225 protein-coding genes, 13 tRNA genes, 12 pseudogenes and 1 other annotated feature (2 of these 251 only partly in view) are annotated in these 230,686 nt (G+C 43.5%); of the genes and pseudogenes, 195 read left to right on the top strand and 55 right to left on the bottom strand.

The window, feature by feature from the left end:
- Positions 1 to 320 carry the start of a hypothetical protein gene (locus PP175_RS18310; protein WP_272439721.1) on the bottom strand. The gene continues 331 nt to the left of window position 1, outside the view, so 320 of the gene's 651 nt are visible here — the first part of the coding sequence; it begins with the start codon at positions 318 to 320; its stop codon lies off the left edge, out of view.
- 375 nt (positions 321 to 695) lie between these two features.
- Between PP175_RS18310 and PP175_RS18305 the strand changes: the two genes are divergently transcribed.
- On the top strand, positions 696 to 1,424 hold the full coding sequence (locus PP175_RS18305; RefSeq protein ID WP_272443320.1) for an SDR family oxidoreductase: 729 nt from the start codon (positions 696 to 698) through the stop codon (positions 1,422 to 1,424).
- Positions 1,425 to 1,446: 22 nt separating this feature from the next.
- On the top strand, positions 1,447 to 1,866 hold the full coding sequence (locus tag PP175_RS18300; protein ID WP_272439720.1) for a MerR family transcriptional regulator: 420 nt from the start codon (positions 1,447 to 1,449) through the stop codon (positions 1,864 to 1,866).
- A gap of 234 nt (positions 1,867 to 2,100) precedes the next feature.
- Here the strand turns inward: PP175_RS18300 and PP175_RS18295 are convergent, their stop codons facing one another.
- The 3 genes from PP175_RS18295 to PP175_RS18285 form a co-directional block, all read right to left on the bottom strand.
- On the bottom strand, positions 2,101 to 2,316 hold the full coding sequence (locus PP175_RS18295) for a Rossmann-fold NAD(P)-binding domain-containing protein (RefSeq protein ID WP_272439719.1): 216 nt from the start codon (positions 2,314 to 2,316) through the stop codon (positions 2,101 to 2,103).
- Between the two features lie 590 nt (positions 2,317 to 2,906).
- Positions 2,907 to 3,368 carry a sensor histidine kinase gene (locus PP175_RS18290; protein ID WP_272439718.1) on the bottom strand — a complete coding sequence of 154 codons (462 nt, stop codon included), beginning with the start codon at positions 3,366 to 3,368 and terminating at the stop codon, positions 2,907 to 2,909.
- Entirely contained in the window at positions 3,325 to 3,528 is a 204-nt protein-coding gene (locus tag PP175_RS18285; protein WP_272439717.1) for a VIT1/CCC1 transporter family protein, read from the bottom strand. Before PP175_RS18285 ends, PP175_RS18290 begins: the two co-directional genes overlap by 44 nt.
- Positions 3,529 to 3,820: 292 nt before the next feature.
- Here PP175_RS18285 and PP175_RS18280 point away from each other — a divergent pair, with 292 nt between their 5' ends.
- Together PP175_RS18280 and PP175_RS18275 are read left to right on the top strand one after the other, a co-directional pair.
- Positions 3,821 to 4,165: a hypothetical protein gene (locus PP175_RS18280; protein WP_272439716.1), complete on the top strand. Its 345-nt coding sequence runs from the start codon at positions 3,821 to 3,823 to the stop codon at positions 4,163 to 4,165.
- Positions 4,166 to 4,228: 63 nt separating this feature from the next.
- Positions 4,229 to 4,750 (top strand): DUF1003 domain-containing protein, encoded by a 522-nt coding sequence (locus PP175_RS18275; protein WP_272439715.1) that lies wholly within the window; start codon positions 4,229 to 4,231, stop codon positions 4,748 to 4,750.
- Positions 4,751 to 5,752: 1,002 nt separating this feature from the next.
- On the opposite strand, the gene PP175_RS18270 is transcribed toward PP175_RS18275, so the two are convergent.
- The 3 genes from PP175_RS18270 to PP175_RS18260 all read right to left on the bottom strand — a co-directional run bounded on the left by PP175_RS18270 (position 5,753) and on the right by PP175_RS18260 (position 7,866).
- Positions 5,753 to 6,052, bottom strand: a complete 300-nt coding sequence (locus PP175_RS18270) for a DUF2653 family protein (RefSeq protein WP_272439714.1) — start codon at positions 6,050 to 6,052, stop codon at positions 5,753 to 5,755.
- 19 nt (positions 6,053 to 6,071) lie between these two features.
- Positions 6,072 to 6,491: a hypothetical protein gene (locus PP175_RS18265; protein ID WP_272439713.1), complete on the bottom strand. Its 420-nt coding sequence runs from the start codon at positions 6,489 to 6,491 to the stop codon at positions 6,072 to 6,074.
- A 427-nt stretch (positions 6,492 to 6,918) separates the two neighbouring features.
- Positions 6,919 to 7,866: a polysaccharide deacetylase family protein gene (locus tag PP175_RS18260; RefSeq protein WP_272439712.1), complete on the bottom strand. Its 948-nt coding sequence runs from the start codon at positions 7,864 to 7,866 to the stop codon at positions 6,919 to 6,921.
- A gap of 398 nt (positions 7,867 to 8,264) precedes the next feature.
- Here PP175_RS18260 and PP175_RS18255 point away from each other — a divergent pair, with 398 nt between their 5' ends.
- From PP175_RS18255 to PP175_RS18185, 15 genes are all read left to right on the top strand, one after another.
- Entirely contained in the window at positions 8,265 to 8,741 is a 477-nt protein-coding gene (locus PP175_RS18255) for a polysaccharide deacetylase family protein (protein ID WP_272439711.1), read from the top strand.
- Between the two features lie 20 nt (positions 8,742 to 8,761).
- A complete protein-coding gene (locus PP175_RS18250) occupies positions 8,762 to 9,388 on the top strand; it encodes a polysaccharide deacetylase family protein (RefSeq protein ID WP_272439710.1) in 627 nt (208 codons plus the stop codon).
- A 244-nt stretch (positions 9,389 to 9,632) separates the two neighbouring features.
- Positions 9,633 to 9,894, top strand: a sequence feature (23S ribosomal RNA rRNA prediction is too short).
- A 119-nt stretch (positions 9,895 to 10,013) separates the two neighbouring features.
- A tRNA-Glu gene (locus PP175_RS18245) sits at positions 10,014 to 10,090 on the top strand.
- A 5-nt stretch (positions 10,091 to 10,095) separates the two neighbouring features.
- Positions 10,096 to 10,171: transfer RNA gene (locus PP175_RS18240), tRNA-Val, on the top strand.
- Positions 10,172 to 10,177: 6 nt separating this feature from the next.
- Positions 10,178 to 10,252: transfer RNA gene (locus PP175_RS18235), tRNA-Asn, on the top strand.
- Positions 10,253 to 10,331: 79 nt separating this feature from the next.
- Positions 10,332 to 10,407 (top strand) — tRNA-Gly (locus tag PP175_RS18230).
- A gap of 16 nt (positions 10,408 to 10,423) precedes the next feature.
- Positions 10,424 to 10,497, top strand: a tRNA-Gly gene (locus PP175_RS18225).
- Between the two features lie 8 nt (positions 10,498 to 10,505).
- Positions 10,506 to 10,582: transfer RNA gene (locus PP175_RS18220), tRNA-Arg, on the top strand.
- A gap of 31 nt (positions 10,583 to 10,613) precedes the next feature.
- A tRNA-Pro gene (locus tag PP175_RS18215) sits at positions 10,614 to 10,690 on the top strand.
- Between the two features lie 14 nt (positions 10,691 to 10,704).
- Positions 10,705 to 10,781: transfer RNA gene (locus PP175_RS18210), tRNA-Met, on the top strand.
- A gap of 72 nt (positions 10,782 to 10,853) precedes the next feature.
- Positions 10,854 to 10,942: transfer RNA gene (locus tag PP175_RS18205), tRNA-Ser, on the top strand.
- Positions 10,943 to 10,956: 14 nt separating this feature from the next.
- Positions 10,957 to 11,032: transfer RNA gene (locus PP175_RS18200), tRNA-His, on the top strand.
- Between the two features lie 3 nt (positions 11,033 to 11,035).
- Positions 11,036 to 11,112 (top strand) — tRNA-Ile (locus PP175_RS18195).
- A gap of 10 nt (positions 11,113 to 11,122) precedes the next feature.
- Positions 11,123 to 11,197 (top strand) — tRNA-Cys (locus tag PP175_RS18190).
- Between the two features lie 9 nt (positions 11,198 to 11,206).
- Positions 11,207 to 11,298 (top strand) — tRNA-OTHER (locus PP175_RS18185).
- Between the two features lie 156 nt (positions 11,299 to 11,454).
- Here the strand turns inward: PP175_RS18185 and PP175_RS18180 are convergent.
- Positions 11,455 to 11,676 (bottom strand): hypothetical protein, encoded by a 222-nt coding sequence (locus PP175_RS18180; protein ID WP_272439709.1) that lies wholly within the window; start codon positions 11,674 to 11,676, stop codon positions 11,455 to 11,457.
- Between the two features lie 213 nt (positions 11,677 to 11,889).
- On the opposite strand from PP175_RS18180, the gene PP175_RS18175 reads away from it, so the two are divergent.
- Positions 11,890 to 12,138 carry an IS110 family transposase gene (locus tag PP175_RS18175; RefSeq protein WP_272439708.1) on the top strand — a complete coding sequence of 83 codons (249 nt, stop codon included), beginning with the start codon at positions 11,890 to 11,892 and terminating at the stop codon, positions 12,136 to 12,138.
- Positions 12,138 to 12,608 carry an IS110 family transposase gene (locus PP175_RS18170; protein ID WP_272439707.1) on the top strand — a complete coding sequence of 157 codons (471 nt, stop codon included), beginning with the start codon at positions 12,138 to 12,140 and terminating at the stop codon, positions 12,606 to 12,608. Before PP175_RS18175 ends, PP175_RS18170 begins: the two co-directional genes overlap by 1 nt.
- A gap of 379 nt (positions 12,609 to 12,987) precedes the next feature.
- On the opposite strand, the gene PP175_RS18165 is transcribed toward PP175_RS18170, so the two are convergent.
- Together PP175_RS18165 and PP175_RS18160 are read right to left on the bottom strand one after the other, a co-directional pair.
- Complete coding sequence (locus PP175_RS18165) at positions 12,988 to 14,352, bottom strand: transposase (protein WP_272439706.1); 1,365 nt, start codon at positions 14,350 to 14,352, stop codon at positions 12,988 to 12,990.
- Between the two features lie 484 nt (positions 14,353 to 14,836).
- Positions 14,837 to 15,414, bottom strand: a pseudogene (locus tag PP175_RS18160) (recombinase family protein).
- 550 nt (positions 15,415 to 15,964) lie between these two features.
- On the opposite strand from PP175_RS18160, the gene PP175_RS18155 reads away from it, so the two are divergent.
- Positions 15,965 to 16,213 carry a DUF2642 domain-containing protein gene (locus PP175_RS18155; RefSeq protein ID WP_272439705.1) on the top strand — a complete coding sequence of 83 codons (249 nt, stop codon included), beginning with the start codon at positions 15,965 to 15,967 and terminating at the stop codon, positions 16,211 to 16,213.
- 380 nt (positions 16,214 to 16,593) lie between these two features.
- On the top strand, positions 16,594 to 16,680 hold the full coding sequence (gene yjcZ / locus PP175_RS18150; RefSeq protein WP_272443319.1) for a sporulation protein YjcZ: 87 nt from the start codon (positions 16,594 to 16,596) through the stop codon (positions 16,678 to 16,680).
- Positions 16,681 to 16,734: 54 nt separating this feature from the next.
- Here yjcZ and PP175_RS18145 read toward each other — a convergent pair whose 3' ends face one another.
- Positions 16,735 to 16,902: a hypothetical protein gene (locus PP175_RS18145; RefSeq protein WP_442870481.1), complete on the bottom strand. Its 168-nt coding sequence runs from the start codon at positions 16,900 to 16,902 to the stop codon at positions 16,735 to 16,737.
- Between the two features lie 978 nt (positions 16,903 to 17,880).
- Here PP175_RS18145 and PP175_RS18140 point away from each other — a divergent pair.
- Together PP175_RS18140 and PP175_RS18135 are read left to right on the top strand one after the other, a co-directional pair.
- Positions 17,881 to 18,141, top strand: coding sequence for a hypothetical protein (locus PP175_RS18140; RefSeq protein WP_272439703.1), 261 nt, complete (start codon positions 17,881 to 17,883; stop codon positions 18,139 to 18,141).
- Positions 18,142 to 18,829: 688 nt separating this feature from the next.
- Positions 18,830 to 19,078, top strand: coding sequence for a DUF2642 domain-containing protein (locus PP175_RS18135; RefSeq protein WP_272439702.1), 249 nt, complete (start codon positions 18,830 to 18,832; stop codon positions 19,076 to 19,078).
- Between the two features lie 123 nt (positions 19,079 to 19,201).
- Here PP175_RS18135 and PP175_RS18130 read toward each other — a convergent pair whose 3' ends face one another.
- The gene (locus PP175_RS18130; protein ID WP_272439701.1) at positions 19,202 to 19,489 is read right to left on the bottom strand and encodes a hypothetical protein; all 288 of its coding nucleotides are present in this window, start codon (positions 19,487 to 19,489) and stop codon (positions 19,202 to 19,204) included.
- Positions 19,490 to 20,483: 994 nt separating this feature from the next.
- Here PP175_RS18130 and PP175_RS18125 point away from each other — a divergent pair.
- Positions 20,484 to 20,705 carry a hypothetical protein gene (locus PP175_RS18125; RefSeq protein ID WP_272439700.1) on the top strand — a complete coding sequence of 74 codons (222 nt, stop codon included), beginning with the start codon at positions 20,484 to 20,486 and terminating at the stop codon, positions 20,703 to 20,705.
- A 658-nt stretch (positions 20,706 to 21,363) separates the two neighbouring features.
- Entirely contained in the window at positions 21,364 to 22,446 is a 1,083-nt protein-coding gene (locus PP175_RS18120) for an IS4 family transposase (RefSeq protein ID WP_272439699.1), read from the top strand.
- A 462-nt stretch (positions 22,447 to 22,908) separates the two neighbouring features.
- On the opposite strand, the gene PP175_RS18115 is transcribed toward PP175_RS18120, so the two are convergent.
- Positions 22,909 to 23,016, bottom strand: coding sequence for a putative holin-like toxin (locus PP175_RS18115; protein ID WP_272439698.1), 108 nt, complete (start codon positions 23,014 to 23,016; stop codon positions 22,909 to 22,911).
- Between the two features lie 703 nt (positions 23,017 to 23,719).
- Between PP175_RS18115 and PP175_RS30095 the strand changes: the two genes are divergently transcribed.
- Together PP175_RS30095 and PP175_RS30090 are read left to right on the top strand one after the other, a co-directional pair.
- Entirely contained in the window at positions 23,720 to 23,929 is a 210-nt protein-coding gene (locus PP175_RS30095; RefSeq protein ID WP_442870480.1) for a recombinase family protein, read from the top strand.
- Positions 23,930 to 23,935: 6 nt separating this feature from the next.
- On the top strand, positions 23,936 to 24,235 hold the full coding sequence (locus PP175_RS30090) for a recombinase family protein (protein WP_442870479.1): 300 nt from the start codon (positions 23,936 to 23,938) through the stop codon (positions 24,233 to 24,235).
- 429 nt (positions 24,236 to 24,664) lie between these two features.
- On the opposite strand, the gene PP175_RS18110 is transcribed toward PP175_RS30090, so the two are convergent.
- Positions 24,665 to 25,948, bottom strand: coding sequence for an IS110 family RNA-guided transposase (locus PP175_RS18110; RefSeq protein ID WP_272439697.1), 1,284 nt, complete (start codon positions 25,946 to 25,948; stop codon positions 24,665 to 24,667).
- Between the two features lie 114 nt (positions 25,949 to 26,062).
- Between PP175_RS18110 and PP175_RS30085 the strand changes: the two are divergent.
- From PP175_RS30085 to PP175_RS30080, 3 genes and pseudogenes are all read left to right on the top strand, one after another.
- Positions 26,063 to 26,541 (top strand): annotated as a pseudogene (locus PP175_RS30085) (restriction endonuclease).
- An 845-nt stretch (positions 26,542 to 27,386) separates the two neighbouring features.
- Positions 27,387 to 28,994, top strand: a complete 1,608-nt coding sequence (locus PP175_RS18100; protein ID WP_272439696.1) for a S53 family peptidase — start codon at positions 27,387 to 27,389, stop codon at positions 28,992 to 28,994.
- Between the two features lie 907 nt (positions 28,995 to 29,901).
- A pseudogene (locus PP175_RS30080) lies at positions 29,902 to 30,027 on the top strand (hypothetical protein); the annotation flags it as partial.
- Positions 30,028 to 30,307: 280 nt separating this feature from the next.
- Here the strand turns inward: PP175_RS30080 and PP175_RS18095 are convergent.
- Positions 30,308 to 31,424, bottom strand: a protein-coding gene (locus tag PP175_RS18095; protein WP_442870389.1) for an IS3 family transposase whose coding sequence is annotated in 2 segments (ribosomal slippage) — positions 30,308 to 31,144 and positions 31,146 to 31,424 — 1,116 coding nt in all. Because the reading frame shifts where the segments join, the coding sequence is not laid out codon by codon here.
- A 205-nt stretch (positions 31,425 to 31,629) separates the two neighbouring features.
- Here PP175_RS18095 and PP175_RS18090 point away from each other — a divergent pair.
- The 3 genes and pseudogenes from PP175_RS18090 to PP175_RS18080 form a co-directional block, all read left to right on the top strand.
- On the top strand, positions 31,630 to 31,989 hold the full coding sequence (locus PP175_RS18090) for a hypothetical protein (RefSeq protein ID WP_272439694.1): 360 nt from the start codon (positions 31,630 to 31,632) through the stop codon (positions 31,987 to 31,989).
- A gap of 55 nt (positions 31,990 to 32,044) precedes the next feature.
- Positions 32,045 to 32,422, top strand: coding sequence for a (2Fe-2S) ferredoxin domain-containing protein (locus PP175_RS18085; protein ID WP_272439693.1), 378 nt, complete (start codon positions 32,045 to 32,047; stop codon positions 32,420 to 32,422).
- A 270-nt stretch (positions 32,423 to 32,692) separates the two neighbouring features.
- A pseudogene (locus PP175_RS18080) lies at positions 32,693 to 33,362 on the top strand (IS256 family transposase); the annotation flags it as partial.
- On the opposite strand, the pseudogene PP175_RS18075 reads toward PP175_RS18080, so the two are convergent.
- Positions 33,359 to 33,502: pseudogene (locus tag PP175_RS18075) on the bottom strand (transposase); the annotation flags it as partial. The pseudogenes PP175_RS18080 and PP175_RS18075 overlap by 4 nt on opposite strands.
- Between PP175_RS18075 and PP175_RS18070 the strand changes: the two are divergent.
- The 3 genes and pseudogenes from PP175_RS18070 to PP175_RS18060 form a co-directional block, all read left to right on the top strand.
- Positions 33,501 to 33,794 (top strand): annotated as a pseudogene (locus PP175_RS18070) (transposase); the annotation flags it as partial. The pseudogenes PP175_RS18075 and PP175_RS18070 sit on opposite strands and share 2 nt — an antisense overlap.
- Before the next feature lie 343 nt (positions 33,795 to 34,137).
- Positions 34,138 to 34,923: a GTP-sensing pleiotropic transcriptional regulator CodY gene (gene codY, locus PP175_RS18065; RefSeq protein WP_272439692.1), complete on the top strand. Its 786-nt coding sequence runs from the start codon at positions 34,138 to 34,140 to the stop codon at positions 34,921 to 34,923.
- Between the two features lie 186 nt (positions 34,924 to 35,109).
- The gene (locus tag PP175_RS18060; protein ID WP_272439691.1) at positions 35,110 to 35,688 is read left to right on the top strand and encodes a hypothetical protein; all 579 of its coding nucleotides are present in this window, start codon (positions 35,110 to 35,112) and stop codon (positions 35,686 to 35,688) included.
- A 294-nt stretch (positions 35,689 to 35,982) separates the two neighbouring features.
- Here the strand turns inward: PP175_RS18060 and PP175_RS18055 are convergent, their stop codons facing one another.
- Positions 35,983 to 36,120, bottom strand: coding sequence for a hypothetical protein (locus PP175_RS18055; RefSeq protein ID WP_272439690.1), 138 nt, complete (start codon positions 36,118 to 36,120; stop codon positions 35,983 to 35,985).
- A 67-nt stretch (positions 36,121 to 36,187) separates the two neighbouring features.
- Between PP175_RS18055 and PP175_RS18050 the strand changes: the two genes are divergently transcribed.
- From PP175_RS18050 to PP175_RS18035, 5 genes are all read left to right on the top strand, one after another.
- Positions 36,188 to 36,580 carry a GNAT family N-acetyltransferase gene (locus PP175_RS18050; RefSeq protein WP_272439689.1) on the top strand — a complete coding sequence of 131 codons (393 nt, stop codon included), beginning with the start codon at positions 36,188 to 36,190 and terminating at the stop codon, positions 36,578 to 36,580.
- 65 nt (positions 36,581 to 36,645) lie between these two features.
- Complete coding sequence (locus PP175_RS18045) at positions 36,646 to 36,849, top strand: hypothetical protein (protein ID WP_272439688.1); 204 nt, start codon at positions 36,646 to 36,648, stop codon at positions 36,847 to 36,849.
- Positions 36,850 to 37,429: 580 nt separating this feature from the next.
- Positions 37,430 to 37,819 (top strand): integrase core domain-containing protein, encoded by a 390-nt coding sequence (locus tag PP175_RS30075; RefSeq protein WP_442870478.1) that lies wholly within the window; start codon positions 37,430 to 37,432, stop codon positions 37,817 to 37,819.
- A gap of 129 nt (positions 37,820 to 37,948) precedes the next feature.
- On the top strand, positions 37,949 to 38,182 hold the full coding sequence (locus PP175_RS18040; protein ID WP_334314220.1) for an STAS domain-containing protein: 234 nt from the start codon (positions 37,949 to 37,951) through the stop codon (positions 38,180 to 38,182).
- A gap of 163 nt (positions 38,183 to 38,345) precedes the next feature.
- Positions 38,346 to 38,564 (top strand): hypothetical protein, encoded by a 219-nt coding sequence (locus PP175_RS18035; protein WP_272439687.1) that lies wholly within the window; start codon positions 38,346 to 38,348, stop codon positions 38,562 to 38,564.
- Positions 38,565 to 38,977: 413 nt separating this feature from the next.
- Here PP175_RS18035 and PP175_RS18030 read toward each other — a convergent pair whose 3' ends face one another.
- Complete coding sequence (locus PP175_RS18030; RefSeq protein WP_272439686.1) at positions 38,978 to 39,448, bottom strand: hypothetical protein; 471 nt, start codon at positions 39,446 to 39,448, stop codon at positions 38,978 to 38,980.
- Positions 39,449 to 39,475: 27 nt separating this feature from the next.
- Positions 39,476 to 40,954 carry an FTR1 family iron permease gene (locus tag PP175_RS18025; protein WP_272439685.1) on the bottom strand — a complete coding sequence of 493 codons (1,479 nt, stop codon included), beginning with the start codon at positions 40,952 to 40,954 and terminating at the stop codon, positions 39,476 to 39,478.
- 519 nt (positions 40,955 to 41,473) lie between these two features.
- Here PP175_RS18025 and PP175_RS18020 point away from each other — a divergent pair.
- Complete coding sequence (locus tag PP175_RS18020) at positions 41,474 to 42,367, top strand: cation diffusion facilitator family transporter (protein ID WP_272439684.1); 894 nt, start codon at positions 41,474 to 41,476, stop codon at positions 42,365 to 42,367.
- A gap of 2,106 nt (positions 42,368 to 44,473) precedes the next feature.
- Here PP175_RS18020 and PP175_RS18015 read toward each other — a convergent pair.
- Genes PP175_RS18015 through PP175_RS18000 form a run of 4 tightly spaced genes read right to left on the bottom strand, consistent with a single transcriptional unit; the run spans position 44,474 to position 48,266 of the window.
- The gene (locus tag PP175_RS18015; protein ID WP_272439683.1) at positions 44,474 to 45,148 is read right to left on the bottom strand and encodes a polysaccharide deacetylase family protein; all 675 of its coding nucleotides are present in this window, start codon (positions 45,146 to 45,148) and stop codon (positions 44,474 to 44,476) included.
- Positions 45,149 to 45,182: 34 nt separating this feature from the next.
- A complete protein-coding gene (locus tag PP175_RS18010; RefSeq protein ID WP_272439682.1) occupies positions 45,183 to 46,166 on the bottom strand; it encodes a CgeB family protein in 984 nt (327 codons plus the stop codon).
- 52 nt (positions 46,167 to 46,218) lie between these two features.
- Complete coding sequence (locus PP175_RS18005) at positions 46,219 to 47,214, bottom strand: CgeB family protein (protein WP_442870388.1); 996 nt, start codon at positions 47,212 to 47,214, stop codon at positions 46,219 to 46,221.
- Between the two features lie 59 nt (positions 47,215 to 47,273).
- Positions 47,274 to 48,266 (bottom strand): CgeB family protein, encoded by a 993-nt coding sequence (locus PP175_RS18000; protein WP_272439680.1) that lies wholly within the window; start codon positions 48,264 to 48,266, stop codon positions 47,274 to 47,276.
- Positions 48,267 to 48,506: 240 nt separating this feature from the next.
- On the opposite strand from PP175_RS18000, the gene PP175_RS17995 reads away from it, so the two are divergent.
- The 5 genes and pseudogenes from PP175_RS17995 to PP175_RS17980 all read left to right on the top strand — a co-directional run bounded on the left by PP175_RS17995 (position 48,507) and on the right by PP175_RS17980 (position 52,316).
- Positions 48,507 to 49,139 carry a polysaccharide deacetylase family protein gene (locus PP175_RS17995; RefSeq protein WP_272439679.1) on the top strand — a complete coding sequence of 211 codons (633 nt, stop codon included), beginning with the start codon at positions 48,507 to 48,509 and terminating at the stop codon, positions 49,137 to 49,139.
- Between the two features lie 90 nt (positions 49,140 to 49,229).
- Positions 49,230 to 49,541 (top strand): annotated as a pseudogene (locus PP175_RS30070) (Mur ligase family protein); the annotation flags it as partial.
- A 67-nt stretch (positions 49,542 to 49,608) separates the two neighbouring features.
- Positions 49,609 to 50,724, top strand: a complete 1,116-nt coding sequence (locus PP175_RS17990) for a UDP-N-acetylmuramoyl-tripeptide--D-alanyl-D-alanine ligase (RefSeq protein ID WP_272439678.1) — start codon at positions 49,609 to 49,611, stop codon at positions 50,722 to 50,724.
- Positions 50,725 to 50,856: 132 nt separating this feature from the next.
- Complete coding sequence (locus tag PP175_RS17985) at positions 50,857 to 51,318, top strand: polysaccharide deacetylase family protein (RefSeq protein ID WP_272443317.1); 462 nt, start codon at positions 50,857 to 50,859, stop codon at positions 51,316 to 51,318.
- Positions 51,319 to 51,707: 389 nt separating this feature from the next.
- Positions 51,708 to 52,316, top strand: coding sequence for a trimeric intracellular cation channel family protein (locus PP175_RS17980; RefSeq protein WP_272439677.1), 609 nt, complete (start codon positions 51,708 to 51,710; stop codon positions 52,314 to 52,316).
- Positions 52,317 to 52,579: 263 nt separating this feature from the next.
- Here PP175_RS17980 and PP175_RS17975 read toward each other — a convergent pair whose 3' ends face one another.
- The 7 genes and pseudogenes from PP175_RS17975 to PP175_RS17945 form a co-directional block, all read right to left on the bottom strand.
- A complete protein-coding gene (locus PP175_RS17975) occupies positions 52,580 to 52,966 on the bottom strand; it encodes a DoxX family protein (protein WP_272439676.1) in 387 nt (128 codons plus the stop codon).
- A 117-nt stretch (positions 52,967 to 53,083) separates the two neighbouring features.
- Positions 53,084 to 53,179, bottom strand: a pseudogene (locus PP175_RS17970) (pyridine nucleotide-disulfide oxidoreductase); the annotation flags it as partial.
- 137 nt (positions 53,180 to 53,316) lie between these two features.
- Positions 53,317 to 54,090: an IS21-like element helper ATPase IstB gene (gene istB / locus PP175_RS17965; RefSeq protein ID WP_272439675.1), complete on the bottom strand. Its 774-nt coding sequence runs from the start codon at positions 54,088 to 54,090 to the stop codon at positions 53,317 to 53,319.
- Complete coding sequence (gene istA / locus PP175_RS17960) at positions 54,087 to 55,676, bottom strand: IS21 family transposase (protein ID WP_272439674.1); 1,590 nt, start codon at positions 55,674 to 55,676, stop codon at positions 54,087 to 54,089. Before istA ends, istB begins: the two co-directional genes overlap by 4 nt.
- A gap of 104 nt (positions 55,677 to 55,780) precedes the next feature.
- Positions 55,781 to 56,266: pseudogene (locus PP175_RS17955) on the bottom strand (FAD-dependent oxidoreductase); the annotation flags it as partial.
- A 145-nt stretch (positions 56,267 to 56,411) separates the two neighbouring features.
- Positions 56,412 to 56,883: pseudogene (locus PP175_RS17950) on the bottom strand (NAD(P)H-dependent oxidoreductase).
- Positions 56,884 to 56,957: 74 nt separating this feature from the next.
- Complete coding sequence (locus PP175_RS17945) at positions 56,958 to 57,392, bottom strand: MarR family winged helix-turn-helix transcriptional regulator (protein ID WP_334314170.1); 435 nt, start codon at positions 57,390 to 57,392, stop codon at positions 56,958 to 56,960.
- Positions 57,393 to 57,913: 521 nt separating this feature from the next.
- On the opposite strand from PP175_RS17945, the gene PP175_RS17940 reads away from it, so the two are divergent.
- A complete protein-coding gene (locus PP175_RS17940; RefSeq protein WP_272439671.1) occupies positions 57,914 to 58,060 on the top strand; it encodes a hypothetical protein in 147 nt (48 codons plus the stop codon).
- Between the two features lie 196 nt (positions 58,061 to 58,256).
- Here PP175_RS17940 and PP175_RS17935 read toward each other — a convergent pair whose 3' ends face one another.
- Positions 58,257 to 58,772: an FTR1 family protein gene (locus tag PP175_RS17935; protein WP_272439670.1), complete on the bottom strand. Its 516-nt coding sequence runs from the start codon at positions 58,770 to 58,772 to the stop codon at positions 58,257 to 58,259.
- Positions 58,773 to 58,857: 85 nt separating this feature from the next.
- On the opposite strand from PP175_RS17935, the gene PP175_RS17930 reads away from it, so the two are divergent.
- The 5 genes from PP175_RS17930 (at position 58,858) to PP175_RS17910 (ending at position 61,961) form a co-directional block, all read left to right on the top strand.
- Positions 58,858 to 59,139 carry a transposase gene (locus tag PP175_RS17930; RefSeq protein WP_272439342.1) on the top strand — a complete coding sequence of 94 codons (282 nt, stop codon included), beginning with the start codon at positions 58,858 to 58,860 and terminating at the stop codon, positions 59,137 to 59,139.
- Positions 59,109 to 60,014: an IS3 family transposase gene (locus PP175_RS17925; protein WP_334314215.1), complete on the top strand. Its 906-nt coding sequence runs from the start codon at positions 59,109 to 59,111 to the stop codon at positions 60,012 to 60,014. Before PP175_RS17930 ends, PP175_RS17925 begins: the two co-directional genes overlap by 31 nt.
- A 167-nt stretch (positions 60,015 to 60,181) precedes the next feature.
- Positions 60,182 to 60,592 carry a BlaI/MecI/CopY family transcriptional regulator gene (locus PP175_RS17920; RefSeq protein ID WP_272439669.1) on the top strand — a complete coding sequence of 137 codons (411 nt, stop codon included), beginning with the start codon at positions 60,182 to 60,184 and terminating at the stop codon, positions 60,590 to 60,592.
- A gap of 3 nt (positions 60,593 to 60,595) precedes the next feature.
- Positions 60,596 to 61,444: a M56 family metallopeptidase gene (locus tag PP175_RS17915; RefSeq protein WP_272439668.1), complete on the top strand. Its 849-nt coding sequence runs from the start codon at positions 60,596 to 60,598 to the stop codon at positions 61,442 to 61,444.
- Between the two features lie 106 nt (positions 61,445 to 61,550).
- Entirely contained in the window at positions 61,551 to 61,961 is a 411-nt protein-coding gene (locus PP175_RS17910; RefSeq protein WP_272439667.1) for a DoxX family protein, read from the top strand.
- A gap of 217 nt (positions 61,962 to 62,178) precedes the next feature.
- Here the strand turns inward: PP175_RS17910 and PP175_RS17905 are convergent, their stop codons facing one another.
- The gene (locus PP175_RS17905) at positions 62,179 to 62,613 is read right to left on the bottom strand and encodes a DMT family transporter (RefSeq protein WP_272439666.1); all 435 of its coding nucleotides are present in this window, start codon (positions 62,611 to 62,613) and stop codon (positions 62,179 to 62,181) included.
- Between the two features lie 1,139 nt (positions 62,614 to 63,752).
- On the opposite strand from PP175_RS17905, the gene PP175_RS17900 reads away from it, so the two are divergent.
- The 13 genes from PP175_RS17900 (at position 63,753) to PP175_RS17840 (ending at position 77,047) form a co-directional block, all read left to right on the top strand.
- Complete coding sequence (locus PP175_RS17900) at positions 63,753 to 64,256, top strand: DoxX family protein (RefSeq protein ID WP_272439665.1); 504 nt, start codon at positions 63,753 to 63,755, stop codon at positions 64,254 to 64,256.
- A gap of 628 nt (positions 64,257 to 64,884) precedes the next feature.
- Positions 64,885 to 65,310, top strand: coding sequence for a Gfo/Idh/MocA family protein (locus PP175_RS17895; protein WP_272439664.1), 426 nt, complete (start codon positions 64,885 to 64,887; stop codon positions 65,308 to 65,310).
- Positions 65,311 to 65,339: 29 nt separating this feature from the next.
- The gene (locus PP175_RS17890; RefSeq protein ID WP_272439663.1) at positions 65,340 to 65,804 is read left to right on the top strand and encodes a hypothetical protein; all 465 of its coding nucleotides are present in this window, start codon (positions 65,340 to 65,342) and stop codon (positions 65,802 to 65,804) included.
- Positions 65,801 to 66,193, top strand: a complete 393-nt coding sequence (locus tag PP175_RS17885) for a PaaI family thioesterase (protein ID WP_272439662.1) — start codon at positions 65,801 to 65,803, stop codon at positions 66,191 to 66,193. The genes PP175_RS17890 and PP175_RS17885 overlap by 4 nt, the downstream gene beginning before the upstream one ends.
- A gap of 384 nt (positions 66,194 to 66,577) precedes the next feature.
- Positions 66,578 to 67,414 (top strand): sugar phosphate isomerase/epimerase family protein, encoded by an 837-nt coding sequence (locus tag PP175_RS17880; protein ID WP_272439661.1) that lies wholly within the window; start codon positions 66,578 to 66,580, stop codon positions 67,412 to 67,414.
- A gap of 92 nt (positions 67,415 to 67,506) precedes the next feature.
- On the top strand, positions 67,507 to 67,944 hold the full coding sequence (gene aroQ, locus PP175_RS17875) for a type II 3-dehydroquinate dehydratase (protein ID WP_272439660.1): 438 nt from the start codon (positions 67,507 to 67,509) through the stop codon (positions 67,942 to 67,944).
- 111 nt (positions 67,945 to 68,055) lie between these two features.
- Positions 68,056 to 68,904: a citryl-CoA lyase gene (locus tag PP175_RS17870; RefSeq protein ID WP_272439659.1), complete on the top strand. Its 849-nt coding sequence runs from the start codon at positions 68,056 to 68,058 to the stop codon at positions 68,902 to 68,904.
- Positions 68,901 to 70,355 carry an aldehyde dehydrogenase family protein gene (locus PP175_RS17865; protein ID WP_272439658.1) on the top strand — a complete coding sequence of 485 codons (1,455 nt, stop codon included), beginning with the start codon at positions 68,901 to 68,903 and terminating at the stop codon, positions 70,353 to 70,355. The genes PP175_RS17870 and PP175_RS17865 overlap by 4 nt, the downstream gene beginning before the upstream one ends.
- A gap of 43 nt (positions 70,356 to 70,398) precedes the next feature.
- On the top strand, positions 70,399 to 72,156 hold the full coding sequence (locus tag PP175_RS17860) for a thiamine pyrophosphate-binding protein (RefSeq protein WP_272439657.1): 1,758 nt from the start codon (positions 70,399 to 70,401) through the stop codon (positions 72,154 to 72,156).
- A gap of 22 nt (positions 72,157 to 72,178) precedes the next feature.
- Complete coding sequence (locus PP175_RS17855) at positions 72,179 to 73,378, top strand: CaiB/BaiF CoA transferase family protein (protein WP_272439656.1); 1,200 nt, start codon at positions 72,179 to 72,181, stop codon at positions 73,376 to 73,378.
- A gap of 99 nt (positions 73,379 to 73,477) precedes the next feature.
- Positions 73,478 to 74,386 (top strand): LysR family transcriptional regulator, encoded by a 909-nt coding sequence (locus PP175_RS17850; RefSeq protein WP_272439655.1) that lies wholly within the window; start codon positions 73,478 to 73,480, stop codon positions 74,384 to 74,386.
- A 305-nt stretch (positions 74,387 to 74,691) separates the two neighbouring features.
- Positions 74,692 to 75,999: an MFS transporter gene (locus tag PP175_RS17845; RefSeq protein WP_272439654.1), complete on the top strand. Its 1,308-nt coding sequence runs from the start codon at positions 74,692 to 74,694 to the stop codon at positions 75,997 to 75,999.
- Between the two features lie 55 nt (positions 76,000 to 76,054).
- Positions 76,055 to 77,047, top strand: a complete 993-nt coding sequence (locus PP175_RS17840; protein WP_272439653.1) for a zinc-dependent alcohol dehydrogenase — start codon at positions 76,055 to 76,057, stop codon at positions 77,045 to 77,047.
- A 106-nt stretch (positions 77,048 to 77,153) separates the two neighbouring features.
- On the opposite strand, the gene PP175_RS17835 is transcribed toward PP175_RS17840, so the two are convergent.
- From PP175_RS17835 to PP175_RS17825, 3 genes are all read right to left on the bottom strand, one after another.
- Complete coding sequence (locus tag PP175_RS17835; protein WP_272439652.1) at positions 77,154 to 77,738, bottom strand: YitT family protein; 585 nt, start codon at positions 77,736 to 77,738, stop codon at positions 77,154 to 77,156.
- A gap of 602 nt (positions 77,739 to 78,340) precedes the next feature.
- A complete protein-coding gene (locus PP175_RS17830) occupies positions 78,341 to 79,171 on the bottom strand; it encodes a TIGR03943 family putative permease subunit (RefSeq protein WP_272439651.1) in 831 nt (276 codons plus the stop codon).
- A 9-nt stretch (positions 79,172 to 79,180) separates the two neighbouring features.
- Positions 79,181 to 80,275 carry a permease gene (locus tag PP175_RS17825; RefSeq protein WP_272439650.1) on the bottom strand — a complete coding sequence of 365 codons (1,095 nt, stop codon included), beginning with the start codon at positions 80,273 to 80,275 and terminating at the stop codon, positions 79,181 to 79,183.
- Positions 80,276 to 80,659: 384 nt separating this feature from the next.
- On the opposite strand from PP175_RS17825, the gene PP175_RS17820 reads away from it, so the two are divergent.
- Both PP175_RS17820 and PP175_RS17815 read left to right on the top strand, forming a co-directional pair.
- Entirely contained in the window at positions 80,660 to 81,034 is a 375-nt protein-coding gene (locus tag PP175_RS17820; protein WP_272439649.1) for a phosphate-starvation-inducible PsiE family protein, read from the top strand.
- Positions 81,035 to 81,074: 40 nt separating this feature from the next.
- Positions 81,075 to 82,130, top strand: a complete 1,056-nt coding sequence (locus PP175_RS17815) for a P-loop NTPase (RefSeq protein WP_272439648.1) — start codon at positions 81,075 to 81,077, stop codon at positions 82,128 to 82,130.
- A gap of 41 nt (positions 82,131 to 82,171) precedes the next feature.
- On the opposite strand, the gene PP175_RS17810 is transcribed toward PP175_RS17815, so the two are convergent.
- Complete coding sequence (locus PP175_RS17810) at positions 82,172 to 83,149, bottom strand: bile acid:sodium symporter family protein (RefSeq protein WP_272439647.1); 978 nt, start codon at positions 83,147 to 83,149, stop codon at positions 82,172 to 82,174.
- 392 nt (positions 83,150 to 83,541) lie between these two features.
- Here PP175_RS17810 and PP175_RS17805 point away from each other — a divergent pair, with 392 nt between their 5' ends.
- From PP175_RS17805 to PP175_RS17675, 27 genes are all read left to right on the top strand, one after another.
- Entirely contained in the window at positions 83,542 to 84,621 is a 1,080-nt protein-coding gene (locus PP175_RS17805) for a TRAP transporter substrate-binding protein (protein ID WP_272439646.1), read from the top strand.
- Between the two features lie 65 nt (positions 84,622 to 84,686).
- Complete coding sequence (locus PP175_RS17800) at positions 84,687 to 86,570, top strand: TRAP transporter large permease (protein ID WP_272439645.1); 1,884 nt, start codon at positions 84,687 to 84,689, stop codon at positions 86,568 to 86,570.
- A gap of 246 nt (positions 86,571 to 86,816) precedes the next feature.
- A complete protein-coding gene (locus tag PP175_RS17795) occupies positions 86,817 to 87,845 on the top strand; it encodes a C-terminal binding protein (RefSeq protein WP_272439644.1) in 1,029 nt (342 codons plus the stop codon).
- 27 nt (positions 87,846 to 87,872) lie between these two features.
- Positions 87,873 to 89,129 carry a nickel pincer cofactor-dependent isomerase, group 22 gene (locus PP175_RS17790; RefSeq protein WP_272439643.1) on the top strand — a complete coding sequence of 419 codons (1,257 nt, stop codon included), beginning with the start codon at positions 87,873 to 87,875 and terminating at the stop codon, positions 89,127 to 89,129.
- 12 nt (positions 89,130 to 89,141) lie between these two features.
- Positions 89,142 to 90,290 carry a galactonate dehydratase gene (gene dgoD, locus PP175_RS17785; protein ID WP_272439642.1) on the top strand — a complete coding sequence of 383 codons (1,149 nt, stop codon included), beginning with the start codon at positions 89,142 to 89,144 and terminating at the stop codon, positions 90,288 to 90,290.
- Between the two features lie 29 nt (positions 90,291 to 90,319).
- Positions 90,320 to 92,533, top strand: coding sequence for a dihydroxy-acid dehydratase domain-containing protein (locus PP175_RS17780; RefSeq protein WP_272443316.1), 2,214 nt, complete (start codon positions 90,320 to 90,322; stop codon positions 92,531 to 92,533).
- Positions 92,533 to 93,504, top strand: a complete 972-nt coding sequence (locus tag PP175_RS17775; protein WP_272443315.1) for a U32 family peptidase — start codon at positions 92,533 to 92,535, stop codon at positions 93,502 to 93,504. The genes PP175_RS17780 and PP175_RS17775 overlap by 1 nt, the downstream gene beginning before the upstream one ends.
- Positions 93,505 to 93,569: 65 nt before the next feature.
- Positions 93,570 to 94,343 (top strand): IclR family transcriptional regulator, encoded by a 774-nt coding sequence (locus PP175_RS17770; RefSeq protein ID WP_272439641.1) that lies wholly within the window; start codon positions 93,570 to 93,572, stop codon positions 94,341 to 94,343.
- Between the two features lie 97 nt (positions 94,344 to 94,440).
- Positions 94,441 to 95,346, top strand: a complete 906-nt coding sequence (locus PP175_RS17765; RefSeq protein WP_272439640.1) for a fumarylacetoacetate hydrolase family protein — start codon at positions 94,441 to 94,443, stop codon at positions 95,344 to 95,346.
- Positions 95,347 to 95,365: 19 nt separating this feature from the next.
- Positions 95,366 to 96,130: an SDR family NAD(P)-dependent oxidoreductase gene (locus PP175_RS17760; RefSeq protein WP_272439639.1), complete on the top strand. Its 765-nt coding sequence runs from the start codon at positions 95,366 to 95,368 to the stop codon at positions 96,128 to 96,130.
- Between the two features lie 26 nt (positions 96,131 to 96,156).
- Positions 96,157 to 97,026, top strand: a complete 870-nt coding sequence (locus PP175_RS17755; RefSeq protein WP_272439638.1) for an NAD(P)-dependent oxidoreductase — start codon at positions 96,157 to 96,159, stop codon at positions 97,024 to 97,026.
- Between the two features lie 32 nt (positions 97,027 to 97,058).
- Positions 97,059 to 97,361: a UxaA family hydrolase gene (locus tag PP175_RS17750; protein WP_272439637.1), complete on the top strand. Its 303-nt coding sequence runs from the start codon at positions 97,059 to 97,061 to the stop codon at positions 97,359 to 97,361.
- Positions 97,348 to 98,520, top strand: a complete 1,173-nt coding sequence (locus PP175_RS17745) for a UxaA family hydrolase (protein WP_442870387.1) — start codon at positions 97,348 to 97,350, stop codon at positions 98,518 to 98,520. The genes PP175_RS17750 and PP175_RS17745 overlap by 14 nt, the downstream gene beginning before the upstream one ends.
- A 26-nt stretch (positions 98,521 to 98,546) precedes the next feature.
- The gene (gene gucD / locus PP175_RS17740; RefSeq protein ID WP_272439636.1) at positions 98,547 to 100,013 is read left to right on the top strand and encodes an alpha-ketoglutaric semialdehyde dehydrogenase GucD; all 1,467 of its coding nucleotides are present in this window, start codon (positions 98,547 to 98,549) and stop codon (positions 100,011 to 100,013) included.
- An 80-nt stretch (positions 100,014 to 100,093) separates the two neighbouring features.
- A complete protein-coding gene (locus PP175_RS17735; RefSeq protein WP_272439635.1) occupies positions 100,094 to 101,068 on the top strand; it encodes a 2-hydroxyacid dehydrogenase in 975 nt (324 codons plus the stop codon).
- An 83-nt stretch (positions 101,069 to 101,151) separates the two neighbouring features.
- Positions 101,152 to 102,036 (top strand): fumarylacetoacetate hydrolase family protein, encoded by an 885-nt coding sequence (locus PP175_RS17730; RefSeq protein ID WP_272439634.1) that lies wholly within the window; start codon positions 101,152 to 101,154, stop codon positions 102,034 to 102,036.
- A gap of 100 nt (positions 102,037 to 102,136) precedes the next feature.
- Positions 102,137 to 103,444 carry an MFS transporter gene (locus tag PP175_RS17725; protein ID WP_272439633.1) on the top strand — a complete coding sequence of 436 codons (1,308 nt, stop codon included), beginning with the start codon at positions 102,137 to 102,139 and terminating at the stop codon, positions 103,442 to 103,444.
- A gap of 79 nt (positions 103,445 to 103,523) precedes the next feature.
- Entirely contained in the window at positions 103,524 to 104,543 is a 1,020-nt protein-coding gene (locus tag PP175_RS17720) for a galactitol-1-phosphate 5-dehydrogenase (protein ID WP_272439632.1), read from the top strand.
- Positions 104,544 to 104,678: 135 nt separating this feature from the next.
- Positions 104,679 to 105,698, top strand: coding sequence for a zinc-dependent alcohol dehydrogenase (locus PP175_RS17715; RefSeq protein WP_272439631.1), 1,020 nt, complete (start codon positions 104,679 to 104,681; stop codon positions 105,696 to 105,698).
- Positions 105,699 to 105,885: 187 nt separating this feature from the next.
- Positions 105,886 to 107,040: an ABC transporter substrate-binding protein gene (locus tag PP175_RS17710; RefSeq protein WP_272439630.1), complete on the top strand. Its 1,155-nt coding sequence runs from the start codon at positions 105,886 to 105,888 to the stop codon at positions 107,038 to 107,040.
- 11 nt (positions 107,041 to 107,051) lie between these two features.
- The gene (locus tag PP175_RS17705; RefSeq protein ID WP_272439629.1) at positions 107,052 to 107,918 is read left to right on the top strand and encodes a branched-chain amino acid ABC transporter permease; all 867 of its coding nucleotides are present in this window, start codon (positions 107,052 to 107,054) and stop codon (positions 107,916 to 107,918) included.
- Between the two features lie 15 nt (positions 107,919 to 107,933).
- On the top strand, positions 107,934 to 108,914 hold the full coding sequence (locus PP175_RS17700; protein WP_272439628.1) for a branched-chain amino acid ABC transporter permease: 981 nt from the start codon (positions 107,934 to 107,936) through the stop codon (positions 108,912 to 108,914).
- Positions 108,911 to 109,681 carry an ABC transporter ATP-binding protein gene (locus tag PP175_RS17695; RefSeq protein WP_272439627.1) on the top strand — a complete coding sequence of 257 codons (771 nt, stop codon included), beginning with the start codon at positions 108,911 to 108,913 and terminating at the stop codon, positions 109,679 to 109,681. Before PP175_RS17700 ends, PP175_RS17695 begins: the two co-directional genes overlap by 4 nt.
- Entirely contained in the window at positions 109,674 to 110,384 is a 711-nt protein-coding gene (locus PP175_RS17690; protein ID WP_272439626.1) for an ABC transporter ATP-binding protein, read from the top strand. Before PP175_RS17695 ends, PP175_RS17690 begins: the two co-directional genes overlap by 8 nt.
- A gap of 57 nt (positions 110,385 to 110,441) precedes the next feature.
- A complete protein-coding gene (locus PP175_RS17685; RefSeq protein ID WP_272439625.1) occupies positions 110,442 to 111,461 on the top strand; it encodes a zinc-dependent alcohol dehydrogenase in 1,020 nt (339 codons plus the stop codon).
- An 18-nt stretch (positions 111,462 to 111,479) separates the two neighbouring features.
- The gene (locus PP175_RS17680) at positions 111,480 to 112,241 is read left to right on the top strand and encodes a glucose 1-dehydrogenase (protein WP_272439624.1); all 762 of its coding nucleotides are present in this window, start codon (positions 111,480 to 111,482) and stop codon (positions 112,239 to 112,241) included.
- A 53-nt stretch (positions 112,242 to 112,294) separates the two neighbouring features.
- Complete coding sequence (locus PP175_RS17675; RefSeq protein ID WP_272439623.1) at positions 112,295 to 113,191, top strand: DMT family transporter; 897 nt, start codon at positions 112,295 to 112,297, stop codon at positions 113,189 to 113,191.
- An 81-nt stretch (positions 113,192 to 113,272) separates the two neighbouring features.
- Here PP175_RS17675 and PP175_RS17670 read toward each other — a convergent pair whose 3' ends face one another.
- A complete protein-coding gene (locus PP175_RS17670; RefSeq protein WP_272439622.1) occupies positions 113,273 to 113,695 on the bottom strand; it encodes a hypothetical protein in 423 nt (140 codons plus the stop codon).
- A 450-nt stretch (positions 113,696 to 114,145) separates the two neighbouring features.
- Between PP175_RS17670 and PP175_RS17665 the strand changes: the two genes are divergently transcribed.
- From PP175_RS17665 to glmM, 5 genes are read left to right on the top strand one after another with little or no spacing between them, the layout of a single operon-like run.
- Complete coding sequence (locus tag PP175_RS17665; protein ID WP_272443313.1) at positions 114,146 to 114,997, top strand: decaprenyl-phosphate phosphoribosyltransferase; 852 nt, start codon at positions 114,146 to 114,148, stop codon at positions 114,995 to 114,997.
- 27 nt (positions 114,998 to 115,024) lie between these two features.
- Complete coding sequence (locus PP175_RS17660) at positions 115,025 to 115,375, top strand: SMR family transporter (protein ID WP_272439621.1); 351 nt, start codon at positions 115,025 to 115,027, stop codon at positions 115,373 to 115,375.
- Between the two features lie 27 nt (positions 115,376 to 115,402).
- Positions 115,403 to 115,834: a divergent PAP2 family protein gene (locus PP175_RS17655; protein WP_334314169.1), complete on the top strand. Its 432-nt coding sequence runs from the start codon at positions 115,403 to 115,405 to the stop codon at positions 115,832 to 115,834.
- Positions 115,835 to 115,884: 50 nt separating this feature from the next.
- Positions 115,885 to 117,612: a hypothetical protein gene (locus PP175_RS17650; protein ID WP_272439620.1), complete on the top strand. Its 1,728-nt coding sequence runs from the start codon at positions 115,885 to 115,887 to the stop codon at positions 117,610 to 117,612.
- 41 nt (positions 117,613 to 117,653) lie between these two features.
- On the top strand, positions 117,654 to 119,030 hold the full coding sequence (gene glmM, locus PP175_RS17645; protein WP_272439619.1) for a phosphoglucosamine mutase: 1,377 nt from the start codon (positions 117,654 to 117,656) through the stop codon (positions 119,028 to 119,030).
- A gap of 132 nt (positions 119,031 to 119,162) precedes the next feature.
- On the opposite strand, the gene PP175_RS17640 is transcribed toward glmM, so the two are convergent.
- Complete coding sequence (locus PP175_RS17640) at positions 119,163 to 120,086, bottom strand: hypothetical protein (protein WP_272439618.1); 924 nt, start codon at positions 120,084 to 120,086, stop codon at positions 119,163 to 119,165.
- Positions 120,087 to 120,452: 366 nt separating this feature from the next.
- On the opposite strand from PP175_RS17640, the gene PP175_RS17635 reads away from it, so the two are divergent.
- From PP175_RS17635 to PP175_RS17615, 5 genes are all read left to right on the top strand, one after another.
- Entirely contained in the window at positions 120,453 to 121,394 is a 942-nt protein-coding gene (locus tag PP175_RS17635) for a hypothetical protein (RefSeq protein WP_272439617.1), read from the top strand.
- Positions 121,395 to 121,588: 194 nt separating this feature from the next.
- A complete protein-coding gene (locus PP175_RS17630; RefSeq protein ID WP_272439616.1) occupies positions 121,589 to 122,776 on the top strand; it encodes a HEAT repeat domain-containing protein in 1,188 nt (395 codons plus the stop codon).
- Positions 122,777 to 122,790: 14 nt separating this feature from the next.
- Positions 122,791 to 124,218, top strand: a complete 1,428-nt coding sequence (locus PP175_RS17625) for a glycosyltransferase family 2 protein (protein ID WP_272439615.1) — start codon at positions 122,791 to 122,793, stop codon at positions 124,216 to 124,218.
- 41 nt (positions 124,219 to 124,259) lie between these two features.
- Positions 124,260 to 125,054 (top strand): response regulator transcription factor, encoded by a 795-nt coding sequence (locus tag PP175_RS17620; protein ID WP_272439614.1) that lies wholly within the window; start codon positions 124,260 to 124,262, stop codon positions 125,052 to 125,054.
- A gap of 72 nt (positions 125,055 to 125,126) precedes the next feature.
- On the top strand, positions 125,127 to 127,343 hold the full coding sequence (locus PP175_RS17615) for a hypothetical protein (RefSeq protein WP_272439613.1): 2,217 nt from the start codon (positions 125,127 to 125,129) through the stop codon (positions 127,341 to 127,343).
- A gap of 359 nt (positions 127,344 to 127,702) precedes the next feature.
- Here PP175_RS17615 and PP175_RS17610 read toward each other — a convergent pair whose 3' ends face one another.
- Positions 127,703 to 128,704, bottom strand: a complete 1,002-nt coding sequence (locus PP175_RS17610) for a glycoside hydrolase family 18 protein (protein WP_272439612.1) — start codon at positions 128,702 to 128,704, stop codon at positions 127,703 to 127,705.
- Positions 128,705 to 128,909: 205 nt separating this feature from the next.
- Here PP175_RS17610 and PP175_RS17605 point away from each other — a divergent pair, with 205 nt between their 5' ends.
- Complete coding sequence (locus PP175_RS17605; protein WP_272439611.1) at positions 128,910 to 129,692, top strand: IclR family transcriptional regulator; 783 nt, start codon at positions 128,910 to 128,912, stop codon at positions 129,690 to 129,692.
- A 342-nt stretch (positions 129,693 to 130,034) separates the two neighbouring features.
- The gene (locus tag PP175_RS17600) at positions 130,035 to 131,366 is read left to right on the top strand and encodes an MFS transporter (protein ID WP_272439610.1); all 1,332 of its coding nucleotides are present in this window, start codon (positions 130,035 to 130,037) and stop codon (positions 131,364 to 131,366) included.
- A gap of 598 nt (positions 131,367 to 131,964) precedes the next feature.
- Here the strand turns inward: PP175_RS17600 and PP175_RS17595 are convergent.
- The gene (locus PP175_RS17595) at positions 131,965 to 133,137 is read right to left on the bottom strand and encodes a M24 family metallopeptidase (RefSeq protein ID WP_272439609.1); all 1,173 of its coding nucleotides are present in this window, start codon (positions 133,135 to 133,137) and stop codon (positions 131,965 to 131,967) included.
- Positions 133,138 to 133,359: 222 nt separating this feature from the next.
- Between PP175_RS17595 and PP175_RS17590 the strand changes: the two genes are divergently transcribed.
- The 10 genes from PP175_RS17590 to PP175_RS17545 all read left to right on the top strand — a co-directional run bounded on the left by PP175_RS17590 (position 133,360) and on the right by PP175_RS17545 (position 145,401).
- Positions 133,360 to 134,373, top strand: coding sequence for a LacI family DNA-binding transcriptional regulator (locus PP175_RS17590; protein ID WP_272439608.1), 1,014 nt, complete (start codon positions 133,360 to 133,362; stop codon positions 134,371 to 134,373).
- Between the two features lie 29 nt (positions 134,374 to 134,402).
- Positions 134,403 to 135,887: a sugar ABC transporter ATP-binding protein gene (locus PP175_RS17585; protein ID WP_272439607.1), complete on the top strand. Its 1,485-nt coding sequence runs from the start codon at positions 134,403 to 134,405 to the stop codon at positions 135,885 to 135,887.
- Positions 135,888 to 135,902: 15 nt separating this feature from the next.
- Complete coding sequence (locus PP175_RS17580) at positions 135,903 to 136,883, top strand: ABC transporter permease (RefSeq protein ID WP_272439606.1); 981 nt, start codon at positions 135,903 to 135,905, stop codon at positions 136,881 to 136,883.
- Positions 136,884 to 137,064: 181 nt separating this feature from the next.
- Positions 137,065 to 138,144 carry a substrate-binding domain-containing protein gene (locus tag PP175_RS17575; RefSeq protein ID WP_272439605.1) on the top strand — a complete coding sequence of 360 codons (1,080 nt, stop codon included), beginning with the start codon at positions 137,065 to 137,067 and terminating at the stop codon, positions 138,142 to 138,144.
- A gap of 67 nt (positions 138,145 to 138,211) precedes the next feature.
- Positions 138,212 to 139,708 carry an aldehyde dehydrogenase family protein gene (locus PP175_RS17570; protein WP_272439604.1) on the top strand — a complete coding sequence of 499 codons (1,497 nt, stop codon included), beginning with the start codon at positions 138,212 to 138,214 and terminating at the stop codon, positions 139,706 to 139,708.
- A gap of 42 nt (positions 139,709 to 139,750) precedes the next feature.
- Entirely contained in the window at positions 139,751 to 140,965 is a 1,215-nt protein-coding gene (locus tag PP175_RS17565; RefSeq protein WP_272439603.1) for an iron-containing alcohol dehydrogenase, read from the top strand.
- Positions 140,966 to 141,084: 119 nt separating this feature from the next.
- Positions 141,085 to 141,888 (top strand): 5-deoxy-glucuronate isomerase, encoded by an 804-nt coding sequence (iolB, locus tag PP175_RS17560; protein WP_272439602.1) that lies wholly within the window; start codon positions 141,085 to 141,087, stop codon positions 141,886 to 141,888.
- 121 nt (positions 141,889 to 142,009) lie between these two features.
- Complete coding sequence (locus PP175_RS17555) at positions 142,010 to 143,503, top strand: tagaturonate reductase (protein WP_272439601.1); 1,494 nt, start codon at positions 142,010 to 142,012, stop codon at positions 143,501 to 143,503.
- An 82-nt stretch (positions 143,504 to 143,585) separates the two neighbouring features.
- On the top strand, positions 143,586 to 145,079 hold the full coding sequence (locus PP175_RS17550) for a UxaA family hydrolase (RefSeq protein WP_272439600.1): 1,494 nt from the start codon (positions 143,586 to 143,588) through the stop codon (positions 145,077 to 145,079).
- Positions 145,080 to 145,227: 148 nt separating this feature from the next.
- The gene (locus PP175_RS17545; protein ID WP_272439599.1) at positions 145,228 to 145,401 is read left to right on the top strand and encodes a hypothetical protein; all 174 of its coding nucleotides are present in this window, start codon (positions 145,228 to 145,230) and stop codon (positions 145,399 to 145,401) included.
- Between the two features lie 31 nt (positions 145,402 to 145,432).
- Here PP175_RS17545 and PP175_RS17540 read toward each other — a convergent pair whose 3' ends face one another.
- Together PP175_RS17540 and PP175_RS17535 are read right to left on the bottom strand one after the other, a co-directional pair.
- The gene (locus tag PP175_RS17540; protein ID WP_272439598.1) at positions 145,433 to 145,843 is read right to left on the bottom strand and encodes a transposase; all 411 of its coding nucleotides are present in this window, start codon (positions 145,841 to 145,843) and stop codon (positions 145,433 to 145,435) included.
- A 111-nt stretch (positions 145,844 to 145,954) separates the two neighbouring features.
- Positions 145,955 to 146,254, bottom strand: coding sequence for a transposase family protein (locus PP175_RS17535; protein ID WP_272443311.1), 300 nt, complete (start codon positions 146,252 to 146,254; stop codon positions 145,955 to 145,957).
- 527 nt (positions 146,255 to 146,781) lie between these two features.
- On the opposite strand from PP175_RS17535, the gene PP175_RS17530 reads away from it, so the two are divergent.
- From PP175_RS17530 to PP175_RS17450, 18 genes and pseudogenes are all read left to right on the top strand, one after another.
- On the top strand, positions 146,782 to 147,804 hold the full coding sequence (locus tag PP175_RS17530; protein ID WP_272439597.1) for a LacI family DNA-binding transcriptional regulator: 1,023 nt from the start codon (positions 146,782 to 146,784) through the stop codon (positions 147,802 to 147,804).
- Positions 147,786 to 148,970 carry a Gfo/Idh/MocA family protein gene (locus PP175_RS17525; RefSeq protein WP_272439596.1) on the top strand — a complete coding sequence of 395 codons (1,185 nt, stop codon included), beginning with the start codon at positions 147,786 to 147,788 and terminating at the stop codon, positions 148,968 to 148,970. The genes PP175_RS17530 and PP175_RS17525 overlap by 19 nt, the downstream gene beginning before the upstream one ends.
- The gene (locus PP175_RS17520; protein WP_272443310.1) at positions 148,967 to 149,938 is read left to right on the top strand and encodes a sugar phosphate isomerase/epimerase family protein; all 972 of its coding nucleotides are present in this window, start codon (positions 148,967 to 148,969) and stop codon (positions 149,936 to 149,938) included. The genes PP175_RS17525 and PP175_RS17520 overlap by 4 nt, the downstream gene beginning before the upstream one ends.
- 164 nt (positions 149,939 to 150,102) lie before the next feature.
- Complete coding sequence (locus PP175_RS17515; RefSeq protein WP_272439595.1) at positions 150,103 to 150,915, top strand: sugar phosphate isomerase/epimerase family protein; 813 nt, start codon at positions 150,103 to 150,105, stop codon at positions 150,913 to 150,915.
- A 27-nt stretch (positions 150,916 to 150,942) separates the two neighbouring features.
- Positions 150,943 to 152,151: a substrate-binding domain-containing protein gene (locus PP175_RS17510; protein WP_272439594.1), complete on the top strand. Its 1,209-nt coding sequence runs from the start codon at positions 150,943 to 150,945 to the stop codon at positions 152,149 to 152,151.
- 51 nt (positions 152,152 to 152,202) lie between these two features.
- Positions 152,203 to 153,375: a levoglucosan dehydrogenase gene (locus tag PP175_RS17505; RefSeq protein WP_272439593.1), complete on the top strand. Its 1,173-nt coding sequence runs from the start codon at positions 152,203 to 152,205 to the stop codon at positions 153,373 to 153,375.
- 70 nt (positions 153,376 to 153,445) lie between these two features.
- Entirely contained in the window at positions 153,446 to 154,999 is a 1,554-nt protein-coding gene (locus PP175_RS17500; RefSeq protein ID WP_272439592.1) for a sugar ABC transporter ATP-binding protein, read from the top strand.
- Positions 154,980 to 155,960, top strand: coding sequence for an ABC transporter permease (locus PP175_RS17495; protein ID WP_272439591.1), 981 nt, complete (start codon positions 154,980 to 154,982; stop codon positions 155,958 to 155,960). The genes PP175_RS17500 and PP175_RS17495 overlap by 20 nt, the downstream gene beginning before the upstream one ends.
- Positions 155,961 to 156,840: 880 nt before the next feature.
- Positions 156,841 to 158,862, top strand: a complete 2,022-nt coding sequence (locus tag PP175_RS17490; RefSeq protein ID WP_272439590.1) for a LacI family DNA-binding transcriptional regulator — start codon at positions 156,841 to 156,843, stop codon at positions 158,860 to 158,862.
- 112 nt (positions 158,863 to 158,974) lie between these two features.
- The gene (locus PP175_RS17485; protein ID WP_272439589.1) at positions 158,975 to 160,081 is read left to right on the top strand and encodes a fatty acid desaturase family protein; all 1,107 of its coding nucleotides are present in this window, start codon (positions 158,975 to 158,977) and stop codon (positions 160,079 to 160,081) included.
- Positions 160,082 to 160,258: 177 nt separating this feature from the next.
- The gene (locus PP175_RS17480; RefSeq protein WP_272439588.1) at positions 160,259 to 160,579 is read left to right on the top strand and encodes a MocE family 2Fe-2S type ferredoxin; all 321 of its coding nucleotides are present in this window, start codon (positions 160,259 to 160,261) and stop codon (positions 160,577 to 160,579) included.
- Between the two features lie 9 nt (positions 160,580 to 160,588).
- Entirely contained in the window at positions 160,589 to 161,845 is a 1,257-nt protein-coding gene (locus tag PP175_RS17475) for an NAD(P)/FAD-dependent oxidoreductase (protein WP_272439587.1), read from the top strand.
- A 236-nt stretch (positions 161,846 to 162,081) separates the two neighbouring features.
- Positions 162,082 to 162,894 (top strand): sugar phosphate isomerase/epimerase family protein, encoded by an 813-nt coding sequence (locus PP175_RS17470; RefSeq protein WP_272439586.1) that lies wholly within the window; start codon positions 162,082 to 162,084, stop codon positions 162,892 to 162,894.
- A 101-nt stretch (positions 162,895 to 162,995) separates the two neighbouring features.
- A pseudogene (locus PP175_RS30065) lies at positions 162,996 to 163,109 on the top strand (LacI family DNA-binding transcriptional regulator); the annotation flags it as partial.
- Between the two features lie 526 nt (positions 163,110 to 163,635).
- A complete protein-coding gene (locus PP175_RS17465; RefSeq protein ID WP_272439585.1) occupies positions 163,636 to 165,114 on the top strand; it encodes a multicopper oxidase family protein in 1,479 nt (492 codons plus the stop codon).
- Positions 165,115 to 165,268: 154 nt separating this feature from the next.
- Entirely contained in the window at positions 165,269 to 166,249 is a 981-nt protein-coding gene (locus PP175_RS17460; protein WP_272439584.1) for an ABC transporter ATP-binding protein, read from the top strand.
- Positions 166,239 to 167,012 carry an ABC transporter permease gene (locus tag PP175_RS17455; RefSeq protein ID WP_272439583.1) on the top strand — a complete coding sequence of 258 codons (774 nt, stop codon included), beginning with the start codon at positions 166,239 to 166,241 and terminating at the stop codon, positions 167,010 to 167,012. The genes PP175_RS17460 and PP175_RS17455 overlap by 11 nt, the downstream gene beginning before the upstream one ends.
- 3 nt (positions 167,013 to 167,015) lie before the next feature.
- Positions 167,016 to 167,804: an ABC transporter permease gene (locus tag PP175_RS17450; RefSeq protein WP_272439582.1), complete on the top strand. Its 789-nt coding sequence runs from the start codon at positions 167,016 to 167,018 to the stop codon at positions 167,802 to 167,804.
- Positions 167,805 to 167,849: 45 nt separating this feature from the next.
- Here the strand turns inward: PP175_RS17450 and PP175_RS17445 are convergent, their stop codons facing one another.
- Positions 167,850 to 168,722 (bottom strand): MYG1 family protein, encoded by an 873-nt coding sequence (locus PP175_RS17445; RefSeq protein ID WP_272439581.1) that lies wholly within the window; start codon positions 168,720 to 168,722, stop codon positions 167,850 to 167,852.
- A 397-nt stretch (positions 168,723 to 169,119) separates the two neighbouring features.
- Between PP175_RS17445 and PP175_RS17440 the strand changes: the two genes are divergently transcribed.
- The 10 genes from PP175_RS17440 (at position 169,120) to PP175_RS17395 (ending at position 181,260) form a co-directional block, all read left to right on the top strand.
- Entirely contained in the window at positions 169,120 to 169,275 is a 156-nt protein-coding gene (locus tag PP175_RS17440) for a hypothetical protein (RefSeq protein WP_272439580.1), read from the top strand.
- A gap of 482 nt (positions 169,276 to 169,757) precedes the next feature.
- Positions 169,758 to 170,528, top strand: a complete 771-nt coding sequence (locus tag PP175_RS17435) for a hypothetical protein (protein ID WP_272439579.1) — start codon at positions 169,758 to 169,760, stop codon at positions 170,526 to 170,528.
- Between the two features lie 161 nt (positions 170,529 to 170,689).
- Positions 170,690 to 171,511, top strand: coding sequence for an STAS domain-containing protein (locus PP175_RS17430; RefSeq protein WP_272439578.1), 822 nt, complete (start codon positions 170,690 to 170,692; stop codon positions 171,509 to 171,511).
- A gap of 301 nt (positions 171,512 to 171,812) precedes the next feature.
- Entirely contained in the window at positions 171,813 to 172,838 is a 1,026-nt protein-coding gene (locus tag PP175_RS17425; protein WP_272439577.1) for an STAS domain-containing protein, read from the top strand.
- A gap of 265 nt (positions 172,839 to 173,103) precedes the next feature.
- Entirely contained in the window at positions 173,104 to 174,726 is a 1,623-nt protein-coding gene (locus PP175_RS17420; protein WP_272439576.1) for a long-chain fatty acid--CoA ligase, read from the top strand.
- Positions 174,727 to 175,047: 321 nt separating this feature from the next.
- Positions 175,048 to 175,815 (top strand): alpha/beta fold hydrolase, encoded by a 768-nt coding sequence (locus PP175_RS17415; protein WP_272439575.1) that lies wholly within the window; start codon positions 175,048 to 175,050, stop codon positions 175,813 to 175,815.
- 118 nt (positions 175,816 to 175,933) lie between these two features.
- Positions 175,934 to 176,107 carry a 5' nucleotidase, NT5C type gene (locus PP175_RS17410; protein ID WP_334314219.1) on the top strand — a complete coding sequence of 58 codons (174 nt, stop codon included), beginning with the start codon at positions 175,934 to 175,936 and terminating at the stop codon, positions 176,105 to 176,107.
- A 138-nt stretch (positions 176,108 to 176,245) separates the two neighbouring features.
- The gene (locus PP175_RS17405) at positions 176,246 to 177,232 is read left to right on the top strand and encodes an NAD(P)/FAD-dependent oxidoreductase (RefSeq protein WP_272439574.1); all 987 of its coding nucleotides are present in this window, start codon (positions 176,246 to 176,248) and stop codon (positions 177,230 to 177,232) included.
- Positions 177,233 to 177,246: 14 nt separating this feature from the next.
- Positions 177,247 to 179,619 carry a putative bifunctional diguanylate cyclase/phosphodiesterase gene (locus PP175_RS17400; RefSeq protein WP_272439573.1) on the top strand — a complete coding sequence of 791 codons (2,373 nt, stop codon included), beginning with the start codon at positions 177,247 to 177,249 and terminating at the stop codon, positions 179,617 to 179,619.
- A 126-nt stretch (positions 179,620 to 179,745) separates the two neighbouring features.
- The gene (locus PP175_RS17395) at positions 179,746 to 181,260 is read left to right on the top strand and encodes a DHA2 family efflux MFS transporter permease subunit (RefSeq protein ID WP_272439572.1); all 1,515 of its coding nucleotides are present in this window, start codon (positions 179,746 to 179,748) and stop codon (positions 181,258 to 181,260) included.
- Between the two features lie 69 nt (positions 181,261 to 181,329).
- On the opposite strand, the gene PP175_RS17390 is transcribed toward PP175_RS17395, so the two are convergent.
- The 4 genes from PP175_RS17390 to PP175_RS17375 all read right to left on the bottom strand — a co-directional run bounded on the left by PP175_RS17390 (position 181,330) and on the right by PP175_RS17375 (position 183,710).
- Positions 181,330 to 181,836: a hypothetical protein gene (locus tag PP175_RS17390; protein WP_272439571.1), complete on the bottom strand. Its 507-nt coding sequence runs from the start codon at positions 181,834 to 181,836 to the stop codon at positions 181,330 to 181,332.
- Positions 181,833 to 182,126 carry a hypothetical protein gene (locus tag PP175_RS17385; protein ID WP_272439570.1) on the bottom strand — a complete coding sequence of 98 codons (294 nt, stop codon included), beginning with the start codon at positions 182,124 to 182,126 and terminating at the stop codon, positions 181,833 to 181,835. Before PP175_RS17385 ends, PP175_RS17390 begins: the two co-directional genes overlap by 4 nt.
- 121 nt (positions 182,127 to 182,247) lie before the next feature.
- Complete coding sequence (locus tag PP175_RS17380) at positions 182,248 to 182,907, bottom strand: response regulator (RefSeq protein WP_272439569.1); 660 nt, start codon at positions 182,905 to 182,907, stop codon at positions 182,248 to 182,250.
- The gene (locus tag PP175_RS17375) at positions 182,904 to 183,710 is read right to left on the bottom strand and encodes a sensor histidine kinase (RefSeq protein ID WP_272439568.1); all 807 of its coding nucleotides are present in this window, start codon (positions 183,708 to 183,710) and stop codon (positions 182,904 to 182,906) included. Before PP175_RS17375 ends, PP175_RS17380 begins: the two co-directional genes overlap by 4 nt.
- Positions 183,711 to 183,858: 148 nt before the next feature.
- Here PP175_RS17375 and PP175_RS17370 point away from each other — a divergent pair, with 148 nt between their 5' ends.
- The 4 genes from PP175_RS17370 (at position 183,859) to PP175_RS17355 (ending at position 186,745) form a co-directional block, all read left to right on the top strand.
- Positions 183,859 to 184,350 (top strand): YajQ family cyclic di-GMP-binding protein, encoded by a 492-nt coding sequence (locus tag PP175_RS17370; RefSeq protein ID WP_272439567.1) that lies wholly within the window; start codon positions 183,859 to 183,861, stop codon positions 184,348 to 184,350.
- Between the two features lie 153 nt (positions 184,351 to 184,503).
- Positions 184,504 to 184,929 carry a transcriptional regulator MntR gene (gene mntR, locus PP175_RS17365; RefSeq protein WP_272439566.1) on the top strand — a complete coding sequence of 142 codons (426 nt, stop codon included), beginning with the start codon at positions 184,504 to 184,506 and terminating at the stop codon, positions 184,927 to 184,929.
- A 133-nt stretch (positions 184,930 to 185,062) separates the two neighbouring features.
- Positions 185,063 to 185,695 carry a hypothetical protein gene (locus tag PP175_RS17360; RefSeq protein ID WP_272439565.1) on the top strand — a complete coding sequence of 211 codons (633 nt, stop codon included), beginning with the start codon at positions 185,063 to 185,065 and terminating at the stop codon, positions 185,693 to 185,695.
- Positions 185,696 to 185,839: 144 nt separating this feature from the next.
- Positions 185,840 to 186,745, top strand: a complete 906-nt coding sequence (locus PP175_RS17355) for a patatin-like phospholipase family protein (RefSeq protein WP_272439564.1) — start codon at positions 185,840 to 185,842, stop codon at positions 186,743 to 186,745.
- An 8-nt stretch (positions 186,746 to 186,753) separates the two neighbouring features.
- Here the strand turns inward: PP175_RS17355 and PP175_RS17350 are convergent, their stop codons facing one another.
- Both PP175_RS17350 and PP175_RS17345 read right to left on the bottom strand, forming a co-directional pair.
- Positions 186,754 to 187,134 carry an SA1362 family protein gene (locus PP175_RS17350; RefSeq protein ID WP_272439563.1) on the bottom strand — a complete coding sequence of 127 codons (381 nt, stop codon included), beginning with the start codon at positions 187,132 to 187,134 and terminating at the stop codon, positions 186,754 to 186,756.
- A gap of 34 nt (positions 187,135 to 187,168) precedes the next feature.
- A complete protein-coding gene (locus tag PP175_RS17345) occupies positions 187,169 to 188,104 on the bottom strand; it encodes a DUF1385 domain-containing protein (RefSeq protein ID WP_272439562.1) in 936 nt (311 codons plus the stop codon).
- 166 nt (positions 188,105 to 188,270) lie between these two features.
- On the opposite strand from PP175_RS17345, the gene aroQ (PP175_RS17340) reads away from it, so the two are divergent.
- The 3 genes from aroQ (PP175_RS17340) to efp all read left to right on the top strand — a co-directional run bounded on the left by aroQ (PP175_RS17340) (position 188,271) and on the right by efp (position 190,420).
- Complete coding sequence (aroQ, locus tag PP175_RS17340; RefSeq protein WP_272439561.1) at positions 188,271 to 188,705, top strand: type II 3-dehydroquinate dehydratase; 435 nt, start codon at positions 188,271 to 188,273, stop codon at positions 188,703 to 188,705.
- Positions 188,706 to 188,726: 21 nt separating this feature from the next.
- Positions 188,727 to 189,794 carry a M24 family metallopeptidase gene (locus PP175_RS17335; RefSeq protein ID WP_272439560.1) on the top strand — a complete coding sequence of 356 codons (1,068 nt, stop codon included), beginning with the start codon at positions 188,727 to 188,729 and terminating at the stop codon, positions 189,792 to 189,794.
- A 68-nt stretch (positions 189,795 to 189,862) separates the two neighbouring features.
- Complete coding sequence (gene efp / locus PP175_RS17330; RefSeq protein ID WP_272439559.1) at positions 189,863 to 190,420, top strand: elongation factor P; 558 nt, start codon at positions 189,863 to 189,865, stop codon at positions 190,418 to 190,420.
- A 53-nt stretch (positions 190,421 to 190,473) separates the two neighbouring features.
- On the opposite strand, the gene PP175_RS17325 is transcribed toward efp, so the two are convergent.
- Complete coding sequence (locus tag PP175_RS17325; RefSeq protein ID WP_272439558.1) at positions 190,474 to 191,289, bottom strand: phosphosulfolactate synthase; 816 nt, start codon at positions 191,287 to 191,289, stop codon at positions 190,474 to 190,476.
- Positions 191,290 to 191,479: 190 nt separating this feature from the next.
- Between PP175_RS17325 and PP175_RS17320 the strand changes: the two genes are divergently transcribed.
- The 27 genes and pseudogenes from PP175_RS17320 (at position 191,480) to spo0A (ending at position 214,821) form a co-directional block, all read left to right on the top strand.
- On the top strand, positions 191,480 to 191,758 hold the full coding sequence (locus PP175_RS17320; protein WP_272439557.1) for a CD1247 N-terminal domain-containing protein: 279 nt from the start codon (positions 191,480 to 191,482) through the stop codon (positions 191,756 to 191,758).
- 614 nt (positions 191,759 to 192,372) lie between these two features.
- Positions 192,373 to 193,322, top strand: a pseudogene (gene spoIIIAA, locus PP175_RS30060) (stage III sporulation protein AA).
- A complete protein-coding gene (gene spoIIIAB / locus PP175_RS17310) occupies positions 193,316 to 193,834 on the top strand; it encodes a stage III sporulation protein SpoIIIAB (RefSeq protein WP_272439556.1) in 519 nt (172 codons plus the stop codon). Before spoIIIAA ends, spoIIIAB begins: the two are co-directional and overlap by 7 nt.
- A 12-nt stretch (positions 193,835 to 193,846) precedes the next feature.
- Complete coding sequence (spoIIIAC, locus tag PP175_RS17305; protein ID WP_272439555.1) at positions 193,847 to 194,050, top strand: stage III sporulation protein AC; 204 nt, start codon at positions 193,847 to 193,849, stop codon at positions 194,048 to 194,050.
- A gap of 11 nt (positions 194,051 to 194,061) precedes the next feature.
- Positions 194,062 to 194,451: a stage III sporulation protein AD gene (gene spoIIIAD, locus PP175_RS17300; RefSeq protein ID WP_272439554.1), complete on the top strand. Its 390-nt coding sequence runs from the start codon at positions 194,062 to 194,064 to the stop codon at positions 194,449 to 194,451.
- A 23-nt stretch (positions 194,452 to 194,474) separates the two neighbouring features.
- On the top strand, positions 194,475 to 195,644 hold the full coding sequence (gene spoIIIAE, locus PP175_RS17295) for a stage III sporulation protein AE (RefSeq protein ID WP_272439553.1): 1,170 nt from the start codon (positions 194,475 to 194,477) through the stop codon (positions 195,642 to 195,644).
- A 22-nt stretch (positions 195,645 to 195,666) separates the two neighbouring features.
- The gene (gene spoIIIAF, locus PP175_RS17290) at positions 195,667 to 196,338 is read left to right on the top strand and encodes a stage III sporulation protein AF (RefSeq protein WP_272443308.1); all 672 of its coding nucleotides are present in this window, start codon (positions 195,667 to 195,669) and stop codon (positions 196,336 to 196,338) included.
- Position 196,339: 1 nt separating this feature from the next.
- Positions 196,340 to 196,951, top strand: coding sequence for a stage III sporulation protein AG (spoIIIAG, locus tag PP175_RS17285; RefSeq protein ID WP_272439552.1), 612 nt, complete (start codon positions 196,340 to 196,342; stop codon positions 196,949 to 196,951).
- A gap of 14 nt (positions 196,952 to 196,965) precedes the next feature.
- Entirely contained in the window at positions 196,966 to 197,514 is a 549-nt protein-coding gene (locus PP175_RS17280) for a SpoIIIAH-like family protein (protein ID WP_272439551.1), read from the top strand.
- Positions 197,515 to 197,675: 161 nt separating this feature from the next.
- Positions 197,676 to 198,206, top strand: a complete 531-nt coding sequence (gene accB, locus PP175_RS17275; RefSeq protein WP_272439550.1) for an acetyl-CoA carboxylase biotin carboxyl carrier protein — start codon at positions 197,676 to 197,678, stop codon at positions 198,204 to 198,206.
- Between the two features lie 10 nt (positions 198,207 to 198,216).
- Complete coding sequence (gene accC / locus PP175_RS17270) at positions 198,217 to 199,575, top strand: acetyl-CoA carboxylase biotin carboxylase subunit (RefSeq protein ID WP_272439549.1); 1,359 nt, start codon at positions 198,217 to 198,219, stop codon at positions 199,573 to 199,575.
- A gap of 95 nt (positions 199,576 to 199,670) precedes the next feature.
- A complete protein-coding gene (locus PP175_RS17265) occupies positions 199,671 to 200,081 on the top strand; it encodes an Asp23/Gls24 family envelope stress response protein (protein ID WP_272439548.1) in 411 nt (136 codons plus the stop codon).
- A gap of 41 nt (positions 200,082 to 200,122) precedes the next feature.
- On the top strand, positions 200,123 to 200,692 hold the full coding sequence (gene amaP / locus PP175_RS17260) for an alkaline shock response membrane anchor protein AmaP (protein WP_272439547.1): 570 nt from the start codon (positions 200,123 to 200,125) through the stop codon (positions 200,690 to 200,692).
- A 9-nt stretch (positions 200,693 to 200,701) separates the two neighbouring features.
- Entirely contained in the window at positions 200,702 to 200,920 is a 219-nt protein-coding gene (locus PP175_RS17255; protein WP_272439546.1) for a DUF2273 domain-containing protein, read from the top strand.
- Between the two features lie 118 nt (positions 200,921 to 201,038).
- Complete coding sequence (nusB, locus tag PP175_RS17250; RefSeq protein WP_272439545.1) at positions 201,039 to 201,464, top strand: transcription antitermination factor NusB; 426 nt, start codon at positions 201,039 to 201,041, stop codon at positions 201,462 to 201,464.
- Positions 201,461 to 202,447 carry a tRNA (adenosine(37)-N6)-threonylcarbamoyltransferase complex transferase subunit TsaD gene (locus tag PP175_RS17245; protein WP_272443307.1) on the top strand — a complete coding sequence of 329 codons (987 nt, stop codon included), beginning with the start codon at positions 201,461 to 201,463 and terminating at the stop codon, positions 202,445 to 202,447. The genes nusB and PP175_RS17245 overlap by 4 nt, the downstream gene beginning before the upstream one ends.
- Positions 202,448 to 202,513: 66 nt before the next feature.
- The gene (folD, locus tag PP175_RS17240; RefSeq protein ID WP_272439544.1) at positions 202,514 to 203,371 is read left to right on the top strand and encodes a bifunctional methylenetetrahydrofolate dehydrogenase/methenyltetrahydrofolate cyclohydrolase FolD; all 858 of its coding nucleotides are present in this window, start codon (positions 202,514 to 202,516) and stop codon (positions 203,369 to 203,371) included.
- Positions 203,372 to 203,408: 37 nt separating this feature from the next.
- Positions 203,409 to 204,776, top strand: a complete 1,368-nt coding sequence (gene xseA, locus PP175_RS17235; RefSeq protein ID WP_272439543.1) for an exodeoxyribonuclease VII large subunit — start codon at positions 203,409 to 203,411, stop codon at positions 204,774 to 204,776.
- 1 nt (position 204,777) lies between these two features.
- Positions 204,778 to 205,032: an exodeoxyribonuclease VII small subunit gene (xseB, locus tag PP175_RS17230; protein ID WP_442870477.1), complete on the top strand. Its 255-nt coding sequence runs from the start codon at positions 204,778 to 204,780 to the stop codon at positions 205,030 to 205,032.
- A 5-nt stretch (positions 205,033 to 205,037) separates the two neighbouring features.
- Positions 205,038 to 205,922, top strand: a complete 885-nt coding sequence (locus tag PP175_RS17225) for a polyprenyl synthetase family protein (protein ID WP_272443306.1) — start codon at positions 205,038 to 205,040, stop codon at positions 205,920 to 205,922.
- A gap of 161 nt (positions 205,923 to 206,083) precedes the next feature.
- On the top strand, positions 206,084 to 208,000 hold the full coding sequence (gene dxs / locus PP175_RS17220) for a 1-deoxy-D-xylulose-5-phosphate synthase (protein WP_272439541.1): 1,917 nt from the start codon (positions 206,084 to 206,086) through the stop codon (positions 207,998 to 208,000).
- Entirely contained in the window at positions 208,001 to 208,819 is an 819-nt protein-coding gene (locus tag PP175_RS17215; protein ID WP_272443305.1) for a TlyA family RNA methyltransferase, read from the top strand.
- Positions 208,820 to 209,205: 386 nt separating this feature from the next.
- Positions 209,206 to 210,072 carry an NAD(+)/NADH kinase gene (locus PP175_RS17210; RefSeq protein ID WP_334314167.1) on the top strand — a complete coding sequence of 289 codons (867 nt, stop codon included), beginning with the start codon at positions 209,206 to 209,208 and terminating at the stop codon, positions 210,070 to 210,072.
- A gap of 74 nt (positions 210,073 to 210,146) precedes the next feature.
- The gene (gene ahrC, locus PP175_RS17205) at positions 210,147 to 210,596 is read left to right on the top strand and encodes a transcriptional regulator AhrC/ArgR (protein ID WP_272443304.1); all 450 of its coding nucleotides are present in this window, start codon (positions 210,147 to 210,149) and stop codon (positions 210,594 to 210,596) included.
- Between the two features lie 16 nt (positions 210,597 to 210,612).
- Positions 210,613 to 212,337: a DNA repair protein RecN gene (recN, locus tag PP175_RS17200; RefSeq protein ID WP_272439539.1), complete on the top strand. Its 1,725-nt coding sequence runs from the start codon at positions 210,613 to 210,615 to the stop codon at positions 212,335 to 212,337.
- 128 nt (positions 212,338 to 212,465) lie between these two features.
- Positions 212,466 to 213,782, top strand: a complete 1,317-nt coding sequence (gene spoIVB, locus PP175_RS17195) for a SpoIVB peptidase (RefSeq protein WP_272439538.1) — start codon at positions 212,466 to 212,468, stop codon at positions 213,780 to 213,782.
- 259 nt (positions 213,783 to 214,041) lie between these two features.
- Entirely contained in the window at positions 214,042 to 214,821 is a 780-nt protein-coding gene (gene spo0A, locus PP175_RS17190) for a sporulation transcription factor Spo0A (protein WP_272439537.1), read from the top strand.
- A gap of 209 nt (positions 214,822 to 215,030) precedes the next feature.
- Here spo0A and PP175_RS17185 read toward each other — a convergent pair whose 3' ends face one another.
- Positions 215,031 to 215,255, bottom strand: a complete 225-nt coding sequence (locus tag PP175_RS17185) for an aspartyl-phosphate phosphatase Spo0E family protein (RefSeq protein WP_272439536.1) — start codon at positions 215,253 to 215,255, stop codon at positions 215,031 to 215,033.
- A 163-nt stretch (positions 215,256 to 215,418) separates the two neighbouring features.
- Between PP175_RS17185 and fabI the strand changes: the two genes are divergently transcribed.
- Both fabI and PP175_RS17175 read left to right on the top strand, forming a co-directional pair.
- Entirely contained in the window at positions 215,419 to 216,195 is a 777-nt protein-coding gene (gene fabI / locus PP175_RS17180) for an enoyl-ACP reductase FabI (protein WP_272439535.1), read from the top strand.
- A 15-nt stretch (positions 216,196 to 216,210) separates the two neighbouring features.
- Entirely contained in the window at positions 216,211 to 217,044 is an 834-nt protein-coding gene (locus PP175_RS17175) for a PHP domain-containing protein (protein WP_272439534.1), read from the top strand.
- A gap of 52 nt (positions 217,045 to 217,096) precedes the next feature.
- Here the strand turns inward: PP175_RS17175 and PP175_RS17170 are convergent, their stop codons facing one another.
- Positions 217,097 to 217,543, bottom strand: coding sequence for a GNAT family N-acetyltransferase (locus tag PP175_RS17170; protein WP_272439533.1), 447 nt, complete (start codon positions 217,541 to 217,543; stop codon positions 217,097 to 217,099).
- A 91-nt stretch (positions 217,544 to 217,634) separates the two neighbouring features.
- On the opposite strand from PP175_RS17170, the gene PP175_RS17165 reads away from it, so the two are divergent.
- The 5 genes from PP175_RS17165 to PP175_RS17145 all read left to right on the top strand — a co-directional run bounded on the left by PP175_RS17165 (position 217,635) and on the right by PP175_RS17145 (position 222,149).
- Positions 217,635 to 217,811, top strand: a complete 177-nt coding sequence (locus tag PP175_RS17165) for a hypothetical protein (protein ID WP_272439532.1) — start codon at positions 217,635 to 217,637, stop codon at positions 217,809 to 217,811.
- Between the two features lie 118 nt (positions 217,812 to 217,929).
- Positions 217,930 to 218,493: a phosphatidylglycerophosphatase A family protein gene (locus PP175_RS17160; protein ID WP_272439531.1), complete on the top strand. Its 564-nt coding sequence runs from the start codon at positions 217,930 to 217,932 to the stop codon at positions 218,491 to 218,493.
- A 396-nt stretch (positions 218,494 to 218,889) separates the two neighbouring features.
- Positions 218,890 to 220,530 carry a ribosomal eL19 family protein gene (locus tag PP175_RS17155; RefSeq protein ID WP_272439530.1) on the top strand — a complete coding sequence of 547 codons (1,641 nt, stop codon included), beginning with the start codon at positions 218,890 to 218,892 and terminating at the stop codon, positions 220,528 to 220,530.
- A gap of 485 nt (positions 220,531 to 221,015) precedes the next feature.
- Positions 221,016 to 221,648: a hypothetical protein gene (locus PP175_RS17150; RefSeq protein WP_272439529.1), complete on the top strand. Its 633-nt coding sequence runs from the start codon at positions 221,016 to 221,018 to the stop codon at positions 221,646 to 221,648.
- A 120-nt stretch (positions 221,649 to 221,768) separates the two neighbouring features.
- Positions 221,769 to 222,149: a DUF4912 domain-containing protein gene (locus tag PP175_RS17145; protein WP_272439528.1), complete on the top strand. Its 381-nt coding sequence runs from the start codon at positions 221,769 to 221,771 to the stop codon at positions 222,147 to 222,149.
- A gap of 170 nt (positions 222,150 to 222,319) precedes the next feature.
- Here the strand turns inward: PP175_RS17145 and PP175_RS17140 are convergent, their stop codons facing one another.
- The gene (locus PP175_RS17140) at positions 222,320 to 222,793 is read right to left on the bottom strand and encodes a DUF1885 family protein (protein ID WP_272439527.1); all 474 of its coding nucleotides are present in this window, start codon (positions 222,791 to 222,793) and stop codon (positions 222,320 to 222,322) included.
- 202 nt (positions 222,794 to 222,995) lie between these two features.
- On the opposite strand from PP175_RS17140, the gene PP175_RS17135 reads away from it, so the two are divergent.
- The 3 genes from PP175_RS17135 (at position 222,996) to PP175_RS17125 (ending at position 224,288) form a co-directional block, all read left to right on the top strand.
- Positions 222,996 to 223,520: a MarR family winged helix-turn-helix transcriptional regulator gene (locus tag PP175_RS17135; protein WP_272439526.1), complete on the top strand. Its 525-nt coding sequence runs from the start codon at positions 222,996 to 222,998 to the stop codon at positions 223,518 to 223,520.
- 191 nt (positions 223,521 to 223,711) lie between these two features.
- Positions 223,712 to 224,005: a DUF3055 domain-containing protein gene (locus PP175_RS17130; protein WP_272439525.1), complete on the top strand. Its 294-nt coding sequence runs from the start codon at positions 223,712 to 223,714 to the stop codon at positions 224,003 to 224,005.
- A gap of 157 nt (positions 224,006 to 224,162) precedes the next feature.
- A complete protein-coding gene (locus tag PP175_RS17125; protein ID WP_272439524.1) occupies positions 224,163 to 224,288 on the top strand; it encodes a GapA-binding peptide SR1P in 126 nt (41 codons plus the stop codon).
- A gap of 56 nt (positions 224,289 to 224,344) precedes the next feature.
- Here PP175_RS17125 and PP175_RS17120 read toward each other — a convergent pair whose 3' ends face one another.
- A complete protein-coding gene (locus PP175_RS17120) occupies positions 224,345 to 225,814 on the bottom strand; it encodes an aminotransferase class I/II-fold pyridoxal phosphate-dependent enzyme (protein ID WP_272439523.1) in 1,470 nt (489 codons plus the stop codon).
- Between the two features lie 169 nt (positions 225,815 to 225,983).
- Here PP175_RS17120 and PP175_RS17115 point away from each other — a divergent pair, with 169 nt between their 5' ends.
- Positions 225,984 to 226,958, top strand: a complete 975-nt coding sequence (locus PP175_RS17115; protein WP_272439522.1) for an NAD(P)H-dependent flavin oxidoreductase — start codon at positions 225,984 to 225,986, stop codon at positions 226,956 to 226,958.
- A gap of 333 nt (positions 226,959 to 227,291) precedes the next feature.
- On the opposite strand, the gene PP175_RS17110 is transcribed toward PP175_RS17115, so the two are convergent.
- Positions 227,292 to 227,915 carry a YktB family protein gene (locus tag PP175_RS17110; protein WP_272439521.1) on the bottom strand — a complete coding sequence of 208 codons (624 nt, stop codon included), beginning with the start codon at positions 227,913 to 227,915 and terminating at the stop codon, positions 227,292 to 227,294.
- Between the two features lie 148 nt (positions 227,916 to 228,063).
- On the opposite strand from PP175_RS17110, the gene PP175_RS17105 reads away from it, so the two are divergent.
- The 3 genes from PP175_RS17105 to PP175_RS17095 all read left to right on the top strand — a co-directional run.
- Complete coding sequence (locus PP175_RS17105; protein WP_272439520.1) at positions 228,064 to 228,663, top strand: hypothetical protein; 600 nt, start codon at positions 228,064 to 228,066, stop codon at positions 228,661 to 228,663.
- Between the two features lie 109 nt (positions 228,664 to 228,772).
- Positions 228,773 to 230,281, top strand: a complete 1,509-nt coding sequence (locus PP175_RS17100; RefSeq protein ID WP_272439519.1) for a leucyl aminopeptidase — start codon at positions 228,773 to 228,775, stop codon at positions 230,279 to 230,281.
- Between the two features lies 1 nt (position 230,282).
- Positions 230,283 to 230,686: the 5' end (the start) of an NAD(P)-dependent oxidoreductase gene (locus PP175_RS17095; protein ID WP_272439518.1), read on the top strand. It continues 496 nt past the right edge of the window; only the first 404 of its 900 coding nucleotides appear in the window; it begins with the start codon at positions 230,283 to 230,285; its stop codon lies off the right edge, out of view.

Raw genomic sequence — 230,686 nt, 5'->3', positions numbered from 1 at the left:
TACACTATATCTATCCCATTCTTCATTTCTGAATCGGTCAGAGATCCCTTTAGCAGTTTGGTTACTTTCATGTGTGACTCAGTTTCAATCGTATCATGGTCTACAAAAGACTTATTATCTTTTTCAAATTTCCCAACTATAACAACTGATGCCTCTTGATACAGTTTGTCAACAGAGGTTGCGATATAATCAGGCATGGAACCAATTGTAAATGCTGTTTTCATGCTTGCTGTATCACTAGATGCTTTACTTTGAGTTGAACAATCAATAAGACTTAGAGAAGCTGCTAATAAAACTATAATTACAACAGGCTTTTTCATGTACCAAACCTCCACCTAGTAATTACACATGATAATTATACCAAAATATACCATTATTTGCTGTTTTGTTCAAAAGGGTTAAGCTTTTTTATGAAAGGTAAACTGAACTTAGTTGAAAAAAAGAAACGGAAAACCCATCCGTTTCTTTTTTTGTACTCTAAACTGAATTTAGTGGAAGATGAGATAGTGCTGCCGTCGCAACCCATTGCTGAACAAACGCGCCCGTTTGTTGAAGATCTTAATTACTATGTCTTGTTTCACTAACGCCCCCGTTTGTTCAATAACGAATATCTTAGATTGTTAAGGCTTGACTTGGAGTGTACTCCAAGTTGTATCATGATCGTTGTCAAGTAAACATTACATGGAGGTATAATGATGGGTAGTTCCAAGACAGTTTTGATCACTGGTGGAAATAAAGGTATTGGTTTTGAAACCGCCAGACAATTGGGTAAACTGGGATTCACTATTTTAATCGGTTCAAGAGATGCATCAAGAGGACAGGAAGCCACAGCTAAGCTGATGACTGAGAAGATAGATGCTAAAGCAATAACTCTTGACGTTACAAACCTGGATTCAATTCAATCCGCAGTAAAGCAAATTGATGAGCAGTATGGATCACTTGACGTTCTAATTAATAATGCTGGCATAAGTTTGGATGGAGGTGTTTCTCCTAGTCAACTGGAATTAATCAATTTGAAAAGGACTTACGAAACAAATGTTTTCGGTATGTTTTCTGTCACGAAGGCAATGCTCCCATTGATTAAAAAATCGCCTGCTGGCAGAATTGTTAACCTGTCAAGTGGGTTAGCTTCCTTGACTCTGAATAGTGACCCGGAATCCGAATTTTATGGACTAAATTTGCTTGCCTACATGAGTTCAAAAACGGCGGTTAATGCCTTAACAGTGTTGTTTTCAAAGGAATTAAGTACCACTTCGATAAAGATAAATTCAGCCGATCCAGGCTTTACTTCTACCGATTTGAATGGGCATAGTGGGTATCGTTCCGTCGAACAGGGTGCATCTATTGTGGTGAAACTTGCCACGCTTGCAAACGATGGTCCGACTGGTGGCTTCTTTGATGAAAACGGAGTCGTACCGTGGTAATACAACACAAGGAGGTGCCAAGGTGAAGGACAGTCCGGATATCGTAACCTCAATTAAGCAGGCGGCTGAATTCTCTGGTTTATCGGAAGACACCATCCGTTATTACGAAAAAATCGGATTGCTACCGTATGCCGAACGTAAAGCAAATGGACATAGGATTTATAGCAAAAATCAATTAGAGGGCATGGTTTTTTTGACGAGACTCAAAGCATCCGGAATGACGTTGAAGGAAATGAAGAGTTACCGTAATCTTTCCGAACAGGGCTCAGCCTCAATCCCTCAAAGAGTCTTCATTCTAATAGAACACAAGAAAAGAATTCAGAACGAAATTGACCGATTACTGGAGACGCAAAGAATTATTGACTACAAAATTGACCATTACAATGAGGTTTTATTAAATCCGGATATAAACGATACAGCATGTGACCCCGGAGAAGAGTAATTATGCCATTAGCTTCCAAACGACTAGAATGGAAAATCACCATTTGCCGAATGGGAGCTGATAACACCTAATGTATTATCCAATTCCCATGAATCAATTGTTGTCGGTATAAGTCGGGGGATACAGCTCAAGAGTCATATGTTATTGTTATTTGATCAACTCAAATTTTTCAGGCCCGCACGATTCGTCCATGCGGGCCTATTTCCACCTCTACACCGATAGAGCGTTTGGTGTTCAATTGTTGAAGTAGTGTCCTTTTTCGAGGTCCGCTATCAACGTGGGATGTGTAGGCCTCCATCCTAGGCGTTCCTGGGTCAATGCATTCGACGTCAGGTTGTCAACCGACAGTAATCCGGAGAGGAAGCCGAAGTGGGCATCTGCTTCTTCTTGGGACATGCTGACTACCGGCAGATTCAAGTGGCGACCGATGACGTGGGCGATGTCACGCAATGGCACACCCTCATCACCGACCCCATGCAGCCGTGACCCCGCCGGGGCTGATTCCATAGCCAGCCGGAACAATCGAGCCGCATCGAGGCGATGCACGGACGGAGCGAGACGGACAATCGATGATCGAACCCTGCTCTTTGCTAGCGCGAGCGCCGCGTTCTCCGACGCTACCCGGGCAAATGCGGGCGAATTCGGATCGGGTGCGTCCTCTTCCGTGCCGCGGTGTCATGGCGTGAGCACCAAGGTTCCGGAAGTGACCACGAATGGTTTATCGGAGCCCTCGAGCGCTGCCCCGATTGTCTCGACAGCGCGCAGATCAACTACGCCCGTGTTGGCATACTCGGCGGCGTCGGCGAAGTCGTTTATGTAGGCCAGGTGAATGACGCCATGCCCGCCATTGGGATGGGAACACATTAATTTTCTTGGAGAGTACACCTTTGATATAAATAAAGTAGCAAATTTAAATTCACTCCGGCCCCTTATTCAATAAAATAAAGCCGATGATTCCTTAGCATAGGAAAAATCGGCTTTTTTCATGTCGAAATTTGCTTAGCGTATGTTTTTCGCGTTTTGTTGGTGGGACCCCTCCTTTAAAATACGAGGGATCCAGTTGCTGCGGTTCCTGGTAATAAATTATGCACTCCTATTGTAGTTGTATTTGAACGATCATTAGGGAGAGAAACAATAAACTCACTTCCTTCTCCGAGCACACTGTTAACCGAGATTGTACCGCCGTGAAGGAGGACTAACTGTTTTGTAAGGGGTAATCCTAAGCCTGTACCTCCGAATTTTCGCTCTAGAGTCCCGTCAACTTGATAGAAACGGTTAAATATCTTTTCTTTCATATCTTCGGGTATTCCGATGCCTTCATCTTTAACCGAAAGAATAATGTCCCTTTCCGTTTGCTCCGCCTTAATATATATTTTCGTGTTATCCATGCTAAACTTTACCGCATTACTTAACAGATTGAGTAGCACCTGTTTAATTTTAGTTCGGTCCCCAAAAGCGTCAAAGTCCCATAGCAATACAACTTGCTGCGATCTCAGCTCCACCTGCGGTCAGGATTAAAGTTGTTGAATCCACCGAACCTGATAGACCAGCGGCGAGAGCGAATGGGACAGTAAGACCAAATGACATACCGATGACAATGTCACGAATCAATTCAGATGCTGTAAAGTGTCTTTCTACGTGATGTTTTTGTTTTTTAACCACCAAATCCACTCCTTTCTTAGATGAATATGGTCACTCTTTTTTCTCCTGTGCTATTTCATAATACCTCATTTTCAAAAAGAAAAACGTAGTAAATTGAAGAAATATAGAGATATATAAAGATAATCAATTTCAATTAGAAATATTATTAATATTTAATTGTAAATGATACTTATTATCAATATGAGAAGCTTGCTTTAATCAAATTCTAATGAAAATGCCTTGGATTCCCAGGTTGAACCTGAAACGTAGGTGGGTAAATAACAGATACACCTGGTAAAGGAAGTGAGGAAAATTGATTAAACGGTTTAACGACTTTCTTGCGAAATATGCAACGTTAGCGTTAGGTACGATGTGGGCTTTTTATATTTTTCTTTTATACTCGCTGCTTCCTTTGGTTTTCCCTCAGTCTATGGATAAGCTTATGTATTGGTCAAATGTCATTCAGCTTGTCACACTTCCTCTGCTGGCAGTAGGAACAGCCATTCTTGGAAAAAAAGCGGAGGACAGAGCTAAACAGGATCATAAAGCGATTATGGAAGAACTTGACACGATTACAAAAATGTATCGGGAAATTAAGGAGATTCGCCAAAATGTGGAAGAAGAGAAAATTATTACTCAGTTTAAACAAAACAATTGATGGCATGTAAATGAAAGCATCCCATTATGATGAAAAATAATAATGATTCGGAGGTAGTGTGAAATGAAACAAGTTGAGAAAGAAGGAAATGGACTCGATGAAAACATGATTAAGCGTATTAATCGGATTGTGACTGACTATGAACATACCGTGATAACCCATCTTGATAATGAGTATCAACATAAAACTTCATTTGGAGACCGCTTGGCGGATCGAACGGCATGTTTCGGGGGCAGCTGGCGATTCATTATTACTTTTGGGTTGTTTTTAGTAGCTTGGATTATATGGAACACCTTACCTTCTACACATCATTTTGATGAAGCACCCTTTATTCTGTTAAACTTAATTTTGTCCTTACTTGCGGGTTTTCAAGCCCCGGTTATTATGATGAGCCAGAATAGACAGGCTGAACGTGACAAAAAGGAAGCATCGATTGATTTTGCCATTAAATATAAAGCGGAAAGAGAAATTGATGATATGCAAGACGATTTGGCCCGTATTGAGTCGAAGCTGTCGGAAATCAAAGATCTAAGGCAAGAGATTGCCGAGATCAAGAGAATGCTCATAGCTAACAGATCCTCATGATCTCGATGCTAATAAGTGTTGTTAAAGGAAAGGTGTTATTTACTCGTTCACTGATCCTTTCTTTCTGCGTAGTCTAATTTATCTCGTAAGTACAATCGACAACCAATCATAACTCCTCCAAACAAAATTAAAATCGCAAATAATGTTATCCCGCCAACCGTAATAGAAGTCAAAGAAGGCATCATGAACACTCCTAGTTATTGTCATTTTCAAATGCTATTAAGGAAAGGTTATAGTATATGAAAATCCATCATCTCTGGTAGTTGCTGTATAGCAGATTGTATAAAGCTGAGTTTAGGTTTTATTTATATATCGTTTCCATGCGATTCTGCTTAAAAAAATGAGACAGAATGAAAAAGTTTCCAGAAGGATTAGGTTGCTATCCGGCGGTGACAGAAGCATTTTTCTTGCCAATACTGTTAGGAGTATATCTGTCAGTCGAATGGGATTTCTTAATCTCAATAATTCCATAATCTCAAACACAAGAATTAACGAAAAAATGTCTTCAGCTATATGATGAAAATTATTAAATAACAAAGATGGATTACTAAATATTGATAACCACTTAATGATAAATCCGACCATGCCAAGACATAGCGTAATAAAGATGATGAAGAAGATGCCGACATGCAGCCATGAGAGATTCTGATATATGTTATCAATTGTAATTTTATGTCTTTCACTTTTCATTTCAGGGTTTTCCTCCACAAGATTGCTACCATATCTTAAGCATGTTCCAAATTTTTATATATAAATCCATCTTTTAGTGTTTACCTCGTAAAAACAACCGACAGCGAATCATAACTCCTCCAAACAAAATTACTATCACAAATAATGTTAGCTCGCCAACCGTAATAGAAATCGAAGAAGGTATCACGCAAACTCCTAGTAGTCATCATCAATTTATAGTAAGCATGCAAAACACTTGTGGCAAGGATATTGACTATAAATGCCATTTACATGTGTGCATGTAAAAAGAAACCCATTGTGGGTTTCCATAAATTAATCGTATACCACCATAACATTTGCCTCAATGCCTGTTTGGGGATTGAACTGCAAATCCACCCGTAGTCGATCGGGGATAAAATTATGGTATTCGGCAAGATACATGGCTATGCCGTCAATAATATCTTGCTGGCTTAAATGGATGTTCTGAAATCCCTTTCTTGCATCTGCGGAAAACCCGAAGCTTGGGTTATGCTGAAGATCCACATCCACTTGCTCGGGATTGCCGTTATATCGCCGAGCGACAAATACACAGCAAGAATCAATAACATCCTGTTCATTAAAATGTAAATTCATTTTTAAGCTTCTCCTTTGGTTAGTAAGCACGTCTTGAGAAAAGTTTCCGTACAATGAAAACAATTACGGCAATGATTATGATGTCCATGATTAAGCCAGAAATGCCATGTCCCGCCCCTCCAAAAGGATGGAACATGCTGCCCAGTAACGCTCCGGCACCAAATGCAGCTGCATGGGATAACAATCCGCTGGATTTCTTAGGTACTGACGGATTAAAAGTACGGGCTTGGGTTACATTTGAGGATGCATTTTTATACCCTGAATGATAGGTCTGGTTGTTTGAATTGGAGAAGCTGCCTGAGTGCGAACTTTTTGAAAGTGATATGCCGGAATGTGAAAAATTTGAAGCATGTCCTCCGCCAAAGTGTGCTGCAAATGCTGTCATTGGGTTGAATACGATCAAAACGGATACTAAGAATGGAATGATTTTTCCTTTCATCGTAAAACCTCTTTCTTTTGTGATAGTAAATATGATGTTATTATCCTATACAATTATTAAAGATCGTTAAACAGGGTCAACTTATAAAATTGAATTTTTTATGAACGAATTTTCCATGAAAGTCACATCCTCATGAACTTTTTTCCTGAATACCGTGATAAAAATGCTGAAATAATGGTAAACATCTAATTAAAAGAGGTGTTTACTGTGCATACGCTTGGTTTTCATTTAAACGCAGCACGAATATTCGATATTGTGTTTATCATTTTTCCCACCGCAGCTTATTTTGTTAGAAGACATTTCAAACAAACCAACAACGATAAGGACTGACTTCGCTAATCCATGTGCTTTTGCTAACGCAACAATGACAAGAGCAAACAACCAGCCTGAGTGGCCGGTTGTTTTTATTTTCTATTGTTCTATAAATTTACAATACCGGGCTATGAGCACCATGTTTGACACTTGATTTGTGGCTGTTTAAACCAATAATCTTTTTAAATTGATTAAGGGTTGTGTAGGGAAACACACCATTACGAGGCAATTCGAAGATGGGGCTACCAGGATATACTCTTCCTTTTCGGGTTGTAAATGCCATGCGAAAGCCTTCTTTTTTCAAGAGTGAGATGGTATCTGGATTATACTGACCGAACGGATAAGCAAAATAAATCGCATGTGTTAATTCTTTAACCTTATGGATATCATTCTCAACAGCCGGTAGTGGTTTGGCGATAAACCAACTTGTTTTTCCAATCAAGCGATGAAAGTTATGGGCATGGGCTTGATAATCAAAAACATCACTGTAATTCGCAAGCTCCGACCAACTCACATGGTTTAATTTATCAGGATTAAATGTCTCTGTTTTTTGCTGCATAGGTCCAGTCATAAGAAATATCGTGGCTTTATAGTGATATTGTCTTAGAATGGGTGCGGCATATTTAAAATTAGATAAATAGCCATCATCAAAGGTTATTACAACCGATCTTGAGGGCAGTTTTACTTTTCCCTGAACGTACTGTTCAAGTGTATTAAGTGATATCACTCTATAGCTGTTGTCATGTAATACTTTCATCTCGACACCAAATTGTTCAGGGGTAATGACAGCTGCATTACCACGAAATTTTTTGTTTTCTTTTGATTCCAGTAAATGATGATACATTAACACGGGAACACCTGGCAACGACTTGTCTATGTTGGTTCTCTCATACGGTTTTGTTGGAAACGGTGGATACCTCAAGCTAGTGGATTCTATTTTTGGTGCAGCCTCGACTTTAATTGATGTGTCTTGTTTATGCACTGTGGTGGCACTGCATGCAGTAAACATCCACATGATTATTAAAGCCATTGTCACCTTAATTCTTTTAATGCTCCTTGGCATGGTAGTACCCCCCATTGAAAATGAGATTCATTGTAACTCATAGTGTAGTAGTTTAACATTAATAATTGATAAGTAGATAAACAGATATTTTTTACTAAACAAAAAGGAGTTTACAACTGGAGATTTTTTATTCGGTTGTAAAAGGATAAATAAATCTTAAAATGGTTTAAACAACAATTACATATTAGGATCGTATTGTTATTTTGCATTAGTAATACTTACATATAAATTAGTTGGATCATTTTTTAAACCAATGTAGTTGAAGAGGAGGGATCAATGCCCAAAAAGCGACCAATGCGAGGTTGGCAATCATACTTATATAACGTTTAGGATAAAATCACCAAATTAAAAGTCATTAAAAATGTTGTTGAGGACAAACAAATAGGATGTGAATTGTAATGAATAAGTGGATGTCTTTATCTGCGATCGCCATAAGTTTCCTTTGCCTTACAGGATTTTCTGCCCCCACTCAAAACTCTTTGCCAGCGTCCATGTCGGAGATGGCACAAAAGTACCCCGATTATGTAAAACAGATCGGACCATCCGACAAACGTGAGGTAGCCATCACCTTCGACGATGCCCCTGATCCCCAATTTACACCCAAAATTTTGGACGTGCTTAAGCAAAATCACGCAAAAGCCACCTTTTTTCTGATCGGTAACCATGCTGAAGCCCATCCAGAACTCGTGAAAAGAATCATCAGTGAAGGAAATGAAATAGCCAATCATAGTTATGATCATGCTTATTTGCCAAATCTTTCACCTGACAAGTTTCAAAATGAAATCTTACATACCAGTAAAGTAATAAACGATATCACAGGTAAAGCCCCGTTGTTATTTCGCCCGCCGTACACAAGCATAACCGAAGAAGAATAAAGTGGTTAGCCGATCAAAAGATGTCTACCATTGGATGGAATGATGATACACAGGACTGGAAACAAATTCCGCCAGATCTGATAGAGACCAAAGTATTTGATCAAATTAAACCTGGTGCAATCATTATCATGCATTCGGGCTCTCCCGATTATGGAGCAAATCTATCTGGAACGGTTGAGGCCCTTCCCAGAATTATCAAAAGGCTCAGAGAAGAGGGGTATGAACCAGTAACCTTATCTCAATTATTAGGGATTTCAGCTTACCAAGATGGGGATAATGCTGATTCTAAAGCAAGTCAAATGATGACCTCAACACCTGTTAAATATTTTATCAGTCCCAAAGCGAGCAATAACGTATCAACAAAGAAAGAAATATATAAGTCAGATTTGCGGCTGGATTCGGAAGAATATAGTCTTGTTACCGGTGAGAGATTGGACACACAGGTCACCTGCCTAGAGGATGGTCACAAAAGAGACGTAACAATGCACAGTAACTTTTCAATTTCTGATCCCACAATTGCTTCTGTAGATAGTATGGGTAATATCACTGGCTTAAAGCGTGGAGCAACAATGTTGACAGTCACATATTACAACCTGAAAGTAACGGCCAAGGTTTATGTATATGGACTGCGTCAACAAAGAAAGTAACCTTACATTAAGCAAACGCTGATTGAAAGTTGTCTACTCCGAGTGCTACCTTGGTTAGGAATTCAGCGTTAACATAACAGTATAAAATCTTGACTTAGACCAAACTATTATTCATGTTGATGTTGATTTATGTTCCGTTAAACCATATCCAAGCTAAATCATATCCTTAATCTGAAGTGCTTCATACCGATTGGTTGACTTCGATCGAATGTTTTTGAACAGTTCGGTCCCTATCTGTCGTGGGCGCAGGAAATTTGAGAGGAGCTGTCCTTAGTACGAGAGGACCGGGATGAACGCACCGCTGGTGCACCAGTTGTTCCGCCAGGAGCATCGCTGGGTAGCTATGTGCGGCAGGGATAAGCGCTGAAAGCATCTAAGCGTTAAGCCCCCCTCAAGATGAGATTTCCCACAGCACAAGCTGGTAAGACTCCTTATAGATGATGAGGTAGATAGGTTCGGGGTAGAAGTGCGGCAACGTACGGAGCTGACGAATACTAATCGGTCGAGGGCTTAACCCAAATATTTTTAAAATGGATACCCAAGCGCATTGTAACTTCCCATTCAGTTTTCAACGTGTAAATAAATGGTTCCGGAAAAGCATCCTTCGGGGCTTTTTTTATGTCATGGCCCGTTGGAGAAGCGGCTTAACTCACATGGCTTTCACGCATTCATTCAGGGGTTCGAATCCCCTACGGGTCACCATTGATGGAGGATTAGCTCAGCTGGGAGAGCATCTGCCTTACAAGCAGAGGGTCGGCGGTTCGATCCCGTCATCCTCCACCATATTGATCCGCAGTAGCTCAGTGGTAGAGCAATCGGCTGTTAACCGATCGGTCGCTGGTTCGAGTCCGGCCTGCGGAGCCATTGTCGCGGGGTGGAGCAGTTGCAGCTCGTCGGGCTCATAACCCGAAGGTCGCAGGTTCAAGTCCCTCCCGCACCATATGCGGACATAGCTCAGTTGGTAGAGCACGACCTTGCCAAGGTCGGGGTCGCGAGTTCGAGTCTCGTTGTCCGCTCCATTATATATCTTGATTTGCGGGTGTAGTTCAATGGTAGAACATCAGCCTTCCAAGCTGAATACGTGGGTTCGATTCCCATCACCCGCTCCATATCATGCGTGCCCGTAGCTCAATTGGATAGAGTGTCTGACTACGAATCAGAAGGTTGGGAGTTCGAGTCTCTCCGGGCACGCCATTTTTATGTCTTCATTATCTTTTACAACATTCGGGAAGTGGCTCAGCTTGGTAGAGCACCTGGTTTGGGACCAGGGGGTCGCAGGTTCAAATCCTGTCTTCCCGACCATTATCATATATGTTGGCGGTGTAGCTCAGCTGGCTAGAGCGTACGGTTCATACCCGTAAGGTCGGGGGTTCGATCCCCTCCGCCGCTACCAGATTGGAATGTGTTTGTTAGGTAGGGAAGCTCAAATCTCTTCTGGGAAACCAGGAGTTTATATAGATTTTGCGGAGGGATACCGAAGTGGTCATAACGGGGCGGTCTTGAAAACCGTTAGGGTGCAAGCCCACGCGGGTTCGAATCCTGCTCCCTCCGCCATCTTTTCTATAATGGCGGTCGTGGCGAAGTGGTTAACGCATCGGATTGTGGCTCCGACATTCGTGGGTTCGATTCCCATCGATCACCCCATATGGGCCTATAGCTCAGTCGGTTAGAGCGCACGCCTGATAAGCGTGAGGTCGGCTGTTCGAGTCAGCCTAGGCCCACCATACATAAGACGGAGGCATAGCCAAGTGGTAAGGCAAAGGTCTGCAAAACCTTTATTCACCGGTTCAAATCCGATTGCCTCCTCCATCCTAAATTGCCAGGGTGGCGGAACTGGCAGACGCACAGGACTTAATAAAATCCTGCGGTAGGTGACTACCGTACCGGTTCGATTCCGGTCCTCGGCACCACTCCTACATAAATGTAAACAAAAAAACAACGAGGTTGTGTCAGATAGATTACAAAACCATTAGTTTAATTGGGCGTCTTTTTTTGCGTTTATGTCCGATAATCGCACTTATGTAAAAATCCGATCTAAGAGTGACTCAGATCGGATTTTTATTAGATTATGAACTGCTACTATCACCTTTACACTTTAGTCCAGACGGCGGTGCATACGCTGGTGATACAGCTGTTGGTGCATAAGGTGCCATCGGTACATTTACTGGGGGGGCGTACGCCGGGGATACAGCTGTTGGCGCATAATGCCAGCATTTTCCCATGTGATACACGTACTTTTCATAGTGATACTTAGATTTTGCTATATGATACATATATCTTTCGTCCATGTTCATCCTCCTATTTTCTCTAACGAATTAGTACAGTCTACATTATGGGAATTAGCTTAGATAAGTGTTAGGTAAATTGGGGCAAACTACAAAAACAAATATGGAGCATTCCTGTTAAGGGAAAATTTGAGGTTCGATAAAAAAAGTACCTCCTGTTAACATACGAGGTGTCAGCCTGCAGGCGACCCTTAAATAACAGAGGAGGTACTCAACATGAATTATAAGCAAAATCAGCGTATCGAGCAAATGAATGAGTTTACATTAGTGGTAGGGGTTGACATCGCCAAGCACAAACATGTTGCGAGGGCGCAGGATTATCGAGGCATCGAAATTGGGAAACCTTGTACGTTTGACAACTCACGGTCTGGATTTACTCATTTGTGGAAATGGACACGTTCGCTTATGGAAGCCCATTGTAAAACTCACGTTGTATTTGGAATGGAACCGACGGGGCACTACTGATGCCTCTAGCTCAGTTTTTACGTCACGAAGGCGTTCCCGTTGTTCTGGTTAATCCGCTGCACGTTAAGCGTAGTAAAGAACTTGATGATAACTCACCAACCAAAAATGATGTGAAAGATGCCCGTGTCATTGCACAACTTATGAAAGATGGTCGTTACTCTGAACCCCAGATTCCGCAAGGAATCTATGCCGAACTTCGTGTCGGAATGAACATACGAGAACAGCTATCTAAAGACTTATTGCAAGTTAAAGGGCGAATTCACAACTGGCTAGATCGCTATTTCCCTGAGTTTTTAACAGTCTTTAAAGATTGGGAGGGAAAAGCAGCACAATCTACACTTCGTCATTTTCCTTTACCAGAGGATATTGTACAGCGAGATGCAGAAGGTATTGTCCAAGTGTGGAGAGTTGAGGTTAAACGTGCTGTTGGGATAAAAAAAGCCTTACAGTCCATCGTGTTTATGAATTAGCTGCACAGATTACACAACTTCTGGCTGATGAATCACGATTGTCACAAATGCGAGGAGCCGTACAGTCGCTTCAAAAACGAAATGCGTCGGAAACGATTATCAATGATATATTGGAACGTTTAGGAACAAGTGGGAAAGTTGGACATGATGAAGTATAATAAGCTTTCTTTCTAAATCGAATTCCTCTTTATGCGTACTTAGATGACATGATCGAGCAAAGAAACGAAATGGAAGCGGAAATGTATGGAGAAATGATGCGACGACTTACGTTACCTTTAAAAAATATACAGGTGAATCAATTTCATAATTGCTTTTTAAAAATCTCAATACCTACAGAATTTTTGTATTCATTTAAAAAACGACCGGAGGTCGCGTTCTGTTAAGCGGCTTTGACGCTCAATTGGGTGTTGATACGATCAACAGCTAATTTAGAAGCATTAAACAATAGGCACAGTAAATCAACATGGACTTTCGCTAATTCCCCAGAACGATATCGGATATTGTTCAGCTGAAAATATTCCTTCAAGTACGCGTTCACTCGTTCTACAGAAGTACGTTCCTTATAAAGCTCTTTCCATGACTTACTTCCACGAGCGGGAGCTGGATACCGGCGCAAATCTGCTGTTTTTTTGATTTTCATGCTCTTTTGACATAGCGTGTCGTGAGCGAGCGGGCAGTCCTTACATTCCTTCGGTCTTGTATACTTTAGTGTTTCGTATTTTTTATCATAGCTGTCATAACGGTAGGAATACTCGCGGACACAGGTCGGTGCAAAATACTTATCGACACCGATAGGTGGCGCTTCGTTCCGCTTATTATAGGCAATGATACCGTCCGCTTTCATGCGATAAACCTGCTCATAAATCGGGTTGTAATCATAACCAGCGTCTGCCATCACTTTCGTGATGTTCAGAATAGGAAAACGCTCAGCTATCCCTTTTAATAGTGGAATCGCAGCTTTGGCATCGTTCATGTTTCCTGAAGAAAGCAAATGCCCTAAAATGTACTGACTTTTCGTTTCTACAGCTAAGTGAAGTTTGTAGCCATACCAAAAAACGTTTTTATTTTCGGAGTTCTTCTTAATTCCCCACCTGGGAGCGTTTGGCATTTGTTTTTGAAGCTCATCGAAGGTGTAATCCAATTGTTTTTCGATTTTCTGCTCAAAAATAGGCAGGTTGTTTTGGATTTCTTCCTGCTCTTTTTTCCAGGCTTCATAGTCTTCTTTCTTTTTGCGGCCTCGTTTTTTCGGTTCTTTGACATCGGGTTTCTTTTCCACTTCATCCTTTTGTGGAGCTTGATCTCGGGCCTCTATATGCGTAGCATCAATGGCAATATGGCTACCATCAATAAAACCTTCTTCCATCGTTTGGGAAAGAAGTTGATGGTTCATCTCGGCCAACACGTTTGAGGTTTTAATTTTTCGAATCAAACGTGAGAAAGAAGATTCAGATGGCACCCGATCGGAAAGGGAAAAACCGCAATCCAGAAGGAAAAGAACATCTTGTTTTAAACGGCGAACAAGAAGTTTTATGGTTGGGATCCCTTCTAAAATACGAGCCAGCATAGAATAAACCATTGCTGGATAGTTAAGCGACTGAGGGGCACCTTCACATGTGTTCTTTGACGTGATTTTAAGCAGTGGCATAATATTAATGCCTTCAAAAATCGCTGTGTAACGTTCGGTGGGTTCTAAATCTAACAAATCTTGCAGGGAAAACAAATGACCTTGACGAATAGAGTACATGAGGAGACCACCTTTCTCATTGAGTTGTCTGAGCAACTACTCTATTCGAGATTTGGGGAGGTACTCCTTTTTTTCATGCCCATTGAACCTTACGGTTCAAAGGATTTGAGTTATGAAATTGATTCAGGTACATATATTAGAAACTTTAATATTCGCTGTATGATTACTTATTTGTATGAGAAGAATGAAGTTCGGTTTTGATTTCAAGAGAACAGTTTACGGCGTTTAGAACACCCCTTTTTTTTAAGCATACAAACTCACTAAGACCCCTTCTGTATCACATGGAAGGAGTGTTTAGTATTTCTGGCACCGTTACAAATTCTAGGTGAGCGGCTTTCAATACTTTGATAACGGCAGGAAGTGCCTGAACTGTGCTGCATTATGGTAAACAGATAACAAACAAAAACCCGGAAAATAGTCAGGTAAGGTAAGTACCTTTTTCCGGGAATTCGATCTCCGTTTTCCTCCCAATTACTTCGTTTTCCTACCTTTCCTGGTTCTCTTCACTCGTTTCCTTCCGTTTCTTTAGCTCGCGATATAAAGTTGCTTTGCTTACACCCGTTAAATCCGTGATTTCACTGATGGTATGCTCTTGACTGTCATATAAGGTAAGAGCTTGCTTGATTTTTTTCTTATCGGAAGATGGCCGGCCACCTTTCCTCCCTCTTGCCCTGGCTGCTTCAAGTCCTGCCATTGTCCGTTCTCGGATAATATCGCGTTCAAACTCGGCCAGAACGGCAAGCATACCAAACATAAGTCGTCCAGTTGAGGTGCTGGTATCAATATTATCTCGAATGCTTACAAACTCCACTTTCATTTCTTTTAACTGCTCGGCGACTTCGATCAGTTTTTTAGTGGAACGGGCAAGCCTGTCCAATTTGTAGACAACGAAGGTATCACCAGCACGCAATGTATCCAATGCTTTCGTTAGCTCCTGCCGACATCTTTGGCCCCACTTACTTTTTCTGTATAAATACGATCACATTCAACCTTATGTAAGGCGTCCAACTGAAGGTCAAGTGATTGGTCAGCTGTAGAAACCCTGGCGTATCCAATTTTCATAAAAGTGCCATCCTTTCGTTTCCTCTTCTCTTAATTGTATCTAAAATGTACATTTTAGAATATAAGTTTTTGAGACGGAAATTGAAACGAAAATAAAGGCAAAAAGTGAAGATTTACAATACATTTCCTTTAGTATCAAAAACAATCGTTTTTGATACTAAAATAAAAACATTACGAATGAAATCCGGATAAAGCTAAATTAGATGGGTTAGTACGAGTACTTTGAGCCGGTTCAACCTATCAACTATTATGAAGAACAATTTTATAAAGCGAAAAGTAGAACAGTATTGCATGGATTCACATCGTATAGGTCCATATATTCCAGATTATTGGGGTGCATATTTTGATTCGCAGTTTTCATCTGAAGATTCCTCTTCTAACTATAAGAAATGCGAATGAAAAACGAACCCGTATGGACGATTATCTAATGGATGCTAAACATTATTGTACGTGGCTTTGATAAAAAAGATAATAGGCATTTGCCCTAAGGCAGGTATCTAAATACTGCATATATTCTTTAGTATGATTTTAAAAACGAAGAAGGTGGCAAATGTATTATCCAATGTTTTTTTATGCTTCCCCTGTATCTAATCAGGTGGGTTACGCACGAGAACAAACCCCAAAAACTCCATTTATGGATCATTTAACAACACAAATAGGGAATGTTATATTCGTTGCTACACCAATCGGGGTTATCAAAGGAACGCTGGAAGCGATATTTTCAGATTCCATTTTAGTTAAATCCAATGCGGCACCTTATCATATCAGACTTGAACAAATTATCTATTTTACTTACTGAACTTGGGGAGAACATGAAAAACGATCAAACGAAAAAACAAGGCAGATCTCCTAAACAATTGGAGTTCTGCCTTGTTTACATTCTGAAGGTTATCGGACCTTAAACTAAATTTATGTAAGAATGGGGGGCAGTGTCTAACACTCGTTTACGCTCATCTACATAGCTTGTTATTATCCTACAAGCAGGATAAAGAGAACGATGCCCGAAAAAACTCATTGCCTCCACCCAAAAATGCCTCTTTTTAGAGGTTTTTTTGGTAATTCGTGCGTGCATTTGTAGGTGTAGGTTTCTCCCCAATTTTACAAAGACAGGTATTCGTCCAATCTCATACCGTTGTATCTCCATAGGATAAATTACATCTCTTTGGAGGAGGTCATACTATGTTTGGTTGTGAAAGAGGGGAATTTTCGATTATTCTCGTTCTGTTCATCCTCTTAGTTATTATTGCGTGTGCGTGTGAACGCTAACTAGGAGATAAGAAACACCTAAACCCCGTGGGCTTTCTTTAATTTACAGTTTGCCTAGAAACAACGGGCACAATGACCGCAATGATGAAAACAATGGTGAAAACAATGGTGAAAACAACGGAAACAATGATGACAATGGAAGCAATTAAAACAACGGTGAAAACAATGACCACATTGTCGAGCCCCATCATAGTACTGGCCTTGAGTGCTGACAGGAATCATATCGTCCGCCTGTAACCCGGCAACATTTAACCCTTGGAGTTCTTTTTTGAAATCATCCATTTTTACAACCTCCGTTTATTAAATTAATAAGTTCTGCCGGCAGTATAACGACAAAACGGCAAAACGGACAGACGAAGAGAATCAGAAAAACAACTGCGTAAACGGGTGAATCAACCAAATATCCTCTCCTCGACAAAATATGAACGCTAATGGACTATTGTCACTGATTCAAATTACCAATCTAACGATAACAAAAAAAGATAGGAAAAAGAGTATCAGACACAGCAAAGCAGCCCATCTAGTGTTCAGGTGGGCTGCTTTAGTTTTTGTTATTATCGGACGTCTAGGATAATAGGCAAATGTCCATAACACATTTCTATATAACCTTACGTACTTTGTTATTACGTTGCGTTACTAATTTGATTAAGGGAGGCGATTTTAATGAGTAGAAAAAAAGGCTTCGGGAGAGTTGAAGCCTTTTTGCTATTTGCTATGAAATCCCGTACCTAGGCAAGAAGCTGTAGAGGAATTCTATATTGTTAAGATGCTCTAAAACTGGTTTCATTATTTATATTTTGAGTAGACGTTCGCCGTTTCATAAATACATTCAATACAATATTTTATAAGTAATTTCCTCGCCCGCCACAAAATTCACTGTGTAAGGAGGACGCTGCAAAAAAGTTTTAGAAATGAAAATATTTAGTAAAGAAAAAACGAGCTCTAGAATTGCTTCTAAGGCTCGTTTTTTGTATAAAAGTTATTTTTGTACAAATATCGTGCCCCCCTGTCCACAAACAGTGGGGGATTTTGTGATACATAATATCAATATCTTTATGTTATAGCTGGTTTACATATGATTATCGGACGCCAATGTTTATATTGCATTATCGGGACATCATATTGGGCGAACATACATGTTTCTCTGGCATAAGATGTACGAACTGATAGGCTAAAAACCAGAGAACAGGAGTGTCGTTAATGCAAAATGTTTTATATGATACACGACAAAATCTTACCGGTATATGGAGAGCTGACGATGGTGGAATATATTATATAAGACAAGCTGGAGACGAAATTTGGTGGGCTGCTCTGAGTCCTACAGGTCCAGCAAATGCTTTTATGGACATTTCAGTGCTCAATTCGGAAGATTTTCAGGCCGCTGAGCTGATCTTCCCGGGGTGGAACCATGGAATATGGGGATCTTGTTATAAATGTTGTGAACCCCTCACGATTGGATAAAGTTTACTATACCGGTAGATTCCCTGCATCACATTGGTCTAGGATTCGATAAACAACTTAGATCCCGTACCTACGTCTAATAAAAATCCGATCTGAGTCACTCTTAGATCGGATTTTTACATAAGCGAGATTATCGGACGTATTTGGCACATCAGAACGTTATTTATGAATAGATGACGATGAATACCCTACAGTGATGTCGGTTGCTTAAACAGTCACTTATATTGATGAGTAGAAGAGGAATCTTTACATGAGTGGGGCGAATCAAAAGATAAGCACCCCAATGATCTGGAATATATGAACCTATACGATGTGAATTTTTCACGGAATAGTGTTTTGCTTTTCGCTTTATAAAAGTGTTTTTGATAACAGTGCGTATGCTGTACCGGTTTAACATGGTCGTACAAACCCATATAATTTAGCTTTATCTGGATAATAATCTTTCATCCTTTTTTCCTGCATTCTCTTTCCCTCCTAATAAATTTTTTTATAGAATTAAACATATTCGGAGGGCCAAAAAGTCGTATGGACGATTGTCCAATGGATGCTAAACATTATTGAACGTTATACATAATAGCAATCAGATGTGGGGCTTTGATAAAAAAGATAATAGGCATTTGCCCTAAGGCAGGTATCTAAATACTGCATATATTCTTTAGTATGATTTTAAAAACGAAGAAGGTGGCAAATGTATTATCCGATGTTTGCTTATGCTTACCCTGTATCTAATCAGGTGGGTTATGCACGAGAACAAACCCCAAAAACTCCATTTATGGATCATTTAACATTACAAATAGGGAATATTATATCCGTTGCTACGCCAATCGCGGTTATTAAAGGAACCCTGGAAGCGATATTTTCAGATTCCATTTTAGTTAAATCCAATGCGGCACCTTATCATATCAGACTTGAACAAATTATCTATTTTACTTACTGAACTTGGAGAGAACATGAAAAACTATAAAACAAGCGAAGACGAACAGGATAATTTAACCCCAACATCTCTTCACTGAAGTGTTGGGGTTTTTATGCACATTATCGGACACTTTTTACAAACACATTATTGTTGGGAACCCTGTTGTGAAGCTTGTCCGTATTGTTGCTGTTGTAGCTGTGCAGCTAACTGTTGAATTTGTTGTAACTGCTGCGCTGCATTTTGCTCAACTTGAGCAAAAGTTTGAAACTTATTTGTCGCTTGTGTATTATTTTGTCCTTGCATTTGTTGAAATTGCTGCGCATTTCTTTGCTCTTGCTGTTGAAGTTGTTGAGCAATCTGTTGAATTTGTTGAATCGCTTGTTGCGCTCCTTGCTGCGCTTGTTGTGCTGCTTGCTGAATACGTTGTGGCATGTTAATTCCTCCATCATCATTGTGGTTTATATCCAAAGGATAGGATGCGCCATGCCAAAATTTTTTATACGAAACCTTTTACTCCCTTCTAAGGACAAGAGAGTGTTTTACATATCTGCTGTTATCGGACATTAGCAACAAGGAAAAAGCCAACACTCCAGGGGGAGTGTTGGCTATACCAATGCAGGACGAAGCTACGGAGGTTGCTTCCACTGTAGTATGTACATTTGTTGCAAACGCGATTCTGGGCAACTGTGATGCGAAAAAAATTCCCGGCTTAGCAAGGAGAAAACCGGGGCCGGGGTTCAAACTATTGGCAGGTAGCATTATATGCAGGCAAAAAGCGTTTTGCTCCATTATTGGACATCTCGGAAAACGGCGAATGTCTATAACACATGTTTATATTACCTACGTACTTTGTTATTACGTTGCGTTACTAATTTGATTTAAGGGAGGCGATTTTAATGAGTGAGAAAAAAGGCTTCTGGGTGAGTTGAAGCCTTTTTTTACTCAAATCCCATACCTACCCACATTGTTAAGAAGCTTAAAACTGTTTATTTTATTCTCGCCATAAGTAATTTTTTAAAAAGCATACTGAGGTTACTGAACGTAATAGGCACCTTTAAACATTATGATGAATAGCCTAACGAGGAACGGCTATGACTTACCAACTTCGGTCTAGCTGTGTTGTTGCTGCCATTTATCCATGTTGGTCTCCTCGGCCGATCAACGTGGATTTTTTTATGAGATAAAAAACTGTAGAAGATGTGTCATATACGACACATTTTCACTTGTTAGGAGGAGTTATGGAGGAACTCCCGTGTTTAGTGTGGTCATTCACCAAACCTTGATGCATGCATGTTGTTTGCATAATCGAACGTACATGATTAATTTTTCAGGTTAGCTTGCAAATTAGGTTAATACCTAACACTTATCTAAGCTAATTCCCATAATTTAGACTGTAATAATTCGTTAGATAAATAGGAGGATGAACATGGACGAAAGATATATGCATCATATATCAAAATCTAATTATCACTATGAAAAGTACGTGTATCACATGGCAAAATGCTGGAATTATGCGCCAACAGCTGTATCCCCGGCGTACGCCCCCCCAGTAAATGTACCGATGACACCTTATGTACCGACAGCTGTATCACCAGCGTATGCACCGCCGTCTGGACTAAAGGGTAAAGGTGATAGTAGCAGTTCATAATCTAATAAAAATCCGATCTAATTCACCCAACAGGGATGCAAGCGATCAGCTCCAGTACTGAAAAGACCTGTCTTACCAGACAGATCGACAACAGCTCTTTTTTTATCCATCACAAAAAGACAGACAATTCATATAATTATCTGATACACTCCATTTACTACTATCCGGGAGACGATGATAATGGCATGTTATGGAAGTAAAATATGTACGTGTAAACGAAGGATCCAATGGTTGGGGTTGGAAAAAGATTCTAAAGAAATTCATGAAATAAGATGCCCGAAGTGTGGAACTGTTCATAACATCATAACTACGTATGACATAAAAGCATTTGATATGCAAAAGACAGATATCTACCACATTTGTAGCTTGTAGCAGCGGTCATTCTTTTTTAACACCGCTGTGACGTGAATGAAATATAACAAGCTTATATTAGATGAAGGAGAACTACCCCCTAATAAATAAACTTCCCTGGGCCCGGACAACAGTCTGGCCCTTTTTTTGTTACATTTATTTTGTCCCACTAGTGTTGCATTAATTATATTTTAGTATTAAAAATCATCCAAATATTTAAATTTATTGTTTTTGCCAATAAAAAAATCCTTTACAATGGAAAGTACAGGTGGTTTCCTGTCCAAATCCAATATAAAGGATCACATCTATGGACAAGAATACACGAAAATCTTCATTTGGTAAATGGATATCGCCGATAAATCTTCAAAACCTTTTTGAACTGGTAGAACTCCATAAACAAGATATTTATACGAAAAAGCTAACGACTGAAGCTTATATCAAGCTGCTTCTTTTTTCACACTTACAGGAGACGGAAAGCCTTCACGCCCTAAGCGATGCTTTACTGGATACGGACCTTCAAAAAACCGTAGGTTTCGAGTCGATTAGTGTCTCACAGTTATCCCGAAAAAATAATAGCGTGGAACCAGCGATACTTTCCTGTGTTTTCTTAGATCTCGTGCAAAAAATCCAAGGGTTTCATCAAAAAATCGTAAAAACGATGCCGTTGAAGATCATTGATTCCAGCACTTTACCCTTGAACCTCACGCATTATAAATGGGCGAAGTTCCGGAAAACAAAAGCAGGCGTGAAACTTCACCTTCGGTTAGTTTTCATGGATAAAAACACCAAGGAACATGATCGCGGCCAGCTGGAAGTGCTGGTCGATGACAAAGAAGCCATGTACGTGTTTGACCGAGGATATGTAGATTACGAACGCTTTGACCGGATGACCGATGATGGATACTTTTTTGTTTCGCGACTCAAGAGGAATGCCGTGACACGTGAGATCCACTCCTTCTCTCTTCCGGAGGAAAGTATGGTTTTGTCAGACCGAATGGTATACATAGGGACGGCGCAAAATCGGGCAGAAAACATCTTTCGGCTTTTGGAAGTTGTGGATACCAAAGGAAATAAGCTTCGGCTAATCACGAACCGTTTCGATATAAGTGTCGAGGAAATCAGTGAAATCTACCGGTCTAGATGGGCCATTGAATTGTTTTTCAAATGGCTGAAGCAGCACGTAACGATCAAACAATTTTATGGCATGAGTGAAAACGCGATACAAAATCAAATCTTTTCTGCTCTTATTGTGTATTGTTTGCACGTGCTGATTCAACTTGAGACAAACAGCAAAAAGATGATCCTTCAGATTAGCCGGTGGCTCAAAGCTGCTTTATGGAAATCATCTATCGTTTGGATTCGCCGATTTTCTAATCAAACCGTTCCGTAGGAACGAAGCAGTCGTTGTTGCACAGGTTTAACTGTATAAAAATGCCAAATGGACAGAGCGACCTTTACTATAGCGTTTACCTTTTTGGCTTATAACTAAGGAAGATGTAAATCTGATAATTCTGTATTTATTTATGCAACACTAGTGAAATGTAATATTAAAATCAAACAATATGTAACAGGTTCAACCGTGTTTAACCTGTTATTATTATTATATGCACTTTTTTTAAATTGGTAATCTTATTTTAAAATAATATTTATAGATTATATTTATTACCGCACTTTCACCCTTCCAGTGGAAGACACGGTATAAATCATGTATAATAGGGGTAACATAAACAAAAGGTCAGGATGCGCTAACATCCTGACCTTGACAGTTAAGACCCCTCACAGGGTTCGGCTCGAAAGTGTTCTTACAAAAAGAAGTGACTTTCCCTTCAAGTTCTCAGGCTCAGAGGGTTGGTCACTTCTTTTTTATTAGAGCCACAATTGCTACGATAACTCCGACAAACGTAAGAACAAAAGTTCCGAATCCTACTGCCAGATTCATTGCTTCGTATGTGACTGTCATTATCTCACCCCCTTTCTATAGGGAGTGAGCCGACCTACCATGAGGAGCCAATATGTAACTGTCTATCTTAATTATACCATATTTAGCGGGGGTAGTTTGCGACACCAATTACAACTGAAACTGTACTTGTATCATAGTTATGGTTAATAACAAAAATGTACAGAAACTTACTAATTTTGCGACATTGGAAAATACGATTTTGTTTTGAGATTTTATTCTATTTAATTTGTTCCAAAACTATGTAAATAATTCTTTGTTCAATATTTGTAAATACTGGTGTCAAAACCGCTCTGTCTGTTGTTTATGTTTAAAATCGTAATTTAGAGACAAGTATTTTACTATTATTTAAGTTTAAAATCAATTAATTAATTTTCGTTCAAATAATTGTAGTTTCTTTAACGCCGCCGTCAAGAAATATATTTTTTTAACGGTAGAATTAGGTAAGAGGGCAATTTTTTTAAGGCATATTTTTAGGACAAGAGAGTTAGGAGGGGGATACATGAAATACGTTGGGTACATTCGAGTGAGTATAGACGAACAAGTTAGTGGGTATGGACTTGAAGCCCAGCGATCACAAATTATGCGCAACTATACGGATTAGAGGTTGAAAAAATCATTAGTGATGAGGGTAAAAGCGGCAAGGACTTTAACCGCGAAGGAATACAAGAAATTATAGAAGGTATTAAAGTTAAAAAATATCTTGGTGTCATTGAGCCGGAATCTGAAAGATATTCTGATATTTCATGACGACATATTCGTTCCGGCCAATGCTCACATTATTAGCGTAAAAGAACAATTTGACACCTCAACACCAGTAGGGCGGCTGCTTTTTCAAATGATCGGTGGTTTTGCGGAGTTTCAGAGAGAAACCATTAAACAGAGAATGAGCGCTGGAAGGGAAGAAAAAGCATAGAAGGGAATATACGCCGGGGGAGCTCCGCCATTTGGATACAGGGCTGTTAATGGAAAACTAATTGCGGATGAAAAAGAAGCGGCTGTTATAAATCAAATCTTTTCTATGAGGGCAGAGGATAAATCATTGCAGACAATAGCGGATCACCTAAATCTTCTTGGAGTTCCAACTAAGCGAGGGCACCTGTGGTCTAAATCCCAACTTAAATATATCTTGGACAGAGAAGCGTTTTACACCGGAACATATAGGTATTCGAATATTGTTACACAAGGACAACATCAACCTATTTTAAAAAGCGAACAGTAAAGCATTGGGAAGGGTATTAAAAATGCAAGTTCACTCCTCCCTCTATAAAATAAGTTTTTCTCTTGAATACGCTTGTTTTCTCAGTATTTCTTGCAAGTAAGCAAACGTTATAAAACCAAAAATAATAAGAAGTGGTTTTATATGGATAGAAGAAAAGGGCAAAAACGGGGTGACCGAATTTTCTTATAAAAAATGAAAATTATGGTAGCACAATGGATCTCCACAATAGCCCAGGTGGTGTACCCTCCCATGTCTCACGGGGTCCTTACGGCCCTTACATTCCTTCGTTCTACCTATCCGTGGGGTGGAGGCTGAAAAAGCTCCTTTGCAGGGTCAAATGCCCGAATGGTAAAAAATAACGTTCAGCTTCTCCGTGCTTACTTTTTTACAAGGAATGAGAAAAACTAAGTATGTTCAAGAAAAAGTAGATTACGCAACGTTTATTTTAAGTGCATGTTGAGATGGATTACTCACAAGCGTAGCGTCATATGGCTGTTGTTTGCGCCCTAATGCAAAGAAAATACGAATCAATTTACAACATAAAGCAATAAGCGACTGCTTCTTACGAAGCGGGTTCACAGCTCGGGTAGTAAACTCATGGTGTAGGGCTTTAAACTGCTGGTTTTTAGCGACAAGTGGCATCACACATTTAAACAGGAGGGCACGCAGTTTCGGACGACCTCTTTTCGTAATACGGGTTCTGCCTTTATGCTTGCCTGAACTGTTTTCTTTTAAATTAAAGCCAGCTAATTTTTGAATCTGACGAGGGTGAGAGTAACCCATAAGATCCCCGACTTCCGCAAGGAAGCCTGCCACTGTAACCAGTCCTACACCAGGGATCGTCATCATCTGAGCGGATCCAGGAATCTCTTGAATCAGACACTCGATTTGTTCCATACACGCTTCAAGCTGTCCACAAAGCAACTTGTGTTGGCTCAACAGAGCTTGGAGTCCTTGTCGGGCCATTCTTACTCCGGACTGAAGCCCGATAGACTTCTGAGCCACTTCAATAAGCTGAGAGGCTTTTTTTATCCCAACAGCACGTTTAACCTCAACTCTCCACACTTGGACAATACCTTCTGCATCTCGCTGTACAATATCCTCTGGTAAAGGAAAATGACGAAGTGTAGATTGTACTGCTTTTCCCTCCCAATCTTTAAAGACTGTTAAAAACTCAGGGAAATAGCGATCTAGCCAGTTGTGAATTCGCCCTTTAACTTGCAATAAGTCTTTAGATAGCTGTTCTCGTATGTTCATTCCGACACGAAGTTCGGCATAGATTCCTTGCGGAATCTGGGGTTCAGAGTAACGACCATCTTTCATAAGTTGTGCAATGACACGGGCATCTTTCACATCATTTTTGGTTGGTGAGTTATCATCAAGTTCTTTACTACGCTTAACGTGCAGCGGATTAACCAGAACAACGGGAACGCCTTCGTGACGTAAAAACTGAGCTAGAGGCATCCAGTAGTGCCCCGTCGGTTCCATTCCAAATACAACGTGAGTTTTACAATGGGCTTCCATAAGCGAACGTGTCCATTTCCACAAATGAGTAAATCCAGACCGTGAGTTGTCAAACGTACAAGGTTTCCCAATTTCGATGCCTCGATAATCCTGCGCCCTCGCAACATGTTTGTGCTTGGCGATGTCAACCCCTACCACTAATGTAAACTCATTCATTTGCTCGATACGCTGATTTTGCTTATAATTCATGGTGTGTACCTCCTCTGTTATTTAAAGGTCGCCTGCAGGCTGACACCTCGTATGTTAACAGGAGGTACTTTTTTTATCGAACCTCAAATTTTCCCTTAACAGGAATGCTCCTTATTGGATGTACAAAAATTTAGCGTCTCGAAAGATTCACTTCTCTACGCTGCCATTAGTATTGGCATCATAATTATCTGGAGAATTTTAACCAGGCGTCCCTCCATTGCTCGCATTAATTTAAACGCATCGACAAAATGGAGGGAAAGGAGTTTGATACAGTTTTTAAGACGCTTACTCCTAGCAAAAGGTTATAAAAAAGTTTTGCTCACAAAAAAAACTGGAGATTTTGGCGCTGATCTAATCATCGGAACTGGCCGCGGTAAAATAGTGGTCCAAACTAAGCGGTTAGGAAGAAATGTTGGGTAGAGGCTGTCCAAGAGGTTCACGCTGCCAAAACATTCTATGACGCAAAAGAAGCCTGGGTGATTACCAATCAACCTTTTACAAGGGCCGCTCAGCAACTAGCTGAAGTAAACCAGGTTAAATTGATCGACCGAAATGAGCTGGCTGAGTGGTTAGGAATAAATCTTGCCCGTTAAGAGTGAAGCAAACATAAAAAATAAAGACACCACAAAAACGATGATCGTAGAAACTATTACAAGGTGGATTAGACCAATGAAGGCAATAACACCTTGCATTGAGTATTATCAGCGAGGAGAAACTTTGGTCTTTAGCTTGTTATTGTTCTATTCCTGACCTGAAAGAAGGATACATATTTTTACCTATGGGGGAAGATAATCCCTTTAAGTCCTATGGAAAGGCATTTTTCTCATTTAAAAACGGTTAGCCCAGGCTATAACCCACCCATCCCACTTTATTTTGTAATCATTGAAACTTCTTTTCCATTTTTCATAACCGGTGATCGCCGAGAAGAAAGCCCCAATCGCCAGGAAGGGGATATTTGGGACGAATACGAAAAAAGAAAACCACTCCCTCACCCAGCTCATCTTTGTGGATGCAACAGGACAAGTTGTTTTGCACGTATTTTTTCGTCAGCCGATTTATATCCCGTTTAGCAACTGTCCTCGCAATTATGTGAACGCAGTTGTAAAACTTGTTATTTCTCTTTATTTTTTGTAAAAAACTCAGTCGTTGATCGGAATTCTATAAATTGATTTTTTTCCTCTAAAATAACTTCGCTACGTTATAAGGTAATCCCACCTTTTTTAGGGCTAGTTGCGACTCAATATTGCAGAGGACCCAACAAGCCACAGCGTTTGATGCAGCAACGGCCATCGTGTAAAGTTCCTAATACCCATATGGTATGGGCCTAATAGATTGAAATTTTAAAAAAAGATGATACCAATTAAGCATGTTAGGAATTGAATTTTTTGGTAAATTAGTAGTGTAACTAAATTTTTCCAAATGACAGAGAGGGTGAAATATGGACAAGGAAACTCGTGCTTTAAGCGGCCAGGAACAATGCCATCTAGTGCATATACCTGGTAGTGATCGAACCGTGTTACCAAATGCCAGAAAATCAGGTCCCGTCGATCCCAATGAAACAATGTCAGTAACAGTATTATTGCGTCGTCCTTCACCTAAAAATACGGGGACATCACCAAAACGCCACCTTAGCCCGGAGCAATTTGTAGCAACTTATAGCGTGGATCCGAATGAATTAAAGAAAATGCAAGATTTCATCCAAAAGCACAATCTTACTATTAAAGAAGTAAACGATGCAGCTGGCACCATGATTCTCACAGGAACCGTTGCCTCCTTTAACCAAGCCTTTGGTGTTGAGCTTGAAAAGTATGAGCATCCGGAATTTACCTACCGAGGACGGACCGGCCATGTTTATATACCGCAGGAACTTGCGGATATAGTAGAAGCTGTTTTAGGTCTGGATAATCGGCCACAGCTAAAACCTAAGTTTCAGATTTTCGAAGAAAAAGACGAATTTGCAGTCGCTAATAAGGCTAGATTATCTTATACACCGCCCCAGATTACACAGGTGTATAACTTTCCTACAGATATAGATTGCAGTGAACAATGCATTGGAATCATTGAACTAGGAGGCGGTTATAACCAGGCTGAGATGCAGCAGTACTTCTCTTCTCTAGGAATTGTCCAACCTGAGATTAAAGACGTATCGGTTGATGGTGCAGTAAATCAGCCTACAGGAGATCCTAACGGAGCTGACGGCGAAGTTGTACTAGACATAGAAGTGGCGGGCTCTGTCTCGCCCGGAGTAAAACTTGCTGTTTATTTTGCTCCAAATACAGACGCAGGATTTCTAAATGCAATAAATAAAGCGGTGCATGATTCCGTTAATAAGCCCACCGTTATTTCGATTAGCTGGGGTAACGCAGAGAGCCAGTGGACTAATCAAGCTATGCAAGCGATGGACAGGGCTTTCCAAGATGCAGCTGTTGTTGGCGTTACAATCTGCTGCGCATCAGGGGATCGCGGTTCAGCGGACGGAGTTGATGATGGGCGTGTACATGTTGACTTTCCGGCTTCTAGTCCTTTTGCACTTGCCTGTGGGGGAACACATCTTGAAGGTTCAGGCAGCACCATAAAACAAGAGGTGGTTTGGAATGATGGACCAGATAGCAGCACAGGTGGTGGAGTAAGTGAGGTATTTGATCTCCCTGACTGGCAATCAAGAGCCCACGTATCCGTTTCTGCCAATCTTGAGCACCGAAAAGGCCGTGGGGTTCCGGATGTAGCGGGCGATGCAGATCCAGCTACAGGTTACAGGATTTTAGTAGACGGTAAGCAAGCTGTGTTTGGTGGAACGAGTGCAGTAGCCCCACTTTGGGCAGGATTACTAACTTTAATAAACGCACAATTAGGACGACCTGTAGGCTTTGTTAACCCCATGTTGTATAACCTTCCTGTACGCGGCAATGTTTTTCGAGATATTAAAAGGGGGAATAATGAATCAACTCGGCAAAGTGAGGCTTACTTAGCCCACCCTGGTTGGGATCCATGTACCGGGCTAGGGAGCCCCGATGGCGTTAAATTAACAGACGCATTAAAAGCCTAATACACACCGTAAGAAACCTACGCAAAGAGTCCTGGTAGCATATGTACAGGCTTATAGCTAGGTTTTTCTATTTTAACGCACCCAGTTGGGTGCTATTTTCATCTCTACAATTCCTCCACTCTTGCGAAAAATAGCCATTCAATAGAAAGGAGTGAATGTTATGTTTTTGAATTCTAAAGAAATAAGTAAAAAGAGGAAACTATTAGAGAAAGTGAAGGGAGGGAAACTAAATACATTACAACATCTTTTCCTTGGGTACGTATTTTCCTACGGAATAGATACAATGGCGAAGCTGTTAAATATTCAACTATTTATACTTGATCATGAGGTAAGTTTTATTCCACTTATACTAGGATTCTGGTTATTGGTATCTGTAGTAACTAACACAATAGCAAAAAAATAAGGATCAAAACATTGATCCTCAAATGTAAGATAAAACAAACACCAAGCCCTGGAAACCTATTTCCGGGGCTCACCACTCTATTATATGATTTTATACCCTTAAAATATATAATAACGTCGAATTTATTTTAATTTTTCTACAATTGTTTCGACTCAGGTTACAAAAACCAACCCCCGAATACTTTTGCGATTCTTTTATACCATTACTTTCCTTTATTGCAGGAGCGTGGGTAAACCGAAACGGGGAGAAACTCAAATTCCGAGGGAGAACAGGATATGGTTCACAGGGATTTGCCGGAACCTTTGACTAGCTCAATAATTACCTCGTAAGGCCTAAAATAATGGCATAACCAATTCGTATTTGCCTGCCAGTCAAAAGAAAAAGATAGCTAATATAGAGATTCCTATAAGCAGTTGTACTCACCACGATAACCAGTGTAAGAATCAGACGTTCAACCACAAGTAATAAACGGACGTACAATGATTCCTTGCAAGAGCTTTAGCGGAGGCGTTAGGGGCTAACGTGGAATGGGATGCAGCTAATAATGCAGTAGTTGTTACTAGCAACAATACTGGAAGTAATTCTATTCAAACAAAGAATGACGGTACGTGGATCTGGTTAATACTCTAAAGCCATACAGATTGGATAACGATGCAACTAAGCAAATTTTAACTATTAAAGTGGACCCCATCGTCAAGACACGGTTTTTAAGAATTTAAGGTGGGGTAGAACGAGGAGGTTCTACTAGATGATAGCCAGTGGAAATTCAGCTTTTGGCTCCAGGGGAAGGTTCCCACCGTGTCCTGTTCTTTCCGTGTATTTTCTTTCTTAGCGACTAGCCTGTCAAGCGATTTTTAGGGCTTGAATGGTGAGCCCGTGAGAAAGATTGAGAACAAGAAATTAAGCTGTTCTACATAAGGAAGAGAGAAGCGGGTGTTTGGTACCTGAGAGATTGGTGCGGACGCTGGTGATTATAGAACGTCAGAAAGTTTGTCAGTTCGCGGCGAGCTTCTTTTGGACTTCCGTAGTCCTTCAAGTAAACCTCTTCATATTTGACTGTACGCCAGAGGCGCTCGGTGATGATGTTATCCAATGCTCGACCCTTGCCGTCCATACTAATCTGAACACCTTTTCCTTTCAGTAATTCCGTGTACTGAGGGCTTGTGAAATGGCTCCCCTGGTCGCTATTGAAGATAACTGGTTGATGCTGATGCAAGGCTCGTTTTACGGCTGCCAGAACAAAATCCATTTCAAGAGATTGGTCCAATTCCCAACTTATGACGTAGCGAGAATACCAGTCAATAATTGCCACTAAGTAAAGCCAGCTCCGCTGCAAGCGAATGTACGTAATGTCAATCCCCCACACATGGTTGGGACGGTCAATGGTGAGACCCCGCAACAGATACGGATAAATCCGGTGCTGGTGGTTTCTTCTGCTTAGGTTTGGTCCTGGTGCAATGCCGGCGAGACCCATTTCTCTCATGTGGCGTTGTACGGCTTTTCGATTGACTGTGAAGCCATCTGTTTGTAATTGAATCGTGATGCGTCGAGAACCGTAAAAAGGATATTTCGTATAAATCTCGTCAATCCGGTGTTTGAGTGCGACCTCTTCTAGTGAAGGCCCTACGGGCCTATAGTAGAGACTTGAGCGATTAAGACTCAACAGTTCGGCCTGCGCCTTGATGGAGAGTTTAGCATTTTGCCATTCAATCATGGCGATGCGCTCATCTCTCGTCTTTAATGCCAGATTTTTTTTTAAGCCACGACAATTGCGTGGTTAATCTTCCGACCTCGGCATATAGGTTTTCGATCTGTTCTTCATACTGCGTTTTAACCTGTTCTACCTTTTTGTTTTCGTTAGAAAATAGTTGTGGCATCTGTTCAACGGCTGCTTTTTTCCACTGCCGAAGTTGATTCACATGGATCCCATGGCTGGAGGCAATTTCGTTTAAGGTCTTTTCCTCTCGCAAGATTTCTAGCACGATTTGAGATTTAAATTCAGCTGTATAGCTTTTTCTTGTCTTCATAAATCTACTTTAACATCTCCTTATTTCGTGTCTAGATTCTTGGGTCCATTATATATTGCAGGACAGAAATTTACCAACGCTTATTTGTTGGGTTATCCTAGAAACAATAGTTGGAACTTAAATGGCAAATATAAAAAACTAACATTTTTAAGTGGATACCCGGATGATCAACAAATCACAGGTGCCAGTTTTTAAGTAAGAAATCATGATTAAGGCAAAAAGTTTTAAAGAAATTATCAAGCTTATTGAGGAAAAAGATGGAGCAGAGTTAACATTAAACGAAGGTTTAATGGGCATGTCTTTTCATTGGAACAACTATAAAGAAAAAACAGAATTGTACTTAAAAATCAAAAATGATCGATTAGTTATTAGTCGTATTGCTTTTAATCATAAGCGTAGAGGTACAGGAACTCAGGTGCTTGAACTGCTTAAAGAGTGGTGTCGGGCTAACAATTTCAAATATATTGCGGTTGAGCGCGCTGATACATTATCAATTGTTGAGTTCATCAAAAGCATGAGTTTGAGCCAATCCATAAAGAAATCTACTTCAATCAGGATAGCCTGATGTGTGGGAATTACGAAATAGAAGTATAAATTAAAGATGCTTAACAGGGGGAAACATGGGGAATATATCAATTCAATCGCTTACAACAAAACGTCAAGTTTTGGGACAGATAATGATATGCTCGGGTTGTTGTTGTGGGCGTACCGATAAAGGTAAGCCCTCTGTTCCGGTAGAATGGCTTAAAAAGAATTGGAAACAGGAGGGGTTACTGAAGTCTATTCAACTTACAATAACCGGTTGCTTGGGACCATGTGATTTAACAAATGTGGTGTGTATTAGTTCTGCTAAAAAACAAATATGGTTAGGGGAACTAACAGAGGACATACAGTATGAAGCGTTATTTGAATGGGCTAAATCTTCAGCTGAAGCGGGAGTTCTTCTTGATTTACCAGAATTACTACATAGCCATGTATTTGTGCGTTTTAAAGAATAATTTTCGAGATGCAAATTGAAAAAAAGAAATAGGGGACCAGAAGTTCAGTGGATAGCAAACTATAGAACATCAACCAGTGTTTAACGCCGCGGTAACATTTGTTTAATACATATCACTTATATTAAAACTATCTTTTATCCAACCTTCTTTTTTTCTACTTGGCGCAGACTATGACGTAAATTATTTTGTGTAAGGTCTTTTAGACAAAGAAAAAGTAGGGTATCCTCGGAATTGTCGAGATTCCATAAAAGAGAGGATGTTACCCTACTTATGTCATCTAGTATAAACAATTCCGACCTTACAAATCAATTAGAAGATCTTTTACGAAGCTTTGTTAAAGAAAAGCTTGAGCTGATTATGCGGGAAGAACTGACAAACTTCCTGCACGTTGAACAGCCAGATGCCTCAAACAGTAGAAATGGGTAGTACCAACGTTCGCTGGACACACGTTATGGAAAAATTGAGAACCTTACGGTTCCCCGCGACCGAGAGGGCGCGTTACAAACCGCACTTTTTGCTCCGTATCAGCGACGGGATGGATGGCTCGAAGAAGCCATTATCAAGATGTACCAGAGCGGCATGAGTACACGGGAGGTTGGCAAGTTTATTGAACGTATTGTCTGTTCTTCTTACTCCCCAACTACCATCAGCAATATTACGGATGCAGCCGTTGAGGACATTGAGAATTGGCAGAAGCGGCCTCTCGCCAAACGCTATTCTGTTTTATATCTGGATGGGCTTTACATTCGCCTTCGCCGCGACACTGTTGGAAAAGAAGTCATTTACTTTGTCCTTGGCATCACAGAAGATGGCTACCGGGATATTTTAGGTTTTTACGTGGGTGGACAAGAAAGCGCATCGGGTTGGCGTGATATTTTGCTTGATTTGTACAAACGTGGCCTTCATCAGGTTCTGCTGGGTGTGTTTGATGGATTAGGAACGATAAACAGCTTTTAAGTCTTCTGCGATTTCATACTGATCTTTCTTACGAACCTTATTAAGTGTGTTACGTACTTTGTGAATGACACAACGCTGCACATCAGCCTTTGGATACACATCGTGAAATGCATCTTCTAGGCCAAGAGAGGTCGCCTCCTGGGAGCAGGACCTACCAGTTCTTCTTACCTTTTTGTCTTATCCTTCTTCAATCCGAGGTGTCATTTATACAACCAACTGGATTGAACATACAAATAAAGAAATTCGTAAACGCCTAAAGCCCATGAACAGCTTATCGAATCTCAAGGCGGCAGAGAAAATCGTTTACCTTTCGCTGCAAGATTTACAGGAACGATGGTCTACACGAAAGCTAAAAGGATTCGCCTCAGCACATATGGCGTTGCAAAATATGTTTAAAGAAAAATATGGAGAGTAGAATCAACTCCCTGCTTGGATTGTAAAAAATAGAAGAACCCGTCAAGGGTTCGGCAAACCCTCGCTTTTTAGCTCGCCCTTGACTGAACCTTCTGTATTTTTTTCGTGGTCATCAAGTTAGTTGATTCCAATTTTCTATCCACCTTCCGGTGGATACCCTGCTTACTTACACAAAATTCTTGACGGTACCGCGCAGACGATAGTCTCTGCTTTTTTTATTGCTTCGAAATCAACAATCAAGGTTAATCGAGACAAAAATATATATAAAATACAAATTTCGTTATAAATTCTTAAAAAAAATACGATACTGTAGTGAAAGAACATTATAGGAAGGTGTACATTTTATGACTCTTTTACAAAGGATTAGGAAAATCAACCGTATACTCCAATTATCCAGCGGCCATGATATTCGGTTTTCAGAAATGGCCGATCGGTTAGGGGAGGTACTTGAGGCTAATATTTATATTTTAAGTAAAAAAGGCAAACTGCTGGGTGTGTCATCAGAAGCCAACATACCAAACGAAAGAATGGAGAAGTACATCCGGGATCGAAAATTTCCAGATGAATATGTACAAAAGGCTTTAAGAATTGAGGAACCTACAGAAAACATCCCGTTATCGCATTACTTGACTGCTTTTCCTACGGAGATACACGATATGCTAAAAGAAGGATGGACCACTATCGTTCCAATTTTAGGGGCAGGGGAGAAGCTAGGATTAGTAATCCTTTCTCGATTAGATCGTCAATTTACAAAAGAAGATATGGTTCTTTCTGAATTTGCTGCTACTGTAGTCGGTTCAGAAATCACCAAATCAAAAGTAGAAGATTTGGCTGAACAAACAAGAAAACAGACCATTATCGGATTAGCTATTGATTCCTTGTCTTTTAGCGAGATTGATGCCATAAAGGCAATTCTAGCCCATATAGAAGGAAATGAGGGACTCGTCATTGCCAGTAAAATTGCCGACGATGTAGGTATAACTCGTTCTGTTATTGTAAATGCATTACGTAAGCTGGAGAGTGCCGGTATACTCGAATCGAGATCGTTGGGAATGAAGGGTACTCACATAAAAATCTTAAATGAGTTTGTGTTTAGCAAGATCGAAAAAATCGCACAACATGTTTATTAAGGAACATTCAAAGAAGGCTATACTAAAAACAGTTCAAGCAAAGAAAAACCTACCGTTAGTTTTGAGTGAACTGTAACCCATAAAGTGGACACTAAAATATGAACTAAGCAGATGACCTCGATATTGATTCGGGGTCTTTTCATATTATACATTCCAAATCATGCATCACGATATCTGATGGATATAATGTGGTATAGAGAGAAAAAAGGAGATAGACTATGCAAAAGAAAAAGATCCACTTTAATTAGTATTTTAATCAGCACGATTATGCTTTCTAGCAGCCTCGTTTCCGCCGACACAAAAAATAATTACTCACCTTACATAAACAGCAATACGCTAAACAATGCTTCCAAAGGGATATTATCCGTAACTAATGATATACCTTTTAAGCTTGGAATGACTTTTCAAGAAGCATTAAACAAAATCGGGGAGAAGAAGCATACAGTAGGCATCATGAACGGAGAAAATGTAATAGTTTATAAAGATTACATCGTCCTTCATTTTGGCGGTCTTTTTACAAATGTCAAACCATCATCCAAACTGCTTGAGATTCAAGTGCATCCGAGCAAGATATTGTTTAACACGGTTTTAAATAATTTAGGTGATCCAACACAACAAAACATGTTCAGCAGCGGGACAAAAGACAATTGGGATGCATATAATGCACGAGCTTATAAATTATTACTCTTTAATTCAACTCAACATTCTGCTACTAAACCGTATTTAGCTGGAATTGAGTTAACGCCTAATAACGGTTCTTACTGATATACCTGTATTACCGTTAATAAAGCTCAGATAGTTGGGGACAAGGGGGCCCGAAAGAAAAGAAATCACCTGTTGTACTCTTTATAGCCTCTTAAAAACTTCATATAATGGGTGAACACACAGGAACTTGTCCACGAATTAGTTGAACAATTTTGCCTGCTGTCCACCCATTGTTTAAACATGATTAACATTGGAAAGTAACGATGCGGACCCATATCGCCGGATTTAACTCCACGCTCGTCCAGAAGCTTATTGTTCCCAAAACTGGAGGATTTACAGCCCCCGGCTTGTCCATTAGGAAATCAAAAGACGGGCAAGGAATGTAAGCGAAGCTATCGCATATGGTGGAAAGCCAAAATGCTGCAATACGGACCTCGCCACTTCCTCCAAAAGGGTTGTTAAAACTAAAATCAAAATTTGTTTCTTGTTCATTTTTAACACCTCCCATATTTCAGGCAGCAGAAAAGAGAGGAACTTCTGCTGATAACCTATAAAATCGATGGTCGGCACATATTCTTTTATTTGTTTTAGCGAAAATTTTCGTGGAAAGGTACAGATAAAAGGTGAAAGGAGAATTAAAATACAGATTCATTCATCGGACAACAACTACTATCACCATATAAAGAAAGGTGACAACAACTTTTTTATCGAAGATGATGGGAGCGTTAAAGCTGAAATCCATTATGTTCCTATGGGCAATAAGCAGCTGCTTGTTGATAAAACCCAAGTATCCGAAGAGTTAAAAGGAGAAGGAGTTGGACAAGAGCTGGTTAAAAAAATGGTTGACTTTGCCCGACAGGAAGGAAAGATGGTCATGGCAACCTGTCCCTTTGCAAAAAAGGAATTGGAAAATCACGCCGAGTATCACGATGTTCTTACCAGCGGTGTCTAACGCTGGTTTTTTTATTATTTAATCCTATGCTCTTGGGTAAAATAAGATGAATAGGAGGGGTCAACATGCAAATAAATGTAAATGGAATAAAGGATGAGGAAGAATATTCGATAAATAACCTTTCGCAAATCTCATGTTTGAAGCAAGAAGCGATCCACAAATTGATTGGAGAAAATAAACTCGTTGCCCGGAAAAAAGATGATAACACAACCATAAATGGAAAGCAATTCAAAGATTGGGCTCGATCAACGGACAATCAATTTTCGTAAAATCTAACGAAAGCTAGCGGAATATAATAAAAGACGCTCCTTATCAGCGTCTTTTGGTGAAGCACTATGCGTCCTTAAGGGAGTGATAGAAGCAGAGTGGTTGAAGCAATTTAAATATTACAGAAAAAGTGTTAAGTAGCCATTTCCGTTCCATTAAGTATTTTTAACACCATGATCATGCTTTGGAAATAAAGAAGCGGTAACCTAAAACAGTTGTCGTACGCTTGTGTTCGAAGAATCGGAAGCATTTCCCTCTGATTCTTCTCTTTTTTAGCTTCATCTTGCTTTAATCAAAAAAAGAAAAAGGGTTTAGCAACTAAACAAGTAGCTGAACCCTTAATTTATGTAGGCTGGCGGGAAGGGTGGGGATCGAATCCACCGAATGCCTGAAGCCCCACTCAGTTTTGAAGACGTTCTTAACGCGAAAACACCCGCTCACACAACGTCACACGTACATTTCACACAGTCAAGAAGTCGTCCAATTTAAGCCGTTTTGGACAATACATCTAGCGAAACGAGACAGTTGGGTGTACTTAGCCTCATTCTATGATGCCAAAACGAAGCGAATTGTGGATGGAATATAGGCCGAACCATTGAGACAGCACTGGTATTCCAAGCGTATCAACATATTAAGGCCCAGCTATATCACACAAAGGATTTAATTATCCATAGCGATCAAGGGTCCAATATACTCAACTTCATATATAGAAGCCTTAAAAGCCGACGGCTGCCGCGTCTCTTATTCACGAAATATCCCTATGATAATGCGTGCATCGAATCCTTTCACTCTTTTTTAAAGAAAGAATTGGTGTATCGTACACGATTTAACGACTTTGAGGAGGCCAAGCGTTGCATCTTTCAGTACATAGAAGGCTGGTATAATAACCGACGAATCCACAGTGCCCTGGGCTATCGAACACCGAACGAATATGCCTATCTGTTAGCTCAACAACAGGTGTCTTTCTTGTAGGGCGGCAAATGCGGTGTATGGGATGCGTGGATTTTTAAGCGGATTTTACTTGTCGGCGGAACAAAGAGGGCATGGAAGGGGTTTAGCTAATGCTATCACTAAATCGTTACAGAACTGCCTTACTTTTGAATCCCGAAAACGAATGAATTATCAGCACCTATTGTACCCGTTCGGGATGGCGTTGCCGTTCTCCCGCTGATTGGTACTATCGATACGAATAGAGCTAAATTTATTTTAGAAAAGGTAGTGCCAAGGGTTTCCGAATTAAATATTCATTGTCTTATTGTGGATTTTTCTGGAATTCACATTATTGATACAGCAGTAGCCGGCCGGCTTTTTACTTGCGATAAAGCCAAAGATTAAAGTTTCAAGTTCCATAAAATCCCCTCCATTTCATATTCGATCACATGATAACACCAATAATTGGAGATCTCATTATTTTAGAAAATTAAAACTTGCGACAGAATGTTACAAGTTTTTCGGTATGATTTCTTTATAGTAAGAAGTAGCAAAAAGGAGGAAAGGTATGGACAACTATATTCAGGGTAAATTTTTTCTAGCTTCCGATGGTGCTGCTACGCTCAACATTCATGACGCCCATATGGTTTCGCTGAGCAATGGAATGGCAATAAAACTGCTTTATAATGGAGAATGGGTTAGTGGTATTTATATAGACGGTGATGTTATCTATAGTAAAGGCAAGGAAAGGCTGCGAATAGGGGATAACATTCGAATAAAAAAGTAAACGACAATTTTATGCTGATATTGGCGAAATGGGTGCCATAGTTATGTACGTTTTTAACATAAAATGTTGGAGTTTTTCATAATCGCCGGTTTGGAATTGTTGGAAGAACAATCAATTCAGTGTGGGCATTAGCACTATACGGGTCCGGAAACATAATTTTTGTTTACGTGGAATTTTAAGGGACATATAATAAAAAGTGTTAGACAGGGAACAGTCACGTCTGTCTTTCACCTCTACATACCTGTCACAGCTCCCCCTGTGATGGGCTTTTATTTTTTAACAGGGTGTGGGTGACCGAGATATGGAGGGACTCATGGTTATCCGTATTAGTTTACAACTATTAAATTTCTCGACAGACTGAGAAGACTCCTGTGGGTAACACAGGAGTCTTCTTGGAAGTTGTTATGGGTTATTTATTTGGTCTGTGCAAGATGTGCTTGTAATTCATCTAAAGTTTGAATTAACTGGTCATTTAATTTTCCAAGTGTGTTTTTATCAATAGGATTCATTTTAGAGCCTGCAAAAATTGGATTCAGGTATTTCTCGATCGCAGCGTATTGATCAGGGTACTTTGGTTTGACACCATCTTCAAATGTTTTCCAAGTTTCTTCCAACTTGGGTGCGTTTTCTTTAATTTTGGTAGCATCTCCAGATTGGAAGTCTTTCTTTAGTTGATTCGCTACATTCAGTAAGCTTGACACCCCGTCTTTCACATTCGTTGTAGTGGGAGTCGTCTCTTTTGATGGCGTTTCCTGGTTGGCATTGCTATTTGACTGGCTTGTGGAATTAGGGGTACTTTGGGTAGCGTTATTGGCAGAGCTACAGCCCGTTAGGGCGATGGAAGTTAGGATAACAAATGCGGCAATCTTATTTACGATTTTCATTGAGAAGTCCTCCAGTTATTAACAATTTTAGTTGGTCGTTTGTTCTATTTGTTTTTGCTGTTTGTTGGATCTATTCCAAATCAAGACACCCAGAGCAAATAGTAATAATGCGATTTGCGGTAATGCACTTTGCCATGAAGGGTAAAAACCTAGAAAATCTATGCTTGGTAAGCTGGACGCAGTTGAAGATGGAAGGGACCCGGCAAGTTGGAAGCTATGAATCCCTAACCCTGTGAACTTGAAGCACAGGTAGAAGACAATCAAGCTTGAAACCAGGAAAAATGGTCTCATTGGCAACTTCACACCCACAACCAGCATGAGATAAGCGATAATCGCCAATATCCCAATACCAATTAAAATACCAAGGAATAATTGTTGGAGGCTAATTTGATTAACCATCCCAATAACGAACAGGACGGTTTCTGTACCCTCCCGAAAAACAGCAAGAAACGTTAGCAGCCCTAATGAAACAATGCGTCCTGTATTCAGTGCAGCTTGACTTTTGTTCCGAATGTATTGATTCCATTCTGCAATATTAGCTTTGCTATGCAGCCAATAACTCATGTAAAGAAGCATGGCAGCTGCAACGACAGCTGTCCAACCAGAGATGAGAAAATTATTTTGCCCAAAGGCACCAGACGAGAAAACAAATTTAACAATAACCGCGATAATGGCACTGCATAGTACACCCACTAATACACCGGACCAAATCCATCCTTTTCCCTTACCGTTGTTCGACTTTTTAACAAAAGCTAATAATGCACCAACGACCAAGAGAGCTTCCAGACCCTCCCGAATTGGTATCATGGCAGCGTCCCAAATAGTATAGCTGGTCTTGCTGGCAAGCGGTGTTAAGTAGCCAACCATTTTGTCCACAAGTAGTGAAGCCCCACTGTAATTACGAGACGCTATCATCGCATTTACTGTGACCATGTCGCGTTCGGTATCGTTATACACGGTTGCGGACTGTGCGACTACAGTTCCCTCTACACTTAACCAAGACTCACGTACCTTTGTGATATCGGTGAGAGAGGACTGTTGGTCTTGGCTTTGAATGTCGGCTTTAGTTTTCTGTAGCATTCCAATAAAATCGGACAAGCTGATATTTTGCTTCTTAAATCCTTCACCTGTTGTATACTGGCCGTACATGTATTTCTCATTAACACTTTGAAGCCCCTGCAAACTTTTCACGACATCCTGTTGTTTATTTTGCATAAAGGCATATTGAACTTGACCCATGTTGGATTCAATGTCGCTGTATGCCTGACTGGAGTCCGACTTTACAGAACCCTCGATTTTAAGCCAGCTATCATTATACTTTTGGAAGGATTGTTGTGCTTCGTTCAATTTACCTTGCTTGGCATTGGCTAAGGCTTGTTGAACGTATGTGTCTATCTTTGACATGTTTTCCGTTCCTTGCGTTGCTGCCCAAATACTATCGGAATGGACTCCAATCAGTAATAACAAAAGGACAATGACAGCAGGGTAGTTAATTTTTCGCAACATCCCATCAACTCCAAAATCATTAGTAATCTATTGATAATAATTATCGTTATCTGTGTAATTGATTATTATTATCAGCTATGGAGCTATGGTCTGTCAATAAAGTTATCTGAGAAAATGCAGTTTAAAAGGAATTTGACACCGTGAATACTGTGCATTATAATCAAACGGTCTGTTTATCAAGAAAAGTAAAGAGTACTATTATTACTGTACTCTGGGGGTAAGAAGGTTATAGTATGATACGAATGTTTTTATTAATTGCTGATGAAAATAAAATAAAAATACAGAGCTGCACGCCCAACCGGGTGTGCAGCTTTTTGTTTCCCTCGGCAAAAATTAATGAGAAGGTGAAAAAGAAATGGGAGACCTAAACAAATTATCTATGCTTGTAGTGTAGACAAGCATGTTGTCGAGTATCTATACGTTGGTGTACTTGTCTTCTGCGATGTAAAACCGAGCATTCATTAATAGAAATCGAACTCTTTGTGTATGATTTTTGATAGGAAGTGGAGGGCAATTGCTGTGAAGAAAGAAAAGATGTCTTCATCCGTATTTGCGGTATGGATAAGTCTTGTAAGCAATATGTTTTTAACGGGCATCAAAATTGTAGTGGGTTTTCTCTTTAGCAGTGAGGTTCTAATAGCTGATGGATTCCACAATGCTGGAGATGTTATTGCTACATTTGCTGCATTGATATCTACAACTGTAGCTAGGAAGCCGAGTGATAGCCAGCACCCCTACGGCCATGGTAAAGCGGAAATCATTGGATCCGCAATAGTAGCTGTGATTATGGCGATTGCTGCTATTTTTATTGCGTACCATTCTGTGGAATCATTTTTTAAACCAGCAGTGGAAGCCAGTTACTTTGCATTAGTAGCTGCTCTAATATCTTTAATTTGGAAACAGATACTTTATGTTTACTGTATGAGGATTGGCAAATCTGATAATAACAAGAGTCTTATTGCCACAGCAAACGATCATCTCGCTGATGTTTATGCTTCAATTGCTGCAACTGTCGGTATTGGGCTTACAATTGTTGGCGATCAATTCGGCATATCCTTTTTACGGTTTGGCGATCCTCTAGCAGGAATCATTGTTTCTTTCTTTGTATTTAAGCTTTCTTATGAAATGGGTCGCGAAGCTATCGATGTTCTTATGGAGAAAACAGTATCCCCTGAAAGATTGGATAAATTTGCTGAACTTACCTTGGCTGTGCCCGGTGTAAAACGTATTGATAGAATTCGTGCAAGGGAGCACGGTTATTATGTTATCGTGGATGTTAGAGTGGGAATACCGGGACAGTACAGCGTGCAACAAGGACATGATGTAAGCCGAAATATCAAAAAGACGATCATGGATCATAACGACGATGTACAAGAAGTTTTAGTCCATATAAACCCCTGGTATGAAGCGTAACCATGAATCGAACAATAAAAGCCATTTGTAACGTTTAATACGTTAAAGACTAGTCCGGTGCATACTACAGATAACGTTTGGTTAAGGAAAAGTTGATGGTATTCAAATTGATATTATCAAGTGTGGTTGGTGATGTAGTAAAAGGACAGTGGGTTTTTGGATTCTAAATATTTGATATGCAGCTAAAGGAGCATACACATTGAAACTTTTTAATAGTAAAAAACAGACCTGTCACTGACTTAGCCATTTTAAAAGTTAACGACTCTAGTCCTGTGGCAGAATTGGGGGACTCATCACGGCTCAAAGTGGGGGAATCGGTTATTGCGATATATGGATTGGGTTTTTATTTTTACCGTAATATCAGGCTTTAATGGAAATTCGCCATGCTACACTTTTATACTACGTACATGAGTAGGGACAAGTGCTGGGCTTTCGCCTGTTTCTGGATGCATGCTTATATCCTCGGTAGGGATGTACTCTGGGAATTAATTTTGATAAATATGAACATGCATAGATTGCACCAGAACAGCGGATGCGTGGCTTGCTATCAATAGTTCAGGATGGGTAAAAACAATAAGGAAGAGGTGCCGCCACAACCGGTGACACCTCTTCCTTATTGTTTAGGTCCTGGACCCGGCTTTTCGTTGATAATCAGTGTTTGTATATTGCGTTCAGAACCGTACACTACGTCAAAATACGCGGGCAACTTTTCACGTTGGCCCGCCTTCAAAAAAGTCTTTCAGATCCTGTATTGTCTTGCACCATTTCATTACTTCTTCTTCCTCATTCAAAATGTAAACTTCATTATCAAGCATATTGATTTTTAAATCAAACGTTTCCTACAGCCAGTTGACACGGATCCGGAATTTGTGGATGAATTCAGCTGAGCAATCCGCCTTATTTTCCACCCACTTTTTGAACAGGATCAACATTGAAAAATAAAGCCTATATTTTCAACAATTACATACAGGCTGACGTTTGTATAACCCCTCACCTACTAAAAGATACCAAAATACGTCTCAGTTTTTATTAGCTCTTCATAAATTGGGTGACGTGATGAATTGGACGAACGCAGAGGGGATTGTCACACTTGATAATTTTATGGGAAAAGATTACCGCGTTGTGCAAAGGGGGGAGCTTACATTTGTGAAAAAAGAAAGTTAGCAAGTATCCAATGGCGAAAGGAAGGATCTATACGTAATGCTAACGAATCCAGTGTTATTATTTCTTTAATCACAAAAATATCGGGATGAATTAATAATAAGCAGCCCGAAGCGTTTGTTCCGAATCTTTGTGGTCAATTCATAATCAAGTCGGCCTTAACAAGGTCGGCTTTTTTTAAAAAGTAAATAATACAAATTTTATTCTTATTTCAATAAATTAACTATACAGTATTTTCCTATGTGTTAACTGTGTTTTAAAGTCGAATTTAGAGGGTAGATCGATCAGGTAATTAGCACATGTTACTTTTTATGTACAAAATATGGATTTATGGATTATTTTACAAGTAGCATGTGAATTACTGGTAAGGTATTGGACACAAATATAAAATGTAATATTTTACCTATTATTATTAATTTAGGAAAATGTTACATATTGTTGAAGGGAGGGTGAGCATGGTAATTTTATTGATGCTCGCTTGATTAGATCTGCGTGCTTACTTTCCTGCTGAGTACTCACCGAAATGTCACTAAGAAAAAGGCTTTCACCGGTGACGTTATGACCAAATCGAATAGACATTAGTGTTTATGCAGCCGTGAGGTGTCTATCATGGGAAATGAAGTGTTCAAATGCTTGAATTGTGGAGATTTAACACCGAAGAAAGAATTTGAATGTCATAATTGCGGACATGACCAATTCGAAAAAACAGAGTATATCTGTGAATAATCCTAAAAAAAGACGCTAGGCGTCTTTTTTGGTGTCTGTATTTTTTGGTTCCCCGATGAAGCGGCTACGCAACTTACTGCAGTATCCAAGAAACAACATCAGCACATAATCTCTAAAACCTGTGGATGTATTCTGGTCAGGCTGTCCATGCTATGGGCATGTAACTTGAGGATACAATATTGAAAAATTCTAGAAGCCAAACATATAGAAGCTCAGCTTTTAATAGTTTAAAGGAATGGCTGTACTTGAAAATTGACAGGGCGAAGAGTCCTGCGTTAAGATATCAAATTGAAATCCTTGTTTTTTTAAGCCTGTTATAATTTCGGGCAAGGCCTGAACAGTAGTAGTTTTAACAGGGGCATCATGCATCAATATAACGGCATTCTCTTTATTAATTGTACTTTCTAACACGGTTTGAATGATTTGATCAAAGTCAACTAAATAACTTTTAGTATCACCTGAATCTACATTCCAATCAAAGAATACATAACCTCGATTTTTAATCTCCCTTTTTAACTGGTTCAGTAAAGAAGGACCCCCATATCTTTTGCTGCCTTGGTTCACCGATCCACCCGGGAAACGGTAAATATTTGGGATAAAGCCAATTGATTCAACTAATGTTTTCTCAAGTTTTTCTAAATCCTTAATGAATAAATCAATCGAAGAATAAATAGTCGAATAGTCATGGGTGTACGAATGTAAACCAATTCCATGTCCTCTAGTTACAATATGTTTATATAAATTTTTTTCGGTTTCCCCATCCGAGCCGATAACAAAAAAAGTTGCCTTAATTTTATATAAGTCTAAAATTTCTAAAATTTTAGCAGTGTTTTCCGAGGGTCCATCATCAAATGTAAGATATGCTATTTTTTTTTGACGATCAACAAATTCCACAGATTGATCTCCCCTTTATCATTTTTTGTTTGTTTTATTTTTTCAAGATTCCTTCATGTTGTAAACACTTTATTATATAATCTGCTCGATTTGTATATGAGTGGGCCTGGACTGAAAGCTGTCCTTGCCTTTGAATTTGTTCACGTTCATCGGGATTTTTTAAGTAATAATCAATTAAATAAAGCGTTTCCTCTGGTGAAGAAGAAACAACTAAGTCACAGCCTGGTTTAAATAATTTTCTAACCGCAGGGGTATCGGATGTAATCAGAAACCCACCAGAGCCTAGGATTTCATATGTTCGTTGCGTTACTTGGTGTTCATAATTTTGAAGCCCTAACATAATTGCGGATGAACTATATACTCTATTGGTGTCCGTATAATCTAGATACCCTTTTATCCATTCTGGTGGAATATCATGACCTAAAATGTGGTTCATTTTCTCCCAGTTTCTCCCCCAAATGCTTAATTTAATTTTATTGATTAATAAAGGTTTAATTAAGGTTTGTAAGGAGTGATTTCGATAATGGTCCGGTGCTTGTTCAAGAACGTCAGGGTAAGCATTAGCCACTAATGAGATTGAACTATCATACTCTGGATCATGGTTACCCCTTTTATGGACATAGGGGTGGAAGCCAAAGTCCAACTGTGCTGAAGGAATACCTAATTTGCAGTAAAAATCGACCATATCTGCTGATAAAGAAAATACAAAGTCAGGTTGCATTCTCATCAATAATGGAAGGGTATAGGAAGAGGTAAAGTGCGGGTCTTCAACAGCCCAATAGATGTGTGGAACCCCTGCTGCTTTTACTCTCTCCCTAATCCAGTTTTGTTTTACCTTGGTATGTTCGGGTCCCCAACCAACTGTAACGATTAGATCGGGACTAAATTCATCAATTATTTTTGGGATATTCTCTTGTGTAAGAGGCCCTGAAGCTCTAACTACATGGCCTAAATCGCGGAACCCATGCGGAATACAATTTAGCCAAATTAGGCTACTGTCTAAAAAAAGAACTTTCATCGCGGTCCACCTTTATCATTTATTATTTAGAGAACAAGTAATATCAGATGCACTATAAAAAATGACAAGGAATAATCTTTCTTCTGTATAGGGTCTCTATGACCATTTTTGCCCGTATTGTATACGAGTGTTTTTTCACGGACTGTAAGCCACGTTTGCAAATTTTTAGTCTTTCATCGGGTCTGTTTAAATAGTAACGAAGCAATTGTAATGTCTCTTCCTTTGATGAGGAAACAATTAAGTCTTTACCTGGTATAAAATGTCTTCTAACTTCGGGAGTGTCAGTTGTAAGAAGAAATCCGCCAGATGCCAAAATTTCGTATGTTCGCTGAGTTAATTGCGTCATTTTATTCTGCACGCCAATAACTATTTTAGCCGAGCTGTATACTTTATTTGCCTCTGGATAAGGTAAATAGCTCTTTATCCAATCTAAAGGAATGTTCTTTTCAAAAATTCTTTTCATTTGGTCCCAATAACGACCGTACAAGTTTATGTCGATTCCCTCATCTAAAAAAGGCACTACAAGAGCTTTAAGTGAAATAAACCGCTGATGGGTAGGATCTTTTTCATAAAGTTGAGGATAACCGTTGGCGACAAGTGCTGCTGTACTTGTGTATTGATTGAATCGGTTAGTTGGATAATGAACACTTGGATGGTAGCCAAAATCCAAATGTGCGGCACTTATTCCTAAACCCTCATAAGTAGCGATTTTTTCTTCACAAATAGTAAAGACAAAATCTGGCTTAGCTCTTTTTATATAAGGCAGAGAAAAAATTTCTGTATACCCAGGATCCTCTGTAGCCCAATATATGTGGGGAATGCCAGAAGGTTGTGTATAGTTTCCGATTCGCTCTTGCTTTTCAAGAGTGTCGTTTGCTGGCGTCCATCCCATACTAAAAATAAGATTGGGTTGGAATTGTGTGAGAGCGGCCTTTAATAACTCCTCCTTGTTTGGATCTATTATTTTAATATGGTGACCTAAATCTTTAAATCCATTGGGAAGGCCAAATACCCACATAGGATGTGTCTCTAAAAAGAGGATACGCACTGCTTATTAGCACCTCTTCCTTGTAGATAAATAAGGCACTTATTAAACTGATGTTGTTACTAAATGTAATTCTTTAAAATTCCCTTATTCTTTAGGGTTTTAATCATATATGCTGCCCTTGCTTTATAAGAGTGCTTTTGCACAGTTTCCAGCCCTTTCATGCGAATCTCATCCTTTTCATCTGAATGGTTTAGATAATAACGAACTAAATCAAGAGTTTCTTCTGGAGATGAGGAAACAACTAAATCCTGTCCAGTTGTAAACAGCCTACGAACTTCCTCTGTGTCCTGGGTGAGTAGAAACCCACCTGATCCAAGAACTTCATAAGTCCTTTGTGTTAGCTGTGTTCGATGATTTTGTAAACCAATAACAATATCGGCGGAGCTATAAACTTTATTGGCCTCGGTATAATGAAGATAACCATGTTGCCATTCAAGCGGGATTTCACTTCCAAGATGCTGCTTCATTTGATCCCAATAATTTCCCCAAAAATCAATCCTTATATTAGATTCAATGATTGGCTGAATGAGGGTTTTTAGAGAAGTATGGCGGAAATGATTTGGATATTCCGTTAACTTGTTTGGATAGGCATTTGCAACAACTGCAAGTTTACATTGATAGTTAGGGACAGAACCAGATGGAAAATGAACGGCGGAATGAAACCCGAAATCCATATGTGCCGCTTGAATGCCCATTTTTCTGTATTCATTAACTTTATAAGGGCAAATCGTAAATACAAAGTCAGGTTGAACACTTTCTAAATAAGGAAGGGTAAAGGTAAAAGTATGTGTTGGATCTTCTGTAGCCCAATAGACATGAGGAATTCCAGACTGTTTTACAAACTTATATAAGCGATTTTGTTTGTAAGGAGAATCATTTTCGGGACCCCATCCCATTGAGAGAATTAAATCCGGTTGAAAGTCTGAAATTATATTCGGTAAATTTTCGTCATTTAGAGGGCCTGATATTTTCACCTTGTGCTCCAAATCTTTAAATCCATTAGGAAGACCATGGATCCACATTGGATGACTTTCCAAAAAAAGAACTTTCATACTGTCCCCCTATGAAAAAAAGCAGTATTTTATTATCATGTTCCTTTATTTCAGGTGTGCCAATTCTATAATACGATAACGCGATTGAAAATGTGTTTTGGAAAACTGAATTGACAGGTGAAGTGCCTTGGTTGATGTTAGTTTTATTCAAATAAATTATTATGCTTTAATGCAAAGTGTCTAATCGTTTTTAATTTCTTTTGCATAATTTATTTTAAATGCTCGTTAAGGAGTGAAAAAATGAATTATAAAGACGGTAAAAAGAAAGTCTATTATGATATCAAAACAAAAAAAAATAATATTGCTTTAACTTTTGATATAGGGAATGGTCATCAAACATTTGAAAAGGTTCTGCATGTTTTAGAGGAAAAAAGTGTAAAGAAGTCAACATTCTTCTTATCGTCCCCTGTATTAATGTCTTTTCCTGAAGTCGGCAAACGCGTTAAAGAAATGGGATATGAAATAGGTTCTCATGGGCATAATCATTACAATTATACTGAGTATGATAATAAATGGATTGAAGAACAAGTAAGGAAAGCGGAAGAAATTATATTTAATAATACTCAAGTAAGGCCAACATTAATACGGACTCCGAATGGAGATTTTGATTACAGGGTACTAGATAAACTTAGTGAAATGGGCTATACCACCATTCATTGGTCAGCTGATTCTTTGGATTGGATGAACCCTGGAGTGGATGTAATTATTGAGCGAGTGCTTTCAAAAGCAAGACCGGGTGTTATCATTTTGATGCATGCAAGTGATACTGCACAACAAACACATAAAGCTCTACCAAACATAATTGACGGTTTACGCCAAAAAGGTTTGGAATTTGTTACAGTGTCAGAATTGATTAATGAGGAACAGATATAATTCTTTTTCTTTAAGGCAAACTTATGGGTTGGAACTATAAAAAGGGCATAAACAAAGGTTACAAGCACTTATGGCGAAAACGAAACATTTTTAATTTTAAACCGTGATGATAAAGCCTCCGAGTTTTATGAACACATTACCTCCGCCCAGGTAATTACTTATGGAATTGATGATAAATCAGATGTTCAAGCAACAGATATTCAGTTAAAACAAAACGGAACTTCATTTACCGTTCATACTTTTAAAGGAACTACTCCAATAATAGAACAGGCATCGAATACAACCTGTTTACTTATTGCAGGAAAAGGTCATAGAACATATCAAATCATTGAAAACAATATGTTACAATTTGACGATAGGCAAGTCGCGAGGGAAGCGATCAAAAAGAAATATGGATTTTAATAAATTTTTTTGAAACAAAAGTTTCTGGTTTTTTATGATAATTAAATAAAAGGAGATGGTATCTCGAGTGAGGGATACTGAGAAGCCCATTATTGCAATTACGGGAAGTTCAGGAAAAACCACTACGAAAGAAATGATTGCTTCGATCCTACAAAGACGACGGAAAACTTTTAAGTCAATAGAAAATGGAAATGATGTATGGTACACCTCTCAATATGTAAACCAAATTAATGATACGTATGAGGCCATTGTTCTGGAATACGGTATGACACATTCAGGGAACATTACTCAGCACTGTAAACTGATTCAACCGAATATAGGAATTATAACCAATGTTGGTACCGCACATATTGGCAATTTTAACGATAAAGTAAAAGGAATAGCTTTAGCTAAATCAGAGTTAATTAAAGGGATGAAACCAGATGGTTTATTGTTTTTAAATGCAGACGATACAAATTCAAAATTACTTGAAACAAAAGAATTCGCTGGTAAAATTTTTACAGTGGGTATACTCAATCATTCGAATTGTCAAGCATTTGAGGTAAATTACACGCATAACGGAATGGTTTTTCAAGTTAATCTTGAGGGAATGAATCACAACTTCTATATTCCAATTTTTGGTGTTCACAACGTCGTTAATGCCTTATTTGCAATCGCTATCACGCATCAGTTAGGATTTGCCGCCACCGACATTCAAATTGGATTGGAAACGTATTATAGAACCTATGGTAGACTAAATGTTCATTCCTTAAAGCGAGAAATTACATTAATTGATGATAGTTATAATGCGAAGCCTTGTGCCATGAAAGCAGCTATTGATGTGCTTGTACAAATTGGAAAAGGCAAAAATATCGTTGTTTTTGGGTCTATGTTGGGTTTGGGCGATTGTTCTCTATCATTACACAATGATGTAGGTAAGTACGCGGCTAACAACAACATAGATTATCTGTATACGATAGGAGATGATGCAGAACAAATTGGGAAAGGAGCTATGGATGCGGGCTTTTCGCCGGAACGACTTACACATTTTTATTCTATAGAAGATTTGAATAACTCATTGGTAAAGCTATTGGAACCTAAAACCACAATTTTGATCAAAGGGTACAGGGGTTATGACAAATCACAAGGATTAAAGATGACAGAAACTATAGCTTATATATTAAAGTATATTGCTCAACTGTAAGATTAATGGCAGATTGTTGAAGCTCTTATTTTTTAACTTTGCATGAGTTTATCAATAGCATAAACTAAAGGAGCGGAAGAATGTCGAACATATGGTGAGCAGGCTCGGAGAATAAGTGAAGCAGGCCATTAAATTGGGAATCATGCATATACTCACCCTGATATGAGAACTCTTTCTACAGAGCAAATTCGCTTAGAATTGAGAAAAACTAATCAAGTTATAGAAAAGGAACTAGCGTTTAAACCTAAATTGTTTACTCCTCCATACGGTTATTTTGATCAAAGAATTATTGATCTTGCAGCTCAAGAAAATATGCTTACTATATTGTCGACACTGGATACACTGGATTGGAAAATAACAGACCCTGAGGAGGTTTCCAGGAGAATTATACCTAATTTAAAAAATGGCTCTCTTATTCTTATGCACCCAACAGAGTCCAGCATTAAAGCATTACCTGCAATGCTGGATGCAGCACATGAAAAATCATATAAAATAGGAACGATAACAGAAGTTCTTTCCCCATATAAAGAACTGCTTCGTTTTTCTCTTATAAAGGGGTGTACGACGTTTAGTTCTTGCTTGATAAACGCTTAAGATTGCCTTTGACAATCTTAAGGCTTTTTTTTACGTTCCTAAGAGGCCAACTATTATGGATACCAGGCAAAATGCTGAACATAATAATCAAAGGATTCAAGAGATGTTACCCTGCCAACGTGGGCCGCGTAGACCAGACTAAAAACTTTTATGGGGAAACAAAAACTCACTTCCATTAAAAATCGGCGATTTAAGCCGACTTTTTTATTTCCTGCGTACCTATTGCTACAAAATAAATTAATGAATATTGCTTTAAATATTTACATTTCAATTTTATTCATAAACTTATCACAGATTATTATTTTTCTTAGGTGTATAATACATCTTTATTAGAGACGTTTCACTCGATGGCAGGGTTACTTTTATAATAGGATTGGGGGCTTTTAACTATGTCCTGGATGGTGTTACATATCATCGGGATTATTGCCTATGCTGCCAGTGGTGCTTTTGTGGCACTTGCAGCTAGATACTCCTTCATTGGAGTTTATGTGTTAGGATTAACAACCTCATTTGGAGGAGCTGTGATCCGAAACTTAATTATTGGAATTCCTATTTCAGGCATATGGGATCGTTTTACGATTTTAACGGTTTTAATCACACTAACGATTATCGTATTGTTGCCAATTAGATGGATTCATCATTGGAAACGATGGGGCTTGTTTTTTGACTCGATCGGACTTGCCTCTTTCGCTATTCAAGGTGCATTATCGGCGAAACAAGTTCATGATAGCTTGGGAGTTATTGTTTTAGCCTCCATGTTTACTGGAGTGGGAGGGGGAATGGTTCGAGATTTGTTAGCGGGTCGGAAACCACTGGCTTTGAAAGAAGAGATTCATGCTGTGTTAACAATGTTTTGTGCAGTTTGTATATGGTTAGATTGGACAAATCCAATCGAGCTCACTTTAATGGTGATTGTTGTCGTGGTTAGTCGGATGTTTGCAATTCGTTATCAATGGCGGATTCCTCTTCCTTGTCATAGAAAAGGAAAGTTAAGTTAATGCCGACATACATGTCCCTTCCCAGAAGAAAAGGCTCGCCCAGTCCTGGGTATAATCGGTTATCTTAACTTATGGCTCTTTTCACAAAAATTATTGTTGTTAACGTAAATTCTTTACTTAACTAAGCGGGAGTTAGGTAGACAAAAAAGGAGAAAATCAATTTTGATTCATTTTCTCCTTTTGCAGTAATATATATTTTCAATAAAAATATATTAAAATTGTTATTAAATAGCCAACAATATATTAATATCAAACAACGTTAATTAGAAAAGAACATAAGAACCAGGACCAATCAAGGCTATACCAACTGCCACAGCAATCAAAACAAGATTGTACTCAAATCCACCTTCTGTTGCCCAGTATCCATTTTTACCATGTACAGTAAAAATCGATACGAGCATCGTAATGACGATAAGAGCGGCCCCAATGGGGGTTAAAACGCCTGCCGCAAACAGAAGTCCTCCGACAAATTCACCTGCTCCTGCGAGGACTGCCATGAGCATGCCTGGTTTGGCGCCAATGGATTCCAACCACCCTGCGGTACCTTTTAAGCCAGCTCCTCCAAACCACCCAAACAATTTTTGTGCACCGTGTCCTACAAAGGTTAGACCTACAACTAAACGTATAATTAAAAGTCCAAGATTAATCATTTTTTTCTCCTTCGTAATTTTTTCCAATAATTAACTTAGTGCAAGAATAAGAACTCCTTACGCTTATTTTTAAAATAAATATAGCGTTCAGAAAATCAAACATCTTGCGGCATTCAATTATGCTTTTAGCACATCGTGGTCCACGTAACGTTCTCCGTTTATTTCAGAAATAACGTTAATCGCTACCTTAGCTCCGTCTCCTGTATTTGTCAACTCAAAATTCCCCCACTTAATCATTTAAAATTCCCCCGCCTAAGTTTTCCGTTTAGGCGCAGGAATGTCTATTTTTCCATTAGAAAGGGAAGTATTCCAACTTGGTTAGTAATTCATTCATCAACTTTCGGTTTCCGCTACACCAGTTGCTGCTTTTCCAGCCATTCCTTGGTTTGTTTCATTCGATAGGAATTCCCGTTCATATTGACAAGATAAGCCTGGTGGGTAAGCCGGTCAATCATGGCTGCCGTCATCACGGGATCCTGGAATATTTCCTCCCATCTCTCAAATGATAGGTTTGTTGTGATGATGGTGGATTTCTGCCCCGCACGGAGAGAGAGGTGCGTGAACAATAATTCCGCCCCTTCCTTGTCGAAGGAGATATATCCCATCTCGTCAGCGATGACCAAGTCGTATTTCTCAAAGCGTTTCTGGAAAGCCCGAAGGGTCCTCTCGGACCGGCACTCCTTGATTTGGTTGATCAATAGTGGGACGGTCGTGAACCAAACCTTATAACCCTCTACACACGCCTTCATCCCTAAGCCTATTGCCATATGTGTCTTTCCGGTTCCGGGGTTTCCGGCTAGGATGAGGTTCCTGCCTTCCTTGATGAATTCAAGGGTCTTCAAACGCTTGTATTTCTTTTGGGCATCTTCCGGCAAATCATACACCGATAGATCCTCCAAATGCTTCTTATAAGGGAACTCAGCCCTCCGGATCCTGTTGTATTGCGCGGAATCCTGTCGGGAGTCCCACTCTTTTTGCAATAAGGCTGCCAGGAATTCCTCATAGCTCGCATCCTTTTGATTCGCCTCTTTGATCAGTTCCTGGAAGCACTGGCGGACGATGGGGAGCCTAAGATCCTTGCTGTAATTGAAGATTTCTTCCGCCCATTCCTTCTGTTTGCTCATGCGATGGCCTCCTTGTTCCCTACTTCTTCCGTCTTGAACAGGGCATCGTACATTTTCAAATGTGCTTTCGATTGTTCACTGATGTCCTTTGTTTCCTTTGAAAGGGCAGAGTCAAGAGGCTTTATCTCTCTGTTTTTGGCACAAAGAATCTTTATCTTATCCGTCGTCACATGGCTTGCATTGATCTTTTTGAGTTTCGTGATGCTCTGTTCAATCTCGGCTATGCTTGATTCTTCCTTCAAAAACTGCATCAACTCTATAAATTCCTTCTCCCGACTGCTATAATAAGTCGTATAAATTGATTTTATCTTTTTGTCTGCCTGTTGTAATGCTGTGCTACCAGCTAATGCACCAGGCTTTTTCTTTAGTGTTTCAAGATAATGCTCCAAGTGCACACTCCATTCATGGCATCCTGTCAGGCGAAGATGCTCAGCTATTCTTTTTTCTTCGTGGAAAAAAATAATCCGGTTTGAGTAGGCTTTCACCTTTACAATTTCGCCAACCAAATGATCGGGGACCGAATAATGGCTTTGATCAATTACTACCGTCGAATACTTGTCGACACGCACGTTTTGGATTCGTGCGGCATCGAATGGAGGGGGAAGGGGGAGGAATTCATCTTGCTCGATTTCCAGACACTCTTCGGCAGTATGGTTTTGTTGGGATGGCTGGGATTTTCGGTTTCGCCGCTCACAGACTTTCATTAAGTATTCATTTGCTTCTTCCAAAGATGCAAAGCTATCCTGAAAAGCAAACGCCTTTCTTCGAACGACCTCAACGCTCCGCTCAACGTGTCCTTTTTCATTTCCTTTCCTTACATTACAAAAGCGATGTCTGAATCCATAATACAGGGATAGCTTCATTAGCCCATCGGTAGGTTCCTTTTCAGTTCCGACAAACCGTTTGACGGCGACTCTCATATTGTCGTAGACCATGGTTTGGTAAACACCGCCGGTGTTCTGGAAGAAGAGGGCATGTGCTTCCTGGAAACACTCCATCTTCTGGGTCATGAACAGGTAGGCCATGCGATAATTTCCAAAAGCCGAAGTGAAAACAGCCATCTGCAGCTTACGCCATTTTCCCGCTATTTTGACCTTCACTTCGCCCCAGTCGAATTCACATATATCACCGGGTAGATAAGTGCCTTTTATAAATGCTTCCTTTGTTTTTTTCTCCAGCTGCCTGATGGTCCGAAGGACGGTACTGTAAATGACTCCGATATCTTCTGCCTCTAGCGCTTCAAAAATATCAATAGGTTTTTTTAGTTGTTTTCGCAGCCCTTTCTTCCGCTTTTGTTCATTTTCTTCAAGGTATCGTATTATCTTTTGTTCTATTTCCTTCGTCATCACTCGCTTTTGACGAATGCCCACCTTATACTTTGGGGCCTCCACAAGTTCCTGGATCAATTCTCCTGTATGTACAGAATCACCACATTGTTCCACTTCAATCTTTTTATTCTCATATTCTTTTATATATTTGCTTACCGTCTTGCGGTCAATCCCTGTCTCTCTTGCAATCTCCCTTTGCGACTTTGCCTCCCTTAAGTACATCAGTAAGACTTCCTGTTTCTTTCTCAACGTAATCAACACTCCAGGCTCCCCACATTATGAAATAATATCTGTAGGGTTTAATTATATAATGGGGGAATTTTCGGTGACTACGGTGGCCCACTTTTAGATTACTAGATACAGTCTCCTGCTGTAATGATAGTGTGTACACTAACTCCAGCAATGGTTCCCGCTGCCCAAATACCATCGATGTTTGTTTTACCAGCCGAATCTACATCCAATACCGTTTTAATTCGAGGTTCCGTTCCAGGTTTCGTTTTAAGACCTACTTTTTCCGCTAGTTCAACAAGAGCACCGGTAGCAAATATTACGTGCTGTGCTTCAAATGAACCTTGTTCTGCTTCGATTTGGAAACCTGTATCTGTTTTGATGATATTTGTTACCTTATCTTCAACAATTTTGGCACCAAATTTACTTGCTTGTTTTTTTCCTACTTCGATAAGATCTGGTCCTGAGATTTCCGTCATCCCATAATGATTTTCAATCCATGCCCGCTTTGTCATGCTCTTATCGGAATCAAGCACCAACGTTTTCTTTCCCGCTTTTGCAGCAAACAATGCGGCACTCGCCCCGGCAGGACCAGCTCCTATAATGGCAATATCGTACATATATAACAACTCCTTTTTTATTTTTTATGAAAAACTGACTATAAGACAAAGAAAGGTATGTACCCATTTGTTTTTTATAGTCGAAAGTTAATGTTAAGTACCCATGTATGTTGATATGAAAACATCTTGTACACTTTACAGTAAATTAGAAGTGGTTTTCGGCAGCGGTAGTTCTTCGGATTCCTTCTCCAATAATCTCTTCTGCTTTATCAGGGGTTTGAGCGTGTCCTTCTACGATAACCTTTGTGAAATCCTTTACCCCAAAGAACGTAAACATGTTTGTCATGTAATTAACTGCCATTTTCATAGAAGATGCTGGTCCTTCGGAATATACACCACCTCTAGCATTTAAGAAATTGATCCAGGTACTTCGTAACGATGTCAGTTGCTTTCTTTTCTTCCGGAGTAAGGTCTAGTCCTTTTCCGAGCTTGAACATGCCATTTATCATATCTGTATCATAATAGGGAAGATTTTCTGCGAATAAATCTAGCTCAGTTACTTCGTCTTCTGGGTGAGATTCTTTATAACTTTGAAGAAAAGCATAATACAGTTTGACGCTGACAGCTTGCTCAATCGGACGAGAATTTGCTTTGATAAAAAGAACATTGTTAGCCATTTTTACTATCCCCTAGTTGTTTGATTTAAGAATGGTTGTTATATCAACTGTTTGGCGGAAAGGTACCTTTTGTTCTATTGGACATTGGTACACATCTTCAAAAGAATTCTCTTAACTTCCATAAGTTCTTCATTCGAAATTCCTTGGCATACCAACTCATTAAATTCTTCAGTAAGAGGAATCACATGATTACCAAGTTCTTTTCCTTCATCAGTAAGATAAACCCTTAAGGAACGCCGATCATTTTCAATGTTTTCTCTTCGAATAAATCCCTTTTGTTCAAGATTAAAAATCATACGAGTAATATTGGATTTTTCTTTCTTTAGTTCTTCGGCAATTTCACTTTGATTTAGACCATCTTTTTGCCACAGAAGCATCATAATCAAATTTTGTTCTGGAGCGAGATGGTAAGGAGCTAATTTGTTTTTAATGTGGTTTGTAAGGGTTAAGTCTGTCTGATGAACAAAGATGCTTATATAATCATGAAAAGATAATTTCAAATGAATCACCCCAAGCTACTGATATAACAACTGTTGATATAGCAACATATTAAACGAAAATGTTTCCTATGTCAATTTTAATGTTGGAGAGTGGGCTAAGCCTTTTTAAAATATCCTTTTTCAAAAAGTTCGGGATCCAGTATCGTGCCTAGAGGAGTGATGTGTCCTCCGCGACTTTTAGCTTCATTCACTAAACTTTGGACATATTTTATTCACTTTGCCCTTTGGATATATCCAGACCAATGAGTGGATTCATAGTTTTCTCGCTTTCCTAATAGTTTTATCTGCCGGTTTAGCGAAGGGATGATTCTCACAGGGAATCCGTCGTGCTCCCCCGGCAACCGTAATTACACCACTGTAATAAAAATGGTCAACTTAAAGTTTCTAAAACCGTAAACCAGTTGAATGCTATCCTCATTTAACCATGTAACAGCATCAACATTATCAGGTGTTTGGTATGCACGCTTTTTTTCTTGTTCAAAGTAATGAAAAAAACGGTGTCTATTTATTGTGAAACGAGGGGAGGATGTTTGCGGGGCGGTTTTGATTGGCTTGTGGAATTAGGGGTACTTGGGGCAGCGTTATTGGCAGAGCTACAGCCCGTTAAGGTAATGGAAGATAGAATAGCGAATGCAGCAATCTTGATTACGATTTTCATTGATGAATCCTCCATGTGATTTTAGTTTGTTGTTTCCTGTATTTGTTTTTGTTGGTTGATTTTATTCCAAATTAAAACGACCACAGCAAATAAGAATAGGACGATTTGTGGTAGAGCACTTTGCCATGAAGGGTAAAAACCTAAAAAATCAATGCTTGGCAAGGTTGAAGCTGTGGTGGACGGCAGGGAACCTGCGAGTTGGAAACTATGAATGCCTAACCCTGCAACTTGAAGCACAGGTAGAAGACAATCAAACTTGAAACCAGGAAAAATGGTCTCATTGGTAACTTCACACCTACAACGAGCATAAGATAAGCGGCAATCGCCAATATCCCAATACCAATTAAAATACCAAGTAATAATTGTTGGAGGCTAATTTGATTGACCATCCCAATAACGAACAGGACAGTTTCTGTACCCTCCCGAAAAACGGCAAGAAACGTTAGCAGCCCTATGGTATAGCTGGTCTTGCTGGCAAGCGGTGTTAAGTAGCCAACCATTTTATCAAGAACTTTTGTAGCCCCATTGTAATTACGAGACGATATCATCGCATTTACTGTAACCATGTCGCGTTCAGTATCGTTATATACGGTTGCGGACTGTGCGACTACAGTTCCCTCCACACTTAACCAAGACTCACGTACCTTCGTGATATCGGTGAGAGAGGACTGTTGGTCTTGGCTTTGAATATCGGCCTTAGTCTTCTGGAGCATTCCAATAAAATCGGACAAGCTGATTGGTGTTACCCTGAATAAGTGGACTGTTTCTTAGACACTTCGTATAATCATCAATGAAGTGTGAAAGAGGGAGATTACCATGGCAAGAAAACAGTATGATATGAACTTTAAACAAATGATTGTGGAGCTAAATCAGAACGGGCAGACAACGGCTTCACTTTCCCGCGAATATGGCATAACCGAGTCTATGATTTACAAGTGGAAGAAGCAATTGACACCTACGGTGCAAGCAGACGGTTCAACGATGAATCCTACTGACGTTAAACGACTTCAAAAGCGAATTGATGAGTTGAAAATGGAAAATGAAATCTTAAAAAAGGCAGTCGCCATATTCGCCAGTCCACCCAATTCCATCAAGTAAAGCTGATTGTTGATTCTTTCAGGGGGACGTACTCTATTACACAAGTACTTCGCGTCCTGGGGATAGCTAAATCGAGCTATTATGCGGCGTTTAAACGCTCAGAGAGCAAACGATCCCAACAAAATAAAGAACTCTTGACCATGATTAGACAAATCTGGTTCGACTCAAGAAAGCTTTATGGGGCTCCAAAGATTCACGCTGAACTTCGGAAAAAGAGTAAGCGTGTTGGGATCAAACGTGTGCAACGCATCATGAAAGAGAACGGAATAAGGTCCATTGTTCAAAAGAAATACAGACCAGCTCATGGTGCTGCTTGCTCGAAAGAGCAACCTGAACGCCTCAATTTAGTGAACCAAAATTTCGATGTACGAACAGTTGGCAATGTCGTGTTTACCGATATCACCTACATCTACACCAAACGAGACCGTTGGGTCTACTTAGCCTCATTCTATGATGCGAAAACGAAGCGAATCGTGGGATGGAATATGAGCCGCACCATTGATACAGCACTTGTACTCGAAGCGTATAACCGTATGAAGGTGCAGCTATCTTCTACTAAGAATCTCATTATCCATAGCGATCAAGGCGTTCAATATACATCAACTGCATATATCGAAGCCTTAAAAAACGACGGCTACCGTGCCTCTTATTCACGAAAGGCCTACCCCTATGATAATGCGTGCATCGAATCCTTCCACTCTGTTCTAAAAAAAGAATTGGTGTATCGTATGCAATTTAACGATTTTGAGGACGCACATCTTCGCATCTTTCAGTACATAGAAGGCTGGTATAATAACCAACGAATCCACAGCGCCTTGGGCTATCGAACACCAAACGAATATGCCAAGCTGTTAGCTCAACAAAAGGTGTCTTAAAATCGGTCCATGATATTGACGTAACATCAGATATTTTGCTTCTTAAATCCTTCACCTGTTGTATACTGGCCGTGCATATATTTTTCATTAACAAAGGAATCCACTGTTTTTAGACCTTGACTTCTTATCCTACACACACTACAATTCGTAGTGTGAGGTGCTTGTAAATGAAAATAGAAAACTTTAAATTCAACGAAAGGGGGTTGAACCGCTTTTTTGGCCCGTTGGAATCCAAAATTATGGATGTGTTATGGAATGGATCAGAAATGGCAATTAAAGAGGTTCAGCTGAAGTTAGAGCAAGAAAAGGCCATCAACTTTAATACCGTTATGACTGTAATGAACCGATTAGTCGATAAGGAAATATTGGAAAAAAGGATTGAGGGAAGAACTTCTTTATATAAACCTGTTCTGACAAAACAAACCTTCTTAGAAAACCAATCAAAAGAGTTAACCCATGAACTAATCGATGAATTTGGAACGTTGGTTGTTAGTCATATGCTGGATGCTCTAGAAGATGTGGACCAAGTTTTATTGGATAAATTAGAACAAAAAATAAAAGATTTAAAGGGAAAATAATTCATGTGGGAAAATCGGTCAAAAGTGATTTTTATTTCGTGTGTCTTCATCGCATCAATGGTCTTTATACAGTTAGGAGCTTATGCTTTACATTTACTGTTCAACTGGGACATAAAGATTAATGTTATTCTATTATGCAAGAATGAGATGCGTTCTCTTGGGCTATACTCTGTTGGCTATGTTCTAGACCTTTTGGTTTTTTACACCGGTTTCTTTGTGATATGGAAAACGATACGGCAGCTATTTTTATCTAAAAAAGTGTTTAAGAAAATAATCATATTAAGAGATGGATCACTCACGGAAGAACTGAACAGAAATTACAGCAAAGAGCATCAAATTATAACGGTGATTAACCACAAAGTTCCGTTCGCATTTACGATGGGTTTGATACAGCCCAAAGTGATGCTTTCTACCGGGTTATTAAATTTATTAAAAAAGGAAGAGGTAGAGGCGGTTATTCATCATGAGTTTTATCATAAAAAACATAGAGATCCTTTGAAAACGTTCTTGCTCTCTCTATTTGCTTCTGTTTTATGGTTTATCCCAATCTTAAGGTGGTTACAGCAACGATACAAAATGATCAGAGAAGTCTTAGCTGATGATCATGCAATAAATACAATGGGTACACCTGTTGCTTTAGGCAGTGCCTTATTAAAACTGTTAAAAAGAGAAAAATCTATAAGTATGCCTTTTTCCTTTGTCTCTTTTGCAGATACTGCAATTAATTACAGAATTAGGAAACTTGTTGATCCTGACACTACGGTGCCTTTACACCCACCGCTTACACCAATAGTGGTATCCATCAATGTGCTTTTATTGCTGTGCACGATGCTTGTCCTTGTATTGTCATAAAATTTTTTTTGTTAAATTACACTACAATGTGTAGTTTTGTGTCTTCTGCGACTTGGAGTATTAGCTTTAAATGAATCGATTGGACATGCTTAAGGAGGAATTAAAAATGTTTAAAAATCAACAAATAGGTTCTTTTATCGTTCGCTTAGTACTAGGTATCACCTTTTTTATTCACGGGTTAATGAAATTTCAAATGGGGATTGTCCACACAGTAGGATTTTTCGAAAAAATGGGGTTACCCGGATTCTTAGCGTATGCGGTAGGTGGAGTCGAAATTGTAGGTGGCGTTTGTTTACTACTGGGATTAGGCACTCGTATATTTTCTGCTATTTTTGTTGTAGATATGTTAGGAGCAATATTTACTGCAAAATGGGGAAAAGGATTTGCTGGAGGATATGAATTCGAGTTAGCATTGTTAGCGATGTCGCTGCAACTCTTTCTGAGTGGAAATTCATTCCTTTCATTAGATAAACAATTTACGCGTCAAGTGGGTGTAAGCAAAGAACTAGAAAGCTAAACGAAGGTCGGTAGAACCATGATTTATTATTTACGTAAACGACTAAATTGATTTATTTATCAGATCTTTTCTGATTACGGCATCTACATGATGCCGTTTTTTTCAAAGCTGTATTGTATGGATCAGCAACAAATCAATTTCATTAAAAAAAGCCATTTAAACTCCTTCATTGGAGTTTATAGCCGTATTTTGAGCGAGAGGTATACAAAGGAAAAAACTATCTTTTGTTATATAGATACAGAGCAAATCCCATCAATAGAATGGCCACTATTCGTTTCCAGTCAATAAGTATCTGTTTGCCCCCAAAAAAATTAAAATGATCAATGAGAGTGCTCATCAAGATCTGACCGGCAATGACAGCGATTAATGAAGAACCAACTCCGATTTTAGGTACAACAAGTACCATAACAAAAAGATATCCGGCACCCAGAACACCACCCAGCAACTGCCATTTCGGCACAGAAACGACAGACAAAATATTGCCTTTGCCGAAAAAAATGGTTACGAGAAAAAGAACCAACGTGCCTACTATGAAAGAAATCAAAGCCCCCTCGATCGTACCTACTTTCCTGCCCAAGGCGCCATTAACACCCGCTTGTATTGACAGCACAGCTCCGGCTATTGCTGTTAAACCTACAAATAACCAATTCATTTATTATTCCTCCTAAATAGCTATGTTGGAAGTCTTTTAGGATAAATGAGTGAGAATCCTCCGCTTTTCAATGGACCATGAGCTACGGGAACTTACTACATTTAAGAGGTTTTTATCCTTTTACTTGGTTTGTTTTTTTTGCCCTCTATAACTCGGAATGGATAATCACGTCGAAGGCAGAGCTTGTGCTGATTCACCTTTTTTCGCTTCTTGGAAGAAGATGTAGTGAATGGCAATTTAGAAGCGTGTTGTTTTTTCAATTTACTACGCTGTTTCTGGTGGCGTAACGCCTTTTGGTATTTTTTGTTCGCGGAACTGGATGAACTCGCTGTACTCCACGAAAAGTGAGCCCGATTCATTAAGAGATACACTATTCTAGCAACGACTACAACGGCAACAAAAAAAAGAGTTGGCTTGAGCAGATTAACAGTATCATGGTAGAGATGAGCACCAAATCCAACTCCGGCAAGGAAAAGCACTGCAGCTGTGAAAATGTGAAACTTCCTCGACATTTTAACACTCCATCCCATTTTATAATGTATCAATCAAAGAAACAAAACTTGTTGGAGTTTCTTTGTTCGTGAGCCTTCCTGATTTATACATTTCTCAATGACATCACTAATATAGTCGTCGTTTATACTCATAAAAGATGTCTGCTATGGTTTACTTACATTTTATAAACTGATACGTAGTAAATCTGTGCCAAACATCACAGTATCTAGGAAGGGTTAACCCTATGCGTGGCAACTTCCAGTCAGCGTGTTATCATTGGATCAACGCGTTACCCCGTATTTGTTGGGCAAAGATTATCCAAGGGAGGTATTCTTCAAGTGAGGAAACATTCCTTTTTGTGGTGAACCGAATGGATTGGAGAGTTTATCCCAATATAAACGCCATTATATAGGAAGACAAATTTGCAGTATTCTACATGCCATTTTGAAATGGATAAATCGTGAATTTTGCATGTCTATTATGTTACTATATGTCGACGAACATGTGAAAACAATCACATGTAACCCAATTTATGGTATAGTATAAGTGAAAACAAGGAGGTGATAATCCACCATAAGTGAACAAGATAAGGAACCAGGCGAAGTTGAAAGCTGAGCAAAAAGTAGAGTGGAAAGGGGATAACCATCATGCTACAAAAATACAGAGCTCACTATATGGTTCCTGTGTGGACACTGGTTCGACTTTGGCTGGGGTATGAATGGATTGTAAGTGGCTGGGAGAAACTTATGGGTGGTTTTAATGCGACCGGATTTTTGAAAGGGGCCATTGCCAATGCTGGTGGCGCACATCCAGCAGTACAAGGCTGGTATGCAGCCTTTCTAAGAGGATTTGCACTCCCGAATGTTGAGTTGTTTGACTTCATTGTACCTTGGGGTGAATTTCTAATTGGGGTCGGACTCATTCTGGGTGCATTTACCACCATTGCTCTGTTTGCGGGAATTTTTATGAACCTGAACTTCATGCTGGCAGGAACAACAAGTACGAACCCTATCTTGTATACTATCGCAGTTTTGCTTCTCATCGCAGGTGCTGCAGCCTACACCTGGGGACTTGACCGTTACATGATTCCTTGGTTAAAAGCCCACTATACCCTTACATTTAAACATAAAGATAAGAAAGTTCATTTTTAACTTTACGTGTTAAATTGTGAAAGAAGCTTAAGGGAGGTTATTTTACCTGGCCAAATGAATGGACAGTTAAACGATGACTGGTATGTTCACAAGTTGATGTGTTTAGTAAATTATTGAGGTGATGTTTTAAGAATGCAACATATTCACAACAGAAGCATGCCAACCCAATTCTGGCGAATACCAATTCATAATTTTAAATAATGAACCCTACTTCCGTGTGATGAGTAGGGTTTTTTTCTTGTAATAGTTAGTGCGATAATTAGATAATTAAAAATGACTCACGAACGAAATACCTTTAAAAAAATTATCCATTGATCATCCACAACCAATGGGTATGAATAGCTAAGATACTATGCATTTTTTTGATTGCATCTTGCGTTTAATTTGAATCATGAAAATTTATATGAAGAAGCATTCGTAAAAATCATTGAAATGATGAGTTTTAATTATTTAATTATCAGGTTAAGATGAATTATGGTTTTATTATATACATAATAATCAAAATATTTTAATCGAAGTGTCGTATTTATTATTGATACGTACGCCGAAAGCAAAATGCAGCCTGAAGACAACGAATTATGATTGGTAGAAATGAGTTAATAGAAAGTATAAGGAGGATGCGGTTGTAATGAAGAAAGTTAAGATAGCTATACAGGGTATGAACCATGGATATAAGTTTGCAATGGATGCTTTAAACCTACCAGGGGTAGAACTGGTGGCTGTTGCTGGTAATAACGAATTATCGATACAAAGAGCGAAGGCCCTAAATGTACCTTTATATGCAGATTACAAGGATTTGATTAATGAATGTAATCTGGATGGCGTAATTGTGACCCTGCCTAATCGTTTGCATCGGGAAGCAACGGAGATATGCGCCAATAAGGGGATACATGTTCTGGTAGAGAAACCAATTGCTGATACCATTGAAGATGGAGAAGCAATGATTGAAGAATGTGCGCAAAATAATGTAAAGTTAATGGTTGGGCACCATCGGCGTTTTTCTAGTAGAATCAAAAAGTTAAAAGAAGTTCTTTCCTTCAGGCGTAATTGGTGATCTCGTAGGCGTTAACATGATGTGGGTTCTTGCCAAAAAACGACCATACTTCGAAGAAAACTGGAGAGTTTCCCCCGGAGGTGGCCCTCTTCTTATTATGGGATTCACGATATCGACAACCTGAGATACGTAACAGACATAAACATAGACAGTGTTTATATGACGAAAATTGCTACTACTTCTTTGGTACAAAAGGAAGCATAGCTTTCCCGAGCTTTAATGTATACACCTATGAGGAAGATCAGTACGGTTGGGAACATAAATTAGCAGTCGAACAAATTGATGTAGAGGAAAACGATCCAATGAATGCGGAGTTGTTACATTTTGTTGATGTATTGAGGGGCCAAATGGAACCGCTTGTATCAGGGATCGACTCTCTTGAAACCTTTAAGGTGGTAAACGCGATTAAAAAGTCTGCTGAAACCGGGCAGAAAGTTTATATTAATCAGCGCATAAATGCATTAACTTCGCCAGCTTCGGGGAGCGTAAAATGAGAAAGACAGAACCGGGAATGACTCCTTTTTGGGATTATATTGGAATGAAGGAAACAAAGATAGAGGAAGCACATGCCGAATTACGACTTGATATCACGCCGGAATTGCATCAAAGAAGAGGGTCTGTTCATGGAGGGGTACTGGCGACACTCATCGATGGAGCGGTCGGTTCTGCTGTACGCTCTGTGCTTTCAGAAGAGGAAATTTCCCCAACAGTAGAGTTGAAAATTAACTATATCCGCCCTGCGCATGGAGAATACCTGGTTGCCAAGTCCAAACTCTATCATCGCGGTAAATCACTGGCGTTCGGGCAGGCCGAAATCTTTGATTCCAATGGAGACCTGGTGGCAGTAGGCACCGGTACCTTTATGATCTTGAATACAAAATAAACGAGTATACCGAACATGAAAAGTTCATTTGCAAACGAAAACAGTGATCCTAGTTAAAACTGGGATCACTGTTTTCGTTTTACCTGGCAGCAGTACACGGCTATCCCGTTTAAGTTGACTGATTATATGTCATTCGATGTTTCTAATAGGCATTACTAAAAATCATGGAAATGATGATTTTTAGTAATTTTATTAATAGATAAAAAGAAATTATAATTCAGAAAAGGGTACAAATTAAAAAATAGATAAGCCATCAATGCCTATCAAATAAGTATTTAAAATGTTTTACCATTTCGTTCGAAAAGAATGTAATCCCTTTCATCCTGAGCATTAATGAAGGAATTCACTTGTATAGCATTACCGCTTGATTGGAGGAATCAGAAGATGACCAGACAATTTTCGCTAGCCCACCTTACCGTGCTAGGGTGTCCACCACCGGAAATGACTTACATCGCCGCGCGCGCTGGCTATGATTTTGTCAGCTTTCGCCCGATCTACATGGGCCTGCCAGGTGAGCCCAACTATGGATTGGCTGAAAATAAAGAGATGCTGCGGCAAACAAAAACGGCGCTTGCCGAGACCGGCGTCCAGCTGCTCGACATCGAGCTGGCACGCATCTATGACGGCGTCGATCCGAAACGTTATTTGCCCGCTATGGAAGCCGCTGCGGAACTTGGCGGACGCCATGTCTTGAGCAGCATCTGGACGGATGATCGCCATTTTGCTATCGAACGCTTTGCTGAACTTTGCGATCTGGCGAGACCGTTCGGACTGACGATCGAATTGGAATTCGTTCCCATTGCCAGCGTCTACAACCTTGCAGGTGCACTTGACGTTCTTCGCACCGTAAATCGGGAAAATGCCGGCCTGATGATCGATGTTCATCATTTCCATCGATCAAGAGACAGGGTTGAGGATTTAGACGCGGTACCCCGCGAATGGTTTCGTTTCCTCCATCTGTGCAATGCGCCGGCGGAGATTCCAGGATGGAAGCAAGAGATGACCCGCATCCTTCGTGAGGAGCGTTTGTATTTAAATGAGGATGGTATTGATGTTGCAAGTATCGTGAACCGGATTCCCGAAATCCCTTGTTCGATTGAGCTGCCAAACGTTAAGCGTGCCCAGGAATTAGGTTATGAAGAATTTGCGCGGCGCTGTTTGCATTCGGCAAAGGACTATCTCGCCGCTCACCCCCGCATGCAAAATATCTCTGGTTTCTAGGATGTTGAATACAACGTTTTTGGGTGGCAACGTTTTTTATTGACATAGAACAACAGGCAAGCTCAGCTGTTTAACGTTTAGGAGGAGATTATATGAAAAAGATTCTTATGCTCCATGGAATCAACCACAATATGTTTGGAATGAGGGACCCTGTACAATATGGAACGATCACTCTTGAACAGATTAACGAGCAACTGGGTGATCTTGCACAAGAGTTGGGAGTGGAGGTAGAGACCTTTCACACCAATCATGAGGGTGAAATGTGTGAGAGGATTCATCAGGCATTTCTCGAGAAAAAGGATGCCGTTATCATCAATGCCGGGGCATGGACGCATTACAGTTACGGCATTCGGGATGCCCTTGCCATTCTCACGGTTCCGATTGTTGAGATTCATATGTCCAATGTTCACGCCAGGGAAGAGTTTAGGCATCATTCTGTGTTCGCTGAAATTGTAAAGGGCCAAATCTGCGGATTTGGGGTTGATAGCTATCTCCTTGGCCTGAGAGGAGCCCTAGCGGCGGCACGATGAACGTGTATGGATTGTAAAAAAGGCAAATCATAATGGTCTATTCTGTAGAAGGTAGAACCCCATTATTTTTATCTGTTTTTTCAAGCGATCAATGATTTTAGGAGGGTAAGCATGGCAGGAAGAAGCGCTTTGGAAGCGTATTCTAATGGAGCTGTTTGGTGGGATACGTCTATCAGCAATATTAAGAAAAATGAAATTATAATTCGAGGTTATCCAATTGAAGAGTTAATTGGAAACTTCTCGTACAGTCAAATGCTTTATTTTCTTCTATGTGGAGACATTCTTAGTGAGAAGAAGGCCCGGTTGCTTGAAAGCGTTCTTGTGGCAGGCGCGGACCACGGACCGCGGGCCCCATCCATTGCGGCGGCCAGAATGGCAGCCACATGTGGCATTTCCTTTAATTCCTGTGTAGCTACTGGCATCAATCTATTAGGCGATATCCATGGAGGCGCCGCTGAAAAAGCGATGAAACTATTTTATGCAACGAACCAACTTGTGGGCACCGCAAGCACCGTAGCGCTTGTAGCGAGGGAACAATTTGAGCGGTTACAAAAGGACAAAGAAAAATTGCCGGGAATTGGCCACCAGCTGCACGATGATGATCCGCGTGTAACAAGGCTCTATCATCTGGCGCATTCGTTAGTAGAAGAAGGTGAAATCTCAGGCACGTACTTGAGAATCGCGGAAGAGTATAGAGCTATTCTGGAAGAAAAGAAAAAGAAGAAAATGACGATGAATGTAGATGGGGTATCCGCCGCTATTCAGTGCGAGTTAGCGATTCCAGCAGAAGCGGCAAAAGGAATATTCGCCCTGTCACGGGGGATGGGAATTGTTGCACACGCTTTTGAAGAGCTGAAGAACGGCGTATTAATTAAAGGGCCTTGTCCGAACCGGGATGATCTGGTTCAGTATTCCGGCCCTTCTATCAGGCACTTAGAAAAAGAGGGTGAAAAAGTATGAGTATCAAACAGGTGGAGCAGATCACGAAACAGGCGCAATCTTATATTAACGGAAACTGGATTGGCTCGGATAGAGAAACGCTTCAAATAAAAAGCCCCTATTCAGGCGAAGTCATTGGAGAGCAATTTTTAGCCACTAAAGAGGACGTTGAGGATGCACTAGCTTGCGCGCATGCTGCTAAAAAGGAAATGGCAAATATTCCATCGAATAAGCGGGCAAAAATCCTAAAAACGGCTGCCGCATTACTAGAAGAGGAGAAAGAGAAGTTTGCTGCGCTCATTTCTCTTGAGCTAGGCAAACCATTAAAGAATACGCTTGATGAAGTATCACGTTCCATTGAAACGCTAGAGCAATCTGCCGAAGAGGCCAAAAGATTGTTTGGTGAAACATTGCAGGGAGATGCATCCGAAAGAGGAACGAGGGCCATTGCTGCCACATTTCGTGTTCCAGTTGGCGTCGTGGGCGCCATTACCCCCTTTAATGCGCCACTCAACCTTGTTTGCCATAAGGTCGGCCCGGCATTTGCCGCTGGAAACAGCCTGGTATTAAAACCTGCCCCGCAAACAGCTCTAATCGCTACTGAACTTTTGAAACTGTTGCTAAGAGCAGGATTTCCTCATCATGCGATCAACATGGTTCTCGGCGGAGTAGAAATTGGACAGCAAATTGTGAAAGACGATCGCGTAAATGTCATTTCTTTTACGGGCGGAGTTACCGCCGGACGAAATATATGTGAACTGGCCGGTATGAAAAAAGTGCTCCTGGAGCTCGGCGGAAATGCATCAACCATTATCCATGAAGATGCGGATTTGGATCGTGCTGCAGCCATGTGTGCAAGAACAGGCTTTAGCAATTCGGGGCAAAGCTGCATTTCTGTTCAACGAATTTACGTACATCAATCTGTCGTACCGGCATTTACCGACCTTCTAAAAAGAGAAGTAGCAAAATTGAAAATTGGGGATCCTCTTCTTCCAGATACCGATGTTGGTTGTTTGGTAGGGACAAATGCAGCGGAGCGTGTCATGGAATGGATTGAAGAATCGATTCATTTAGGTGCAGAACTGGTGTATGGCGGCCATAGAAGCGGAGCGACAGTAGTGCCCACTGTCCTATTAAATCCACCGAAACATAGTAAAGTTGTTTGCCAGGAAGTTTTTGGTCCGGTTGTAAGCATCATTCGTTACGAAACCATTGAGGAAGCAATTCAGGAGACCAATGATTCCTGCTTTGGCCTTCAAGCCGGCCTGTTTACGAACCGAATGGATCTTGCTTATAAGGTTGCCCATGCCCTGGAAGTAGGAGGCGTAGTACTTAATGGCACGTCTAATTTTAGACTGGATCATTGGCCATATGGTGGAGTGAAGAACAGCGGGATTGGACGGGAAGGTCCTCGTTATGCTCTAGAAGATATGACGGAAACAAAAATGATCGTGTTTCAACTTCCTAATTGATTGGTTTTCTTCAACTATTAATTTTAAATGAGGAGGCTTAAAAATGAAAGACCTAATATCTCATCAACTGGTAAAGTATCTCGAAAACAGAGGGGTCGAACATATCTTTGGCCTTTGCGGACATACCAACATCGCTGTATTGTCAGCGCTCGATAACAGCCCCATTAAATTCATCAATGTGCGGCATGAACAAATTGCTGCCCATGCTGCTGATGGATACGCCCGTGCCAAGAAGCAGACTGCGGTGGTGTTGAGTCACCTGGGGCCTGGACTAACAAACGCAGCTACAGGCGTAGCTAACGCAGCGCTTGATTCAATTCCCATGGTGGTCATTGCTGGTGACATCCCGAGTCACTATTACGGAAAGCATCCACATCAGGAAATCAATTTGCACGCCGATGCGTCCCAATATGAAATTTATCGCCCATTCGTGAAGCGTGCGTGGCGCGTTGATCGTGCGGATTTATTTCCTGAAATTATTGAGAAGGCGTTCCAGTTAGCGGAAAGCGGAAGGCCGGGGCCAGTGCTTGTGTCTGTACCCATGGATATTTTCTCGAAAGAAGTAGATGTGGCTCTCTTTGAAAAACTGGATAATCATACGAAAACGTTACACAAACCGTCGATTGACGATGAAACGGCAACAAGAATTGTTGAAACGCTTATCAACGCTAAGAATCCTCTTCTTTATGTGGGTGGCGGGATTATGCTCGCTAACGCTTCCGAAGAATTAAGGGAATTTGTAGACCATTTAAGTATTCCTGTAGCCTATTCACTGATGGGCAAAGGGGCTGTGTCAGATGATCATCCCTTCACGCTGGGAATGACAGGATTCTGGGGCACGCAATTTATCAATGATAAATGCAAGCAGGCTGACTATATCTTCGCGTTAGGCACTCGCTTTGCCGAAGCCGATTCGAGTTCTTGGGAGCCGGAATACACCTTTAATTTCCCGCCGACCAAATTAATTCATATTGACATTGATCCGAACGAAATCGGAAGAAATTATCCAGTTGAAATCGGTGCAGTTGCGGATTTGAAGCAGGCATTGACCGTTTTGAACCGCGTAGCGAAGAAAATTCTGCCCAACGGATTGCAGAATGAGGCGCTCAAACAGGAAATTGCTGCTTACCGTGAACAATTCAGGAACAGCAACAAACAAAATATTTCAAGCAATTCGTACCCCATGCAACCGGAGCGCATCCTGGAAGAGGTACGGGAAGTACTGCCGAAAGATGCTTTTATTACAACCGACGTAGGCTGGAACAAGAATGGGGTTGGGCAGCAGTTCCCCGTATATGAAGCAGGTACGATATTAACGCCTGGAGGCTTTTGTACGATGGGATTTGGTGCTCCGGCCGCTTTAGGAGCTAAACTGGCACAACCGGATCGGGTGGTTGTTTCCCTGGTTGGGGATGGTGGTTTCGGCCAGAATCCTTCGGTGCTGGCTACAGCTGTTGAAGAAAACATCCCGGTCGTCTGGGTCATTATGAACAATGGTGCGTTCGGTACCATTGCCGGTCTGCAAAAAGCCCACTATGACACCACATATGGCACGGTATTTAAGAAAGATGGCGAGGTCTATTCTCCGGATTTCGCGGCCATTGCCCACGGGTATGGCGTAGCAGGCATTAAGATTGGGTCCGCAGCGGAATTTAAGCCTGCGCTTAAACGGGCAATTGAATCCAATAAGCCGGTTGTCATTGATGTCGCTATGCTAAACAATCCAGTTCCGACGACCGGACATTGGAATATTCTTGACATTTATTCACCTAATGAAAACAAATCTCATGTAAGTGTCTAAGTAAAGCGAGGTAGAAACCATAATGAAACACTTGCCATTGGAAGGGATAAAAATACTGGATGTTTCCACCATGATTGCTGCTCCTTTTGGGGCCGTATTACTTGGGGATTTCGGAGCGGAGATCATCAAAATTGAGATGCCGGGAAAGGGTGATACCCTGCGCACCGTGGGACCTTTTCGGGATGGTGAACCGCTTCGCTGGCCCGGATTATCTCGAAATAAAAAATCCGTGACACTCGATCTGCATACACCTGAAGGCGTACAAATTTTCAAGAAGCTCGCTTCGCAAGTTGATGTGGTCATTGAAAATTTTAGGCCTGGTACGTTAGAAAAATGGGGTGCCGGTTATGAGGAGCTGAAAAAGGCTAACCCAAATCTCGTTATGGTTCGTGTGTCTGGCTACGGCCAGACCGGTCCCTACCGGGAAAAAGCGGGCTTTGGAACGCCGGCAACGGCATTTAGCGGTTTTACTTATCTTCAAGGATTTACAGATAGGCATCCTGTTAGTCCTTCTTTTTCGCTGACTGATTATATCACGGGAATTTACGTAGCGTTCGCTGCCGTAACCGCGATCTACTACCGGGATACCCATCGGGATGGCTGTGGACAGATGGTCGACATCGGGTTATATGAAACCGTATTTAGAATGATGGAGTTTCTGGTCGCCGAATACGATCAACTTGGTAAAGTGAGGGAAAGGGCGCCTGGTTTAAACGGACATTCCAGTCCATCAGGCACGTTCTTAACGAGAGACAATCATTGGATTGTATTGGTCACAAGCACGGATTCTACCTTTAATCGACTAGCTAAGGCGATGAATCGTGAAGATATGATATCAGATGAGAAGTTTTATACCAATTCAAAACGCCTGGAAAACAATGAGGAGACAAATAAAATTGTTGCGGATTGGATACGGACAAAAGATAGAGAGGAGTTATTTGAAACACTAGACGAACATGGCGTTCCTGTGAGCCCAATCTTAAGTATAAAAGATATTTTTGAACATCCTCAATACAAAGCAAGAGAAAATATTGTGAGTGTCAGCCATCCAAGATTGGGAGAGATCAAAGTGCCAGGCATCGTTCCTAAATTTGAAAAAACACCAGGGAGCATCCGCAGCATTGCTCCTGAGCTGGGAGAACATAATCATGAAGTTCTTCAAGAGATGGTAGGATTGACTGAAGCAGAAATAAATGAACTAGAAAAAAAGAATATTATATAGAAGAGTTACTTTTTTTCTTCTTGCAGGCGGAGCTTTATCATGTTATTTTTCTGCTTTATAATGGTTTTTAGATCAGAACGAATGGCAGGAGGAGCCTCGATGGACTTGTATCAGCTTTTATACTTTCAAACATTGGCCAAGTATCAAAATTTTACGAGGGCTGCGGATGAACTTGCGCTTACCCAACCTGCACTGAGTCGTTCTATTGCCAGGCTTGAGGAAGAATTGGGCGTTCCGTTGTTTGAAAGGAAAATTCGGGGCGTTATTGTAAATCAATACGGAAAGTCATTCTTAAAGCATGTAAATCAAATCCTGCAGGAAATCAATATTGCAAAAGAAGAAATTAAAGATATGGTTGATCCTTTCCATGGAACTGTCTCTCTCGCATTTATCCACACGCTGGGATCACGATTTGTGCCCAATTTGCTTGGTTTGTTCAGAGAACAGTTCCCTGATATAAAGTTTCAATTAACACAGGATACAACACAAAAAATTTTGAATCATTTGGAGTCTGCAGAAGTAGATCTGGCGTTTTGTTCCCCGAATGAACTAGCTGACCATATCAACACGGTACCTATCGTTAATGAGGAATTATTTCTAATCGTTCCCAAGAACCATAGTCTGGCGCACAGAGAACACGTTTGTTTGAAAGAAGTAGCCAATGAACCCTTTGTTACTTATAAACATGAAAGTGGGATACGGGATGTTATTGAGAGGCTTTGCCAAAGTGCGGGATTCCAACCTTCCATTTCTTTTGAAGGTGTTGAAGATGCAACGATAGCCGGCCTCGTTGCGTCAAATTTTGGAGTAGCTCTTATCCCCCTCGTTGCTGGTCTTGATATGACAAAACTTTCGGTCCTCCGTGTAAGTGAGCCCGTATGCAGAAGAATGATTTATATGGCATGGCGGAACAATGGCTATATGTCCCCCACTGTAAGGCAATTTAAAACATTTGTAGAGGAAAGGAGTGGTCTGGCTGAATTCACGCCCTTCCATTACAACAAGTGATGGTTTTCATGATTTATAGTTATTTTTATAAGAGTCTATCACAAGTTATAATAATAGAAAGAATAATTAAATATTTTTGAATATTAGGAGTTGGTTACTTGTTTGGGGACTAAAAGCAGACGCAAAAGGGACGGAAATTGGCTTGGTACGTATCAATTTAACATCAAATTGGAAGCGCTAACTTTGTGGACCAATAGCATAACTTACAGAAAGTTATCAAATTTGTACAAAATAAGGTTTATAGTATAGGATATCAACATACAGCTTGCCAGTTAACTAACCAAAAAAGGGGATGGTGAAAGTTTATGAAAAAACACCGTTGGTCGATAGCTTTCTTAATTGCGATTGGTGTTATCGTGAACTATTTTGATCGAACAAATATGTCGATCGCAATGCCGCTGTTAAAAAAAGAATTTAATTTGACCCCAGGCCAGATGGGAATCTTTTTATCTGCGTTTGCCTGGTCTTACGCCTTTCTTCAAATTCCTGTAGGTCCTTTATTAGATAAAATAGGGGTGAAATGGGTAACGAGGATAGGTACGATGATCTGGACGGCAGCCTGTCTGTTAACAGCGGTGGCTAATGGATGGGGATTAATTATTTTATCCAGGGTGTTGTTAGGCGTTGGTGAAGCTCCTTTTTTCCCGGCGGCAGCCAAAGCTACTAGCCATTGGTTTCCTGCAAGCGAACGAGGGAAGGCTATCGCTTCCTATGATGCGCAGTCTAAGCTTTCTAATGCGATTGGTGCTCCGCTGATTGCCTTGATCGTGACGGAATGGGGATGGCGCGGCGGCTTTTATGCAACCGCGATTCTGAGTCTTATCTACGCTCTTGTGTTTTGGGTCTGGTACCGTGAGCCGCATGAAGACGAACGGTTAACAAAAGATGAGTATAACTACATCACCGAAGGCGGTTCACAAAGTGCAGAAGCACCAACGGGTACGGTTATGGGCAATATCCGATACCTATTGACCAAACGGAAAGTTTGGGCGGTGTTTATTGGATTTGCAGCCTATGGATATTCGTGGTTTTTATTCCTCACCTGGCTTCCTGGATACCTGGCAACTGAAATGGGCATGTCCATATTGAAATCTGGCTGGTACTCGGCGATACCATGGGTAGTAGGCACAATCTCAGAAATTGTTATCGGTGGCTGGCTGGTGGATCGTCTCGTAAATAAAGGCCACGATTCAACACGTGTGCGCAAAACTACGCTAATTATTAGCATGCTTTTTGGTTTATCTATCATTGGTGCCGCATTTACGCACAATGCAAACTTCGCTGTCTTTTGGATTTCATTGGCGCTTGGCGGACTTGTCGTAACCTCTGCAGTTGCCTATAGTATCCCAACCTTTATTGCACCAAAGGGAACAGTAGGAACGTTGACAGGCATTTTAACGTTCGGCAATAACTCGATGGCCATTGTAGCCCCAATCGTCACAGGGTACATTGTTCAGGCAACCGGATCCTTTATGTATGCATTCTTAGTGGCAGCTGCTCTTCTTGTGCTGGGCATTATAAGCTATGCATTCCTGCTGACGGATTTGGAACAAATTGAACCTCCCGTCCAGGAAGGGCCTGAATACGTCGCAAATAAAGTTATGATAAAATAAATGAACTGAAGATGGAAAACGTAACAAACTCAACAAAGAGACGGGTGGAAAGAAGATGCTAGAATTATATTTAACGAAACCAGGAGATTTACAATTGCGGGAGGGTGGTTCTGTTCCTTCACCATCGAATGAGGAAGTAAAAATTAAAGTTACATATGGGGGGATTTGCGGATCGGATCTTGGAGTCTTTAAAGGGAGTTTAAAGCATGCTTCATACCCGCTTCGTCCGGGTCATGAATTAGTAGGAACTATAATAGAGGCCGGCCAAGATGTGAAGTATAAAGTAGGTATGAGGGTTGTTATTTTCCCTAATTCCTTCTGTGGTGAGTGTGAGTTTTGTCTTAAAGGGAAAACCAACATATGCCGTCACAAGAAATCAATTGGTGTTAATACCAATGGTGGGTTCTCGGAAGAGCTCGTTATTTCGGCAAAATATGTTTTGCCGATTCCAGATGATATGGCTGATGAAAGAGCTGTTTTAATTGAACCTTTTGCCGTTGTTGTTCATGCGCTTAACAAGGTGAACCTGGCGCCCGGCATGACCGTTGCCATCATCGGGTGTGGAAATGAAGGGATGTTAGCAGCTGCACTAGCCAATCATTTAGGAGCTCGCGTAACGGCCATCGATATAAACCCGGTAAAATTGCAGAGAGTGACAACTCTAGGTGACATAAAAGCGGTTCATCCTGCAGAAATCACAGATGACACGTTCGATGTCGTTATTGAAGCCGCAGGCGCTAAAAATGCAGTTGAACAGGCTGTTGAACTCGTGCGTCCTGGTGGAGACATTGTTTTGATTGGGCTTGCGCAGCAAGCTGACCTCCCAATTGTACAGATTGTCAGAAATGAAATCACTTTACATGGAAGTATTATTTATACGTTCCCGCATGATTTTCAGCAAAGCATAGAATACCTGAAGAAAAAGGAATTTAATGTGTCACCTGTCATTTCAAAGATTGTGCCATTTAGAGAGTATAAAATGGCCTATGAAACAGCCATCTCCGGCGATTATGGAAAGGTCGTCCTTAATTTCAAAGTCAATGAGTAAGTATACAAGTACCAGCATGTCTTCCATCCTGGAGGATTATAAACGATGAGACCACGAAATTCAGATAAAATCGCGGTTCCTTAGGACCGTGATTTTTTTCATCCTTTCAGCTTAAATATATGTTGACTGATTTAAATGAAGTTATCACACTTGAAGCAAGCCCTACACCGAGCACCGTTAGGAGCGAATAAACGGATTCATGGCCACCAAGTATATAAAGGCCGAATGTGACGATGCAGATATCAATGAAAAAGATAATAATTCCCACATTAATAGAAAACCATTTCGACATTAACAAAGCCATTAGATCCATTCCGCCCGGAGATATTTTATTCCTCAACATTAATCCAACTCCTGACCCGATGAACAGCCCCCCTATAAATGCGCCTTCTGCAATAGGTACATCAAACAACTCCTTCAACGGGAACAAAATATCAATCATAATGGATGATGCAAGCATTCCAAATAAACTGTTAAAAAAATAGGGGCGTTCATATTTCAAGGCAAGTAGATAAATAGGGAGACTTAAACAAATCATCGTAAGACCCACTTTAAATCCCCACAAATATTTAACCAACAAGCCGATCCCCATGACCCCGCCGTTAAGAAGATGTAAAGGAAGAATAAACCCATTCACCCCAACCCCGATAAACATGCTGCCCAACCCTATCGATGCAAGCTTTTTAAACATTTGGCAAACCTCGTCTCACTTTTGTTTACTTAACTTTTATGCAAGGGCTCAGTAGTTATTCGTAAATCGTGTTAAGAAAGGTTGTATTTCCACAATAGAAAACGAAGGGTGAACTTAAACTGTAGAGCGGCTGTCCGCATGCCAATTTGTTGCTTAAGCACTTGCAAAAGGGTTTCTATGCAGAAGCTATTTTGCAGGTGTTTAGTTCATAAGCGTGTAAACTCCTTTTTCTCCTCAATCATACGTTTCAAGAGACATATTTCATTGGGAATAGTATAAAATACATCCTCAGTTCTTTGGTTCAGTACATCCTGGCCTCTAATACATAGAATTTTTTTTCGCCTGATTTATTTATGAATTGGACGGTGCTATCTTCATCAGTGATTACGATTCCTTGTTCTATTTGATCTAGAGCCTTTTCATATAGCAATAAACATTCCTCCTTTAGTCTCTTGTTATTTAATTACCCCATATAGCAGCGATTTGTCACAAATTGATAATATATTACTAAACATTTGCACATGGCTCTTTGATTACCTAGCAAAGTATAATAAAAAGCAAAAGACTCTCATCGTTTAAAGTGAGAGTCTTTCTGTCGTATTCTAGAAACTCGGATAAATATAAGGATCCTTTGGAGAGGATATTTTCTTCATCGTAACAGCCTTGATGCAATCCCTTTCTTCACCGTTTACTTTCAGTTTATCAATCTTTCCTTCAATAGATACCCACGAACCTTGTTTATATTTTTCTATGTTGCTAGTTATGAGCGGGGCTCCGTAAAAGGTAGCGTCGGCCACACAGCATGCGATAAGTACGCGTCCCAGTTCTTTTTTCTGATACGAACTGCTTGAATCCGCGTAGACCATTCCGCTCATTTGGATATTCTTGCCGACAAGTTCATCCGGGTATTGATCAAAAACACTGAGTACGGTGAAGTAATTATCATCATTGACGATAATTTTATCTTTTTTCTTTAACTCAGAAGCAGCTTTCTGCACAGGGTCATTCGGATCAACCGAATCGGTGTTTGCTGGCTGAACAGAACGAGAAGGAGTCGCTTCTACGCTGGACGGTGCGCTGTTTTTCGCTGCAATAGCCCTTTCAGGAACTTGATAAGGGACGATTACAGCCAACAGGAGGGGCAATATAATGAGCCCGTAAGACAATCCTTTTTTGAAAGCAGGCTGGTTCGGGTGATGGTGATTATGCCCGCATTCGCAAGCATCCCCATGCTGTATCCGGCTCTTTCTAACCTGGACAATTGTCAGAAGCAGAAAACCAGTGGCTCCAAAATAAAGAAATGGGGATAATAGCGGCGATAAATAACGCATGCTGTTTCCGGAAATAATCAACCAGCTGAAAAAAAGAAAGAAGCCCAGTAGAATCACGGAACGAAATAATCCTAGTTTATCCCAGGTTTGAAATTCCTGCATAATAAAACCTCACCTCATATGAATGATGAACTGCTCAAAAGTGACACTTCCGCCTAAAACCAGTAATGTGATAAGTGCCATGAAAAAAAGTACAAAGCTGGCCTTGAAAACAGAGAAAAGCATCATCGTATTCTTAATATCAAAAATCGCCCCAAACACCAGAAACGCGACAATTGCTCCGGGCGGAACAAGGGAAGAGAAAGAGGCACCAACGAACGCATCTGCCTCTGAGCATATTGACAGGAGAAAGGCAAGCCCCATCATGAGCAGCGTAGAGATTAGGATACTGTCTGCAAATGAACCAAGCAGTGCACGGTTCAGCGAAACCTGAGCAAAAGAAGCGATTAAAGCGCCAAAGATAACAAATTTACTGACATCAAAAAATTCATCGGTCGTATGATAGAGAACACTCCATAATTTGGCCGTCAAACGTAGCTGGCTCGTTTCTTTAGAATGGTTAGGCCCATGGTGTGTATGTTCATGATGCGCATGTTGATGATGCGCATGTTCAGAATGTGTATCTACAACCCACTTGTCTGCGGCACTTTTTAAAATCGAGCGATCCCTGACCATATAATACACAAGCAGGCTCGCGGCAACCGCCACTCCGATTGCGAGCCCCATCCGCCCATAAACCATTGCTGGATTCATCCGAAAAGCAAGGTGAGTAGATAAAAAAACAATGGGATTGACAATCGGTGTCACGATTAAAAAGATAATCCCAAGATGTGCCGGCATGCCTTTTTGGATAAGGCGCTTTACAACCGGAATAATCGCGCACTCACAGATGGGAAAACAAACAGCCAGCAGGATAGCGGGAAAAATCGCAGCAAGCGGCTGGCGCGGCAAAAAACGCTGAAGTCTATCCTCTGACACAAATACGAGAATGCAGGATGAGACAAGTGTACCCAGCAGCACAAAAGGGATGGCCTCGAGAAATATGCTAAGAAATATTGTGGTGAAGTCTTTTATGGGGGAAGGGAAGTGAAAGGCAAACCCGCCACCGCCACTCATCCTTCTGTAGCTAGTCGTCCACAATAAAAAGACAGCAAGAAGCACAGGCCCACCCAGTTCGATTAACCTGCCCACATTACGATTTAACATTTCCATTCTCCATTTCACTTTTATAAGAGTTGTTCGGTTCATTATATCAAAGTAATCAATTTTATCTTAACGAATCTCTATTAGAATTCCATTAAGTTTGCTAATTCCTATCACTAAATTATTATCGATCCTACAAAGGACTTGTTTTATTAGAAAAGAAGCGTATAATCAATTTTGAATTATAAAATGACACGGATGGAATGGTAGTAAAGATGGACTTGCTAGCATTCTATTTTAATTCTTCGGACGGAATGACCAGTTAGTATATTGATGCTAATCGATTACTCCACCATAACATGCACCTGCAGGTGTTTTGTCGTGGTGGAGTTTTTTTGAATAGAAAAAAAGGCAATGATGGGAAAGAGAACGCTTTGGAGGAAGCCGATGAACCAATCTGTCATAAAGTTTTTTCAATGGTTTTTAAATTTATCCTTAATCGCGCTGGGGCTTGTCCTTGTTATCTTTATGGTTCGCGAAGTCTGGATTGTCCTTCAATATGCGATGGCGCCTCTTTTTGACGTCCGCAACATTTTGCAGGACATGTTGATGTTTTTCTTGTTTTTTGCATTCCTGTCCACAATTGTTACGTACTTTAAAGAAAAATATCATTTCCCCATTCGCTATTTGCTGTACATCGGGATTACAGCGACGCTTCGTTTTATCATTGTCAACCGTGATGATCCGGTGGCGAACTTAATTCTTTCCGTTGTTATTCTGGTACTTATGATTAGCTATTCTTTAAAAATCCGAAATGAGTAATGATGTATCTGAATGCGAGCCTGATAAATGGAGGGGTATTATGTTTACAGAACAACAAGTCTTAAAAGCCTTGCACCATGTACAGGATCCGGAATTAAACCGCTCGATAGTAGACCTGAATATGGTACGCAATATTCAGATTCGCGGTAACTCACTGAGCCTCCTTGTTGTATTAACCATACAGGGATGTCCGCTAAAGGCTAAAATTCAGCAGGACATTGAACAAGCTTTACACGAAATTGGGTTCCAACAGGTTCAACTTTCCTTTGGCAGCATGACGGATGAAGAACGACAAACGTTGACAGCATCCCTTCGCAAAGCCAGCACAACCGAAACCGGGATGCCAACGCTTTTAAAACCGGAGTCCGGCGTAACATTTATCGCGGTTACAAGTGGGAAGGGCGGAGTTGGAAAAACAACCGTAACGATAAATCTCGCTGTATCTCTTGCTAAACGAGGTAAAAAAGTAGGGATTTTAGATGCGGATATATACGGATTTAGCGTCCCTGTAATGATGGGGATAACGGAAAAGCCAACCATGATTGACCAGACTGCAATCCCTGTACAAAAGCGTGGTGTATCCGTGATGTCTATGGGGTTTTTCTCACCTGACAATGCACCGGTTATGTGGCGGGGTCCGATGCTTAACAAATGGATACGAAATTTCCTTGCAAATACGTATTGGGGAGATTTGGATTATCTTCTGCTGGATCTGCCGCCGGGCACAGGCGATGTAGCCATTGATGTGGCGGCTATGATTCCGCAGGCAAAAGAGATCGTCGTCACAACCCCGCATCAGGCTGCATCCTATGTGGCAACGCGTGCAGGGGTTATGGCCAAACATACGAAACATCACATAGCAGGTGTTGTTGAGAATATGGCTTACCTCGAAGAGAAATCAGGAAACAAATTATATCTCTTTGGTAAAGGTGGCGGCGACCAATTGGCAGAGCGGTTGCAGACAGATGTAATTGCCCGCATTCCATTTGAACCTGTTAAAGAAGATTCACCAACCTCCATTGCTGATTCCGAGAGTGCAGTAGGAGAAGCATTTGACGTGCTGGCAGAAACCCTCGACGTTACAATCAAATCGTAATAAAAGACCTGTCGTTTAAAAGGCGTCGCGCGATTCCTTGCTCAAGCGGTATGGTCAAGATGCGAGCCTTTTGCATTGGGACCAATAACAAATAGCTTCTTTAGTATGCTGCCGTAAAAAGAAGCCAGCAGCTGTTGAAACAGCATCCCGAGTATGACAGGAATGGCGACGGGGGATGGAAAGTATGTCACCGCCAGTACGGCGCCCGCGCTAATATTGCGCATTCCTCCATTAAACGTTAAGGAAATGAGGGTCTCCTTATCCCATTTGAAAACTTTACCAATCAATAAGCCGAAAGGGTAACCCAGAACGGCGAGCAAGAGTACAACCAGAGTGATTTCAGCAAGATGCAGATTAAAATGTCTAAGGTAGGGTGCAACCGCGGCTCCGTTCAAAGCGACGACCAATCCAATGCTCAGCTTTGAAAACGGAGCCAGCCTTTTTCCCAGAGTAGAATAGATCGAGCCATGTGTTAGATGATTTAATGCCATTCCCACCACGGATGGCAGTACAATCATCCACAGAAGCCCTTTAACCATTGCCCACACATCCATACTCACCTTAGCTCCAACAAGAAAATACATACTCACCGGAACGATGAAAGGGGACAGCAGCGAGTCTATCAGAATAACGGATAAGGTTAAGCCAATATTGCCTTGATATATAGAAACCCAGATGAAGCTCGTAATCCCGGCGGGTATAACAAGCCCAAGGATTAGCCCCGTAATCACGTAAGGGTCGCTTGAAAACAGCAGATGTCCGGTTAGCCAGGCTACTAACGGCATAATCACATGCAGCACCATCAACGTCATAAGCAGCGGCAGCGGACGCATGATGGCGCTCTTTATTTGTTTAAAACTAGAATTTAAGCTTCCCGAAAACGTCATAAATGCGAAAATCCAGGCGACCAGAAACGCATAGGGAGTTAAACGCTGACCTAACACGACGCCAATCACCAAACTGGATGGTGTGATAAGAGGGATAACCCGGTCTAACATACCGTTAAGTTTGTTAATCATATCGAATTGTATAATCCTTCCTGATTGCGTAAGGTAAAATGAATTATAACATGTTTTCTGAATATTTAAATCCCCTATCCGCATTAAAGGATAAAATATTTATATTATATTGACTAGTGATACAAATATTATTATTATGAATTTAATAAGATTTGCATTACATAATGGTAGGCTATTTTCAATGCATAAGCTCAGCTGTTTATGCATTAAAAATACAGCTAAAACAAAAACCTTGTTTTATAATGTAAAACAAAATAAACCGAAGGGTGTGATAGCACATTTAACGAACAGATCAAGCTGGTGTGCCGCCGATCACAGGACATGGCGGTAAGCCAGAGCTAATGAGCGCTCGTATTTGTATCCGCTTTCAATCGATAAGGGGGAATATTAACATGAAAAAAACAGTTAAAAGGTGGATGGCCGCCTGTTCCGTTCTTTCTTTAACAGGCATCTTACTTGCAGGCTGTGGGTCAACTTCTGCTCCAACAAATGCTGGAGGCACAACCGCGGGGCAGCCTGCTGCAGCGAGCCCGGCAAACGGTTCAGCCAAAACCATGCGAATAGGGATTGGGCTTAACGACAAAAGTACGGAATACAAAGGCACGGTGAAATTCAAAGAACTTGCTGAGAAGTATACCAATGGATCTGTTCAGGTTCAGCTTTACCCCAGTGGTCAACTGGGTGCTGATTTGAATATGACCCAGCAGCTGCAAACCGGTACATTAGAATGTACGATTCCTTCAACTTCTCCTGTTGCGAATATCATACCAGAGTACGCGGTTTACGACCTGCCGTTTATGTTCAAGGATGAAAAAGTTGCGGATAAGGTGCTTGATGGGCCGTTTGGCCAGAAGCTGTTGGATAAGCTGCCGGCAAGCGGCATTGTTGGGCTCGGCTACTGGGAGAATGGCTTCCGTGATTTAACAAACAGCAAGCGGGCAATTAAAACCAGTGCCGATCTGAGTGGCATCAAGCTGCGTGTTATGCAAAACCCGGTCCACATTGATTTCTGGAAAGCATTAGGAGCGAACCCGACACCGATGTCGTTCGACCAGGTGTTTAATGCCCTCCAGCAGCACGTTATTGATGGCCAGGAAAATCCTGTCCAGACCATTTATACACAGAAGATGTATGAAGTGCAAAAATATATGACCATAAGCCATCACGTTTATACGCCTTTTGTGTTCCTCGTAAGCAAAATCTGGTGGGATCAATTAACGCCTGACCAGCAGCAGGCACTTAAAAAAGCCGAAAAAGAAGCGGGAGACTACCAGCGCCAGATTAACCGGGAAGAGGCTAAGACGGATGTCGATGCCATCAAACAAAAGGGCGTAGAAGTCAACACGCTCACAGATGATGCCCGTAAAGAAATGGAAGCAAAAGTAAAGCCTGTCGTTGATAAATATGCTGCCAAGTACGGCGATACAGTTAAGCAGCTTTTCGACGAGATAAAAAAGGCTGAAGCCAAGTAAAGCTAAAAGAGGGTTCCCAACGGACCCTCTTTTTCTAGAAGACTCTATATAAGGAAGTGATCCATATGAGCCAAATTCATGCACCTGTGGAGTATCCGGAGATTTCTGCTCAACGGCCCACTAGCCTGCTGGGAAGTTTAAGAAACGGTGTACATCGCGTTGTCGTTGCCTTAACAATCGCTTTGATGGTTTGTATGGTTATTGATGTCGCCATTCAGATTCTCTACCGTTATGTACTCAACGATTCCCTGGCATGGTCCGATGAATTAGGCCGTTACCTATTTCTATGGGTTGTCTTCATGGGCGGTACGATGGGCGTTAAGGAAAATCTCCACCCATCGTTTGGAAGTGTTGTCCACAGCTTATCGCCTGCGGGCCGTTCTGTTTTCATTATGTTAGGCCGTGTGCTCACGCTTGGTTTTTGCATGGATTTACTTATTCTTAGTTTGAAGGTCATGCCAACGATAGCAACTGCAGTTTCACCCGCATTGCAGTTCCCTATGTCTTACCTCTATTTAATTTTTCCGATTTTCTCTATTTTATCTATGTTCTATACGATTTGCCATTTGTGGGAGGATCGCAGAGGCATCCCGGCATGGGGATGGTTGCTAGGTGTGGTTGCATTAGGTGCTGTTGTCTGTATGAGCGTATTAAATGCTCACTTACACCTGAACTTCCCAGCAACCCTTGTGGTTTTACTGCTGATTCTTTTTGCACTCGGGGTTCCAATCGCGTTTGTGCTGGGTATCACTTCGCTGGGGCTATTGTTTATGACGAACCCCATTCCGCTTACGATTATACCGCAGCGTATGTTTCTGATCAGTGACAACTTCTCATTAATGGCGATTCCTTTTTTCATGCTTACAGGGGCGCTGATGCAGGTGGGCGGGGTTGCCGAACGCCTGGTTCGCTTAGCCAGTGTTTTAATTGGATGGGTGCGTGGAGGATTGGGCTATGCGGATATATTCGTGAGTGCCTTCTTTGCGGATATTTCCGGTTCGGCTGTGGCGGATACAGCTGCCATCGGCTCTGTCATGCTGCCCGGAATGGTCAAGCGCGGTTATGATAAGCCATTTGCCACCGCACTGCAATCGGCTGCCGGAACGCTTGGTGTTATGATTCCGCCAAGCATTACGACGATCCTGTTTGCTGTAACGGCTAATGTTTCAGTCGTAACAATGTTTTTAGCCAGCTTTATTCCAGCCCTGCTGGTAATTGTATCGTTTGCAGTCGTTGTCTTCTTCACCGCTAAGAAGCGGGATTTTCCGCGAGAGCCCAAACCGACGCGGAGGGAATTGTGGGAAGCGTTTCGTGGTGCTTTTCTGCCGCTGTGGACGCCAATTATTATCCTGGGCGGAATATTATCCGGTATTTTCACACCAACCGAAGCCGGTGTTGTGGCTGTTTTTTATACCTTGATTGTTATGGCTGTTACCAAACAGCTGAATGTTAAATCTTTCTGGCATGCGATGGTAGATGCCCTGCATGGCACGAGCAAAACCATGCTCATTGTCGCCAGCGCCTTTGTCCTTGGCTGGCTGCTTGTTGTAAGCCAGCTCTCGCAGACCATTGCGAATAGCTTGTTCTCTCTGTCCCACAATGTTTTCGTTATCCTTATAATTGTAAACATTTTCCTGGCCCTCGTGCACGTTGTACTGGAATCGTCTTCCACCATTCTGTTAATTGTTCCGATTCTCATGCCGATTTTAGGCAGCATTGGTGTGGATCCGATCCACTTCGGCATACTGTTGTTAATCAACTCGGCGATTGGCCTGCTTACACCGCCAGTGGGAGTCATCTTGTATATTGCCAGCGGGATTACGAACATTCGGGTAGAAACGTTGGCCAGGGCCGTCATTCCTTTTATTTTAATGCTGGTGGTCGACCTGATACTGGTCATAATTTTCCCTGGGATTGTTTCTTTCCTGCCAAACGTACTTGGCCATTAATCAACAGGGTGTGGGATGTTCATCCTTCTACCCTTTCCATTTCCTCAGGCAGGGAGGCTTGAATTATGAAGATTCACGCGTTATTTTCATCCTGATGGGTCTGTTGCTGATTGGTAAAATGATTGAATTTGCAAATTGACGATGGAATAAAATTGGAATAGAATAAAAATACAGAATATAATTCCAAAACTGAGTTTTATAATATAGCACAAAATAACTCGAATGGAACAGGAGGCCTTACATAAGATGAAAAAATATAAAGTTGTCGTTACAGATTGGGAATATCAGGACCTGCATTACGAAGAGCAGGTGTTCCACAAGCATGACCAGATTGAACTTATTCCTGCCCAGTGCCGCACAGAGGAAGAAGTTATCGAAGCGTGCCGCGATGCGGATGCCATCATCAACCAGTATGCTCCGTTAAGCCGTAGGGTCATTGAGGCGCTCGAAAACTGTAAAGTGATCACCCGCTATGGGGTGGGCGTAAATACAATCGACCTGGCAGCCGCAACAGAAAAACAAATCTGTGTGGCAAACGTGCCGGACTACTGCAAGGACGAAGTGGCTGACCATGCGCTTGCCCTGCTGCTAAGTTGGACACGTAAAGTCGTCGTCGCCAATCAATTCGTTAAAAGTGGTGCGTGGGACTTCAAGGTAACCCGGCCGATTTACCGTCTCCGCGGCAGGATTCTGGGACTAGTCGGTTTTGGGATGATTCCACAGTCCCTCAACGATAAGGTGAAGCCGCTTGGGCTCGAAGTCATTGCGTTTGACCCTTTTGTACCAAAGGAAGTGGCGGAAGCAAAAGGTGTAACGCTGGTTACGCTGGAGGAATTGTTTGAGAATGCGGATATTATTTCGGTGCATGCGCCATTAACACCCGAAACAAAGGGCATGATCGGAAAGGAACAATTTGTCCGGGCAAAGAAAGATGCCATTCTAATCAATACGTCACGTGGTCCTGTTGTGGATGAACAGGCGCTAGTGGAGGCTTTAGCCAGCGGACAAATCGGCGGTGCTGCCCTGGATGTGTTAGAGCATGAACCTATCCGCCCAGATCATCCGCTGCTTAAGATGGAAAATGTCATCCTCACCCCGCATGTCGCCTGGTACTCAGAAGAAGCAGAAGTTGAAATGAGAACGAAAGCTGCTATGGGTGTTGTCGATGTGTTAATTTACGGAGAGTATCCGAAATATTTGGCAAACAAGCAAGTCAAGGAAGTTCTCAGCTTAAAGGAGAGCCGACCGGAACAAAGATACGCGGCGCTCGTCTAAAACAAAAGGGTAGAGGAGGTACGTTCGATGGGGATTATTGAGGAATTGCTCCAAGATATACCGCTGCCCCGCATGGTGAAAGTACGACAGAAGTTTGCCGCTCCTGAGATTGACGATGTAGCCGGGGCAGTGCACCAGGCCATAGCAGATGCGGGAGTCCTGTCCCGCATAGAAGCAGGGGATCGGGTAGCCATTGCTGTCGGAAGCCGCGGTGTGGCGGATATTGATATCCTGACCAGAGAAGTTGTGCATGCCGTCAAAAGTGCCGGGGGCCGCCCGTTTGTTGTGCCGGCTATGGGCAGCCATGGCGGGGCCACAGCTGAGGGGCAATTGGATGTGTTGGAACAGCTGGGTGTCACAGAAGCGGCTGTAGGTGCCCCTATCCTCTCCAGCATGGAAGTTGTCCAAATCGGCCAATTGCCTAATGGGCTGCCGGTTTATATTGATAAAAACGCATATGAAGCAGATAAGATTATTGTGATCAACCGGATCAAACCCCACACTGCTTTCCGAGGACCAGTGGAGAGTGGCTTAATGAAGATGATTACGATCGGTCTTGGCAAGCAAAAGGGAGCGGAAGCGGCCCATGCTTATAGCTTTAAATACATGGCTGAACATGTGCCGGAGATGGCAAAAATCTCGCTGGCGCAAACGCCCATCATTTTCGGCCTGGCGACCCTTGAAAATGCCTATGACCGCCCTGCAAAAATTGTTGCGGTTCCAGCAGAGAAGCTTGAGGAGGTTGAGCCTGCACTGCTTGTGGAAGCAAAGGCGCTCATGCCAAAAATCTTATTTGACCCGATAGATGTACTGATTGTCGATCAGCTCGGAAAAGACATCTCCGGCGACGGAATGGATCCGAACATAACCGGACGCTACGCTACCCCATATGCCAGCGGTGGACCAAACGTGACGCGCATCGTTGTGCTGGGGCTGACGGATAAGACCCACGGCAACCATAACGGACTCGGCATGGCGGATATGACCACCCGCCGGGCGATCGATTCGGTGGAATGGGAGAAAGGGTACGCCAACGCGCTAACAAGTACAGTTGTTGACGTGATTAAAATGCCTATGGTGCTGGAATCAGATGAAATGGCGATCAAGGCAGCGATTAAAACGAGCAATGTTTTTGACATGAGCCAAGCCCGCGTAGTCCGGATTCATAATACCCTGCATATCGGGGAGATCTGGATTTCCGAAAGTCTGCTCCCAGATGCACTGGAGAATGGTCAGATAGAAGTTCTGTCCGATCCAGCCGACATCAGACTTACTTTTAAATAAAGGAGCCATAGGATGAGAATTACAAACCTTAAGTTATATAAAGTAAAACCTCGCTGGCTTTTTTTAAAAGTGGAAACAGACAGCGGGATCGACGGATGGGGTGAGCCAATCGTTGAAGGCCGGGCTGCTACGGTAGAGGCCTGTGTTCGGGAACTGAGTGATTACCTTATAGGCCAGGATCCGCTGCGAATCGAGGATCATTTCCAGGTGCTCTACCGGGGAGGATTCTACCGAGGAGGGCCGATTCTAACCAGTGCGATATCTGGAATTGAACAGGCGCTGTGGGACATTAAAGGAAAGTACTTTAACATGCCGGTCTATGAAATGCTGGGCGGTGTGGCAAAAGATAAAGTCCGGGTGTATTCCTGGATCGGCGGTGACCGGCCAACAGATGTTGCCATTGCCGCGAAGGAGAAGGCCGAAGCTAAATTCACTGCGATTAAAATGAATGCGACAGAAGAGATGCACTACATTGACAGCTACTCAAAAGTAGATGCCGTAATTGAGCGCGTCGCTGCCATCCGTGATGCAGTAGGCATGGAGTTGGGAATCGGCATTGACTTTCATGGCAGGGTGCATAAAGCAATGGCTAAAATCCTGGTGAAGGAATTAGAGCCATTCCGGCCGATGTTTATTGAAGAACCTGTCCTGCCTGAAAACAATGAAGCGCTGCGGGAGATTGCCCGGCATACGACTACGCCTATTGCAACAGGCGAGCGGCAGTTTACCCGCTGGGGCTTTAAGCAATTATTAATCGACGGCTATGTGGATATCATTCAGCCTGATCTATCACACGCAGGCGGCATTCTCGAAGTGAAAAAAATCGCTGCAATGGCGGAAGCGTTTGATGTGGCGGTGGCGCCGCATTGTCCGCTGGGGCCGATTTCCCTAGCTTCTTCTCTGCAAGTGGATTTCTGTACACCAAATGTGATTATCCAGGAACAAAGCCTGGGTATTCATTACAACCGGGAAAGCGATCTGCTTGATTATCTCGTTGACCCAACCGCTTTTACCTATGTGGATGGCTATGTCCTGCCCCCTCAGAAACCGGGTTTGGGTATTCAAATTAATGAAGAAAAAGTAAGGGAAGCTGCAAAACAAGGCCATGCATGGAAGAATCCCGTATGGCGATACGAGGATGGAAGTGTCGCTGAATGGTAAGAAAGCACAGGGTTTAGAGAGGGGATACAATAGTGGCAAAGATTTATCCTTCTATTGAAAGTATAATCAATCCTTATCGCGATAATGTGCAAGGAAAAGCAAACGAGCCGATCACCGTAGCAGGCCTGCTGGACCGTGCCAAGCAGATTCTCGGTTCTACTTACAACGGCCCCGCTCCAGATTGGACGCTTGAGGAAATATACAACAGGTTAGAAGAAAATGCACCTCGCATTGCCATTATCGGTGGATCCGCGGATCACCCGGCACACATCATGGATTTTCAAACATCGGCGCGTGCGGCGATTCGCATCTGGCAGAACGGCGGCGTCCCATTCTACTTCTCTACACCAGTTATGTGCGACGGGACAGCGCAAAGCAATCAAGGAATGAGTTATTCCTTGCAAAGCCGCAATGCGGTTGCGCAAATGGTGGTTAGCCAGTTAGAGTCACACAGCTACCACGGCGCATTCGTCATTCAAGGGTGTGATAAACAGCCCCTGGGTGTGGTGAGCGCTCTTGCCCATATGGATCGCATTCGCCGGGAACGGGGAGAGGCGCCTTTCTTCGCCACTTTTGCTCCGGCCCACGTGCTGCAGGGCGGTACGATTCCGACAGAGCTTTTCGCGGAATTGGAGGAAGTCGCTTGTATAGCTGAAAACGAAGGAATGGAAGATATCGCGTATGATTTGCGCGATGCGATGGCCTACATCCTTCAGTGCTCGTCCAATACTGCTTTTCAAGGGGTGCTTGAGCGGGCTAAGGAGCGGGGCTTAATCAGCCAGGCAGAGCATAAAGATTTTGAAAAACGGTTAGCGGTTGCAACATGTGATGAGCACGGTGGTGTTTGCGCATTTAATGGCACAGGAAACAGCTCCCGCCATCTCGTTGCCGGTTTAGGATTGGTTCATCCTGCTGTTGAGCTATTAACGGCTCCCCCGAGCCAGGAACAAATTAATCAGGCATTGGACAGCTTAGCCACAATGATAAACGACCCGGTATATGGAGTGGCAAACGTGATGGCCGCCAATATCCGTAACGCCATTCGAATCCACAGCGCATCTGGCGGATCCACCAATCTCATGATGCATATGGTGGCTGGCATGATTTATGGCGGATACAAATTTAGCCTGTGGGATGTGGACCGCATCCATCATGAGCACCCGATTCCCGATTTGTTTAACTACAGCCTTACCGAAGGCCGCGATATTTTTGTACTTGCGATGCAGTGTTGTGACAGCAAAAGCCGGGGCATGGAGACACTCTTCCATGAATTGTTGGAGAATGGGGTTCCGATGGATGTGGAGGCGCCGACCGCTACAGGTACAACCTGGCAACAGCGGCTGTCTGATAAAGCGAATCTTTCCGCCGGACTTGCAGGGGATAACCCGATCATTCTTTCGACACCGAGACGTCCGTTCAGCGGAGTGGATGTGCTGACTGGCAACTTCTTTGAAAGCGCTGTAGTTAAAATCAGCGGGATGACCACTCCTCAGCTGAATGGATTTGATGAAAAAGCAGCGTTCGTCCTTTACTACCAGAATGAGGATGAAGCGAACAGCGGGCTACTCAATAGTGATCTATTAAACGAAATAAGGGATGCAGGCAGTTTTGCCCATGACGACCTTCTTGCAGTCCTCAGGCAGAATGCGCCACAGCACTATGAAACGTTAAAGGATGCTGACTATGAAACCCTGTTCAATGAGATGGTTGATAAGGACGCGCTAAAAATCGCTGTAGTCATAGCCGGGCAGGGACCGGTAGCCTTTGGGATGCCGGAAATGTTTACACCGATGCAGCATATTAATGCAAACCGTAAGTTGAAACGGTTGGCTACATTAATTAGCGATGGGCGGTATTCCGGGGTAACCTATGGCGCAGCAATTGGCCACATGACGCCAGAGGCGAAAGAAGGCGGTGGCATTCTCTATCTGCAGACGGGAGATATACTCCATCTGAGGCTTCGATCAAGGCAAATCCAGTTTATTAATAAGGAAGCGTTCCGCAGTGGGATCTTCGATTACGCATTTGACCGGGTAAAAGAAGAAAGAAAAGAAATCGCGGAGGGTCGTTTAGCAGGCATCCATAAACGGCAACGCCTGGTCGCAGCCAGCAATCGTCTGGTGGGCCACACCGATGCAGCCAACGGTGTTGTACCGTTAGCGGTTTTTGAAGAAGCAGTACTGGAATATCAAGCAGAAATTCAATTGCCCGATAGAGCGGAGCAAAGAGGAGGACAAAAATGATGAAGAAGACGAGAGATTTTATCGAGAAACTCGGCTTTCCGCGAGACGATTGCAACGAACTCCCATCTTCAACCAAACGATTTCCAGATGGGGCTCAGTACCGGGTGGAGATTCCCAGTGTAGAAGGGCCTGCATCTTTTGAAGCTGTGTTAGAAGCATGCATAGAGTATGATGTCAGCATTCACCGCATTTCTCAAGGCAGCGGCATTATGCTTCTGACCGACGATGAGCTGAAGCAGATGGCTGAAATTGGCAGAAGGGAAAAACTCGAAGTCAGTTTATTTGTCGGCCCTCGCGGCACATGGGATATCCCGTCCATGCAGTGGGCCAGTGCGGGGAAAATTGCAGGTCTGCGCGTCCAGGGAATGGACCAGCTCGTGTACTCAATCGAAGATATTAAGCGGGCCTGCCGCTTTGGCATCCGCAGTATATTGGTCGCGGATGAGGGTCTGCTTTACCTGGTTAATGAATTTAAAAATGCAGGTGAGCTGCCGGAGGATCTCATTGTCAAGGTGTCTGTCCAAATGGCCCATTCCAATCCTGTGTCTATCCGTTTAATGGAGAACATCGGTGCCGGGACCTACAATGTGCCAACCGATTTAACGCTAGCACGCCTGGCTGCTATTCGTCAGGCCTGTGATCTGCCGATTGATATTTATTGTGAAGCACCGGATGACGTCGGCGGGTTTATCCGCCACTACGATATACCGGAGATTATCCGTGTTGCAGCCCCGGTATATATCAAATTTGGCCTGCGCAACGCACCAAACATTTATCCGTCAGGCACACACTTAGAGCCAACCTCTATTGCCCTATCAAAAGAGCGGGTTCGCCGCGCAAAGCTTGGATTGGAAGTCATCAAGCGTTATGCACCGGATTTGATCACTTCAGAAAAGGGAGCTAAAGGCCTGGGTGTACCGGTCGAGGAGAACCTGAAATGGACAGAATTGCTGGAACCTTCATCAAAATAGCACCCGTTCCAGCCTACGCTATGATAAAATAGCTGTAGACTACATTGATCAAAGGGTGAAGAATTATGCCGATTATTCAGGCTGTGGATCGAGCACTTCGTATACTGGACTTGTTCGATGAGCAAGAAACGGAACTCAAAATTACAGACATCAGCGAAAGGATGCACCTGCATAAGAGCACGGTTCATTCGCTGCTCAAAACCCTGCAGGTGCATGGGTATATCGATCAAAATCCGGAGAACGGAAGATACAAGCTGGGAATGAAGCTGTTCGAACGCGGGAACTTCGTGATCCATGGTTTGGATATTCGCAAGATTGCGAAAAGCTACCTGATGGAACTTTCGATAAAAACAGGCCAGACGACACATTTGGTTATTCTGGATGGTACCGAGGGCGTCTACATTGATAAAGTAGAGGGGCCGCTGGCGACTATTCTCTATTCACGAATAGGCAAACGAATACCGGTTCACTGCAGTGCGGTTGGCAAGGCTTTAATCGCCTTTAAACCGCCACAGGAATTGAAGAAGATTTTAAAGGATTACGTCTATCACGTTCAGACCCAGAATACCATTACCAATGAAGCACAATTTATGGCTGAACTATCGGTTATTAATGAACGGGGATATGCAGTAGATAACCAGGAGAATGAACCGGGTGTCCGGTGTGCGGCGGTTCCCATTCGCGATCATACCGGCCAGGTCATCGCTGCCATCAGTATCTCTACGCTAATCACGCAGGTAAATGATGAAGAATTAGATAAATTTATTGGCCTCTTAAAGAAGGATGCGGAGGAAATTTCACAGAAGATGGGTTATGGCATTCAGACGATTGCCCGATAAGCAAACGAACAGGAGGATTTAACCGACGGGTCCTCCTCTTTGTAAGAGCACACATAAAAACTCAGTTTTACTATATAAAACAACTTGGAGGTAAAAGATGAGGATTATCCGCTATCAAAATGATCAGGCTAAGCCCACTCTCGCAGCTGTTTCGGATGATGATAACGTATATATTCTTCCCCAGACAGACTTTTTAGCACTTGTTGCCGAGGCAGAAGAACAAGGTATGACACCGCTTGCTCTTGTAAAAGAGGTGCTGGCCGCTTCGAATCCGATCAATCATTCATTAAAAGACTTGAATCTACTTGTTCCGATCGAGGCGCCCGAAGTGTGGGCATCCGGCGTGACCTACGAGCGCAGCCGGAATGCCCGCAACTATGAAGCCACAGGCGGAAAGCTTGACGCAACAACTTTCTATGATAAGGTATATGACGCTGTCCGGCCGGAGATATTTTTTAAATCGACTGCCGCCCGCACAGTTGGACCGGGTCAAGAAGTGAATCTGCGCAGTGACTCCAACTGGCAGATTCCTGAGCCGGAACTGGGCCTTGTTATTGATGGAAGGGGTAACATCATTGGCTATACAGCTGGCAACGACATGAGCTGCCGTGACATCGAGGGGGAAAACCCGCTGTACCTGCCGCAGGCTAAAATGTGGGCCAATTCCTGTTCCATTGGGCCAGCTATTCTTCTTGCGGAGGCGGTCGACGACCCGTACGGCTTTACGATCACATGCCGCATTTACCGTAACGATGAACTAGCTGTAGAAGGGCATGCTAGCACTGGCCAGTTAAAGAGAAAGTTTGATGAATTGGTTTCATTCTTACTTCATGATAATAAGATTTTTGATGGTACGGTTTTGCTCACAGGCACATGCATTGTACCGCCCAATGATTTCACCCTGCTGGACGGGGATCGGATCGAAATTGAAATTTCAGGCATTGGTGTTTTAAGCAATAAGGTTGTGCTGCCGAACAAGGCTGCATCCGCTTTACATAAATAAAGTGTAGGGAGGGCAAGGCATGAAGCTGGCTGGAAAAGTTGCAGTTGTCACAGGAGCAGGTTCCGGAATTGGTGAAGCGATTGCGAAGCGGTTAAGTGCAGAAGGTGCAACGGTTGCGATCTGTGATATAGATGAAGCAGGAGGCAAGCGGGTCGTACAAGAAATAGAAGAGCATGGGAGCCAGGCCGAATTTTTCCGGCTGGATGTTACGAAAGAAAAAGAAGTGCAGGCCATTGTAGAAACGGTTGCCCGTGAATATCAGAAAATTGATATTATGGTGAATAATGCAGGTGTTGGAAAAGCCGGCACCGTTCTGGAGCAAACCGAAGAGGATTGGGATTTGATGATGAGCGTAAACGCCAAGGGTGCGTTCTTGGGCTGCAAATATGCGGTTAAACAGATGCTTACGCAGGAAACAAAAGGCTCCATCGTTAATATTGCTTCTGTGGCAGGGATTGTGGGCGTGCTTAACCGGGCAGGCTACTGCGCCTCAAAAGCCGCGATTGTCGGATTAACAAAGTCTGTTGCATCTGATTTTGCCGAGACTGGCATCCGCGTTAATTCTATTTCACCAGGCACGATCGAATCTCCCTGGATTAAGAAGATTCTCGCTGACCATCCAGAACCGGAGAAGACGCGTATCCAGATGCAGAAGCGGCAGCCCATAGGCCGTATGGGCACTCCTGAGGAGATAGCTAATCTTGTTCTTTTCCTGGCCAGCGATGAAGCTTCCTTTATTACGGGAAGCAATATCATCGCAGATGGCGGGCTAACGGTGCGTTAACCTAAGCGAATAAGGAGGAATTCGGTGTGAAGCGAATTGGCTTTATTGGGATTGGTTTGATGGGCAGCGGGATGGCGAAAAACCTGCTGTCTGCTGGTTACCCTCTGGTGGTCTGGAATCGAACGAAGTCAAAAGCTGAAGAACTGCTAACACGTGGCGCACTCTGGGCGGGTTCTCCATCTGACGTGGCCCGGCAAGCGGATGTTGTTTTCACTATGCTCAGCGCTGATCAGCAGGTGAAGGAAGTACTGCTGGGAGCGGGCGGAGTCTGCGAAGCTGTGCATCAAGGGCACATCATCATCGATTCTAGTACGGTTTCCCCAAAAACCAGCCGTGAGCTTTACGAAGCTTTTGCCGCTAAAGGAGCAGATTTTCTGGATGCTCCGGTAACGGGCTCCGCTCCCCAGGCTGAAGCCGGTAATCTTGGCTTCATGGTTGGCGGTAAGAAAGAAGTGTTTGAAGCGTGTGTCCCGATGTTTCAGGCTATGGGGCATTCCTGGACATACATGGGGGAAACCGGGGCAGGCACGACAACTAAACTCGCGAATAATACGATGAGCGCGATCAATTTGCTTTCGTTTATCGAAGGCTTAACAATTGCCAGGCAGGGCGGGATTAACCCTGAAGACTTTGTCAAAGTTGTCTCCTCTGGCGGCGCACACAGTAAAATGGTGGAAAACAAGGCGGATTTAATTTTGAGCGGAAATACGGCAGCTCAATTTGCCAGTGTGCTGATGAATAAGGATTTAGGCCTTGCCCTGCAGATGGCGGAAGAATTGGGCGTGGCAGCTCCTGTGCTTGGCATTGCTAAACAAATTTTACGCATGGCTGTAGGTAAAGGCTTTGGGGAAGAAGATATAGCGGCTATTTACAAGCTGTACCAGGACTGGGCTTAAAACCGTTAAATGACAATGAAAGGGTGAAGCCAATGGAGACAATTTTTCGAACCGTTATGATGAAACCGCAGGATTCTGTGGCCGTGGCGCTGCAGAATATACCTGCCGGATCGAAGCTTGCGGTGACCTGCCAGGACCAGGTGATACAGGTCGAGTTAGTCGATTCGATTGAATTCGGCCATAAATTTGCCGTACGGCCGATCCACCAGGGGGCGGATATCCTGAAATACGGGGAAGTCATTGGTGTCGCGTCCGCAGATATCAAACCCGGCCAGCATGTGCATGTTCATAATCTAGAAGGAAAACGAGGAAGGGGCGATCGTGTTGCTAACTGAAGGGAAATTCCTGGGCTACCGAAGACATGATGGGCGCGTAGGTGTGCGCAACCATGTGCTCATCCTGCCAACCATTACGTGTGCAACGCAAACCGCCCAGCGTATTACAGAGCTTGTACAGGGCACGGTTTCTTTTATTCACCAGCATGGATGTGCGCAGGTTGGGGCCGATTATGACCAGACATTTCGTACATATGTAGGTCTCGGAACCAACCCAAACGTATACGGGGTGGTCGTGCTCGGTCTTGGCTGTGAAACACACCAGGGGCGCAGCGTGGCTGAGGAAATTGCAAAATCCGGCAAGCCGGTCGAGCTGGTTTCCATTCAGGACCATGGCGGGACCTTAATGTCGATCGCTGAAGGGGCGAAAGCAGCAGCGCAGATGGTGCAGGATGCATCTGCCCAAATTCGTGAGCTGTGTGATTTTAGCGAGCTGATTATTGGAACAGAGTGCGGAGGTTCCGACGCCTGCTCAGGTCTTTCTGCTAACCCGGCTGTTGGGGTGGTATCGGATATGATCGTGGATTATGGCGGAACAGCCATTCTTGCTGAGACGACCGAACTAATCGGTGCCGAGCATTTGCTGGCTGCGCGCGCTGTCGATGAGCGAACAAAGAAACGCGTTTATCAAGTGATTGAGTCCATGGAATCCCGCGCCTTCATGATGGGCGTGGACATCCGTACTGGCAATCCCAGTCCGGGAAATATCAAAGGCGGATTAAGTTCGCTGGAGGAAAAATCGTTAGGAGCCGCGAATAAGGCAGGTACTCGTGCGCTGCAAGAGGTCATTGATTATGCGGAAGCACCAACCAAAAAAGGCCTGGTATGGATGGATACACCCGGACATGACATTGAGCAGTTAACGGGAATGGCTGCGGGCGGTGCCCAGATCGTTCTCTTTACGAGCGGGCGAGGCACCCCAACAGGCTCGCCTATTGTGCCCACGATTAAAATCGCCACGAACAGTGGGATGTTCGAGCGAATGAGAGACAACATGGACATTAACGCGGGGACGATTGTTGAAGGAAAAGAAACCATTGAATCTGTAGGACACCGCATTTTCGATGAAGTTGCAGCCGTCTCTTCTGGCAAACTTACCAAAGCAGAAATTTTAAAACAGCATGATTTCGGAATCTGGCGAATTGGCCCAACTTTTTAAGAAAAAAGAAATCGGAGGGATACGAAATGAGCGTAACAACTGATGTGAAAACATACTTCAACTATATCAACGGAGAATGGGTGGCTGCGTCAACTGATCAGCTTGATGCCAGCATCAGTCCGGCTAACCGCCATGAAATTGTTGGCTATGTTCAAAAATCAGGCAAAGACGATTTGGATCGGGCAGTAGAAGCCGCAAAGCATGCACAAATCGCCTGGCGTAAGCTTTCGGGCGCTGCCCGCGGGGATTACCTGTACAAGGCAGCCAATGCTCTTGAGCGCCGCCTAGATGAAATAGCCGAGTGTATGACCCGGGAAATGGGAAAAACGTTTCCTGAAGCAAAGGGAGAAACCGCCAGGGGCGTTGCGATTCTCCGTTACTATGCTGGCGAAGGCATGCGCAAAATTGGGGATGTCATTCCGTCGTCTGACTCCGAAGCCTTCATGTTCACGACACGTGCTCCGCTCGGCGTGGTCGGCGTTATCACCCCATGGAATTTTCCGGTAGCCATTCCTATTTGGAAGATGGCACCAGCCCTTATTTATGGAAATGCCGTTGTCATTAAACCAGCGCAGGAAACAGCGGTTACGGCTGCTAAGGTAATCGAGTGCTTCCAGGAAGCGGGCCTCCCGGCGGGTGTCGTAAATATGGTAACAGGGCCGGGCTCGGTTATCGGGCAAGCGATTATTGATCATCCGGGTATTAACGGGATTACCTTCACGGGATCAGATACGGTTGGTAAAAATGTTGGGTTAGGTGCATTGAAACGCGGGGCCAAATACCAGCTTGAAATGGGCGGCAAGAATCCAGTTATTGTGGCAAACGATGCAGATCTTGACCAGGCGGTGGAAGCGACAATCAGCGGCGGGCTGCGTTCAACCGGCCAGAAATGTACCGCTACCAGCCGCGTTATCGTGCAAAGCGAAGTATACGAAGCCTTCAAAGAAAAGCTGATCGCAAGCGTGAAGCAGTTAAAGGTGGGAGATGGCCTGCATGGCGAAACATGGATGGGGCCATGCGCCAGCGAAAACCAGCTTAATACCGTTCTTTCCTATATTGAGAAGGGCATAGCCGAAGGTGCGACCTTACTTTATGGGGGCAAGCGAATTGAAGATGGGGAACTCGGCAACGGTTTCTATGTAGAACCTACTGTATTTGAAAATGTGACAAGCAAAATGGCCATTGCTCAGGAAGAAATATTTGGACCTGTGCTCGCACTTATTAAAGTAGAAACGCTGGAAGAAGCGGTAGAAATCGCAAATGATGTGGCGTTCGGATTGAGCGCTTCCATATTTACCAAAAACATCGGCAGCATGCTTTCTTTTGTCAACGAAATGGATGCCGGACTCGTGCGTATCAATGCAGAGTCAGCAGGTGTTGAGCTGCAGGCGCCATTTGGGGGCATGAAGCAATCCAGCTCCCATTCACGCGAGCAAGGGCAGGCAGCAATCGAGTTCTTTACGGCCATTAAGACCGTGTTCGTTAAACCATAAGAAATATTGTACATTCCTCTGGGGAGCACAGCGCTCCTCGGAGGAATCCTGTTCATTAAGTAGCAAAAGGTGGAACCAAAATGAGACCCAAAGTGTTTATTGCCAGGCCCATTCCGTTTGAAGTGGAGGCCTATATTGGCGAGTACTGTGATTATAGAAAGTGGGATTCTACTGAATCTATCCCAGTAGAACAGTTAATGGAAGAGATTCGAGACGTGGACGGACTTTTGACATCCGGGACGCCGATTAATCAGGCGCTGCTTGATCAGGCTGTGAACCTGAAGGTTGTGAGCAATATTTCTGTCGGCTACAACAATTTCAACATTGAAGCGATGAAAGCAAAAGGTGTAATGGGAACACACACTCCGGATGTTCTGGATGAAACGGTGGCAGATCTGGTGTTTGCGCTTATGCTCTCGGCGGCCAGAAGAGTTCCGGAGTTGGATAAGCTCGTAAAAGGCGGTGAATGGAAAGCAGGCAGCGATACGCGTCTATTTGGTGTAGATGTTCATCACAAGACCGCAGGCATCATCGGAATGGGGCGCATTGGTCAAGCAATCGCCAGGCGGGCGAAGTTCGGATTCAGCATGGAAGTGCTGTATTATAATCGCTCCCGCAAACCAGAGGCGGAAGAAAAGCTGGGTGTGCAATATGCCGGCTTGGAGGAATTGTTGAAGAAGTCGGATTTTGTCATTCTCATGACGCCACTGACTCCACAGACGGAGCGGTTTATAGGCCGTGAGCAGTTTGCTTTGATGAAACGGGATGCCATTTTTATCAATGCTTCACGGGGCCAGACGGTGGATGAATCCGCGCTGATTGAAGCGCTGCAGGCTGGAATCATTCAGGCGGCAGGGCTGGATGTCTTTGCACAGGAGCCTGTAAACCTCGACAATTCGCTGCTGCAAATGGCAAATGTTGTGACACTACCGCACATCGGCTCGGCTACAGCGCAGACGCGTGCCGATATCGCGATGATGGCTGCTGAAAATCTCGTAAAGGCAGTACGGGGAGAGATTCCGCCTAACCTGGTGCCCGAACTGAAGCCTTACTAGATATGTGGCTGTAGTGTGAGATAGTGGGTAGCGGGGGACCGCATGTATAGCATGTAATGAAAAAATAAGAGGAGTTATACGACATGATTACGGTAACTTTTTATAAAGATGGACAACTGCTTTTAGGCGTTAAAACAGAGAAGGGCATTTTGGATGTTTCATCTGCTCTGCATAAATATCCGGATGCTGCTGTCCCGGCTACAATAGGCGAGGTTATTTCCAGAGGGGGAGAAGGGCGTCAGGCATTGGAAGCATTCGTGGATCGTTCACGTTTTGAAGATACGCTTTTTTACCAGGATGAGGAAATGCGATTCGGCCCCTGTGTTCCAGAACCGCAAAAAATTATATGTGTTGGACTTAACTACAAAAAGCATGCAGACGAGTGCAATATGGCATACCCTCCTGCACCGCTTCTTTTCAGTAAATTTAGCAACACGTTAGCCGGGCATGGCGAAGATGTACCGCTTCCGGATAAATCTACGCAGGTGGATTACGAAGCTGAATTGTGTATTGTAATTGGCCAGCAAGCGAGCAATGTCACGAAGGAAGATGCGCTGTCCTATGTGTACGGGTACTGTAACGCCGATGACGTGTCGGCCCGCGATCTGCAGTTTAAAAGCTCACAGTGGCTGCTTGGCAAAACCTGCGACAAGTTTAGCCCGATCGGTCCTTATTTGGTAACGGCTGATGAAGTGGGTGATCCGAACAATTTAACCATTCGTACCTGGGTAAATGAAGAAATTCGTCAGGACTCTAATACGTCCGATATGATCTTCTACTGCGATGAGATTATCAGCTATATCTCAGAGCATATGACGCTCTACCCTGGTGATCTTATTCTAACGGGAACACCGGAAGGCGTTATCACCGGTTACCCAGAAGATAAGCGCATCTGGTTAAAGGACGGCGACATCGTTACAGTTGAAATCGAGAAGCTTGGGCAGCTTACCAACCGATTTGTAAAATAAGATAACCGTATCCATTGTTCTCTTTTAACGGGACAATGGATACACATGAAATGTAAGCGATATTATCTTAATATTATGAAAATAGTAAGGGGTTGGCTGTATGAAACCAGAGTTAAACACCCGGATGTCAACGGTCGTGCCGAGAGGAAACTTTCGCTGGACAGTGGTTATCTGGCTTTTGCTTGGCGGCATTATTAACTATCTCGACCGGACGAACTTATCCATTGCAGCGCCGGAAATGATTAAAGAGCTGCACCTGACAGCAACAGATATCGGGCTTATGGGTTCTGTTTTCTCGTGGACTTACGCCTTTTTTCAGCTTCCTTCAGGCTGGCTAATCGATCGTTTTGGCGCAAAGCGCGTATACTCGGTTGCTGTTCTCTGGTGGAGTGTCGCAACGGCCATGACCGGGGCATGCAACAAGCTTGGAACGCTGCTCGGCTCCCGCCTGCTGCTGGGAATAGGGGAAGCGCCTTGTTTTCCGACAAATGCCAAGATCACTTCTCACTGGTTCCCAAAAAAGGAGCACGGATTGGCCACCGGTATTTGGGATGCTTCTTCTAAAGTTGGCCCTGCGCTGGCTCCGCCCATTCTGGTGGCGCTCATGGTTGGCTACGGATGGCGCGCGCTCTTTTATATCACCGGTATTATAGGTATTGTATTTATCCTCTGTTTCATGAAGTTTTATAAAAACCCCGAGCATAGCAGAAAGCTGTCAGCCGGTGAAATGGCTTACATTAAGCAGGATGAGCAGGGTATTGGGCGGGCGAACGAGGAGCAAGCCCAGAAAAGGGTCAAATGGAGTTCTTTGTTTAAGTATCGAAGTGTATGGGGAATGATTCTTGGTTTCTTCTGCACGATATGGATCTGGAACATCTTTTTAAATTTCTTGCCGCTGTATCTGGTTAAAGTTCATCATTTATCTATTAAAGATATGGGGTTTTATGCGGCAATTCCATGGATTGGCGGCATTTTTGGCGATGTTTTCGGTGGATATGTCGGCAAGAAGTTAACGGATAAAGGTATTGCCACCCCTATTAACGCAAAACGGATGATTATTGCCGTATGTGCCCTGCTTTCAGCCGCCGTCGTTATCACCGTTCCCTTCGTCAGCGGGCTGGGGATCACAATTACGCTGTTTACTCTGGCTCTGTGCTTCACTTCCGCGATTACTGGAAGTGCCTGGGCGTTGGCAGGCGATATTGCACCGCCTTCCATGGTCGGTTCCGTCGGTTCTATTCAAAACTTCGGCGGATATTTTGGAGGGGCTTTCTCTCCGGTCATTGCAGGTATGATCGTAGACGGAACAGGATCTTACTCGCTGGCCTTTATCACAGGCGGCATTATTGCAGGGTGTGCAGCACTGTGTTACTGGTTTATCGTAAAGGATCCCATTGTAGAACAATAATTACATCAGCAGGAATGGGGAGTATTTATTGACCCCGTTCCTGCCTGTCATATTTTCCAGGAAGTGAGGGAACATGTGCATGCAAACTTTAGTATGGACAAAACCGAATGGGATGGAAATTCAGGATTTACCTGTGCCAGCTTACCGGGATGATGAAGTGCTGTTGAAAGTTGACGCCGTGGGAATTTGCGGTTCGGAGGTTGAGGGATATATTGGCCACAATAGCCTGCGCGTGCCACCGCTCGTGATGGGACATGAATTTTCAGGGGAAATCACAGAACTTGGGACATCAGTGAGTGGATTTGTAAAGGGCCAACGTGTGGCGGTAAACCCGCTTATCTCCTGCGGCCACTGCACCCCCTGCCGGAAGGGTTTATTGCAACTATGTGACAAACGTAAGATTATTGGCATTCACCGGCCTGGGGCATTTGCCGAGTATGTAAATGTACCGGCTTCCGCCATCCACGTTATACCCGATACGCTGGGCCCGTTTCGCGCTTCCTTAACAGAACCGCTTGCCTGCTCGCTGCGTGCCACCCGCAGGGCGATGCAGAACCATTCCTTTGCTAATGTGGTGGTGTTTGGAGCCGGTACAATAGGTTTGTTAAGTTTTGTAACCGCACAGATTCTGGGTGCCAGCCGTGTTATCGTTGTGGATACGAATGAAGCGCGCCTTAAAACACCTGAAAGGATGGGAGCAACCGGAACCATTTCACCAGCACAACCGGGCTATCTTCAAAAGATTAAAACCGCAATGGGCCCGTCAGGTATCGATGTGGTTATCGATGCGGTTGGCCTGCAAACTACCAGGTCTGCGGCGGTTGAGATCATCAATCCCGGAGGCACCATTATGAATATCGGGCTGGGCACCGATATTACGCGGATTCCGATCAACGTCTGCGTTCGCAGTGAAATTAGCGTTCTTGGCTCTTATTCCTACGGGCCGCAGGACTTTAACGATGCGTTAGAGCTAATAAAAGACGGCAAAATTGAAGAGAACGGCTGGTCAGAGATTCGTTCTTTACGTGATGGAGACCGGGCATTCCAGGAACTTGTCAAGGGAAATATACAAAGTTCAAAAATATTTCTAACTATTTAATTATTGAAAATTATATATAATTGAACTAGAATAGCAAAGAAGAGATAAAAGTTGTGTTACGAAACAGAAACATAGTTCTATAATATAAAACGTTTTGGGGTTGTTTTTGTCTACTACATAAAGCAGGAGGAGATTATGAAAGCGCTCGTATGGACTGCACCCAGTACCATGGAGATTCAGCAAAGAGATATACCCGTTATCAAGCCCGAAGAAGTACTCATCCAGGTAGAAGCTGTGGGGATTTGTGGCTCAGAAATCGAAGGCTTTCTTGGCCACAATAGTTTACGCAAGCCTCCGCTTATCATGGGCCATGAGTTCTGCGGAAGAATAGTGGAATTGGGAGAAAACGTTTCGCACTGTGAAATTGGAAACAAGGTAGTCGTTAACCCGTTAATCAGCTGCGGGGTATGTGATCGGTGCAGAAGAGGGACGGAGAACCTCTGTGATAGCCGGGCCATAATAGGCATTCATCGATCCGGGTCTTTTGCTGAGTATGTTGCCGTTCCTGCCTCGTCTGTACATACTGTTCCTGAATCTATCAGCGCTTACCGTGCAGCCCTAGCTGAACCGCTCGCGTGCTGTCTGCGTGCCGCGAGAAGGGCCGCCGCTTTGCATCCCTTTGCCAATGTATTGATCTATGGCGCCGGAGCCATCGGCTTGCTAAGCGGTCTCGTTTCAAAGATTTTAGGAGCAAATAAAGTCATCATGCTAGATTTAAATGATGAGAGACTGGCAACTGCCCAGGCAGCAGGAATAGAGTTTGCCGTTAATTCCAATAACCAGGATGTGCCAGCACGCGTGAAAGAGATTACAGCTGACAAAGGAATTGATGTCATTATTGATGCAGCCGGTTTTCTCCCAACCCGCACCCAGGCATTTGAATTGGTTAATCCAGACGGTGTGATTATGAATATCGGGCTTGGAATTGATGAGACACCACTGCGTATTAATCACTTAATTCGAAGTGAAATTACCGTTCTGGGCTCTTTTTGTTACACGAAACAGGACTTTCACGACGCTCTTGAGCTATTAATAGCGGGAAAAATTTCTGAAGAGGGCTGGTCAGAAATCCGGTCGATAGAAGAAGGCCAACTTGCTTTTCACGAATTAGTAGCCGGACAGGTGGGCAAAAGCAAGATTTTCCTGAATATATGAGGCTTAGGCTGTCAATTTTCGCCCGCGGCGCAGCGTTACTAAAGTTATCTAATGCTAGGCAGGTGAAAAATCCTAAAATATAGGTTGATATTGGCAGCGTTTACAATGTGCTCATGTGTTCTGTACCACTTCAGCCCGCGAGCATAGCGATCGTTTTTACTAAATTTAAATATAGGGGGAAAAATCGATGAAAAAAGTAGTGAAATGGGCAGTACCTGTCATCCTGGCAGGAAGTTTGGCAGCTTCCGGATGCGGTTCCGCCAGTACAAGTTCCGGATCCAAAAATGATCCCATAAGAATTGGGATGATCACCGCTTTAACGGGTGAATACAACCTGGTTGGCAACTATCTGCTGCACGGAGCCGAAATGGCAGTACAAGAAATCAATGACAAAGGCGGTGTCAATGGCCGTAAACTCGAAATCGTAAAAGAAGATTCTGCTAAAGAAAATCCAACAGCTGTTAACGCATTCAATAAGATGGTCAATAGTGATAATGTTGTCGCTATTCTAGGTCCTGATCTTTCCACACAGCTATTTGCAGTGGAGCCAGTAATCAATAAAGCGAAGATTCCCGTGCTGATTCAAGGATCCAATCCGAAGCTGACACAGGATACCCCTTGGTATTTTAGGCTTCGTCCAAATGATTCTCTAGCTGCTAGCTCTGCGGCAGCGTTTGCCGTTGAAAAATTAAAAGCAACCAAAATCGGAATCACCCATGATACTGATGAATTTGGTTCCGGAGGCGCCAAAATCATTGAAGATTCATTAAAAAAGGCGGGTATTACACCTGTTGGTGTAGAGGCCTATAACTCTTCCGATAAAGATTTGTCCGCTCAATTAATGAACTTAAAGAAAAAGGGTGCAGAAGTGATTGTAGACTGGGGTCACCCGCAGCAGTCGGCAACGCTTATGAAACAAAACAAAGAGCTCGGCCTTAACCTTAAAATTGTAGGTTCTCCTGGTATGTCTATGCCTGCTACAACGAAGCTGGCCGGGGATGCAGTAAAAGATGTGTACTGCATTGTCGATACCGTACCAAGCGAAAATCCGGATCCGAAAGTAAAAGAGTGGGTAGCCAAGTATCAAAAAGCGTATAATGATCTGCCTGACTTCCACTCCGCTTCAGCTTATGACGGCGTGTATATGCTTGCGGATGCCATAAAGGGCTCTAAAGATTTATCTGCCCAGAGTCTCGCAGATGCTCTTCATAAAGAAAAATATCACGGGATGGCTAACGATTTTGACTACTCTAAAGGCGGAGAAGGTGCACAGCAAGTCGTCGCTGTCCAATTACAAGATCCCACGCATATGAAACTCATTGACACTATCAAAGCGAAGTAGGAGGGACCAACTTGGTACAGTTACTTATGAATGGGCTGGCTATGGGCGCGATTTATGCGCTCGTAGCCCTCGGTTTTGTTCTCGTGTCAAACGCGGTCAATGTGGTTAACTTTTCACAGGGTGAATGGGTTATGCTTGGCGCTTATTTCACGGTGACGGCCAGCGTTAGCATGCATCTTCCGCTTTTCTGGGCTTATCTTTTTTCCATTCTTCTGATGCTCGTGTTTGGGTGGGTTTTTCAAAAAACAGTCTATCAGCCGCTGCAAAATAAACCTTTTATTACGATCGCTATTGCGACAATAGGCATAAGTGTTTTCCTGAAAAACGTTGCCCGAAATATTTGGGGGCCGCAGCCAACTAATCTCCCATCCCCCTTTGGTGGCGATACGTTCACAGTCGCCGGCGTTCACCTGCTTCCCCAAAACATACTGATTATTGTTGTCACTGTGATATTGGTGATTTTACAGGATATTTTCTTTAATAGAACGCTGGTCGGCAAAATGATGCGGGCTACTGCCCAAGACCAGGAAGCCTCGAAGCTAATGGGCATCCGTGTAAACCGCATGATTTCATTCACATTTATGTATAGTGCCGCATTGACAGCTATCGCCGGATTCCTGGTGGCGCCTATCTATTTTGTTTCGCCGGATATGGGCGGAAGTTTATCGCTTAAAGCATTTGCGGCCGCCATTATTGGAGGATTTAACAGCGTAAAAGGGGCCATTTTTGGCGGGCTTCTGCTTGGTGTGATTGAAACATTTGGGGCAGGCTATATCTCTTCCACTTTTAAGGATGCGTTTGTGTTTTTAGTGCTAATTCTCTTCCTGGCGGTTCGTCCTGAAGGAATCTTTAAAGAAAAAATCGCGGATAAAGTGTAACGGAGGGACGATAATATGCTTCGAAAAATACTGCCTCTACTGTTTTTGATCGTCTTAGCCATTTCTCCTCTGCTTATGCCAAATAATTACTATATTCAGTTGCTTGTATACGGGGTCATTTTTACGGTAGCAGCGATTGGCATCAACTTTATTTATGGGTTTACAGGCTATATCTCTTTTGCTCAGGCGGCTTTTCTAGGCATAGGCGCGTATACGGCAGCTCTGCTTTCAGTAGATTATGGTTGGCCGCCTTTTCTCACTTGGATAGCTGTCATTGTGATTTCTGCTATTTTTGGCGTGCTCCTCGGTGTTCCTGCCTTAAAACTAAAAGGCCACTATCTGGCCATGGCGACTATTGGATTTACATTTGTGCTGCAGGCTCTCCTGCAAAACACAAAATTCACCCATGGAGCTCAAGGCGTTAACGGTATACCGCCGCTTGCGATAGGTTCGTTTAAAGCCGATTCGCCCTTGTCATTTTTCTATGTTGCTTTAGTCGTCACGCTTCTCCTATACCTAATACAGCGGAATATTTTAAAGTCCAAATTTGGCCGAGCATTCCTGGCCATTCGTGAAGATGAAACAGCCGCTTCCAGTTCAGGTATTGATTTGACGAAAACAAAAGTCGTTGCTTTTGTACTCAGTGCGATATATGGAGGATTTGCAGGCGCCTTATACGCCCAATTCTCTAACTATATCAGTCCGGACACGTTTTCTTTTGATGAATCGATACAGTTATTTACCATGACGCTTCTTGGGGGATCCGGAACATTATTCGGTCCTGTAGTGGGATCTTTCATCGTTACTTTCTTGCCGGAAATCCTAAGGCCTGTGCAGGATTATTACATGGCCATTTATGGGTTAGGTATCTTCTTCATTGTTACCTTCCTGCCACAGGGAATCGTGCCCGTATTCAATCTATTGCTTCAAACAAAGAAAAAAGAAACCGGCTTTACCGTAAACCCAACCAGCCCTAATAAGGGGGGAGTCGTATGAGTTTACTGACAACGCAGGATATAACAATGAAGTTCGGCGGACTTACTGCCGTTAACGAAGTATCCATGTCGATTCAGCCAGGGCAGATACATGCACTGATTGGCCCGAACGGTGCCGGCAAATCAACGCTTATTAACGTGATTAGCGGTTTTTATCGGCCTACATCCGGCAAAATTTTATTAAATGAACAGGAAATTCAGGGCAAGAAATCTTCAACCCTGTCCCATTTAGGAATATCAAGAACATTTCAGAATTTGCGCCTATTTAAAAATTTAACGGTGCTGGACAATCTATTAATTGGCCTGCACAACGAAATCGGCAATTCCTTTGTATCCAGCATGTTTCGGACGCCCTCGCACCATAAGGCAGAAAAGCAGGCAAAAGAAATAGCAGAACACCTTTTACATGAGGTTGGCTTATGGACATTAAGAGATATGCAAACCAAATCTCTTCCTTATGGAAAGCAGAAATGGCTAGAAGTAGCGAGGGGATTAATTTCCAAGCCAAAACTGCTTCTGCTCGATGAACCGGCGGCAGGCTTAAACCCCACGGAGAGTGATGAACTCGAGCAATTCGTTCGGAAACTGCCAGAGCAGGGTGTAACCGTGTTGCTTATCGAACACGACATGCGATTGGTCATGCGGCTTGCTGAGGAAATTACGGTGATTAACTTTGGCAAGAAGATTGCCAATGGCACCCCGCAGGAAATACAAAACGATGCGACCGTTATCGAAGCGTACTTAGGAAAGGGTCGAAAGCATGCTTAATCTAACGAACATTTCAACGTCTTATGGACCGACACAGGTGCTGGATGGTATTTCGATAAATGTCGAAGAGGGTGAATTGATCACCTTAATTGGGAGCAATGGAGCGGGCAAGACGACCACGTTGCGCGTCATTTCAGGCTTGCAAAAAGTCCAGGGCGGAAACGTGACATTGTTGGGAGAAAACATTGAAAATAAAGCGGCAGAAGACATTGTGCGTAAGGGGATTGCCCATGTACCAGAAGGCAGACGGGTATTTCCTGGACTTACCGTACGCGAGAACCTGGAGCTTGGAACGATTGCCTGGCGGACCAAAGGCAAGCAAAGCTATGAAGAAGAGTTAGAGAAAGTCTATCATTTATTCCCGAAACTAAAACAGCGGGATAACCAGTTAGGCTGGAGTATGAGCGGGGGCGAACAGCAGATGGTTGCCATTGGAAGAGCCCTTATGGCAAAACCAAAGGTACTGCTGCTTGATGAGCCTTCCCTTGGCTTATCCCCCGTGCTGGTGGATCAGGTATTTAACGCGCTTGAGGAAATCAAAAAACAGGGAATTACCATATTGCTGGTGGAACAAAATGCTTCCATGGCGTTGGAAATTGCTGACCGCGGGTACGTTATCGCGCATGGAAAGATCGTTTTGGAGGATCAAGCCAGTAATTTAATGAGCAACCCTGAAGTAAAAGCAGCTTATTTAGGAGGGTAAAAAAGCGCTCATATCGAGCGTTTTTTTTGCTTACATAATTAATGGGGAGGATTGACAATGACCGAAATGCGAGCAGGGCTATATCTGGGTGAAAGAACTGTAGCGGCGGACAAAGTGGCGAAGCCCGTAGCAGGTGAAGGGGAGGCTCTCATTCGGATAGCTTATGCCGGAATTTGCGGCACCGATATGATGATTTATTTTGGAAAGCATCCCAGAGCCCGGGCTCCTCTGGCCATGGGTCACGAATTTAGCGGAGTGATAGAGGAGATCAGAGGCGCCTCCTCTTTTGCCCCGGGCGATCGTGTTGTGATAGAGCCGACTTTAAGCTGCGGCGAATGCGAAGCCTGTGCGGCAGGACAATTTCATGTATGCAAAACACTAAGGCTTATAGGTATTGACCAAAGCGGGGGATTTGCCGAATATGCGGCTGTTCCGCTTCATCGGCTTCACCGCATACCAGATAAACTGTCAGACATCCATGCCGCTGTGACAGAACCGGTTGCCGTGGCGGTGCATACGGTTCGCCGCTCCAACCTCAAGCTGGGGGACAATGTTGTGATTTTGGGGGCCGGTCCTATTGGGCTGCTTACCGCCTTAGTCGCAAGGCAGGGTGGAGCCCACCAAATTATTATTTCTGATATCAGCCCTTACCGCTTGGAAAAAGCGAAGCAGCTTGGGTTTACTGTACTAGATGCCAAACATGCCAGTGTCACGGACGAGGTTGCCAGTCTTACTGGCGGCGTTGGAGCAGATATCGTCTTTGAGGTGGCCGGTAACCAAATAACGGCGAAGCAAATGATTGAAACGGTTAAAATTCAAGGCCAAATTGTGGTAGTCAGCGTTTTCAAACAAGCGCCCACCATTGATTTAGCAGCGATGCACTTTCGGGAAATATCTTTAACAACAACGAGGTGCTATTCAAACGATGACTTTAAAAAAGCCATTGTGCTTATGAGGGATGGAACCATTGATGTATCGCCGATTATTTCACATCTTCTTCCACTTGAACAGATTCACGAGGGATTTCACTTAATGGAAGACTCAAATGCTTCCTTGAAAGTGCTGTTCCAACTTTAAAGAAAGGAGTTATTTATCATGACACAGGATTTATTTAGCCTGGACGGTAAAGTAGCAGCTATATCTGGCGCCACCCGCGGAATAGGCCGGTCGATGGCTTTAGCATTAGCCGAGGCTGGTGCGGATCTTGCTCTTCTCCAGCGATCGCCGGAACAAACGCAGCTTAAGGAAGACATCGAGAAACTGGGAAGAAAATGTTGTATCATCCCCTGCAATTTAGAAAGGATGGATCAAGTTAAAGAAGCCATTCCAAGCGTTGTCTCTCAGTTTGGCGCCCTGGATATCTTAATCAACAACGCAGGCATTCAGCGCCGCGCTCCTTCCGTCGATTTTGCGGAATCCGACTGGGACGATGTCCTACACATCAATTTAAAAACCGTCTGGATATTATGCCAGCAGGCGGGCCGCCATATGGTTGCAAGAGGGAGGGGGAAAATTATAAATACAGCATCGCTTCTGTCGATCCAGGGTGGGTTCACCGTGCCTGCTTATGCCGCAGCAAAGGGTGCAGTAGCACAGCTGACCAAGGCACTGGCAAACGAATGGGCGAAACATAACGTCAATGTCAATGCCATCGTTCCCGGTTATGTAGCAACCGACATGAATACGGCTTTAATTCGGGACCCTGTCCGAAGCTCTCAAATTCTTGAACGGATTCCCGCTGGCCGCTGGGGGGAGCCGGATGATTTCAAAGGAACGGTTGTGTTTTTAGCTTCAGATGCCTCAAACTATGTGCATGGTCACTTACTGGCTGTAGATGGCGGATGGTTAGGAAGATAATTGAACGAGGCGTCAGACATGGATTTAGAAGCGTCGAGAGGAGGAGTGAGTGCGTGCTTTTCGGTGTGTTGTTTACCATCCTATGGGCATCTGGAGCGGTCTTTGTGAAAATAGGCTTGCTGTCGTCGCCACCGTTAACCATGGGGACCATCCGTTTTCTTTTAGCAGGAAGTTTCTTAATGTTATATATTTATGGGTTTAGAAGCGGGAAATATCCGCTGCCCAAAAAACGAGAATGGAAGCCATTAATCTTATTAGGGTTATTTAACACTTCGCTGTATCTTGGTTGTGGCTTTTGGGCGTTGCAAACAATTTCCTCAGGATTTTTTAATCTCGCTGTAGTGGTTAATCCGTTTCTGGTTGCGCTGCTTTCTTCCCTATTCGCGAAACGCTCGATTCAACGGAAAGAGTGGATAGGAATGGTTGTTTCGGCAATCGGATTAATGATTGCAACATACCCCTTACTTCAAAACAGTCATTCCACATTAAGCGGGATTTTCTTACTGACGATTGGCATGGTTTCCATGGCAATTGGCAGCGTATATTTTCAAAAAGAAAAATTGCAACTGCCTAGTTTGGTCATTAATACGTGGCAAGTTCTATTCGGCGGAATTATATTAATCGTACCCTCTATGATTTTAGAATCAAGTAAACCCTTTGTATTGGATAAGAATTTGATATTGTATCTGGTGTGGTCGGTCTTCGGTGTTTCAATCTTTGCTATGGTTCTTTGGTTTTATTTGCTTAAACAAGATGCAGTTAAAGCAAATATCTGGTTATTTTTAACGCCCATTGCAGGATACGTCTTATCTGCCATCCTATTGGGAGAGGTGATTACAAGATATGATGTGATTGCTTCTCTTTTTGTGTTTACTGGATTATATTTATCAGGTAATTTTCGACTTAACAAATTACCTAAACCTCCATCAGAGAAAAGGCTTGAAGCATAAGAGTATAAGGGCAAACGAAAGCATGATTAGTCGACAAACTGAAAGGAGTTCTTGTAAAAGAACTCCTTCTCTTATGTAAGTCTATTTTTCTAATGGCATCGTAATTTTCATAGTATTATCCCCATTGACTCCCCTGGTCATCAATAAAACCATTTCATTCCATTCCTCTTTAGCCATCAGAAACTGATACATAAAACCCTCCGCATACAGGATTACCCTGTAATTACCTTCTTCACCTGTTAAGCTATTCACCTTACTAAAAAAAGTTTGAAGGACTTTCTTTTTGCCTGCTAGCTTAGTTTGACGGCTCGAACTTATTAAATGGCTTCGTTCATTGCGCAAAAATTCCTTAATTTCATTAATAGAATAAAGTCCAACCAATGAGAGCCCGATATCATCGCGATAATAAGTTATTGATATTCCGTTTTCCAGTTCATTATTGATACTTAGAAGTCCGTGTTCATTACAGATTTCGAGAGTACCAACTTCATTTAACGTAATCATCTAACTCTGCCCCTCTCTCTTCTGCATTCGTAAATAGTAAACAGAAAAACATTTACCACGAATTTAAACGATATAAACAAGTTATTTTTTCCAAATAAAATCCAGCGTACATATTGCTCTTCTAACATTCAACTTTTACAAAGCGGTTAAAAAATGTTCATATACGATCACAGAATGGTCAAAAACTAACGGTATATTAGGTGAAGTAAACCGGGTCAATTGAATGTTATGAATGGTGTTACCTACACAGAACAAGGAAAGGAGGCGTTTCATTTCATTACGATTTCGCGATTTAATTACGAAACGAATTACTAGAATAGGGCTTGTTCGACTGCCATACGATGACCTCTGTGTACATAACTGACTGAAAAGGATGGTTGATGAATGAACATATCTAATGTTAATGCGGAAACCAAAAGGAAGAGAGTCTTTTCGTTTTCGCAGGCTCTTATGTATTTCGAGCAGCTTCGTCCCAGGCAGTGGACCAAAAACATTCTGGTTTTTGCTGCATTAATCTTTTCTATTAAAAAATCTAACGTGGACATGCTGTTTCATTCGATAATCGGTTTCTTTCTTTTTTGCTTTGTGTCAAGCAGTGTATATGTTTTAAATGACTTTGTGGATCGGGAAGCGGACCGCCAGCATCCGGAGAAATGCAAACGACCAATGGCATCGGGGGCTATTAACCCATACGGAGCATTATTCATGGGGACAGTACTGCTTGTTTTTTCTCTCGCAGCAGCTTTTACCTTCAGCCCGTTGTTTGCTGTATTACTGTTGGTTTATTTTGCTTTGAATGTGGCTTATTCGTTTAAATTAAAGCATGTTGTCATTCTCGACATCTTGATAATCGCTTCTGGATTTGTGTTTCGTGCCATCGGTGGCGGCCTGGTTATAAACGTGCAGCTTACCCCTTGGTTTTTGATCTGTACACTCCTGCTTTCCCTTTTTCTGGCCATTAGTAAACGGAGACACGAGCTGTATTTGCTGCAATCCAATAAAGGCTCGCATCGAAAAGTGCTGGATTCTTATTCACTAGACTTGCTAAATCAATTTAACAGTATCGTAACGACAGCCACGATTATGAGCTATGCGTTATTTACCTTCACCTCCGGCCATACGATTCAATTGATGTGGACGCTGGTCTTTGTACTATACGGCGTGTTTCGTTACTTGTATTTAATTCATATGGAAGGCAAAGGAGGAAAGCCGGAGAAAGTACTGTTTCAAGACCGGCATATTCTTGTAACGGTGCTTCTATATGGATTCTCAGTTGTGCTGATTCTCTTCTATTTTGAATAAGAGAGAAAAATCGATGGGGGACACAAAATGAAATATATATGGCTGTTGGCGTCTGTTCTTCTTGGCGTCATCGGACAACTTTTAATGAAGTGGGGCCTTGCGAATCCAAAACCACTTTGGAGTCAGGGAACCGGTATTTTTAAAATGTTGAGCTCGTGGCCGGTATTGGCTGGGCTCTTTTCCTATGCATTAAGCTCGTTGTTCTGGCTTTTAACTTTAAAACAGATGAGTATTAGTGTGGCGTACCCTATGGTCAGCCTTGGGTATGTGGTGGTTGTCCTGGCTGGATATTATTTATTCAACGAGTCGATTTCGAGTATGAAATGGATAGGAATTGCTTGCATTATGGTGGGCGTATTTTTTGTCTCCAGGTCTTAAGGGACGCGCATTTCGGAGGTTATATAAATGAAAGAAATTCACAGTTATGTTTTTGCATTTATTCCCTTTATTGCCTGGTTTATATCGGGCTGCATTAAATTCGCCATTAATTCATATAAACACGGCAGAGAAGCAAAAAAGCATATTGGAAATGGCGGATTTCCAAGCACCCATACTTCCGTTATTTCTTCCGTTGCCATGCTAATTGGATTCACCGAAGGGTGGGATACTCCCTTATTCGGGCTAAGCGTTGCAGTCTTATTCATCATTATCATTGATGCGACAGGCGTCAGACGGGCAGTAGGGGAGAATTCCCGGTTTATCAACATGCTGTTCATGCGGGATCCCGGTAGCGAACAGGTGAATCTGCGAGAAAAGCAGGGGCATTCAAAAACAGAAGTAATCGGCGGCCTGTGTGTTGGCACCGTGGTAGCATGGCTCGCTTCTTTATGGGTATAACCTTATCCGTAAACAATTTCGACCAAAATGGAAAGTAAGGAGAGAGAGAGATGAACGACCGGATCAAGAATACAAGCCTGCTAATGGGTCTTACCATGCTGGTTTTTACAGTTGCGGCCTTTGTAGTTGCCTCGCTGTTGTTTCTCGTGGGCGTTCCGATTACAACCGCCCATTTGTATATTGCGCTAGCAGTGACGGCGGTGTTCATATGGTTTACGGCAAAATCCCTTTTCCCAGAGAAATATCCGGTTTACTTTGGCATTAGTTTTGTCGCGTCAGCCGCGCTGTTTATTGTTTTTCTTTTGATAAGCGGCTATTTCTATGATTTGAGCTACGATGGACAGGCATACCACCAGGAACTCATTCTGCACCTAGCTAATGGCTGGAATCCGGTGTATAGCAAATCGCTCGGTGAACTGGGTGACCCGTATGCAATCTGGAACGATCATTATGCAAGAGGAGACGAAATTGCAGCGGCTGTGCTATACGCTGTCACTGGCAAAATTGAGCTTAGCAAGGTGTTTAATTTGGCATTGATTCTGAGCTCGTTCTTTCTTGCTTTTGCGGCTCTTACTGAAATTATGCCGAGAAAATGGGGCAGAACCGCGCTTCTATCCCTGTTGGTGGCATGTAATCCTGTGAGTATTTACCAGTGTTTAAGCTTCTACGTAGACGGGCAGCTGAGTTCGCTGCTCATCTGTCTGGTGGCACTGGGTGTTTTGCTTTACTTGAATGCTAATAACTATTTAATTGCGGCCCTTTCACTGTGTATCATACTCACCGTCAACAATAAATTTACGGCGATAGGATATGCTGGTGTTTTATGCATCGGGCTTCTTGTGGCATTGTACTTTACGCAAAAATATGATCTGCTGAAAAAATTAGTCATTACGATGGCTGCAAGTGCCGTTATCGGTACAGCAATCTTTGGGTTAAATCCGTATGTAACCAATACGTTGAAGTTTGGCAGTCCATTTTATCCGCTGGCTGGAAATAATGCAAAAGACGTAACCGCTGCTTTTACCCCTTCCAGCTTTTTAACCATGAATCGATTTGATCAGGCGATCCATTCTTATTTTGCCATGACAGAGCCTAACAGCACGAATAAAGATTTAACACAGCTAAAGGCACCTTTTACATTTACCCCACAGGAATTGCAAGCCTTTGGTACGCCCGACACAGCTATTGGCGGTTTTGGTCCATGGTTCAGCGGTGTGCTCCTGTTGTCGCTCGTCATCCTGGTGATGGCTTTTCTGTTTAACATTCCGCGAACATTCGTGGCGATTGGGCTGCTTCTCATTCTGCTCATTTCTGCTTTTATCAATTATGCTGCCTGGTGGGCACGCTACGTCCCACAGCTATGGATGGTGCCGATTATCATTGCTCTGTTAGGTTTCAGCTTTAAAGATCGAAAAGTGATTAGAGGGTTAAGCTGGGTCATGGTAGCTGCGCTGTTTGTAAATGTCTCACTGGTTTCTGTTTCGTACTTCAATTTGCAGTCTCAATGGAACAGTAATTTGAAAGGGCAGTTGAAGGCACTTAAACAAGCACCACAGCCGGTTGAAGCGTATTTCTCTTATGCCTTTTCAAACAAAAACCGATTGAAGGAAAATGGCATTGCGTTTAAAGAAGTAAAGGATTCACCAAAGGGCGGCTCTGTAATGGAACTGGATCACTCTGGAACGATGATTCGTACGCAGGGTATGGCAGTCGGTGAAACGAATCTGGCAAAGCCGCAGGGGCAGGATACGGCGGCTTCCGCTGCAGGAAAGCATTAAACATGACGTTATTTTAAAATTTACGAAATGAGGGATAAAAAATGGGGAACTATTTTGGAACAGATGGTGTACGCGGTATTGCAAATTCACAGCTTACGCCAGAACTCGCCTTCAAAATTGGACGCGTTGGCGGATCGGTGCTGATCAGCGGCAATCAAAATGAAAAGCCAAAAGTACTTATTGGCAGAGATACGCGAATATCCGGCCATATGCTAGAGAGCGCGTTAACTGCCGGACTGCTGTCGGTCGGAGCCGAAGTGGTACGCATAGGGGTAATCCCTACATCAGGCGTAGCCTTTTTAACGCGAACCGTACAAGCAGATGCTGGCGTTATGATTTCCGCATCCCACAATCCGTTTGCTGATAATGGTATCAAATTCTTCGCGAGTAACGGGTTTAAGTTAAGTGACGAAACGGAATTAGAGATTGAGCATTATCTTGATTTACCGGAAGACCAACTGCCGCGGCCTACCGGTACTGGCATTGGTTCCGTGCTGGAATATTTGGATGGGGGCCAAAGTTACCTTTCACATCTTAAGGCTACGGTTACACAACGTTTCGAAGGTTTAAAAATGGTATTGGACTGCGCCAATGGAGCTGCCGCATCACTTGCACCTCAATTGTTTTCGGATATGGGAGCAGAAGTTGTAACGATTGGAAATGATCCTAATGGTTTTAATATTAACGACCAGGTTGGCTCTACCCACCCGGAAAAATTGCAGGAGGAAGTGCTTAAGCATAGAGCGGATTTTGGGCTGTGTTTTGATGGGGACGCGGACCGGTGTCTGGCAGTGGATGAAAACGGCATGATTGTGGACGGCGATTCCATTATGGCAATCTGTGCCCGTTCCTTAAAGGCCAAAGGAACGTTGCGCAACAACACAATTGTGACTACCGTTATGGCTAACCTTGGATTCTTTAAGGCTATGGAGGAGCAGGCTATCCATGCCACTAAAACCGCGGTTGGCGATCGATATGTAGTGGAAGAAATGGTTCGTGGCGGCTACAACCTAGGTGGTGAACAGTCCGGCCATATTATTTTCCTTGATTACAATACGACTGGTGACGGATTGCTTACCGGGCTGCAGCTAATCTCTATTGTGAAGGAAACAGGAGTGCCGCTGTCTAGGCTAAAACAGGTGATGAAACCATATCCTCAACTGTTGGTTAATGTTCCGGTAATAGATAAAACAAAGCTCGCAGTTAACGAAGCGGTTCAACAGGCGATTAAGGACGCGGAAGCGGAGTTAGGCGGTAATGGACGCATACTGGTTCGCGCATCCGGGACCGAGCCGCTGATTCGCGTTATGGCAGAGGGACCTGATAAAAGGCAGCTGGAGTTGCTCGTTCAACGAATCACGGGAACAGTAGAACGGGAATTAGGGCGTACATTAGTGGCAAATTACGACTATCATTAAAACAAAACATAAGCTGTGATAGCAATACTCATGGTTAAAGAGCCCCATCCATCGTCATGCTTCGCGGTGGATGGGGCTTCTTTGGGTTTTATACAATGTTGTTGCCTGACGTAGAACTGGCTTATTTAGCAGCTAATCCCTTAGAGAAGACCAGCTTTCATAATGATGAATCGCTATTCCTGAGAAGGAAGTGTTACTTGAAAGGGCTGATTTTACCTTTTCCAGCTCACTCATCATTTTATTTTTTCCTTTAGAATAAAAGCTGATATTGGGCTCACTGCTATTCATCGTTTCCACAGCTACAATGACCGGTTTGCCGGCCTTTTCCGCTTCACTGAGTGAAATTGAACTGGCTTGAATGATGCCCTGTGCGTTGTCTACATAAGCCATCAAAGTCACTTGATCAAGTTTCCCGCACATCCAACTCGAAAGTGTTTCCGTGCCGCCATGTCCATCATGTACGTTAAATATATGCAACCAGGCCGGCAAATCAGCACCTGCAGTCAAAGTAGGATCTTCGGATTTTACTTCTTGAACAAAACCGCTGATGGTATCCATCCATAGACCGATAACTCTGTCTTTGTCGCTCTTAAATTGGGGAAGAACATGGGCCTCTACATCGAGATGGATGCCATTAAAGCGTTCAGCAGGCACCACACTCTTGTTGTAAGTAGTCACCCAATAGATAAACTGATACATTTTTTTCTGATGTTCCGGCAGTACCCAGTCTGGGGCTCCCCCCAAGGCTTGAACTTCAATACCGCGGTTTGTGGCCTCCCTAATGAATGTTCGGTATACGTTATTCGGTATGTCCGGATCGATCTGTAGATAGATAAGATTAACCCGATTTTTTGTAAGGAAATCCAGTGTTTTATCTTTGTCTTTCCAAATCGAATATGTATTCCAAACCCAGGTCGCTTCCTTGGGCTGTGGTGCGGCAAAAACATGAGTTGAAAGGCCGCCCTGCAAAGGACACAAGCAAGACAACACGACGACAGCAAAGGAGATTAGCAGAATTTTTGGAACAAAGTAGAATGTTTTGCTTTTTCTTTTCACTCGTTGCCTCCCTATTAAAGTTAATAGTAATGCCAAGCTTCTTATCCCTACATTTCCGATGATAGTATGGATAGGGCAATTAGAAAATAGGTACTTTGTTGCCTTCTGTACTTTTTCAGCAGATTAATCCAATTTAATCAATTTAATCTCTTCGAGTAAAAATTTATCCTTATCGAGCAAAAATATGTTGTAATTGAATGATTTACATCCATTAAATAGGCTTGATCGGCTCACTCTATAGAGTAACAACGTTATAATAGCTAGTTAAGAAAGCTTTAAGAATGGAACACATGTCTATACGTTTTGTGTAACAGCAGAAATAGTACGATTCCAATGGATTTTAATAATGATAGAAGGATGAGGTAAATGAATAAATGGATAGAGCAACTTAAATATGGAGCTACTCGATTATTTAAAAAGAAAATAAGCATAACAGTGGTTGCGGTTCTCTTGCTATTGTGCCTAATCAGCGCAGTCGTGTGGAAAATGACGACGCCAAAGTCGTACATGGGGACATGGATATGGAATGCTTCTGTGCTTGAAAACCAACAGCAGGACATTTTACATTTTGCCTCTCAAAATCGTATCACTCATCTCTATGTATGGGTAAACGCTGCTAACGCCCAAAAGGAAACCTATCAGAAATTTATTGAGGCAGCGAGTTCCAACCATATAAAAGTAGAAGCCCTTGCAGGTGATCCCAGCTGGGCAACACTTAAAGCCCAAAAAAATATTAGGCAATTTCTCAACTGGGTTAAAGATTATAACGCATCCGTGAATCCCCAGAGCAGATTCTCAGGTGTGCATCTCGATATTGAACCTTATTTGCTGCCTGATTGGAAAACGAATCAGCAGCCAATAGTGAAAGAATGGATGTCTAATATAGTTATGATTTCTCAAACGATGAGGGGCAGCCTGCCAGGCCTCACCAGTACCGCCGATTTACCTTTTTGGGTGAACGCTTTGAAAACGCCGGATGCTAAAGAGAACCTTAGCACATGGATCATGAAAAGGTTCGACCATATATCCATCATGGCCTACCGGGATAAAGGAGTTGGCCCGGATAGCATTTACGAACTATCGAATCCGCTCATTCAGGAGGCCAATGGGTTAAATAAAAGTGTCATTATCGACGTTCAAATCAATCCGGTAAAAGAAGGCAGCAATACTACGTTTAATAAAAAAGGGGCGGTTGAGATGAGACGGCAAATGAATAAAGTACAAGATAAATTTTATTACTCTTCAGCGCTCCTCGGCTTTGCCGTTCACGATTATTCGGCATGGAGAGCGTCTGACAATGTTAGATGACCAACTATTATTATCGGTTAATTTGCGGGCAATTTTTACACTGTGATCAAAAAAGTTTCATATATGATAACAAAATGGTCAAATAATATCTGTATATTAAATCATGGGACATAGAGATTGGCATAATGTGCAGGACGTAAAAAAGATATTTGTCGTTTTGCGGGAAGAGACTATGGAAAAGGAGGATATACTGTATGGACTATAGTGATTCGGGAAATCTTACAGGAATCGTTTACTTTACTTATGCTCTGATTATCCTAATTGCCGTTGCATTAATCGTTCTTTTTAGTTTACGAAGCAGGGCGATTTGGCAAGAACGCCGAACGAGGCATTATCTAGAAAAATATGAAAACTATTTTGATTATGTTGCATCACACCTGCATGATAAGGAACCGCTACAGCGACCGGATGGTCACATCACACGGCCAGCGCTTAAAGTCATTCAAAAAAAGCTGTTTGATTGGATGCAAGTAATCGTTGGCACCGAACAAAATAAACTTTCAACTCTTTGCCGGGATCTTGGACTTGTCGAGCTAAATATGCAAAGGCTCCGCAGTGAAATTCATGGAACTAGGCTGGACGCCGTCCATAATCTAGGTGTTATGCAGGCGAAAGAAGCAGTACCCGCGCTTTTGCAGCTGCTTGAGGAGGAAAAGTTCGGAGCCCCCTCTTTTGTAATTGCTCGCGCCATTTCAAAATGTGCCGGGAAGCAAGAGGAGCTTGACCGGATGGTCCGGATTTTAGTGAAACAGCGAAAGCAATCACATTCGCATCTCCTGGTGGTTGATGTATTGAACCAGTCCAGAATTGATTGCTCAGCCATGCTGTACAGCTACTTAAGGGATGGCGATCTGAAGCTTGTGAAAATCGGGATGGCTGCACTCCGCAATAAATTGATGCCAGGCATGAACGAATTACTATGGTCATTCGTTAGGTCAAACGATTCTGAACTGAGATTAATGGCCGTTCAAGCGATTGTCCGGCAGGGGACCCCGATGAAAATTGAACAAATGGCAGAGCTCATGAAACATGAAGATGCGGCCGTCCGCGCTGAGGCCGCTGATGCATTCGGACAGCTTGGCTTAGTTGTTGCACTAAGCTTATTAAAGGAAGGTCTGATTGATACCGACTGGCGCGTCAGGTACAACAGTGCAAGAAGTTTAATTCGGCTGGGGGATGAAGGATTTCAGGCTTTATGCGAGGTAGCTGCTCGTGAGAGAGGAACTTTGCAGGCTTCCTTAGCAATGGATATTATTGAAGAGGAATTATCAAAAGGGCCTTTTTATTCCAGGGACTTGAAGCAAACCCTCCGCCACAACAACAGGCTTCGAATTCATCAGCAATATTTTGTGCAGGCGGGCAGTGCTAAATTGAGCTCTTAGAGAGGGGATTTACTGTGAAAGATGTACTTCTAAGCTACGCTCTGTTTGCCTTCTTTTCTGTTATCGTAGTTTATCTGTTTTATTTAATGATTATGCTATTTTCGTATAAAAAGATCATTCGTATTATTAAGGGGTCTAGGTACGCAAGGTATCAGGAGTTGTCCGGTTCTGAACAAGTACCGCCAGTTTCCATTCTCGTTCCTTCCTATAATGAGGAGCTCACAATTATCGAGAGCGTGCGGTCGCTCTTAAACTTGAACTATCCTAGATATGAGGTAATCGTAGTCAACGATGGTTCGAAGGATGATACCCTCAAGATACTGATTGAAGAGTTCAATCTTATCCCTAAGACTACTTATTCAGTTGGGGAAGAACTTGAAGCCATGCCTGTAAAAGGTATTTACCACAATCCCAGCTATCCAAAGCTTTATGTTGTGGATAAGGAAAATGGGGGGAAGGCGGATGCGCTAAATGCTGGCGTTAACGTGTCTCACTATTCGCTTGTGGCAACGATTGATGCGGATTCGCTGCTGGAAAAAGACGCTTTAATCAGGCTTGCCAGTGTTTATATGGAAAATCCCGAAGAAACAATTGCGATCGGTGGCAATGTGCGTGTCGCTAACGGATGTGACATCGAAAACGGGATTGTAACCAAGGTACGCCTGCCTGATAAACTACTTCCGATGTTCCAAAATATTGAATATTTAAAATCATTTCTTGCAGGAAGAATTGGTTGGAGTGCCATTAATGGGCTGCTGATCGTATCAGGAGCATTCGGTCTTTTCCGCAAAGATTACTTAGTGAAGGTTGACGGTTATCGGGACGGCTTTCCAGGTGAAGATATGAATATTATCATTAAGCTTCATAAACATATGATGGATAATAACCTTCCTTATCGGATCGCCTATTGCCCGGATGCCGTGTGCTGGACACAAGCACCTGAGTCGCTTCACATTTTAAGGAGCCAGCGAAAACGATGGGCTCGAGGCAATATTAAAAATATCTTTAAATACAGCAGTATGATGTTTGTTCCGAAGTATAAGGCGGTTGGGCTTTTGTCTATGCCTTACACGCTAATATTTGAGACATTGGGGCCCTATTTGAAATTAACTGGATATATGGCACTGGTGGGATTAATTCTAGAGAATATAGCTAATTACCGGATAATGCTATTAATCCTTGGTGCAAGTTTGCTAGTAGAAATTTTATTTAGTTGTGGAGCTTTGCTGATAGAAGAAATTGCCTTCAGGCGTTATCCAAAATTCGGGGACCTGGTCAAAATGATGCTTTATAGCATTCTGATGACACTTGGTTACAACCAGATGAACGTATTCTGGATAATTCTTGGACATATTGACTACATACGAAACGACGACTCGTGGGGAGTTATGGTCAGAACGAGCTGGAAAAAAGAAGCAGCAGAGTATAAGAAGGCTGTTTAGAAAGCAATTGAGGAATACAAAAACAATAGGAGTGATATGAGATGACAACACAAGTGCTGGAGGCGGCAAGTGAAACAGCCCTTATTGTGAATGGTATTAATCGGGTATTGATAGAGTCTGGACGGAAAACGTGCGGTGTCATTCTTGGGGAATATCCTTTAGATGAAAGCCGGCTGATGAGACTTAAAGAAGCTGTGGCAGCCCATGAAACAGATAGGGCCTCGACTTTTTTATGCCACAATAATATTTTGGTTATTTTGCTGCCAGACAAGGAATTAAGCTATACGCATTTCCTTTCATTATCCGTACAGCAGTTTCTTCAGGAAGAGAATCAGGCCGGTGGAAACCTTGTTATCGCCAGCTTCTCAGGATTGACTAATGAAGCGGATGGCACGCAGATGCTGCAGATGATCAGGCAAGAAACAGATTATGAAAACACGATACTTATCTATAATCAATCTGAACCAAAAAAGGAAAAACCTACGATATTAATTATTGACGATGACAAGGCGGTTGGAGAACTGTTAGACTCACGGTTGATGATGAGGGGCTACGATGTATATAAAGCTGATAGCGGATTAGAAGGTATGCGTCTGTTTGATTCGGTGTCCCCGGATTTAGTTATCACGGAGCTAGCACTGCCAGTTTATGACGGATTTGAAGTCATCCGCAATATTCGCAATAAAGCCTACAAGGAATGCAACATTATGGTTCTATCAAACAAACGCCTGGAACGGGACATTAGCACCTGCTTTGAGCTGGGTGTATCTGATTACATCACCAAGCCATATTCACCGGTAGAACTTGAAGCAAGGATACGCCGACTTCTGGCGTAGAGCGTAGAAAAAGTGGCTGATCGCATAACTTTGTTGGCAAGTCGCTAGTTTACGTAAGGGGAGAATCGCCGAATGAAGAGAAACATAAGGATACGCATGAGTATCGGACTTGTGATCGTTCTGGTGGCCAGCTATTTCGGCTGGCACCAGTTTCAAACTCTTGGGGCGGAAACCCCGTCCATAGAGAGCATAAAATTAAATAATGGGATGAATGTGAAGTTCCAGACAAAGGGCGAACAAATCGAGATCTATAAAAATAAGAGATGGCAGCCCTTTTTTGCTAAAGGAGTAAATCTTGGCGCAACAACGCCTGGCCACGATCCCGGTGAGCTCGCTACCGACGAAAAAACGCTTTTGCGCTGGTTTGATCAAATTCAGCATATGGGTGCGAACGTCATTCGAGTCTATACGATCCATAACCCTATATTTTACGAAGCTCTTGTCCAGTACAACCAGCTACATAAGGAGGACCCTCTCTATTTCATTCAAGGAGTATGGTCGCCAGAGGAACAAATGTTAAAACATTATGATGGGCTGAGCAGCGATTCGGTCGCGGCGTTCAAAAAAGAAATCATTTACGCTGTGGGAGCCGTTTATGGCGATACTACGATTCCTGAAGAAAAAGGGAAAGCAAGCGGTACCTACAAGGTAAACGCAAGCCCTTATTTGTTAGGTTGGAGCATAGGGACGGAATGGGATCCAGAGCTCGTTAACAACACGGATAAGGTACATAAGGGCATGCCGCCATTTCAGGGCAGCTATTTTAAGGCAAAAGCTAATGCAACACCGTTTGAGAGCATGCTGGCAGAAATGTTAAATACGCTCGCAACGTTTGAAAGCAAGGAAGGATGGCAGCATCCGTTAACGTTTACCAACTGGGTGACGACCGATCCTTTGAAGCATCCGGGAGAAATTGAACGGGAGGAAGATCTGGTTAGTGTTGATGCCGCAAACATTCAGCCTACAAACTGGCAGGCTGGCTATTTTGCTTCTTTCCACGCTTATCCATACTATCCTGACTTCTTCCGGTTTGATAAAACACTTACACATGTTAAAAATGACAAAGGTCAAGTGGATACTTATAAGGCGTATCTCCAACAATTAAAACAGCACTTTAAAGGCATGCCGGTTATGATTACCGAGTTCGGCGTTCCGTCTTCATTAGGGGTCGGCCATATTACCGGTCTGGGCAGAAACCAGGGTGGACATACGGAGCAAGAACAGGGGAAAATAGATGCTGATCTGTACCACCAGATTGTTCAGGAGAAATATGCCGGTGCTATTGTTTTCGAGTGGCAGGATGAATGGTTTAAGAAGGCGTGGAATACGCTAGATTATGAAATGCCAGCCAATCGCCGGAAAGATTGGTTAAACGTTTTGTCCAATGAGGAGCAATTCGGGGTTGATGGGTTCTACTCAAGTAAGGATGGCCCTCTTAAAATCGATGGCAATATAGATGACTGGAAGCAAATTATGGATAAAAAACAGTTTAATCCCAATGTACCTGGCTGGAAAAACATGTTGGTTACGCACGATGAAGCTTATCTTTACATTGCTGCTGAACTGGATCATCCCTTTAATCCTGGCAAAGAAACGCTATACATTGGGACAGATACAGTAAAAGGCGGAAATCGGCATGCAAAAGAATTGGGAAATCGTAAGTTGAATGAAGGATTAGAGACACTAGTTTCAATCGGCAAACAAAGCCAGATAACCATGGCCTCTAATTATGATTTTAACACGCGGCAGTGGGGTGTATTTAAAGGCAACTTCCCGGTAAATAGCGCTTATATAAAAGATGATTCGGGTATCTTTACCCCGTGGAAATTAATTATTGATAAGAAGAGTAAGCCACCGATGGAAGTAAGATACCGTCCGTATAAGGATATACGGGTTGGAAATTTGAGACGCGGAACAACTGACCCGGCGGATCCAAACTATAATTCTCTCGCTATGTGGCAGGCTAAAGGGAATATCGTAGAGATGCGAATTCCTTGGATGCTCCTAGGATTTTCGGATCCGAGCTCATTAGACGCTATCAACTATTCTAATGAAGGAAATCAGTTGCATGTGGAGAATGTTGGGGGCATTCGTCTGGTTCCCTGGATGGTTGATGGACAAACCAATCAAGTAAAGGGCCTTGGTGATGGGAAATCGATAGTCGATGTTTCGAAGATGCCTATGTATACATGGCAGCCATGGGATCAGGTCAATTTTCAGGAAAGATTGAAGAAAAGCTATGGCATCATGCAGCAGGCTTTTCAGGAAACACCGCAAACAACGAACTAAATACTGTGTTTGGGTGCAAGTTAAATTAAGGAGAAAAAGCCGGGGATTCGCGAAATCCCCGGCTTTTAGCTCTCGTATAGGAAAGTATATTTTGCTAACGTGTTGAAGTGCGTTGAACGATTTTTTAAATGGGACCCCCGGTCGCGAAATACCCATGAAAAACATCGTGGGGCGCATGTCCGCACCTTTCTTTCCCCCTGTGGAGCGTGTGGAACAGAGGGCGAAAAAGACCGGCAACTGTCTCCCTCATTGGCATACCCAGATGTTTTGCCGGTCCGCTCGTCGTTCCACAAAGCGGCCGTAAAAACTTCTATGAGGGGAAAGGAGAGAGCGGCATGGGCCGCGATGTTTTCTCCCCATTATATTTTGAGCCAGTTGGTTGTCCAAGCGTTCTGATCCTGTTGATATTGTGTGTAGATCGTTGGATATAAACCGTTGAAATTAGGCCACCAGAAGATTCCCGCTCCACTTACATGAGCACCAGCGGCAATCGCATTATTCAATGCGGTAATACCATTCGTTATATTCTCCACTGATTGGTCATGATACACAGTTCCATCCGATGCTGTGCGCGTTAAATAGCTTGGCAGAGTGGGAGCCAACTTACAGGGGAGTGTACCAATTGCGTTTGAGTAGGTTGTAGCAACCTTTTGGAAATAGTCGGTATACGTTGGCCCGTCCACCACGGAAGAACCCCACCCCATCGTGTCATATACCATTGGATTTAACTCCTGCGCAACTCCTGCTACCTGGGTGATAAAGCTATTGCTCCAGGTAGTTGCGGGTGTAGCGATGTAAAGCGGCAAAGAACGAAGTGAATTGGCTTTAAGATAAGACATAAGATGTAAGTATACTGTGTCGTTATCCTTGAACGCCTCGATATCCAGGTGAATCCCATCAATGTTGTTGCTAGCTTTAAGTGTTTTTATCGCTGTGTTTAATTGATTGTTAAACGATTGGGTTCCGAAGTTCGTGTTTGTTCTGCGTTTCCCGTAATTAAGCACAGGGATGATTTTAACCTGTGGGTCAGCTAGACGGGCTTGCTGTATCCAGTGTGCTAAATTAACATAACCGCTGGCAGGCAATGTTCCGTCGTCCTGAATCAGGCCGATGTCGCAGAATTGGGTATGAATCTGTTGGTCTGCCATGTTTCGGGTGAAGTTAGCAATAGAACTATCCGATACTGGATTCGAACCATCGAACCATGCAGCGTCTAAATAAGCAAAGTTCTCTGAACTGCTGGTTCCCGTGCTTGAAACTGTTGAGGTTGTGGTACCTGCTGTGGTAGCCGCCGAGGCATTTGCTGAAATGATTCCCACTGCCACAAGTAAGGCAAGAAAACTAAAAAACTTTTTTAACATTAACTTAATATCCCTCCGATAATTTTCTGAATTGGTGGACGTAAGAGAAATTTGTGTATATAAGAAGAACTATATAGTAGAATTTATAGTAAGTGTTCTCTATTCCTCTTAATATATCGGAGCAACAGTCCAAAACTTTAGTACCTTTTATAAAGGTTTATTATTTTATTACATATTCCTACTTTCGTAATAAGGAGAGATTGAGGTGAAAAATAAAAATAAGACGGTTCTTAAATCGATTGATCTCTTAAAACTGTTTTTAACGAATGCAAAGTTGAACTTAAATGAAATGGTTGAATTATCTGGTATTCCAAAAACCTCTATTCATCGAATGGCTGGTTCGTTAGAAGAGATGGGGTTTTTAGAGAGAAATGAGGAAGGCAAGTATTCACTCGGGCTATTGTTTCTTCAACTTGGTGAAATAGTCAAAGAAAGGCTAGATATTCGCGATGCTGCGTTACCTACGATGAAAAATCTGCGGGATGATATTGGAGAAGCGGTAAATCTTATTATAAAAGACGGCAACGAAGCCATATATATTGAAAAAGTGGACACGATGCATCCTGTAAGGCTCTATACTAAGATTGGCCGGAGGTCGCCGTTATACGCGGGCGCATGTTCCCGGATTCTCTTAGCTTTCTTACCGGACTACGAACAAGAACAATACCTAAATGATATAGAACTTAAACCAATTGGCTTTGGAACAATTACAGATAAAGAAAAACTGCGGAATGCTTTAGGAGAGTCTAGAAAAAACGGTTATGCCGTCAGTTTTTCCGAACTAGAGAATTATACGGCTGCATTGGCTGCTCCTATTTTTGATTATACAGGGAGCGTAGCGGCGGGCATTAGCATCGCAGGCCCGGAACACCGTTATCGCGATGATCTGTTGCCTGATTTAGTGGAGAAGGTTATTAAAGCGGCGAACGAAATCTCTCAGAAACTAGGCTGGAGAGAGGCAAATAAACTCTCTTATAATCTCAGTTAGCAAATCCAATGTAATTTAAGATGTTTCCTCTAAAATTATTTGAAGCGTTTCTTATACAAACATTCTTTGTCGTATACTTAATCCTCCATTGTGACCATGATGGAGGATTCTGCTTTTTTTAGTTATGTTTTCTTGAGAATTGAGATAATTACGTTTTAAAAAATCAAAGTATTGATTTATGTCTGACAATGGTTATAATTATTTTAATATCAATAAAGAGGAACGATTGTTCCGAAAATTGGAATGAGGTAATTCTTGTGAAAATTTACTAGTGGTAAGGGGGAGATGAACTTTTATTGTTTCGTTCCATCAAGAATCAAATCTAAAAGGAGGTAGGAGATAATGGAGAACTTAGAAATAAGCACAACCAGGAAAATTAGAAATCGAATTATTCCCTTTTTAGTCTTGCTGTATGTTATATCATTCCTGGATCGCGTTAATCTTGGTTATGCTGCGTTAGGAATGAATAAGGATTTGGGGCTTACCGCTCAACAATACGGGCTGGTCGCAGGGATCTTTTTTATCGCGTATTTTATTTTTGAAGTACCTAGTAACATGCTGCTCCATCGGGTAGGAGCCCGTATTTGGCTTGCACGAATTATTATCACCTTTGGAATTATTTCAGCAGCTACAGCATTCGTCCAAAATGCTGCCCAACTTTATACCGTACGATTCCTACTTGGTATAGCTGAGGCAGGATTTTTCCCCGGTGTGATCTTATATTTAACTTATTGGTTTCGCAAAAAGGACCGTGCTCGTGCTATAGCTTTATTCATGACAGGTTTGGGGCTTTCAAACATAATAGGGGCTCCTATATCAGGACTTATACTGGATCATATACACTGGGCTGCTTTAGCAAGTTGGAGATGGCTGTACCTTTTTGAAGGTGTTCCGGCTATTATCTTAGGCATTATAACAATTTACATCTTATCGGATCGCCCAAGTGATGCAAAATGGTTAACGGATAAAGAAAAAGCATGGTTAAAGGACGAACTTGAGCGGGATAATCAAGGTTCAGATAGTGTTAATCACAGCCATTCTTTATTATCTTCTTTAAAAGTTCTTCTAGATGGGAAAGTTGTTTTGTTAGCTGTTGTAGCTTTGTGTGTCAACATTGGCATGTATGGTCTTGGATTTTGGATGCCTCAGATTATTAAGGGCCTATCGTCTATGTTTTCAAATACAATGGTTGGATTCTTAACCGTAATCCCTTACCTTATTGGCTGTGTAGCCATGGTCTTAAACGGCAGACATTCAGATCTCACCTCTGAACGCCGGTACCATTCTGCCATTGGACCTGTAATAGGCGCTTTAGCCCTTTTATTACTAAGCTTCACAACATCACCAACGCTTTCTATCCTGCTATTAACTGTAACAATAGCCGGTCTCTACAGTTACTATGGGCCGTTCTTTACGCTGCCTACTCTTTTTCTTCGTGAGGCGAATGCCGCTGTGGGGATAGCTGCTATCAATTCGGTCGGTGGTTTAGGAGGATTTTTCGGTCCATACATTATTGGTGCTGTCAAATCGGCAACCGGTAGTGTAACTTCTAGCCTCTATGTACTGGCTGGAGCTCTAGTGATTGCTTGTATTTTACTTCTTACCTTAAAACAGGAAAAAGCCAAGGAAACACATCTTGAACAGGCAACAAATATTGAAGTTGGCACTGTTTAAAAATTTATTCGCTTTTTATGTAACATTACTCATGCACCGGGACATATATCATCTCAGATGTGCATGGTGAACAGTTTGGTGTTTTGTAGTATAACCGATAAGTAGGCTGGAAGCCAATAAGAGAGATGTAAAGCACTTGTGAGTGATAGAGCTATTCTATAGTGTTTGGAAAAGTATCTCTTTAAAATTGGCTTCTTGCCTTTTTTAAGACTTTTCAAAGTGTATGTTCATTGATAGTAAGAAAGATATCATAGCTGCGTTCGAAGCGGTCTTTTGGTATTTAATTAGATTTTTAGAATAATTTATAGATTTTTTCTCTGCAATCGATTACAATGCTTTTAAAACGTATCGGCCGCTATCAGAACAACAGTTGGTATCAATGGAGGCCATCAGCATTTCCGCTTCTTCGCTATCTTATATGGTAGAAGAACTGCAGACTCTGATTGCTAGGTTTAGCGTATAAATTTCATGGTTAAGGCCTTTACCTATAGTTAGGGGAAAGAGCGCCTGCTACAGCGCTCTTTGTCATTTTATGTGCTTTAGCTCAATTTTTAAGTACTTTAACTTTTCTGATAACTAGGTTAATACATGGTAATTATTATTTAAAATGAGATTCATATTTGTTTCGCAATCCTCTTAGATCATTTACTGGTTCTGCTCCATTTTCGCTAATAATGACTGTCGGTTCGACACGGACACCACCGAATGGGAATCCATGTAAGTCGAATTTAATGCCAAATACCATATTTGGTTCGAATACGAAGTCACTATTAGGCCCTAAATCTGGGGTTTCAACTACCTCTAAACCTACGCCATGGCCGATTGCTCTCATACCCTTTGTATATGGAAGGAAGTACTCAGATAGCCCTGCTTCTTCACACATGCGAAGTGTTTCTTTAAATAATTCTTTTCCTTTCATACCGGGTTTAATAAATTCAACCATGCGTTCGTTTGTATCATAAGCAAAATTCATAATTCTTATCTGTTCTTCAGTGGCCCCTTCCATTGCAACTGTTATTCCGGTATCTGAGCAGTAGCCAAGAACTGAAGGATTAAAGTCAAACCAAACGTAATCGCCACGTTCAATTTTTCGTTCCATCGGTCTCCATGTTGGAAGATTAGTATGATTAGGACCAGAAACTACTAGATACGCAGAACCAATCTCACCTCCGCGGGAGCGTGTGACATATTCTCCAATAGCGGAAAGCTCGATTTCTGTTTTTCCAATTTGTATTTCTTTTAGTGCAGCAAGTATACTATCGTCAGCTAACTTCCCAGCTGACCGAATAAGATCTAATTCATTTCTGCTTTTATATAACCGTTCTCTTCTTACGATATCGCCAGCTTCAACTATTTCGATACCTTCACTCTCAAATCCCTTTTCCATCTCCCGGTATAAAGAAATCGGGAATAATTCTTCACCTACTACTCCTACGGTTTTCACCGGGTGAGGAATTTCGTTAACAAGAGCAGGTATAAGCGATTTCATTTCATATACGTTATGAACATTTTTCACCCAGGAAAAACGTTTTGCGGCAAACCTATTCAAGTTGCCCAAAAATGCCTGGATTTCTCCTTCTAATGGAATTAAAAGAGCATGGGCTGATTCTTCAATACAGTTAATTGTTCGGAAATTTGTATAATACATAGAATATCCAGGATGGTACTCATCACTATAAACAAAAAGAGCATCTAAACCTGCTTCTCTCATCTTTTGTCTTGTACGAGATAAACGTTGATCGAATTCGGTTGCAACAAGTTCTACAGCCATAGTAAGGCCCCCCAATCAATTTATTGTTTTCGGTAATGTGAACGATCACAATATCATTCTAATAGATAAAATATGGGATAGTCAATATATAAACTAAATTTTTAAAATAATATTTTAATTAGAAATTCTGTATTGACATGCCTGTTATTACGGTGTTATTTTAGATGTGAGCCTTAACGGGAACGTTCACATTCTAAAAAAGTACATAGAGGAATGATTGACATGGGGAAAAAATTAACGATTAACGATATTGCAAAAATGGCTGGGGTGTCTCGCCAAACAATCTCAAGAGTTTTAAATAACAAAGAAGAGGTAAGTGAGGGAACCCGAAAACAGGTTCTTCGAATTATCGAAGAGCATGGGTTTCAGCCTAGTCTTCAAGCAAGGAGCATGGTCACTAGGAAGACAAATACAATTGCTTTGTTACTACCTGATATTAAAAACCCTTTTTTTGCGGAAATTGTGTATGGGATAGAACGTACTCTCCGGGCGAACAATATGAATCTTTTTCTATTTACTACCGATGAAGATGTGGAACATGAAGTATCCTGTATCAAATTAGCCCAAAATTATAATGTAGATGGGATGATTTTGTGTAGCCCGAGACTCGATGATGCGAATCTTAGAAAAATGATAACAAAAATTTCACCTATTGTACTTTTGAATCGTGATCTTGAGGCGGAAGGTGTTTCGTCTGTAATGGTAGATGCCAAACAGGGAGGTTATACAGCTGCGAAGTACCTTATTGAACAAGGTCATTCTAGAATTGGGATCATTGTTGGCCCTCCATTAGCTAGTAGTAGTGCGAAAAGATTGGATGGTTACAAAAAGGCGCTGCAGGAGTATGGCATTTCAATAGACGAAGATTTAATCGTCTCGGTGGAGGTTGGTGATGAAGGAGTCCATAAACTAACCCAACAATTGATTAGAAGAAACGTTACAGCAATTACCACGTATAATGATATTTCAGCGGCGTATGTCATTCAGGCCTGCAGGGATCTAAATGTTGAAGTGCCTGATGATATATCGGTTGTGGGCTTTGATGGCATTGTTCTATCACAGGTCATGACTCCAAGCCTAACAACGATGGCTTTGCCCCTATTCGAAATAGGTGATACCATTGCAAATATTCTACTTAGAATGATTAAGGGATCAGATGGCATTGAAAGACTGACAACCGTTTATCCTCTTCTTAAAGAGGGGAATTCAACAAAATCAATTAGTCTTTCTTACTGAATACAGACGCACTTGGAAGGAGGATGAATATGAATAGCAACAATGTACCATTGTTGGAGATTCATGGAGTTGGTAAGTCATTTCCCGGTGTTAAAGCTTTAAGTAATGTGGACTTTTCCATTCGTGCTGGTGAAATTCACGCTCTTTGCGGGGAAAACGGTGCAGGAAAGTCGACGATGATGAAAATACTTTCCGGCATCTATACTCCGGATAGCGGGGAAATTATTTTTGAAGGTAAGGCTGTCACGATAAATAAACCCGATGTAGCCAGCAAATTAGGAATCGCTATCATTCATCAAGAGCTAAATCTAGTAGATGAATTGTCGGTTGCGGAAAATATTTTTTTAGGTGATTATCCCCAAAAAATGAAGGGTGTAGTGGACTGGCCAAAAATGAGGCGCGAGGCAAAAAAAATATTAGACTACATGGGCTTTGATATCGACGTTGATAAGCCAGTTGGAACAATGGGGATAGCCAGGCAACAAGTCGTTGAAATTGCCAAGGCCATTCATCGAAAAGCGAAGGTCATTATTTTTGATGAGCCAACCGCCCCATTACCTGTACAGGATGTAGAGAGGTTAATCGAACTTATTATTAAACTTAAAAATGAAGGAAATGGAATCGTTTACATATCCCATCGCCTTCCAGAGGTTTTTAGGATTGCCGATCGAGTCACTGTATTAAAAGATGGTCAAGTTGTAAGTACTAATTCAGTTGAGGGTTTAACAAGAGATGAGTTAGTGAAGATGATGGTTGGCCGGGATGTATTGAAGATGAGATTAGGTAATCAAACCGATTATAAAAGAAAAATACTTTCGGTGCGTAATTTAAATACACCTAGCTTGTTAAAGGATATTGATTTTGATTTATATGAACGTGAAGTATTGGGAATAGCCGGTTTGGTGGGAAGCGGAAGAACAGAATTGGTAAGAGCAATTTTTGGTGCTGATTATTACACAGGTGAAATTGAAGTGGATGGAAATAAAGTTACAATTCGTTGCCCTAAGGATGCAATTAAACAAGGAATTGCATTGCTTCCAGAGGATCGAAAAGCACAAGCACTGGTACTTGGTATGAGTGCGATGGAAAATATTACGATTGCTGGGTTTAGTAACTTTTCAAAATTCGGAATAATAGAAAAAGGTAAAGAACTCGAAGATGCAAAACAACTGGTAAAAAAGCTTCAAGTGAGGGTTAGTGAACCCTTTCAAGAAACAAGGACACTTAGCGGTGGCAACCAGCAAAAATTAATTATTGCAAGATGGTTATATAAAAATTCCAAAATACTTATATTTGATGAACCTACAAGAGGCATTGATGTAGGAGCGAAGGAGGAGATTTATCGATTAATGAACGAATTTGTCACACAAGGAGGCTCTATTATTATGATATCTTCGGAACTTCCTGAGGTGCTAATGACAGATCGGGTGTTAATAATGTCGGGGGGGAAAATTGAAAAAGAGTTATTTCACGAAGAGTGCTCTGAAGAAAATGTTATTCAATATATGATTTAATGGGAGGAATCTCAATTGAAACAAGAACAAGAATTAATATTGAATCACAAAAACTCCTCGGTAAATGCGACTGTATTAAGAATTGTTTCCAAAAACTATTTACTTATCTTTCTCGTTCTACTAATTGCTATAGCTTCATTCCTTTCCTCAATGTTTTTAACAGTGAACAACCTGGTAAATGTATTGGTTCAAAACTCTGTAATTTCTGTATTAGCTTTAGGACAACTTTTGGTTATTATAACAGCGGGCATCGATTTATCAGTAGGTTCAGTTGTGGCGGTGGCCAGTGTTTTGTCTGCACAATTTCTTGGCTCAGGTATGAATCCAATTCTGGTAATAGTTGTGGTGATGCTGCTTATGGCTGTTGCCGGGGTTGGGAATGGTTTGGCTGTCGCATATGGTAAAATCACTCCCTTTGTTGTAACACTTGCTACTTTAACAATATATCGTGGATTGGCTTATATGTTTCAAGTAGGTTCCCTGATACAAATTGATAATGACACATTTTTAGGAATTCTTGCTGGGAGCATCGGCCCAATTTATTCACCATTGATTATTCTTCTTATCACTTTGGGCGTCATATTATTCGTATTACGTTCGACTACATTCGGCCGTCGACTCTACGCAATCGGTGGAAACCCTGAGGCAGCAAGGCTTTCTGGAGCTTCCATAAATAGAGATATTATTGTAGCCTATGCACTATGCGGGATGCTCGCGGGTCTTGCGGGTTTAATGACTACCGCCCGACTAGGTACAGGTAGTGCGCTGTACGGACAGGGGTATGAGTTAGATTCAATAGCGGCAGTAGTAGTTGGCGGAGCCTCATTAATGGGTGGCAAAGGCTCTGCAGTCAACACAATACTTGGTGCTTTTCTGATTGGGATAATTCGAAATATCTTAAATCTAATGGGCGTACCATCCTATCCGCAAATGGTTATACAAGGTTTAATTATTCTTGTAGCGGTTTTATCGGTAACAGTGCGAAGAAAGAAATAATCTTGCTTTTGTAAGGACTTACATTGCATTCCGTTTATTTACTATTTTTAGAATATTGCTTGAACTGTTGCAAAAACGGATCTTTGTTACAGTCTTATGCACGCTAACCAGGGAAGGAGATGAAAACGATATCATTTGATCAAGTTACACAGCTTCACACAAATAAGAAGGGGGATATTTTATGAAGAAAAAAGGAGCAATTAAAGTTTTTAGCCTGCTGTTCACGCTTTCGCTTGTAGCGATGACAGGCTGTAGTACAGCAACCAGTGGAAATTCGAAACAAAATAGCCCTCAAAGCCAAAATCAAGCTACGGATGATACTTCTTCATTAAAGGTCCAAAATACGAGTGGCAAAAAAATTGTAATAGGTTTTTCCCAACGAAGAGTGGCAGGTAGTGATTGGTACACAAATTTAGTTAATGGTGCAAGCGCAGAAGCCAAAAAGGATGGGGTTGACCTTACTGTACTGGATGCGCAAGGAGACGTTGCAAAACAAGTTTCCGATGTACAAGATTTAATATCCAGAGGTGCAAATGTAGTTATCATGAATCCCCAGGATTCATCTGGTGTCCTACCGGCTGCTAAACAGCTAAAGCGAAGCAAAATACCATTAGTAGTAGTTAACAGCAATATAGATCCAAAGGCAGATCCAGTAAGCTTTGTTTCGGATGATCCAAGAGACACAGGATATAAGTCGGGATGGACATTAGCAAAAGCTGCATCAGAAAAATACGGTAACAAAGTGATTAAAGCAGCTATGATAAGTGGTTATCCGAAAGAGGTAGTCTCTCAGTATCGTAGAAATGGATTCATTGCTGGATGGACCGATTTTATGCTGGAGAAGTATGGAAAGGGAAATCTTGATTTGGTTGCGGAACGCTTCGGCGAATGGCTGCCTGATAAAACTCTGCCGGAAATGCAGGATATTTCAACGGCTAACCCTGATTTACAAGTCATTTTCTGTGCGAGTGATGTCATGTTGCCTGGCATTTTTACCGCATTAAAGAATACCGGTCACTATGGCAAGGTATTGATTGGTTCTATGGATGGTACTAAAGATGCGCTTAAGGAAATAATGGATCCACAATCAGGATTAGTGGTCACCGTGAGTAACGACCCGCGTGTACAGGGTGCAGATGCTGTGAAGATAGCAATCATGGCGGCCCAGGGCCAGCAAGTACCTTCAACCCATTATATTCCGAATCCAGTTTATACGAAAGACAATGCTAAACAAATGTACGATCCTAAGTCACCTTATTAAGTAAGTTTTGAATATGATTTGGGATTTACAGATATAAGCTTCAATTATTACAGAAGAGGTGATCAGATTGAAAGCGTACCAGGAAAAGGGTTTAAAAACATATCAATTGTATATTAACGGTGAATGGTGCCCTTCTAGCTCTAGTAAAACGTTTGAAAGAAAAAATCCCGCAACTGGCGATTTAGTTGCTGAATTTCAAAAAGCTAGTAAAGAGGACGCACAAAGTGCAATTCTAGCTGCGAGGGAAGCGTTTGATCAAGGGGATTGGTCCAGCATGTCAGGTGCTGAACGATCCGACCTCCTGTATCGGGCCTACTTGCGCATTGTTGAAAAAACGAATGAATTAGCAGAACTTTTGAGCCGGGAAATGGGAAAGCCGCTGTCTGAGGCAAAGGGTGAAATTGGAGCAGTTGCCAATATATTTAGCTACTATGCAGGCTTAAGCAGAGCGATTTACGGCCAGACTACGACCCAGATACAAAAGGACCTTTTAGGCTTAACGTTACGTGTCCCAGTTGGTGTTGTGGCTATCATTACTCCTTGGAACTTTCCTTTAGGAACGCTTACTCAAAAGCTTCCTGCTGCTTTAGCAGCTGGTTGTACAGTTGTTTGTAAACCAGCGAGTACAACGCCGGCGACAACTTTAGAAATTGTAAAAATCCTAGATGAAGTAGGATTTCCAAAAGGTGTAGTTAATGTCATTACGGGTTCCGGTGAGGAACTAGGCAGAGAAATTGCGACCAACCCAATGGTAGATAAGGTTACACTGACTGGTTCTACAGAGACAGGAAAGGATTTAATGAAATTATCTGCAGATACATTGAAGAAGTTAGGAATGGAGCTTGGCGGAAAATCTCCTAATATAGTATTTGCGGACGCAAACATGGAAGATGCATTAGATGGGGCACTTTTTGGGAGCTTCTTTAATCAAGGTGAAGTTTGTACCTCAGGCTCTCGCTTATTAGTACAAGATGACATATATGACGAGTTTGTTGATCGATTAGTGGCAAGGGCAGAAGCCATTAGAGTAGGGGACCCATTGTCCGACGATACCGAGATGGGTGCACTTATTTCCGAATCTCACTTGAAAACGGTACTGGGCTACGTCGAAAAGGGTTTAGCGGATGGTGCAAAGCTATTAACTGGTGGTAAGCGCTTAACCGATGGGATTTTTGAAAAAGGGTTGTTTATGGAACCGACCATTTTTGGAGATGTAAAACCAAATATGACGATTGCACAAGAAGAAATCTTTGGTCCTGTACTTTCTGTTATTCGTTTTAAAGACTTTGATGAAGCAATGGAGATTGCGAATGATACATGCTTCGGCCTTGCTGGAGCAGTTTGGACAAAGGATATTGATAAAGCAATACGGGCAACGCAGAAAATCAAAGCAGGCACGATTTGGGTCAATCACTACATGGAAGCCCACCCGGAATTGCCATTCGGCGGAGTTAAAGAGAGCGGTTACGGTAAAGAACTTGGAACTGCAGGTTTGGATGCATTTTCTGAAGTGAAGACTGTTCAGATTCATGTAGGATCAAGAAATAACTTTTACAAATGGTAATTGCAATTAAAACTATAAAACTACTTAAAGGAGAGATCGAACATGAACGATATTTTTACTTATTTAGCTTCTACTAAACTGGTATTTGGTAAAGATGCTTCTAAGAATGTTGGGGAAGAGTTATCTTCCAGAGGACATCGAAAAACCATGGTTGTGACAGACAAAGGAATTATCAAAGCAGGCATTTTAGAACACATTCTAGAGTCTATTGCTGCAAAAAATATTGAATATGTAGTTTACGATGAGGTTCCACCAAATCCCCCTTCAGTAACAGTGGTAAAAGGGGTAGAAATTTTTCGGAAACAAAATTGCGATTCCCTTGTAGCCGTTGGTGGGGGAAGTGTAATGGATGCTTGTAAAACCATTGGTATGATGACTGTTAATGACGGGGATATCAATGAATATGACATTGGTGGAAAAACGTTTGAAAAGCGCGGCCCAGATGTTATCACAATTCCTACCACATCAGGTACCGGAAGCGAGGTGACTCAATGGGCAGTTATTACAAATGAGAAAACACATTGGAAATCAAGTATCGGTAGCCCGCTTATGGCACCTACTGTTGCACTAGTGGATCCGATGCTGACTATTGGGCTTCCGCCAAGTATTACAGCTGCTACAGGTGTAGATGCCCTTACACATGCCATTGAAGCTTACACCACTAGGGATGCCTTAAATGGAGCTCATCCTATCGCAGATATTTACAATCTTCAAGCCATTCGATTAATCAGTAGTAACCTTCGTGAAGCATATGCACGCGGCGAAAACTATGAAGCCCGAAAAAATGTTATGCTTGGCAGCACTCTAGCAGGGATTGGATTCCCTCAGGTCGGTTTAGGAAATACCCATGCTCTTGCTCATCCATTAGGCGGTCATTATGATATAGCGCATGGAGTAGCTAATGCTATTCTGCTACCTTACGTAATGAAATTTAATTTAATTGCATGCCCAGGGCGTTTTGCAGATATTGCGGTTGCAATGGGAGAAAATATTGAAGGTCTCTCCCCGATGGAAGCTGCTGAGAAAGCAGTTGTAGCTGTTCAAAGACTAGTAAAGGATACAAATATTCCTTCGCTTAAGTCATTTAATATTAAAGACAGCGATTGGAGTATTTTAGCTGAGGATGCGCTAAAGGATATGAATAGTCAAACCAATCCTAGAAAAACAACTTATAAAGATTTACTCGACCTTTTCCACCAGGCTAATAACGCAGATGAATCCATTGAAAACATTTCTAACTTAACTGTTACCGTGTAATTTTTTTATTCAAAGAAAAGAGTCAACGGTGTCCGTAAGCATGGTCTTTCTTCGGGCACCGTTGTACAATTACCTGTCATTTCACAAGTAGAAAGAACAAAGGAAGGTGAAATTAGAGAGTGAAACGTTATTTTAAAGCTAAAGAAGTCAATGGATATCAGGAAATATTTCAGGAAGAGGGCCCGCTTTTAAAATACTTAGCGTTTGGTAAGGTTTCTTTAAATCAAGGACAGGTATACACAGGTGAAAGTGAAGGGTTTGAAATCGCTCTTGTTTTGATAAAAGGGACGGCCACAGTTTCTTCTGATGGCAATACTTGGCAGGGACTAGGTGGAAGGAGCAGCGTTTTTGATGGCAAAGCAACAACTGTATACGTTCCTTGTCAATCTGAGTATGTAATTCAAGCGGAAACGGATGTAGAGGTAGCTGTATGTAAGGTTAAGGCTGAACAAAAATTGTCGCCTTTCGTTGTGAGGCCGGAGGAAGTCCTGGTCCACCAACGTGGAAAAGCGGATTGGAAACGAGAAGTGCACGATATTATTGCTGACAATGCTAACGGTCGAGTGCAACGAATGATATTAGGCGAAACCTTTAACCATCCAGGAAATTGGTCCAGCTATCCGCCTCATAAACACGACGGGGAGCACTATCCTGAAGAACCTAACTTTGAAGAAATTTATTATTATCAAGCGAATCCTGAGCAAGGTTTTGGTGTACAGCTTCACTATACAAAAGATGGCTCTATTGATGACGCTTATATGGTTCGTCATGGAGATAGTTTTGCCATTGATAAGGGATACCACCCGGTGAGCGCCGCGGGAGGATACCAGGTTTATTATTTATGGTTTATGGCTGGTGAGATCGGAAGGAACTTAAAACCATATGATGATCCTGACCATAAGTGGCTTCACTCTGCAAACTAAATAATAATGGAGCAATAGATAATAGACATAGCTAGCCATCCCTACTATGTCTATTATTTTTTCAAATTAACCTAGCGAGTGGAGACACGATAAATGATCCACGGAGAGGAGAAACAACTATATGGAAAAATTAAGTAAGGAGCTTATTACATGCCAAACGAACTCCTCTAATTTACCAGAAAGAATCCTTCAATTCGGTGAAGGCAACTTTCTACGTGGATTCGTGGATTGGATGGTTCATAAGCTAAATCAACAGGGTCTTTTTAATGGGAGAATTGTGGCTGTGCAACCTACTCCTCATGGGAAGACTGTTCCTAGTCTTAATGCTCAAAATGGATTATATACGGTTGTATTACGAGGAATTCAAAATGGATGTAAAGTTGATGAAAGAGAAGTGATTTCTTCTATTTCAAGAGGCATTAATCCCTATGAGCAATGGGATAAAGTATTGGAAGTCGCCTCTAAGGAAGAAATTCAACTGGTTTTCTCCAATACAACAGAAGCTGGAATGAAGTACCTGCGTGAAGACTATAATGAGGCTCAGTCACCGCTCTCTTTTCCAGGGAAGCTAACAGCTTGCTTATACCATCGCTTTAAAATATTACACGGCGCACCAGAAGCGGGGTGGACTATCATTCCATGTGAATTGGTTGAGAACAATGGTAGCCTTCTTCGTCAGACTATACTTCAAATTGCGCAAGATTGGAATTTACCAGAGGATTTTACAGGTTGGGTCGTTGAGCACAATCGTTTTTGTAATACGTTGGTAGACCGGATAGTTACGGGATACCCAAAAGATAACATTGAGCAATTCAGGCAGGAGCTAGGTTATGACGATGAATTATTGACAATTGGCGAACCCTATCACTTGTTCGTAATAGATGGAGATCCTATTATTCGAGATGTCATTCCATTCCAGAAAGCCGGGTTAAACGTTCGCTGGGATGATGTTGACCATTTCAGAAAGCTAAAGGTAAGGATATTAAATGGAGCCCATACACTGATGTGTTTAGCCGGTTATCTTTCCGGCGAAAAAACAGTATTGGGAATGATGGAAAATCCGAAGGCTAGAGCCTTTATAACTAATGGAATATATGATGAAATTCTTCCTACACTCACTATTAATGAAGCTGAGAAGGAATCGTTCGCATCTTCGGTGTTAGAGCGTTTTCAAAACCCATATACCCAGCACTACCTCCTTGATATTTCACTACAGTCGGTTTCCAAATTCAAGACAAGATTGCTGCCAACCCTTCACGACTATACGGAGAAATTTGGTAAGGAACCGCGAAATATCGCTTATTCCCTTGCAGCCCTTATTGTTTTTTATAAGGGGGAGCATTTTGAAGAAAACCAGCTTATTGGTACATTTGGTGGCCAAGAATACCAAGTTCGAGATGATGAGGAAACAATACGCTTTATATATCAAACCTGGTGTGAAGCAAAGAATATAGAAGATGTGGTGCAAACTATTATGGAAAACGAGAAGCTCTGGGGATGTAACATGAATAAATATCCAGGACTAAAAGAGCAAGTCTCAAATGATGTTGCTCACATTAATACAAACGGTGTCAACTTCGATTTATTACTAAATGAGTCGAACGGTAAATTGTAGTATACACGTTTTTTAGGGAGTAATCTTATCGTACCTTTCTAAAGCGCAATTTAAAAATAGTTGGAAAGTGGGAGGGGCATAGATGAGTCAATCATACATGCAAATTCATAAACAGGATAATGTTGTGGTTGCGTTGGATGATATAAAAAGCGGGGAATTCATACAGGTGGGAAGTAAGCAAATTATGGTTCGCGAAGATATTGCAAGGGGACATAAAATAGCGATTGATGAGATGGCCGCGGGATCAGACGTAATTAAATTTGCTTATTCAATTGGAAAAGCGGTAGAGACCATAATTCCTGGACAGTGGGTCCATACGCATAATGTGATAAGCGGACTTAAGGGAACACTTCAATACGATTATAATCCTATTCAGTTTGAGCATAGTGTTCCGCAAAGTAAACAGAATTTTATGGGTTATGTTCGTGAAAATGGGGAAGTTGGCATCCGAAATGAGATTTGGATACTAAACACAGTTGGTTGTATTAATAAAACATGTGAATCTCTTGTACGACTAGCGAATCAACGTTACTCAGAACGTAATATTGACGGCGTATATCACTTTTCGCATCCATTTGGTTGTTCACAGCTAGGCGATGATTTATTGAATACCCAGCGTGTGCTATCAAGTCTTGTAAATCATCCGAATGCGGCAGGAGTTCTCATTGTTGGATTGGGGTGTGAAAATAACAATATCCCTGAATTTAAAAAGGTTCTTGGTGATTATGATCCGAATCGAGTTAAATTTGTCATTTCGCAGGAAGCGGAAGACGAATTAGAAGAAGGGTTGGAACTAATAGAACAATTGGTTAACTACGCTGAAACCTTCCATAGACAGCCAGTTCCGCTCTCGAAATTAACCGTTGGTCTCAAATGTGGGGGATCAGACGGCTTATCTGGGATAACGGCCAACCCGTTAGTGGGTGCTTTTTCCGACTTGTTAATTCAGCATGGGGGCACAACCATTCTTACTGAGGTTCCCGAAATGTTCGGAGCAGAAACTATTCTTATGAATCGTGCGGTTGATGAGGAAGTCTTTCAAAAAACAGTACAATTAATTAATAATTTTAAGGAATACTTTGTTCAACATGGGCAAGAAGTATATGAAAACCCTTCCCCGGGCAATAAGGCAGGTGGGATTACAACGCTAGAGGAAAAATCGCTGGGCTGTATCCAAAAAGGGGGAACAAGTCAAGTAATTGATGTACTGCCGTATGGGCATCGCGTTTCAAAAAACGGACTAAATTTAATTCAGGCACCAGGGAACGATTTAGTTTCAGTCACCGCTCTTTGCGCAGCGGGGGCCCAAATCGTTTTATTTACTACAGGTCGCGGTACTCCTTTTGGCGGCCCTGTCCCTACTGTTAAGATTTCAACAAACAATCAATTAAGTGATAAGAAAAGGAACTGGGTTGATTTTAATGCTGGACAGCTGCTTGATGAAAAAAGCATGGATACAGTGAAAGATCAGTTTTTTGAATATATATTGCAAGTTGCATCAGGAGAATCTCTTACAAACAATGAAAAAAATGGATTCAAGGAAATAGCTATTTTTAAAGATGGGGTCATATTGTGAAAAATGTGATTTAATTGCTAGCACATAGCCTACAATGATAAGTAGGAGATCGAATTATGAATAAATAAGAGACTAGATATGATCGTTTAGTACAATAGAATTCCTGTGATGATTACCGTTTAATGTATTTCTTAGAGGTGAATAATTTATGCTGGATTTACAAGTTAAAGCTATCATCACAGAACCGTTTTATAAATTTCCATATTGGTTGAGGAAAGACAGTGAGTATGAAGAATATAAGGAATACTTCATTTTATCAAAGGATGCGTCGATTGATGATGTCGATCTTTTTTTGGCTGAACTATTTAGGTGTAAAATTTAGATGTTAGCAGCAATCCAAGCGAAGCAAACAGTTAGTTAAAGAAGAAGAAGTAACAATACCTGGAGGCTTTTTTGGTGCTGCTTTGAAGTTCCTTACGGACTTGATCAAGTGCTTGTATTACCTTCTGTACAACATGATATTTATCGATAACGATAGTAGCCGCTGGAAATATCATGCGTAATGCTTTATGGAACGGCTCCCACATATCAACAACGATTGTCTGAATGCTAGCCTTTGATAAAATAGCATGATGGCAAAGGAGCTGAGTTACAGAATCGAAGGAACGATCGCGGTTCATTTCAATGACACCACCGTGAACAAGGTCAACTAAAACTGTTTCATACACATGTCCTTTATGGACAGCAATTTCATCAATACCTATAACGGTAACATCTTCCTTTAATGCAGCCTGGATTTGTAACTCTTTTCGTTGTTTGGCCATCTTTTCTTTAGCTATTGCGTAATAAATTCGTTCAAGCGTAGAGTAAGGGACTTTCTGTTGTTTGCATACTTTTTGTATCGTTGTTCCTTGGCACTGTTCAAAAAGGTATTCCTAATAACGTTTCGTAAAATGTTGGTTAGGTTTTATGGAATCAAAGGATTGAGAAAATACATCTTCACAGTTTTTACAGCGAAAACGCACGATTTCAACCAGTAAAAATAAAGGCTTCTTTAGGACCGCAAGGTCTCTTAACTTTCTTGTTCGGCGATCGTGGATTCCCAAAGAACAAAAACCACAAGCTGGGCATCTTTCGATGCCACATTGTTTTCTGACCAAAGCAAAATGGGCTTCCTTTTCTGACCACTGATTAACAATCTGAAATTCTGGCAATTCTAAGGGTATGGAAAGCATTTGAGACACCCGCGATTCCTCCTTGGAATGTTTTGGTAGCACTAACATTCTTGCCAGGAACTCGCGGGTGTTTTCATGTTTCCTTTAACTCTCCACAAAAAGTGGTGATGAATCAAAATAACTTAAGCTCACTGAAACCAGTATTACAGCCGCTATCTCCCTTTTCTTTCACCCCATGCTGAATTATCCGGTATGGGGTAGGAAAATTGGTGTTATTCATACCCGAAAATAACCCCAAAGTTGATGGGATTGCCTATCCGGAAGTTGAGGAGTATAAAATCCTCGTATGATCCGGTGAAAGGAAAAAGACGTCTCCTATAACGTATAACCGAGCACAGTTATTTTTTTGAAATTTTTTAGAATGTAGACAAAAAACCTGAAATCGATTACAATTTAATTATTCTAAATTTGCTCCCCCAAGAAAGCCCTTGCAACAGTAAGATAATTTAATACAGCGTTATGGTAAACGCTTAACTTTTGTTGTAATTTGATTGCAATTAAAGTAAAGGAAGAAAAGGAAAGATATTATGCTCAAAATGGAGGATGTTGCTAAGTTAGCCAATGTTTCGACGGCTACTGTTTCAAGAGTTTTATCCAATAATAAAAACGTTTCCAAGAAGACCAGGAAGAAAGTGTTAGAGGTCATAAAGGAAGTAGAATACAAACCTAACAGGCTGGCTGCAAATTTACGCAAAAACTCTTCTGAAACAGTAGCCGTCATACTACCCGACATCACAAACCCATTCTTTGCAGAAATTGTAAAGGGGTTTCGGGATGAGGCGCTTAAGAATGGGTACCATATTCTTTTATGCGATACGGGCAATTGTGTCTCACAGGAAGAAGAGTTTGCAAAGCTAGTCAAAGAAAGACTTGTAGATGGAATTATTTTGGCAACAGCAAGAATGCCTAAGAATGAAATTTACAAATTGAGTCAGGAAATACCTGTTGTACTGGCTTGTGAATATGTTGAAGACTATCAAATCCCGACTGTGTCGATAGACAATGTGTCGGCAGCTCGTGAAGCTACTGAATATCTTATTGAACAGGGACATGAACGCATTGGACTTATCACAGGCCCTCTGGAAGTCATACTAAGCCGGGACCGGGTCAAAGGATACCGTCAGGCTTTACTGCTTCGCGACCTTCCTGTAACAGATTTTTTTATACAAGAAGGCGACTACTCCGTAAAGTCGGGCTTCGATATTATGATGAAATTCCTTGCTCATGAACAGAAGCCTACAGCAGTGTTTGCTTCCAGTGACGAAATGGCAGTAGGTGCTCTTAAAGCGTGCAAAAGCAAAGGACTGCGTATTCCGGAAGACATCTCTATCATTGGATTTGATGATGTGCCGTTGTGCACGCTGGTTGAACCTGAATTGACGACAGTGTCCCAGCCTAAATACGAGTTGGGAAGCCAGGCAATGAAAATGTTGTTGACCATTATTGAGACAAATAATTTAAGTCAAAAACAGATCGTTTTACCTCATAAATTAATGGTTCGACAAACGACTAGGGAAAAGGAGGTAGCTGGATGGAAAAAATCAAAGTAGGAGTAATTGGGACAGGATTTATTGGACCTACTCATATTGAAGCCGTAAGAAGGCTTGGTTTTGTGGAAGTGGTTGCTCTAGCAGCGCACGGCCAGGAATCTGCCGACAGGAAAGCGGCCGAACTTCACATTCCTAAAGCCTACGGCGATTACCGGGATATGCTGCGCGACAGTGACATTGACGTCGTCCATAACTGTGCGCCGAATCACCTTCACTTTACAATGAATAAGGAAATTATTTTAGCCGGCAAGCATGTATTATCGGAGAAGCCGCTGGCGATGTCGAGCGAAGAATCCGCCGAATTGTTAGCGCTCGCAAAAAAACATGGCGTCGTTCATGGTGTGAATTTTAACTACAGGCAGTATCCGATCGTAAACCAGCTCGCTGCCATGATAAAGCGTGAGGAATTAGGAAAAGTAAATCTGGTACATGGCAGTTACCTGCAGGATTGGCTGCTGTATGATACCGACTTCAATTGGCGCCTGGATCCCAAAGCAGGCGGGAAAACGCGAGCGATAGCGGACATCGGTTCCCATTGGTGCGACACGGTCCAATATGTAACCGGCAACAAAATTGTAGAAGTGTTCGCTGACCTCGCCACTGTGATCCCAGTGCGCAAGAAGCCGAAGCAAAATGGGTCCACTTTTGGAAGCCAGGAAGCAGCTGAAGGCAGCTACGAAGAAGTCAAGATCAACACTGAAGATTATGCATCCGTGCTACTGCGATTTGAGGATGGAACGCGCGGCGTATTTACCGTATCACAGGTAAGTGCGGGTCGAAAAAACCGGCTTAGTTTTGAAATCGATTGCAGCAAGAGTTCAGCCTTTTGGAATCAGGAAGAGCCCGAGAAGCTATGGATTGGGCATCGGGACAAATCGAACGAACTGCTGTTAGCAGACCCGGCCTTGTTTGCGCCGGAGGCCCGATCATCCATCCATCATCCAGGCGGCCACAACGAAGGCTGGCCGGACGGTATGAAAAATATGATGCTGAATTTTTATTCGTTTATCCGGGAAGGCAAAGACCCACTCAAGGATACACCCCACTTTGCTACGTTCGAAGATGGGCATCGCTCCATGTGCATCATCGATGCCATTCTGGAAAGCCATCAAACAGGAAAATGGGCAAAAGTAGGTTCAACGCAGGTGCAGGGGGTAGAAGCATGAAACTAGGTGTACTTACCGTATTGTTTCAAGATAAATCATTAGATGAGACGCTCGATATCGTCAAGAGTCTGGGACTTGACGCGGTGGAGCTTGGCACCGGAAATTATCCGGGCAATGCCCACTGCAATCCGGATGAACTGCTGGCGGATGAAACAAAGATTGCCGAACTGCAAAGAAAGTTGGATGAAAAAGGACTTATCATTAGCGCATTAAGCTGCCATGGCAATCCGCTGCACCCGCAAAAAGAGGTGGCGCAGCAATTTCATGACACGTGGCGGAAAACGGTTCTGCTTGCAGAAAAATTAGGCATCGATTGCATTAATGTATTCTCGGGCTGTCCGGGCGATTCTGACCAATCGCTCTACCCCAACTGGGTAACATGCGCCTGGCCGCCGGATTACCTGGAAATTCTAAACTGGCAGTGGGAACAGAAGCTCACCCCCTACTGGAAGGAAGAAGCCGCGTTTGCCAATCAGCACCATGTAAGCAAAATTGCTTTTGAGATGCATCCGGGATTTATGGTGTATAACCCGGAAACGCTTTTACGCCTGCGTGAAGCGGTGGGAAATTCGATTGGAGCGAATTTTGACCCAAGCCATCTGTTATGGCAGGGCATCGATCCGGTAGAAGCCATCAAACTGTTGGGTAAGCACGGGGCGATCTTCCATGCGCACGCGAAAGATGTGTATCTGGATCGCACCAATATCCAGCGCAACGGTGTGCTGGACACAAAACCATACGGTGACATCATGAACCGCTCCTGGACATTCCGCAGCGTTGGCTATGGGATGCAAGAAGCCACCTGGAAGCAAATCGTCAGCATGCTGCGCGTGGTCGGATATGATGGTGTGCTAAGCATTGAGCACGAGGATGCGCTCGCGTCTGTCGAAGAAGGTTTCGCTAAGGCGGTCGAAATGCTCAAGCGATCGATCCTGCGAGAATCACCTGGTGAGATGTGGTGGGCCTAATAAAATTTTAATCCAGACAAATAGATTTTATCTAGACAACAAGAATAGTAATCGTTTACAATATGATTACATCATGCTGCAAACGATTACAAACAGAAAACTTTCTATATTAAAAGCAATAATTTTTGGCAAATATTGCAATCGATTTCAAAGGGGGAAATGACGTGAAATTTGGTTACCAGACAAACACGTGGGGCGGGGTTGTTGGACATCCTGCAGGTGTGACCTCAATCAAAGATCTCTTTTATCTGACGAACGGTTCCAATGATGAAGCTGTAAATGATATCGCCAGTGCAGGTTATCAGGGAATTGAAATTTTCGATGGTAATCTCTATCAGTATGCTGGTGAAACTACTAAATTTAAAGAACTATTAGAGGAAAAAAAGCTCTCACTTATCGGCGTCTACAGCGGTGCTAATTTTATCTACAAGGATGTCCTGGAGGATGAACTCTGGCGAATAGAGGAAGCGGCCAAATTAGGCAAAGAATTTGGCGCTGAACATTTTGTTGTAGGTGGAGGAGCTGTCCGCTCAAAGGGTATTTTACCGGAAGACTATCGCGCTCTAGCACATGGATTAGATAAAGTGGTTGAGATAACCAATCATTATGGTTTGAAAGCAAGTTTTCATCCGCATTTGGGAACGATAGCTCAATCTCCTGAGCAGGTAGATCGCATTTTCGAATATACATCCATAGATTTCTGCCCGGACACCGCACACCTGGCTGCCGGCGGAGCCGACCTGCTAGCCATCGTTTCCAAGTATATCGATCGAGTGAAATATATCCATTTCAAAGATTATGCAAATGGTGAGTTCCTTCCTTTAGGTAAAGGGCAGTTGCCTCTAGATAAACTGGCTCAGCTGTTGCTTGAACACAAATATGATGGCTGGGTTACCGTCGAGTTAGATTATTACGAGGGCCACCCAAAAGATGGCGCTTTAATTAGCAAAAAATATCTAGATTCTGTTTTTAAATAAGAGAATTAGAATTGGGGGATTAAGTAGATGAAAAAAAATAACGGCATTAAAAAAGCAGGGGCATTAGCAGCGACGGCATTACTATCCGTTTCATTATTTGGATGTGGAACGCAGGCAAATCAAACATCAGGTTCTGGTTCCGGTTCATCTAAAAACGTGGCACAACCGTCATGGTACCAGGAGCCTTCAGCCGACCAATTAAAGCAAGCTCAGCAAGACACGATTACAGGTGTGATCCTAAGTAGTGGACCAAACGGTGAAAAAGCGTTCCCTGCTGATAAAATTAAAATCACCGATCAACAGTTAGCGAAAATTAAAGCCGGTCATTATACCGCTGCTATTTCATTGCATTATTCAGGGAGTGATTGGTCACAGAAACAAATTGATGGCTTAAAATCTGAATTTGAAAAGATGGGCATTAGTATTATCGCTGTGACAGACGCCAATTTCAAAAATACGCAACAAGCTTCTGATTTAGAAGCTATCTCTGCAAAAAAACCGAATATTCTTGTAAGTATCCCGGTAGATGCAAAAACAGAAGCAAGCGCCTACAAGAAATTATCTGATGCCGGCGTGAAAATCGTATTTATGGATCAGCCAGCTGTTGGTATGAAGGCAGGAAAAGACTATGTTTCAGTTGTATCAGCTGATAACTTCGGTAACGGCATGGTTGCTGCAGATGAATTAGCTAAGGCAATCAATAACAAAGGTAATGTCGCAGTTTTATATTATGCCTCTAATTTCTATGTTACAAACCAGCGATATGAAGGCTTTGCCGCCCGACTTAAGGCGAAATATCCCGACATTCATATTGTGGCAACGGAAGGATTCCAGGATCAAAATCAAACACAGACGCAGGCTTCGGCGCTTCTTACAAAACAGCCAAACCTTCAAGGATTATGGGTTGCATGGGATACTCCCACTATGGGTGCTGTATCGGCCGCTAGAATTGCTGGTAAAAACCCGAATGACTTTAAGATTGTAACCGAAGATTTAGGGCATGAGGTAGCATTAAACATGGCTCAAAATGGGTTTGTAAAAGGTCTGGGAGCGCAACGTCCTTTCGATCAGGGAGTTGCAGAGGCACGAGAGGCGGCATTGGCGCTTATCGGCGGTGAAACTCATCCATACGTCGCTGTTCCATCGGTAGCGGTAAACCGCTCTAACCTGCCACAATCCTATCAAACCGTTTACCATGCTGCACCGCCAGCAGATGTTACGAATGCACTGAAATAATTTGACAAGTAAGGATCAATAAAGCTTATTAAAAACCAGGAGGAGTTTAAGATGAAACAGCTAAATGTCGGGTTGATCGGCGGAGGATTTATGGCGAAGGCACATTCTCTGGCGTATGCTTCCATGCCAATGTTCTTCTGGCCTGCACCTGCGATCCCTGTTCGTAAGGCTATTGCTGACATCAATTTGGAAGTTGCAACTGATGCGAAAAATCGATTTGGTTTCGAGAAAGCATATGGGGATTGGAGAGAGCTTATCGCTGATCCTGAAATCGATATCATAGACATTGTAACCCCGAACAATGTTCACGCTGAAATGGCTATCGCAGCTGCAAAAGCTGGCAAACACATTATTTGTGAAAAGCCGCTGGCCCGGAATGCGAAAGAAACAAAAACGATGCTCGATGCGGTGGAACAGGCCGGTGTAACCCACATGGTTGCCTTCAATTATCGCAGAACTCCGGCAGTAGAGCTTGCGAAGAAGTTTATCCAGGAAGGGCGAATTGGCAAAATCCTCAGTTTCCGCGGCACCTATCTACAGGATTGGTCAGCGGACCCGAATTCACCGCTTTCCTGGCGCTTTAAAAAAGATGTGGCAGGCTCTGGCGCGCTTGGCGATATTGCTGCACACGTGATCGATATGGCCCGCTATTTAGCAGGGGAGTTTGAAAGTGTAAATGCGTTGGTGAAAACGTGGATTCCTGAACGTCCGATTCAACAGGGTGGATTAGATAAATTAGGTACGGTGCGATCTACTTCTGACGCTCCTAAGGGTGTTGTAGATGTGGATGATGAAGTGAACTTCTTAATTAACTTTGAAAGCGGTGCTATTGGTAGTATCGAATCTACACGAAATGCTCATGGCCGCAATAACTACATCACGTTTGAGATTCACGGAGAAACAGGTTCAATTTTCTTCAACTATGAAAGAAGAGATGAACTCCAAGTTTGCTTCGCGGATGATCCGGCTGATGCAAAGGGATTCAGAACGATCTACACCGGTCCGGCTCATCCATACGGTGAAAGTTTGTGGCCAATTCCGGCACTCGGAATCGGCTATGGCGAAACGAAAATCGTTGAGTGCTGCGACTTCTTCAAGGCCATTGTTGACGGAACTCCGGTTTCACCAAACTTTAACGATGGTTATCAAATTGCAAAAATTTGCGATGCGATTTTGCAATCAGGTGAGACTAACGAGTGGGTTAAAATTAGTTCGATTGAATAGGACCAGAGTCGAGGCTATTAGGATCAGACTTTATTAATTTGAATTTAAAAAGGAATGGGAGCAGGCAAGGATGCATAGTTCACATGTTACTTCTGCTCCCATTCCACCCTGTAAAGTAGGTGACCCCATGAGTGATAATTATGTATTAAAAATGGAGAATATTGAAAAAGCCTTCAATGGAATTCCGGTCTTGAAAAAAGCCAGTTTCTCCTTAGCCAAAGGAGAGATTCACGCACTTTGCGGCGGGAACGGTGCTGGTAAATCTACTCTGATGAAAATTTTGACAGGCGTTTATTCGAAAGATGACGGGACCATTGATATTGATCACCATAAAGTAGAAATTAATTCTATGCAGGACGCTGAAAAAAATGGTATTGCCATGATTTTTCAAGAGTTTAGTTTAATTCCGACATTAACAGTCGCGCAAAATATTTTTCTAACCAGAGAACCCCGTTCAGCTAAAACATTCATCAATGATAAAGAATGTGTGCGGGCGGCAGAAGCTATCCTAAAGACACTTAATGTTGATATTAATCCGAATGTAACAGTGGACTCCTTAGGGGTTGGTTACTGGCAGATGGTTGAAATCGCTAAGGCGTTATCGAAAAACGCTAAAATTCTCATTATGGATGAACCCACAGCTTCTTTATCAGAATCTGAAACGATTTCATTATTTAAACTAGTTAACCAGCTTAAAGAAAATGGGATCTCCATTGTTTATATATCCCACCGTATGGCTGAAATTTTTGAAATATGCGATAAGATCACCGTATTAAAAGACGGCCGCACCATTCTAACAGAAGAATGTAAGAACCTAACAATGGATAAAGTCGTGGAAAGCATGATGGGTGCAGAGGCTGGAAAATCTTTCGAATGGATCGAACGAACGTTTAACCGTCCTGAGCAACCTATTCTTGAAGTAAAAAACCTCGCATACGGCAACAGAGTTAAAGATGTATCGTTTAAGCTGTATCCAGGGGAAATCGTCGGATTAGCCGGATTGATGGGCAGCGGCAGGACGGAGATTGCCCGATGTTTATTTGGCATGAACCGGCCAGATGCGGGTGAAGTATTAATCGACAATCAAAAAGTAAAACGCACAAAAGATGCCATCCGTAATGGAATTGCGCTTGTGCCGGAAGATAGAAGGAAACAGGGACTCGTTTTGGATCATACTGTCCGTGACAATATGATGTTGCCGATGATTAAAAAGTTGACTAAGGGGCTATTTGTCGATGATAGCAAAGGCAGTGAACTTACTTCGGAGTACATTGATAAATTAAATATTAAAACCGATGGAGTTTCAAAAATTGTAAAGCTCCTATCCGGCGGAAATCAGCAAAAAATCGTGTTGGCTAAATGGCTTGCCCAACATCCGAAAGTATTGATTTTGGATGAACCAACAATCGGGGTAGATATTGGAGCAAAATCTGAGATTGTGGAAATAATCCGATCCATGGCGAATGACGGGATGGCTATTTTAGTTATATCGTCAGAGCTAGAGGAGTTGCTGGCGGTTAGCGATAGAGTGTTAGTGTTATATAACGGAACGATTACGAAAGAACTTTACCGAAAGAATATTGAATCCGAGGAGGAGCTTCATCATGCTATCCAAGGCTATTAATGAAAAAACTCAAGTAAACACCAAAATGAACAAAAGAAAGTTTGAGTGGCGCAATTATATTGTATACTTTGCCTTTGTAATCATTCTAATTTTCTTCGGGACTACATTAGGAGACCAGGGTTTCCTTCAGTCCTCAAATTTACTGAATATTGTTCGCCAGACAACGATGATATCGATTATGGCTGTTGCCATGACATTTGTCATTGGTACGGGTGAAATTGACTTATCAGTTGGATCTACGACGGCATTGGCCGCATTAATATCAGCGCTTGCGATGCAGTCAGGCTTTGGTTTATTGGGTGGAATTGTCGCAGGGTTACTTGCAGGCTTAGTTGTTGGCGCTATAAATGGTTTTCTTACGACCAAAGTTGCTATTCCTTCCTTCCTTGTAACATTAGGCATGATGCAGCTGGTACGTGGTGTTGATATGTGGATTACACATACCAACCCGGTTCCGATTCTTGATATGTCATTCAACAATATATTTGGTTCTGGTAATGTAGGGCCAATCCCTTCGCTTCTCATCTGGTCCTTAGTTGTTCTAGTAATCGGTCATTTTGCACTGAAAAGGACACCTTTTGGCCGCCAAATTCTTGCCACTGGTGGTAACCGCCAATCTGCTGAATACTCAGGGGTAAACACTGGGCGCATCCGATTTACGGCACTTGTCATTACAGGTGTAGCGGCTGCCATTGCGGGAATGCTCTACAGCGGCATGATGCAGAGTGCCCGCTACAGCTTTGGGCAGGGCGATGAATTGAATGCCATTGCTGCCGTAATTTTAGGTGGGACCAGCTTATTTGGCGGAAATGGTTCCATTATAGGTACCGTAATCGGTTCACTAATGATTGGTACCATTAACAACGGTTTGATTATTATGGGACTAGACGTTAGCCAGCAAATGGTTGTCAGCGGTGCAATCATCATTTTAGCCGTAGCTTTCGGCAAAAAATCACGTTAAAACTAATGAAACTAACTATATAAATATTGGCTAAAGCAATCAAGTATTACGTTCTACTACATTACTTCTTTGTTGGTTAACTAATACCAATTTTATTTTTCAATATAAATCAGGCGATCACAGCAAAATGATTGCCTGATTTTTATATTGGAACAAAAACTCCTCGATTTCAATTTTATACAAAGAGCGGTTGACTTTTATCAGCCCTTTATAAATATATTGTTTTACGATTTGCTCAATACTGTTTCAATGTGTACACACCTAAGCGATGGCGACGGAAGCGGCTGAGTTGGAAAATCTTTAACATGTTCGTTGACTCGTTTTAAAATATGATGTTCAGGAATCATATTATATAACTTAGCATGAAATCATAAAGAAGATTGACGGTGGTTCAGTAACATATATATTTCTCCGCAAGCGACTTTTTATTTCCTAATTATAACAAAAAAAAGCCCCGTCGGAGAGTTACTTCCTAATAAATGTAAATGTTTTGCAGTAGCCTCTAAATGATTTCCTATTTTCTTTATTCCTTGGATTTCCGTAAATATTTTTACGTAAATATCAAATTAAAAAACCGTTCAATTATATCAATCATAACAACGCATTTTAAAATGGCTAAAAATATTACGTAAAAAACTATTAAGGTACCATTTTGATAAATAAAACGCAATTTTATGAAAAAATATATATTCAAATTAAATAGAAAAAAATTATTTGCGTAAATTTGTTGACATAAAAAGATATGAATGTTATAAATATTATAAGAACTAGTAATTGGGTTATTGTAGTTTGATTTCCTACTTAATCGGAACTTTTCAAAATCATATTCAATGGCTCTGTAGAGGATTTACGTAAAAAATCAGAGGTTAATGAGGTTACAATGAATATTAAAGAAATCGCAAAAAAAGCAGGCGTCTCGGTTGCTACTGTATCTCATGTGGTTAATAAAACTAGATATGTGAGTACAGAATTAACCGAGAGAGTAATAAAAGTCATTAACGAATCAGATGGACAGCCAAATTTTGTGTTGCGCAATATGAAAGCCCTTAAATCAGATGTCATCTTGTGTCTGGTTGAAAATTTGTTGGATTACTTTTACATAAATATCGTTAAAGGAATCCAAAGCAAATCGGAAGAAAACGGATATGATATGGTTGTGTTAAATTCGTTTAACAAAAGTTTGCTGCGAGAATATGTAAGACTGGAGAAGCCTCGAGGCATCATCATCATTGCTGATAAAAACAATGATGGGGAGATTTTTAAGATGAAGGATATAAACATCCCCAACGTGATAATTGGGCATGCTAGAAATTCTACACAAAACGGTAGCATAATTATTGATTACTATGGAAGCGCATACAAAGCTGCCAATCATGTAATTAAAAATGGACATGAGAGGGTTTGTTTCATTAACGAGCTGAGGAATGGTTATATTCACAACCAAATGCTAATGGGATATAAAGATGCATTACGAAATAACGGCATTCCATTTGATCCAGTGCTAGTAATAGACCTTGAATCAAGTAATCCATTTGGAAACGATATCTTTGAAGATATCTTTATCACAGAGAGTAGACCAACGGCTTTGCTTAGCGCAGGCGGCCAGGCGACAAAAGAATTATTGAAATTTTTTAACAACAAATATATAAAGTGCCCCGATGATGTGTCCCTAGTAAGCTTTAATGAGTTTGAGTTGATTGATATGGTAAACCCTGCAATAACAACTGTAGCATTTGACCCTTTACAAATCGGAATAAAGAGTGTTGAAAAATTGAATGAAAAAATAAATGGAGTGGAACACGCTTCCCATGATACTGTGATTTCTAGTAGGCTGACCGTAAGAAATTCCACACAGTGTATCGGAAGAGGTCCGTTGGGAGAAAAGGCGGAAAGCCCTGAAGTTTTGGATTTAACTCCTTCTGAAATTGATTTAATTAGGTCAGGTTCATATACAGCAGCAATATCTTTTCACTATTCAGGTATTGCTTGGGCAAGATTGCATGAAAAAGGTATAAAGGATGTCTTTTCGGATTTGGGTGTAAAAGTTCTTGCTGTTACCGATGCTCACTTTGATCCCGAACTTCAAATAAAACAACATGCAAGTATTCTAGCTATGAATCCTGATGTCCTGATCAGTATTCCTGCTGATGAGGTTTTGACAGAACAGAGCTACAGGGAAGTTGTTAACAAAGGAGTAAAACTTGTTCTAATTAATAATGTTCCGAATGGACTGCAACAAGAGGATTATGTTTCCTGTGTGTCGGTCAATGAAAGACAAAATGGCCAAACAGCAGGTAGAATTCTTGGTGAATATTTAAGTACAAATAATAAGAAAAAAATAGGATTACTATTGCATGGGGCACCTTTTTTTGCCACTAAACAAAGAGATACAGCAGTACAGCAGGTTCTGTCCGAAGAGTTCCCTGAATTGGAAATAGTAGCGATAGATAATTTTATAAGCAGAAAGAAAACATTCGATAAATGTTATGAAATGATAAAAAACCATCCTGAAATTGAAGGATTGTATGTTTCATGGGATGCGCCAGCTCAGGAGGCATTGAATGCTTTGAGAGAATTAAACCGTGAAGACATAAGCATTGTTACAGCGGATTTAGACAGCGATGTGGCTTTAAATATGGCTAAGGGCGGTCCAATAAAAGGCTTGAGTGCTCAGCGACCTTATGAACAGGGTAGAGCGATGGCTCTGGCAGCAGCAAATGCTTTAATAGGAAAAAAGATCCCATCATTTATAGGGGTAGCTCCTTATAAAATCACTCGAGACAACCTTTTGACCGGGTGGCAGGACATCCTGAGAGAGAGGCCTCCCAAGGAGTTGATAAAAGCCCTTAAAAATATGAGGGGAGGTGATGTAAAAAAAGAAGGAATTGATGCATGGTATTGATTAATAGATTTTTAAATAATCGTCAAGTACAGATTGAAACGCCTCTCACGTTTTATAACAAAGTAGGATAACTTTAGTAACTGTTAAATATTGAATTTGAGGAGGATAAACTATGTCTCACCAAATTAGTAGAAGAGATTATAGTCTTAATGGAATTGAAACTAGGCGAGCGCAGGAGAAGGGGCTTGTAGCAGCAGAGTGGTATGCTTCCCCCATTCCCCGTAAACGGATGAAGGAACTCATGAAGCGAAAGGATGGACCGGCAATTAGAGATACTATTATCTGGTTTGCGGTACTTATCGTCTTAGGTATTATTGCATACCATACCTGGGGAACTTGGTGGGCGGTACCTGCATTTGCAGCTTATGGAGGTGTATATGCTTTAACTGGAAATTCCCGGTGGCATGAAGCTAGCCATGGTACGATGTTCAAGACACAGTGGATGAACGAAGTAGTGTATCAAATTGCCTCTTTTATGAACTTATTTCCGGCAACACCTTGGCGTTGGAGTCATGCACGTCATCATACAGACACTTATATCGTGGGTCGAGATCCTGAAATTCACGCACCGCGGCCACCCGTATGGCGTGTTCTGTTCATGGAATACTTTCGCTTAATAGGTGGATTAGTGGATCTGAAAAGAGTTCTCTTGCATGCCTTTGGCAAGATGGATAAAGAGGAGCTGGACTATATCCCACCTTCGGAATTTAAAAAAGCTTATTGGGAAGCGCGTGTTTGGGTACTTATCTTTTTAGCGGTAATAATCTCCTGTGTGTACACGAGAAGCATACTGCCGGCAATGTTCATTGTTCTTCCGACCTTTTACGGCTTTTTCGGGGTTATGACTGTGGCCTGGACGCAACATTTGGGTCTAAATGAAGATGTTCTGGACCATCGTCTGAACACGCGCACTGTATATATGAACCCGATTATCCGGTTTCTATATTGTAACATGAACTATCATATTGAGCATCATATGTTTCCGATGGTACCCTACCATGCTCTCCCTGCTCTCCATGAGGAAATGAAGGGTGATTGCCCAGCTCCAAGCCCGAGTCTCTTTGCAGCGTTAAAAGAAGTTTTTTATGCGCTTTATAAGCAGCGTAAAGATCCCACTTACACAATTGTACGTAAGTTGCCGGAAACTGCCCGCCCTTATAACTATGGTCCGCATCCGTTTGGAACAGTGGCTGAACATGGGACGGCTCGGGAGGCATAATTGCGAATCACTCTAATGATTACGGCATCACGATCACGAATAATAGAAGTACTTGACAAACAATTTGAGATAGGATCTGCAGATAAAAACTGATTATAGGACCATTCCAGTGTTACTCTGCTTTTTTACTGCAACATCAGTCGAATATATAGAATAGTCAGTCGAGGAGGAACTTTTATGAATTACGAAGGTTGGATTGAAACATGTGATGTAGATGATATTGAGGAGGAGGATGTTATCCGCTTTGATTATGAGGACCGGACCTTCGCAATATACCGCACGATAAAAAGCGAGTACTATGCAACCGACGGATACTGTACGCATGAAAGATTTCATTTGGCGGATGGGCTAGTGATGGGTACCCAAATTGAATGCCCGAAACATAATGGTCGGCTGGATTTTACAACCGGAGAAGCTAAACGTGCACCAATTTGTGAAAGTATTAGGACTTATCCCGTAAAAATTGATGGGGGTAAGATTTTTATAAAGGTGGATTAAGGAGAGCCTATGAATCAACTTGGAATGGTGATTATTGGTGCGGGAGAATGTGGTACCCGAGCGGCGATGGAACTACGGGCACAGGGATGGACCGTTTCAATCACCCTAATAGGGGAAGAACAGTGGGAGCCTTACGAACGTCCACCACTCTCTAAGCGCTTACTCGTTGAGGACAGTGAACCGGCACCGGTGCTCATTGTCAATAGTGAGAAGCTGTCACAACACGACATTACCTTTATGTCCGGCTGTACTGTAAAAGAAATCAACCGAAATACCCGATCTTTAATGCTTGATGGTGGGCAGCAGATACAATATGAACGGCTGTTGCTTGCAACAGGAGCTTGTCCTCGCAATTTTTCTTTAACTGGTTCAGAAACCGCTAACGTATCGTACCTGCGAACATTTTCCGATGCTGCTTCACTTCGTAAGCGATTGCATCCAGACAAACATATTGTCGTGGTTGGAGGGGGATTTATTGGTCTAGAAGTGGCAGCCAGTGCTATCGAACAAGGTTGCAAAGTCACACTGATAGAACTGGGACCACGAATTCTGATGCGGGGTGTTCCAAAGGAAATTGCCGACATTGTTGAGGCACGTCATCGCGCTGCTGGGGTGGAATTCAAGTACGGAGTGTCGATTGATACAATTGAAGACATTGGAGATCAGCAAGTCATCACTTTTGCAGATGGAACGGTAGTCAAATGTGATTCCATTGTTGTCGGAATCGGGGCTATTCCCGAGACTGGGTTAGCTGCTGGGTGTGGCCTTGAAATTGAAAATGGTGTATGTGTTGATGAAATGCTTCGAACGAGTGGTCCAAACATCTTTGCTGCTGGCGACTGCTGTTCCTTCCCGCATCGCCTATATGGGGGGAAACGAATCCGACTTGAATCTTGGAGAAACGCACAGGACCAAGGTTCGCTAGCAGCTCGTAACATGCTAGATGCCGGAGAGCCCTATACAACTGTGCCTTGGTTTTGGTCAGACCAGTATGAACAGACATTACAAGTAACTGGTTTAACTGATTTTGGAGATTTTATCGTCAGTCGTGACTGTGGTGATAATGGAAAGCTTTTTTTTCATCTAACCGATGATGGACGTCTTGTTTCTGCCAGTGCGATTGGATCCATTTCCAAAATTGCAAAGGATATCCGCTTTTCAGAGATGATGATTCATCAGCAAGCAAGGCCAGACTTAAAAGCACTAGCTAATCCTGATATAAAACTTAAGACACTTTTACGGGATGTGGCTGAAAGCACGTTATAATTTTAGCGAGCAGAAAAAGTTTGTCATTGATCCTCACGGTTTAATAAAAGCATAGAAGAGAAGCTGAAGCAAAATAAATAAAATTCAAAAAGATCACAACTGTATTCTTTTTACAAAGTGCGTAAGAAATGATTCCGGGAATGGGGTAAAAAGTATATTAGATGGGCATCAACATCTGAGGGATTAAATCAAATTGAGGCTTAAGCAAATGCAGACTGTCTGGAGTTGATAATTGAATGAAGATAAAAAGCATTAAATCGCTCTGGGGAATGGAGGGCTCGTTGGAAAGCCAGCTTGAGAGGATTGTGGCTGCCGGGTATGACGGCATTGAAAGCCCTCTACCTGATCAGCTGGAAATCATAGGAGGAACAGCTGTAGAGGAAAAACATTTTGTCAGCCTATTGCAGCGGTATCAACTTGATTATATTGCAATGGTATTTACAAGCGGCAACCATGTTGAATCGTTTAGAGAACAGGTTCAACGGGCTACAACATTTTCACCAATAATGATTAATTCGCATAGCGCGAGAGATGGGATGTCATATGAAGATCAATTGGCATTTTTCGAAAAAACGCAGGCAATTGAGGAGTCATTGGGAATTCCAGTAGGGCACGAAACGCATAGAGGACGCGCTATGTTTACTCCTTGGACAACAACGGCACTGCTGCGTGAATTCCCTGAACTGAAATTAACCGCCGATTTCAGCCACTGGGTATGCGTATGTGAGTCCTTACTAGAAGACCAGGTAGAGCACTTAGAGATGGCTTTCCAGCGGACCATACATATTCACGCGCGAGTCGGTTATGACCAAGGACCGCAAGTTCCCCATCCCGGTGCAGCAGAATATGCCCTTGAATTAAGCACGCATGAACAATGGTGGAAGCATGTTGTTCAACTACACAAAGATGCAGGTACGCAATTAACATTTACCCCTGAATTCGGACCACCTCCCTACATGCCACGACTTCCGTTCACTAACCAGCCAGTTACGAATCTATGGGAAGTTTGTTTGTGGATGAAGCATCGCTTTGAAGGGATGCTCAATTAACTTGGGTTGACTTCAATCTAAAAATTTAAAATGTATCGTTTGCAATTTATTTGGTAAAAAACAAATTGTGAAAGGAATTTGTATTAGGCGTAGCCAAGTTAGTCAATGTTTCGACGGCTACTGTTTCAAGAGTGTTATCCAATGATAAAAACGTTTCCAAGAAGACCGGGAATGAAAGTGTTGGACGTCATAACGGAAGTAGAATACAAACCTAAAAGGCTAGCTACAAATTTACGGAAAAACTCTTCAAAAACAGTAGCTGTCATCCTACCCGACATCACAAACCCATTCTTTGTAGAAAAGGTGAACATTTTGTTGTTGGTGGAGGAGCTATTGTTCAAAGGGTATTTTACCGCAATACTATCACATTTTAGCCAAAGGATTGGATAAAGTAGTTGAATAGGGAATTATTATCGTTTGAAAGCAAATTTTCGTTCCCATTTGGTAACGATAACTCAATCGGCGGCGTAATTATCACCATGCTGTAGCATTTGGGAAGAAATCGAAGTAAGTAGTGCATGATGAACGAAACACATGGAAGTTTGGCACGCAAAAAAAGCATCGGTGGGGACGCCGGTGCTTTTTACTGCGCCTTTGATTGGGCGAGTAAAATTTGCTGCTGAACCTTTGATACAGTACGTGTGTCGTTATTGTCACATTCAGCGCTAGACCATAGGTCCTCCATACCAAGATAAATCCACGTTCAAGGACTATAATCAATGAGGATGGAGGTATATAGCTATGAATCCTACACGAAAAAAATTATTCATTTATATAGGTTTATTTCTGGTCGTGATAGTAGGCGGCATCTACATCTTTACGAGCGAGCAGAATCAATCACAGGCTCCTGCCGCAATGGAGATGGGGCATGTGGACAATATGGGTAGTATGGGCAACATGAGTATGGGGGATACGTCCAACAAAGGAATTCCTGTTACACATTTTACGGCGCCTAAAACAAACGCTCCTACGAAAACATTTACACTGATAGCTGAAAGCAAAAAAATTAATTTAGGCAATGGAATCACGACTGACGCCTTGACGTTTAATGGGACGGTGCCCGGACCCGAACTGCGCGTTACACAAGGCGATCGCGTTGTGGTCCATCTTATTAATAAGCTGAATACAGGTGTAACCATTCACTGGCATGGGGTTGATGTACCGGGAGCCGAGGATGGCATTGCAGGGGTAACACAGGATGCGGTAAAACCTGGGCAAACGTTCACCTATACATTTATCGCCAATCAACCGGGAACCTACTGGTACCACTCTCATCAGGATAGCTTCAATCAGGTAGGCAAAGGTTTATTCGGCGCTTTTGTGGTGGACCCGAAAAAGCCAGCTGTGAAATATGATAAGGACTATACGTTAACGCTGCATGATTGGAATATCCCGGGAAATAATGTTTTTACGGTTAATGGTACAAGCAGTGGGGTACACCTGGCTGCAAAACCTGGTGAACAGGTCCGGCTTCGCCTTATCAATACTGGAAACGCTACACACTTGCTGACATTAACCGGAGCGAAGTTTAGCGTCATTGCCCTCGACGGCCACGATATTTCGGGGCCCTCACCAATCGAAAAAACCCTTCTGCCTGTTGGTGCAGCGGGACGATGTGATATCAGCTTTAAGATGCCGGCTAACGGTGTGGTAAAACTGGTGGATGCTGATGTTTCTGATAACGAAAATAAAATGATTTCAGCTACAATCGGAAATGGACAGCCTGTTTCTGATAACAGCAACCCCAAGGAGTACCCACGGTTTGACTTTACGACATATGGCGTTCACCAAAGAGGAATTTATAGTTTAAGTACTTCTTTTACTAAAACATATGATTTGAAATTGGGAGAAGGAATGACCATCAACGGGAAATTAGCTCCTAATATCCCGCCTATTGAAGTCAAACAAGGGGACAGTGTAAAGATTACATTAGAAAATAACAGTTCACTTATCCATCCAATGCATCTACACGGCCATACCTTTCAGGTGCTAAGTAAAAATGGAAAGCCGCTGTCAGGGAGCCCTATTTACCTCGATACGTTAAATATGATGCCGAAAGATTCGTATGTGATCGCTTTTCAAGCAAATAACCCGGGAATATGGATGTTTCACTGCCATGACCTCTCCCACGCAGCAGTTGGAATGGACGTTATGGTCTATTACCAGGGTATCTCAACACCGTATAAAGTGGGAAATAACTCTGGCAATAACCCCGAATAAAAATTGCGGCCTGAATAGATTTCAGGCCGTTTTTTAATTGTGGCAATAAAGTTTATGTCACTTGAAAACGTTAGCGTTTCTTCTTATTTCAATTTTGTGGGGGGAAGGTTAATATGGAAATTAAATCAGATTATTTTATGCAGCGGAGGGACGAATGTCTATTCAAGTTCAACATTTAAATAAGCAGTTTAAAGTGCATGTCCGCCAGGAAGGGTGGGCTGATGCAGTTCGCAGTCTTTTTAGACGTGAATATCGGACCGTAGACGCTGTCAAAGATGTCTCGTTTTCGATTGAGTCAGGAGAGATAGTCGGTTTTCTCGGTCCTAATGGCGCCGGGAAAACCACGACTATGAAAATGCTGGCGGGGCTTCTTCACCCTACATCGGGCCAAATAACGGTAGGGGGATTTAAGCCACTTGAACAAAAAAATGAATTTAAAAAGATGATGAGCCTGGTTATGGGACAAAAAAGCCAGCTTATCTGGGATATCCCGCCCATGGAAACTTTCCTGGTGAATAAGGCCATTTATGAAATAGAGGATCGGGTATTTCGCCAAACGTTAGATGAGCTCACCGAATTGCTTGAACTTGAGCCGTTGCTCACCAAACCCACGCGAAGTTTGTCGCTGGGCCAGCGCATGAAATGTGAGTTAGCGGCAGCCTTGTTGCACCGGCCCACCATTTTGTTTTTGGATGAACCAACGATAGGCCTCGATGTCCATACGCAGGAAAAAGTTCGGAAATTTATCGCAAAATACAACCGGGAACACCAGACTACAATTCTGTTGACTTCCCACTATATGGGTGATGTGACAGCGCTGTGTAACCGGGTGCTGATTATCAATCATGGAAAATTGCTGTACGATGGCGATTTACAAGTCTTAACGGAAAAACTAACGCCCTATAAACTGCTTGAAATCCGCCTTCCTTCTCTGCCGGCCGTATCGTGGGATAATTATGGGGAGATCGTGCATATCGAAGAGGGGAGAGTAACACTGCGTGTTCCGCGGGAGCGAATTCCAGAGGTGTCTTCCAAGCTGTTGCAGAATTTTCACGTATCCGATCTCAATATACAGGATCCGCCAATGGAGGAGGTCATCACCCTTGCATTCCAGGAGGAATCCCATGTTCAATAAGTACGTGGTTCTTCTTCGGATGAAGTATGTTGAAATGTTTGCCTATCAGCTTGCAACCATCGTATGGATGACAGGATCCATGATACAGCCGCTGATAACGATGATCGTGTGGATGAATATTTATCAAGCGCAGGCCCAGTCATTTGTGCTTTATTTTATTGTACTCATTTTTGTAGAACGGCTGACGAGTGCCTGGGATGTATGGGAACTCGATCGCGAAATTCGGGAAGGCACTTTTTCATATCACATTGTGCGACCACTTCACCCGGTACACTGGGCGATTGCAGAAAACATTGTTTATAAAGGGTTATTTTTAGTTATTCTCATTCCCGTCTGGATTATAACAGCACTGTTTGTTCCTGCTCTGCGGCTCCATTTGAGCGGTACCCAGTGGCTGTTATTCATCGCTGCCTTGCTTTTAGGGGCTGCCATCCGATTTATGTTTAGCTATACGTTTGGCCTTCTTGGTTTCTGGATTACCAAAGTCACAGCGATATATTCCATGTTTGAAGCCGTATCCTTGTTCTTCTCTGGACGTATCGCGCCTTTGTCTCTGCTGCCTCCTGTCATGCAGCAGATTAGTTTTGTCCTGCCTTTCCGCTATATGATTGGCTTCCCGATTGATATCGTGACAGGTGCTGCAACCGGGCCAAATATGGCGTATGGTTTTCTTGGGTCCATCATCTGGGCACTGCTTTTATTTGCGATGCTTGGGTGGCTGTGGAAAGCAGGCTTGAAAAAAAATCAGGCAGTAGGGGGGTAATAAATGAGGAGAAATTGGCGGATTTTTTGTGAGTTTTTTAGAACCTGTTTAGTCGAAGAACTTGAATACCGCAGCGAATTTATCGGGAATTTGCTTTCCAGTCTTTTTGGTGTGGGTATAGCGATTTTGACCATTCAGATCTTTTTTTATCAAACCAATCAACTTGGGGGCTGGGCATATGCAGATGTCCTCGTGCTTCTCGGAATGTTCAATACACTGCAAGGATTTATTAATTTTGCCCTGCGTCCTAATATGTCGCGGCTGCTGTTGCATGTAAGAAAGGGAACGTTAGATTATATTCTGACCAAACCGGTGGATAGCATGTTTTATGTCAGTTTTCGCCATTTGATCTTCTGGCGGCTGATTGACGTCTTTCTCGGATTGGGATTGATTGTGTACGGACTGTCTCAAAAACATTACGTGCCGACGTTTGGGGATTGCATGGTGTTTATCATTAGCCTGTTTTCTTCACTCGTGCTTATTTATTCGCTATGGATGCTGCTCATGACGACAGCATTTTGGGTGATCCGAATAGACGATCTTTCCTTCGCGTTCGATTCTTTTTTCGAAACGACCCGTTTTCCAATTGGTATGTACCAGGGCTGGCTCCGTATTGTGCTGACATACATTTTGCCTGCGGCATTTATCACGAGTACCCCTGTCATGGCCCTGTTAGGCAGATGGAATAGCGTGACAACGCTTCTATCCCTTGTTGTTGCGGGCATTTTCTTATGGTTATCCCGTCGATTTTGGCGGTACGCACTCCGCTCTTATACAAGTGCCAGCAGCTGACATAAAACATCGCGGGATAATAGTTGCCCGCGATGTTTTTCTCATTTATGCTTGAATCGCTAGCTTAGCCAGTTGAACGGCACCTGCTAAAGAGTCTGCTACGGCCAGCCATAATCCGCTGTGGCAAAAGATGGAACCTGGAACATGCGTCGCTCTTTCTAATTCTTCTCCCTCCAGGCCGGCCCAGGAGTCAGGGAAATTCTTCCGTACCGCAAAAGAACCGGGTTCCGATCGCACGCCCTGAACGGTAAATTGCCCGTTGTCCCGTGGAGTAATCACAAAAAGTACTTTATTCTGTTCATCTAGTGAAGTTAAAGCTTTGCCCCATGGGCAACCCGTTTCGAGAATAAGGATCTCAGGTACTTCTCTTGCTTCGAATGCCCGCTGTATAAACGGATAAGCCCGGTGGCTAGAAAGTAATTTGTTGAGATAACTATAGAAGACACTTTTGGCGAAGGTTACCGCTTTCCAAAAGGACTCTTCTTCCGATTCATCTGCGTCCCAGGCAGGGTTCATTAATTTTACTACGTATGCGATATCCAGAATTGGCATGGATTTCTCTATATTAATACCGTTGTCGAGTGCGTCAAGAGGCTGGATAAAAACTTCATCTACTTCATTAAAAAACTCCTCCTCTACCGCGGGATCGTCCACGCCCTCTTTCCTCAATATTTCCCGGCCAAAATCGCGCCAGATAAGTCCCGAAGCAGCGTACGGAATTTCGTTCTCTCTATATTCTTTGTCGCGTGTATGATGGTCGTATTTTCCCCGCCCAACATCGTATACAATATCGCAAGTTTGAAGAATATCCTCTTTCCGTGTGCGGATAATTTCTGCATCCTCATATAAATTAAGAAGGAATGCAGTGGCAAAAACTTCGTCAGCATGAAACGGTCCATTGTGTGTGCCTAGTTTCATTTTTTTCTCCCTTGGCATATGAATTTTGCTATTTCTTTATTTTATCAAATAGAAGGTTTGCAATACATAAGGAGCAAGTGTCAAATGGATCCGACAGTCGTTGACGAAGCTGTTAGTTGATTGCCCAGGATCCCTAATGGATTGAACCGGAGAGTTTTGGCATGTATAGCGCAATGCCGGTATTGCCACCTTAAAGGGGGAAAGATTTTTGAAGAAAGGAAGGGATCCTTATCAAACAGCGCAATGACGAGAAAGCCATCCATATACCGGAGTCGGTGAACGATTTGGAGAGCCGAGTGACGGCTGCTGATTTAGCTGTGGATAAAGATAAAGCAGGACGGATGCGCACTGCTGATGGAAAATCGCATAAGAAAAGCCGATAGCAGGAGGCGGGAAGATGAGAAATAAACCGAAATTAGATACGGATGCCAACGCGGCCAGCAATGTAAATATGATGAGGGTTGGCCAAAACGATGCAGACTTTGCGGAAGAAACCGCTCGCGCATCCAATCATGCGAATGTCAAAGAAATAGAAAATAATAAACAACAATAACCTGACGATCACAAAAATCTTCCACTCCAGGAAGGTTTTTTTATTATGTGCTTAACAGTGTTGAAGTGCCTTGAGCGATTTTTTCAATGGGCCTCCGGTCCCGAAACACCGAAGAAAAACATCATGAGGCGTATGTCCGCACCTTTCTTTCCCCCTGTAGAGCGTGTGGAACAGAGGGCGAAAAAGACCGGCAACCTGTCTCCATCATTGAGATACCCAGATGTTGCACCTAAACGGTATAAGCGCAGCTAAGGCCATCGGCAGCGCTTCGCTTGCAGCTGGCCAAGCTTTGCTAATGCCGGTCCGCCCGTCGTTCCACAAAGCGGCCGTAAAAACTTCTTTGAGGGGAAAGGAGAGAGCGGCATGGCCCGCGGTGTTTTTCTCATTCTCCCTTTCGAAAAATTGGGCGCATGACGATAGGCGACTCAGTGGGTATTCGCATAGAGTATATACGTACCATGATTGAGGGGGAGGTTAGATAAATGATAGATTACCGTAATTGGAAAGATAACCTGGATCGTGCAACTGTCTATTTTTTATTGGCTAAAAAATATGAATATATAAATCCTACATTGCATATGCAGTACTATCTACTGCACTATGACTATGCAAATCGACTTGAGCAATCACTTAGCCAGTTTGCTCAACTACAAGGGTCAACAGGCGGATTGAGCGGCCAGTACCCGGACCAATCGCAGACAGGCAGCTGGGGCGGCCAGTACCCGGACCAATCGCAGACAGGCAGCTGGGGCGGCCAGTACCCGGACCAATCGCAGACAGGCGGGTGGAGCGGCCAGTATCCGGGCCAATCGCAGACAGGCGGGTGGAGCGGCCAGTATCCGGGCCAATCGCAGACAGGCGGGTGGAGCGGCCAGTACCCGGGCCAATCGCAGACAGGCGGGTGGAGCGGCCAGTACCCGGGCCAATCGCAGACAGGCGGGTGGAGCGGCCAGTACCCGGGCCAATCGCAGACAGGCGGCTGGGGCGGCCAGTATCCGGGCCAATCACAGACAGGCGGCACACCGAGCACAGGCGGGACATCGGGTACAGGTGGCATACCGAGTACAGGCGGCACACCGAGTACAGGGGGCACACCGACTACAGGGGGCACACCGAGCACAGGCGGGACATCGGGTACAGGTGGCATACCGAGTACAGGCGGCACACCGAGTACAGGCGGCACACCGACTACAGGGGGCACACCGAGTACAGGGGGCACACCGACTACAGGCGGAACCTACACTGGTTCTTGACATTTTATCGGTATTTTTGCGCAAAGGCTATCAGCAAAGCTTTTGCGCATTTTTTTTATTTGAATCCATTCCTTAATGTTTCAAACCTCTAACACCGTGGTAAATGGAATTGGTTTAGGTCAATATACCATTTACTAAGTAAGTAGAAAGAGGGAGTAACAGTGAACTTGAATGCAGACGTGGCAAATTATCTAATAGACAATAGGCAGCAAATCGCTCAAGAAATAATAGATACGATCCTATCTGAAGCTCACATTGATTTTTCGCAGGATGACATAAACACGGGCTTAGCCAGTTTCGAAGAATTCCTCCGATTTCTTGGTGAAGCCATCTTAAGAAACGATAAACAACCCTCGTCAGATTTAATGAATTGGAGCCATAAGAACGGGGAACGCGAAGCCAGCACAGGGAAAAAGATAACATTTGTTTTAGAATCTTATTCTTTGATTCGGGATGCGTTTCAAAGAAAAATTTACAGCATATGTAAATTTTATAATGTTGATCGGGATGTTACCTTTGATATTATCACCAACGTTGATCGGTTGATTGATGTGACGCTGCACGAGACCATTAAAGCATTCGACGCATTTAAAGATAGAATTCTTGTGATGACAAAGGAAGAAGTGAGTGAACTCAGCGCCCCCATCGTGCCGGTTGATGATGGAATCGCGGTGCTGCCGATCATTGGCCAGATTGATACTTACCGCGCGAAAAACATTCTTGAAAAAACCGTTCCGAAAGTTGCCGAATTAAAGGTTGAACATCTAATCATTGATTTCTCAGGTATCCAGGCAGTGGATACGATGGTAGTTGATCATTTATTTAAAATAAATAACGTGCTTCGCTTGTTAGGCATTGACTCTACCATAACGGGGATTCGTCCTGAAATTGCCAGGACAACCGTTCAGATGGGAATCGATTTGTCGTCTATTAAGACGTTTGCGACAGTCCGGCAGGCTCTTAAGTTCATCCGCCAACGGTAAAACATTTTGTAGAAGAGGTGTACAATGGCAGAAGAATTAATGGCAGAACAATTTAAAAGCCGGATACCGGACAGGCCAGGTGGTAAGTGATTTTTACAGGACAAAAGGCGATATATTGACTGTTCTGGATTTGTTGCCCTAGATGGATATCAATGCTGGTAGGGGGAATATAACAATTGACTCTATCTCGTTAGCAGAAAAAAGGGCACGGATTAAGCGCTGTATATTGGAAAATATCATTGGGAACAACAGATAGCACGGGTAAAAATGCATATAAATTGAACGAATTGGATGGAATTTAATGATGGAAAATAGTAGGTACCAAAAAGATGTAGGCCCATCTTCTTTTACATGGGATTTAGAAAATGGTTTATTCAAGTTTGATGGAGCGGAGGCTCTCCTCTTCTGGGTAGGCTCCGCGTTCAGGACGTTGTTCGACTCAATTGAAGAAGTATCCGGAGATGATTCTGCCAGGGTTGTCCTAGAAACGGCCGGCTATAGGATGGGAACCATTGTTGCAGATTTTTACCGGCAGCAGGATATTCACTTTATTCTCAAATCACTTCCCATTACTTATGCCACTGCTGGTTGGGGAAAATTCATTTTTGAATCGATTGACTTACACAACAAAACAGCTGTGGTTCGGATGAAAAACAGCTGGGAGTTTCGGGTGAACAAGGAACAGGGAAAAGCAGAACCGGGCTTATTTCTCCCCGGTCACTGGGCGGGCCTTTTCAGCTCTCTTTATAAAGAAAATATCTGGTACAACTACAAAACCAGTGAAATCGGAGGAGAGGAATACGATGAAATACACCTGTTCCCTTCGGTAATAACACCTGCAGGCAATATCCACGACCTAATTCGGCAAAAAGAGCAAACCCGAATCAAAGGATTGGAGCGGCTTGTTGAGGAAAGAACGAAGGAATTAAATGATCTCATAACTGATTTGTCCGTTCCTGTCATCCCGGTGCTAAACGATATCTTAGTTATTCCGTTAATTTCTAAGTATGACAACCATCGTGCGGAAGAATTAATGTCCAAAGCGTTAACCGGGCTCACAAGCCACCAGGCAAAATACCTGGTTCTCGATTTAACCGCCATTAAGGAAATTGATGAGTACACCATCTCCCTTCTTCATAAATTAGTGGCTGCTACCAGGCTAGTTGGCGGCGTTTGTATTTTGGTCGGCATTGGTGCTGATTTAGCAGTTAAAATCATTGATTCTGATTTTAATACAGAAGAAATCATTACATTTTCAACCCTGCAGCACGGGATTCACTATGCCCTGGCACATGAGGGGATGGAAATAGTGAAAAAACAGCGGTAACCCTGACTCCAGCTCTTACACAGCTGGTTTTTCCCCTTTTATTACAGGCAGTCATTTAATTCTGGCAAGTAAAAGAAAATCCTGAGCCAAACGATTCTAATCGGAAATGGCTCAGGATTTTTCTCTAAGTCTAAAACCTTTTATTTATGTAAGACAGCTATTATAATAATGATATCAGAAATAATTAAATAAACAAAATTTTTTAAACTTATTTTGAAAGCGCTTCACAAAATAGCTGATAACAAATTGGGAGGAGAGAAACCAGATGATGAAATATCCATTAACACTCCACTCTATATTTGAGCGGGCTGAAAAATTCTTTCCAAAGAAAGAAATTGTATCACGCGGTTCCCACGGTATTTTTCGCTATACATACGCTCAGTATTGCAGAAGGACTCGCCAATTAGGCAGCGTGCTGGCGGCACTGGGGATTAAACGGGGCCACCGGGTAGGCACCTTTGCCTGGAATAACCACCGGCACTTAGAAGCCTATTTCGCCATCCCCTGTTATGGTGCGGTCCTGCATACAATCAACATACGCTTATCCACGGATCACATTGCCTATATCATTAACCATGCAGAAGATGACCTATTATTAATAGACGAAGACCTCGTTCCCATTATTGAAAAGGTACAAGACCAATTGCATACTGTTAAAGCCTATATCATTATGAGCGACAACAAAGACATTCCCCGAACCAGTTTGTCACCCGCCTATTCCTACGAGGATTTATTATCCGAGGGCAACCCCGGTTTTCAGTTCCCGGATGATATTGGTGAAGATGAACCGATGGGCATGTGTTATACATCTGCTACTACAGGCAATCCCAAAGGCGTGGTGTATACCCACCGGTCCACTTATCTTCATACTATGGCGTTAGGGTTAGCCGATTCAATAGGCGTCTCAGAAACCGATGTATGCATGCCTGTTGTGCCGATGTTCCATGTCAATGCATGGGGATTTCCTTTTGCGGGGGTCTGGTTCGGCTCCAAGCAGGTTCTTCCAGGACGTGCACCAACTCCAGCAATACTGGCGGATTTAATTGAGCAGGAAAGGGTCACGTTGACTGCCGGCGTTCCCACTGTATGGTTAGGTCTCGCAAAAGTATTGAGAGAAGGAAACCATGATGTCTCCTGTCTGCGTACCGTTATCTGCGGCGGTTCTGCCGCCCCGCAAGGATTAATCCGTGAGTACGAAAGCACATTTGGCATTCCATTCATTCATGCTTATGGGATGACGGAGTCGAGTCCAATTATCACCGTTTCCCGGTTGAAAAGCTATCAAGTAACACTCTCGGAGGAGGAGCGAATGGACATACGCGCCAAGCAGGGGCTCCTCATTCCTGGAGTGGAAGGAAGAGTCGTTCGGTATGATGGAAAGGAAGCCGCGTGGGACGGGCTTGATGCAGGCGAATTATGGCTGCGCGGCCCGTGGATAGCAGATGAATATTATAAAGATGAACGAACGGAAGAGACATTTATCGATGGCTGGTATCACTCCGGAGACGTCGCCGTTATTGATGAGGAGGGAACGATAAAATTAGTTGACCGCACAAAAGATCTGGTGAAAAGCGGCGGGGAATGGATTTCTTCACTGGACCTTGAAAATGCGCTGATGACGCATCCGGCTGTTTTTGAAGCTAGCGTCGTAGGTGTGCCCCATCCTAAGTGGGACGAGCGGCCAATTGCTTTCATCGTAGTCAAAGATGAACATAAGGGAAAAGTTACGAAAGAAGAGTTCTTCACCTATTTAGAGGATAGATTCGTGAAATGGTGGGTGCCTGACGACATCCTATTTATTGATGAAATTCCGAAAACGTCTGTAGGAAAGTTCCTGAAGCAGTCTCTCCGCAACCAATATCACGGTTATTTTATTTCGAAAGCTTAAAAGGACAGCGGTGAAGGGGAACCGGTGGCTTAACCGAAACAATAAACAAGCCCCTGTTCCCGCTTGCCGATAGCAGCGCTGGTAACATCCCTTCTTAAGCTTGCTCACCATCCTATCCATTACCCCACTTTTGAACGGATATCGAAGCAAGGTGATCCTGTATTTCCCCACTTGTCATAGTTAGATCGCATCACGTTACTTTAATTCCAGATGATTTCCTACCATTCAAATAAATTCCAACTATCTCTTTCTTTTTTTGTGATCGATCAAGTAAGATGTACATAGAGGACAAGCAACTAGCAAAGGGATGACTCGGATAAAATGGACAAGCAGATATGGACCTGTGGCCAAGGGGAAGCCATCATTTTTATTCATGGGCTGGTCGGTAATCACACGGTATTTAAAGAGCAAGTAGCCGCATTATCCAAATGCTATTATACGGTGGCCTACGATATGCTTGGGCACGGTGCGGAAAAAGGAATAGCAGTTAATTTTGAAATGGCCAATCTAGTAAATGAACTCCTGGCGGTTTATAACAGGCTGCAAATCCAACAGGCGAATATTTGTTCGTTAAGCTTCGGGACTTATATCGCAAATGAGTTTGCTTATCAATATCCCGAGAAAGTCACTTCGCTTTGCCATATTGGGGCTAGTTATGACAACCCATCCTTCTTTCATGAAGAATTAATAAAAGTATGGAATAAAAGAGAGATCCACTATAGAGACTGGCTTCAATACTATGCATGCAAAATGAATCCGAACAATCCAGTCATGCGCGACCCTTATGCTTATAAGTCCAGAAAGATATTTCAGAAATATGGGGGAGAAATCGCCTCCAGTGTTGTGATGCAGGCATTACACTATATGTTGTTTGGCCGTGTGCGAAGCAGACTCAGTAAAATCAAACGCCCATTCTTGTGGGTCATGGGAGAGTACGATCACATACGTAAGACATGTTTGTATGACCTTCACGACATACTTCCGGAAGTTATATATATCGAGCTTCCGGGAACTCCACATGTTGCGCATCTCTACCAGACTGAATTGTTCAACCAAACCTACCAGCGATTTCTGCTGCAGCACAAATAGCAGAATTAAAAAAATGATTATTTTAGCACATATTTTGCTGGCTGGGATGATCCGATATATTAAAGGACATTTTACACAAAAAACGGTGATGAAATGTATCAATATACGCTATTAATCGATATGGATTCTGCATGCTCCGCACAATTTGAAGCGTTTTGCCCAAACTGGTAGGCTCGCAGTTGCCATGGACTACCCATACAACCGCGACGTTAGCTGTAAGCGTGTGTCGAGTTGGAGGGAGTTCGAAGATTCTCTTGAATACATCGTGAACTACCCGCAACTTACCACCTAAGGTGCTTGAATTGGGGGCTTGCAAAAGCCCGTGATTGCCATTGCTTGCGACACAACAACAACTGGCAATTCATCCCCCACCTTCGCTTCGCTTAGAGGAGGGGGGACTTCTTGCCGGTCATGTTAAAGGGAGAATTCCATGAAGCATTATGATGTTATTATAGTAGGCGGCGGGGTTGCTGGCATTTCAGCGCTTATCTGGTTAAAACAGCTCGGCCTTAACGCCATCCTGTTTGAGAAGTCCGATGTACTCGGCGGACAGCTGCATAAAGTTCACAACGAAATCATTGATTATCCCGGTTTGTTTGGGTTAACAGGCAGAGATTTGTTGGACAGGCTGCAGAAGCATTTGCAAGCTATGCAGTGTGAGTGGCTAACAGAAACAGAAGTGGTGGGCATTGAAAATAACAACGCGGGTTTCGTCCTTAGCACCTTTCATACGAATAAAAATGAGCGCAAATCTTACGCTGCCACCTACATCATTGTGGCTGCGGGGGCGACAGAACGGCACTTAGGCGTACCTGGGGAAGAACAGCTTTATTCGCGAATGGGAGAACTGTCCACATCCAAAAGCCCGGAGATCTTTAAAGGCAAAAAGGTTGTCATTGTTGGCGGTGGAAACAGGGCGTTAGAAGGCGCCTACCGCATAAGGAACTGGGCCGATTCTATTACAATCGTTCACCGGCACGATAGATTTAAAGCTAAGGCTGAATATTTACAGCCTCTCCTAAAGAGCAGCAACGTTCGTTTTGAGCTATTCTCCCAGATTAAATCCATTGTCTGGGACAGTGGACTTGCAGGAGTTATCATTTTAAATACGAGAACAGCAATAGAAAAATATGAGGAAGCAGATTATGTGTTAATTCGGATTGGGGTTCAAAGCAATTGCAGTCTCCTAGACCATTTGGTAGAGATAGACAACGGCTGTGTCAAAACAGACAGATGGGGAAAAACAACCCACGACCAAGTCTATGCCATTGGGGATTTATCTACGCCGCCCGAATATTCAAGCATTAGCTTACATGTTGGACAGGGAATGGCCGCGGCTAAAAATATATGGCTTTCGCTTAGCGGCAGATCAGATTCAGTAAGAGAAGGGGAGCGTTTTAACAACTTTATCAGGTAAGCGGGGTACAATACGTGTCGTTTAAAACAAAATTGGCTATTATCTTTTCAGTAATTGTTACCGTGATTCTGCTCCTGAACAACACGCTGCATTATTTTTCCACCCGGGATTTACTCCAAGCTGAACAGGAAAAACAGATGGAGTTAACAGCTAAAGAGATTGGCATTGCCATTGAACATTCCGAATTCGGCTCTAATTATGCAGAGAATTTGATTGCCCAGCAGCTTCGCATCGCATCGCTGGTCGCGAAGTATGCGCTAAATCCAGATGTCGATAAGATAACCAACGAGCAGCTTGCGAAGCTAAGCAGGGAAATAGGCATCTCGGATATAACCCTAATGAAAAAAATCGGTTCTGATATTGTAGGTGTGAAATCCTCCGATCCAAAAGAGCTCAGTATGAGTACGAAAGGATGGGGTTACTGGTATGTTGCTTTTCAACAGCTTTGGAATAACCAGAGAGTGACAGTGGGGGAAGGTCAAAAGCTGGTCAACTATTGGTCTGGACCCATTAACGTTTCCACTACAAAACCAGGTGATGTCGACAAATGGGGTTATTACAAAGACAAACAGATCAACTATATTATTAACCCCTATGTAAAAACTGACTTCATCGCTAACTTCCAGAAATCGTTTGGTCCTGAGGCGATCGTGCAGGAGACACTTAAGGACAATAAAGCTTTTTTGGAGATAACCGGATTTAATCTAAATGCATTTGGCAAACCGCCCGTTTTTATAAAAGCAGAGGGAGTTAAGCAGGTGCCCCTGCAGGACCGTCCGCTTTTATTTGGGGATTATACATATAAAAATGTGGAGATGGACCGGGCCAGCATAAGAAAAGCCGCAAAAACAGGAAAACTGGTCAGCTATGACGCGGTAGTTAACGGCAAGCATGTCCTCAAAAGTTTCATTCCTGTTATCAAATCAAAGATTCCCTATGTTATTGGTATTGTGGCGGATTATCATGTGATCCAGGATTTTTTGGACAGGCAGCTGCTAAGCAATTTAATTAATTCGCTTGCTGTTCTTCTCGTAGTTTATATCGTCAGCTACCTTCTTTCTAGTTATGCTGTCAGGCCCATACAGTACCAGGCCAGCCATGATTTTCTAACCGGCCTGCCCAACCGTTTTAAATTTAACGAGGATTTGCAATACAGGGTGTCGCAGAATGGCGAAAACGGCATTGCCGTTATGTTTATAGATCTGGACCGCTTTAAAAATATTAACGACACGCTAGGGCATGGGACAGGAGATAGGCTGCTTAAGGCCGTGGCGGAACGGATCACGGAGATATTGAGTAACGAAGAAACGTTTTATCGACTGGGCGGTGATGAATTTACCGTGCTGCTTACCGGACATTCTGACGATGCAGCTGTGCTGGCTAAAGCACACCAAATTCTTGAGAGGCTAACGACACCGTTTATTCTGGAAGGCCGGCATGAAGAGTTTTTTATTGCCGGCAGCATAGGCATCAGCATCTTTCCTTGTGGAGGTACAGATGCCGAAGATCTCGTCAAGAATGCTGACAGAGCGATGTACCGCGCCAAAGAACTGGGCGGAAACCGGGCTGAATTATATACCATATCCATGGAAGATGCGATCATGAAAGGAATGGCTCTGGAAAGCAACTTGCGCAAGGCGATAACGAACCAGGAACTTGCGTTGTTCTACCAGCCAAAACTGGATATCAAAACGAAAAGAGTGACAGGTATGGAAGCGCTGGTCCGCTGGCAGCACCCGGATGTCGGGATGATTCCTCCGGTGAAATTTATTCCGTTGGCTGAAGAGACCGGTTTAATTCTGCCAATTGGAGAATGGGTTCTTCGCACGGCATGCATGCAGAATAAAAGCTGGCAGGAGGCTGGATTTGAACCGATGCGGGTAGCTGTCAATCTTTCTGCGAGGCAGTTCCAGCAGGAAAATCTGATTCCTATGATACGGCAAGTACTGGAAGAGACAAATCTTAAAGCTGAATATTTAGAACTCGAAATTACCGAAAGCATTTCCATGCAGAATGCCGAGCAGGTTATTTCGAAGTTGCAAGAGTTAAAGAAAATAGGCGTGCAAATTTCTATCGACGATTTTGGCACTGGCTATAGTTCGCTCAACTATTTAAATAAATTTCCAATCGATACGCTAAAAATTGATAAATCCTTTGTAAACAGTATAGCGGCTCATCAGGATACCTCTATTGTAAAAGCCATCATCGCCCTGGCGCATAATCTGAAGCTTAAGGTGATTGCAGAGGGTGTTGAGACACGGGAACAAATGGACTTCTTAAAGGAGCACATGTGTGACGAGATTCAAGGCTTCTATTTCAGTGAGCCGCTAACGGTCGCACAGTTTGAGCAGCTTTTAGCCGGGCATAGCAGCGTTTCGTTTCAATAGCCTGTACCCCATATAGGATGCCGTTCTTTGCCTGCGCCTTTGCTTCGCCAAGGTTAATTGTACATAAAGCAAACGGAGCGGAAGAATACTATCTTATGAATTCATAAGTAGGAGAAGAAGCCGCGTATGGAAAATGAGATGAGAACAGGCCGCATTGTTACGGTATTAGTGCTCGGGATGTTTATTGCGATTTTAAATCAAACCTTAATTAATGTTGCCATTCCCCATATGATGAATGATCTCAATGTCTCCACATCTACCGTACAGTGGTTAAGTACGGGATTTATGCTGGCGAATGCGGTCCTTATTCCAGTAAGTGCATTTCTAATTGAAACATTCACAACGCGGAAACTCTTTATGGCGGCCATGATTTTTTTTACGATCGGGTCTCTGTTCTGTGGGATCGCCCCAAATTACTCACTTGTATTGATTGGAAGGCTCGTGCAGGCAGTTGGAGCGGGGATATTAATGCCATTGGTATCAAATGTTTTTCTCAGGATCTTTCCTCCTGAGAAGATGGGGAAGGCAATGGGATTGATGGGAATTGCTATGATGTTTGCCCCTGCAGTTGGCCCGACACTGTCCGGGTGGATTGTGCAAAACTATTCATGGCGGATTCTCTTTTATATAATGGTTCCGCTTGGGGCGTTGGAAATTCTGCTTGCAGCCGTCTGGTTAAGTAACATTTCTAAATTAACCTTTCCCAAATTTGATTTCTGGGGCGCTTTCTTTTCTACGCTGGGGTTTGGCGGAATCCTGTATGGCTTAAGCGAAGCGGGCGATAAAGGGTGGGGCAGCTTTTGGGTTTTGGGGCCTATGTATATCGGTTTCCTCTTTCTTGTTCTTTTTGTCCGAAGAGAGCTTACGACAGACCAGCCGCTGGTTGACCTGCGGGTATTCAAGTTTGATATTTACAGTCTTACAACGGTAGTCAGCATGATTGTAAATATGGCGATGTTTGGCGGCATGCTCCTGCTGCCGATCTATATTCAAAATATACGCGGATTTACTCCTTTGCAATCGGGTCTGCTGTTGCTGCCCGGGGCTATTCTTATGGGGATTATGTCGCCCATCTCAGGTGCTTTATTTGATAAAATTGGCATCCGGCCGCTGGCCATTGTCGGGCTTACCATCACAACGATAACAACTTACCAGTTTACTAAGTTGACAGCGGAAACAACATACGCTCAAATACTGGTTTTGTATGCGATGCGAATGTTTGGGATGTCCTTTCTTATGATGACGATTATGACGGCCGGCTTTAACCAGCTTCCGGTTCATCTAAAAAGCCACGGAAACGCAATGTCCAATACGTTGCGCCAGGTAGCAGGCTCGATTGGTACGGCTCTGCTGGTGACGGTGATGTCAACCCGCAGTACGATTCACTTAACCAATTATGCCAATGTTGTCACGTCAAATAACCCTTATGCGGTCCAAACGCTTACCGAAATTGGCCAGGGTCTGGCCGCAGCTGCCGGGCTGCCATCTGAAGCCGGCAGCAGCCTCGGGATTCCAATCATCTATCAATCCGCTGCTGCCCAGGCATCGATAAGCGGCATTAACGATGCTTTTATTGTGGCCACTATGCTTACAATGGTTGCACTGGTAATCTCATGCTTTATCAGAAGAAACAGAGCCTAATCGAGATCCATCCACAAAAAAATCCCTTTTCGCACGGCACTTACGTTGAAAAGGGATTTTATCCTTCTGTTATTTAATTTTAACTCCAAGAATGTCAGCTACTTTGTGCAGGTTGTCCCGATTCACTTTAACGAGTTCAAGAATTTTGTTTTTATCCTGCTTCTTTACGGCGTCCTGAAGTTCATCGTACTTGCCATGAATGTCCTCGGCGTACGTATTGCCCTTCTTGGCTTTTAAAGGGGTAAGAATGGCGGCGTGGAATTCTTCATGTAGCTGATCCGCAAGCGCAGCGTCATTTTTTATATCCCCTTTGTTGGCATCTTGCTCCATTTTGGCCAGGCCGTTTAATTCATCTGCGAATGCTTTTTCAAGCCCCTGAGTGGCAGAATTGCCCATATTCATTTTATTGTGATCCATATTCATGCTGCCCGATCCAGTCTGTCCACTCTGGCTGGGTGCGCTTTGATTGGGCGCATTCTGATTTTGTGACTGCTGAGAACTGCCGCATCCCGCCTGCAGCAGATCCAGTGATAAGATGAGTGAGGCAACTAAGATGCCTTTTGTACTTTTTTTCATTTTTGTACTCCTTTTCTTTGAATAATGGATGTTGTCCATAACCATGTACCTGTAATCGCTAGCGTAATCATACAAATGGCTCCAAGATCGGTCAGCCAGATAAAAGAGTGTGACCCTACAGCCCCGGTATGGAGGCTGAAAATCAGTTTTTGCAACTGAAAGGCTGTATCTGAGGAATAACCGATAAAGGAGCGATGGTTTAACAAAAGTCCGGTAGCCGCCAGCAACACGATTAATACCGATCCAACTAAACCTGCCAGCACATGAATAAATCGCAAGACACGCAGCATACGATCCCCCCTTTGCTAAAAGCCTTCTAACCAGGAATCATGGTCAAAATCTGCCTGCCCCTACTAATCTAAACAAAAAATCTAATGCATTAAAATGGCTCAAGCGGGTCATTTTTGGTGGCTATTCTGTGTCCGATTCCGAAACGAGGCCGTGCCGCACCGCATAGGCGGCCAGCTGAACGCGATTGTTGAGATGAAGTTTTTCCAACAAATTTTTAATATGGTTTTTGACCGTGTTTTCCGCAATCACTAGCCTGTCAGCGATTTGTTTATTGGTATCACCCGCAGCTACCCAGGTTAGAATCTCTTTTTCTCTTGGCGTTAGCGTATCTAGCTCAGGTTCGGCAGAAGCAGCGCCCCTGCGAAAATGCAGCAAGAGCCTGCCGGCAATTTCGCGGGAAATCTCCACTTCTTCTCCCAGCAGCGCATGCAGGTATTGGAGCCAGTCATCCGGCTCCATATTTTTCAGCAGATACCCCTGTGCCCCGTGCTGAATAGCTGTAAACAAATCTTTGCTATCGGCGGAGACGGTTAGCATAACGGTAAAAATATGCGGATAGGCAGATTTAATCTGCCTAGCTGCTTCAATCCCATTCCATACGGGCATGTTGATGTCCAACAGGACGAGGTCGGGCGTAAGCTCCCCGCAGAGTTCGAATGCACGCTTCCCGTTTTCCGCTTCACCCACGATCATGAAAGACTCGTCAGCCTCCAGCACACTGCGCACGCCTGCCCTGGCAAGGGGATGGTCATCCGCAATAAGAATACGGTATGGTGTCATTTTTCATTCTCTCCTCTTCTTTGTTTTATAACCAGTTCTGTACCACCCGATTTGCCTTTTCCAATATGGAATACAGCTCCTAGCTTTCTGGCCCGTTCTTCCATCATGGAAATCCCGTATTTTTGCGAAGGAATAGGGGCAGTATCAAACCCTTTTCCGTTATCGGTTATGGACAGGGTCCATTCATCCTGGCTGGCAGCGAAATATAGTGCGGCCTGCGTTGCGGACGCATGTTTACGGATGTTCGAAAAGGCCTCCTGCGCGATGGCAAACAGATACATCTCTTCGTTTGCCGTAAAAGAATAATCTGGCTGTTGTATCTGAACTTCCACGTCTATCCCGGAAAGCGCGCTCCACTCTCCCAGCCACTTTTCGAGGCGGGCGAAAAAGGTACGGTCTCCTTCCGGCAGCGGGCGAAGGTTAAAAATCGCCTGCCGAAGGTCATTGTCAATGGTAGAGACAGCGCGGCGTGCGTCCTCGATTTGTGCCTGTTTTAATTTTATGTTTAGGAAAAAAAGTGTTTGTGCGATTCCGTCATGCAGTTCCCGGGCCAAACGCTCTCTTTCCTCGTAAACAGCACGGCGGGCCTGCTCCTGGGCCAGATGTTCATTCGTCTGCTGAATCATCCTGAACATCCAGGTAGCAAATGCAAAGGAAAGAATAAAGATAAGCACAGTAATGAAAAAATTTCCTTCTTCCATCGATAAATACCGAATCAACAGTTTATGCCGAATAAATTCAAATCCGCCGATGAGAATGGTGGGAAGGAGTATGGTGATGATTTTTAACGTGCGGTACGACATTTCATCCATCCTTGAATTGGTTTTTCTTTTATTGTACCTGACTTTCTTTCATTGTACCGAACTTTGAAGCATGCATTGGCGTTTCACACGAAAAATATGGTAAAATCTGATACGTAGGAACAAATCGGGGCCACATGAGGAGGAAAAAATGAGCAAGGAAAACTCATTTGATATTGTGTCGAAGGTAGAGCTGTCTGAAGTGACGAATGCGATTAACCTGGCCATGAAAGAAATTGAGAATCGCTATGATTTCAAAGGAAGCAAAAGCGACATTAAGCTTGAGAAGGAAGAAGTTGTTATTGTTTCTGACGATGATTATAAGCTGGAGCAGGTGAAGGATGTTCTGAGTAGTAAGCTCATTAAACGCGGCATTTCAATGCGCAGCTTCGACTTCGGCAAAGTAGAACCGGCTTCACGCGGAACCGTACGCCAGAGGGCAAAGATCGCCCAGGGAATCGATAGCGACAACGCGAAAAAAATAAACAAAATTATCAAAGATACGAAACTAAAGGTGAAAAGCCAGATTCAGGATGATCAAATTCGTGTAACGGGTAAAAGCCGGGATGAGCTGCAGCAGATTATGGCTGAACTCAAAACTGCTGATCTTCCGCTGGATCTTCAGTTTATTAACTTTAGATGATAGTCGATGCCGGAAAACCCTTTCTAGTATGCCTGGGTTTTTGTTTGCGTAAAGCGATCAAACCTTGCATGTCTTTTTGTATGTAAGGTATGATATAGGGACGGCGAATAATAAGCATAGGGACTAGGGTTTGTTGGGATGGGGGATAAGGCAGTGGCTACGCCAAGTATGGAAGATTATCTGGAACGGATTTACACTTTAATTGAAGAGAAGGGCTACGCGCGTGTATCTGACATCGCGGAAGCGCTGAATGTACATCCTTCCTCAGTTACAAAAATGGTACAAAAGCTTGATCGTAACAATTATCTCGTATATGAGAAATATAGAGGGCTCGTTCTTACTACAAAAGGGAAAAAAATTGGCAAGCGGCTGGTGGACAGGCATGCTCTTCTCGAAGAGTTTCTTCGCATTATCGGGGTTTCTGAAGAGGTAATTTTTGATGATGTAGAAGGGATTGAGCACCACCTGAGCTGGGATTCTATAACCCGAATCCAGTATCTTGTGCAATATTTTCAGGAAGACAATAAGCGGATGGAGGACCTTCACCGCCTATTTGATTTGGAACACTCAGAGGACTAGAAGCTGCCTGCGGCCTGCAGGTGGCCTTTTATATCTAAAAAAGTTGACAAAAATAGATAACACAAATATAGTTAGCATGCAAACTATATTAATGGAGATCCGCATAAAGCGAATAAACGTGAGGAGATTCAATATGATGAAAATGAGAAAAGTAAGGAGTGAAAAGAGAATGGCAACCAACTACAGACTTCTCAGTGGTTATGCATCAATTATTACTGGGATTTTATTTATTCTAGCTCATACATTAAATCTTGGTGGACCAGAAGACTTTGGAACGGTAACTGGTGAAACACTTGTATTAGCCGCCCATTCGCTTCTTGTATTTGTATTTTTTGCAATATTCGCCCTACACGGTGAACGAAACGGCATTTTGGGGTTACTTGGTATGGCATTGGGCATCATTGGCACGATTCTAGTTACCGCCATTGTATATGTGGAAATTGCCTGTGGATCGGGGGCTAAAGTGGATTCCGTCTTAGCTGCAGACGTGCCGCGTACAATTCATTCTTTTGGGCCGTTGCTTTTTGTAGCAGGTATGATTCTATTTGGAATTTCAGTAGTGCGGGAAAACGTACTTTCGCGAGGAGGCGGGTATCTTTTGATTGCTGGAACATTATTTTTTGTTGTCGCTAGTTTCACAGGTGCAGCACAATCTATCATTGAGGTAATTGGAGCTGTATTTACTGGTGGAGGGCTTATTTGGATGGGATTTCCAATGGTAAAGAATCAAAAGCCTGTCGTTGGTAATAACCACTTGTCCAGGTAATTCTTATATATAGTGATGCGGCCTGATGCTTGATGCGATACGTTATGAATTGTAAATAGGTGATAGAATGTTTTTAAAATTAATGCTTCTTAATATGCAATTGCATGCGTACATTAGATAAGAAGACTCCCGGGAGGTGGAAAAATGCGGCAGCTGGACGCGGTTTTCGAAGGTGGAGGCGTTAAAGGCATTGCGTTTGCCGGGGCTGTGTGTGAGTTTGAAAAACGGGGGTACAGCTGGAACCGCGTAGCCGGCACATCAGCGGGTGCGATAATTGCCGCTCTGCTGGCCGCCGGGTATACCGGGGTAGAACTAAGTGAACTAATGAAGGAGTTCCAGTACCACAGGCTGCAGGCCCGGCAGGGAGTTTCTCTGTTCTTTCCTATCCTGGGTTCCTGGATTAAATTGTGGATCCAAAAAGGCTTTAACACGGGGGATTATTTACTTAATTGGATGGATAAACGACTCAAGGAAAAAGGCGTGCATACGTTTGCGGATTTGCCGGCTGACAGGTTAAAAATTACGGCTTCCGATATTACGGATGGCCGGCTGCTCGTGCTGCCGGATGACGCAGGTCGAATTGGCATTAAACCGCAAAGCTTCCCCGTTTCACTGGCCGTTCGCATGAGTGCAAGCCTGCCGTTTTATCTGCAGCCTGTCATCGTGAAGAATGGCAAGCGGCCCATATACGTTGTAGATGGAGGGTTGTTGAGCAACTTTCCGCTTTGGATTTTTACAGAAAATAAGACTTCTCTGTATCCTACGATAGGCTTTCGGTTATCCGCCGGTTATGAACCGCATCCAAACAAGGTTGACAATTTTCCTGAGTATATACATGCGATGCTGCGCACGATGATGATGGCACATGATCAACGGTATGTGGAGAAAGAGCACGCTGTCCATACTGTTTTCATCCCTACTGATGGGATCTCCGCTTCAAAATTTGACTTGAAGCCAGAGGAGAGGGATCAACTATTTGCCGCGGGGGAGACATCCGCTGTGCAATTTCTAAGCAGGCTTCCAGCAATGAGACGGACAAAAACCTCTTGAACTTAAGTTCAAGAGGTTTTTGTTTCGTTTGTTTTCGGTTTATTCTTTCTTCCTTCAATCACACGGAATGGGTGATTGCGCCGTGAAGCTTTTAATTTGTTCATTTGTTTCAACTTTCCACTGGTTGATGGCTGAAGTGAATGCTGTGAGCTGCTGTTTTTAAGCCTGTTCTTCTGCTGCCGCAGTGCCTTCTGGTAACCGGCATCACTGGAGCTTACAGCATTTGTCCTGGACAGTCGGGTTACGGCAAGGTAGAGGATGCCAGCGAATGCAGCGGCGATGGCCAGCGATTTAATCAATCCCCACGGATCGCTGTAAAGCTGTGAGAAAAGGCCAATGGCTACGAGCAGAAACAGAACGGTTGCAACGGTTTTGGATTTCCACGACATCTTAACACCCCACTTCGAAGTATCTTACACGGCGTTAACTAATAGACATCATACAATCAGTCTTTCCTTCATCAAGTTCACGCATGCGGATGAACGAAGCAATCGCTACTTCCACCTGCTTGTCATCAGGCTCGCGCGTTGTAAGTTTCTGCAGCCAGAGTCCTGGATACCCAAGATATCTTAATACCGGAATATCCCGGACTTTGTTGGTTGCCTGGAGTGTTTCGTAGGATACCCCGATTACAACCGGGAGCAGCAGCACACGCTGGTAAATTCTCTCCCATAGCGTGTCATAGTGGAAGAACGAGTAAATTAGCACACCTATCAGTACGGAGAAAACGAGAAAGCTGCTGCCGCACCGATAATGAAGCGTAGAAAAACGCTGGACATTCTTTACTGTTAATTCTACCCCTGCTTCGTAGGCATTAATCACCTTATGTTCGGCTCCGTGATATTGAAAAAGCCTTTTAATCATAGGTGTTTTAGCAATGGCAAAAATGTAGCCGAAAAGCAGTATAATTTTAATGCCGCCCTCTATTAAATTCTGGAGGATGTTATTGGATACCCAGTGCTTGAACAGCACATCAGCAAGAATAGCAGGGACAACGGTGAATATCAGCTTACCAAAGAGAAAGGAGAGTACGCCCACCACTGCAACACCTAATATCATGGTGAGTTTTGAACTTTTTTGGTCAGTTTCATTGGAGTTATCGGCATCTGCACTTACCTGCTCAGAGGAGAAGTTGAGGTGCCTGGCGCCTGTTGCGCTAGAGTTAATGAGACCGACGATCCCGCGGATAAAAGGAATGCGTTTTATGTTTTTAACCCAGGGATGCTCCTGTTTTTGTTCGTGGAAATATTCAATTGTATTATCCTTGCGGCGGACGGCTGTGACGCTGTATCGCTGGCCGCCAAACATTACGCCTTCAATAACGGCCTGGCCTCCATAAGCTTTTGGGATGTTACTCATGTCAACACCTTCCTTGTAAGTGTTATTTTATCGCATTTTTGAAACACTTTCTAGCAGAAAAAGTCTCACTAACTGAATTGTTTTGGAATCAGGATACATATCATCCCTAATGGATCTAAGCTGTGATAAAATAATGGTTGTATACATAAGAAAAGGGTGTGAGCGGATGAGTAAGTATTTAATTGTTAACGGCCCAAACCTTAATATGCTCGGGGTAAGAGACCCAAAAGTATATGGTACGGAGAGCCTTGCGGATATTGAACGCAGTCTTTTCAAGGCAGCAGAGGAGCTTGGCGTATCCGTGGACTTCTATCAGTCTAACCACGAGGGAGAGCTTATAGACAGGCTTCATCAGGCGTATGGTGCGTATGCCGGAATCGTTGTAAATGCGGGGGCTTTTACCCATTACAGCTACGCGATTAGAGACGCTCTGGCAACCATTCAGATTCCGTTTGTTGAAGTTCACATCTCCAATATTCACGCGCGCGAAGATTTTCGACACCATTCAGTGCTTGCCCCTATTGCAGTTGGCCAGATAGCAGGCCTTGGGACTTACGGATACGAACTGGCGCTGAGGGCTATAGTAAAGAAAACCAAATAATCGAAAGGCAGGGTGATTGTTGTGGCACAAAGAGCACACAAACTCCAGGCAGTTCTTCAAGAGAAGCAATTGGATGCGCTGCTTATAACGAGTGGCTTTAACCGCCGCTATTTGTCCGGTTTTACAGGGACATCCGGTTTCTGTCTTGTGACGAAGGAAAACGCAGAACTCATTACAGATTTCCGCTATATCGAGCAGGCACAAAAACAGGCGCCAGACTTCGAAATTATCCGCCATAAACGCGATATTCTGGATGCGGTTGCCGAAAGGGCAAAGCATCACAACGTAAAACGCCTCGGTTTTGAAAAGAACCACATTACATATGGACAATACCAACGGCTGCAAAACGTAACGGCAGGAATCGAGCTGGCCGATACGGAGGGACTTGTAGAAGAGCTGCGTCTTATCAAAACGGCGGAAGAAATCACGGTTGTCAAGCAGGCAGCTGAGATTGCCGATAAAACGTTCTCCCATATTCTCTCTTACATAAAACCTGGGATCACTGAACTCCAAGTGTCAAATGAAATGGAGATGGTTATGCGCTCGCTTGGCGCTTCCTCCTCTTCTTTTGATACCATTGTCGCATCCGGTCTCCGGTCAGCTCTGCCGCATGGCGTAGCGTCTGACAAAGTGATAGAACAAGGGGATATGGTGACATTGGATTTCGGAGCCTACTACAAAGGATACGTATCCGACATTACGCGGACCATCGCGGTTGGAGAGCCGGGTGAGAAGCTGCGGGAAATTTATAGTGTGGTATTGAAAGCCCAGTTGAACGGGGTGAAACATTTTAAAGCGGGCATTACCGGAATCGAAGCGGACGCCTTAACCCGTGATATCATTAAGGATGCCGGGTATGGGGAGTATTTCGGCCACAGTACAGGACATGGTATCGGATTAGAAGTTCATGAAGGGCCCGCTCTCTCAATGAAAGGGGATACAACCCTGAAGCCGGGTATGATCGTAACGTGTGAGCCGGGAATTTATATTGCAAATATTGGCGGTGTGCGGATTGAGGATGATGTGGTGATTACAGATAACGGCTGTGAAATACTTACGTCCTCGCCAAAGGATTTAATTGTTCTTTAACGCCAGTTTTATGTTATAATCTGATAGTTAAGAGTTAATAGTACCATTAACCGCAGGAGGTTTATTTAATGATTTCAGTAAACGATCTTCGTCCTGGGACTACAATTGAGGTAGACGGGGACATTTTTTCCGTTATCGAATTCCAACACGTTAAACCGGGTAAAGGGGCCGCATTTGTGCGTACCAAACTGCGCAACCTCCGAAACGGTTCTATCAAAGAAACAACTTTCCGTGCAGGCGAAAAAGTTGAGCGGGCGCATATTGAAACAAAGGAAATGCAATACCTGTATGCTTCTGGTGATGAGCACGTGTTTATGGATACATCCACTTACGATCAAATTACACTTCCGTCAAGCCGTATTGAGCAAGAGCTAAAGTTCCTTCTTGAAAACATGAATGTAAGCATTGTTACATATGAAGGGGAAATCCTGGGCGTTCAAGTTCCGAACAACGTTGAACTCGAAGTTGTTGAAACGGAACCCGGAATTAAAGGCGATACAGCTTCCGGCGGCACCAAACCCGCTACGCTGCAGACAGGCCTTACTGTACAGGTTCCTTTCTTCATCAACGTCGGTGATAAACTGATTATTGATACACGTAACGTGGCTTACGTTTCCCGTGCATAATTATAAGAAACAAGAAACCCCCCCGTCCAAGTTTCCAGCGGGGGGTTACCTATTTAATTGCTTTCGATCACGGCTTCTGACAAGGTATCGGAACGCAACCCCCGCCTCAGGCTTTCCAGTGAGTAGGTTTCGCTTGGCTGAATGTTGCCCATGTTCACGTTGCGGCCAAAAAAACGGATAAAGTCAATCTGTTGTTGTCTCATTGGCGCTTCCCAGATTAATCGATTGCGGATTGATTTAGGGATCAGTGTTTCTACAGCACATAGGAATTCGTAATCAGGTTTTCCCTGTTTGTCATAAATGCCGACATTCATCCCTGATTCCCTTCCCTCAACAATGACATAAGAAGACCCTGCTTCCAGGTCTTTATACAATGTCTCCTCCAATTCATCCATAGTCAGATTTGTTCCGCTCACCTTTTTTCCGCATTCCGATATGACGGCAAACCCTTGAGAAACACACATCTTAATGAGACTGCTCCGCACGTCGCCCGGCATGGAGATGCTGCCGTCTGAAACCTCCACACAGTTAAATCCGGCACGGGCCAGCGTTTCCAAATAACTGTTTAATAAATCGCATTGATAGGCGATTTCAAAAAAAGTCCCCCCGGGATATATGCGTACTCCCGCTTCGTTGGCGAGCAAGATTTTCTGCCTGAGCACATCGAAAGGATACAGCGTGGATGTGCCAAATCCAAGCTTAATAAAGTCAATATACGGAGCGGCTATCGCCAGCATTTCTTCAAACATCCGAGGCCCAATCCCCTGGTCAATAACCATGGTGAGCCCAGTTGCTCTCGGTTTTGCTTTTCTTTCGCATGATGGATCATGTAACAGCGGATGCCACTGCAAGTTGTGGTTCGGGTTCAATAGATTTCATCCTCCCCGGTCTGTTTGAAATTAGCTTATGCGTAGGCGCTTGTCACGGTTCATTGGAGAAAATCTTCCACCACCCTGGTAAACATGGTCTGCCCTGTGTAAATCATTTCCGTGCTGTACATACTAACAACACCGGCGTGGATGGCCGGCAACAGCAACAGGAAAAAGGAGGATGTATACCGTGGATGAACTTCAAAAGCGCGCCGCCTACCTGCGGGGATTAGCAGACGGTATGGAAATAACGACAAAGGAAGGCCGGCTGATTCAGGAGCTCGTTTCTATCATTGATGAAATGAGTCAATTTATTATCCAGGCGCATTTTCGCATTGATGAACAGGAGGAATACCTGGAAGCGGTGGATGAAGATTTAGCCGAGGTAGAATTGTTCCTGTTTGATGATGAAGACGATGATGAGGATAACGATGAATATATCGAAGAAATATACGTGAATGAAGAGTAAGGCGGGATGTAAAAGTCCCGTCTTTTTTTATTGAAAGTATATTTCGCTTTAGAATATTAAAGTTATTTTCTGTTGGGACCGATAGGTCCCTTTGTGTTTGTTGATATGTAAAATTTATGTGTTTCACCGTGTTGAACTGTGTTGAGCGTTTTTTTAATGGGACCTCCGGTCCCGAAACACCCAAGAAAAATATCGTGAGGCGCATGTCCGCACCTTTTCTTTCCCCCAGGCCGAAAGGTGTTTCGATTTTACCTTTCGGCATAAGTGCAACTTAGGTTGCTGCCAGCGTCACGGCTTGGCCGCAACCTAGTTTTCTAATGGAGCGTGTGGAACAGAGGGCGAAAAAGACCGGCAACTGTCTCCATCATTGAAATACCCAGATGCTGCACCTAAACGGTATAAAGGAATCTAAGACCACCGCCTGCGCTTACGCTTGCCACTGGCCGAGATTCCCTAATGCCGGTTCGTCCGTCGTTCCACAAAGCGGCCGTAAAAACTTCTAGGAGGGGAAAGGAGAGAGCGGCATGGCCCGCGATGTTTTCTCATTTTTTATGTCATAAATGGGCCAGGCACCCCATATGAATGTGATAGGACGAAGATAAAGGGGAGAAGGAATGGTGACAGGTGATCTATTACGCGTGCTCCCGGACCGGATACGCCGCTGGGCTTCTAATCTGCCGCCCCAGCGGCAGGCTGGCATAGAAGAGATCAGGCTTCGCACGGGCCAGCCGGTCGAATGCATTGCAGATGGAAAATCATTTTTTGTAAAAGATGCCCAGGCTAATGACGGACTGCTTGTGTTTACCAGAGAGGAAGCGTCCCAAGTCCTTAACAAGTTAAGCCTGCATTCGGTTTACTCCATGGAAGAAGAGATACGCCGCGGTTATATTACTATAGCCGGCGGGCATCGGGTAGGCCTTGCGGGAAAAGTTGTGCTTGACGCAGGAAAAATTAAACTGATCCGGGATGTGATTAGCTTTAATATCCGGATTGCCCGCGAGAGAATAGGAGTAGCTAACCGGGTACTTCCGCTAATAGCTAGCAAGGAAGGCATCAAGAATACTTTGATTATTTCCCCCCTCAATGCGGGAAGACAACCCTGTTGCGTGACATGGCGAGACTCATAAGCACGGGAAGTGCTGAGCTTTCCGGCAGAAAGGTATCCATTGTGGACGAACGGTCGGAGATTGCAGGCTGCGTAGGCGGAATTCCACAGAAAGATGTCGGTCCCCGCACGGACGTTTTGGACGGCTGTCCCAAAGCGGAGGGCATGATGATGATGATTCGTTCCATGTCACCTGATGTGCTAATTACGGATGAAATCGGACGGGCAGAAGACGGATACGCACTGGAAGAAGCGATTCATGCAGGCATTACCGTCATCACCAGCGTTCACGGTAAAGACTTAAAGGACATTACGCGCCGTCCAACTCTGTCCCGGATGCTTGCCTCAGGCGTATTCGAACGGTATTTGCTGCTGGGAAGGCAGCCTGTGATAGGCACCGTTAGGGCTGTGTATGATGAAGCACTCCAGGAGAGGAAGGGGGACAAAGCACTTTGTTAAAGCTTATCGGCGCTTCCATTATCCTCTTCTCCACTACATTCACGGGTTTGAAGGCAGCCGGGCGATTAGCACGCAGGCCGGTCGAAATTCGCCAGCTGCAGACGGCCCTTAAGTTACTGCAAACCGAGATTGTATACGGTGCCACTCCTCTAAGCCAGGCGCTTGATCATATCGCGAAAAGAATAAGCGGAAGTGTTGGCAAACTTTTTTCCATGGTGGCCGGAATGCTCAACGGACAGCAGGAACTCACGGTCTATCAAAGCTTTGAAACCGCGGCAGCAGAGATATGGCCAACAACCGCGATGAAGCAGCCGGAGAAAGAAATTCTTCTACAGCTGGGTGGCATCCTTGGTTTAAGTGATAGAGAGGATCAGAAGAGGCATATTGAACTGGCGCTTATGAATCTGCAAAGCGAAGAAAAGCATTCATTGGACCAGCAGTCGAAATATGAAAAGCTTTATAAAAGCATGGGCCTGTTAAGCGGTCTTCTCGTAATTATTTTACTTTATTGAGGGGTGGGAAAGATGGGGTACGATGTGAACGCCATTTTTCAAATAGCTGGCATCGGCATTATTGTCGCAATGATTCAAACTGTGCTCAAGCAGGCGGGAAAAGACGATTGGGCACAGTGGGTAACGATGATTGGTTTTATTGTGGTGTTGTTTATGGTTGCTTCGTTCATACACGATTTATTTTCAGAAATTAAGCGGGTTTTTCTTTTCAGATAGGGGGCCGCTTCGTGGAAATTATCCAGATTGTCGGTCTGGGCCTTGTCGCCACCATCTTAAGCCTGGTGGTGAAAGAGCAGAAGCCGGTTTTCGCTTTTATGCTGGCCACGTTTACCGGGGTCATTATTTTTCTGTTTCTTATCGGCAAAATCTCTGATGTGCTTCGTGTCCTGGAGAATATGGCGATGAAGGCCAATCTCAACATCGTTTACCTGGATACCATCTTAAAAATTATCGGCATCGCCTATATCGCTGAATTTGGCGCCCAGATAACCCGCGATGCAGGCCAGGGGGCAATTGCCTCAAAAATTGAATTGGCAGGAAAGGTGCTTATTCTTGTTATGGCCATTCCAATTCTCTCTGTCATGATTGAAACAATTATCCGGCTAATTCCTATTTAAGTCACGCAAAGGAACGTGATTGTATGCTGCAAAAAGTGCTGGTATTCATTATAGCGGTAGGCATTGTCGCCAGTCTGGCTCTTCCGGCAAGGGCAGCACCCACACCGGTAGATAAACTGGTTAACAGCCAGCTGCAGCACCTGGATACATCCCAAATTCAAACGTTTTGGAACAGCCTTCTTGAGAAATATAACGGCTACCTGCCGGAGGGACAGTCGAAAAGTGTATTCGAAATGCTTTCCGGCAGTTCGTTCACCTTGACGAATGTTACCAAAGGTCTTGTCAATTTCTTGTTCCATGAGCTGATCGCGAACGGAAAGCTGCTGGGTGCCATTCTCATCCTAACTGTCTTTGCGATGATTCTGCAAAATCTGCAGGCGGCGTTTGAAAAAAACACCGTCAGTACTGTGGCTTATGCGATATCTTACATGGTCCTCATCATATTGGCCATTAATAGCTTTCGAATCGCTGCACAGCTGGCGGAAGGTGCCATCTCGGATATGATCAACTTCATGCTGGCGTTGATGCCGCTTGTGCTGGCCCTACTTGCCTCAACCGGCAATATAACGTCCGCGGCGCTTTTTCACCCGATGGTCATTTTCATGATTAATACGAGTGCGAACTTGATTTCAACGATTGTGTTTCCGCTATTGTTTCTCTCGGCTGTATTGAATATTGTCAGTACATTCTCTGTGAAATATCAGCTCACGCGCATGGCCGGTTTGCTTCGTACTATTAGTCTCGGATTAATGGGAAGTTTTTTTACGATTTTTTTGGCGGTGATATCCATTGAGGGTGCAACATCCGCCGTAACGGATGGGCTCGCACTGCGAACTGCTAAGTACGCGGTAGGCAACTTTGTTCCAGTGGTGGGCCGTATGTTTGCGGATGCGGCAGATACGGTGGTAGGCGCCTCCCTGCTTGTGAAAAATACAATAGGTGCAGCGGGTGTGCTGCTTCTGCTGCTTATCGTCGCTTTCCCTGCGCTTAAAATTTTGACCATCGCTCTTACCTACAACATCGCGTCGGCTGTCATGCAGCCGCTGGGCAGTAGTCCGATTATCAGCTGCCTCGGAACAATCGGGAAAAACCTGATATTTGTTTTCGCAGTACTGGCGGCAGTCAGCCTTATGTTTTTCCTGGCCATAACCATTATGATTTCAGCCGCAAATGTATCGATGATGATGCGGTGAGGGGGCAGATTACGTGATAACGATGATAACGCTGTGGATTAAGCGCCTGATTCTGCTTGTTCTGCTCGCCACGTTCATTGATCTCCTCTTGCCCAGCAACGCCTACCAGAAGTATATCCGCCTTGTGATGGGATTGTGCATTCTACTGGCTATGCTTACACCGCTGCTTTCGTTTTTCGGGGCCAAACAAATAACGTTTGATTCCTTTGTTGCCGCTCAGGCGAATAAGCAGACGGCCAGCCTGGATCCCGCAAGAATCAAGGCGTTGACAGATGAACTCATTAAGTCGAAGGATGATACGGCCGCCGGATATGTCCAGTCTCAAGTAGAGGAAGCGGTAAAGAAGCAGGTGGAAGATCAGTATGCCATCCCGGTTGCTTCTGTGCAGGTGAAGCTTAATACGGAAGCAGATAAGGCGAAGGCGGCCATCCAGGAAATTAATGTCGTACTTGATCAAAAAAACAGCACCAAGCTGGCTGCAGGGCCGGATAGCGGCGCGAACACCGTACTTCCGGTAAAACCGGTGCAACCGGTAAAAGTCAACCAGCCTCCGGGCGAGACAAACCCGCAAGGCTCGGCGGTTGAAACAATGGGCAACGTACCGCCTATCGCAAAAAAAATAGAAGCTTCACTCACCGCTGCATGGGACGCGCCGGTGCACGTGCAGATGCCGGCTGCTGGAGAGGGGGGATAAGATGTCGCAGGATAAATGGAACCTTAAACGGATTTTCGCTAAAACGGATGGAAAAGGATTGGGCGGTTTCCAGGCTATGATAATCGTTGCCGGGGTCGGCGTAGCCATTATGCTTGCCAGTTCTTTCATCAGCTCGCAACAGAAGCCTTCCACACCACCCCAGAATCAAAACGCTGCTCCTGCATTTGGCCAGAAGTCCAAAGAATCCTACTCCATGTCTGACTACGAGACGATGTATGAGAAACAATTAAAAGAAGTGCTATCGAATATCACAGGAGTCAGCGATGTAACCGTAATGGTCAACATTGATTCCACAGAGGAAACGGTTGTGGAGCGAAACCGAACCACCCGCACACAGACAACGAAAGAAGCGGATAAAGGGGTCACAAGAGAAGTAACAGACCAATCAACAGATGAACAGGTCGTCATGGCCAAAAACGACAATGGCGAGCAGCCGGTTGTAATTAAAACGATTAAACCAAAAGTGCGGGGGGTCGTCGTGGTAGCACGGGGAGCCGAAAACCTGCAGGTTAAAGCATGGATGCTTGAGGCGGTGCAGAAAGTGCTGGCTGTTCCGTCTTATAAAATATCAATTCTACCAAGGAATAAATAAGGAGGTTTTCAAACATGGTTCTGAAAAAACAAACCGTCTGGCTGTTATCCATGCTTACTGTTCTGGTGGTATTGTCCGCTTATTATCTTGTCCAGGGTCCCAATTCCCAGCTTACATCCAAAGGCAAACAAAGCGCTTTGCCGGCAGATATTAAACTTGATGCCGCGGTGAAAACAAAAGAGGACACCAATAAGCCCCCTGTTATGACAGCCTCCGATGATTATTTCGTGAGCAGCAGGATGAAGCGCAATGATGAACAGGGGCAGGAAATGGACAAATATTTAGAGGTCATGCAAAGCGGCACGGCACAGCCTACAGCGGTAGAGCAGGCAAAGAAAAAATACGATGAACTTGCCTCGCTTCAGGATACCGAGACGCAGGTAGAGGAACTCATTAAATCTGCAGGCAATTTCAAAAATGCCATTGTTATTGCCAAAGATGATATGGTCCGTGTTATCGTCCAGGCACAGTCGCTGAAACCTGAAAAAGCCGTAGAAATTATCTCACTCGTTAAACAGCATATGAAAGTTTCCGGAAATAACATCATTGTCAGCTATAAATAATAAACACGGCTCTCCCCCTGAAATGTGGCGGAGAGCTTTCTTAATTGATCCATAATTCAGTCTGATTTGCTGTATAATAATTGAAGTTTATGTTATAATACAAGTTGATATTTATCACCTAATATAATACATAGAATCTGTGAGATAGGAGTGGACCATTCATGTTGAAAATTCATGAAATCCGAGAAATCATTAAACTAATCGACCAGTCCAGTATCAACGAATTTAAGGTCGAGGATGAAGGTACGAAATTGTGCATTAAGAAGGGATCTGCTGGCACGGTTTATACCGCAGTTCCAGCACAAGAACTCCAGGAAGCTCCTGTAACACAAGTGCAGGCGCCCGCACTACAGGTTGCACCAGCTGCCCCAGCACCAGCACCAGCACCAGCACCACAGGTTGCACCGGCTGCTCCAGCCCCTGCACCGGCAGCTGACGCCGACGAAGCGAACCTTCACAAAATTACGTCTCCGATGGTCGGTACATTTTATAGCGCTCCTGAACCGGGTGCCGCCCAATATGTGTCGGTCGGCGACAAAGTAAAGAACAATACAATCGTGTGTATTGTGGAAGCGATGAAGCTATTCAATGAAATCGAAGCCGAGGTTTCCGGTGAAATCGTGAAAATGCTGGTACAGGATGGACAGCTTGTTGAATATGGACAACCACTCTTCCTTGTGAAGGCTGACTGAGGAGGCTGTCATGTTCAAAAAAGTATTGATTGCCAATAGAGGAGAAATTGCTGTCCGGGTCATCCGGGCCTGCCATGAGCTTGGAATCAAAACGGTAGCCGTTTATTCAACTGCCGATAAAGAAGCGCTTCATGTGCGCCTTGCCGATGAGGCCTACTGTATCGGACCGACTCCATCAAAGGACAGCTATTTAAATATCACAAACCTAATGAGCGTGGCAACATCCACAGGGGTTGATGCGATTCACCCCGGATATGGTTTTTTAGCTGAAAATGCTGATTTTGCGGAAATATGTGCGGCATGCAATATTACGTTTATCGGGCCTTCGCCTGATGCAATGAACCGTATGGGCGATAAGAATGAAGCGCGTGAGACGATGAAAACGGCAGGCGTGCCCATTGTTCCTGGAACCGATGGATTGATTGAAGATGTAGAAGAAGCCGTGCGAATTGGCGAAGAAGCCGGGTTCCCGGTTATCATTAAAGCAACCGCCGGCGGTGGCGGGAAAGGGATGCGGGTAGCCCGTACAAAAGAAGAGCTCATTAGTTCTGTCCGTCAGGCCCAGAAGGAAGCAGAGAGCGCCTTTGGCAATCCCGGTGTTTATCTTGAGAAGTACCTGGAGGACACCCGCCATATCGAGATTCAAATTATTGCGGACAACCATGGCAATGTTGTCTATCTCGGAGAGCGCGACTGCTCGATTCAGCGGCGCCACCAGAAGCTTGTGGAAGAAGCCCCTTCACCTGCACTGGATCCGGAAACACGCCGCCAGATGGGTGAAGCGGCTGTAGCTGCAGCTAAAGCTGTCAATTACTCAGGCGCTGGAACGATTGAGTTCCTGCTGGATGTAACGGGTAAGTTCTATTTCATGGAGATGAATACCCGCATTCAGGTAGAGCATACCGTAACGGAAATGATTACAGGCATTGACCTGGTCAAAGAGCAGATACTAGTTGCAGCCGGATTCCCGCTGTCTTTTACACAGGAGGACGTCAAGATTAACGGCTGGGCCATAGAGTGCCGGATTAACGCAGAGAATCCTGCAAAAAACTTTATCCCGGCTCCCGGACGCATCAACTTCTATCTTCCCCCAGGCGGATTTGGGGTGCGGGTGGACAGCGGCGCCTACCAGGGCTATCAAATATCCCCGTTCTATGATTCGATGATCGCGAAGCTCATTGTCTGGGGTAAGGATCGAGCTGATGCTTTAGACCGTATGAAGCGGGCTTTAGCTGAGTTCATTATTGATGGAGAGGGCATTCATACCACGATACCCTTCCATCTGCAGCTTCTTCAACATGAGAAATTCGTAGAAGGCAACTTTAATACGAAATTCCTGGAGACGTATACAATTATGATTCCGGAGTAAAATAATAACACCTTCTTTGGGCAGAAAATTGTCTTATAGTACAACCATTGCTATAATAGGCATATAAAGTATGCTTCAGAGGAGGTGTTGTTTTTTTGGAAGTAAATGTCGATAAATCTTTGCAGGGCAGTTTAGGCAAAATTGAGATTGCGCCAGAAGTCATTGAGGTCATCGCCTATATGGCCGCCTCGGAGATACCTGGTGTTACAGATTTAAGCAGCGGGCTGGTTGGTGATATAGTCGACCGGCTAGGAAGGAAATCGAGCGGCAGAGGTGTCAGGGTTACCGTCACTGAGAAAGAAGCTACCGTTGATCTGTATATTATTGTGGAATACGGATACCCGATTCCTGATGTCGCACATAAGGTTCAGGAGAACGCTAGTAATTCGATCGAAACGATGACCGGTCTGGTCGTAAGCCAGGTAAATGTACATATTGTGGACGTACAGCTGAAACAGGAAAAGAAAGCTGCAGTAATAGAAGAAGAAGTTCACCGCGTTCGTTAGAAGGCCCCATATGGGGTCTTGCTTCGTAAAGGAGGACATTCGTGAATTTATTTGATCGTTTTATTTTAACCCTATATAGCCTTGCACTGGTTGTGGTCTCCCTACTCGTAATGGCGGCCAGCCTAAACCTTGTACCGTACCAGTTGGTTATATCCAGCATTGATGGCATGTACTCCTCATCCCAGATAAGTCTGACTTACCTTATTGCTGCCATCATTTTTCTTATTATTAGCCTGAAATTTTTGTTCACAAGCCTGCGCGGAAGGGGGAGCCGCCCGGAAGGTGCCGGGTTGTCCGTGCGCAAACCCACCGAACATGGTGATGTCCGGATAACGGTGGAGACGCTGGAAAGCCTGGCTGTACATGCGGCGCGAAGGGTGCGCGGGGTGAAGGAATTAAAAGTCAAAGTAAGCCCTGAAGAAAGCGGGACATTTATTCGCGTACGAACACTCGTTGATGGAGAAGCTCCCATTCCGGCTCTGGTCGAACAGGTGCAGCAAAAGATTAAAGAACACTTGGAGAACGTTGCTGGCGTTGAAATTGCCGAGGTTACGGTTGTCGTGACAGATGTTGCGTCTTCAGCCGGCGGGCGAGTACGGCGCGTAGAATAGAGGTGGCCCATGTTCTTACAGTTCATTCTTGAAAACCGGGGAAAATCGTTAGGAGTTGCGGCAGGATTTATTTTTGGGCTGCTGTTCCTGCTGGTTGGCTTTTTTAAAACCATTATTTTTATGGTGTTTGTTGCAACAGGTTTCTACATCGGAAGCAAGTTTGACAAACAGGAAGATTTAAGTGAAGTTCTGGACAGGATTTTACCTGGCAAGTTTACAAAGCGGTAGCGGATAAAGAGAGCGTCAAGTCCTTTGAACAGGGTTTGGCGTTTTTATATCGGTTGTGTTTGGTCCGGCAATTCCTTATTATAAGGTAGAAACGGAAATTTTTTAAAGGTGGGTAAGTATGAATCGACACGAGTCCCGCAAGAAAGCGGTACAGCTATTATTTCAAATCGATATGACGCAGGCCAACATTGAGGAGGCTATTGCGTATTTAATGGAAAATGATGAAGAAGTGCAAGATGGGGAACGAGATTCCTCTTTCCTGCGGACATTAGTTGAAGGAACAGCCGCTCATCAGGGTGAAATCGATGCCCAGATCAGCAAATTCCTGCGCGGATGGACGATGGCGCGCATCGCAAATGTTGACCGTGCAATCCTCCGGCTTGCCGGCTACGAGATGCTTTATGAGAACGACATTCCAATAAGCGTTACGCTTAATGAAGCCGTTGAACTGGGAAAGCTGTTCGGAACAGACGAATCGCCTAAGTTTATCAACGGTGTTCTCGCAAGTATGGCGAAGGAAGTCGAAAAGGGAAGCCAGAAATAATGGACGTGCTTCTTGGTATCGATACGAGCAATTATCGCACTTCTCTGTGTCTAGTCACGATGGAGGGCGAAATAATAGGCGAGCAGAAACAACTGTTAACTGTAGAAGAAGGAGAGAAAGGGCTGCAGCAATCCGTAGCTCTTTTTCAGCATATAAAGCGGCTTCCACTTCTCGCAAAAGAAATGGCGATGGACGATAAAAACCTGGTGGCTGTAGCCGTGAGCCGTGCGCCTCGCCCGGTGGAGGGCAGTTATATGCCTGTGTTTCTTGCTGGCCAGGCAGCAGCCGAGATGATCGCCCATTTTCATCAGGTTCCCGTGTATTACACCACTCACCAGGAGGGGCACATTGCCGCTGGTGAATATACAATGAACAAGCCTCTTGCGGCTGACCATTTTCTTGCGGTTCACCTATCCGGCGGTACAAGTGAGCTATTGGATTGTACAAGGACGCAAAGCGGGTACCAGATTGCGTTAATAGGCGGAACGGATGATTTGCATGCCGGTCAGCTTATCGACCGGGTGGGTGTGGCCCTCGGCCTGCCGTTTCCTGCCGGCCCTTATCTGGAGAAACTGGCCAACGAGTCTCAAGAGGCGACAACTGAAGAATTTGCGGTTCCTTCGTCGGTCAATGGCTACACGTTCAGCTTCTCCGGTCCTGAAACAGCTCTCCTCAAAGCCGTAAACAATTCTGAGATACCGCGGCCAGCGATTGCTCGGGCAGCGGAGAAATGCATTGCGAACACGCTGGAAAAAGTTTTGCGGCGGGTGGTGGAGAATGGGTTCGCGCGTGATATTTTAATTGTGGGCGGAGTATCGGCTAATGCCTATATTCGCTCACGGCTTGTAAAACGGCTCGAACACCCCGCTGTTAAGGCCCGGCTGCATTTTGCAGATCCTGCCTACGCAGGGGATAACGCTTTCGGCACGGCCCGGTTGGGGCTTATCCAGTATAAACGCAGAAAAAAGACGAACATTATCTAACCTTTGCGTTCTTTATGTTCGTTGATTAAACTTAAGATAAAACACATCGGCCAGGGGGAGTTTGTTATGGCAGCGCATATTATTAGCGGCAAGGAAGTGGCTGCAGATATTCGGAAAAGTATCAAGGAACAAGTGGATGTTCTCAGGTCGCACGGGGTTATACCGGGTTTGACGGTTATATTGGTTGGGGAAGACCCTGCATCTGAGTCTTACGTACGCGGCAAAGAGAAAGCCTGTGGTGAGGTGGGAATCGCTTCGGAAATTGTCCGAAGGAATGATTCCATTACACAGGAGCAGCTGCTGGCGGAACTTGATCGCTTAAATGCCGACCCCGCGGTTCACGGTATTCTCGTCCAACTGCCGCTACCCGCCCATATTGATGAGAAGGCGGTCATTAACAGAATTCGGCCGGATAAAGATGTCGACGGTTTTCATCCGATCAATGTAGGGAATATGGTAGTTGGCGATGATTGTTACCTACCCTGCACGCCCCATGGTATTATCGAGCTAATCAAACGTTCCGGCCAGGCGATCTCAGGCAAGCAGGCTCTTGTCGTTGGCCGAAGCAATATTGTGGGAAAGCCGGTTTCGATGCTGCTGCTGCGCGAGAATGCAACGGTTACCATCGCACATTCCCGGACTGAAGATCTCAGCGCACTTGTTAGAGAAGCGGACATTGTTGTGGCCGCTGTAGGGCGGCCGCAAATGATTAAGGGCTCCGATATTAAACCTGGTGCCATCGTGATTGATGTAGGTGTAAACCGCCTTGAAACAGGTAAGCTTGTTGGGGATGTGGATTTTGAGTCGGCAAAAGATATCGCGGGCTATATCACCCCGGTTCCGGGCGGTGTGGGCCCGATGACAATTACGATGCTGCTCAAGAACACAGTGGACGCCGCTAAAAAATTAAACGGAATAATCTAATAACCTGCACGGTTGTATTGCGGAAGGGATACATACTATGAACGACACCCGGCGCATTTATTCTATCAAAGAAATAACGCGATATATTAAAGACCAATTTGATTTTGACGATGTGCTTCAGGATGTATGGATCCGTGGGGAGATATCTAACTTTACGCACCACACCCGCGGCCATATGTATTTTACAGTTAAAGACGAAGAAAGCAAGATGCGCGGCGTCATGTTCGCCGGACACAATCGCTATCTTAAGTTTATACCCAAGAATGGCACCCGGGTGCTAATGCGCGGTTCAATCACTGTTTTCGAGCGGGATGGACAGTACCAGTTTTATGCGAAAGAAATGCAGCCTGACGGGATCGGAAGCCTTTACCTTGCGTTTGAGCAGTTAAAACAGCGCCTTGAAGCGGAGGGATTGTTTGCGCCAGAACATAAAAAACCAATCCCCGCTTATCCGGCGACTATTGGTGTTATCACTTCGCCAACAGGCGCTGCGATCCGTGATATTATCACAACCCTGCGCCGCCGATATCCCATCAGCCGCATTCTGCTTTACCCGGTGCTTGTACAGGGTGAGAATGCAGCACGGTCTGTCAGCCAGGCTATCTCTGTTATGAATGAACGGGGAGAAGCGGATGTGCTCATTATAGGCCGGGGCGGCGGATCCATTGAGGAACTCTGGGCGTTTAATGAGGAGATTGTGGCTCGCACTATTTTCAGCTCACACATCCCTGTCATTTCCGCGGTTGGGCATGAAACCGACTTTACCATTTCTGATTTCGTTGCGGATGTCCGGGCGGCCACCCCCACGGCGGCAGCCGAACTGGCTGTTCCCCATATTCTGGAGTTGCGCGAGCGGCTTGACATGTTATCAGGCCGGTTGAGGACTGGACTTTCTTACCAAACCCGACAGTTAAGGGAGAAGCTAAACCGGCTTCAGCGATCTTATGTTTTCCGTCAGCCAGAGCGGCAGCTTATCCAGTATGAACAGCAGCTCGATAAACTGGTTGAGCGGCTGGGCAGAGCAGCATCCCAGTATGCCATCCAGAAGAGAAACCGATATCAGAGCGCCCATCAAAAACTTCTGCAGCATACCCCGGTACGGCAGGCTGCCCGCTACCGTGAGCAGGTCGGCACCCAGCAACACCGGTTAAAGCGGGCTGTGGAAGCGATTGTCCGGGCGAATGGTTTAAAGCTGGACCGCCATCTTGGGAAGCTGGATGCGCTGAGCCCGTTGAAAGTGATGCAGCGAGGCTATTCGCTGGCATTTAAAACGCAGGGGGTTAGAAAAACACTGGTAAAATCGGTTGCGCAAGTTGACCCGGGCGACAGCCTGACGGTACAATTAAACGATGGCTCGCTTGACTGCCAGGTATGGGGAATCGAAGAGGTGAAAAACAATGGATAACATGGATAACAACGAACTTCACAATCAGAACATGCCTTTCGAAGAGGCGATGAAAAAGCTTGAAGAAATTGTAAGCCAGCTGGAAGCCGGGGAAGTTCCGCTCGAGGAGGCCATTACGCTTTTTCAGGAAGGGATGGAGCTGTCTGCCCTTTGCAACCGCAAGCTTTCTGACGTTGAGCATAGAATAGAAACGCTGCTTGAAAAAGACGACGATTTGACAGCTGTTCCTTTTAACCTGGAGGGAGAGGACAATTGAAGCAGATGCTAGCCCAGTACATAGCCGACCGTTCGCATGCTGTAAACAAAAGCCTGCAGCAATACTTAGCGCTTTCGGATGTGCCGGCCGGGCTGCTTGAAGCGATGAGTTATTCCATCGAAGCTGGCGGCAAAAGGCTGCGCCCGATTCTTGTCCTTGCTGTCCTGGATGCTTTTGGAAAGCCATATGAGATGGGGCTGGCCATCGCCTGTGCGGTTGAGATGATCCATACGTATTCTCTTATCCATGACGATCTGCCAGCGATGGATAATGATGACTTCCGCAGAGGGCGGCCCACCAACCATAAGGTATACGGGGAGGCCATGGCGATTCTGGCTGGTGATGCCCTGTTAACCCAGGCTTTCGAAACGCTCTGCGAAGCAGAAAGGGCTGGTGTGCCGGCGGGAGATGTGCTGCGCATATCGCGTGAAATGGCTGTGTATGCCGGGCCGAAAGGAATGGTAGGCGGACAGGTCGCCGATATGGAGGGTGAAAACCGGACACTCACCCTTGGTGAACTGCAGTATATCCACCGGCATAAAACAGGGGATTTACTCGTATTCTGCGTGCGGGCGGGAGCGATTGCAGCCGGAGCTACGCCACACCAGCTGGCGGCACTGACACGTTACGGCGAACACATAGGTTTAGCTTTTCAGGTGAAGGACGATATTCTGGATGTTGCAGGTGATGAGGCTAAACTGGGAAAACCGGTTGGCAGCGATGAAAAAAGCCATAAATCAACTTACCCTTCACTGCTTGGCATGGAAAGATCGAAGGAAGTACTGAGCCATTCTGTGTCCGAAGCGAAGAAAGCTCTTCGTGAGGCCGGGCTTGCCAACGATGCTGTGCTTGCGGAGCTTGCCGCGTATATTATGGAGCGTGACCATTAATTTGGATAAAACCATCAAGCCGCAGCCGTCTGGCTGTGGCTTTTGGCAGTATAAAGTACATAGTGTTTTCCCATTGTTTATGGTAACATGTTGTTGTCTTACAAAACCATTTTCCATATATTTGAATGATTATATGCATGAATCATAACGGGAAACATAGTATGAAACGCTGCGAAAGTGAGGAGTTTACTTTGCTATCATCAATCAACTCCCCGGAACAAATAAAAAAATTAACCATCCCGCAGCTAAATCAGCTGGCGGGTGAAATCAGGGAATTTTTAATTTCTAGCTTAGCCGAAACCGGGGGACACCTTGCTCCGAATCTTGGAGTGGTGGAACTAACGCTTGCCCTTCATTATCTGTTCGATAGTCCCAAGGATAAATTTGTATGGGATGTTGGGCACCAGGCTTACGTCCATAAATTGTTGACAGGACGAATGGAGCAATTCCATACTCTTCGCCAGTATAAAGGCCTGTGTGGGTTCCCTAAACGAAGTGAAAGTGAGCATGACCCATGGGAAACCGGACACAGCAGCACATCTCTATCGGCTGCGATGGGAATGGCTATCGCCAGGGATTTAAAGAAAGAGAATAACCATGTCATTGCTATTATTGGTGATGGAGCCCTCACCGGGGGAATGGCCTTAGAAGCCGTGAATCATATTGGCCATGAAGAAAGAGACTTAATGGTTATCCTGAATGATAATGAAATGTCGATTGCGCCGAATGTGGGCGCTATGCACAATTACCTTGGCAAACTGCGAACAAACCAAAACTATAAAAGAGCAAAAGAAGATATTGAAGCACTGCTGAAGAAAATTCCTGCGGTTGGCGGAACGATGGCTAAACTGGCGGAAAGGTTAAAAGACGGCCTGAAATATTATCTTCTTGTTTCCGGCGTGCTTTTCGAAGAACTCGGTTTTACATATCTGGGGCCTGTTGACGGTCATGATCTGCCAACCTTGATGGAGACACTCCGGCTTGCCGGTCAAACAAAAGGCCCTGTACTTGTTCACGTGATTACGAAAAAAGGAAAAGGGTATGCGCCGGCGGAAGCCGATTCTTATACGTTCCATGGAATTGGTTCCTATAAGATTGAGAGCGGGGAACAAATTAAGAAAGCCGGACCACCTTCGTATACCGCGGTTTTTGCCCGCACCCTTGAGAAACTTGCCTTCAAGGATCCCCGCATTGTGGCCATTACGGCTGCCATGCCGAGCGGAACCGGCCTTGTTGGATTTTCAGAGAAATTTGCTGACCGCTTCTTTGATGTTGGCATCGCGGAGCAGCATGCAACTACCATGGCAGCCGGCCTGGCTACTCAAGGGATGAAGCCTGTATTTGCAGTTTATTCAACCTTTATGCAGCGGGCCTATGATCAGCTCGTGCACGATGTGTGCCGCCAGAATTTAAATGTCGCTTTTGCCATTGACCGCGCCGGGCTAGTCGGGGCAGACGGGGAAACACACCAGGGTGTGTTTGACATAGCGTTCCTTAGAAGTCTGCCGAACATGACGATCATGATGCCAAAAGACGAGAATGAGCTGCAGCATATGGTTTACACGGCCATGCAGTATGAGGTGGGGCCGATCGCGTTTCGCTATCCGCGCGGCAATGGAGAGGGCGTAGAAATGGACGCTGAGCTAACCGCGCTTCCCATCGGTAAAGCAGAAGTGCTTACCCCCGGACAGAACGTTGCCATACTTGCTTTCGGCAATATGGTACCTACCGCTCTAAAAACAGCGGATATACTGCATGCTGAAGGCATTACGCCAATGGTTATCAACGCCCGGTTTGCTAAGCCGCTTGATGAAGAGCTTTTGTTTAGGCTGGCGCGTGAGCACTATACCATTATTACGCTTGAAGAAGGCTGCTTAAAAGGTGGATTTGGCAGCGGAGTCGTCGAGTGCTATGCCCAGGCAGGGTATCACGATGCTGTTGTTGAACTCATGGGAATCCCTGATTACTTTGTCGAACATGGCAGTGTGAAAGAACAGCGGGAAGAGATTGGGCTGACGCCAGAGCATGTCGCACAGAAAGTCCGGGCCCATTGGCCGGCCAGGAGGCAGAGAGCGTAGATTATGGCTAAGAAGGAACGGATAGACCTTCGCCTTGTTCAGGAAGGATTTTTTCCAAGCAGGGAAAAGGCACAAGCTGCCATTATGGCCGGCCTCGTGTATGTAAAAAATGAACGGTATGATAAGCCAGGCACGAAAGTGGATGTTGAACTGCCGATTACGGTAAAGGGCCAGGTTCACCCTTATGTAAGCAGGGGCGGGCTGAAGCTGGAGAAGGCGCTTAGAACGTTTGACATTGACTTGACAGATGCGGTCGTAATGGACATCGGCGCTTCTACGGGTGGTTTTACTGACTGCGCTCTGCAGCACGGGGCACGCCTGGTTTATGCGATAGATGTAGGCTATAATCAGCTGGATTACTCACTTCGCCAGGATGAACGCGTGGTCGTCATGGAGCGTACAAATTTCCGCCATTTAAAGGCAGAAGAATGGGAAGGTGAACGGGTCCGCTTCGCCACGATAGATGTTTCCTTTATTTCGCTTAGGCTAATTCTTCCTGTACTGAAGGATTTGCTCGAGGACGGCGGAATAGTGCTTGCGCTTGTCAAACCTCAGTTCGAGGCGGGGCGCGAGCAGGTAGGCAAGCATGGGGTTGTGCGGGACCCGGCTGTTCACATTGAAGTGCTGACTCGGATGATGGCGTTCAGTACCCAGATTGGATTTTCCATTCGCGGACTGTCCTTTTCTCCGATTACGGGGGGAGAAGGCAACATCGAATTTCTGCTTAATCTGGAGTGGACGAATACGCCTGCTGATATGGATGAGATGTGGAATAATCAGATTAAAGAAACGGTTTCACAAGCCCATCACACGTTTTAGGTGATAGAGAGTAAAATGAGAAGGAAAGATAGAAAAGTTGACGTTGCTTTGCGGCGTCAACTTTTGTTGTATCTTTATTGGTAAAGGAAGTATACCTCCGGTCCCGAAACACCCAAGGAAAGCATCGTGAGGCGCATGTCCGCACCTTTCTTTCCCACTGTGGAGCGTGTGGCACAGAGGGCGAAAAAGACTGGCAACCTGTCTCCATCATTGAGATACCCAGATGTTTTGCCGGTCCGCCCGTCGTTTCACAAAGCGGCCGTAAAAACTTATATGAGGGGAAAGGAGAGAGCGGCATGACCCGCGATGATTTTCGCATGCTTTTTGCAAAAAACAAGGTATAATAAGGATGAATAATAAGTGGCCTGTTCACGTAATGAACTGAGGTGTATCTTTTGACGACCATTGGAATCGTGATTAATAAAGATAAAGAAAACGCGTGTACAGTTGGCCAGGAGCTGGTGCGGCTCCTGGAAGCAAACAATGCAGGGGTTTACGTCGACCAGGTTATGGCGGATCTCATTGATAGGCAGGATCTTTCTCTCGCTATAGCTGAGTTTCATAAATGTGTAGATATTGTTTTTGTTCTTGGCGGTGACGGGACGCTGCTGGGGCTTGCCCGCGAACTGGCTCCCTACTCAATTCCGATACTCGGAATTAACCTTGGACACCTTGGTTTTCTCTCCGAAGCGGAACCGGACGATCTACCGCATGCGGTGGATCAAATTTTAGATGGGGATTTCTGTGTGGAACACCGGATGATGCTAGAATGCGAGGTAATTCGGGAAGGCCGGCGCCTGCACCCTTCTATTGCGCTTAACGATATCGGAATCGCAAAAGGCAGCTTTAACCGCATGATAAAATGCAAGGTTTTTGTGGATGACTTGTATGCGGCATCCTTTAACGGCGATGGTGTCATTGTGTCCACACCAACTGGTTCAACAGCTTATTCCCTTTCTGCGGGGGGGCCGATTGTTGTACCGTACATAAACGCAATCGTTCTAACGCCGGTTGCGCCACACTCGCTGACAGCCAGGCCGATTGTACTTCCGGCCGATGAAGAAATACATGTGGTTGTCGAAGCCACACACCAGGATATCGGCATTACAATAGACGGGCAGCAGGGGTACCCGCTGGAAGTCAACGATGAAATCGTCATCCGGCGTTCCCCGTATGTTACGCCGCTCATTAAATGGAAGGCGCGCAGCTTTTTTCAAGTCGTTCGGAAAAAACTACAAGGGGAGGGAGACTAATGGAAAATGATAACGCTGTGAATGCTAACCCGGATTTGCTGGAGGAGTCCTCTTCATCAGTTGAAGGGAAAAGCATGAACAAAGGACAGCGCCACATAAAAATCCGCGAAATCATTTCACGCAATGAAGTCGAAACACAGGATGATTTGGTTGAACTGCTTTGCGCTGCCGGATTTAATGTAACACAGGCCACCGTATCCCGGGATATCAAAGAACTTCACCTGGTGAAGGTCCCAATGAATGATGGGCGCTACAAATATTCGCTTCCGGCTGATCAGCGCTTTAATCCGCAGCATAAGTTAAAACGTTTACTCATGGACAGCTTCATCAGCATCGAACAGGCAAATAATCTGCTTGTGATGAAAACCATGCCCGGCAACGCCAACGCCATTGGAGCCTTAATTGACAATCTGGATTGGCCTGAAATACTGGGAACGATATGCGGGGATGACACCATTCTGATTATTAACCGGACAGACGATAGCGCAACCGAAATGTCACAGCGCTTTATTAATATGCTGTAGTCAGGAGGGCTTCCATATGCTGCTTGAATTAACGATTAAAAACTTTGCGGTTATCAAAGAAGTCTCCGTTGCGTTTCAACGGGGACTTACTATTCTTACAGGTGAAACGGGTGCGGGTAAATCTATCTTGATTGACGCGCTTGGGCTGCTTTTAGGTGGACGTGCTTCTGCCGATTACATTCGTTTCGGCTGTGCTAAAGCAGAAATCGAGGGCTTGTTTGAATTCCACGTGGGTGCACCTGCACTGGGCGTGCTGCAGGGGATGGCCATCGAACCGGAAGACGGCATGATCATTGTCCGGCGGGAGATTACGAGTTCTGGAAAAAGCGTATGCCGGATTAACGGCCAGCTGATAACCCTGACCATGCTTCGGGAACTGGGCCCTTGGCTGATTAACATTCACGGGCAGCATGAGCACCAGTCCCTCATGCAGGGAGACAGGCACATTGATTGGCTGGATGCGTTCGGCGAGGAAAAAACGGCACCTGCCCTTGGTGCTTTTTCGGAACTTTTCCGGCAGTACAGAGATCTCCATTCAGAATTAGCGTATATTTCGACCAATGAGCGGGAGATGGTTCAGCGGCTGGACATGCTTCGTTTTCAGTTAGATGAAATCGTTGCTGCCCAGCTCAAACCGCTGGAGGATGAACAGCTGCAACAGGATAGAAAACGATTAAGCGGCGGTGAAAAGATGGTCAAAGGCCTTGAGGATGCCTACCGCTCGCTTGTGGGAGAACAGCATGGAGTGGACTGGGTCAGCAATGCCATGAGCAACCTTGAAACGGTTCTTCCGTATGACGATGCACTCAAGGAAACGTTTCAAATGGTAGAGAATGCCTTTTACCAGCTGGAGGAAGCGGCCCATGCTATCCGTGGTTATCGGGATAGCATCGACTTCAATCCCGACAGGCTGGCCCAGATTGAAACCAGGCTGGATGAGTTAACCAGACTTAAAAGAAAATATGGGCGTTCTGTAGACGAAATTCTGGAGTATGCGGCAGCCATTGAGGATGAACTGGACACAATTGAAAACAGGGAATCCCGCATTGAAAAGCTTAAGGACCGCCTGCGGGAAATTTCGTTGGACCTGGCTGTAGAAGCGTTAGAACTTTCTAAAATCCGCAAACACATTGCCGAGCAATTATCTTCTGCCATCGAGGAGGAGTTGAAGGATTTGCATATGACACGTGCCCGCTTTAAAATAGCGGTAACTCAGGAAGATGATGAGAAAGGGCTTGAAGTCGAAGGGGAAAAGCTTCGGCTTGGTCCTAAAGGAATAGACCAGGTGGAATTTCTTATTGCGCCAAACCCAGGGGAACCACTGCGCCCGGTTAGTAAAATTGCTTCAGGCGGTGAGCTGTCACGCATCATGCTGGCAATGAAAACCATACTTGCCGATGCTGAGAATATCGATACCATGATTTTTGACGAAGTGGACACTGGTGTTAGCGGCCGCGCAGCGCAGGCGATCGCTGAAAAGCTGGCCCGTGTTTCCCGCCGGCGCCAGGTCCTGGCTATTACCCATTTGCCGCAGGTCGCAAGCATGGCGGATGCCCACCTGCGCATTGAGAAGCACATGGATGAACAGGAAACACAGACACGGGTGGAGCATCTTCCCTACGAAGAGCAGGTACTGGAGCTAGCCCGCATGCTCGGCGGTGTTCAGGTGACGGAGAAAACGAAAGACAATGCAAGGGAGTTGCTGGCCCAGGCGGGTCAAATCAAGGCGAGCATGAAGTAGCGGCTTTTTCATCCTTTCAAGGATAACATTGCTCTGCGTCTGTGTTATAAATGCGGGGAACTACGGAAAGATTATTATTACAGATAAATGGAGGTGTAGGTAGGGAACGTGTAGGAGCGTGAATGCCCTTGAAGAAATACGTAAAGACATGGTTTGGCTATTTGTTAATTGTACTCGCTCTTTTCACTTTCTCTTCAACCCCTTTTCAGCAGTTTGCTTCCTTTCCGGAAAAACTCCGTATTTTTCAGGGATCGCTTGCCCAGCTATCGTTAACCGTTCCGGTGACGGCAACCATTGAGACAAGCAATCCGGACGTTGTTGCTTTTGGAAACAGTGCAGCGAAAACCGTTGATTTGGAAAAACCGCTGACGATAGAGCCTCGCCACCCCGGAGAAGCTAAAGTCATGCTTAAAATTGCCAGCATACCGGTGAAAACCGTAAATGTTGAGGTATTGCCCGAACTCAAAGTCATCCCAGGCGGACAGTCCATTGGCGTGCAGCTGCAAACAGTAGGTGTACTTGTTGTGGGCCATCATCTTGTCGAAAACAAGGGAAAGAAAATTTCGCCGGGGGAAATCGCAAATATTAAAGTAGGCGACATGATCGTAAGGGTTAATGGTGTGTACATTAATGATATGGACGACGTTGGCAGGCTGGTGAATGAAGCTGGGAAAAAAGGTCAGCCGGTTCAACTTGAAGTACTTCGCGGCAAAGAAAAGCTGCAAATGGAATTAACGCCGGCACTTGATGATAACGACAAATCGTATCGCATGGGCCTATATATCCGTGATTCTGCCGCAGGTGTAGGAACGATGACCTTTTATGATCCCAAAAGCCAGCGATACGGCGCACTGGGACATGTGATCTCCGACATCGATACAGGAAAACCGATTACCGTTGGCGATGGACACGTGGTACAATCCAGTGTAACATCGATTGAACCAGGAAAGTCGGGTACGCCAGGAGAGAAATTCGCAACGTTTAAGAACGAACGCGTAAAGCTCGGAAACATCGAAAAGAATACCCCATTTGGCATTTTTGGAAATATGAAGAAGATGCCTGACAACAACCTAGCCACAAAACCGGTTCCGGTCGCGCTCAGCGAACAGGTAAAACCGGGGCCAGCCGAGATTTATACGGTAATCAATGGAACAACCGTTGAGAAGTTTAAGATTGAAATCGTCAATACGGTTTCACAGAAGTTCCCGGCAACCAAAGGGCTTATCCTCAGGGTCACCGACCCGCGTCTGCTTAATAAGACCGGCGGCATTGTGCAGGGGATGAGCGGCAGCCCCATCATCCAGAATGGCCGTTTGGTAGGAGCCGTAACGCACGTTTTTGTAAATGACCCGAAATCCGGTTACGGTACGTATATTGAATGGATGCTGCGGGATGCAGGGATAGATATTCGCAGTCAGAGTAAAGGAAAACTCAAGGCGAGCTAGACGGCCTTGAGTTTTTTTCTTCTAGAATGTTTAAGTCTGTTAATGCATTAAAATGTGTAGGGGAAAAAGGGACATGTCCCAAAATCACAAAGCCGCAATGTTTATCTGACTCTTGTCGGAATACATAGAGATCCGTCGAAAGGATTTCCAAGTGATTTTGCAGGATATGCATGCCGGGCGTCGAAATTACAACGCGGAGCATTTTACAGTAATTTCTTTCGTGGTAGAATGAGGAAGTAAGCAAAAGGAGAGAAAAAATTTGAAGAATATACGCGTTATATTGGCAGATGACAACCGTGAATTTACAGAATTGCTGCAGGAATACTTAAGCACACAGGAAGACATAGAAGTAGTCGGCGTAGCGTATAACGGAAATGAGGTTCTTAAGCTCCTATCTCATACCGTACCTGATGTCCTCATTTTAGATATAATTATGCCCCATTTAGATGGTTTAGCTGTACTTGAACAGGTTCGGTCGATGAACCTTCCTACAGTGCCTAAAATCATTATGCTCACTGCATTTGGTCAGGAAGAAATAACAAAGAAGGCTGTAGAGCTCGGTGCTTCTTATTATATTTTAAAACCTTTTGATATGGAGGTTCTTACAACCAGACTCCGCCAGGTAGCCGATTCCTCCATTCCGGCCACCCGAACTTTAAGACAGCCATCCGTTCCCCCGAAGGGAAAGAATCTGGATCAAAATATAACCAACATCATTCATGAAATTGGGGTTCCCGCACATATTAAAGGGTATTTATATTTGCGTGAAGCGATCACGATGGTGTACAACGATATCGAATTGCTCGGCTCCATAACCAAAATATTGTATCCTGAAATTGCGAAGAAATTTAATACGACGGCAAGCCGTGTGGAACGCGCCATACGCCACGCAATTGAGGTGGCATGGAGCAGAGGCAATTATGATTCAATCAGCACGCTGTTTGGTTATACTGTAAGCAACAGTAAAGCTAAGCCTACAAACAGCGAATTTATTGCGATGGTAGCTGATAAACTGCGGATTGAACATCAGGTGAGCTAACATACACAGAACAAGAAATGCCTGCTATTCGATGGATGATAAATCTCTAGCTGATAGGAGGCATTTCTTGTCTATTGTTGGACTTTATACATTTCTTCTCGTCTATGGATAAAGCGAGGTAAACGTGGTGCAGAAAATGAAAAAGATTTATATGGTACTTTCGATTATTATGGCAATTTCTCTCATGCTAATGACGATTCTCCCATTTCTCAGATGACGGTTACCTGATTGTGGGAACGGGAACAGGTGATTTTGGAAAAATCATTTAGTTTTGTATCCAGCAGTTGGCTGATGGCCACAACAGAAGGGTGGGTAAGGCTGTTTTTCTTGCTGGCGATTTTGTGCATTTTATCACGAAGATCCGCGATTTCTGTCGCAAGATGGTCACAATCCATCGTGAACAGAATTTTATCACATTTTGTAACCTGCTCCATCCTTGATTCCCCTTTATTAGCTGAATTTATGAGATTTTTACCTCAACTTACGCGCTTTTAAACACAAGTTGTTTAATTTATTGTACAATGATTTAAAATCTTCCTTGGTTAAATATATGCATGTTATGTCGATATATTACCGTTACTGTTAAGGAGGCAACGAATGAATATTCTTCAAGGGAAAAATATACTGATAATGGGCGTTGCCAACAAAAGAAGCATCGCATGGGGGATCGCGCAGTCCCTTCACGCTGCTGGCGCCCGGCTGCTTTTTACATACCAGGGCGAACGCTTGAAGAAAAACGTAGAAGAATTGGTAGCCTCTTTACAGGCAGATGATGAACCGATTCTCATATCCTGCGATGTTACAAGTGATGAAGATATAGAGCAAGCATTCAGGCAGATTAAAGAGAGGGTCGGGGTACTGCATGGGATTGCCCACTGCATCGCCTTTGCTCCAACAGAAGAGCTGGAAGGAAGGTTCTCTGCTACCAGTCGATCCGGATTTGCTATCGCGCATGATATCAGTGCATACTCGCTAGTTGCCGTTATGAGAGCAGCAGAAGGTTTAATGGCCGAGGGAGGAAGCGTTGTGACATTAACATACCTTGGCGGGGAAAGGGTCATGCCTAATTACAACGTTATGGGCATCGCCAAGGCCGCCCTGGAGTCCTGTGTACGATATCTTGCGGCAGATATGGGGAAATCCAGCATCCGGGTGAATGCGATCTCTGCAGGTCCGATTCGGACATTAGCGGCAAAAGGGATTCGTAACTTTAATGAAATGACCAAACATGTTGCTGATAAAGCTGCGCTTGGGCGAATGATTGACCAGAGTGAAGTCGGGGATACCGCATTATTCCTGTTCAGCCACTTGTCACGCGGCATAACCGGGGAAGTCATCCACGTGGATGCAGGCTACAGCATTATGGGAAATTAACTGAGGTGAACAACAATGAAGCGCGTTGATCTACATTCGCACACAACAGCATCTGACGGAACGTTTACACCTGAGCAAAGCATTGCCAGGGCTCTGGCAAACGGTCTATCAGCTTTTGCCATTACGGACCACGATACAGTGGCAGCATTTCCGCATGCAATTGAAGAAGGGGAAAAATATAACGTAGAAATCGTTCCTGGAATTGAGATCAGTTCGGTATACGAGGGAAAAGACGTTCATGTCTTAGGTTATTACATGGATTATACGGATGAGAAATTCCTAAATAGGGTCGAAGAACTTCGAAATGTGAGAAACACAAGAAATCAGATGATCGTCGATAAGCTCGTGTCACTCGGCATTCCGATTACCATGGATGAGGTTCGCAGCCGTAGAACAGATAAGAATGGCAATATTGGCCGGCCGCATATTGCGCAAGTGCTTGTAGACAAGGGCGTAGTGGCGAGCACTCAGGAGGCGTTTGATAAATACCTGAGCACATCGGGTGCCGCCTATACCAATCCGCCCCGCATTACGCCGGCAGAAGCCGTTCAACTCATTCTGGATGCGGGAGGCGTACCTGTGCTCGCCCACCCTGGACTGTATAAGAATGTGGAATTAGCACGCGAATTAATTGGAGTAGGGCTGAAAGGGATTGAAGTCTTCCATCCTGACCACGGACCGGAAGATGAGGCGACATATGGGAGTCTCGCCGACGAATATGGCCTCATTAAAACCGGGGGATCTGATTTTCACGGGATAAGAAATGGGAAAGTATTCCATGGTGATCTGGGTGAAAAAAGTGTTCCGAAACAAACGTTAAACCGTATTAAGGAGCTTGCAGGCAAATAAGTGAAAAAAATCTCGCATACCCTACAGTTGGGCAGTTATGCGGGATTTTTCTTTATAATTTTTTCTTCATTGCAATGTGTTCAATTCCCGCATCCATAAATGTATCGCCTTGTGCAGTGTATCCAAGCCTCTCATAAAAGATTTGGGCAGAGATTTGTGCATTTAATTTAACATAACGAAAACCCATCAGCCGCGCTTCATTTTCAATTGCATCCATAATTATTCTACCCAGCCCTTTACCGCGGCATTCTGCTAAAACCGCCACCCTTTCAATTTTTGCAGTGTCCTCCTCGTATGGGCGAAAACGGGCAGCCGCACACACTTCTTGCTGTTCATCTGCTACTATAAAATGTTTAGCAAGGCTTTGTTCCTTGTCGAATTCATCAATTTCGAGATCTTCCGGTACGTGTTGTTCATCAATAAATACGCGGCGTCTCACGGATAGTGCTTTATCGAGTGCAGCGCGATCCTTTACTGGATATGCCGAATAGTTCACCATGAGGTTTGTCTCCTTTATGTGCATGAACAAGTATATTTTTCACAATAAAAGTATACCCTAAGTATATTCGTTTGTAAGGAGGAAAAAGATTTTGGAATTGGTGTATATCGTAATTTTCTCGCTACTTGTACTCATTCTTCTATTTGGAACGTGTTATATGCTGGCAGTTGTGGTTAACAAAATAAATGAACATTCAGATTGGTTTTTGCCAGGAGAATCCATAATGGCTAGAGAAGAAAGTGCGCATACAGAGACAGATGACCGGTGAGTATTCACCGGTTTTTCATTTGATAAAAAACTATTAGCCGTCAACAGTTAGAAGGGGTTGCACTATCATAGAGTATAAGCGTTTTAGCCAGTGTTGGAACTGGAAGGAGTCTTGTTAAATGAAAAGGCAGGTTCCCAGTAAAGAAGTGAAAGAAGCGGTGTTGTCCAGACTTGTCGATCGGGGAGTCACAATTGAGGACATAGCGGAAATCGTATATATTATGCAGGCTCCATACAATGTTGGGATAAAAAAATCAGCTTGTATGGACAGTGTTCGGGCGGTACTTGAAAAGCGGGAGGTGCAGCATGCCATTCTTGTGGGAACAGAATTAGACCGGTTGGCAGAAGAGGGCATGCTGTCTGAACCGCTGCAATCTATTGTAGAATCTGATGAAGGTTTGTTTGGCTGTGATGAAACGCTTGCACTGGGCTCTGTATTTGGGTACGGCAGCATAGCGGTAACCACATTCGGGCACTTGGATAAACAAAAAATAGGCGTTATAAAAAGGCTTGATACCAAGCAGGGCAACGCCATCCATACCTTTCTCGATGATTTGATCGCCAGCGTTGCCGCATCCGCATCAAGCCGGCTCGCTCATCGATTACGGGATGAGCTGGAAGCGGAGAATGAACGGGCCGCAAAGGAAGGCAGGATACAGAAAACGCAGGATAAAAACAACTAAGAGGAAACACAAGCACGAGGCTCCGGCAAAGGGAGCCTTTTTTTAGTGGAAGAAAAATTCGCATAAGAGATTTAGCGTTGCTGTCTCTCGCCTAGGGCCTGGCCGAAGCCAAACATACGATTAGGTAGAACTGCACGTATTCGTCTATGCAGAGCCCTGGGTGCTGACGGTTTTTTTGGTTAAAAAAGGACAGTTGGTAATTGTTTGGTAAAACTCTTTTAAGAAAGTGTTCATCAAATGAACATCGAATGGTTATGAATGAGCTGTAAATTAAAGAATGTACCGGGGCGGTACAACGCAGTCGCGAAATTAGATGCATAAGTGTTATTGTTCATCACCACGAAGGCCAAAGTTTTTCCGAAAACCAAAAAAGTAAGAAAACGGAGGAGATAATTTATGAACAAGAACAATCAACCTAAAATTCTGAAGGAAAAAATTCTGCCTGCAGTCATGTCTACATCGCTTATCGCGACAGGTTTTCTCGCAGCAGGTGCTCCGGTATTTGCAGCTGACACTACAACAGCTAATCCTACTTCTCAAACTAGCGATGCTGCACAGCAGACAGGTGCGTCCAATTCAAGTGCGAACAGCACAGGTTCCACTACTCCAAGCGCAGCCAATAACGATGCCAATAGCCAGTCAGTAACAGCACCTACTACGGGTACAGACAATAATAACAATAGTACGAGCCAGACACCAGCGGTAAACCCTGGTGCAAACGGAGGAACCGCTTCAGATCAGTCAACCGATTCTTCCGCTAATGCAAGTGATACGGGTGGCAATACGGCCACTGGCAACACTGCTGCAACAGATAACAGCACGGCGAAGCCAGCTGACAGCACTGCTGCAACAGATAACAGCACGGCGAAGCCAGCTGACAGCACTGCTGCAACAGATAACAGCACGACGAAACCAGCTGATGACACTGCTGCAACAGACAACAGTACGGCGAAGCCAGCTGACAATACTGCTGCAACAGACAACAGCACGGCGAAGCCAGCTGACAATACTGCTGCATCAGACAACAGCACGGCGAAGCCAGCTGACAATACTGCCTCAACAGCTAACAATACTGCAGCAGGAGCTGACAATGGAACGCCTGCATCGGGCGATACTATTACAACAGACAGCAGCACAGTGAATCCAGCTTCCAGCACGCCTGCACCAACAGCCGCTGGTTCCAACGCTGCTGGAACAGCATCTGGAACAACATCAAAGCCAGCAGCGAATACTTCCACAACGAGCAATACTAACCAGCCAACTAATACAACTGGATCAGCTGTACAAAAAGATGCAGCTGCCAGCGCATCGTCAACTCCGGCCGCGGCGCCAACAAAAGCGCCAGTTGCAGTTCCGACAGCGGTTCCGGCAACAGCAACATCTCAGCAATCGGGGTCTACTGGCAGCACAGCTTCTTCCAGCCCTAGCAGCAACCAAACTACACCTGAGGCACAAGCTGCACCTTCCGCAGTGTCTAGCAGCACAAATTCAAAAGATCTGACAGGTGCCTTCGATACCACATGGGTAATGTCAGCATACGATACCATTTCAAATGAATATGAAAACCTAATTGGATACTATAAAACTGCTCTTGACAAATACTTAAGCAATGCTCCGTCCGCGAATAGCAGCAGCCCAAATGCAAATGGCAGCAGTAATTCAACTGGAAGTGCCAATCAAAATACAGGCTCCGGCACAGCCAGCTCTGCAAATACTGCCCCGTCAGCTGCAAATTCAGGGGGTTCCAACACCGCTTCAAAAGCAACGAGCGCACTCCCGACTTCTGAAGTGACGGGAGCATTGGGCAAAGTTACAAGTGTGCCTACTTCGACAGGCGGATTAGGAAATGCAGTTAACGTAATCCCTACCTCTGCAGCGACAGGGGCACTGGGTGACGCAACAAGCGCTGTGCCTACTTCTGCAGCAACAGGAACGTTGGGGAAAGTAGCCAGTGCAGAGCCTGCTTCTGCTGTGACAGGGGCTCTGGGCAACGCCACGGCTGCTGCGGCTCCCAGTGACAACACACAACCGTCCTAGCCATCCGGACAAGCTGGTTCAACCAATACACCGGCTGACGCAGGGCAAAACGGGAGTGTATCTAATCAATCTAAACCTGATACAGCGGGTAGTACGGATGATAATAAAGCATCAAATGAAAGTGCCGACCAGCAAAATCAACAGGGTGGGAAAGGGCAAAACAAAGATGAAAACAAAGGAGTTTTTCACTTTGCCCATAAGTTTACCCAGTATTTCCAGCACATTTTAAAAGGCTACCACAGTCTGCTTGATGTGCTCTCCCGCTAAAAATTTTTGCATAAATAAACCAGGGGCTGACCCAAAAGGACATATAACGTGACCTTTTAGGGCTAGCCCCCTTTTTAGCGAAAAAAGCCGTGCCGAAGCCTGGTTGTAGTTTGGCCTCAGCCAAAATTTCTTTCGTATACATGTGAAAAAAATAAAACAAAGCCAATTCCTGTGCGTATATAATAATGTAGTTAAGAAGCAAAGGGGTTGCAATGTGTATGAAGGGGAAGAGTAAGTGGCTCGTCGTTCTCGCATCACTTTTTATTACAGGGGCAGTTACAGCGGCATCCAGCCGGCTATATATGGGAAAATATCCAATCGCTAATGTAGTCGTTAACGGCGCCATGCAGAATGCAGCGGACATACCTCCTATTATGCTAGGTAACACCATTATGGTTTCCCTTCGAGGCTTTTCCGATAAACTTGGCGCTTTTGTTCACTATAATCAGGCTTCCGGAGAAACCTCAGTTGTCAGGCCGGATGTTAACATGATTATGGCTGGTGAAATCACGAAAACAGCTTCAGGGAGTTATCAGCTTAATTCACCCTTTATGGCTGTGACCAAAGGCAAAAACGCCTCTTTTGATATTTTTGCGGAAATTTCCAACACACCAAAAACAAGTAACCTTACCTTTAAGGTGATTGTGATAAGTCCATCGGGAGGGGAAGAGTACATTAGTTATCCACAGAGCTATTCATCGAATCTGAATGGAACGGCTTTTTTGTATACGCATAATGTGAAGGGAATGCAATTTAATGAAGCAGGGGACTATAAAGTACAGCTGATTATGAAGCAGGAGGCTACAGGAGATTATATTGTAGTAGGGCAGAATATCATCCATTCCCAATAAACGCCTATCCCAGTGGACGATATTTCTATTTTATCGGCTTAATGTTATAATAAAAAGTAAGTTTTGATCAACACCTTCACTTATGTGAAACTTAAATAGAGAAAGGAACGAGAGTATCGAATGAAAGCGAAGCCTAAGAGGCGTACCTCCAACAATGATTTGGAAGGCCCCAACTTATGCATCACCTGGTCTGATTCACAGTCGCTCGTAGCATCCTGGGAGTTTAAGAATGAGCAGAAGGAAGCGATCGAGCAGCGGTTCGCGATTCCCCTGTCTGAATTGCCGTTTGTTCTTCGCGTGTATGACGTAACGGAACGAATGATTAAGAATGATGGGCTTGACCACTATGTTGATTTTGAGATCAACCTGCAGGCTGACGAATGCCTGCTGTACGGAATGGAGCGAAACCGGGAGTATTGTGGCGAACTGGGTGTACGTATGGTAGACGGCCGGTATTATTCGCTGAAACGATCCCATCGGGTACCCCCGTGTGCGGGGTAACAGTAACCGGGTAGCAGCGGGCATGTTCCATTTACCCGGCACAGAAAGACTTCGCTGAGGCCAAGCCGAAAGCAAAAGCTTAGCAGCTAGTTGCAATGATGTGGGCAGGAAAGTTCCTATTTTCTTGCCCACCAAAAAAGGACAGATACCTTCTGTCCTTTTTTGTGCTTTTATTTACGCGGATTATAATACATAATGCGGCCGTTAAATAAATGCAGCTCGGCCTTATATTCTTTGCCCAGGTACTTGCAAAATTCAATCGCCTTGCCTTTATCGCCGTGGGTAGATTGATCAGTCAGTGTTACTTGAATGTAGTGTTCCTCTACAGGCTCTGCTGGTGTCACGATTTCTCCGTTAGCCGCCTGATCCTGTACTGTCCCTTCAGACAGTTTAGAACCAACGCCGACAATTATATAATGATAGAGCTGCGGATCGGTCCCTTTTAGATAAAACCATTGTCCCTGAGACTCCGGTTTCTCTTGTAGTGTATAGGGGAAGGCGGACTGATTATACCCCCAATGGAGCTGCTCGCCGGTTTTTGTTGTCATCTCTATATAGTGTTGTATCTTTTCTTTTACTTCATTTATTGTGACCTGTTTAGTCGTTGACCCTTCAACAAATTTAATGTAAGCGCTCTTACCCATTCATTTTATTCCCCCCCGTCGCCAGATTCTTGCAAATTTTTTCTTTTTAAGTTTAGCACCCGAGTAAATATTTGACAACTTAAAACACCAGACCGGATTTTAGCAAACAATGTGTTGACTAAATTTTTAGAAAAATATACTATTATAAGTAAATGAAATTATATAAATAATATTACTTTGTGGAGGGGAAGAGAGGTCTTTTATGCGAAAAAATAATGACCAGCCACATGAGCTGCATGATGTGCTGAACACGCTGCGCGCTATTGCTGTCGTAAATAAAGATGATTGGGAAACCGCCGCCCGCAACCTTCAACTGGACTCAGCTGTCCAGCTGAATATTCTTTGGATTGTTTATTGTTATGAAGGAGTGCGTGTTACCCAGATAGCCGAATGGACATTCTGGCATCCGTCATCTGTCGTCATTCATGTTAAGAAGATGATGGAAAAGGGCCTGGTTACAATCGAGAAAAGCGATAAAGACGGACGGGTAGTAAATGTTTACCTAACAGATAAAGGACGAACTATCATAGAAGAAAGCCGCGAACAGGCTCCTGAAGTTTTTCGGATAACACGTGCGCTTGAAAGCCTGGAAGAGAAGTACGGGAGAAATGTTTCCGCACTGTTCTTCGAGTGTTTGGATTTTCTGGCGGAAGAGCTTCATGGCCAGGAAAAAATCAATTGGATTCGTGAAACCGGAAGCAAAACACGGCGTCTAACACACAGTTGAAATAGGGGACTGACTCCAACCTGAGGGAGCAGTCCTTTTTGCTGGGCAACAGAAGCTACAATCAAGGATAAAGCAATAATTGGTCGTTTAGGAGCTTGGATGGCTAAAAGAGGGAAAATAATGCTATATAAATACAAAAAATTCTGATATAATATAAAATAAATTAAATTCAAATAAAGGAGGATTTCTCAATGTTTGAACGCTTATACGACGAAACCGAAACAACGAAGGTGCGGTTCGCTGGTTTTGCATCCGAAACCAGCCGCTATGATTTTGGTATCGTATACACTCATCAATTTTTTGGAAAGCCTCTTGTTATTTGCATGCAGACAGGAAGATCGTCTCTTCTATGTGCCGAGGATGCTGAAAACCTGGAAATTTTGAAAAACAAGTTTTCCATCTCCACGCTTACCGAAGCCGAGGAACTTTCGGTATTTCTAAAAGAACATTTGCCCTCGGTTACCAATTCCCTCGAACAATATTAAATCACAGAATAAACTCGCTCTAAAAAGAGCGGGTTTTTTAATTTTTTAATAAATCCCTATTGACCGAATTAGTATAACATATTATATTAATAATATAACACAAACCGCAGTTATGATTGAAAATCATACACAATGAAAGAATATGGAGGTCGAAAAAATGGTTACAGTGGTTTGCCAACAGTGTGAGGGCATTATTGAACATTACGAATTTGAAAAAGTTGACACGTTGTATGGAGTTTGCCCGGACTGTGGATCAAGAAACGCCTCTTCGGAAGATAAATAAGGACAAACAAAAAAAGAACCTGCCAGAGGTTCTTTTTTTGTTTAATGGACCACGTACTATTTAATAGCCTGTGTGCGCTTGATTACCTTGACGGTCTGAATAGACTCATCTTCCGGACCCTGCACGGGAAGGCCTGCTTCCATATTTTCAATGATGTAATGAACGTTCTCTTCTGAGAGAATTTCACCCGGCATAACAATTGGAATACCTGGCGGATAGATCATGATGAATTCTGCAATAATGCGTTCCGCTGCTTCTTTAAGCGGCACGATTTCAGTTTCCGCGTAAAACGCTTCTCGTGGCGAAATGGCCAGTTCCGGAATAGTAGGCAGGTGCACCGGCAGTATTTTCATCGAGGCTTCACCCATGTGAATCCGCGCCAGCTCACGCAGTGCTTGAACGAGCATGGTAACAGTCAAGATCGTGTCACCGGGGGTCACAAGGCACAGAATATTGTACAGGTCGCTCAATTCTACTTCAATATTGTATTTCTCTCGGAGCCACACTTCAGCCTGGTGACCGGTTATGCCAAGCCCGCGGACCTGGATAATTAATTTTGAAGGATCCATATCATAGGTCGCTTCAGTACCAAGAATTTCTTTACCTACACAGTAAAGGCCAGGAATTTGATTGATTTCATCCCGGACAAAAGCAGCTAATTCCAGCACACGGTCCATCAATTCTTTCCCGTTAAGCACCAGCTGTTTGCGGGCCGTATCCAGGGAAGCCAGCAGAAGGTAGGAGGTGGAAGTTGTTGTAAGCATACTTATAATGGATTTGACCCGGTTCGCTGAAATTAAACCTTCTCTCAGATTCAAAACCGAACTCTGGGTCATCGATCCGCCCAGTTTATGAACGCTCGTTGCCGCAATATCGGCGCCTGCCTGCATGGCCGAAAGCGGCAAATGATCGTGAAAATGAATATGCACCCCGTGGGCCTCATCTACGAGCACCGGCACGTTATATTCGTGGGCAACATCAACAATTTCTTTTAAATTGGCAGCCACTCCGAAATAAGTTGGGTTAATGACAAGCACCCCTTTAGCAGTCGAATGCTGCTCTAAGGCCTTTCTTACGGATGCGGTTGTGATTCCATGCGCTATTCCGAGGTTGGTGTCCATTACAGGATGCACAAAAACAGGGATCGCACCTGCGAAAATAATGGCGGACAGCACCGATTTATGCACGTTGCGGGGAATAATGATTTTTTCACCGGGTCCGACAACAGCCATGATCATGGTTATAATGGCTCCACTTGTTCCCTGAACGGAGAAGAATGTGTGGTCTGCGCCGAACGCTTCGGCTGCTAAATCCTGGGCGTCTTTAATCATTCCTTTCGGATGGTGCAGGTCGTCAAGTGGCGCTATATTTATTAAATCAATGGATAGGGCATTTTGCCCGATAAAATCTCTGAATTCAGGATACATCCCAGCCCCTTTTTTATGGCCGGGGATATGAAACTGGAGCGGATTTTTGCGCGCATGCTCTACTACGCCTGTAAAGAGGGGAGTCTTTGTTTGGTCCATTTATGTTATGCCCCATTTCCAATGTGGTCTTTTCGTGCATTTTTAAACAAATTAGAGTATATCAAAAACCCTTTCGATTGCAAGTAAAAGTCTGTGAAAATAAAAAGGAATTCATGTTTCGCCAGGCGAAGTAAAAAGAGTTGGAATTATGAAAAAAGGAGTGAGGCAGTTGAAGACTCGGGTAACAGAAATATTTGGCATTCAATACCCCATTGTCCAGGGTGGGCTGGCCTATCTTGCCTATTCAGAACTTTGCGCAGCAGTAAGTAACGCTGGAGGATTGGGCCAGATCACGGCCATGACGCTGGGGACACCTGAGAGAGTGCGCGAAGAAATCGGTAAGGTTCGCGAGTTGACCGATAAGCCTTTTGGCGTCAACTTCGCTATCGGGCAGCACGAGAAATCGTATGAGGCGCTACTGGAAGTTGCAATTGAAGAAAAAGTTGCAGCGATTTCGGTTACAGGGGGAAATCCAAAACCGATTTTTGAACGGCTTAAGGGTGAAGATATTCGCACCCTGGTGCTAGTAGCTGGCGTCCGGCAGGCGGAGAAGGCAGAGGAGCTAGGTGCCGATGCAGTAATGGCGGTAGGCCAGGAAGGCGGGGGCCATATTGGCCGCGATGATTTAGGCACGATGGTATTGATTCCGCGCGTGGTTGATTCCGTATCCATTCCTGTTCTCGCGAGTGGGGGAATTGGGGACGGCAGAGGCCTCTTGGCGGCTCTAGCCCTTGGTGCGGAAGGTGTAGAGATGGGAACAAGATTTATTGCGACGCGTGAATGCGTCCATGCAAGTGAAGCCTATAAAGAGGCGATACTTAAAGGAAGTGAATCAGACACGATCGTTATTAAACGTTCTATCGGCGCACCGGCCCGGGCGCTTCGAACGGATTACACGCTAGATTTAGTTGAAAGAGAGAAACAAGGCGTTACATATGAGGATATTAAAGATTTAATAAGCGGGACGGCTAACCGAAAATTCATCCACGATGGGGATGAGCAGTCTGCCTTTGGATGGGCCGGGCAGGTTATAGGCCTGATTGATGATGTTCCAACCGTTCAGCAGTTATTTGATGAAATGATTACCTCCGCACAATCACGACTAAGCATTATGAATGGCATGTGGGAATCTGCCGTGAGATAGTCGGCAACAAAAAATCGCGAGAAGATGGGGCCCATTTTTTCGCGATTTTTTTATCGATAAAGAAATTATATGTTATTTTAAGATTGTTATTTCTTAAATGGGGACCGTAGTGGTCCCCAAACGCTAAAGAAAAACATCGCGAGGCAATGACGGCTCCTTTCTTTCCCCTTTAGGAGCGTCTGGAACAGAGGGCGAAAAAGACCGGCAACTTGTCTCCATCATTGAGATACCCAGATGTTTTGCCGGTCCGCCTATCGTGACAGAAAGCGGCCGAAAAACTTCTGCGGGGGGAAAGAACAGAGCGGCATGTCCGCGGTGTTTATTCTTATTCGTTTACCGGGCCAGCTTGTATAATGGAAGCACAGCCGCAAATGTTTTATCAATGGTGTCAAGCAGAAGCTCGCCATCTTTCACGGCTCTGTCGTTTCTATCAAGTGTAAGCCCGCATAAAATTTCTGCTTTCTTAATATGCTTTAAACGATCAATCATTTCCTGCATTTTGGCATCGCTCATGTCCTTTTGGGAAAATACGTCCGGTTTTGTGTGATCATATGACCAGACAAACTGCTGCGGTACATCTTCCTTAAGCCTGTTCCAGTGTATGGCTAAATTTCCAGCAAAATGCTGCTTTGCCGGTGATTCATAAATAATGGCAAACCAAATGAAAAGGTGGGTTTCCCAGAGGCCTACTTGGAAATGCGGGAGCATTTTGTATCCCCGCTTGCTGCCAGCCCAAGCTACCCATGTGTCTTGCGGTGGATGAACCGTTCTGCGGGCATGCTTGGCCACATGATAAAACATTTCGTCACCTGTCTCGGCTGAAAGAATTGGCGCAAAGTGAGCACCAATCGCTTCAAGTTTAGGCCGTACAGTGGATTTTAGCGCCTCCATTCTGGCTTCCAATCCGGGTACAGTAAATACATTGAAATCTTCTTCGGTAAAGCCTGTAAATGTCATCTGACTGTCTCCTAGCACTGTGTATTGTTTTTTTTCTATTATAACGTAGTTGCGGCAATCGCCAACAAACTCCACTTGATTTTAAACGGCATTTCCACTACAATGATGTTTACAAAATATTTATAATATTTAAAATGGAGGGGAGAACATGCATGCATACGACCAGATTGAGTACAGCAACGTGGCACTTTGGTTTAACAAGGGACAAATTCAGGAATTAGTCGCTATCATTGTTGAACAAGGAATGCATGTCGCATGGAAAGAGACGCCCCGATACTTCACCCTTTCAGTTCAAACGGATGGAGACAAACATAGTCTCACTTTTAAAAGAAAAGGTAAACGTTACCAGCTGCGCGACCGTTATTATAAGATAAAAGACCAACGATTTGAGAGGATTTTACAACACTTTATTGAGCAGGCTAAAGGCCATGCGGTTATTAAGTTTTTTACGGGAGACCAGCTGGTTGTCCAGAAAATCCGCTACGGAGAAGCGTTTCAGATTATGAAAATCTCAGGAGACAAGCGTGAGGTCGTTTTTGAAAAAGAATGCTTTGTCACCATGGACGATGTGATGATCGCTTTTAAGAGAAGAGATGCTGAGGAAAGAATTCCAGTGATGCGCATGGAGATCGATTATGAACTGGCAGTCTTACAGCAGGCTCTGAATAAGGGTGACACAGAAAGTGTAGAGCGCAGCCAAGAACGGCTTTGCGAGCTGCGGCACGAAATGCTTCTGCTCGAGATATAGGCAGGAGAATCGAGTAAGAAGAGCGAAATAGTAGCATACTTCGATAGGAGTATGCTATTTCTGCGTGTCCGCAATTGTACTCCTGCGGGAAGATTAACGGAGGTGCAGCATGAACATTAAAATTTCCACAGAAGATATCTCTGCCATAGCAACGGACTGTTTAATCGTCACGTACTGCGAAGATCAAGACAGTGTAAAAGGGAATACAAAAAAAGTAGATGAGGCACTGCAACACCGTATTTCCCAGCTTATTGCTGAAAAAGAGATTACAGGAAAATTTGGGGAAATCACGCTTCTGCATAATTGGGGAAGAATCCCTGCGAGGCGAACTATCGTGCTGGGACTAGGCAAAGAATCCGAACTTACAGTAGAGAAAGTGCGGGATGCGATTGGAGAAGCGGCGCGTTTAGCCCGGAAACGAAACTTTAAAACCATCACATTTGGCGTTGCCAGTTATTATGTTGAGAGAAAATTATGGAACTCTGTTGATATCGTACAAGGCGTAGCGGAAGGCGTACAGCTGGGTACTTATACATTTATAGGCTACAAAACAAAGCAGGAAAGCAATGCCGAAATTCAGGACTTTGTGCTTGTTGTCGATGAAGCGATGGTAAAAGATGCTATCGAAGCGGGTCTTGAACGTGCAGGGGTCGCTTCTCATGCAACAAACCTCGCCCGCAGCCTCGTGAATGAGCCAAGCAATAAACTTACCCCTGCCATTTTGGCGGAACGGGCAAAAGAGGTGGCGCGCAGGCGTAACCTTGATGTAACGGTTATCGGGCAGGTTGAACTGGAAGAAATGGGCATGGGAGCCCTGCTCGGCGTCGGTCAGGCAAGCGATAAGGAAACCATGATGATTGTTTTAAAATATTTAGGCGCACCGGACAGCAAAGACATTCTGGGATACATAGGAAAAGGCATTACATTTGATACAGGCGGTATTCAGGTTAAACCCGACGAGGGAATGGGCGAGATGAAGACGGATATGGGAGGCGCTGCTGCCGTAATTGGCGCAATGGATGGAATTGGTGCCCTGCAGCCGCACGTGAATGTTATCGCCGTTATTCCCACATGTGAGAATATGATTTCAGGCAACTGCTTAAAGCCAGCTGACGTCATTACTTCATTCTCCGGCAAGACAATTGAAATCGTCCATACCGATGCCGAAGGCCGCTTAATTCTTGCTGATGGCGTGTCTTATGCAAAACACCTTGGCGCTACGAAATTAGTTGACGTGGCAACGCTTACGGGTTCTGTTATTTCAGCGCTTGGCCATGCGGCGACAGGCCTGATTGCCAATAATGACGAATGGGCTGCTGAAGTAAAAGCAGCTGCGCGCCTTGCAGGGGAGAAAGTATGGCAGCTGCCAAATTTCGAGGAGTACCACGAATACATTGAAAGTGAAATCGCAGACATCAAAAATGATGCGGGGCGGCCTGCCGGCTGCATCCAGGGAGGCATATTTATTGGAGAGTTTGCGGAAGACACACCTTGGGTTCACCTGGATATCGCTGGCACCGCGACGACGAAGAAAGATAAAGGGCATAACCCTGTTGGTGCAACGGGAGTAGCTGTACGTACGTTAATACAACTCGCCATTCGATTTGGAGGGAAATAAGATGAGCAGAATGAAAGTTGGTTTCATTGGCCTCGGGACAATGGGCCTTCCTATGACAATGAACCTGCTAAAAAGCGGGTTTGAGGTTCATGTGGTTAGCAGGAGCAGGGGACCGATCGAAAAGGCAGTGGCCGCAGGTGCCATAGAAGCGTCAGATGCTGCTGATCTGGCCTCTAAGGTACAAATACTGCTCACCTGCTTGCCGATGCCTCATACTGTGGAAGATATATACCTTGGAAGCCATGGTGTTCTCAGCGGCTCACGTGAAGGGCTGATTATTGCGGATCATAGCACCGTAAGCCCCCAGTTAAACCAACAAATCTATAACGCTGCTAAAGAGAAGGGCGTCCATTTTCTTGATGCCCCCATTAGCGGGGGGCCAATGGGCGCGGAAGCAGGATCACT

Origin of the sequence: Aneurinibacillus sp. Ricciae_BoGa-3 (assembly GCF_028421645.1) — a bacterium.
In the GTDB taxonomy this organism is placed as follows: Bacteria; Bacillota; Bacilli; order Aneurinibacillales; family Aneurinibacillaceae; genus Aneurinibacillus_B.
Note: the sequence above shows the minus strand (reverse complement) of the source record. Positions and strands in the feature narration are given on the sequence as shown.

Bases quoted from the DNA above. Each gene is read 5' to 3' on its own strand.
- PP175_RS18305 (WP_272443320.1), top strand. From the start codon at position 696: ATGGGTAGTTCCAAGACAGTTTTGATCACTGGTGGAAATAAAGGTATT.
- PP175_RS18275 (WP_272439715.1), top strand. From the start codon at position 4,229: ATGAAACAAGTTGAGAAAGAAGGAAATGGACTCGATGAAAACATGATT.
- PP175_RS18270 (WP_272439714.1), bottom strand. From the start codon at position 6,052: ATGAATTTACATTTTAATGAACAGGATGTTATTGATTCTTGCTGTGTA.
- PP175_RS18265 (WP_272439713.1), bottom strand. From the start codon at position 6,491: ATGAAAGGAAAAATCATTCCATTCTTAGTATCCGTTTTGATCGTATTC.
- PP175_RS18260 (WP_272439712.1), bottom strand. From the start codon at position 7,866: ATGCCAAGGAGCATTAAAAGAATTAAGGTGACAATGGCTTTAATAATC.
- PP175_RS18255 (WP_272439711.1), top strand. From the start codon at position 8,265: ATGAATAAGTGGATGTCTTTATCTGCGATCGCCATAAGTTTCCTTTGC.
- PP175_RS18250 (WP_272439710.1), top strand. From the start codon at position 8,762: ATGTCTACCATTGGATGGAATGATGATACACAGGACTGGAAACAAATT.
- PP175_RS18180 (WP_272439709.1), bottom strand. From the start codon at position 11,676: ATGGACGAAAGATATATGTATCATATAGCAAAATCTAAGTATCACTAT.
- PP175_RS18175 (WP_272439708.1), top strand. From the start codon at position 11,890: ATGAATTATAAGCAAAATCAGCGTATCGAGCAAATGAATGAGTTTACA.
- PP175_RS18170 (WP_272439707.1), top strand. From the start codon at position 12,138: ATGCCTCTAGCTCAGTTTTTACGTCACGAAGGCGTTCCCGTTGTTCTG.
- PP175_RS18165 (WP_272439706.1), bottom strand. From the start codon at position 14,352: ATGTACTCTATTCGTCAAGGTCATTTGTTTTCCCTGCAAGATTTGTTA.
- PP175_RS18155 (WP_272439705.1), top strand. From the start codon at position 15,965: ATGTATTATCCAATGTTTTTTTATGCTTCCCCTGTATCTAATCAGGTG.
- yjcZ (WP_272443319.1), top strand. From the start codon at position 16,594: ATGTTTGGTTGTGAAAGAGGGGAATTTTCGATTATTCTCGTTCTGTTC.
- PP175_RS18145 (WP_442870481.1), bottom strand. From the start codon at position 16,902: ATGATTCCTGTCAGCACTCAAGGCCAGTACTATGATGGGGCTCGACAA.
- PP175_RS18140 (WP_272439703.1), top strand. From the start codon at position 17,881: ATGCAAAATGTTTTATATGATACACGACAAAATCTTACCGGTATATGG.
- PP175_RS18135 (WP_272439702.1), top strand. From the start codon at position 18,830: ATGTATTATCCGATGTTTGCTTATGCTTACCCTGTATCTAATCAGGTG.
- PP175_RS18130 (WP_272439701.1), bottom strand. From the start codon at position 19,489: ATGCCACAACGTATTCAGCAAGCAGCACAACAAGCGCAGCAAGGAGCG.
- PP175_RS18125 (WP_272439700.1), top strand. From the start codon at position 20,484: ATGGACGAAAGATATATGCATCATATATCAAAATCTAATTATCACTAT.
- PP175_RS18120 (WP_272439699.1), top strand. From the start codon at position 21,364: ATGGACAAGAATACACGAAAATCTTCATTTGGTAAATGGATATCGCCG.
- PP175_RS18115 (WP_272439698.1), bottom strand. From the start codon at position 23,016: ATGACAGTCACATACGAAGCAATGAATCTGGCAGTAGGATTCGGAACT.
- PP175_RS18110 (WP_272439697.1), bottom strand. From the start codon at position 25,948: ATGAATTATAAGCAAAATCAGCGTATCGAGCAAATGAATGAGTTTACA.
- PP175_RS18100 (WP_272439696.1), top strand. From the start codon at position 27,387: ATGGACAAGGAAACTCGTGCTTTAAGCGGCCAGGAACAATGCCATCTA.
- PP175_RS18090 (WP_272439694.1), top strand. From the start codon at position 31,630: ATGATTAAGGCAAAAAGTTTTAAAGAAATTATCAAGCTTATTGAGGAA.
- PP175_RS18085 (WP_272439693.1), top strand. From the start codon at position 32,045: ATGGGGAATATATCAATTCAATCGCTTACAACAAAACGTCAAGTTTTG.
- codY (WP_272439692.1), top strand. From the start codon at position 34,138: ATGACTCTTTTACAAAGGATTAGGAAAATCAACCGTATACTCCAATTA.
- PP175_RS18060 (WP_272439691.1), top strand. From the start codon at position 35,110: ATGTGGTATAGAGAGAAAAAAGGAGATAGACTATGCAAAAGAAAAAGA.
- PP175_RS18055 (WP_272439690.1), bottom strand. From the start codon at position 36,120: ATGAACAAGAAACAAATTTTGATTTTAGTTTTAACAACCCTTTTGGAG.
- PP175_RS18050 (WP_272439689.1), top strand. From the start codon at position 36,188: ATGGTCGGCACATATTCTTTTATTTGTTTTAGCGAAAATTTTCGTGGA.
- PP175_RS18045 (WP_272439688.1), top strand. From the start codon at position 36,646: ATGCAAATAAATGTAAATGGAATAAAGGATGAGGAAGAATATTCGATA.
- PP175_RS18035 (WP_272439687.1), top strand. From the start codon at position 38,346: ATGGACAACTATATTCAGGGTAAATTTTTTCTAGCTTCCGATGGTGCT.
- PP175_RS18030 (WP_272439686.1), bottom strand. From the start codon at position 39,448: ATGAAAATCGTAAATAAGATTGCCGCATTTGTTATCCTAACTTCCATC.
- PP175_RS18025 (WP_272439685.1), bottom strand. From the start codon at position 40,954: ATGTTGCGAAAAATTAACTACCCTGCTGTCATTGTCCTTTTGTTATTA.
- PP175_RS18010 (WP_272439682.1), bottom strand. From the start codon at position 46,166: ATGAAAGTTCTTTTTTTAGACAGTAGCCTAATTTGGCTAAATTGTATT.
- PP175_RS18000 (WP_272439680.1), bottom strand. From the start codon at position 48,266: ATGAAAGTTCTTTTTTTGGAAAGTCATCCAATGTGGATCCATGGTCTT.
- PP175_RS17995 (WP_272439679.1), top strand. From the start codon at position 48,507: ATGAATTATAAAGACGGTAAAAAGAAAGTCTATTATGATATCAAAACA.
- PP175_RS17980 (WP_272439677.1), top strand. From the start codon at position 51,708: ATGTCCTGGATGGTGTTACATATCATCGGGATTATTGCCTATGCTGCC.
- PP175_RS17975 (WP_272439676.1), bottom strand. From the start codon at position 52,966: ATGATTAATCTTGGACTTTTAATTATACGTTTAGTTGTAGGTCTAACC.
- istB (WP_272439675.1), bottom strand. From the start codon at position 54,090: ATGAGCAAACAGAAGGAATGGGCGGAAGAAATCTTCAATTACAGCAAG.
- PP175_RS17930 (WP_272439342.1), top strand. From the start codon at position 58,858: ATGGCAAGAAAACAGTATGATATGAACTTTAAACAAATGATTGTGGAG.
- PP175_RS17920 (WP_272439669.1), top strand. From the start codon at position 60,182: ATGAAAATAGAAAACTTTAAATTCAACGAAAGGGGGTTGAACCGCTTT.
- PP175_RS17915 (WP_272439668.1), top strand. From the start codon at position 60,596: ATGTGGGAAAATCGGTCAAAAGTGATTTTTATTTCGTGTGTCTTCATC.
- PP175_RS17910 (WP_272439667.1), top strand. From the start codon at position 61,551: ATGTTTAAAAATCAACAAATAGGTTCTTTTATCGTTCGCTTAGTACTA.
- PP175_RS17905 (WP_272439666.1), bottom strand. From the start codon at position 62,613: ATGAATTGGTTATTTGTAGGTTTAACAGCAATAGCCGGAGCTGTGCTG.
- PP175_RS17900 (WP_272439665.1), top strand. From the start codon at position 63,753: ATGCTACAAAAATACAGAGCTCACTATATGGTTCCTGTGTGGACACTG.
- PP175_RS17895 (WP_272439664.1), top strand. From the start codon at position 64,885: ATGAAGAAAGTTAAGATAGCTATACAGGGTATGAACCATGGATATAAG.
- PP175_RS17885 (WP_272439662.1), top strand. From the start codon at position 65,801: ATGAGAAAGACAGAACCGGGAATGACTCCTTTTTGGGATTATATTGGA.
- PP175_RS17880 (WP_272439661.1), top strand. From the start codon at position 66,578: ATGACCAGACAATTTTCGCTAGCCCACCTTACCGTGCTAGGGTGTCCA.
- aroQ (WP_272439660.1), top strand. From the start codon at position 67,507: ATGAAAAAGATTCTTATGCTCCATGGAATCAACCACAATATGTTTGGA.
- PP175_RS17870 (WP_272439659.1), top strand. From the start codon at position 68,056: ATGGCAGGAAGAAGCGCTTTGGAAGCGTATTCTAATGGAGCTGTTTGG.
- PP175_RS17865 (WP_272439658.1), top strand. From the start codon at position 68,901: ATGAGTATCAAACAGGTGGAGCAGATCACGAAACAGGCGCAATCTTAT.
- PP175_RS17860 (WP_272439657.1), top strand. From the start codon at position 70,399: ATGAAAGACCTAATATCTCATCAACTGGTAAAGTATCTCGAAAACAGA.
- PP175_RS17855 (WP_272439656.1), top strand. From the start codon at position 72,179: ATGAAACACTTGCCATTGGAAGGGATAAAAATACTGGATGTTTCCACC.
- PP175_RS17850 (WP_272439655.1), top strand. From the start codon at position 73,478: ATGGACTTGTATCAGCTTTTATACTTTCAAACATTGGCCAAGTATCAA.
- PP175_RS17845 (WP_272439654.1), top strand. From the start codon at position 74,692: ATGAAAAAACACCGTTGGTCGATAGCTTTCTTAATTGCGATTGGTGTT.
- PP175_RS17840 (WP_272439653.1), top strand. From the start codon at position 76,055: ATGCTAGAATTATATTTAACGAAACCAGGAGATTTACAATTGCGGGAG.
- PP175_RS17835 (WP_272439652.1), bottom strand. From the start codon at position 77,738: ATGTTTAAAAAGCTTGCATCGATAGGGTTGGGCAGCATGTTTATCGGG.
- PP175_RS17830 (WP_272439651.1), bottom strand. From the start codon at position 79,171: ATGCAGGAATTTCAAACCTGGGATAAACTAGGATTATTTCGTTCCGTG.
- PP175_RS17825 (WP_272439650.1), bottom strand. From the start codon at position 80,275: ATGTTAAATCGTAATGTGGGCAGGTTAATCGAACTGGGTGGGCCTGTG.
- PP175_RS17820 (WP_272439649.1), top strand. From the start codon at position 80,660: ATGAACCAATCTGTCATAAAGTTTTTTCAATGGTTTTTAAATTTATCC.
- PP175_RS17815 (WP_272439648.1), top strand. From the start codon at position 81,075: ATGTTTACAGAACAACAAGTCTTAAAAGCCTTGCACCATGTACAGGAT.
- PP175_RS17810 (WP_272439647.1), bottom strand. From the start codon at position 83,149: ATGATTAACAAACTTAACGGTATGTTAGACCGGGTTATCCCTCTTATC.
- PP175_RS17805 (WP_272439646.1), top strand. From the start codon at position 83,542: ATGAAAAAAACAGTTAAAAGGTGGATGGCCGCCTGTTCCGTTCTTTCT.
- PP175_RS17800 (WP_272439645.1), top strand. From the start codon at position 84,687: ATGAGCCAAATTCATGCACCTGTGGAGTATCCGGAGATTTCTGCTCAA.
- PP175_RS17795 (WP_272439644.1), top strand. From the start codon at position 86,817: ATGAAAAAATATAAAGTTGTCGTTACAGATTGGGAATATCAGGACCTG.
- PP175_RS17790 (WP_272439643.1), top strand. From the start codon at position 87,873: ATGGGGATTATTGAGGAATTGCTCCAAGATATACCGCTGCCCCGCATG.
- dgoD (WP_272439642.1), top strand. From the start codon at position 89,142: ATGAGAATTACAAACCTTAAGTTATATAAAGTAAAACCTCGCTGGCTT.
- PP175_RS17775 (WP_272443315.1), top strand. From the start codon at position 92,533: ATGAAGAAGACGAGAGATTTTATCGAGAAACTCGGCTTTCCGCGAGAC.
- PP175_RS17770 (WP_272439641.1), top strand. From the start codon at position 93,570: ATGCCGATTATTCAGGCTGTGGATCGAGCACTTCGTATACTGGACTTG.
- PP175_RS17765 (WP_272439640.1), top strand. From the start codon at position 94,441: ATGAGGATTATCCGCTATCAAAATGATCAGGCTAAGCCCACTCTCGCA.
- PP175_RS17760 (WP_272439639.1), top strand. From the start codon at position 95,366: ATGAAGCTGGCTGGAAAAGTTGCAGTTGTCACAGGAGCAGGTTCCGGA.
- PP175_RS17750 (WP_272439637.1), top strand. From the start codon at position 97,059: ATGGAGACAATTTTTCGAACCGTTATGATGAAACCGCAGGATTCTGTG.
- gucD (WP_272439636.1), top strand. From the start codon at position 98,547: ATGAGCGTAACAACTGATGTGAAAACATACTTCAACTATATCAACGGA.
- PP175_RS17735 (WP_272439635.1), top strand. From the start codon at position 100,094: ATGAGACCCAAAGTGTTTATTGCCAGGCCCATTCCGTTTGAAGTGGAG.
- PP175_RS17730 (WP_272439634.1), top strand. From the start codon at position 101,152: ATGATTACGGTAACTTTTTATAAAGATGGACAACTGCTTTTAGGCGTT.
- PP175_RS17725 (WP_272439633.1), top strand. From the start codon at position 102,137: ATGAAACCAGAGTTAAACACCCGGATGTCAACGGTCGTGCCGAGAGGA.
- PP175_RS17720 (WP_272439632.1), top strand. From the start codon at position 103,524: ATGCAAACTTTAGTATGGACAAAACCGAATGGGATGGAAATTCAGGAT.
- PP175_RS17715 (WP_272439631.1), top strand. From the start codon at position 104,679: ATGAAAGCGCTCGTATGGACTGCACCCAGTACCATGGAGATTCAGCAA.
- PP175_RS17710 (WP_272439630.1), top strand. From the start codon at position 105,886: ATGAAAAAAGTAGTGAAATGGGCAGTACCTGTCATCCTGGCAGGAAGT.
- PP175_RS17700 (WP_272439628.1), top strand. From the start codon at position 107,934: ATGCTTCGAAAAATACTGCCTCTACTGTTTTTGATCGTCTTAGCCATT.
- PP175_RS17695 (WP_272439627.1), top strand. From the start codon at position 108,911: ATGAGTTTACTGACAACGCAGGATATAACAATGAAGTTCGGCGGACTT.
- PP175_RS17690 (WP_272439626.1), top strand. From the start codon at position 109,674: ATGCTTAATCTAACGAACATTTCAACGTCTTATGGACCGACACAGGTG.
- PP175_RS17685 (WP_272439625.1), top strand. From the start codon at position 110,442: ATGACCGAAATGCGAGCAGGGCTATATCTGGGTGAAAGAACTGTAGCG.
- PP175_RS17680 (WP_272439624.1), top strand. From the start codon at position 111,480: ATGACACAGGATTTATTTAGCCTGGACGGTAAAGTAGCAGCTATATCT.
- PP175_RS17670 (WP_272439622.1), bottom strand. From the start codon at position 113,695: ATGATTACGTTAAATGAAGTTGGTACTCTCGAAATCTGTAATGAACAC.
- PP175_RS17665 (WP_272443313.1), top strand. From the start codon at position 114,146: ATGTATTTCGAGCAGCTTCGTCCCAGGCAGTGGACCAAAAACATTCTG.
- PP175_RS17660 (WP_272439621.1), top strand. From the start codon at position 115,025: ATGAAATATATATGGCTGTTGGCGTCTGTTCTTCTTGGCGTCATCGGA.
- PP175_RS17655 (WP_334314169.1), top strand. From the start codon at position 115,403: ATGAAAGAAATTCACAGTTATGTTTTTGCATTTATTCCCTTTATTGCC.
- PP175_RS17650 (WP_272439620.1), top strand. From the start codon at position 115,885: ATGAACGACCGGATCAAGAATACAAGCCTGCTAATGGGTCTTACCATG.
- glmM (WP_272439619.1), top strand. From the start codon at position 117,654: ATGGGGAACTATTTTGGAACAGATGGTGTACGCGGTATTGCAAATTCA.
- PP175_RS17635 (WP_272439617.1), top strand. From the start codon at position 120,453: ATGAATAAATGGATAGAGCAACTTAAATATGGAGCTACTCGATTATTT.
- PP175_RS17630 (WP_272439616.1), top strand. From the start codon at position 121,589: ATGGACTATAGTGATTCGGGAAATCTTACAGGAATCGTTTACTTTACT.
- PP175_RS17620 (WP_272439614.1), top strand. From the start codon at position 124,260: ATGACAACACAAGTGCTGGAGGCGGCAAGTGAAACAGCCCTTATTGTG.
- PP175_RS17615 (WP_272439613.1), top strand. From the start codon at position 125,127: ATGAAGAGAAACATAAGGATACGCATGAGTATCGGACTTGTGATCGTT.
- PP175_RS17610 (WP_272439612.1), bottom strand. From the start codon at position 128,704: ATGTTAAAAAAGTTTTTTAGTTTTCTTGCCTTACTTGTGGCAGTGGGA.
- PP175_RS17600 (WP_272439610.1), top strand. From the start codon at position 130,035: ATGGAGAACTTAGAAATAAGCACAACCAGGAAAATTAGAAATCGAATT.
- PP175_RS17595 (WP_272439609.1), bottom strand. From the start codon at position 133,137: ATGGCTGTAGAACTTGTTGCAACCGAATTCGATCAACGTTTATCTCGT.
- PP175_RS17590 (WP_272439608.1), top strand. From the start codon at position 133,360: ATGGGGAAAAAATTAACGATTAACGATATTGCAAAAATGGCTGGGGTG.
- PP175_RS17585 (WP_272439607.1), top strand. From the start codon at position 134,403: ATGAATAGCAACAATGTACCATTGTTGGAGATTCATGGAGTTGGTAAG.
- PP175_RS17575 (WP_272439605.1), top strand. From the start codon at position 137,065: ATGAAGAAAAAAGGAGCAATTAAAGTTTTTAGCCTGCTGTTCACGCTT.
- PP175_RS17565 (WP_272439603.1), top strand. From the start codon at position 139,751: ATGAACGATATTTTTACTTATTTAGCTTCTACTAAACTGGTATTTGGT.
- PP175_RS17555 (WP_272439601.1), top strand. From the start codon at position 142,010: ATGGAAAAATTAAGTAAGGAGCTTATTACATGCCAAACGAACTCCTCT.
- PP175_RS17550 (WP_272439600.1), top strand. From the start codon at position 143,586: ATGAGTCAATCATACATGCAAATTCATAAACAGGATAATGTTGTGGTT.
- PP175_RS17545 (WP_272439599.1), top strand. From the start codon at position 145,228: ATGCTGGATTTACAAGTTAAAGCTATCATCACAGAACCGTTTTATAAA.
- PP175_RS17540 (WP_272439598.1), bottom strand. From the start codon at position 145,843: ATGGCCAAACAACGAAAAGAGTTACAAATCCAGGCTGCATTAAAGGAA.
- PP175_RS17535 (WP_272443311.1), bottom strand. From the start codon at position 146,254: ATGCTTTCCATACCCTTAGAATTGCCAGAATTTCAGATTGTTAATCAG.
- PP175_RS17530 (WP_272439597.1), top strand. From the start codon at position 146,782: ATGCTCAAAATGGAGGATGTTGCTAAGTTAGCCAATGTTTCGACGGCT.
- PP175_RS17525 (WP_272439596.1), top strand. From the start codon at position 147,786: ATGGAAAAAATCAAAGTAGGAGTAATTGGGACAGGATTTATTGGACCT.
- PP175_RS17520 (WP_272443310.1), top strand. From the start codon at position 148,967: ATGAAACTAGGTGTACTTACCGTATTGTTTCAAGATAAATCATTAGAT.
- PP175_RS17510 (WP_272439594.1), top strand. From the start codon at position 150,943: ATGAAAAAAAATAACGGCATTAAAAAAGCAGGGGCATTAGCAGCGACG.
- PP175_RS17505 (WP_272439593.1), top strand. From the start codon at position 152,203: ATGAAACAGCTAAATGTCGGGTTGATCGGCGGAGGATTTATGGCGAAG.
- PP175_RS17500 (WP_272439592.1), top strand. From the start codon at position 153,446: ATGCATAGTTCACATGTTACTTCTGCTCCCATTCCACCCTGTAAAGTA.
- PP175_RS17495 (WP_272439591.1), top strand. From the start codon at position 154,980: ATGCTATCCAAGGCTATTAATGAAAAAACTCAAGTAAACACCAAAATG.
- PP175_RS17490 (WP_272439590.1), top strand. From the start codon at position 156,841: ATGAATATTAAAGAAATCGCAAAAAAAGCAGGCGTCTCGGTTGCTACT.
- PP175_RS17485 (WP_272439589.1), top strand. From the start codon at position 158,975: ATGTCTCACCAAATTAGTAGAAGAGATTATAGTCTTAATGGAATTGAA.
- PP175_RS17480 (WP_272439588.1), top strand. From the start codon at position 160,259: ATGAATTACGAAGGTTGGATTGAAACATGTGATGTAGATGATATTGAG.
- PP175_RS17475 (WP_272439587.1), top strand. From the start codon at position 160,589: ATGAATCAACTTGGAATGGTGATTATTGGTGCGGGAGAATGTGGTACC.
- PP175_RS17470 (WP_272439586.1), top strand. From the start codon at position 162,082: ATGAAGATAAAAAGCATTAAATCGCTCTGGGGAATGGAGGGCTCGTTG.
- PP175_RS17465 (WP_272439585.1), top strand. From the start codon at position 163,636: ATGAATCCTACACGAAAAAAATTATTCATTTATATAGGTTTATTTCTG.
- PP175_RS17460 (WP_272439584.1), top strand. From the start codon at position 165,269: ATGTCTATTCAAGTTCAACATTTAAATAAGCAGTTTAAAGTGCATGTC.
- PP175_RS17455 (WP_272439583.1), top strand. From the start codon at position 166,239: ATGTTCAATAAGTACGTGGTTCTTCTTCGGATGAAGTATGTTGAAATG.
- PP175_RS17450 (WP_272439582.1), top strand. From the start codon at position 167,016: ATGAGGAGAAATTGGCGGATTTTTTGTGAGTTTTTTAGAACCTGTTTA.
- PP175_RS17445 (WP_272439581.1), bottom strand. From the start codon at position 168,722: ATGAAACTAGGCACACACAATGGACCGTTTCATGCTGACGAAGTTTTT.
- PP175_RS17440 (WP_272439580.1), top strand. From the start codon at position 169,120: ATGAGAAATAAACCGAAATTAGATACGGATGCCAACGCGGCCAGCAAT.
- PP175_RS17435 (WP_272439579.1), top strand. From the start codon at position 169,758: ATGATAGATTACCGTAATTGGAAAGATAACCTGGATCGTGCAACTGTC.
- PP175_RS17425 (WP_272439577.1), top strand. From the start codon at position 171,813: ATGATGGAAAATAGTAGGTACCAAAAAGATGTAGGCCCATCTTCTTTT.
- PP175_RS17420 (WP_272439576.1), top strand. From the start codon at position 173,104: ATGATGAAATATCCATTAACACTCCACTCTATATTTGAGCGGGCTGAA.
- PP175_RS17415 (WP_272439575.1), top strand. From the start codon at position 175,048: ATGGACAAGCAGATATGGACCTGTGGCCAAGGGGAAGCCATCATTTTT.
- PP175_RS17405 (WP_272439574.1), top strand. From the start codon at position 176,246: ATGAAGCATTATGATGTTATTATAGTAGGCGGCGGGGTTGCTGGCATT.
- PP175_RS17395 (WP_272439572.1), top strand. From the start codon at position 179,746: ATGGAAAATGAGATGAGAACAGGCCGCATTGTTACGGTATTAGTGCTC.
- PP175_RS17390 (WP_272439571.1), bottom strand. From the start codon at position 181,836: ATGAAAAAAAGTACAAAAGGCATCTTAGTTGCCTCACTCATCTTATCA.
- PP175_RS17385 (WP_272439570.1), bottom strand. From the start codon at position 182,126: ATGCTGCGTGTCTTGCGATTTATTCATGTGCTGGCAGGTTTAGTTGGA.
- PP175_RS17380 (WP_272439569.1), bottom strand. From the start codon at position 182,907: ATGACACCATACCGTATTCTTATTGCGGATGACCATCCCCTTGCCAGG.
- PP175_RS17375 (WP_272439568.1), bottom strand. From the start codon at position 183,710: ATGTCGTACCGCACGTTAAAAATCATCACCATACTCCTTCCCACCATT.
- PP175_RS17370 (WP_272439567.1), top strand. From the start codon at position 183,859: ATGAGCAAGGAAAACTCATTTGATATTGTGTCGAAGGTAGAGCTGTCT.
- PP175_RS17360 (WP_272439565.1), top strand. From the start codon at position 185,063: ATGATGAAAATGAGAAAAGTAAGGAGTGAAAAGAGAATGGCAACCAAC.
- PP175_RS17355 (WP_272439564.1), top strand. From the start codon at position 185,840: ATGCGGCAGCTGGACGCGGTTTTCGAAGGTGGAGGCGTTAAAGGCATT.
- PP175_RS17350 (WP_272439563.1), bottom strand. From the start codon at position 187,134: ATGTCGTGGAAATCCAAAACCGTTGCAACCGTTCTGTTTCTGCTCGTA.
- PP175_RS17345 (WP_272439562.1), bottom strand. From the start codon at position 188,104: ATGAGTAACATCCCAAAAGCTTATGGAGGCCAGGCCGTTATTGAAGGC.
- aroQ (WP_272439561.1), top strand. From the start codon at position 188,271: ATGAGTAAGTATTTAATTGTTAACGGCCCAAACCTTAATATGCTCGGG.
- efp (WP_272439559.1), top strand. From the start codon at position 189,863: ATGATTTCAGTAAACGATCTTCGTCCTGGGACTACAATTGAGGTAGAC.
- spoIIIAC (WP_272439555.1), top strand. From the start codon at position 193,847: ATGGGGTACGATGTGAACGCCATTTTTCAAATAGCTGGCATCGGCATT.
- spoIIIAE (WP_272439553.1), top strand. From the start codon at position 194,475: ATGCTGCAAAAAGTGCTGGTATTCATTATAGCGGTAGGCATTGTCGCC.
- spoIIIAF (WP_272443308.1), top strand. From the start codon at position 195,667: ATGATAACGCTGTGGATTAAGCGCCTGATTCTGCTTGTTCTGCTCGCC.
- spoIIIAG (WP_272439552.1), top strand. From the start codon at position 196,340: ATGTCGCAGGATAAATGGAACCTTAAACGGATTTTCGCTAAAACGGAT.
- PP175_RS17280 (WP_272439551.1), top strand. From the start codon at position 196,966: ATGGTTCTGAAAAAACAAACCGTCTGGCTGTTATCCATGCTTACTGTT.
- accB (WP_272439550.1), top strand. From the start codon at position 197,676: ATGTTGAAAATTCATGAAATCCGAGAAATCATTAAACTAATCGACCAG.
- accC (WP_272439549.1), top strand. From the start codon at position 198,217: ATGTTCAAAAAAGTATTGATTGCCAATAGAGGAGAAATTGCTGTCCGG.
- PP175_RS17255 (WP_272439546.1), top strand. From the start codon at position 200,702: ATGTTCTTACAGTTCATTCTTGAAAACCGGGGAAAATCGTTAGGAGTT.
- nusB (WP_272439545.1), top strand. From the start codon at position 201,039: ATGAATCGACACGAGTCCCGCAAGAAAGCGGTACAGCTATTATTTCAA.
- folD (WP_272439544.1), top strand. From the start codon at position 202,514: ATGGCAGCGCATATTATTAGCGGCAAGGAAGTGGCTGCAGATATTCGG.
- xseA (WP_272439543.1), top strand. From the start codon at position 203,409: ATGAACGACACCCGGCGCATTTATTCTATCAAAGAAATAACGCGATAT.
- xseB (WP_442870477.1), top strand. From the start codon at position 204,778: ATGGATAACAACGAACTTCACAATCAGAACATGCCTTTCGAAGAGGCG.
- PP175_RS17225 (WP_272443306.1), top strand. From the start codon at position 205,038: ATGCTAGCCCAGTACATAGCCGACCGTTCGCATGCTGTAAACAAAAGC.
- dxs (WP_272439541.1), top strand. From the start codon at position 206,084: ATGAAACGCTGCGAAAGTGAGGAGTTTACTTTGCTATCATCAATCAAC.
- ahrC (WP_272443304.1), top strand. From the start codon at position 210,147: ATGAACAAAGGACAGCGCCACATAAAAATCCGCGAAATCATTTCACGC.
- recN (WP_272439539.1), top strand. From the start codon at position 210,613: ATGCTGCTTGAATTAACGATTAAAAACTTTGCGGTTATCAAAGAAGTC.
- PP175_RS17185 (WP_272439536.1), bottom strand. From the start codon at position 215,255: ATGGAGCAGGTTACAAAATGTGATAAAATTCTGTTCACGATGGATTGT.
- fabI (WP_272439535.1), top strand. From the start codon at position 215,419: ATGAATATTCTTCAAGGGAAAAATATACTGATAATGGGCGTTGCCAAC.
- PP175_RS17175 (WP_272439534.1), top strand. From the start codon at position 216,211: ATGAAGCGCGTTGATCTACATTCGCACACAACAGCATCTGACGGAACG.
- PP175_RS17170 (WP_272439533.1), bottom strand. From the start codon at position 217,543: ATGGTGAACTATTCGGCATATCCAGTAAAGGATCGCGCTGCACTCGAT.
- PP175_RS17160 (WP_272439531.1), top strand. From the start codon at position 217,930: ATGAAAAGGCAGGTTCCCAGTAAAGAAGTGAAAGAAGCGGTGTTGTCC.
- PP175_RS17155 (WP_272439530.1), top strand. From the start codon at position 218,890: ATGAACAAGAACAATCAACCTAAAATTCTGAAGGAAAAAATTCTGCCT.
- PP175_RS17150 (WP_272439529.1), top strand. From the start codon at position 221,016: ATGAAGGGGAAGAGTAAGTGGCTCGTCGTTCTCGCATCACTTTTTATT.
- PP175_RS17145 (WP_272439528.1), top strand. From the start codon at position 221,769: ATGAAAGCGAAGCCTAAGAGGCGTACCTCCAACAATGATTTGGAAGGC.
- PP175_RS17140 (WP_272439527.1), bottom strand. From the start codon at position 222,793: ATGGGTAAGAGCGCTTACATTAAATTTGTTGAAGGGTCAACGACTAAA.
- PP175_RS17135 (WP_272439526.1), top strand. From the start codon at position 222,996: ATGCGAAAAAATAATGACCAGCCACATGAGCTGCATGATGTGCTGAAC.
- PP175_RS17130 (WP_272439525.1), top strand. From the start codon at position 223,712: ATGTTTGAACGCTTATACGACGAAACCGAAACAACGAAGGTGCGGTTC.
- PP175_RS17125 (WP_272439524.1), top strand. From the start codon at position 224,163: ATGGTTACAGTGGTTTGCCAACAGTGTGAGGGCATTATTGAACATTAC.
- PP175_RS17120 (WP_272439523.1), bottom strand. From the start codon at position 225,814: ATGGACCAAACAAAGACTCCCCTCTTTACAGGCGTAGTAGAGCATGCG.
- PP175_RS17110 (WP_272439521.1), bottom strand. From the start codon at position 227,915: ATGACATTTACAGGCTTTACCGAAGAAGATTTCAATGTATTTACTGTA.
- PP175_RS17105 (WP_272439520.1), top strand. From the start codon at position 228,064: ATGCATGCATACGACCAGATTGAGTACAGCAACGTGGCACTTTGGTTT.
- PP175_RS17100 (WP_272439519.1), top strand. From the start codon at position 228,773: ATGAACATTAAAATTTCCACAGAAGATATCTCTGCCATAGCAACGGAC.